At 64.2% G+C, this 226,512-nt stretch carries 206 protein-coding genes and 2 pseudogenes (1 of these 208 only partly in view); 122 read left to right on the top strand and 86 right to left on the bottom strand.

Annotated features, from left to right (window positions below):
* The 4 genes from CRO48_RS05550 to CRO48_RS05535 form a co-directional block, all read right to left on the bottom strand.
* Positions 1–1,080, bottom strand: partial view of a Re/Si-specific NAD(P)(+) transhydrogenase subunit alpha gene (locus tag CRO48_RS05550; RefSeq protein ID WP_097137110.1) — the 5' portion only. 72 nt of this gene lie to the left of the window's left edge; only the first 1,080 of its 1,152 coding nucleotides appear in the window; the start codon lies at positions 1,078–1,080; its stop codon lies off the left edge, out of view.
* An 84-nt stretch (positions 1,081–1,164) separates the two neighbouring features.
* Complete coding sequence (locus CRO48_RS05545; protein ID WP_097137108.1) at positions 1,165–1,389, bottom strand: aa3-type cytochrome c oxidase subunit IV; 225 nt, start codon at positions 1,387–1,389, stop codon at positions 1,165–1,167.
* Between the two features lie 221 nt (positions 1,390–1,610).
* Complete coding sequence (locus tag CRO48_RS05540; RefSeq protein WP_097137105.1) at positions 1,611–2,381, bottom strand: N-acyl amino acid synthase FeeM domain-containing protein; 771 nt, start codon at positions 2,379–2,381, stop codon at positions 1,611–1,613.
* Between the two features lie 160 nt (positions 2,382–2,541).
* Positions 2,542–4,854, bottom strand: coding sequence for a putative bifunctional diguanylate cyclase/phosphodiesterase (locus tag CRO48_RS05535; protein WP_097137103.1), 2,313 nt, complete (start codon positions 4,852–4,854; stop codon positions 2,542–2,544).
* A 537-nt stretch (positions 4,855–5,391) separates the two neighbouring features.
* Here CRO48_RS05535 and CRO48_RS05530 point away from each other — a divergent pair.
* Positions 5,392–6,171 carry a gamma-glutamyl-gamma-aminobutyrate hydrolase family protein gene (locus CRO48_RS05530; RefSeq protein ID WP_097137101.1) on the top strand — a complete coding sequence of 260 codons (780 nt, stop codon included), beginning with the start codon at positions 5,392–5,394 and terminating at the stop codon, positions 6,169–6,171.
* A gap of 114 nt (positions 6,172–6,285) precedes the next feature.
* Here CRO48_RS05530 and CRO48_RS05525 read toward each other — a convergent pair whose 3' ends face one another.
* The 3 genes from CRO48_RS05525 to CRO48_RS05515 all read right to left on the bottom strand — a co-directional run bounded on the left by CRO48_RS05525 (position 6,286) and on the right by CRO48_RS05515 (position 8,437).
* Positions 6,286–6,702: a hypothetical protein gene (locus tag CRO48_RS05525; protein ID WP_141402011.1), complete on the bottom strand. Its 417-nt coding sequence runs from the start codon at positions 6,700–6,702 to the stop codon at positions 6,286–6,288.
* 131 nt (positions 6,703–6,833) lie between these two features.
* On the bottom strand, positions 6,834–7,865 hold the full coding sequence (locus CRO48_RS05520) for a LacI family DNA-binding transcriptional regulator (RefSeq protein ID WP_097137097.1): 1,032 nt from the start codon (positions 7,863–7,865) through the stop codon (positions 6,834–6,836).
* A gap of 50 nt (positions 7,866–7,915) precedes the next feature.
* Positions 7,916–8,437: a MarR family winged helix-turn-helix transcriptional regulator gene (locus CRO48_RS05515; protein ID WP_097137094.1), complete on the bottom strand. Its 522-nt coding sequence runs from the start codon at positions 8,435–8,437 to the stop codon at positions 7,916–7,918.
* 86 nt (positions 8,438–8,523) lie between these two features.
* Here CRO48_RS05515 and CRO48_RS05510 point away from each other — a divergent pair, with 86 nt between their 5' ends.
* From CRO48_RS05510 to CRO48_RS05490, 5 genes are all read left to right on the top strand, one after another.
* Complete coding sequence (locus CRO48_RS05510; protein WP_097137093.1) at positions 8,524–9,318, top strand: creatininase family protein; 795 nt, start codon at positions 8,524–8,526, stop codon at positions 9,316–9,318.
* Positions 9,319–9,489: 171 nt separating this feature from the next.
* On the top strand, positions 9,490–10,605 hold the full coding sequence (locus tag CRO48_RS05505; protein ID WP_097137090.1) for a CobW family GTP-binding protein: 1,116 nt from the start codon (positions 9,490–9,492) through the stop codon (positions 10,603–10,605).
* Between the two features lie 58 nt (positions 10,606–10,663).
* Positions 10,664–11,653, top strand: coding sequence for a WD40 repeat domain-containing protein (locus CRO48_RS05500; protein WP_097137088.1), 990 nt, complete (start codon positions 10,664–10,666; stop codon positions 11,651–11,653).
* 76 nt (positions 11,654–11,729) lie between these two features.
* Positions 11,730–12,602 carry a serine O-acetyltransferase gene (gene cysE / locus CRO48_RS05495; RefSeq protein ID WP_097137086.1) on the top strand — a complete coding sequence of 291 codons (873 nt, stop codon included), beginning with the start codon at positions 11,730–11,732 and terminating at the stop codon, positions 12,600–12,602.
* 51 nt (positions 12,603–12,653) lie between these two features.
* Positions 12,654–13,049: a VOC family protein gene (locus CRO48_RS05490; RefSeq protein WP_176526661.1), complete on the top strand. Its 396-nt coding sequence runs from the start codon at positions 12,654–12,656 to the stop codon at positions 13,047–13,049.
* 16 nt (positions 13,050–13,065) lie between these two features.
* On the opposite strand, the gene CRO48_RS05485 is transcribed toward CRO48_RS05490, so the two are convergent.
* From CRO48_RS05485 to odc2, 5 genes are all read right to left on the bottom strand, one after another.
* On the bottom strand, positions 13,066–13,509 hold the full coding sequence (locus tag CRO48_RS05485) for a glyoxalase superfamily protein (protein WP_097137084.1): 444 nt from the start codon (positions 13,507–13,509) through the stop codon (positions 13,066–13,068).
* A gap of 315 nt (positions 13,510–13,824) precedes the next feature.
* Positions 13,825–14,865: a serine hydrolase domain-containing protein gene (locus tag CRO48_RS05480; RefSeq protein WP_097137082.1), complete on the bottom strand. Its 1,041-nt coding sequence runs from the start codon at positions 14,863–14,865 to the stop codon at positions 13,825–13,827.
* A 149-nt stretch (positions 14,866–15,014) separates the two neighbouring features.
* Positions 15,015–15,707, bottom strand: a complete 693-nt coding sequence (locus CRO48_RS05475; RefSeq protein ID WP_097137080.1) for an OmpW/AlkL family protein — start codon at positions 15,705–15,707, stop codon at positions 15,015–15,017.
* 177 nt (positions 15,708–15,884) lie between these two features.
* Positions 15,885–16,472 carry a GNAT family N-acetyltransferase gene (locus CRO48_RS05470; RefSeq protein WP_097137078.1) on the bottom strand — a complete coding sequence of 196 codons (588 nt, stop codon included), beginning with the start codon at positions 16,470–16,472 and terminating at the stop codon, positions 15,885–15,887.
* 96 nt (positions 16,473–16,568) lie between these two features.
* Positions 16,569–17,702 carry an ornithine/lysine decarboxylase gene (gene odc2 / locus CRO48_RS05465; protein WP_097137075.1) on the bottom strand — a complete coding sequence of 378 codons (1,134 nt, stop codon included), beginning with the start codon at positions 17,700–17,702 and terminating at the stop codon, positions 16,569–16,571.
* Positions 17,703–18,234: 532 nt separating this feature from the next.
* Between odc2 and CRO48_RS05460 the strand changes: the two genes are divergently transcribed.
* From CRO48_RS05460 to CRO48_RS05450, 3 genes are all read left to right on the top strand, one after another.
* Positions 18,235–19,149, top strand: coding sequence for a LysR family transcriptional regulator (locus tag CRO48_RS05460; protein WP_097137073.1), 915 nt, complete (start codon positions 18,235–18,237; stop codon positions 19,147–19,149).
* A 107-nt stretch (positions 19,150–19,256) separates the two neighbouring features.
* A complete protein-coding gene (locus CRO48_RS05455; RefSeq protein WP_097137071.1) occupies positions 19,257–19,898 on the top strand; it encodes a DUF1007 family protein in 642 nt (213 codons plus the stop codon).
* Complete coding sequence (locus tag CRO48_RS05450; protein WP_097137069.1) at positions 19,892–20,944, top strand: nickel/cobalt transporter; 1,053 nt, start codon at positions 19,892–19,894, stop codon at positions 20,942–20,944. Before CRO48_RS05455 ends, CRO48_RS05450 begins: the two co-directional genes overlap by 7 nt.
* A 28-nt stretch (positions 20,945–20,972) precedes the next feature.
* Here CRO48_RS05450 and CRO48_RS05445 read toward each other — a convergent pair whose 3' ends face one another.
* The 4 genes from CRO48_RS05445 to CRO48_RS05430 form a co-directional block, all read right to left on the bottom strand.
* Entirely contained in the window at positions 20,973–21,188 is a 216-nt protein-coding gene (locus CRO48_RS05445; RefSeq protein WP_097137067.1) for a hypothetical protein, read from the bottom strand.
* Positions 21,185–21,877 (bottom strand): GNAT family N-acetyltransferase, encoded by a 693-nt coding sequence (locus CRO48_RS05440; RefSeq protein ID WP_097137065.1) that lies wholly within the window; start codon positions 21,875–21,877, stop codon positions 21,185–21,187. The genes CRO48_RS05445 and CRO48_RS05440 overlap by 4 nt, the downstream gene beginning before the upstream one ends.
* Before the next feature lie 109 nt (positions 21,878–21,986).
* Positions 21,987–22,703, bottom strand: a complete 717-nt coding sequence (locus CRO48_RS05435; protein WP_097137063.1) for a tellurite resistance TerB family protein — start codon at positions 22,701–22,703, stop codon at positions 21,987–21,989.
* A 149-nt stretch (positions 22,704–22,852) separates the two neighbouring features.
* On the bottom strand, positions 22,853–23,491 hold the full coding sequence (locus CRO48_RS05430; RefSeq protein WP_097137498.1) for a 2-dehydro-3-deoxy-phosphogluconate aldolase: 639 nt from the start codon (positions 23,489–23,491) through the stop codon (positions 22,853–22,855).
* Between the two features lie 220 nt (positions 23,492–23,711).
* Between CRO48_RS05430 and CRO48_RS05425 the strand changes: the two genes are divergently transcribed.
* From CRO48_RS05425 to trhO, 3 genes are all read left to right on the top strand, one after another.
* A complete protein-coding gene (locus CRO48_RS05425) occupies positions 23,712–24,209 on the top strand; it encodes a CYTH domain-containing protein (protein ID WP_097137061.1) in 498 nt (165 codons plus the stop codon).
* Positions 24,184–25,086 (top strand): CHAD domain-containing protein, encoded by a 903-nt coding sequence (locus tag CRO48_RS05420; RefSeq protein WP_097137059.1) that lies wholly within the window; start codon positions 24,184–24,186, stop codon positions 25,084–25,086. Before CRO48_RS05425 ends, CRO48_RS05420 begins: the two co-directional genes overlap by 26 nt.
* A gap of 161 nt (positions 25,087–25,247) precedes the next feature.
* Positions 25,248–26,192 carry an oxygen-dependent tRNA uridine(34) hydroxylase TrhO gene (trhO, locus tag CRO48_RS05415; protein ID WP_097137057.1) on the top strand — a complete coding sequence of 315 codons (945 nt, stop codon included), beginning with the start codon at positions 25,248–25,250 and terminating at the stop codon, positions 26,190–26,192.
* 167 nt (positions 26,193–26,359) lie between these two features.
* On the opposite strand, the gene CRO48_RS05410 is transcribed toward trhO, so the two are convergent.
* From CRO48_RS05410 to CRO48_RS05375, 8 genes are all read right to left on the bottom strand, one after another.
* Positions 26,360–26,698 carry a hypothetical protein gene (locus CRO48_RS05410; RefSeq protein WP_097137055.1) on the bottom strand — a complete coding sequence of 113 codons (339 nt, stop codon included), beginning with the start codon at positions 26,696–26,698 and terminating at the stop codon, positions 26,360–26,362.
* 146 nt (positions 26,699–26,844) lie between these two features.
* Positions 26,845–28,218 carry a GH1 family beta-glucosidase gene (locus CRO48_RS05405; RefSeq protein WP_097137053.1) on the bottom strand — a complete coding sequence of 458 codons (1,374 nt, stop codon included), beginning with the start codon at positions 28,216–28,218 and terminating at the stop codon, positions 26,845–26,847.
* A 782-nt stretch (positions 28,219–29,000) separates the two neighbouring features.
* Positions 29,001–31,553 (bottom strand): arylsulfatase, encoded by a 2,553-nt coding sequence (locus tag CRO48_RS05400; RefSeq protein ID WP_097137051.1) that lies wholly within the window; start codon positions 31,551–31,553, stop codon positions 29,001–29,003.
* A 357-nt stretch (positions 31,554–31,910) separates the two neighbouring features.
* Positions 31,911–33,095: a Gfo/Idh/MocA family protein gene (locus CRO48_RS05395; protein ID WP_097137049.1), complete on the bottom strand. Its 1,185-nt coding sequence runs from the start codon at positions 33,093–33,095 to the stop codon at positions 31,911–31,913.
* Positions 33,096–33,311: 216 nt separating this feature from the next.
* Positions 33,312–34,364: a sugar phosphate isomerase/epimerase family protein gene (locus CRO48_RS05390; RefSeq protein ID WP_097137047.1), complete on the bottom strand. Its 1,053-nt coding sequence runs from the start codon at positions 34,362–34,364 to the stop codon at positions 33,312–33,314.
* Positions 34,365–34,590: 226 nt separating this feature from the next.
* Positions 34,591–35,535 (bottom strand): substrate-binding domain-containing protein, encoded by a 945-nt coding sequence (locus tag CRO48_RS05385; RefSeq protein WP_097137045.1) that lies wholly within the window; start codon positions 35,533–35,535, stop codon positions 34,591–34,593.
* A 70-nt stretch (positions 35,536–35,605) separates the two neighbouring features.
* The gene (locus CRO48_RS05380) at positions 35,606–36,616 is read right to left on the bottom strand and encodes an ABC transporter permease (RefSeq protein ID WP_097137496.1); all 1,011 of its coding nucleotides are present in this window, start codon (positions 36,614–36,616) and stop codon (positions 35,606–35,608) included.
* Positions 36,617–36,692: 76 nt separating this feature from the next.
* Positions 36,693–38,219, bottom strand: coding sequence for a sugar ABC transporter ATP-binding protein (locus CRO48_RS05375; RefSeq protein ID WP_097137043.1), 1,527 nt, complete (start codon positions 38,217–38,219; stop codon positions 36,693–36,695).
* Positions 38,220–38,391: 172 nt separating this feature from the next.
* On the opposite strand from CRO48_RS05375, the gene CRO48_RS05370 reads away from it, so the two are divergent.
* Positions 38,392–39,411 (top strand): LacI family DNA-binding transcriptional regulator, encoded by a 1,020-nt coding sequence (locus CRO48_RS05370; RefSeq protein WP_097137041.1) that lies wholly within the window; start codon positions 38,392–38,394, stop codon positions 39,409–39,411.
* Positions 39,412–39,465: 54 nt separating this feature from the next.
* On the opposite strand, the gene CRO48_RS05365 is transcribed toward CRO48_RS05370, so the two are convergent.
* From CRO48_RS05365 to CRO48_RS05335, 7 genes are all read right to left on the bottom strand, one after another.
* The gene (locus CRO48_RS05365; RefSeq protein WP_097137039.1) at positions 39,466–39,717 is read right to left on the bottom strand and encodes a GlsB/YeaQ/YmgE family stress response membrane protein; all 252 of its coding nucleotides are present in this window, start codon (positions 39,715–39,717) and stop codon (positions 39,466–39,468) included.
* 186 nt (positions 39,718–39,903) lie between these two features.
* The gene (gene xylA / locus CRO48_RS05360) at positions 39,904–41,214 is read right to left on the bottom strand and encodes a xylose isomerase (protein WP_097137037.1); all 1,311 of its coding nucleotides are present in this window, start codon (positions 41,212–41,214) and stop codon (positions 39,904–39,906) included.
* 161 nt (positions 41,215–41,375) lie between these two features.
* The gene (gene xylB / locus CRO48_RS05355) at positions 41,376–42,830 is read right to left on the bottom strand and encodes a xylulokinase (RefSeq protein ID WP_097137035.1); all 1,455 of its coding nucleotides are present in this window, start codon (positions 42,828–42,830) and stop codon (positions 41,376–41,378) included.
* A gap of 9 nt (positions 42,831–42,839) precedes the next feature.
* The gene (locus CRO48_RS05350) at positions 42,840–43,904 is read right to left on the bottom strand and encodes a LacI family DNA-binding transcriptional regulator (RefSeq protein WP_097137033.1); all 1,065 of its coding nucleotides are present in this window, start codon (positions 43,902–43,904) and stop codon (positions 42,840–42,842) included.
* A 91-nt stretch (positions 43,905–43,995) separates the two neighbouring features.
* The gene (locus CRO48_RS05345; RefSeq protein ID WP_097137031.1) at positions 43,996–45,156 is read right to left on the bottom strand and encodes a metallophosphoesterase; all 1,161 of its coding nucleotides are present in this window, start codon (positions 45,154–45,156) and stop codon (positions 43,996–43,998) included.
* An 80-nt stretch (positions 45,157–45,236) separates the two neighbouring features.
* Positions 45,237–46,826 (bottom strand): DHA2 family efflux MFS transporter permease subunit, encoded by a 1,590-nt coding sequence (locus tag CRO48_RS05340; RefSeq protein ID WP_097137029.1) that lies wholly within the window; start codon positions 46,824–46,826, stop codon positions 45,237–45,239.
* Between the two features lie 151 nt (positions 46,827–46,977).
* The gene (locus tag CRO48_RS05335; protein WP_097137027.1) at positions 46,978–48,210 is read right to left on the bottom strand and encodes an HlyD family secretion protein; all 1,233 of its coding nucleotides are present in this window, start codon (positions 48,208–48,210) and stop codon (positions 46,978–46,980) included.
* A 153-nt stretch (positions 48,211–48,363) separates the two neighbouring features.
* Between CRO48_RS05335 and CRO48_RS05330 the strand changes: the two genes are divergently transcribed.
* From CRO48_RS05330 to lysS, 5 genes are all read left to right on the top strand, one after another.
* Positions 48,364–49,041, top strand: coding sequence for a TetR/AcrR family transcriptional regulator (locus CRO48_RS05330; RefSeq protein ID WP_097137025.1), 678 nt, complete (start codon positions 48,364–48,366; stop codon positions 49,039–49,041).
* Positions 49,042–49,254: 213 nt separating this feature from the next.
* Positions 49,255–50,013, top strand: a complete 759-nt coding sequence (locus CRO48_RS05325) for a TerC family protein (protein ID WP_097137023.1) — start codon at positions 49,255–49,257, stop codon at positions 50,011–50,013.
* Between the two features lie 308 nt (positions 50,014–50,321).
* Positions 50,322–52,094, top strand: coding sequence for an SLC13 family permease (locus CRO48_RS05320; RefSeq protein ID WP_097137022.1), 1,773 nt, complete (start codon positions 50,322–50,324; stop codon positions 52,092–52,094).
* A 216-nt stretch (positions 52,095–52,310) separates the two neighbouring features.
* Positions 52,311–53,780: a glutamate--tRNA ligase gene (gene gltX, locus CRO48_RS05315; protein ID WP_097137020.1), complete on the top strand. Its 1,470-nt coding sequence runs from the start codon at positions 52,311–52,313 to the stop codon at positions 53,778–53,780.
* Between the two features lie 159 nt (positions 53,781–53,939).
* Positions 53,940–55,436 (top strand): lysine--tRNA ligase, encoded by a 1,497-nt coding sequence (lysS, locus tag CRO48_RS05310; protein ID WP_097137494.1) that lies wholly within the window; start codon positions 53,940–53,942, stop codon positions 55,434–55,436.
* A gap of 157 nt (positions 55,437–55,593) precedes the next feature.
* On the opposite strand, the gene CRO48_RS05305 is transcribed toward lysS, so the two are convergent.
* Positions 55,594–56,271, bottom strand: coding sequence for a hypothetical protein (locus CRO48_RS05305; RefSeq protein ID WP_097137018.1), 678 nt, complete (start codon positions 56,269–56,271; stop codon positions 55,594–55,596).
* Between the two features lie 270 nt (positions 56,272–56,541).
* On the opposite strand from CRO48_RS05305, the gene CRO48_RS05300 reads away from it, so the two are divergent.
* The 6 genes from CRO48_RS05300 (at position 56,542) to CRO48_RS05275 (ending at position 62,420) form a co-directional block, all read left to right on the top strand.
* A complete protein-coding gene (locus tag CRO48_RS05300) occupies positions 56,542–57,435 on the top strand; it encodes a metal ABC transporter substrate-binding protein (protein ID WP_097137016.1) in 894 nt (297 codons plus the stop codon).
* A gap of 2 nt (positions 57,436–57,437) precedes the next feature.
* Positions 57,438–58,322: a manganese/iron ABC transporter ATP-binding protein gene (locus CRO48_RS05295; protein ID WP_280952645.1), complete on the top strand. Its 885-nt coding sequence runs from the start codon at positions 57,438–57,440 to the stop codon at positions 58,320–58,322.
* Positions 58,323–58,354: 32 nt separating this feature from the next.
* Positions 58,355–59,185 carry a metal ABC transporter permease gene (locus CRO48_RS05290; protein WP_097137491.1) on the top strand — a complete coding sequence of 277 codons (831 nt, stop codon included), beginning with the start codon at positions 58,355–58,357 and terminating at the stop codon, positions 59,183–59,185.
* On the top strand, positions 59,182–60,045 hold the full coding sequence (locus CRO48_RS05285) for a metal ABC transporter permease (RefSeq protein WP_097137014.1): 864 nt from the start codon (positions 59,182–59,184) through the stop codon (positions 60,043–60,045). Before CRO48_RS05290 ends, CRO48_RS05285 begins: the two co-directional genes overlap by 4 nt.
* 163 nt (positions 60,046–60,208) lie before the next feature.
* Positions 60,209–61,447: an NAD(P)/FAD-dependent oxidoreductase gene (locus CRO48_RS05280; RefSeq protein WP_097137012.1), complete on the top strand. Its 1,239-nt coding sequence runs from the start codon at positions 60,209–60,211 to the stop codon at positions 61,445–61,447.
* Positions 61,448–61,466: 19 nt separating this feature from the next.
* On the top strand, positions 61,467–62,420 hold the full coding sequence (locus CRO48_RS05275; RefSeq protein ID WP_097137010.1) for a nucleoside hydrolase: 954 nt from the start codon (positions 61,467–61,469) through the stop codon (positions 62,418–62,420).
* A 30-nt stretch (positions 62,421–62,450) separates the two neighbouring features.
* Here CRO48_RS05275 and ung read toward each other — a convergent pair whose 3' ends face one another.
* Both ung and CRO48_RS05265 read right to left on the bottom strand, forming a co-directional pair.
* Positions 62,451–63,146 carry a uracil-DNA glycosylase gene (gene ung / locus CRO48_RS05270; RefSeq protein ID WP_097137008.1) on the bottom strand — a complete coding sequence of 232 codons (696 nt, stop codon included), beginning with the start codon at positions 63,144–63,146 and terminating at the stop codon, positions 62,451–62,453.
* A gap of 169 nt (positions 63,147–63,315) precedes the next feature.
* Positions 63,316–64,482, bottom strand: coding sequence for a dihydrodipicolinate synthase family protein (locus CRO48_RS05265; protein WP_097137006.1), 1,167 nt, complete (start codon positions 64,480–64,482; stop codon positions 63,316–63,318).
* Between the two features lie 531 nt (positions 64,483–65,013).
* Here CRO48_RS05265 and CRO48_RS05260 point away from each other — a divergent pair.
* The 5 genes from CRO48_RS05260 (at position 65,014) to CRO48_RS05240 (ending at position 71,198) form a co-directional block, all read left to right on the top strand.
* A complete protein-coding gene (locus CRO48_RS05260; RefSeq protein ID WP_097137489.1) occupies positions 65,014–66,114 on the top strand; it encodes a LacI family DNA-binding transcriptional regulator in 1,101 nt (366 codons plus the stop codon).
* Positions 66,056–67,072, top strand: coding sequence for a Gfo/Idh/MocA family protein (locus CRO48_RS05255; protein ID WP_097137004.1), 1,017 nt, complete (start codon positions 66,056–66,058; stop codon positions 67,070–67,072). Before CRO48_RS05260 ends, CRO48_RS05255 begins: the two co-directional genes overlap by 59 nt.
* A gap of 232 nt (positions 67,073–67,304) precedes the next feature.
* Positions 67,305–68,918, top strand: coding sequence for an acyl CoA:acetate/3-ketoacid CoA transferase (locus CRO48_RS05250; RefSeq protein ID WP_097137002.1), 1,614 nt, complete (start codon positions 67,305–67,307; stop codon positions 68,916–68,918).
* A complete protein-coding gene (locus CRO48_RS05245) occupies positions 68,911–69,690 on the top strand; it encodes an enoyl-CoA hydratase/isomerase family protein (RefSeq protein ID WP_097137001.1) in 780 nt (259 codons plus the stop codon). The genes CRO48_RS05250 and CRO48_RS05245 overlap by 8 nt, the downstream gene beginning before the upstream one ends.
* Positions 69,690–71,198 (top strand): aldehyde dehydrogenase family protein, encoded by a 1,509-nt coding sequence (locus tag CRO48_RS05240; RefSeq protein WP_097136998.1) that lies wholly within the window; start codon positions 69,690–69,692, stop codon positions 71,196–71,198. The genes CRO48_RS05245 and CRO48_RS05240 overlap by 1 nt, the downstream gene beginning before the upstream one ends.
* Positions 71,199–71,242: 44 nt before the next feature.
* Here CRO48_RS05240 and CRO48_RS05235 read toward each other — a convergent pair whose 3' ends face one another.
* Positions 71,243–72,295, bottom strand: coding sequence for a LacI family transcriptional regulator (locus CRO48_RS05235; protein ID WP_280952635.1), 1,053 nt, complete (start codon positions 72,293–72,295; stop codon positions 71,243–71,245).
* Between the two features lie 332 nt (positions 72,296–72,627).
* On the opposite strand from CRO48_RS05235, the gene CRO48_RS05230 reads away from it, so the two are divergent.
* The 9 genes from CRO48_RS05230 to CRO48_RS05190 all read left to right on the top strand — a co-directional run bounded on the left by CRO48_RS05230 (position 72,628) and on the right by CRO48_RS05190 (position 82,783).
* On the top strand, positions 72,628–73,881 hold the full coding sequence (locus CRO48_RS05230) for an ABC transporter substrate-binding protein (protein WP_097136996.1): 1,254 nt from the start codon (positions 72,628–72,630) through the stop codon (positions 73,879–73,881).
* Positions 73,882–74,065: 184 nt separating this feature from the next.
* Complete coding sequence (locus CRO48_RS05225; protein WP_097136995.1) at positions 74,066–74,947, top strand: carbohydrate ABC transporter permease; 882 nt, start codon at positions 74,066–74,068, stop codon at positions 74,945–74,947.
* Positions 74,944–75,825 carry a carbohydrate ABC transporter permease gene (locus CRO48_RS05220; RefSeq protein ID WP_097136992.1) on the top strand — a complete coding sequence of 294 codons (882 nt, stop codon included), beginning with the start codon at positions 74,944–74,946 and terminating at the stop codon, positions 75,823–75,825. Before CRO48_RS05225 ends, CRO48_RS05220 begins: the two co-directional genes overlap by 4 nt.
* Positions 75,826–75,830: 5 nt before the next feature.
* Positions 75,831–76,946 carry an ABC transporter ATP-binding protein gene (locus CRO48_RS05215; RefSeq protein ID WP_097137485.1) on the top strand — a complete coding sequence of 372 codons (1,116 nt, stop codon included), beginning with the start codon at positions 75,831–75,833 and terminating at the stop codon, positions 76,944–76,946.
* 9 nt (positions 76,947–76,955) lie between these two features.
* Positions 76,956–78,464: a GMC oxidoreductase gene (locus tag CRO48_RS05210; RefSeq protein ID WP_097136990.1), complete on the top strand. Its 1,509-nt coding sequence runs from the start codon at positions 76,956–76,958 to the stop codon at positions 78,462–78,464.
* Entirely contained in the window at positions 78,464–79,261 is a 798-nt protein-coding gene (locus tag CRO48_RS05205; RefSeq protein ID WP_097136988.1) for a 3-ketoacyl-ACP reductase, read from the top strand. The genes CRO48_RS05210 and CRO48_RS05205 overlap by 1 nt, the downstream gene beginning before the upstream one ends.
* A gap of 264 nt (positions 79,262–79,525) precedes the next feature.
* On the top strand, positions 79,526–81,181 hold the full coding sequence (locus CRO48_RS05195; RefSeq protein ID WP_097136984.1) for a GMC family oxidoreductase: 1,656 nt from the start codon (positions 79,526–79,528) through the stop codon (positions 81,179–81,181).
* Positions 81,182–81,190: 9 nt separating this feature from the next.
* Positions 81,191–81,508, top strand: coding sequence for a Dabb family protein (locus CRO48_RS32825; protein WP_245423434.1), 318 nt, complete (start codon positions 81,191–81,193; stop codon positions 81,506–81,508).
* A gap of 6 nt (positions 81,509–81,514) precedes the next feature.
* Positions 81,515–82,783, top strand: coding sequence for a glycerate kinase type-2 family protein (locus CRO48_RS05190; protein ID WP_245423433.1), 1,269 nt, complete (start codon positions 81,515–81,517; stop codon positions 82,781–82,783).
* A gap of 216 nt (positions 82,784–82,999) precedes the next feature.
* Here CRO48_RS05190 and CRO48_RS05185 read toward each other — a convergent pair whose 3' ends face one another.
* Entirely contained in the window at positions 83,000–83,845 is an 846-nt protein-coding gene (locus tag CRO48_RS05185) for a pseudouridine synthase (protein WP_407071894.1), read from the bottom strand.
* Positions 83,846–84,300: 455 nt separating this feature from the next.
* Between CRO48_RS05185 and CRO48_RS05180 the strand changes: the two genes are divergently transcribed.
* The 3 genes from CRO48_RS05180 (at position 84,301) to CRO48_RS05170 (ending at position 87,334) form a co-directional block, all read left to right on the top strand.
* Entirely contained in the window at positions 84,301–85,398 is a 1,098-nt protein-coding gene (locus CRO48_RS05180) for a carboxynorspermidine decarboxylase (RefSeq protein ID WP_097136981.1), read from the top strand.
* Between the two features lie 52 nt (positions 85,399–85,450).
* On the top strand, positions 85,451–86,689 hold the full coding sequence (locus tag CRO48_RS05175) for a saccharopine dehydrogenase family protein (protein ID WP_097136979.1): 1,239 nt from the start codon (positions 85,451–85,453) through the stop codon (positions 86,687–86,689).
* 186 nt (positions 86,690–86,875) lie between these two features.
* Complete coding sequence (locus CRO48_RS05170) at positions 86,876–87,334, top strand: DUF6790 family protein (protein ID WP_097136977.1); 459 nt, start codon at positions 86,876–86,878, stop codon at positions 87,332–87,334.
* Positions 87,335–87,632: 298 nt separating this feature from the next.
* On the opposite strand, the gene CRO48_RS05165 is transcribed toward CRO48_RS05170, so the two are convergent.
* On the bottom strand, positions 87,633–88,745 hold the full coding sequence (locus CRO48_RS05165; RefSeq protein ID WP_097136975.1) for an FAD binding domain-containing protein: 1,113 nt from the start codon (positions 88,743–88,745) through the stop codon (positions 87,633–87,635).
* 10 nt (positions 88,746–88,755) lie between these two features.
* Entirely contained in the window at positions 88,756–89,970 is a 1,215-nt protein-coding gene (locus CRO48_RS05160; protein ID WP_097137483.1) for an MFS transporter, read from the bottom strand.
* Positions 89,971–90,074: 104 nt separating this feature from the next.
* Here CRO48_RS05160 and CRO48_RS05155 point away from each other — a divergent pair, with 104 nt between their 5' ends.
* On the top strand, positions 90,075–90,974 hold the full coding sequence (locus CRO48_RS05155; RefSeq protein ID WP_097136973.1) for a LysR family transcriptional regulator: 900 nt from the start codon (positions 90,075–90,077) through the stop codon (positions 90,972–90,974).
* Between the two features lie 42 nt (positions 90,975–91,016).
* Here CRO48_RS05155 and CRO48_RS05150 read toward each other — a convergent pair whose 3' ends face one another.
* Positions 91,017–92,132 (bottom strand): NADH:flavin oxidoreductase/NADH oxidase, encoded by a 1,116-nt coding sequence (locus CRO48_RS05150; RefSeq protein WP_097136971.1) that lies wholly within the window; start codon positions 92,130–92,132, stop codon positions 91,017–91,019.
* Between the two features lie 142 nt (positions 92,133–92,274).
* Positions 92,275–92,865, bottom strand: a complete 591-nt coding sequence (locus CRO48_RS05145; RefSeq protein WP_097136969.1) for a helix-turn-helix domain-containing protein — start codon at positions 92,863–92,865, stop codon at positions 92,275–92,277.
* Positions 92,866–93,088: 223 nt separating this feature from the next.
* Between CRO48_RS05145 and CRO48_RS05140 the strand changes: the two genes are divergently transcribed.
* From CRO48_RS05140 to CRO48_RS05110, 7 genes are all read left to right on the top strand, one after another.
* Positions 93,089–93,712 carry a response regulator transcription factor gene (locus CRO48_RS05140; RefSeq protein ID WP_097136967.1) on the top strand — a complete coding sequence of 208 codons (624 nt, stop codon included), beginning with the start codon at positions 93,089–93,091 and terminating at the stop codon, positions 93,710–93,712.
* Positions 93,713–93,935: 223 nt separating this feature from the next.
* Positions 93,936–94,301, top strand: a complete 366-nt coding sequence (locus tag CRO48_RS05135; protein ID WP_097136965.1) for a response regulator — start codon at positions 93,936–93,938, stop codon at positions 94,299–94,301.
* 13 nt (positions 94,302–94,314) lie between these two features.
* Positions 94,315–94,617, top strand: coding sequence for a UBP-type zinc finger domain-containing protein (locus CRO48_RS05130; RefSeq protein ID WP_097136963.1), 303 nt, complete (start codon positions 94,315–94,317; stop codon positions 94,615–94,617).
* Between the two features lie 131 nt (positions 94,618–94,748).
* The gene (poxB, locus tag CRO48_RS05125; RefSeq protein ID WP_097136961.1) at positions 94,749–96,482 is read left to right on the top strand and encodes a ubiquinone-dependent pyruvate dehydrogenase; all 1,734 of its coding nucleotides are present in this window, start codon (positions 94,749–94,751) and stop codon (positions 96,480–96,482) included.
* Between the two features lie 9 nt (positions 96,483–96,491).
* On the top strand, positions 96,492–97,898 hold the full coding sequence (locus tag CRO48_RS05120) for a cytochrome ubiquinol oxidase subunit I (RefSeq protein WP_097136959.1): 1,407 nt from the start codon (positions 96,492–96,494) through the stop codon (positions 97,896–97,898).
* 5 nt (positions 97,899–97,903) lie between these two features.
* Positions 97,904–98,887, top strand: coding sequence for a cytochrome d ubiquinol oxidase subunit II (gene cydB / locus CRO48_RS05115; RefSeq protein ID WP_097136957.1), 984 nt, complete (start codon positions 97,904–97,906; stop codon positions 98,885–98,887).
* Positions 98,888–98,997: 110 nt separating this feature from the next.
* Positions 98,998–99,903 carry a helix-turn-helix domain-containing protein gene (locus tag CRO48_RS05110; RefSeq protein WP_097136955.1) on the top strand — a complete coding sequence of 302 codons (906 nt, stop codon included), beginning with the start codon at positions 98,998–99,000 and terminating at the stop codon, positions 99,901–99,903.
* A gap of 9 nt (positions 99,904–99,912) precedes the next feature.
* On the opposite strand, the gene CRO48_RS05105 is transcribed toward CRO48_RS05110, so the two are convergent.
* From CRO48_RS05105 to CRO48_RS05055, 11 genes are all read right to left on the bottom strand, one after another.
* On the bottom strand, positions 99,913–101,571 hold the full coding sequence (locus CRO48_RS05105) for an FAD-dependent oxidoreductase (protein WP_097136953.1): 1,659 nt from the start codon (positions 101,569–101,571) through the stop codon (positions 99,913–99,915).
* A 12-nt stretch (positions 101,572–101,583) separates the two neighbouring features.
* Complete coding sequence (locus CRO48_RS05100) at positions 101,584–102,705, bottom strand: HlyD family secretion protein (RefSeq protein WP_097136951.1); 1,122 nt, start codon at positions 102,703–102,705, stop codon at positions 101,584–101,586.
* Positions 102,702–104,408: an MFS transporter gene (locus CRO48_RS05095; RefSeq protein WP_097136949.1), complete on the bottom strand. Its 1,707-nt coding sequence runs from the start codon at positions 104,406–104,408 to the stop codon at positions 102,702–102,704. Before CRO48_RS05095 ends, CRO48_RS05100 begins: the two co-directional genes overlap by 4 nt.
* A gap of 65 nt (positions 104,409–104,473) precedes the next feature.
* Positions 104,474–104,992 (bottom strand): Dps family protein, encoded by a 519-nt coding sequence (locus CRO48_RS05090; RefSeq protein WP_097136947.1) that lies wholly within the window; start codon positions 104,990–104,992, stop codon positions 104,474–104,476.
* Between the two features lie 76 nt (positions 104,993–105,068).
* Positions 105,069–105,368 carry a hypothetical protein gene (locus CRO48_RS05085; RefSeq protein WP_097136945.1) on the bottom strand — a complete coding sequence of 100 codons (300 nt, stop codon included), beginning with the start codon at positions 105,366–105,368 and terminating at the stop codon, positions 105,069–105,071.
* A gap of 96 nt (positions 105,369–105,464) precedes the next feature.
* The gene (locus CRO48_RS05080; protein WP_097136943.1) at positions 105,465–107,096 is read right to left on the bottom strand and encodes an MFS transporter; all 1,632 of its coding nucleotides are present in this window, start codon (positions 107,094–107,096) and stop codon (positions 105,465–105,467) included.
* Positions 107,097–107,241: 145 nt separating this feature from the next.
* Positions 107,242–108,231, bottom strand: a complete 990-nt coding sequence (locus CRO48_RS05075) for an alpha/beta fold hydrolase (RefSeq protein WP_097136941.1) — start codon at positions 108,229–108,231, stop codon at positions 107,242–107,244.
* Between the two features lie 127 nt (positions 108,232–108,358).
* Positions 108,359–108,799, bottom strand: coding sequence for a DoxX family protein (locus CRO48_RS05070; RefSeq protein ID WP_097136939.1), 441 nt, complete (start codon positions 108,797–108,799; stop codon positions 108,359–108,361).
* A gap of 11 nt (positions 108,800–108,810) precedes the next feature.
* The gene (locus CRO48_RS05065; RefSeq protein ID WP_097136938.1) at positions 108,811–110,793 is read right to left on the bottom strand and encodes an amidohydrolase; all 1,983 of its coding nucleotides are present in this window, start codon (positions 110,791–110,793) and stop codon (positions 108,811–108,813) included.
* Positions 110,793–111,080, bottom strand: coding sequence for a XapX domain-containing protein (locus tag CRO48_RS05060; protein ID WP_097137482.1), 288 nt, complete (start codon positions 111,078–111,080; stop codon positions 110,793–110,795). The genes CRO48_RS05065 and CRO48_RS05060 overlap by 1 nt, the downstream gene beginning before the upstream one ends.
* Before the next feature lie 73 nt (positions 111,081–111,153).
* The gene (locus CRO48_RS05055) at positions 111,154–111,810 is read right to left on the bottom strand and encodes a hydrolase (protein ID WP_097136936.1); all 657 of its coding nucleotides are present in this window, start codon (positions 111,808–111,810) and stop codon (positions 111,154–111,156) included.
* 312 nt (positions 111,811–112,122) lie between these two features.
* On the opposite strand from CRO48_RS05055, the gene CRO48_RS05050 reads away from it, so the two are divergent.
* Complete coding sequence (locus tag CRO48_RS05050) at positions 112,123–113,031, top strand: helix-turn-helix transcriptional regulator (protein ID WP_097136934.1); 909 nt, start codon at positions 112,123–112,125, stop codon at positions 113,029–113,031.
* A gap of 44 nt (positions 113,032–113,075) precedes the next feature.
* Here CRO48_RS05050 and CRO48_RS05045 read toward each other — a convergent pair whose 3' ends face one another.
* The 3 genes from CRO48_RS05045 to CRO48_RS32070 form a co-directional block, all read right to left on the bottom strand.
* Complete coding sequence (locus tag CRO48_RS05045) at positions 113,076–114,749, bottom strand: calcium-binding protein (RefSeq protein WP_097136932.1); 1,674 nt, start codon at positions 114,747–114,749, stop codon at positions 113,076–113,078.
* A gap of 186 nt (positions 114,750–114,935) precedes the next feature.
* Complete coding sequence (locus tag CRO48_RS05040) at positions 114,936–115,784, bottom strand: helix-turn-helix domain-containing protein (protein WP_176526658.1); 849 nt, start codon at positions 115,782–115,784, stop codon at positions 114,936–114,938.
* 90 nt (positions 115,785–115,874) lie between these two features.
* Positions 115,875–116,789: an AraC family transcriptional regulator gene (locus CRO48_RS32070; RefSeq protein ID WP_176526657.1), complete on the bottom strand. Its 915-nt coding sequence runs from the start codon at positions 116,787–116,789 to the stop codon at positions 115,875–115,877.
* A gap of 255 nt (positions 116,790–117,044) precedes the next feature.
* Between CRO48_RS32070 and CRO48_RS05030 the strand changes: the two genes are divergently transcribed.
* Complete coding sequence (locus CRO48_RS05030) at positions 117,045–119,018, top strand: PAS domain-containing sensor histidine kinase (protein WP_097136928.1); 1,974 nt, start codon at positions 117,045–117,047, stop codon at positions 119,016–119,018.
* 91 nt (positions 119,019–119,109) lie between these two features.
* A complete protein-coding gene (locus CRO48_RS05025) occupies positions 119,110–121,407 on the top strand; it encodes an FdhF/YdeP family oxidoreductase (protein ID WP_097137478.1) in 2,298 nt (765 codons plus the stop codon).
* Positions 121,408–121,581: 174 nt separating this feature from the next.
* Here CRO48_RS05025 and CRO48_RS05020 read toward each other — a convergent pair whose 3' ends face one another.
* Both CRO48_RS05020 and CRO48_RS05015 read right to left on the bottom strand, forming a co-directional pair.
* On the bottom strand, positions 121,582–122,298 hold the full coding sequence (locus tag CRO48_RS05020; RefSeq protein WP_097136926.1) for a response regulator: 717 nt from the start codon (positions 122,296–122,298) through the stop codon (positions 121,582–121,584).
* Positions 122,298–125,795, bottom strand: a complete 3,498-nt coding sequence (locus CRO48_RS05015) for a PAS domain S-box protein (protein ID WP_097136924.1) — start codon at positions 125,793–125,795, stop codon at positions 122,298–122,300. The genes CRO48_RS05020 and CRO48_RS05015 overlap by 1 nt, the downstream gene beginning before the upstream one ends.
* A gap of 268 nt (positions 125,796–126,063) precedes the next feature.
* On the opposite strand from CRO48_RS05015, the gene CRO48_RS05010 reads away from it, so the two are divergent.
* From CRO48_RS05010 to CRO48_RS04975, 8 genes are all read left to right on the top strand, one after another.
* Positions 126,064–126,750, top strand: a complete 687-nt coding sequence (locus CRO48_RS05010; RefSeq protein ID WP_097136923.1) for a response regulator — start codon at positions 126,064–126,066, stop codon at positions 126,748–126,750.
* 100 nt (positions 126,751–126,850) lie between these two features.
* A complete protein-coding gene (locus tag CRO48_RS05005) occupies positions 126,851–127,495 on the top strand; it encodes a helix-turn-helix domain-containing protein (RefSeq protein ID WP_245423432.1) in 645 nt (214 codons plus the stop codon).
* A 32-nt stretch (positions 127,496–127,527) separates the two neighbouring features.
* Entirely contained in the window at positions 127,528–128,598 is a 1,071-nt protein-coding gene (locus tag CRO48_RS05000) for an extracellular solute-binding protein (RefSeq protein WP_097136919.1), read from the top strand.
* 152 nt (positions 128,599–128,750) lie between these two features.
* Positions 128,751–129,578, top strand: coding sequence for an ABC transporter permease (locus CRO48_RS04995; protein WP_245423443.1), 828 nt, complete (start codon positions 128,751–128,753; stop codon positions 129,576–129,578).
* Entirely contained in the window at positions 129,575–130,366 is a 792-nt protein-coding gene (locus tag CRO48_RS04990) for an ABC transporter permease (RefSeq protein ID WP_176526656.1), read from the top strand. Before CRO48_RS04995 ends, CRO48_RS04990 begins: the two co-directional genes overlap by 4 nt.
* 1 nt (position 130,367) lies before the next feature.
* Entirely contained in the window at positions 130,368–131,483 is a 1,116-nt protein-coding gene (locus CRO48_RS04985; protein ID WP_097136915.1) for an ABC transporter ATP-binding protein, read from the top strand.
* 16 nt (positions 131,484–131,499) lie between these two features.
* Entirely contained in the window at positions 131,500–132,885 is a 1,386-nt protein-coding gene (locus tag CRO48_RS04980; protein WP_097136913.1) for an NAD(P)/FAD-dependent oxidoreductase, read from the top strand.
* 64 nt (positions 132,886–132,949) lie between these two features.
* A complete protein-coding gene (locus CRO48_RS04975; RefSeq protein WP_097136911.1) occupies positions 132,950–133,309 on the top strand; it encodes a cupin domain-containing protein in 360 nt (119 codons plus the stop codon).
* 46 nt (positions 133,310–133,355) lie between these two features.
* Here CRO48_RS04975 and CRO48_RS04970 read toward each other — a convergent pair whose 3' ends face one another.
* The 9 genes from CRO48_RS04970 to CRO48_RS04930 all read right to left on the bottom strand — a co-directional run bounded on the left by CRO48_RS04970 (position 133,356) and on the right by CRO48_RS04930 (position 142,986).
* On the bottom strand, positions 133,356–133,985 hold the full coding sequence (locus tag CRO48_RS04970) for a cytochrome b (RefSeq protein ID WP_210201975.1): 630 nt from the start codon (positions 133,983–133,985) through the stop codon (positions 133,356–133,358).
* A gap of 254 nt (positions 133,986–134,239) precedes the next feature.
* Positions 134,240–135,913: a glycerol-3-phosphate dehydrogenase/oxidase gene (locus CRO48_RS04965; RefSeq protein WP_097136909.1), complete on the bottom strand. Its 1,674-nt coding sequence runs from the start codon at positions 135,911–135,913 to the stop codon at positions 134,240–134,242.
* 12 nt (positions 135,914–135,925) lie between these two features.
* Positions 135,926–137,449 carry an FGGY-family carbohydrate kinase gene (locus CRO48_RS04960; RefSeq protein ID WP_097136907.1) on the bottom strand — a complete coding sequence of 508 codons (1,524 nt, stop codon included), beginning with the start codon at positions 137,447–137,449 and terminating at the stop codon, positions 135,926–135,928.
* Positions 137,450–137,516: 67 nt separating this feature from the next.
* Positions 137,517–138,371, bottom strand: a complete 855-nt coding sequence (locus CRO48_RS04955; protein WP_176526655.1) for a DeoR/GlpR family DNA-binding transcription regulator — start codon at positions 138,369–138,371, stop codon at positions 137,517–137,519.
* A gap of 117 nt (positions 138,372–138,488) precedes the next feature.
* Entirely contained in the window at positions 138,489–139,436 is a 948-nt protein-coding gene (locus CRO48_RS04950; protein ID WP_097136903.1) for a D-ribose ABC transporter substrate-binding protein, read from the bottom strand.
* Positions 139,437–139,554: 118 nt separating this feature from the next.
* Entirely contained in the window at positions 139,555–140,595 is a 1,041-nt protein-coding gene (locus CRO48_RS04945) for an ABC transporter permease (RefSeq protein ID WP_097136900.1), read from the bottom strand.
* A gap of 12 nt (positions 140,596–140,607) precedes the next feature.
* A complete protein-coding gene (locus CRO48_RS04940) occupies positions 140,608–142,149 on the bottom strand; it encodes a sugar ABC transporter ATP-binding protein (protein WP_097136898.1) in 1,542 nt (513 codons plus the stop codon).
* Positions 142,146–142,796, bottom strand: a complete 651-nt coding sequence (locus CRO48_RS04935) for a DUF2291 family protein (protein ID WP_097136896.1) — start codon at positions 142,794–142,796, stop codon at positions 142,146–142,148. Before CRO48_RS04935 ends, CRO48_RS04940 begins: the two co-directional genes overlap by 4 nt.
* Positions 142,789–142,986: a hypothetical protein gene (locus CRO48_RS04930; protein WP_097136894.1), complete on the bottom strand. Its 198-nt coding sequence runs from the start codon at positions 142,984–142,986 to the stop codon at positions 142,789–142,791. The genes CRO48_RS04935 and CRO48_RS04930 overlap by 8 nt, the downstream gene beginning before the upstream one ends.
* A gap of 589 nt (positions 142,987–143,575) precedes the next feature.
* On the opposite strand from CRO48_RS04930, the gene CRO48_RS04925 reads away from it, so the two are divergent.
* From CRO48_RS04925 to derI, 7 genes are all read left to right on the top strand, one after another.
* Entirely contained in the window at positions 143,576–145,126 is a 1,551-nt protein-coding gene (locus CRO48_RS04925) for an FGGY-family carbohydrate kinase (RefSeq protein ID WP_097136892.1), read from the top strand.
* A 46-nt stretch (positions 145,127–145,172) separates the two neighbouring features.
* A complete protein-coding gene (locus tag CRO48_RS04920) occupies positions 145,173–146,684 on the top strand; it encodes a glycerol-3-phosphate dehydrogenase (protein WP_097136890.1) in 1,512 nt (503 codons plus the stop codon).
* A gap of 8 nt (positions 146,685–146,692) precedes the next feature.
* Positions 146,693–147,628: a sugar phosphate isomerase/epimerase family protein gene (locus tag CRO48_RS04915; RefSeq protein WP_097136888.1), complete on the top strand. Its 936-nt coding sequence runs from the start codon at positions 146,693–146,695 to the stop codon at positions 147,626–147,628.
* Positions 147,629–147,801: 173 nt separating this feature from the next.
* Positions 147,802–148,746: a sugar-binding transcriptional regulator gene (locus CRO48_RS04910; RefSeq protein ID WP_097136886.1), complete on the top strand. Its 945-nt coding sequence runs from the start codon at positions 147,802–147,804 to the stop codon at positions 148,744–148,746.
* Positions 148,747–148,830: 84 nt separating this feature from the next.
* Positions 148,831–149,604 carry a DeoR/GlpR family DNA-binding transcription regulator gene (locus CRO48_RS04905; RefSeq protein WP_097137472.1) on the top strand — a complete coding sequence of 258 codons (774 nt, stop codon included), beginning with the start codon at positions 148,831–148,833 and terminating at the stop codon, positions 149,602–149,604.
* The gene (locus CRO48_RS04900) at positions 149,601–150,371 is read left to right on the top strand and encodes a triose-phosphate isomerase (RefSeq protein WP_097136885.1); all 771 of its coding nucleotides are present in this window, start codon (positions 149,601–149,603) and stop codon (positions 150,369–150,371) included. Before CRO48_RS04905 ends, CRO48_RS04900 begins: the two co-directional genes overlap by 4 nt.
* 13 nt (positions 150,372–150,384) lie before the next feature.
* Complete coding sequence (derI, locus tag CRO48_RS04895) at positions 150,385–150,846, top strand: D-erythrulose-4-phosphate isomerase (protein ID WP_097136883.1); 462 nt, start codon at positions 150,385–150,387, stop codon at positions 150,844–150,846.
* 72 nt (positions 150,847–150,918) lie between these two features.
* Here derI and CRO48_RS04890 read toward each other — a convergent pair whose 3' ends face one another.
* Complete coding sequence (locus CRO48_RS04890) at positions 150,919–152,571, bottom strand: OFA family MFS transporter (RefSeq protein WP_097136882.1); 1,653 nt, start codon at positions 152,569–152,571, stop codon at positions 150,919–150,921.
* Between the two features lie 238 nt (positions 152,572–152,809).
* Positions 152,810–153,313 (bottom strand): sensor histidine kinase, encoded by a 504-nt coding sequence (locus CRO48_RS04885; RefSeq protein WP_097137470.1) that lies wholly within the window; start codon positions 153,311–153,313, stop codon positions 152,810–152,812.
* Between the two features lie 1,013 nt (positions 153,314–154,326).
* Between CRO48_RS04885 and CRO48_RS04875 the strand changes: the two genes are divergently transcribed.
* The 3 genes and pseudogenes from CRO48_RS04875 (at position 154,327) to CRO48_RS04865 (ending at position 156,121) form a co-directional block, all read left to right on the top strand.
* Positions 154,327–154,587: a metal-sensing transcriptional repressor gene (locus CRO48_RS04875; protein WP_097137468.1), complete on the top strand. Its 261-nt coding sequence runs from the start codon at positions 154,327–154,329 to the stop codon at positions 154,585–154,587.
* Positions 154,587–155,063: pseudogene (locus CRO48_RS32065) on the top strand (MFS transporter); the annotation flags it as partial. The gene CRO48_RS04875 and the pseudogene CRO48_RS32065, both read left to right, overlap by 1 nt.
* 437 nt (positions 155,064–155,500) lie before the next feature.
* Positions 155,501–156,121 carry an RNA polymerase sigma factor gene (locus CRO48_RS04865; RefSeq protein WP_172977939.1) on the top strand — a complete coding sequence of 207 codons (621 nt, stop codon included), beginning with the start codon at positions 155,501–155,503 and terminating at the stop codon, positions 156,119–156,121.
* 238 nt (positions 156,122–156,359) lie between these two features.
* Here the strand turns inward: CRO48_RS04865 and CRO48_RS04860 are convergent, their stop codons facing one another.
* Positions 156,360–157,124: a Crp/Fnr family transcriptional regulator gene (locus CRO48_RS04860; RefSeq protein WP_097136877.1), complete on the bottom strand. Its 765-nt coding sequence runs from the start codon at positions 157,122–157,124 to the stop codon at positions 156,360–156,362.
* A 1,573-nt stretch (positions 157,125–158,697) separates the two neighbouring features.
* Here CRO48_RS04860 and CRO48_RS04850 point away from each other — a divergent pair.
* The 3 genes from CRO48_RS04850 (at position 158,698) to CRO48_RS04840 (ending at position 161,060) form a co-directional block, all read left to right on the top strand.
* Positions 158,698–158,970: a DUF2933 domain-containing protein gene (locus CRO48_RS04850; RefSeq protein ID WP_077546201.1), complete on the top strand. Its 273-nt coding sequence runs from the start codon at positions 158,698–158,700 to the stop codon at positions 158,968–158,970.
* A 21-nt stretch (positions 158,971–158,991) separates the two neighbouring features.
* Positions 158,992–159,648, top strand: a complete 657-nt coding sequence (locus CRO48_RS04845; RefSeq protein WP_097136873.1) for a methyltransferase family protein — start codon at positions 158,992–158,994, stop codon at positions 159,646–159,648.
* 137 nt (positions 159,649–159,785) lie between these two features.
* Positions 159,786–161,060, top strand: coding sequence for an SAM-dependent methyltransferase (locus CRO48_RS04840; RefSeq protein ID WP_097136871.1), 1,275 nt, complete (start codon positions 159,786–159,788; stop codon positions 161,058–161,060).
* Between the two features lie 75 nt (positions 161,061–161,135).
* Here the strand turns inward: CRO48_RS04840 and CRO48_RS04835 are convergent, their stop codons facing one another.
* The 3 genes from CRO48_RS04835 to copM form a co-directional block, all read right to left on the bottom strand.
* Positions 161,136–161,813, bottom strand: coding sequence for an NrsF family protein (locus tag CRO48_RS04835; RefSeq protein ID WP_077546198.1), 678 nt, complete (start codon positions 161,811–161,813; stop codon positions 161,136–161,138).
* Positions 161,814–162,015: 202 nt separating this feature from the next.
* On the bottom strand, positions 162,016–162,483 hold the full coding sequence (locus tag CRO48_RS04830) for a hypothetical protein (protein WP_245423431.1): 468 nt from the start codon (positions 162,481–162,483) through the stop codon (positions 162,016–162,018).
* A 77-nt stretch (positions 162,484–162,560) separates the two neighbouring features.
* On the bottom strand, positions 162,561–163,007 hold the full coding sequence (gene copM, locus CRO48_RS04825; protein ID WP_245423430.1) for a CopM family metallochaperone: 447 nt from the start codon (positions 163,005–163,007) through the stop codon (positions 162,561–162,563).
* Between the two features lie 363 nt (positions 163,008–163,370).
* On the opposite strand from copM, the gene CRO48_RS04820 reads away from it, so the two are divergent.
* The 6 genes from CRO48_RS04820 (at position 163,371) to CRO48_RS04795 (ending at position 171,811) form a co-directional block, all read left to right on the top strand.
* On the top strand, positions 163,371–164,807 hold the full coding sequence (locus CRO48_RS04820; protein WP_077546196.1) for a YfcC family protein: 1,437 nt from the start codon (positions 163,371–163,373) through the stop codon (positions 164,805–164,807).
* 12 nt (positions 164,808–164,819) lie between these two features.
* Positions 164,820–166,046, top strand: a complete 1,227-nt coding sequence (locus CRO48_RS04815) for an arginine deiminase (protein WP_077546195.1) — start codon at positions 164,820–164,822, stop codon at positions 166,044–166,046.
* Between the two features lie 10 nt (positions 166,047–166,056).
* Positions 166,057–167,058: an ornithine carbamoyltransferase gene (argF, locus tag CRO48_RS04810; RefSeq protein WP_077546194.1), complete on the top strand. Its 1,002-nt coding sequence runs from the start codon at positions 166,057–166,059 to the stop codon at positions 167,056–167,058.
* Positions 167,059–167,060: 2 nt separating this feature from the next.
* Positions 167,061–167,972, top strand: a complete 912-nt coding sequence (arcC, locus tag CRO48_RS04805) for a carbamate kinase (protein ID WP_077546219.1) — start codon at positions 167,061–167,063, stop codon at positions 167,970–167,972.
* 206 nt (positions 167,973–168,178) lie between these two features.
* On the top strand, positions 168,179–170,296 hold the full coding sequence (locus CRO48_RS04800) for a heavy metal translocating P-type ATPase (RefSeq protein WP_077546193.1): 2,118 nt from the start codon (positions 168,179–168,181) through the stop codon (positions 170,294–170,296).
* A gap of 276 nt (positions 170,297–170,572) precedes the next feature.
* Complete coding sequence (locus tag CRO48_RS04795; protein WP_077546192.1) at positions 170,573–171,811, top strand: MFS transporter; 1,239 nt, start codon at positions 170,573–170,575, stop codon at positions 171,809–171,811.
* Between the two features lie 60 nt (positions 171,812–171,871).
* On the opposite strand, the gene CRO48_RS04790 is transcribed toward CRO48_RS04795, so the two are convergent.
* From CRO48_RS04790 to ftsH, 4 genes are all read right to left on the bottom strand, one after another.
* Positions 171,872–172,999, bottom strand: coding sequence for an ABC transporter permease (locus CRO48_RS04790; protein ID WP_077546191.1), 1,128 nt, complete (start codon positions 172,997–172,999; stop codon positions 171,872–171,874).
* A gap of 2 nt (positions 173,000–173,001) precedes the next feature.
* Positions 173,002–175,770 (bottom strand): ribosome-associated ATPase/putative transporter RbbA, encoded by a 2,769-nt coding sequence (rbbA, locus tag CRO48_RS04785; RefSeq protein WP_077546190.1) that lies wholly within the window; start codon positions 175,768–175,770, stop codon positions 173,002–173,004.
* Positions 175,760–176,746 (bottom strand): HlyD family secretion protein, encoded by a 987-nt coding sequence (locus tag CRO48_RS04780; RefSeq protein ID WP_077546189.1) that lies wholly within the window; start codon positions 176,744–176,746, stop codon positions 175,760–175,762. Before CRO48_RS04780 ends, rbbA begins: the two co-directional genes overlap by 11 nt.
* A 63-nt stretch (positions 176,747–176,809) precedes the next feature.
* Positions 176,810–178,684, bottom strand: a complete 1,875-nt coding sequence (gene ftsH / locus CRO48_RS04775; protein WP_077546188.1) for an ATP-dependent zinc metalloprotease FtsH — start codon at positions 178,682–178,684, stop codon at positions 176,810–176,812.
* Positions 178,685–179,105: 421 nt separating this feature from the next.
* Here ftsH and CRO48_RS04770 point away from each other — a divergent pair, with 421 nt between their 5' ends.
* The 10 genes from CRO48_RS04770 (at position 179,106) to cls (ending at position 193,842) form a co-directional block, all read left to right on the top strand.
* Positions 179,106–180,134, top strand: a complete 1,029-nt coding sequence (locus tag CRO48_RS04770; protein ID WP_235969349.1) for a ribose-phosphate pyrophosphokinase — start codon at positions 179,106–179,108, stop codon at positions 180,132–180,134.
* A gap of 47 nt (positions 180,135–180,181) precedes the next feature.
* Complete coding sequence (locus tag CRO48_RS04765; RefSeq protein WP_077546187.1) at positions 180,182–182,569, top strand: phosphoketolase family protein; 2,388 nt, start codon at positions 180,182–180,184, stop codon at positions 182,567–182,569.
* Between the two features lie 8 nt (positions 182,570–182,577).
* Complete coding sequence (locus tag CRO48_RS04760) at positions 182,578–183,936, top strand: MBL fold metallo-hydrolase RNA specificity domain-containing protein (RefSeq protein WP_097137463.1); 1,359 nt, start codon at positions 182,578–182,580, stop codon at positions 183,934–183,936.
* Positions 183,933–185,459, top strand: coding sequence for a thymidine phosphorylase family protein (locus tag CRO48_RS04755; protein WP_097136869.1), 1,527 nt, complete (start codon positions 183,933–183,935; stop codon positions 185,457–185,459). The genes CRO48_RS04760 and CRO48_RS04755 overlap by 4 nt, the downstream gene beginning before the upstream one ends.
* On the top strand, positions 185,374–185,979 hold the full coding sequence (locus CRO48_RS04750; RefSeq protein WP_097136867.1) for a cytochrome b/b6 domain-containing protein: 606 nt from the start codon (positions 185,374–185,376) through the stop codon (positions 185,977–185,979). The genes CRO48_RS04755 and CRO48_RS04750 overlap by 86 nt, the downstream gene beginning before the upstream one ends.
* A 43-nt stretch (positions 185,980–186,022) precedes the next feature.
* Entirely contained in the window at positions 186,023–187,294 is a 1,272-nt protein-coding gene (locus CRO48_RS04745) for an MgtC/SapB family protein (RefSeq protein WP_077546184.1), read from the top strand.
* Positions 187,295–187,889: 595 nt separating this feature from the next.
* The gene (locus CRO48_RS04740; RefSeq protein ID WP_097136865.1) at positions 187,890–189,404 is read left to right on the top strand and encodes a multicopper oxidase family protein; all 1,515 of its coding nucleotides are present in this window, start codon (positions 187,890–187,892) and stop codon (positions 189,402–189,404) included.
* Between the two features lie 169 nt (positions 189,405–189,573).
* Positions 189,574–190,614, top strand: a complete 1,041-nt coding sequence (locus CRO48_RS04735; RefSeq protein WP_077546182.1) for a type II glyceraldehyde-3-phosphate dehydrogenase — start codon at positions 189,574–189,576, stop codon at positions 190,612–190,614.
* Between the two features lie 39 nt (positions 190,615–190,653).
* A complete protein-coding gene (locus CRO48_RS04730; RefSeq protein WP_141402010.1) occupies positions 190,654–192,252 on the top strand; it encodes an ABC1 kinase family protein in 1,599 nt (532 codons plus the stop codon).
* Positions 192,253–192,405: 153 nt separating this feature from the next.
* Positions 192,406–193,842: a cardiolipin synthase gene (gene cls, locus CRO48_RS04725; RefSeq protein ID WP_097136861.1), complete on the top strand. Its 1,437-nt coding sequence runs from the start codon at positions 192,406–192,408 to the stop codon at positions 193,840–193,842.
* A 148-nt stretch (positions 193,843–193,990) separates the two neighbouring features.
* Here cls and CRO48_RS04720 read toward each other — a convergent pair whose 3' ends face one another.
* From CRO48_RS04720 to CRO48_RS04700, 5 genes are all read right to left on the bottom strand, one after another.
* Complete coding sequence (locus CRO48_RS04720) at positions 193,991–194,659, bottom strand: DUF6629 family protein (protein WP_077546179.1); 669 nt, start codon at positions 194,657–194,659, stop codon at positions 193,991–193,993.
* Between the two features lies 1 nt (position 194,660).
* Positions 194,661–195,671 carry a hydroxyacid dehydrogenase gene (locus CRO48_RS04715; RefSeq protein WP_050747022.1) on the bottom strand — a complete coding sequence of 337 codons (1,011 nt, stop codon included), beginning with the start codon at positions 195,669–195,671 and terminating at the stop codon, positions 194,661–194,663.
* On the bottom strand, positions 195,668–196,321 hold the full coding sequence (locus tag CRO48_RS04710) for a CBS domain-containing protein (protein ID WP_097136859.1): 654 nt from the start codon (positions 196,319–196,321) through the stop codon (positions 195,668–195,670). The genes CRO48_RS04715 and CRO48_RS04710 overlap by 4 nt, the downstream gene beginning before the upstream one ends.
* 12 nt (positions 196,322–196,333) lie before the next feature.
* The gene (gene glgP / locus CRO48_RS04705) at positions 196,334–197,977 is read right to left on the bottom strand and encodes an alpha-glucan family phosphorylase (RefSeq protein ID WP_245423429.1); all 1,644 of its coding nucleotides are present in this window, start codon (positions 197,975–197,977) and stop codon (positions 196,334–196,336) included.
* A 109-nt stretch (positions 197,978–198,086) separates the two neighbouring features.
* On the bottom strand, positions 198,087–198,284 hold the full coding sequence (locus tag CRO48_RS04700) for a DUF2934 domain-containing protein (protein WP_097136856.1): 198 nt from the start codon (positions 198,282–198,284) through the stop codon (positions 198,087–198,089).
* Between the two features lie 338 nt (positions 198,285–198,622).
* Here CRO48_RS04700 and CRO48_RS04695 point away from each other — a divergent pair.
* Positions 198,623–199,974, top strand: a protein-coding gene (locus CRO48_RS04695; RefSeq protein WP_097136854.1) for an IS3 family transposase whose coding sequence is annotated in 2 segments (ribosomal slippage) — positions 198,623–198,959 and positions 198,959–199,974 — 1,353 coding nt in all. Because the reading frame shifts where the segments join, the coding sequence is not laid out codon by codon here.
* Between the two features lie 74 nt (positions 199,975–200,048).
* Positions 200,049–200,429: pseudogene (locus tag CRO48_RS04690) on the top strand (transposase); the annotation flags it as partial.
* Between the two features lie 199 nt (positions 200,430–200,628).
* Here CRO48_RS04690 and CRO48_RS04685 read toward each other — a convergent pair.
* Positions 200,629–200,847, bottom strand: a complete 219-nt coding sequence (locus CRO48_RS04685) for a helix-turn-helix domain-containing protein (RefSeq protein ID WP_024343470.1) — start codon at positions 200,845–200,847, stop codon at positions 200,629–200,631.
* Positions 200,848–201,002: 155 nt separating this feature from the next.
* Here CRO48_RS04685 and CRO48_RS04680 point away from each other — a divergent pair, with 155 nt between their 5' ends.
* The 18 genes from CRO48_RS04680 to CRO48_RS04595 all read left to right on the top strand — a co-directional run bounded on the left by CRO48_RS04680 (position 201,003) and on the right by CRO48_RS04595 (position 213,200).
* Positions 201,003–201,251, top strand: coding sequence for a helix-turn-helix domain-containing protein (locus CRO48_RS04680; RefSeq protein ID WP_097136851.1), 249 nt, complete (start codon positions 201,003–201,005; stop codon positions 201,249–201,251).
* Positions 201,252–201,347: 96 nt separating this feature from the next.
* Entirely contained in the window at positions 201,348–201,629 is a 282-nt protein-coding gene (locus CRO48_RS04675) for a DNA -binding domain-containing protein (RefSeq protein WP_097136849.1), read from the top strand.
* Between the two features lie 147 nt (positions 201,630–201,776).
* Positions 201,777–201,962 carry a transcriptional regulator domain-containing protein gene (locus CRO48_RS32820; RefSeq protein ID WP_245423428.1) on the top strand — a complete coding sequence of 62 codons (186 nt, stop codon included), beginning with the start codon at positions 201,777–201,779 and terminating at the stop codon, positions 201,960–201,962.
* A 43-nt stretch (positions 201,963–202,005) separates the two neighbouring features.
* Positions 202,006–202,509 (top strand): DUF2285 domain-containing protein, encoded by a 504-nt coding sequence (locus CRO48_RS04665; protein WP_245423427.1) that lies wholly within the window; start codon positions 202,006–202,008, stop codon positions 202,507–202,509.
* 139 nt (positions 202,510–202,648) lie between these two features.
* Positions 202,649–202,930: a helix-turn-helix transcriptional regulator gene (locus tag CRO48_RS04660; RefSeq protein WP_097136847.1), complete on the top strand. Its 282-nt coding sequence runs from the start codon at positions 202,649–202,651 to the stop codon at positions 202,928–202,930.
* Between the two features lie 18 nt (positions 202,931–202,948).
* Positions 202,949–204,121: a replication initiator protein A gene (locus tag CRO48_RS04655; RefSeq protein WP_097136845.1), complete on the top strand. Its 1,173-nt coding sequence runs from the start codon at positions 202,949–202,951 to the stop codon at positions 204,119–204,121.
* Positions 204,118–204,771: a ParA family partition ATPase gene (gene parA / locus CRO48_RS04650; protein WP_097136843.1), complete on the top strand. Its 654-nt coding sequence runs from the start codon at positions 204,118–204,120 to the stop codon at positions 204,769–204,771. Before CRO48_RS04655 ends, parA begins: the two co-directional genes overlap by 4 nt.
* The gene (locus CRO48_RS04645) at positions 204,768–205,526 is read left to right on the top strand and encodes a DNA-methyltransferase (protein ID WP_097136841.1); all 759 of its coding nucleotides are present in this window, start codon (positions 204,768–204,770) and stop codon (positions 205,524–205,526) included. Before parA ends, CRO48_RS04645 begins: the two co-directional genes overlap by 4 nt.
* Complete coding sequence (locus CRO48_RS04640; RefSeq protein ID WP_097136839.1) at positions 205,523–205,777, top strand: hypothetical protein; 255 nt, start codon at positions 205,523–205,525, stop codon at positions 205,775–205,777. Before CRO48_RS04645 ends, CRO48_RS04640 begins: the two co-directional genes overlap by 4 nt.
* Positions 205,774–206,292 carry a DUF2840 domain-containing protein gene (locus CRO48_RS04635; RefSeq protein ID WP_097136836.1) on the top strand — a complete coding sequence of 173 codons (519 nt, stop codon included), beginning with the start codon at positions 205,774–205,776 and terminating at the stop codon, positions 206,290–206,292. Before CRO48_RS04640 ends, CRO48_RS04635 begins: the two co-directional genes overlap by 4 nt.
* A complete protein-coding gene (locus tag CRO48_RS04630) occupies positions 206,289–206,849 on the top strand; it encodes a S26 family signal peptidase (RefSeq protein ID WP_097136834.1) in 561 nt (186 codons plus the stop codon). The genes CRO48_RS04635 and CRO48_RS04630 overlap by 4 nt, the downstream gene beginning before the upstream one ends.
* Positions 206,850–206,884: 35 nt before the next feature.
* A complete protein-coding gene (locus CRO48_RS04625; protein WP_097136832.1) occupies positions 206,885–207,226 on the top strand; it encodes a DUF736 domain-containing protein in 342 nt (113 codons plus the stop codon).
* Positions 207,223–208,239, top strand: a complete 1,017-nt coding sequence (locus CRO48_RS33365; protein WP_141402009.1) for a lytic transglycosylase domain-containing protein — start codon at positions 207,223–207,225, stop codon at positions 208,237–208,239. The genes CRO48_RS04625 and CRO48_RS33365 overlap by 4 nt, the downstream gene beginning before the upstream one ends.
* Positions 208,236–210,020 (top strand): relaxase/mobilization nuclease domain-containing protein, encoded by a 1,785-nt coding sequence (locus tag CRO48_RS04615; RefSeq protein ID WP_097137459.1) that lies wholly within the window; start codon positions 208,236–208,238, stop codon positions 210,018–210,020. Before CRO48_RS33365 ends, CRO48_RS04615 begins: the two co-directional genes overlap by 4 nt.
* Positions 210,021–210,035: 15 nt before the next feature.
* The gene (locus CRO48_RS04610; RefSeq protein WP_097136830.1) at positions 210,036–212,036 is read left to right on the top strand and encodes a conjugal transfer protein TraG; all 2,001 of its coding nucleotides are present in this window, start codon (positions 210,036–210,038) and stop codon (positions 212,034–212,036) included.
* Between the two features lie 9 nt (positions 212,037–212,045).
* Positions 212,046–212,471 carry a ribbon-helix-helix protein, CopG family gene (locus tag CRO48_RS04605; protein ID WP_097136828.1) on the top strand — a complete coding sequence of 142 codons (426 nt, stop codon included), beginning with the start codon at positions 212,046–212,048 and terminating at the stop codon, positions 212,469–212,471.
* A gap of 61 nt (positions 212,472–212,532) precedes the next feature.
* The gene (locus CRO48_RS04600) at positions 212,533–212,793 is read left to right on the top strand and encodes an antitoxin (protein ID WP_097136826.1); all 261 of its coding nucleotides are present in this window, start codon (positions 212,533–212,535) and stop codon (positions 212,791–212,793) included.
* Positions 212,790–213,200: a type II toxin-antitoxin system VapC family toxin gene (locus CRO48_RS04595; RefSeq protein ID WP_097136825.1), complete on the top strand. Its 411-nt coding sequence runs from the start codon at positions 212,790–212,792 to the stop codon at positions 213,198–213,200. The genes CRO48_RS04600 and CRO48_RS04595 overlap by 4 nt, the downstream gene beginning before the upstream one ends.
* 46 nt (positions 213,201–213,246) lie before the next feature.
* On the opposite strand, the gene CRO48_RS04590 is transcribed toward CRO48_RS04595, so the two are convergent.
* Both CRO48_RS04590 and CRO48_RS04585 read right to left on the bottom strand, forming a co-directional pair.
* Positions 213,247–213,645 (bottom strand): VanZ family protein, encoded by a 399-nt coding sequence (locus tag CRO48_RS04590; protein ID WP_097136824.1) that lies wholly within the window; start codon positions 213,643–213,645, stop codon positions 213,247–213,249.
* Positions 213,642–214,292, bottom strand: a complete 651-nt coding sequence (locus CRO48_RS04585; protein WP_097136822.1) for a glutathione S-transferase family protein — start codon at positions 214,290–214,292, stop codon at positions 213,642–213,644. Before CRO48_RS04585 ends, CRO48_RS04590 begins: the two co-directional genes overlap by 4 nt.
* A gap of 355 nt (positions 214,293–214,647) precedes the next feature.
* Between CRO48_RS04585 and trbB the strand changes: the two genes are divergently transcribed.
* Genes trbB through CRO48_RS04530 form a run of 11 tightly spaced genes read left to right on the top strand, consistent with a single transcriptional unit; the run spans position 214,648 to position 224,388 of the window.
* Positions 214,648–215,646 carry a P-type conjugative transfer ATPase TrbB gene (gene trbB / locus CRO48_RS04580; RefSeq protein ID WP_009452107.1) on the top strand — a complete coding sequence of 333 codons (999 nt, stop codon included), beginning with the start codon at positions 214,648–214,650 and terminating at the stop codon, positions 215,644–215,646.
* Entirely contained in the window at positions 215,643–215,972 is a 330-nt protein-coding gene (locus tag CRO48_RS04575; RefSeq protein WP_009452106.1) for a TrbC/VirB2 family protein, read from the top strand. The genes trbB and CRO48_RS04575 overlap by 4 nt, the downstream gene beginning before the upstream one ends.
* A complete protein-coding gene (locus CRO48_RS04570) occupies positions 215,972–216,253 on the top strand; it encodes a VirB3 family type IV secretion system protein (protein ID WP_097136820.1) in 282 nt (93 codons plus the stop codon). The genes CRO48_RS04575 and CRO48_RS04570 overlap by 1 nt, the downstream gene beginning before the upstream one ends.
* Positions 216,254–216,263: 10 nt before the next feature.
* Positions 216,264–218,783 carry a conjugal transfer protein TrbE gene (gene trbE / locus CRO48_RS04565; protein ID WP_097136818.1) on the top strand — a complete coding sequence of 840 codons (2,520 nt, stop codon included), beginning with the start codon at positions 216,264–216,266 and terminating at the stop codon, positions 218,781–218,783.
* Positions 218,780–219,556 (top strand): P-type conjugative transfer protein TrbJ, encoded by a 777-nt coding sequence (gene trbJ / locus CRO48_RS04560; protein WP_097136816.1) that lies wholly within the window; start codon positions 218,780–218,782, stop codon positions 219,554–219,556. Before trbE ends, trbJ begins: the two co-directional genes overlap by 4 nt.
* 21 nt (positions 219,557–219,577) lie before the next feature.
* Positions 219,578–219,865 carry a putative entry exclusion protein TrbK-alt gene (trbK-alt, locus tag CRO48_RS04555; RefSeq protein ID WP_097136814.1) on the top strand — a complete coding sequence of 96 codons (288 nt, stop codon included), beginning with the start codon at positions 219,578–219,580 and terminating at the stop codon, positions 219,863–219,865.
* Between the two features lie 3 nt (positions 219,866–219,868).
* Positions 219,869–221,227: a P-type conjugative transfer protein TrbL gene (trbL, locus tag CRO48_RS04550; protein WP_097136812.1), complete on the top strand. Its 1,359-nt coding sequence runs from the start codon at positions 219,869–219,871 to the stop codon at positions 221,225–221,227.
* Positions 221,224–221,913: a conjugal transfer protein TrbF gene (gene trbF / locus CRO48_RS04545; RefSeq protein ID WP_097136810.1), complete on the top strand. Its 690-nt coding sequence runs from the start codon at positions 221,224–221,226 to the stop codon at positions 221,911–221,913. Before trbL ends, trbF begins: the two co-directional genes overlap by 4 nt.
* Positions 221,910–222,932, top strand: a complete 1,023-nt coding sequence (gene trbG / locus CRO48_RS04540) for a P-type conjugative transfer protein TrbG (RefSeq protein WP_097136808.1) — start codon at positions 221,910–221,912, stop codon at positions 222,930–222,932. The genes trbF and trbG overlap by 4 nt, the downstream gene beginning before the upstream one ends.
* Positions 222,929–224,104 (top strand): TrbI/VirB10 family protein, encoded by a 1,176-nt coding sequence (locus CRO48_RS04535; RefSeq protein WP_376780808.1) that lies wholly within the window; start codon positions 222,929–222,931, stop codon positions 224,102–224,104. Before trbG ends, CRO48_RS04535 begins: the two co-directional genes overlap by 4 nt.
* A complete protein-coding gene (locus tag CRO48_RS04530; RefSeq protein ID WP_097136805.1) occupies positions 224,104–224,388 on the top strand; it encodes a DUF2274 domain-containing protein in 285 nt (94 codons plus the stop codon). The genes CRO48_RS04535 and CRO48_RS04530 overlap by 1 nt, the downstream gene beginning before the upstream one ends.
* A gap of 176 nt (positions 224,389–224,564) precedes the next feature.
* Here CRO48_RS04530 and CRO48_RS04525 read toward each other — a convergent pair whose 3' ends face one another.
* Together CRO48_RS04525 and CRO48_RS04520 are read right to left on the bottom strand one after the other, a co-directional pair.
* The gene (locus CRO48_RS04525) at positions 224,565–225,053 is read right to left on the bottom strand and encodes a DUF305 domain-containing protein (protein ID WP_097136803.1); all 489 of its coding nucleotides are present in this window, start codon (positions 225,051–225,053) and stop codon (positions 224,565–224,567) included.
* A 108-nt stretch (positions 225,054–225,161) separates the two neighbouring features.
* Positions 225,162–225,437, bottom strand: a complete 276-nt coding sequence (locus CRO48_RS04520; protein WP_097136800.1) for a metal-sensitive transcriptional regulator — start codon at positions 225,435–225,437, stop codon at positions 225,162–225,164.
* 143 nt (positions 225,438–225,580) lie between these two features.
* Between CRO48_RS04520 and CRO48_RS32810 the strand changes: the two genes are divergently transcribed.
* Entirely contained in the window at positions 225,581–225,988 is a 408-nt protein-coding gene (locus tag CRO48_RS32810; RefSeq protein WP_407071890.1) for a hypothetical protein, read from the top strand.
* Positions 225,989–226,007: 19 nt separating this feature from the next.
* Entirely contained in the window at positions 226,008–226,181 is a 174-nt protein-coding gene (locus tag CRO48_RS32805) for a hypothetical protein (protein WP_245423425.1), read from the top strand.
* A gap of 31 nt (positions 226,182–226,212) precedes the next feature.
* On the opposite strand, the gene CRO48_RS04510 is transcribed toward CRO48_RS32805, so the two are convergent.
* Positions 226,213–226,416: a MerR family transcriptional regulator gene (locus tag CRO48_RS04510; protein ID WP_097136798.1), complete on the bottom strand. Its 204-nt coding sequence runs from the start codon at positions 226,414–226,416 to the stop codon at positions 226,213–226,215.
* Between the last annotated feature and the right edge of the window lie 96 nt (positions 226,417–226,512).

The following is a 226,512-nucleotide window of genomic DNA, read 5'->3' as shown; positions in this document are numbered from 1 at the left end:
CGCCTTCACCAGTTCGTCGTCGGGATTGACAGCAAGCGCCCTGGTTTCCTTGCCGACGAGCGTCTCGAGGAAGGTGACAAGGTTCTTCGCATAGAGCAGCGACGCGGACGCCGCGATGCGGCCCGGCACGTTCAGATAGCCGATCACCTTGACGCCCTCGACCTCGGCCACCTTGCCGGCTTCGACGCCCTCGACGTTGCCGCCGCGCTCGACGGCAAGATCGACGGCGATGGAGCCGGCCTTCATGCTCTTAAGCATGTCGCGGGTCACGAGCCGCGGCGCGGGGCGCCCGGGGATCAGCGCCGTCGTGATGACGATGTCCTGCTTGGCGATATGCTCGGCCACCAAAGCCGCCTGCTTGGCCTGGTACTCTTTCGACATTTCCTTGGCATAGCCGCCGGCGGTCTCGGCTGCCTTGAACTCTTCGTCCTCGACGGCGATGAACTTGGCGCCGAGAGAGGCGACCTGCTCCTTGGCGGCCGGGCGAACGTCGGTGGCGGAAACCGCAGCTCCCAGGCGGCGCGCGGTCGCAATCGCCTGCAGGCCGGCCACGCCCGCTCCCATGACGAAGACCTTGGCCGCAGGCACGGTGCCGGCAGCCGTCATCATCATCGGCATGGCGCGGTCATATTCGCAGGCCGCGTCGATCACCGCCTGATAGCCGGCGAGGTTTGCCTGCGAGGAAAGCACGTCCATCGACTGGGCCCGCGTGATGCGCGGCATCAGTTCCATGGCAAAGGTCGTAAGCCCCGCCTTGGCCATTGCGGCCAGCGCCTTGTCATTGCCGTAGGGATCCATGATCGCGATCACGATCGCCCCGGCCTTGTATCCCTTGATTTCCTTGTCGGCCGGCCGGCGTACCTTGAGCACGACGTCCGCGCTCTTGGCGTCAGCGGCCATGCCGATCCTGGCACCTGCCGCCTCGTATTCGCCATCGGCGATGCGCGATGCAAGGCCTGCTCCCGCCTCGACGATGACGTCGAAGCCGAGAGACTTCATCTTCTTCACGGTTTCGACAGATGCCGCGACGCGGTTTTCTGCGGGATCAATCTCCCGCGAGACAAACACGATCTCTCCCAATGCCAATCCTCCCCCAAGTTTGGCCAGGCTTCCTCATTCGGGCGTCCGGAACGGACGCCGCGTTCGGCGTTAAACGCCGGACGCTCAGCGCAGGAGGACGAAGCCGAGAACGTTGAGGACGATCAGAAGAACGAGCGCGGAAAAGAAGCCGACCCCGGCAAAGAAGCCGGCGGCCATTGCGATCAGCAGCGTCACGCAGAACATCGTCCCGTACTTGCTCGCATTGACGAACAGGTTGTAGGTCTTCTCGTGCTCCGCATAGTCCATCGGAGCGCCCGTTTCGACCGGCCCGGTGTGATGTTCAGCCATGCTATCGTCTCCTGTCTGCATACGCCCGGGCCTGAACGGCCGGGAACGCCCCCTCGCCGCGAAATGCAAGGCCGTGGTCCGGCACATGAATTCGCACAAAATGCACGGTCTCTGGCCTTACACAAAGGCTTGCAAAAGCGCAACGCGCCGGGCACCGATTCCGACATTTTTTGGGCGGCACGCGGCGCGACCCATGGCCGCGGCACCGCACCGGTTGGGCACTATCGCGCCAGGCTCTCGGCGCCGATCTGGATGCGGCTCGTTCCGAAATGCGCCAGCCGCGCGGTGGGACGCACCGTCAGCGGGCTCATGTCCGCGCTCCGGTCAAACATCATCCGCCGCTCGAACGCTTCGGACTTGAAGAACGGGAAGCGGACGTAGAGCTTCGGCAGCACTTCCTTCACCCGCGTTGCCATCAGCATCAGGTCGATGATGAACTTGCCCTGGTTGCTCTTCGGCGAGGCGACGAAGTCGGCGTCGAAGACACGTTTGTAGAAAGCGGAATGGGCCGGCTTGACCATCTGCAGGCAACGATCCGCCTGGAAATAGTCTGTCGCCATCGTGGCAAGGCGGAGCGTCAGGTAGGGAATAGCAGGCATCTCGTTCCAGATCTCGGGATCCGCGGCCAGACGAACCGGGTCGATCAGGGTCATCCCCGCATCCAGGAAGGCATTGAGTTCGTCGGGAAATATCTTGCCCGAGGAATTCACGCGATGTTCCGGCGTGACGTGGTGAAGGCGCACCGTGGAGATCAGCCGCTCGTCGTAATAAATGCCGAAGACATAGGCGTGGCTGTCGAAGTCGACCTCGTCGATGAGAAGCGGCGATTCTTCACCGAGATGCATCACCGCCCCTGCCTTGTAGGCCTTGTAGCGGATGCGGGCGACATCCTCCATGTCTTCGCCGGTCTCGACCCTGCGATACTCGACCCGGTCAAGCAGCTCCATCAGCTTGTCTGAAAATCGATTGGTGGCCGATTGTGAGGTCGCCATAAAACACAAATCCCCGGTTGAGTGACTGCGGCGCCTTCACCGCGCCGTTACACTCAATCATTTCGAGCAATTTGTGTAAATTACCATTTATTAACCTTAACAGCAATTAACGACAATTATAAGAATCAATACATTAGACGTTCCTTGCAGATTAGGAAATCTAGGCGACGTGGCGCCCGGTCTTCGCGCCGGCCCCGCCCGCCTTGCGGGCGAGCGCCTGCGTCAGGTCCAGGATCGCACTCGTCGACATCGGCGCGGCAAAGACGTAGCCCTGGATCAGATCGGCACAATTGTACTTGTTGATCAGCGCCAGCTGCTCGCGCGTCTCCACGCCCTCGACGACGATGCGCAGCCCCAGTTCGCGGGAGAGGTTGACCGTGCCGCGCAGCAGCTTGAAGCGCCGTGCGTCCTCGCTGATGTTGCGCACGAAGGAGCGGTCGATCTTGATCACGTCGAGCGGGAGCGCGTCGAGATAGCTGAGGCTGGAATAGCCGGTGCCGAAATCGTCGATGGCGATGGTGATGCCGCGGGCACGAAGCTCCTCCAGCACCGCCTGAACCTTCACCGGCTCCTCCATCAGGCAGCTTTCGGTGACCTCCAGATGCAGCCGCGACGGTTTCAACCCCGATTTCAGCAGCGCATCCATGACGACGCCGACGATGTCCGAGTTGCGCAGGTCCTGAACCGACAGGTTGACCGAAACGCCCATATGCTCGGCCCAGGTGGCGCAGTCGGCGCAGGCACGGTCGATGATCCGGCGCGTGATGTCGGAGACGATCCCCATTTCCTCGGCGATCTGGATGAACACCGTGGGCGGAACCGGCCCGCGCTCCGGATGCGTCCAGCGCGCAAGCGCCTCGCAGCATTCGATGCGAAGGCCGTCCGGCTGAAACATCGGCTGGTAGGCCACCGAGAGTTCATTGTTTGCCACCGCCTCGCGCAGGTCGGTCTTGAGCTTCTGCCGCTCGACGTAGCGGGCATCCATCTCCTCTTCGAAGGTGGTGAAGCCGCCCTTGGCCCTTAATTTGGTCTCGAACAGGGCGAGGTCCGCCTTGATCTGCATGTCCTCCATGCGGAACTGATCGCTCTCGCACAGCACGCCACCGGCGCTCAGCGACACCCGGAACGTCGATCCGGCGATCTCGTAGCTGCCCTGCACCTGCTGGTGCAGTCGCCGCATGCGCTCTTCCAGATCCTTGCGGTTGTTCTCATTGGCGAAGAACAGGATGAATTCGTCGCCCATCAGATGGCCGACAAGTGCCCGGTCGCCGGCCACCTTGCGTATGCGCTCGGCCACCATGCAGAGCACGCGGTCGCCCATCACGTGCCCCTTCATGTCGTTGACATGCTTGAAGTCGTCCACGTCGAGGACGACGAAGCCCACCGTCCCGGGCCGCTTGCGCTCTGCCAGGGCCTGCTGCACGAGGTCAGCGAAATAGGCGCGGTTCGGCAAGCCGGTGAGGCTGTTGTAGCGGATCATGTGGAGGATCTTGTTCTCCGCCCGCATGCGCGCCGTCACGTCCTCGAAGATCAGGACCGCGCCGCCGTTCTCCCGCTGGCTGGCGGTGAATTCCAGATAGAAATCGTCGGTGACCTGAACGAGCGCCCGCGAGCGCTCCCCTTTCAGGAGCTCGTCCAGCTTCTGCAGCAGCGTCTTGCTCTGCTCGGCATTGAGAAAGGTGCTTCGCACCCCATAGCGCAGCACGACATCGAGGTGGCAATCCTTGAGCCGCTCCTTGTCGCCGAGTTGCAGAAGCTCGCAAGCCCGGCGGTTGGCGACCAGGATGCGATGGTCGGCGTCCAGCATGAGCAAGCCGTGCGCCATGTTGTTGAGCGCCGCATCGAAACGGTCGGCGATCGTCTTCATGTCGCGCGTCGCAAGGGCCGCCTGCTCCAGGAAGCGGCGCACGCCGTTTGCCATCATCCTCGTCGTGAGGCTGAAGGGCAGGATCAGCAGCGCCAGCACCGCATGGTAGAAGTCCTGCAATCCGAGGAAGCCGACCACCATCGGGAAACAGGCGCAAAACGTCATGTAGTCGACGGCCCGGCGCGAGCCGCAGTTGCGCCCGACGACCGAGACCATCGTCGCAAGCGTTACGGATATGCAGGCAAGCTCGGCAAAGCTGTCGCGGCTGATCAGCAGGCTGTATCCGCTGGCCGTGCCGAGAATGAGCGTCGTTCCCACGGCGCCTGTATTGTACCAGTTTTCCCAGTAGCGGATGCCCTCGTTGTCGAGCTTGGACTGGTCGACGCGGTCGAAGCGGCGCATGCCATAGGCGCGCGTGGACCAAACGAGGACGATTGCGAAGGCGCAGGCGAGGAAGAAGGGGTCGGCCGTCTTCGCATAGACGAACGCGAAGGTGACGACATGCGAGATCATGCCGACGAACAGGGTTTGGCGGTTTCCGTAAAGCGAACTGACGAACGACAGATACACGTCGGTCGGCAGCGTGCTTTGACCTCGATCCTTCATGGACTCGGCGCTCCCATTGACGGGCGAGGGTTACCGGCGAAATTTTAATGAATGATTTCGAGAAATTATCCGATTGCACGCAGGAATGCACTTAATATCTACTACCTTTCCGCTGGTTTCGTAAATATCTTCAACCCTGTATTGCGCACGACCAATCCTGGTCGATTTTGCGCAACCTGACGTAGATGAGTGATGCAAAAGAAAGGACGGAAACAACCTGTGATCCGCGTACGCCGCATCACAACCATTTCATGATCGGGGCAGAAATACCGCGCAACACGGTTACCAGCTGACTAATGAAGCATGGCAAGAACTGGCCCGGACCTGAAGGTTCTGCTCGCCAACCCGGGGTGAGTCGCCCAACCATGCGCAAATCGAACAGGGGCGGCAGCTTGGCGATTGACTGGATGGCGGATTCCCGGCAAATCCTACTGATGGACGTTGCCCGCGCGTGAAACGCTTCGGCACCTGCGTCCTAAAAAGGGCGTCGGGCGGCCTCCTGCGACCGGTGCCGGTTCATCTCGATCGGAGTTCATGATGCCGAAACCAGTCGTCGCCATTCCCGCGGACATCCGTGAAATCGAAGGCAATGTCTGGCAGGCCACGCCCAACCAGTACGTCCGCGCCGCCGTCAAGGGAGCAGACGTTATCCCCTTCCTCGTGCCGGCGCTCGAAAGCGGGCATGATTTCGACGAAATCCTCGACCGGGTCGACGGTCTTCTGGTGAGCGGCTCGCGCACCAACGTCCACCCGTCCCATTTCGGCCGCGAAGCCACCGAGACGGACGGCCCTTTCGATCTGGCCCGTGACGCGACCTCGCTGCCGCTCATCAAACGGGCGCTGGAGCGCGGCGTTCCGCTCCTCGCCATTTGCCGCGGGCTACAGGAGCTGAACGTGGCGCTGGGCGGCACCCTCGCCAACGAGATCCAGGAGATCCCCGGAAACTGGGATCATCGCAAGCCCGACACAGCCGATCTCGACGTCGCCTACGGCATCCGCCAGGAGGTGCACGTGAAGGAAGGCAGCTGCCTCGCCTCGGTGATCGGGCCCGGCACCGTGCGCGTGAATTCGCTGCATCGACAGGCGATCTCGGCAGCGGCGCCGCGGCTTGCCGTCGAGGCCGTCGCGGAAGACGGCACGATCGAGGCGGTTTCGGTGATCGGCTCCAAGGCCTTTGCCGTCGGCGTGCAGTGGCACCCGGAGTACTGGGTCGGGTCCGACGACCCCTCAAACCGCCTGTTCAAGGCGTTCGGTGAAGCGGTGCGCGCCTACGCCGCCGGCAAGCTCGCTCCGGCGATGCGACAGGCGGCCGGCTGAACCCTTCGCGCGCCCAAGGCGGGTCGTGTTCTATCGAGATTCACTGGCGACGCATCGGCCTCTGATTTTGCGGATGCCTTTATCGCAAGACCGCAGCACACTTTGCGCGCGAGATCAGTGCGCCGCCTGCATCGTGATGACCGCGTTCGAAGGATCGATGACCTCGTAGAGGCCGTCGGTCTCCGCAAGCGTGAGAATCGCGTCTCCCGTCACGCCGGAGACGACGACGGTGCCGTCACCGGTCTCCGTCCAGTTCGCGGCATGCGACAGGCCGGGCCAGACGTCCTCGCACGGTCCCTCGGGCGTCAGGCGCATGCTGCGATGGGTCAGTTTCTCGCCGCGCGTCAGCGAACATTGCGCCTTCGTTTCGATGTTGGAGACCGAAAAGCCCACGCCGTTCTCCGCCCGGCCGATCTTCGGGATGGAGCCGGAGACGACCGGATCGACATCGGGGGCGGAATCGGCATCGAGCGACCACAACCCCGCGACGAGAGCCAACGCACCGATGGACGGGATGATCACTTTCCGCATGGGCTGCCTCCGAATTTCGCGATTCGAAAACAGCATGCGCCTGCAAGCTTGCCGCAAGGTTAACGGCCGGTTACTGCCGCGCGCTTTTGACAGTCTCGGCGCGGCTTGAACGTGCGGACGTGCTTTCAGCTTCAGTTGTCGTGACCACTGTGCCGAAGCGGGCCCGTCGACTGGCGAATACGCATCTCCGGCTTGATCAGGTGGATGCCGTCCGGCTCGTGGCTTCCCGAAAGCTTGTCGAGAAGCGCACGTGCCGCGCTCCGCCCGACTTCCGATTGTCCGTTCCAGACGGTCGTCAGCGACGGGGTTGCGATCGACGCCTCTTCCAGGTCGTCGTAGCCCGTCACCGACACGTCGCGCCCCGGTATCAGCCCCGCGCGCGCGATGCCGTTCATCAGCCCGATTGCGACGAGATCGTTCCAGCAGACGGCAGCCGTCGGCTTCTGCGGCAAGGACAGGAAGTTGACGGCCGCCTCGAACCCGCCCTGCTTGGAGCGCGGGCCGGGAATCCGCAGCGCCGGATCGACCTCGATGTTGGCCTTGCGCAGCGCGTTGACATAGCCCTGGTAGCGGTCGCGGCCGGTCGACGTCTGGTCGGTGCCGCCGACCATGGCGATGACGCGATGGCCAAGCCCGATCAGGTGGTTCGTCGCAAGCGAGATGCCGTAGCTGTCGTCGCCGCGGAAGATCGGCACGTCCAGCCCCTCGATCGAGCGGGCAATCAGGATCGCCGGCATGCCGTTGTCTTCGGCCAGCAGGATATCCTCCGGCGGCGTGCCGATGGCAGGTGACATGATCACGCCGTCGCCGCCGAGCTGCAGCAGCGTTTCAACGAAGTTGCGCTGCTTTTCGACCGAATCGTAATGGTTGGACAGGATGAAGGTCTGGCGGTCGCGGTCGAGTTCGCTTTCGATCGCCTTGAGGATCTCGCCGTAGAACGGGTTCATGATGTCGTGCACGACGACGCCGATGATGCCGGACCGCGACGTGCGCAGGCTCGCCGCCCTGCGATTGTAGATATAGCCCAGCGCCCGCGCCTGCTCCTTGATCCGGTCGCGCGTCGAAAGCGCCACCAGGGGGCTGTCGCGCAATGCCAGCGATACCGTCGCCGTGGACACGCCCAGTGTTTCCGCGATCGTGGACAGTTTGACCTTCTGCGCCATGCCCCTCCCCATATGTCCGCAGCACAATTTAAATCGTTTATTTAAACTATTTAAATTTCGTCCGCAACTGGCTTGTCGCCGCTCTGGACTTCGATGCCGCGGAGGTTCCCGTCGATCGTGCGCAGCAGCTTCAGCAGCGTGCGGACATCCTTCTCGCTCAGCCCGTCGAGCGCCTGGCGCTCGCTGAGATCGCAGGCCTGCGTGATCAGCCCGAGCGTTTCCCGCCCGGCCTTGGTAAGATCGACGACGGTGAGGCGGCCGTCATGGTTGTCGGGCCGGCGCTCGACGAACCCTTGCGCCTCCAGCCTGCCGATCGTGCGCGTCATCGTTGGCGCCTTGACGCCGAGGCGCGCCGCAAGCGCGCCGGCGGTCATCCCCTCGCCCTCGGCGAGCGCCAGCATCACGCCGTCCTGGCCGGCATAGAGCCCGCTGGAGAGAAGATTGCGGGAAAGCACTGTGCGGATCGAGCGCGCGGCCTGGATGATCGCGCCGGACACGTCCGTCGCCCCCACCGGAGCATGGTGCTTTTTCTTGCCCTTCTCCTTCTTCTCGTCCTTCTTTTTCTTGCCCATGCATCCTCGCCGATCTTGTTTCGCCGCCGTCACCCTGTATGACAGAGGCGACCCGTTGGCGACAAGACCACCGAAGGAAGAGGCCCATGCACGTCCGACCTGCGCGACGCTGGCAGGACAATGATCCCTCGCTGGCGCCGCAGGCGCGCAAAGGGTGGATCGCCGTGCTCCCGCTCGGCGCGCACGAGGGTCACGGCCCGCACCTCCCCCTTGAAACCGACTGGCTGATTGCCGACGCCCTGGTCGAGCGCGTGATCACCGACCTGCCCACCGAACTGCCGGCGACGTTCCTGCCGACGGAAAAGATCGGCTATTCGCCCGAGCATCTCGACGTCCCCGGCACGAAGTCGCTGTCCTACGAAGAGGCGATCGGACGCTGGTTCTCCATTGCCGAGGATCTGTCGCGCTCAGGCATCAAAAAGTTCGTCATGCTCAATGCGCATGGTGGAAACTCCCCGCTGATGACGATCGTCGCCACCGAAGCGCGGGTTCGCCTCGGCATGCTGGCGGTAGCCACGAGCTGGACCCGGTTCGGCCAGCCGGAAGGCTGGATCGCCCCGCAGGACAAGGCGATCGACATTCATGGCGGCGACATCGAGACCTCCGTCATGCTCGCGATCCATCCCGAACGGGTCGACATGGGCAGGGCGCAGCGCTTTGCCTCGCGGCAAGCCGAATTCGCCGAACGCTTCCGGCACTTGCGCGCCTACGGTCCGCATGCCTTCGGCTGGAAGATGTCCGATCTCAATCCGCAAGGTGTGGCCGGAGACGCCTCGGCGGCGAGCGTGGAAAAAGGCGAGCGACTGCTCGCCCACGCCGTTTGCGGCATCGTCGAACTGCTGGAAGACGTGGATGCCTTCGACGTCACGCAGCTGCGCTGATCGAGGTCGTGCGCACCGGAACGCCGATCCGAACCGTGTTTGCATATCGCACTCCCGAAAGCCGCCGCCGGCAGTGAATTGAGAATCGGAATTTGCGCTGGCTGTTGCGATCTCCTATATCAGTCGCCAACCGGATGCCCGAGGCATCCCCGCCATTCGTCCGAGGTTCCCATGACCGAAACTGCTTCCGCCAAGCCCATCCCCGTCACCGTGCTCACCGGCTATCTCGGCGCCGGCAAGACGACGCTCCTGAACCGCATCCTCACCGGCAACCACGGCAAGAAATATGCGGTCATCGTCAACGAGTTCGGCGAAATCGGCATCGACAACGACCTGATCGTCGAGTCGGACGAAGAAATCTATGAAATGAACAACGGCTGCATCTGCTGCACCGTCCGCGGCGACCTGATCCGCGTCGTCGAGGGCCTGATGCGCCGGCCCGGCCGCTTCGATGCCATCATCGTCGAGACGACAGGCCTTGCAGATCCCGTTCCCGTCGCCCAGACGTTCTTCATGGACGACGACGTGCGCTCCAAGACCGAACTCGACGCGGTCGTCGCCCTTGTCGATGCCAAGCACCTGCCGCTGCGTCTGAAAGACAGCCGCGAGGCCGAGGACCAGATCGCGTTCGCCGACGTCGTACTGGTCAACAAGACCGATCTCGTCACCCCGGAAGAGCTGGCGACCGTCGAGGCGACCGTGCGCGCCATCAACCCCTCGGCCCGCATCTACCGCACCAGCCGGTCGGACATAGACCTGAGCAAGGTGCTGGACCAGGGCGCGTTCAATCTCGAGCGCGCGCTGGAGAACGATCCGCACTTCCTTGATCACGATCACCCGGACCACGTCTGCGGTCCCGACTGCGGCCACGATCATTCGCACGATCACGACGGCCACCATCATCACGACCATGACCACGATCACCACCATGATCATGATCACGGCCATCACCATCATGACCACGGGCCCTCGCCCATCCATGACGTGACGGTGCAATCGATCTCGCTGCGCGGCGGCGAGATGAACCCGGATCGCTTCTTCCCGTGGATCCAGAAGATCACCCAGACGGACGGTCCGAACATCCTGCGCCTGAAGGGCATCATCGCCTTTGCCGGCGACGAGGAACGCTATGTCGTCCAAGGCGTGCACATGATCGTCGAGGGCGACCACCAGCGCGCCTGGAAGGACGGCGAGAAACGCGAAAGCCGCCTCGTCTTCATCGGCCGCGACCTCGATCGCGAGAAGATCGAACGGACGTTCAAGGCCTGCGAGGCAGCCCAGGCATGACGCCGAAGAGTGTGCAGCGTTTCCGCGACGACATCTTGCCGAAGAAAGGCAAGAACTGATGCCCACTGTCGCCCCCCTCGATCTTGACGGCCACGTCGTCGCCACCGCTTTCCTCGGCGATGTGCCGTTCTTTGCGACAGCGATCGGCGCGATCCACCGCCTCGACCACGGCCACAAGGTCACCGAGGCCAATGACGGCCTGCTCGCCTGCGTGCGCGCCGAGGCGAGCGATACGCTCGTCACCGGCGGCGAGGACGGCAAGGTCTTCAGCATCGCCGCCGACGGCACGGCCACGCTTCTCGCCGAGGTGCCACGCAAGTGGATTTCGGTCGTCGCAGCCGGCCCCCAGGGTGCCGTGGCCTTTGCCGAGGGCCGCACCACGCGCGTCCGCCTCGCCGACGGCACGGTGAAGGAATTTGCCGAAAGCCGCACGGTCGAAGGCGTCGCCTTCGCGCCAAAGGGCCTGCGCATCGCGGTCGCCCGCTACAACGGCGCGACCCTGCACTGGGTCGCAACGGCCGGACAGCCCGTCGATCTCGAATGGAAGGGCGCCCATACCGGCGTCACCTTCTCCCCCGACGGCCGGTTCCTTGTCACCAGCATGCAGGAAAACGCCCTGCACGGCTGGAAACTCGACACCAAGCCCGGTGCGGACACCCGCCACATGCGCATGACCGGCTATCCTGCCAAGGTGAAGTCGATGTCGTGGTCCGCCAAGGGCAAGTGGCTCGCCTCGTCGGGCGCGCCTGCCGCGATCGTCTGGCCCTTTGCCTCCAAGGACGGCCCGATGGGCAAGGCGCCGCTGGAGCTCGGCACCCGCGGCGACGTCATGGTGACCGCCGTCGCCTGCCATCCGGTGGAGGAGGTCGTCGCAATCGGCTATTCCGACGGCATGGTCATGGCCGCCCGCTTCTCCGACAGCCGCGAGGTCCTGCTGCGCCGGCCCGGCAAGGGCGCCGTCTCATCGCTCGCCTGGAGCAAGAACGGCAAACTGCTTGCCTTTGCCAGCGAGGCGGGAGACTGTGGCGTGGTCGATATCGCCGGCTGAGATCCGGACGCTTTCAGGAGGGGCGCGGCCGCATCGCCACCCCCCCCCGACAAATCGGAACGCAGGAACGAGTGAGATGAGCGGGAATGCGCTGAACGCCGCAGAACGTCAGGCGGACCAGGCCTTGCAGGCCCGGTCGTCGCAGGCAAATCATGCGCAGGCCAGCCACACGCACAATAGACCGGAAGGCCCCGTGTGGCAGGTTATCAGGGCCGAGTCGGAAGCCCTGGCCAGCCGCGAACCTATGCTGCGTTCGCTCATGCAGCCGGTCCTCCTCGCCGCCTCGGGCGCGGACATGCTCGTCCGCGTCCTTTCCTCTCGTCTTGCTTCAAGCAATGACGGACGGGACATGCTGCAGGCGCTTCTGGGCAACGTCCTCGACGGCGAGACGCTGGCGGCAGCGGAGGCCGATATCGCCGCTGTCGTCGCTCGCGATCCGGCATGCCCCGGCCCCGCGCACGTGCTCCTGAACCTCAAGGGGTTCCAGGCCCTTCAGGCCCACCGCCTTGCCCATCGCCTCTGGAACGCCGGCCGTCAGGTATCGGCGTGGCAGATCGCCAGCCAGGCGGCGCTTGCATTCGACGTCGACATCCATCCCGCCGCGCGCATCGGCTCCGGCGTCATGCTGGACCATGGTTCCGGCATCGTCATCGGCGAAACCGCGATCGTGGAGGACGACGTCTCGATGCTGCAGGGCGTGACGCTCGGCGGCACCGGTCGCGAGACGGCCGACCGTCATCCCAAGATCCGGCGCGGCGTCATGATCGGGGCTGGCGCGGAAATCCTCGGTAACGTCGAAGTGGGCACCTGCAGCAAGGTGGCAGCCGGCAGCGTGGTGCTTGCCGACGTGGCGGCCCGGACGACGGTTGCCGGCGTACCGGCAAGGACCGTGCGCATCCACGACCGGAATGAAGTTCCCGCCGAGGAAATGACGCAGGACGTTCTCTGAGGCTCTCCCTCGGCGCGAAGGTCCTGCCGGCAGAAGAGCAAGGAGCGCGCGATGGTGGCATCGGTCAAGCCTTCCCTGATGTTCCAGGGAAAAGCGGAGGAGGCGATGACCTTCTACGCCTCTCTCTTCCTCAACTGCGCGATCGATGAAATCGTCCGTTACGGGCCGAACGAATCCGGCGCCGAGGGCAGCGTCGCCACGGCGCGGTTCCACATTGGCGACCAGTCCCTTCTGTGCATAGACAGCCCGGTCGACCACCCGTTCTCCTTCACCCCCGCCTTCTCGCTCTTCCTCGAATGCGAATCCGAGGCGCAGATCCGCGAGATCTACGCCGCCCTCTCAGAGGGTGGCGAGGAGCTCATGCCGCTCGGGAACTACGGCTTCAGCCGCGAATTTGCCTGGGTCAACGACCGCTTCGGCGTTTCCTGGCAGCTGAACCTGAGATAAGGCCCGGCCCGGCCGGCTACCATTCCAGTTCGAGATGCGGCCTGCCGTTCGAGGTCTTCGCCGACGTCCGCCCCGTCTCGTCGACGGTGCAGTTGACGCGTTGGCGGAAGGCGGAGAAGCTTTCGAACGTCACCACGTCCACCGGCTCGTCGAAATGCAGCGTCAGGCGAAATTTTCCAGGCTGCCCGGTCAGGGCCTGCACGCCCAGCACCTTCGCATCGAAGGGTTGGCCGAGGTAGTGGCCGCGAACGCGCGAGCCGAGCTGCCAGGGATCGAACGGCGGCCGGTTGCCGAGGGCGGCGTGCAGCGTGTTCCAGTCGCGGTATCCATATTGGGCGGCGATCAGTTCCAGCGCACGGGAATGGCTGATCGTCTGGCCATCGGCGGCAAAGCGCTCGCGCAGCCGTCTGGCTTGACCTTTCAGGCCGTCGAGGGAGGGAAGCGGCGTCGACAGACGCATGGAGGTGCTCCAGGTTCCGCATGCTCTTGGGTCGGAGGGGTCCACATTGCCGCCGGTTCGCATGCCTTGAAAGCTGGAAAACCGTTCAGGATTACGAGAGGCTTCACCAAAGCTTGCGCTTGCGGACGGCAGGGGCTCTCACCCTTGGAACCTTCACTACTCCGGCATGCGGCCGACTGTCAAACGCGAACCCTGCCTCCCTTTGTCAGGTGGGAGCCGCCCCGGAAGAACCCGTGGGATGCGATCACCTGTCCGCCTTCGCGCTCGCGTGCCGCTCACCGTCGAGCCGCAAGATGAGGCTCATAACGGGGAACGTCAGCTCTGCGTCGCCCCGACGATATCGGCCAGCAGGGCATGCAGGTCGTCGCGGTAGCCGCTACGCGCCGACGGCGCATTCTCTTGCGACGTCATCACCACGGTAAGTTCGAGTTCCGGCACGATATAGAGCATCTGTCCACCGTAGCCCCAGGCAAAGTGCACCCTCCGGCCACCGATCGCGCGCTCGAACCAGCCATAGCCGTAGCCGTCATTGGAAAAGCGGGAGTTGGTCCGCGATTGCCATGACTGGTGCACCCATTCTTCCGGAACGATCTGCCGGCCCTGCGGTGTGCGCCCGCCGTTGCGGTAAAGCTCGCCGAATGCCAGCAGCGAGCGAGCGCTCATCGCCATCTGGTTGCCGCCGAGATAGATGCCCTGCGGGTCCCGCTCCCATGCGCCGATGCGGAAATCCTCAAGCGGCGCGAGCCATTCCCGGGCCAGCATCAGCGTCGGCTTTCGGCCGACCTTCGTCAGGATCGCCGAGAGAAGATGCGTCGAGGCCGTCGAGTAGAGCATCGCCCCGCCCGGCTCGTCGACGAACGGTGCGGCCAGCGCTGTCCGCACCCAGTTGCTGCTGGAAACCCAGCGCCCGTAATTCGAGCCCGACATCCGATCCAGCCCCGCCTGCATGGACAGGAGGTGCCCGATCGTCACGCGCGCAAGCCGGGGATCGGGATTGGCGGGCAGATCCGATTTCAGGATCGGCGCGATCGGCTGGTCGACGCCCTGCAACAGCCCGCGGTCGATCGCAATTCCGACGAGAGCGGAAACGATCGATTTAGACGCCGACTTGATATTGGTGCTGTCGCGGGTCGTGTGCCCGCGATATCCGCGTTCGGCGATGATGCGGCCGTTTTGCGCGACGATGACGGCCTTCAGCGGCGCAAGCGCGCCGGCCTCGGCGAGCGCGCGCGAAAGCGCAGCCTCGTCAATCTCCGGCAAACCCGGTTGTGGCGGCGGCGGCGCCTCCACCGCCCGTGCGAACGGGGCGGCAAAGACGGAAAGCGACAGGGCGACGACCAGCGATCTTCTTTTCATGTCCCCGACGTAGTGCGCCCGCCGGCAGATTTCCCGACCTGCAGCCGGTGATCACGCGCATTTTACAATGCCCGTGATCGCTTTATTGACGGGAGACCGCCCGCAATCTCCCCGATGCGGCGGACGGCCCTCCCCTACCGAGGCCCGTCCTAGAAGCGATAGGTTATACCGGTGCCGATCAGCCAGGGATCGAGCTTCGCCTTGCCCGATAGCGGCGCCCCGTCGAGCTTGACCTTCCATTCCGGCTCCAGGAACAGCTTCTTGACGTCGAAGTTCACGCCCCAGTGTTCATCGATCATATAGTCGAAGCCGACCTGGAGGGCGGCGCCGAACTCGTTCTTGACGTCGAGGTCCGAAAACGCGCCCTTTCCGGACTGGTTGTAGAACAGGGTGTAGTTCACACCCGCGCCCACATAGGGCTTGAACGCGCCGAAGTCGGTGAAGTGGTACTGCAGCGTCAACGTCGGCGGCAGCAGCCAGGTCTTACCGACCTTGCCGAGCGCGTCGATCGAGCCGGCCGCGTCGATATTGGCATAGGTCGTGCCGAGGATCAGTTCGGCCGCGATGTTGTTGGTGAAGTAGTAGGTGATGTCGAGTTCCGGGACGATCGTGTCGCTGTAGGACAGATCCGAACCGCTGATGCCGTTGACGTGACCGGAATTGTTGGTGATCACGCCGAGCGCGCGCAGACGGATCTGCCAGGGGCCGAGCGCTTCGACGTCTGCCGCGACCGCTTCTGCGGCCGGCGCCGGCGTCAGGTCGGCCGCCGTCGCCGCCTGCCCGATCGCCGCGAGCGCCACAGCTGCAAAAAGGCTCAGGGAACGGGTCAGGGTATTGGGCATCTCTTCTCTCCTTGATCGATGAACGGCAGCGGAACATGCCGCTGCCACACCGCCACTATCGGCGGCCGCGCAAGGAGGAGTTGAGATGGATCAATAGTTTAACGAGTGCGCACGGAAATTCCGCGCGCGCTCGCGGCCGTTGCAACTATGTCACGGCACCGGGCGAGCCGGCCTGTCTCAGGCCGCCTTGCGCAGTTCGTGGCCGAGACGCCGGCCGGAGGCGACGAGCATGCCTGCCGCGCCTTCCAGCCAGCCGTCCTTCAGCTCCAGCGCCAGGAAGCGATGGCGCTCGAACGGGCCGGGCATGACGAGATGGGCGGTCTTGCCGGCAAAGAAGCCGAAGCGCTCGTAATAAGGCGCGTCGCCGACGAGCAGCACCGCGCCGTGGCCGCGGCTAGCAGCCTCGGTAATCGCAGCGCGCATCAGCGCACCCCCGATACCCTTGCCCTCGTGGTCGGGATCGACGGCGAGCGGGCCGAGGAGAAGTGCGGGCACGGGATTGCCGGAAGCATCCACGCCCGCTTCGACGTTCCACAGCCGCACCGTGCCGATGACATGGCCGTCACCGTCGCGCGCGACGAGCGCCAGCCCCTCGGCGGGCAACCGGCCGCGGCGCAGCTTCTCGGAGGACTTGCGGAAACGCCCCTCGCCCATGGCGCGGTCGAGCAGGCGCTCGCGCGCCACCACGTCGCCGGCGTTTTCCCGGTCGATTGCGAATGCGGACTGCGCGAAGAACGCGCGAACAGAACCAAGAACAGTGGCCATCCCGGCCTCCCGAACTTCAATTGCCGCCACCAGCGGTCATCGGATCTCAAATTGTGAGTGGCGCTCCCGCCTGCCGCGGGAGCCGCCTCGATCGGTTCAGATCACGTAGGCCTTCAGCGGCTCGAAACCGTTGAAGGCGACGGCCGAGTAGGTCGTCGTATAGGCGCCAGTGCCCTCGATCAGCACCTCGTCGCCGATCGAAAGGGTGATCGGCAGCGGGTACATGTTCTTCTCGTAGAGCACGTCGGCCGAATCGCAGGTCGGGCCGGCAAGCACGCAGGGCTGCATCTCGTCGCCGTCGCGCGCGGTGCGGATCGGGTAGCGGATCGCCTCGTCCATCGTCTCGGCGAGACCGCCGAACTTGCCGATGTCGAGGAACACCCAGCGATGGGCGTCGTTATCCGACTTCTTCGAAACCAGCACCACTTCCGCCTTGATCACGCCGGCATTGCCGACCATGCCGCGGCCCGGCTCGATGATCGTCTCCGGGATGTGGTTGCCGAAGTGCTTCTTCAGCGCGCCGAAGATCGCCTGGCCGTAAGCCTCCGCGGAGGGCACGTCGCGCAGGTACTTGGTCGGAAAGCCACCGCCCATGTTGACCATCTTCAGCTCGATGCCCTGCTTGGCCAGCTGCACGAAGACGCGCTTGGCGTCGGAGAGCGCCGCATCCCAGGCGTCGAGCTTCGTCATCTGCGAACCGACATGGAACGAGACGCCGTAGGAGACGAGGCCGAGCTGGTGAGCGTAGACGAGCACGTCGACGGCCATCTGCGGCACGCAGCCGAACTTGCGCGACAGCGGCCATTCCGCACCCTCGCCGTCCGTCAGCACGCGGCAGAAGACGCGCGCGCCGGGAGCCGCACGGGAAATCTTCTCGACTTCCTCATGGCAATCGACGGCGAAGAGGGAGACCCCCAGCGCATGGGCGCGGGCAATGTCGCGCTCCTTCTTGATCGTGTTGCCGAACGAGATGCGGGCAGGCGTCGCGCCGGCATCCAGTGCCATTTCGATTTCGGCGACGGACGCGCAATCGAAATTGGAACCCATGCTCGCAAGAAGACGCAGAAGTTCCGGCGCCGGATTGGCCTTGACGGCGTAGTAGATGGCGCTGTCGGGCATCGCGTGGCGGAACGCCTTGAAGTTGTCGCGCACGACGTCGAGGTCGACCACGAGGCACGGGCCGTCGGGACGTCGGGTGTTCAGGAAGTCGATGATGCGTGCAGTCGCCATGTCAGTATTCCCCATGATCCAGCGCTCCGGAAAAACCGGAGGACAAAGGGCATACGCGAACACGCTATGGTACCAGCCGGTGGAGACCCCGGAACCAAGCATGCGCATATGCGCGAACGGTGAACCTGAGCCCGCCTAGGCTCGGATTCGGCTTTGTCTGCCATGGATTGGAGGGGGTGATCCCAACCGCACTTCCGGCAATGAAGGTGTGCCTCTTCAGTAACCCCGGCTGATGGAAAGCCGGCAGACACCAGAAAGGCCCGCACCGTCGTTGCTTCAAGATGTCCTCGCATTTCCCGGTTGGCCGGAATAGCGACTGGAGCGGTTAGTTCCAGGTACCTTACCGATGACCTCACCTTAGGGATTGCTCCCAGTTCGAGGGTCGGCGGACACCCACAGGCACGTGCGACTTTGGGCAAGGGGGAGATAAGAAGATTCCCTGTCGCAATCAAGAGTTTTTTGAAGCCGCTATTGAAAATTTTGGGCTATCCCACGACATTCCGAAGGCTGCGCAAGCTAGAACAGGATTTGCATGGATACGTTGACCCGCATTCGCGCCTATATCGACGTCGTCGATGCAGAAGGCTTCTCCGCCGCCTCCCGCAAGGTCGGCAAATCCAAGGCGCTCCTGTCCAAATATGTGCGCGAGCTGGAAGACGAGCTCGGCGCGCTGCTTCTGAACCGCACCACGCGGCAATTCTCGATGACGGAGGCGGGCCACACCTACTATCGCACCGCCTCGGAGATCCTCAAGGAAATCGACAACCTTGCAGATCTCGTGCGCGAGAAGAACACGGACCTGAAGGGCAAGCTGAAGATCTCCGCACCGCGCACCTTCGTCGATGCCGAGATCGGTCAGTCATTGATCGACTTCGGCCGCGAGCACCCGGAACTGTCGCTGGAGATCGTCTCCGACGATCGCTTCGTCGATCTGGTCGAGGAAGGCTTCGACGTCGCGATCCGCATCACGCGGCTGGAGGATTCCACCCTCATCGCCCGCAAGCTCGGCGACTTCTACCTGAAGATCTGCGCCTCGCCGCAGTTCCTGGAAAAGACCGGGCCGATCGCGCACCCGTCAGAACTCTCGCGTTTCCCCTGCATCATCGACACCAATGGCAAGTCGCACAGCAACTGGCGCTTCATCGATGCCAAGGGCACGAATTTCAGCGTTCCCGTCAGCGGTCACATTGAAGTGAACAGCCCGACGTCGGCCGTGCGCGCAGCCGAGAGCAGCCTCGGCATCGCGCAGGTGCCCGAGTTCGTAGCGCGAAACGGCATCGATTCCGGCAGGCTCATCGCCATTCTCGACGATTTTCTGCCCGCCGACCGCGGTATCTACGCGATCTATCCCCACCGGCGTTATCTTCCGGCAAAGGTCCGCACCTTCGTCGACTTCCTGTACAACTGGTTCAAGAAGTATGGTGACGCGGCGGCAGCGCGCACCTGAACTGCTTGCGCAACCGTTCGCCCGGCCGCGAAGTCCTAATTCCGGCCCATTTACGCTACATTTGATGGCGAATCGAAAAAGCTGCCCTCGACAGGAAGCGTTTGCCCATGAAACCCGCCCCCCTCCTGCTAGCTGGCGCCGCATGGCTCCTGCCTGCTGCGGCCTTTGCCCATCCCCATATCTTCGCCGAGGCCAGGCTGGAGGTTGTCGCCGGCGAGGATGGAACGGTTTCGGAGATGCGCAACGTCTGGCGGTTCGACGAGATGTTCTCGTCCAGCGTCGTGCTCGACTTCGACAAGAACGGCAACCTGCAGCTCGATCCCGACGAGCTGGCCGAAGTAGGCCAGACCGTGCTGGAGTCGCTTGAGGAGTTCAGCTACTACACGACGGTCTCGGAGGACGGGAAGGATGTGAAAGTCACCAAGCCCAGCGCGATCAATGTGGACTTCAAGGACGGCCAGCTCCTGATGTTCTTCTCGCTGAAGCCGGCGCAAGCCATGCCGCTGAAAGGAAAGCTCACTTTCGGCGTCTACGATCCCACGATGTATGCCTCGATGGATTTCCCGACCGACGAAAGCATGGTCGTCATCGGCGACAAGTTCGCATCCTGCAAGCATCAAGTGGTTCGCCCAGACCCGGACGAGGTGCTGGCACAGAACGAGGGAACCCTGACGGATGCCTTCTGGAACGACCCGACGGGAACCGACATGTCCAAGCTCTTCGCAACCCGGCTGGAGGTGACATGCTGAAGAACCGGAACGCCCGGCGCATCGCCGTCGCCGTAGCCCTGCTCGTCGTCGCGGGTCTTGGCGTGGCACATGCCCAGTCGCCGCTCGGCATCGGCAGCGCGGAACCGTCCTTCCAGACGACCGGCCTGTTCGGCGGCTTCTTCGCCTGGGTCAATGCAGAGCAGCAGGCCTTCTACCGGCTGCTGACCGGCGCATTGAAGAACATGCGCGAAAATCCTTGGGCCGCTTCCACGCTCGTCGGCCTCTCCTTCGCCTACGGGGTCTTTCATGCCGCCGGCCCCGGCCATGGCAAGGCGGTGATCTCCTCCTACATGCTCGCCAACGAAATCGAGCTCAAGCGCGGCGTGTTCCTGTCCTTCCTCTCGTCCCTGCTGCAGGGCGTCGTTGCGATCCTGCTTGTCGGCGCTGCCTATCTGCTGCTGCGCGGCACCGCGATCTCGATGACCCAGGCGACGCAGACGCTGGAATCGATAAGCTACGCACTGATCGCCGCGTTTGGCGCCTGGCTTCTCTACCGCAAGCTCTGGCGGCGCGGCCCTGTCGTTGTACGGGAAGGGGCGCTGGCTGGCGCCGGTTCCGCCTCTTCGCACGCGCATGCAGATCACGGGCATCATCACCATGACCATGTGCATCACGGCCATCACGGGCATTCGCACGGGCCGGGAGACGTCTGCTCCACCTGCGGCCATGCCCATGCCCCGGATCCGGAACTCCTGAAAGGCGATCGCTTCGCGTTGCGCGAAGCCTGGTCGGCGATCGTCGCCGTCGGCCTGCGCCCCTGCTCGGGCGCGCTGATCGTGCTGTCGTTCGCCCTGTTGAACGGCCTCTATCTCGGCGGCGTGCTCTCGGTCTTTGCCATGTCGATCGGCACGGCGATCACCGTGTCGATCCTTGCGACGCTCGCCGTCACGGCCAAAGGGGCGGCGATGCGCTTTGCCGGCAGCGAGAACGCGGCCCTGCGCGTCGGCAGCGCGATCGAAATTCTGGGCGCCGTTCTGGTGCTCGCGCTCGGGCTGATCCTGCTCGGCGCCTCGCTGCAGGCCTGATTGGGCCGGTTGCCGACAGAGGAACGGGTTATTCGCGTCCGCGCTGATAGCGGGCGCGCAGCCAGAACAGCAGGAAGAAGGCGAGCACCAGGATTGCGGCCAGCGAGGCCGACAGCCAGGGTGAAATGCTGGCGAGCGAAATCATCACGTTCGGCAGGATGAAGAAGACGATACCCGTCACAAGCAGGATAACGGCCGCAGCGATGGCGGCGGAGCGGCCGCTCTTGTCATTCGACCCGGTCACGATGCCTCCTTCCCGCTGAATTCCGAGCGGAAGTCTTCCAGCCGCCGCTTCTGCCTGCCCTGCGCGTCGAAATTGTCGGGCGATAGCCACGCCTCGAACGCGCGGGCGACGACCGGCCACTCGCTGTCGATGATGGAAAACCACGCGGTATCCCGGTTCTGTCCCTTGGACAGCATGTGCTGGCGAAAGACGCCTTCGAAAGTGAAGCCCAGCCTTTGCGCCGTGCGCTTGCTGGCTTCGTTCAGGTTGTGGCACTTCCACTCGTAGCGGCGATAGCCCAGATCCTCGAAGACGTGCCTGGCGAGAAGATAATGGCCCTCGGTCGACAACGGCGAACGCGCCATCGCCGGCCCATGCGCGATCCCGCCGATCTCGACGACGCCATTGGCCGGATCGGGGCGCATGTAGTTGGCCATGCCGACGACCTTGCCGCTTGCCTTGTCGCGGAAGATCTCGGTGACCCAGCCGCCCTTCTGGACGGCTGAGAGCCACGCGTCGAAATCCTCGATGCCGCCAAAATCGTTCTGCGCGAAATAGGTCAGGAGCGGATTGATCGCCATTCCGCCAAACGCATCCCACAGGTCTTGCAGGTGCGCTGTCCGATCATAGGGCTCGATCCTGACGAAGCGCCCTTCGAGCACGACGGGCGCCGGTGCCGGGCAGCCTTTCCAGTCCTTCAGGTCGCGCATTCCATCCTCCCGTCGCCGTAGCCATGCCCCGGCCGTTGCGCGACCGAGGGCAATAGAGCCATAGGACAGAGGGCGTCCACAGACAAATGCAAAGTGGTGATGGGTCCGATCAGGCCCAGGGGCCGGCGGGAGCCTTCGCCGAGGAAACCGTCGCCTCGATATGATCGACCAGCGCGTCCGGCAGAGCCAACCGGCCGGCAAGCAGGTCAAGATAACCGCGTTCGGCACGGCTATTGGGCTCGATCGTCAATCGCGAGGCCGTGTACAGCTCGACGCGCTGCTCTTCGGTCTTGGCTGCTGCGACGATGCTGTCGAGATCGACCGGGTTGGCAAGTTCCTGCTCGAGGAAGGAAGCGGCATCGCCGCCGATACCCGACACCTTGAGCTTGTCGACGATATGCGCGCGTTCGCCGTCGTCGATGTGGCCGTCGGCACGCGAGGCCGCAATCATCGCCCGGACCAGCGTCAGGGCGAAATCGTCGCTGACGGTCTCGGTCGCAAACCCCGAATTCGAGGGCGGCGGCAGCAGTTGGGGTTCCTTCGGCGCCGCCTGGGCGGCATCCGCCGGAGACTGACCGTTCTTGTAGTTCTTGTAGGCCTGATAGCCCAGGCCGGCGATCGCGGCGAGCCCGCCGAGCTTCAGTGCGCCGCCCGCGACCTGCCGGCCGCCGCTCGTGCCGAGCAGGATGCCGGCAATCGCGCCCGCCGCCAGCGGATTGTCCTTGGCCATCTGGCCGACCTGGCCGGCCCTTTCGCGAACGGTGCCGCCGGCACCGGGAACCTGCGATCCGAGAAACTGATCCAGCAACTTCTTCGCATCAAACATCGCATTTACTCCCTTGCCGTGATGACGTCGGATTGAGACATAGGAATGCGACCGCGGGAATACAAACGCTGCTTGCAGGAAAAGAAATCGCCGCCCGGCGGAACCGGACGGCGATGGTGTTCCTGGCAGCCTTGGCGGGCGTCGGGCTTTCAGCCCTTCAGGCCCGCGGCTTCCGCTGCAAGTTTCGTGATGCCGGCCCAGTCGCCCTTTGCGACCAGTTCCTTCGGCGCGACCCAGGAGCCGCCAACGCAGATGACGTTCGGCAGCGAGAGATAGTCCCTGGCGTTTGCAAGCGAGATACCGCCGGTCGGGCAGAACAGCGTGCCGGCAAGCGGGGACGACAGCGCCTTGAGGTAGCTGGCGCCGCCTGCCTGCTCGGCAGGGAAGAATTTCAGCACCTGGTAGCCTTCCTCGCGCAAGGCCATGACCTCGCTGGCCGTCGCTGCACCGGGCAGGAGCGGTACGGACGACGCGGAGGCGGCATCCAGCAGTTCCTGCGTCGTCCCGGGACTGACGATGAACTGCGAGCCCGCCTCGACCGCCTGATCGAACTGGGCCGCGTTGAGGATCGTGCCGGCGCCGGCAACCGCCCCTTCCACCTCGTTGGCGACCAACCGGATCGCGTCCAGCGCAGCGGGGGTGCGAAGCGTGATCTCGATGGCCTTGAGGCCTCCGGCGACGAGCGCGCGCGCAAGCGGCACCGCGGTGGCGGCATCGTCGATGATCAGGACCGGAACCACCGGCTGGAGTTTCAGCACGGACAGAAGCTTTTCGGTTTTGTCGGCCATCGGCGCACCCTTAAAACGATTGAATGTGGCGCTGAAATACTCCCTCCTGGCGCGCATGTCGAGCAGAAAGCCCGCGTTTTCAGGTCGCGCTCTTCCTTCCGGCGCGGCTGACAAGCCTGTGACCGGGGCCTGAGAGGCTGTGTCCTTTCTTGCCTTGCCACGGTCCGTCGATGGTGTAGTGTTGCTCAAACCGACTATCCACAATGCGAAAGCGGGTGGCATGGCCAAGGAGATCGAAAGAAAATTTCTGGTATCCGGCAAGCGGTGGCGGCTTCTGGCCGACGCGGGTGAATCCATCAAGCAAGGCTATCTGACAACGATGGACGACCGCTCGCTGAGGGTGAGGGTCTATGGCGACGGGCGCGCCTGCCTGACCCTGAAGATCGGACAGTCGGCGCTGGAGCGCGACGAATACGAGTTCGACATAAGCCCCGAGATCGCGGCCGAAATGCTGGACCAGGCCTTGGGCACGGTGCTGGAGAAGGTGCGCTACCGGGTGGAACACAAAGGCTTCGTCTGGGAGATCGACGTCTATGGCGGACGCTATAGCGGGCTCGTCGTGGCCGAGGTGGAATTGGAAAGTGCTGCCGACCGGCCCGAGCTTCCCGATTGGGTCGGACGCGAAGTGACAGGCGACTTCCGCTATTCCAACCAGGCCATGGCCTTGTCCGAGGGAGCAATCGCGTCGTTTCATGAGCCTCACACTCAAAGCGGATAAGCCGCTCGAAGACGAAATCCGCCGCGTCGCCTCCAGCTACCTCAAGAAGGCGCGGTGCACACTTAAGAAACAGCCGGAAGGGCCGCACGAGGCCATTCACGCCGCGCGCAAGAAATTCAAGCGCGTCAGAAGCCTCTACAGGCTCGTGGCAAGCGCGGACAAACAGTTCCAGAAGCGCGAGAACGAACGCATCGGCACGCTCGGCCGCGGCCTCGGCTCGACCCGGGACGCGACCTCGCTTGTCGAAACGGCCCGCAGGCTGACGGGCGCGGCCTCGACCGTCGAGGAGCGCATGGCGCTGGAACGAATCCACGCCAAGCTGGAGGCGCGCCGCGATGCCATCACCCAGGATCAGGCGACGGATGAACTGCTCGAGCGCGCGGTCACCGTCTGCGACGACGCGCTGGCGGCCGTGCGCGATTTCAACCTGTCCTGCAGCCACAAACGTGCGGCGGAGATTCTGGGCGAGGGCTGGCGCAGGACCGGCCACAAGGCAGCAGTTGCGCTTGTCGAAGCGCGGGAGGCCGGCAATCCGGAATGCTTTCATACCCTTCGCAAGCGCACGCAGGACCGCTGGGTGCACTGCCGGTTCCTTGCCGAGGCCTGGCCGTCCGCGCTGGACACGACCCGCCAGCATGCCCGGCGGCTGGTCACCCTGCTGGGTGAGAACCAGGATATCGCGCTTCTGACGGCGTTCGCCGACACCCACCACGGCGAGATCGGCTCTCCCAAGGATCTCGCGCACCTGATTGCCGTCATGATTGCGGAAGGCGACCGGCTTCGCTCGGAAGCGCTGCCGCTTGCCGGACTGCTGTTTCCCGAAAACGCGCGGGCAGACGCCGAGCGCATCGAACTGCTGTGGCGGCACGCGGCCTGACGAGCGGCCGGACGGGCAGCCCAGGGAGCGACCCTGCAAGAGCCTCCTGGAAGAGGCCCATGGAAGCGGCCTTGGGAGCGGCTTGACGATTTGCCGCAGACGGGCCGGCATCAGTACGCGTGCAATTGCGCGCCAACGCGCAAAGCTGTATTCCAGCCCGCATGAGCGAACTCCAATCAGAACTCTCGCCGCCTGCCGGGGAAGCCTTCCTCGTTGCGGCCCTGTATCATTTCGTTTCCGTGCCGCGCTTTGCCGAACTGCGCGCGCCGCTGCAGGCGCTTTGCGAGGAAAACGGCGTACGCGGCACGCTGCTGCTGGCCCATGAGGGTATCAACGGCACCATCGCCGGACCGGCGGAGGGCATCCAGACGGTGCTCGCCTACCTGCGTGCGCAACCGGAGTTCGCAGGTCTGGAGCACAAGGAAAGCCGCGCCGCCGACATGCCGTTCCTGCGCATGAAGGTGCGGCTGAAGAAGGAAATCGTCACCATGGGGGTCGAAAACATCGACCCGAACCGGGTCGTCGGCACCTATGTCGAGCCGAAGGACTGGAACGCGCTGATCTCCGACCCCGGAACGATCCTCATCGACACCCGCAACGACTACGAGACCGCGATCGGCATCTTCAAGGGCGCGGTCGACCCGCAGACCAAGACCTTCCGCGAGTTTCCAGACTGGGTCCGCAACAATACCGGACTGCACAACAGGCCGAAGATCGCCATGTACTGCACCGGCGGCATCCGCTGCGAGAAGGCGACGGCCTTCATGAAGGAGCAGGGTTTCGACGAGGTCTATCACCTCAAGGGCGGCATCCTGAAATATCTGGAGGAAGTGCCCGCGGAGGAAAGCCTCTGGGAAGGCGCCTGCTTCGTCTTCGACGAGCGCGTCTCGGTCACCCATGGCCTGCAGGAAGGCGAGCATACGCTTTGCCGCGCCTGCCGCCACCCGTTGACCGCCGAGGACGTCACCGCCGACACTTTCGAGGCAGGCGTCTCCTGCCCGCACTGCTTCGAAGCCCGTAGCGACGAAGACCGGGAGCGGTTCCGCCAGCGCCAGAAGCAAATGGACCTGGCGAGAAAACGCGGCGAAAAGCACCTCGGAAGCTGATCGGGGCCTGCTACCCGCGCTGTTCGCACACACGGGCAAAGGGAAAGCGGGTACCGGCGACCGCGCGCCGCCGGTATCGTCAATGCCAGGCATCATGCCCGGGCGGCCGGGATCGCCGGCCGACGCCCGCACCGGCGTTCATCTGGTTTCTGCTCGACGAAGCGGTCTCAGACCCAGGCGCTGCGTTCGCCGAAGGCCGCGTTCTCGTCAAAATTGGCCGTTCCGATGCGTTCGCTTTCACCCGAAAGCACCTGCGGCGACGAATGCACCTGCTCGGACTTTGCCGCGTCCTGCGCCTCGATGGCAGCAAGCTGCGCTTTCAGTGCTGCGATAGCCTGTTCGATCTCGGCCTTTTCGTCGTCGGACTGGGCATCGCCGAGTTCCGCTTCCTTTGCCGCGATCTGTGCCTCGATTTCCGCCTTCCCCGCCGTGGAATCAGCGGCGGTCGAGGCCGAGCTCGTGGACGACAGTAGCGAGACTGTCGAGCTCGAAATGGCACTTACCATTGACGTCCTCATTTCCTTGATATGCTCCCGACCTGGATGACCGGCAGCGTTGCAACCATTGCGCCTGCGCGCAAAGCGGGTCAATCACAGTTGTCACCGGTAAAAAGTTGTATCGCTTCGTCCCGCCGCCACCTTGCGATCAAGCCTCACAGCGCTTTGTGGTTGCCCCTGGGAAACTGCTCCGCGAGCGCCTTGTACCAGTGGCCGCTCTTCTTGATCGTCCGGACTTGCGTGTCGTAGTCGACATGGACGATGCCGAAGCGCATGCGATAGCCTTCCGCCCATTCGAAGTTGTCCATCAGGCTCCAGGCGAAATAGCCGCGCATCGGGTAGCCTTCGGCAATCAGGCTGGCGGTGACGTCGAGATGCGCGGCGATGTAGTCCAGCCGCGGCTGGTCGTCGACTTCCCCGTCTTCGACATCCATGTTGTAGCACGCGCCGTTCTCGGTGATGTAGCACTCGGGAAGCCTGTAGGCGGCATTGAGCCGGCGGATCAGATCGCCGAGCGCGGGAGCATGGACCTCCCAGCCGATATCGGTCTTGACCTCGGCCATGGCCGGGGCCGGCAGCGTCGCCGGAAATTCCGCACCCGTTGCCGGATCGGCGACCACCCGCATCGGGGTGTAGTAGTTCAGTCCCCACCAGTCGAGCGGCTGGTGGATCGTCTCCATGTCGCCCGGCTCGATCTGCGGCATCCGGTGGCCGAGCGCGCTCATGAAGCTTTCGGGATAGGCGCCGGCGAAAACCGGGCCGAAGAAGACGCCATTGTGGAAATCGAAGGCGCGCCGCTCGGCGGCAAGGTCGTCCGGCCGCTCCGAGCCGGGATAGGTCTGGTGCGCGTTGAGAACGAGCCCCACCGGCAGTTCCGGCCGTTGCGAACGGATCGAAGCAACCCCGAGGCCGTGCGCGAGATTGGTGAAGTGGAGCGCATGCAGGGCCGCATCCATGTTGCGTTCGCCCGGCGCGTGGATGCCATAGAGGTGGCTGAGCCAGACCGAGCACCACGGCTCGTTGAAGGTGGCGACGGCATCGAGACGGTCGCCGAGACGGGCGGCGATCGTCGTGGCATAGCGCTCGAAGGCATGCGCGGTCTTTCGCGCGGTCCAGCCGCCATCGCCCATCAACGCCAGAGGCAGGTCCCAGTGGTAGAGCGTGGCAAACGCCTTGATGCCCCGCGCCCTGAGCCCGTCGACCAGGCGATCGTAGAAATCGAGCCCCTTCTCGTTGATCGGTCCCGTGCCCTCGGGAATAACGCGCGGCCAGGCGATCGAGAAGCGATAGGCCGAGACGCCAAGCGCCTGGATCAGGTCGAGATCCTCCTCCAGCCGGTTGTAGTGGTCGCAGGCAATATCGCCATTGTGCCTTTCGAAGACCCGGCCCGGCATGTTGGAGAAGGCATCCCAGATCGACGGCTTGCGCCCGTCCGCCTTCGACGCGCCCTCGATCTGGAATGCGGCTGTCGCCACGCCGAAGACGAAATCGCCGGGGAAACGTTCGGAGAGGGGCCTGGTGTCGGTCATTCGGTTATCCGTCGGTTGGGCGTTCGAAGCGTACGCGCGGCACATGCGTTATTGCACATGCGCTACTGCAACGTTGCAGTGGCGGATGTGCAGTAAAGAGCTTTGGCGGATTGTCAACCGGCAGGATGCGGAGAGGTCGGCATCCGCCGCCGCCACGCGCGGGACACCGCCGTGGTTCGAACCTGGCTGCCATTCGGACAGGGCGCTGGAAGCTGCCTCATCTGAAGTAAAGTATCGTGGCACCTTTCAGCGCCCCGTTCGGCGGTTTTTGTCCGCAACTTCGCCCTTCTGCTCCCGTCCTGCGACGGGCCTGTGCGCCACCCGGGCGCGTCCGGAGCGCAACTCGGAGCATGAAACTCCGCCGTCTCCAGAGGAGGGCCTTTCTGCGAACCCCTGATGCAGGGACATGCGTCCTTTCCCTGCAACAGGCGCCGGTTCCGCCTCGCCGCAACGCCTCACGGTGTATCCAAAAGCGGAACACGGAGATTATAGCCGGGATAAAAGGGCACGGGGATGAACGAAATGCCGATTGCAGGGGCGTTTAAAGATTTCTGTATTGAAATCAAGAATCTTGGCTCAGGCGTCAGGTGCAGAGGGCCGCAGCGATGTTCCCGCTTTTGCGCCGTCGCGGCGTCAGACGCGAAACGCGTTCACACATGGGACTGTCATACCAAGTCTCGATGACAGGGACCTATAGGATGCCTTCTCGGGCCGGTCCTATCGGTTCCTATCATCGAGACTTGGTATAAGTTCGTGCCGAACCGCGACTTGCAAGGCGCCGCTCAATGCGGCGCCGGCTGAAGATGGTGGATTGGCCTACCGTCTACCGCGATCGCCTGCGCGTTCTGCAACTGCTGGACATCGGCCTCGGACAGGGTCGGCCGGTCGACCTTCAGCGTCAGCCTGTCAAGTGTCGCAGTCAGGGCGAACGGCGGCTGATAGTCGTCGTCGTTCACGCCGGTCAGCGTATCGGAGCCGATATCGAAGCTCTCGTCCCACTGCAGGATCATCGGCAACGTATGGGCAAGGCGTTCGGTATCGACGACCTTGCCGTCGACCTTGAGCGTGCCGACACCGGGCTGGCCGAGACCGCTCATGTTGTTATAGGCGAGCGTGCCGGCGCCGAGGCCCTCATACTTGAAGTCGAACTCGATGGTGTGCTTGCCGGGCGCAAGCGCGTCCTGGCCTTCCCATTTGACACGCTTGAGATCGACGAGGTTCCACAGAAAGACCGGCCGTCCCTTGAGCAGATAGAAGCCGTAGCCCGCGAAGCGCCCGCCCGAAGTAAGGATCATTCCCTCCGCGCCGCCGTCCGGAACGTCGATCTCGGCGGTGATGGAATAGGACGTGTTGAGGAGGGAGGGCGAATCGCCCTGCGGCAACCCGACCATCGGCTGCGTGTAGACGAACTCCGTCCGGCCTGCAGTGATGTTGGGGCGCGGCGCGACGATGCGTGCCGCCACAGACGCATCCATGGGGAAGACCTGGTACTTCCGCGCCTCCTCGACGAACAGCTTTTTAAGCTGCGCCACCTTGTCCGGGTTCTGGTCGGCAATGTTGCTGGACTGGCTGAAGTCCTCCTGCAGGTTATAAAGCTCGAGCGTCTGGTTGTTGAGCGGATCCGGATTGGCAGGGCCGAAAGCTTCCCACGGCGCACGATTGACCTCAGTGCTGAGCAGCCAACCGTCGTTGTAGACCGCCCACTGCCCGAGCATTTCGAAATACTGCGTCTCATGGCGCGACGGAGCCTTGGCGTTGTTCTGGTCGAAAGTGTAGGCGAAGCTCGTGCCCTCTATCGGCGCCTGCGGGATGCCGTCGACGGTCTCGGGCGCGGGAATGCCCGTCACCTCGAGGATGGTCGGCACGATGTCGATGAAGTGCGTGAACTGCTCCCGCAGCCCGCCCTTGTCCTTGATGCGTGCGGGCCAGGATATGGCCATGTTCTGCCCAATGCCGCCGAGTTTCGAGGCATTCTGCTTGAACCAGCTGAACGGGGTGTTGAAAGCCCAGGACCAACCGGCCGACATGTGGTTGTAGGTCTGTTCCGTACCCCAGACATCATACCACTTCATCTGCGCCGCAACGGGCATATCGTTGATGCCGTTGAAGAAAGCAACCTCGTTCGGAGTACCGAGCGGGCCGCCCTCCGCACTCGTGCCGTTGTCACCGTTGATGTAGATGATGAGCGTATCGTCCAGCTTGCCCATATCCTCGATCGCCTGGACGACCCGGCCGATTTCGTGGTCGCTGTAGGCGGCATAGGCGGCAAAGATCTCCGCCTGCCTGATGAACAGCTTCCTCTCGTCCGCAGTCAGATCATCCCAGTTCTTCAGGACGCTGGTCGGCCACGGCGCAAGCTGGGTATCCTGCGGGATGACGCCGAGCTTCTTCTGGTTCTCGAAAATCCGGTCCCGAAGCTTGTTCCAGCCGTCGTCGAAGAGATGCATCGCCGCAATCTTGTCGACCCATTCCTTCGTCGGGTGGTGTGGGGCGTGGGTGGCGCCGGGGGCGTATTTGACGAGGAACGGCTTGTCCGGCAGCGTCTGGTTCAGGCGATGGAGATAAGCGATGGCATCGTCCGCCATGCCGGTCACGAGGTTCCATCCGGGCTTGCCCTCGAAGGGATAGATCTGGGTGGTGTTGCGAAAGAGATTGGGCTGCCACTGGTTGGCGTCACCGCCCACGAAGCCGTAGAAATATTCGAAGCCCATGCCGATGGGCCACTGGTCGAACGGACCGGCCTGGCTGGCCTCGAAGGCGGGCGTGTTGTGATCCTTGCCGAACCAGGCGGTGGAATAGCCGTTGTCGCGCAGGATGCGGCCGATCGTGGCCTTGTCCTTGCCGATGATGCTGTTGTAGCCGGGAAAGCCGGTGGATTGCTCCGAGATCACGCCGAAGCCGCTGGAATGGTGGTTACGCCCGGTGATCAGTGCCGCGCGCGAGGGCGAACACAGGGCCGTCGAGTGAACATTGTTGAAGCGCAGCCCTTCATTCGCGATGCGGTCCATGGCCGGCGTCGGGACGACGCCGCCGAAGGTGCTCGGCACGCCGAAGCCGGCGTCGTCGGTGACGATCAGCAGGATGTTGGGCGCTCCCTTCGGGGGCACGATGCGGGGAGCCCACCAGGCCTGCGAATTGAGGGCATCGTCCTTGATGACGCCGCCGAAGGCCGGATCGGGGGACGGCAGTTGCCTTCCGTCTATCGTGGTCGTCGCTGCCGGCGAGCCGACGGTGCCGGTCGTCTGGGCGTCGGAGGCATTTCCCACAGCCGGGAACGCCAGCGTCGCCGCGATCCCAAGGGCGCAGGCGACAAATCCAGATGTCTTGAAACGCATTGCCAATCCCCCATCGAAGGCAGCCTTCGATCGGCTGCACAAGACTAATTGACTGCTATCAACGCCTGCAACGCATCGCGGTCGACCCCGCAGCCATCCGGCATGCGGCAATCGCATTTTGCTGCTTTTGCGAAAGTTTCAGAGTTTCCAGACTCGACACGGCAGGACACATCCCGGGAGGAAAGTACCACCGGAAGAGATATTAGTGAACAATGAAATACATTTCGGCGTGTGCCGCCGTTTGCTTCACCTCCCCTCTGACGCGACCGGAAAGGGGAAGGGGAAGCGCAGCGAAAACTGCGCCTCCTGTCTGAAAGGCTCTATGCTGTCGTCCGCCGAAACCGGCCTCGAGATGGATCAGACCTTCACCCAGGCCCCGTTCTTCTTCGAGGACTGTACACAGGCGTCGACGAAGACCATGCCCTTCAGCCCGTCGTCGACGGTCGGGTAGAGGACGTCCGGATCGACCGCCTTGCCGCTGCGCTTTGCGAAGATCGCGCGGGCGGCTTCGGTGTAGATGTTGGCAAATCCCTCGAGATAGCCCTCCGGGTGGCCGGAGGGGACGCGGCTGACGCGGGCGGCGGCGGCCCCTGCCCCTGCGCCGCTGCGGGTGATGAGACGCTTCGGCTCGCCGAAGGGCGTATACCAGAGATAGTTCGGATCCGCCTGCACCCATTCGATGCCGCCCTTCGTCCCGTAGACGCGAACCTTCAGGCCGTTCTCGTGGCCGGGCGCCACCTGGCTGCACCAGAGCATGCCCTTGGCGCGCGCGCCGTCCTTCTCCTTGAAGCGCATCATCACATGGGCGTTGTCGTCGAGCTTGCGGCCCGGCACGAAGCTGTCGAGATCGGCGGACAGCTCCTCCAGTTCCAGCCCCGAGACGAAGCAGCCGAGATTGTAGGCGTGCGTACCGATGTCGCCGGTGGAGCCGCCGGCCCCGGAGCGGGCCGGATCGGTGCGCCATTCGGCCTGCTTGGATCCCGTCTGCTCGACAGCCTCCGTCAGCCAGTCCTGCGGATATTCCATCTGCACCAGCCGGATCGTGCCGAGCTCGCCGTTGGCGACCATTTCGCGTGCCTGGCGGACCATCGGATAGCCGGTATAGTTGTGCGTGAGAACGAACAGCGCCTCGCTCTCCTCGGCGAGCCTCTTCAGCTTCCTCGCGTCGGAAAGCGTCGAGGTCAGCGGCTTGTCGCAGATGACGTGGATGCCGCGCTTGAGGAATTCCCGGGCGGCCTCGAAATGCACGTGGTTCGGCGTGACGATGGCGACGGCCTCGATGCCGTTCTTCAGCTTGGACTCGCGGATCGCCATCTCCTTGAAGCTGCCGTAGCAGCGCGACGGATCGAGGCCGAGTTCGCGCCCCGATGCGACCGACTTCTCCGGCGTCGACGACAGGGCCCCGGCGACGAGCTCGAAATGATCATCGAGGCGGGCGGCGATGCGGTGCACCGCGCCGATGAAGGCGCCAGCCCCGCCACCCACCATGCCGAGCCGGATCCGCCGCTGCCGCGCCTCGGTCGCGCTTCCTTCGATTGCCATGCGTGTTCCTCCTGAAAAGTGTGTGTGTGTCGGATTTCGCCCCTCGCCCGCCTGCCGGCACCTTCTCCCCGCGAGCGGGGAGAAGGACGAAGATCGCGACGCTGCCTTTCGACGCGGCCGACCGGTCGGAGCGCGCCCCCTCTCCCTCCCTGCGGGAAGAGGGTTGCGGCGAGGGGCATCGGTTCAAAGGGTTGGTTCCAGGACGCGGGACTTGGCTCAGATCCCCAGCATGCGCCGGTTGGCCGCCTCGTCGGTGCCGGCGCCGGCGAAGTCGTCGAAGGCCTTTTCGGTGACGCGGATGATGTGATGCTTGACGAACTCCGCGCCCTCGCGCGCGCCGTCCTCGGGGTGCTTCAGGGCGCATTCCCATTCGACCACGGCCCAGCCGGAAAAATCGTTGGCCGCCATCTTGGAGAACACCGCGCCGAAATCCACCTGGCCGTCGCCGAGCGAGCGGAAGCGTCCGGCGCGGTTCACCCAGCCCTGGTAGCCGCCATAGACGCCCTGCCGGCCGGTCGGGTTGAATTCCGCGTCCTTGACGTGGAACATCCGGATCCGGTCCTTGTAGATGTCGATGTTGTCGAGATAGTCGAGGCACTGCAGCACATAGTGCGAGGGATCATAGAGCATGCAGGCGCGGGCGTGGTTGCCCGTGCGCTCCAAGAACATCTCGTAGGTGATCCCGTCGTGCAGGTCCTCGCCGGGATGGATCTCGTAGCAAACATCGACGCCGCAATCGTCGGCGTGGTCGAGGATAGGCTTCCAGCGGCGCGCGAGCTCGTCGAAGGCCGTCTCCACAAGGCCCGCCGGACGCTGCGGCCAAGGATAGACGAACGGCCAGGCCAGCGCGCCGGAGAAGCTCGCCATTGCGCCGAGCCCGAGGTTCTTCGAGGCCGTCAGCGCCATCTTCACCTGTTCGACGGCCCATTCCTGCCGCGCCTTCGGGTTGCCGCGCACCTCCGGTGCCGCAAAGCCGTCGAAGGCCTCGTCATAGGCCGGATGCACCGCGACAAGCTGGCCTTGCAGATGGGTGGAGAGCTCGGTGATCTCCACGCCGTTCTCGCGTGCCTTGCCGGCGAAATCATCGCAATAGGCCTTCGAACCGGCCGCCTTCTTAAGGTCGATCAGCCGGCCGTCCCAGCTCGGCACCTGTACGCCCTTGTAGCCGATGTCGGCCGCCCATTTGGTAATCGAATCCCAGGAATTGAACGGGGCCGCATCGCCGGCGAACTGTGCCAGGAACAGGGCCGGGCCCTTGATCGTCTTCATAGAGTTTTCCTCCCAACGCATGCGCGGCTCTGCGGCCGCGCTCCTCGAATATGGCCGCCCCCGTACGAAACTGCGCACCGAGACCGGGCCTGCAACGTTGCAGCTGTCCGGACGCTAGCGGGAATTGTACCGTGGGGCAATCGTTGCCCGGTCAGGCAAGGCTGAAAATTCCGGCATGCGAAAACCGCCGGACCAGGAACTGGCCCGGCGGGAACGGACGTTCCGATCAGAACGGCGAATCCGGGAAGTGGTAGTTCTTCGCGTTGTCGGGCGTGATCAGTGTGGCGTCCAGCGTGTAGGTGCCGTGGACGGGAACGCTGTCATAGATCGCGGCCGCCGTCAGCTCCATCGCGGTGCCGACCATCGACGGCGGATAGAGCACGTTGACGGGGATCATCTTGTCGCCGTCCATGACCTTCTTGATCATGTCCTTGGAGCCTGCGCCGCCGATGACATACTTGATGTCGGTGCGGCCGGCCTGCTCGATCGCCTGCAGAACGCCGACGGCCATGTCGTCGTCCTGGCACCAGACCACGTCGATCTTCGGATACTTGGTCAGGTAGTCCTGCATGACCTTGAAGGCGTCGTCGCGGTTCCAGTTGCCGAACTGGCGGTCGAGAACCTTGACGTTCGAGCCGGCGATACCCTTGTCGAAGCCGTCCTGACGCTGCTGGTCGATCGGGATCGGCAGGCCGCGGATGACGACGACTTCGGCGTCAGGCGTGTTTTCGGCGATGTACTTGCCGGCGACTTCGCCGAGCGCCGGATTGTTGCCGGCCACGTAGAGGTCGCGGACGGTGTTGTCGTTGACCGACGGCGCCCGGTCGACGATCGACACGAACGTGCCCTTGCCCTTGACTTCCTTGATCGCGTTGACGAGCGGATCCGGATCGGTCGGCAGGATGACGAGCGCGTCGATGCCCTGGATCTCCAGGTCCTGGATGGCGTTGGCCTGCGTTGCCGGATCGGGCGAGGTCTTGACGATGACGTTCAGGCCCGGATGCTCCTTCATCAGAAGCTCGGCGACGCGGTTGGCGTGGTAGACGACGCCGGCGGTCCAGCCGTGGTCGGCAGCGGGAATCGAGACGCCGATCGTCTTCGTTTCCTGGGCGTGGGCCGCACCGAACACCATCGTCGCGGCAACGGCGAGCCCCATCAGTCTCTTCTGCATGCTTTCTCCTCCCAAGGTGAGGGGGTCTGTCGATCAAGGGACGGGCTCTGCCCCCAAGAGCCCGGCCGGTTTACGATTTGCGCGTCAGCGAGCGCTGGACGAGCATCGCAACGATGATGATCGAGCCCTGGATGGCGCCGATCAGGTATTCGCTGATGAAGTTGGACAGCAGCATGATGTTGCCGACCAGTTCGAGGATGAAGGCGCCGCAGATCGTGCCCCACACCCGGCCGGCACCACCCTTCAGCGCCGTGCCGCCGACCACGACGGCCGTGATCGCCTGCAGCTCCCAGAGGATTCCTGTCGTGGCCGAGGTCGAGCCGAGACGCGGCACGTAGAGCAGGACGGCGACGGCGACGCACAGGCCCTGGATGACGAAGGCGATCGTGCGTACCCGGTCGACGGCGATGCCGGAATAGCGGGCCACCTCGCGGCTTGAGCCGACGGCGACCACATGGCGACCGTAGCGCGTGCGGTACAGCACGAAGGCGGCGATCGCGGTGACCAGCAGGATGACCAAGATCGGCACTGGCACGCCGAGGACGGTGCCGAAATAGGCCGGCCGGTACAGTGACTGCAGCTCGGGCGAGTTCAGCGTGATCGCGCCGCCCTGCGACAGCCAGGTGGTCAGGCCGCGGTAGATGCCCATGGTGCCGAGCGTAGCGATGAAGGGCTCGATCCGCCCGACGGTGGTGATCAGGCCGTTTGCGAGGCCGCAGGCGCTGCCGATGACGACGGCCAGGACCATGGCCGCAACCAGCATCAGCGACGGATCGGCAATCGCGCCCGAATTCATGAACAGGATCATCAGGCTTGCGACGAAGGCGACCATGGAGCCGACCGACAGGTCGAGATCGCCCGACGAGATCACGAAGGTCGCGCCGACGGCGATGATGGCGATGAAGGCACTGCGGGTGGCGACGTTGGCCAGGTTCGTCAGGCCGATGAAGTTAGGATTGACGAGTGCGCCGACGATGAGCAGCAGGACGAGCGCCGCAAAGGGGGCAACGGCCCTCAGGTCGACATCCCGCCAGGTGCGCCGCCGCGGCACGCGCTCCTCGATTTCGCTGTTGGTGCTCACTTCCACTTGAACCCTCCCGATGGGACCTTTTCGGCCCTTCCATCCCTGAATGCCGTTTGCGCGCCTGCGCGTGTTCTCAGACCGCCGTCTGTCGCCGCAGCCCGGCGGCGTAGCGCATGATCATCTGCTCGGAGATCTCCTCGCCCTCGAGCATGCCGACCAGATGCCCCTCCCGCATCACCGCGACGCGCGTGCACAGGCCGATCACCTCCGGCAGTTCGGAGGAGACGACGATGATGGAGCGTCCCTCGCGGGCGAGCGCTGCGATGAAGTGATAGATCTGCTGCTTCGTGCCGACGTCGATGCCGCGCGTCGGCTCGTCGATGATGATGATCTGCGGCTCGGTCTCCATGATCTTGGCAAGCAGCAGCTTCTGCTGATTGCCGCCGGACATGCGCCCGACGCGGACACGATCGTCACGCACGCGGATATCGAAGCGGCGCTTGGCGCGCGCCATCGCCTTGGCCTCGCTCGACGGGTCGAGATAGCCGTGCCGGACGTGCTGGCCGATCGACTGAAGAGTGAGGTTCGACGTCATGCCCTCGTCGAGCAGGAGCCCGCGGCCCTTGCGGTCCTTGGTCATGTAGGCGAGCCCGCGCGCCGTCGCCTCGCGGAAATCATGGACGGGCAGCGCCCTCCCCCGGATTTCGACGTCGCCGGTGGTGCGCGAACGCAGCCCCGCAATCGCCTCCATCAGTTCCGTCCGCCCCGAACCGATCAGGCCGGAAAAGCCGAGCACCTCGCCCTTGCGCAGATCGAAGCTGACGTCGCGCACATAGCCGGTGGAAAGGCCGCGCACCGAAAGCACGATCTCCTCGTCGACGTTCGGCTCGTGCTTGGAGGGGTAGAGGCTCGACAGTTCCCGGCCGACCATCAGTTGGGCGATCGCCTCGCCGTCGAGCAGCGAGGTCGGGGCCGTCTTGATCCATTGGCCATCGCGCAGCACGGTGACCCGGTCGCTGATCTCCATCACCTCGTCCAGCTTGTGCGACACGAAGACGAAGCTCGTCCCCTTCGCCTTCAGCTTCCGCACCTGGTCGAAAAGGACATCCGTTTCCTCGCGCGACAGCACCGCGGTCGGCTCGTCCATGAAGATCACGCGCGCTTCGCGGCTGATCGCCTTGGCGATCTCCACCATCTGCTTGTCGGCGACCGCGAGCGAACTGATCAGCGCGTTCTCGTCGACGCGGGATCCCAGCATGTCGAGCACGCGGCGCGTCTCCGCCCGCATCGCCCTGCGGTCCAGAACGCCGAACCGGCAGATCTCGCGGCCGAGAAACAGGCTTTCGGTGACCGTCAGGTGTTCGGCAAGGTTGAATTCCTGGTGGATCATGACGATGCCGAGCGCCTCGGCAGCGCTGTTGGCGGGCAGCGACACCGGCTCGCCGTCGAGCAGGATGCGCCCCGAGGTCGGAACCTCGAACCCGGACAGGATCTTGATGAACGTGGACTTGCCGGCACCGTTCTCGCCGACGAGCGCATGAACCTCTCCAGGCAGGACGTCGAGCTCGACGCTGAACAGCACCTGCACCTCGCCGAACGTCTTCGAGATGCGCTCGGCCTTGAGCACCGGCACGCGCGCTCCGTCCTCTGGTTTGACCATGATTTCCTCCCCGTGGCTCCCACCACTTGACGCACTGTGTAAACCTTTACACGACTTATGTAAAGGTTTACATTTGCGCACATCTGGGGGTTTTTGGGGTACCGCCAGCTTTCGCAGGCGCGACTTTGCCTTTAGGGTGCGCCCGATTCCCCTCCAATGGCAATCGGTACCCGTGTCGACCCAAACGCCAGCCACGATCGAAGATGTTGCCCGCCTTGCGGAAGTGTCGATCGCGACCGTGAGCCGCGCAATTCACAATCCCGAGAAGGTCGCCAAGTCCACCCGCCAGCGCGTCAATCAGGCGATCGCGATCACCGGCTACACGACCAACGCCATGGCGCGCTCCCTGCGCATGGGCCGCTCCAACATGATCCTGGTGCTGGCCCCCGACATCGGCGACCCGAATTTCTCCTCGATCCTGATCGGGCTGGAGAATGAGGCGCGCGCGCATGGCTATGGTGTGCTGATCGGCCACACGCAGAACGACCCCGAACGCGGCCTCGAATATCTGAAGTTCCTGAACTCCAACCAGGCCGACGGACTGCTGCTGTTCACCGGCCACGAGCCCTTCGGTCACCAGGAGATGACCCAGCGCCTGCCGCCAACGGTGGCCGTGTTCGAGCCCGTCTTCGGCAGCAGGATTCCCTATGTCGGCGTCGACGACACCGCCGGCGCCCGCAAGGCCGCCGAATACCTTCTGGCATCAGGCCATCGCTCGATCGCCTTCATCGGCGACAGCAAGACGCGGCTCGGCCATCTGCGCCGCCGCAAGGGATACGACCTCGCCCTCGACGCCGCCCGCATCGCCCCGGCCCAGCGGCTGGTGGTCGATGGCGAGGGCACGATCGAGAGCGGGCGGCTGGCGGTGGAGCAGCTGTTCATGCGCGACACGCTGCCGACCGCCTTCATGTGCGTCAACGACGCCACCGCCATCGGGGTGATGAACGGTCTTGCCGCGCGCGGCTACGATCTTCCGCGCGATTTCTCGGTGATCGGCTTCGACGACGTGCCGCAGGCCACCTACATGACGCCGGCGCTCACCACCGTTCGCCAGCCCCGCTCGGCGATCGGCAGGCAGGCGATGGCGCTGTTGCTGGAAAACCTGACGCAGCCGCTGACGGAACAGCGCGAGGTGCTGATCATGCCCGATCTCGTGGTGCGCGGCTCGGTCACCATGCCGGGCAAGCGCTAGGGTTTCCAGAAGCGGTATCGCTTCGGCTTCGGACAATCCGTCAACAGAAATAGCCTATCGCCTGATCGCCCTGGCGACGGCGATGAGGATGCAGGCGCCGATGAAGCCGGCGATCAGGTAGCCGAGCCAGCCCCCAAGGGATACGCCGAGAAGACTGAGAATGAGATTGGCGACGAAGGCGCCGACGATCCCCAGGACGATATTCATGAGCACGCCCATCTCGGACTTCATGAACCTCTCGGCCAGCCAGCCGGCGATCCCCCCGATGATGATGGCTGCGATCCAGCCGATACCTGTGTTTTCCATTGCGCCCTCCTGGCTTGCTCTGCACTCAAGAGAGTAGGGCAGCCGGCGCGCCCTTCAACTCTGGGCGGCACAGATACAGCCAAACAGCGCGCGACCGCGTTGTGGCAGCCGGCAATCGACGAAGGCGTCGGCTAAGTGACCGCGGCGCTCGCGCGCCGCGGCCGTTCCTATCCGTTGGAAAGCGCCTCAGACGTAGCGGTTGACCACGTTCTCCAAATATTCCTGGCGACCGGACTTCGGCTCCGGATTGACGTTCTCGTGCTCCACACGTGCGGCGATCTCTTCCAGCGAGTAGCCGCCGGAAAGCATCTTCTTCGCCTCGGCAGCGTTCCAGCCGGCATAGCGATCTTCCAGCGGCTTCGACAGGGCCTTGTCCTCCAGCATCCTTGCCGCTGCCTTCAGGCCGCGGGCGCAGCAGTCCATGCCGCCGATGTGGCCGATCAGCAGGTCTTCCGGATCGATCGACTGGCGGCGCAGCTTGGCGTCGAAATTGGTGCCGCCGGTGGTGAAGCCGCCGCCGGCCAGCACCTGGTAGAAGGCCAGCGCCATCTCCGGCACGTTGTTGGGGAACTGGTCGGTATCCCAGCCGGACTGGTAGTCGTTGCGGTTCATGTCGATCGAGCCGAAGATGCCGAGCGCGTTCGCCAGCGCCAGTTCATGCTCGAAGGAGTGGTTGGCCAGGATCGCATGGCCCTGTTCGATGTTGACCTTGACCTCGTTCTCCAGCCCATACTTCTTCAGGAAGCCGTAGACGGTGGCGACGTCGAAGTCGTACTGGTGCTTGGTCGGCTCCTGCGGCTTCGGTTCGATCAGGATTGCGCCCTTGAAGCCGATCTTGTGCTTGTATTCGACGACGAGGTTGACGAAGCGGCCGAGTTGGTCAAGCTCACGACCGATATCGGTGTTGAGCAGCGTTTCATAGCCCTCGCGCCCGCCCCACAGCACGTAGTTCTGTCCGCCGAGGCGCTGCGTTGCGTCGATGCAGGTCTTCACCGTCGCAGCAGCAAAGGCGAAGACATCCGGATCCGGGTTGGTGGCGGCGCCGCCCATGTAGCGGCGGTTGGAGAACAGGTTGGCCGTGCCCCAGAGCAGGTTGACGCCGGTCTCGGCCTGCTTCTTTTCGAAGTGATCGACGATCTCGTTGAGGTTCTTCGTGTTCTCGGCGAACGTCTTGCCCTCGGGGCGGACGTCGGCGTCGTGGAAGCAGTAGAACGGCACGTCGAGAAGCTGGAAGAATTCGAACGCGACGTCGGCCTTCAGCTTCGCGGCCTTCATCGAATCGTCGAACCAGGGCCGCAGGAAAGTCTGCCCGCCGAAGGGGTCACCGCCCGGCCAGACGAAGGTGTGCCAGTAGGCGACGGCAAAGCGCAGATGGTCCTCCATCCGCTTGCCGAGCACCACCTCGTCCTTGTTGTAGTGGCGGAAGGCGAGCGGATTGGTGCTGTCGGGGCCTTCGTACTTAATCTTGCCGATATCGCCGAAAAATCCGGTGCTCATGGGTATTTCCTCCTTGGATGGATAGGTTGCTCGTTGGGCATCCGCCCCCTCATCCGCCTGCCAGCCCCCTCTCCCCGCGAACGGTGAAAAGGGAGATTGCCGCGGCGTTTCCCTTCCCTCTCCGCGAATGAGGGAACAGGGCCAGGGTGAAGGGCCGGCAGTTAGTTCACCGCATCGCGGATCGCCGGATAAAGCCGGCGATAGCGGCCATAGGCCTCCTCATAGGCAGCGGCCAGCGCGGGCACCGGCTCGATCGTCTCCGCCGTCACAGGCGCGGTGCAGACGGAAACCGGGTCGGCCCCTGTCGCCGCGATCAGGCCGAGCCGCGCCGCACCGAAGGCGGCGCCGAAATCGCCGTCGGCCGGAACATCCACCGGCAGCGACAGCGCGGTTGCGATCGACTGCAGCCAGTAGCGCGAACGCGATCCGCCGCCGATCGCGGTGACACGGGTCAGCTGTGTGCCGGCGAGGCGAAGGGCCTCCAGACTGTCACGGATCGCAAAGGAGACTCCTTCGAGCACGGCTTGAGTCAGGACGGCGCGGTCGCTCTCGTGGCCGAGGCCGACGAAGGCGCCCCGGATGGAAGCGTCGTTGTGCGGCGTGCGCTCGCCGGAGAGGTAGGGAAGGAAGGTGACGCCCGTCGGCGCCTTCAACGACCCGCCGAGTGCCGCCGTAAGCTCGGCGGCGCTCACGCCCGTGACGCGCGAATGCCAGTTGAGCGCATCCGTCGCCGACAGGATCACGCCCATCTGGTGCCAGGTGTCCGGCAGCGCGTGGCAGAAGGCGTGAACGGCGCTTTGCGGGTTTGGCAGGTAGCTGCCGTTTGCAGCAAAAAGCACGCCCGAAGTGCCGAGCGACACGAAGGCCGCACCATCGCTGACCGTTCCCATGCCGCAGGCGGACGCGGCATTGTCCCCCGCCCCGCCGGCAACAACGACGCCATCGCCGAGGCCGAAGCGAGCGGCGAGTTCCTGACGCAGCGTTCCTGCACGGTCCGTCCCCTCGACGAGGCGCGGCATCTGCCGCTCCTCAAGCTCGGTCGCCGCCAGAAGTGCGGCAGACCAGGTCCGCGCACCGGTATCGAGCCAGGAGGTACCCGCCGAATCCGACATTTCCGACAGGTGTTCGCCGGTCAGCCAGAGGCGCAGGTAATCCTTCGGCAGCAGAACCCAGCGGACTTTCGCAAAGATTTCCGGCTCGTTGTTCTTTACCCAGGCGAGCTTCGGCGCGGTGAAGCCCGGAAAGACGATGTTGCCGGTGATCGCGCGAAAGCGCGGATCGGCGTCCAGCGCCGCGGCCTCGCCGTGGCTGCGGGTGTCGTTCCAAAGGATGCAGGGGCGCAATACGCCATCGGCGGCGTCGAGCAGGGTCGCGCCGTGCATCTGCCCCGAAAGGCCGATGCCGCGCACGGCGGCCAGTTCGGCCGGATGCGCTGCTCTCAGCGCGTCGAGCGCTTCGGTGGTCGCCGCGATCCAGTCGGCGGGGTCCTGCTCCGACCAGCCGGGGTGCGGGCGGGAAACCTCCAGCGCGCCGCTCGCCGAGCCGACGATCCGCTGGTCGGCGTCCATCAGCATCGCCTTGACGCCCGACGTGCCGAGATCGATTCCGAGATACATGGGCTCCTCCTAGCCTTCGCCTGCCAGCGCCGTGCCCGTCTCCGGATCCGGCGGCGGCAGGTTCTCCTTGATGAAGATGTCGATCCTGATGCGCTCCTGCGCGGCGACGGGCTTCATGCCGTCGGCCTTGGCGCGCAGCACGCGGATGGCGCTGCGCACCTCGTGGCCGGCGTCCTGGTGCAGCACGGCGTCGACGATACCGCTTTCGAGCCCCGCCCGCGTCGGGGGCGTCAATTCGTGCGCGATGACGCAAAGCCCGGGCCGGCCGGCCGCCTCGAGTGCGGCAACAAGGCCGGCATTGCCGGCGCCAAGGCTGTAGATGCCGGCAAGCCCCGGAAATTCGGCGAGGCAGCGGGCGACAAGCGCACGCGCACGCACCGGATCATCCTGCCCCTCCAGCACGTCGAGAACATGCCGGCCGCACCCCGCTTCAGCCATCACCGCGGAGAATCCGGAAAGGCGCTCGCTATGGTCGCGCACCCGCATCGAGCCGGCGAGGACTGCGACCGGCCCCTCCCTGTCGCCCAGAAAACGGGCCATCAGCGAACCCGCCGTGCGGCCGGCGGCAACGTTGTCGACCCCGCAGAAATGGTCGCGCCTTGAAGAGGCGAGGTCGGACACCAGCGTCACGAAGGCGACGCCTTCGGCATGCGCACGGTCGATCGCGTCAACGACTTCGGGCGCATCGACGGCGACGGCGGCAATGCCCGCCACTTCGCCCGCGACGGCCGCATCGATCGCCGCCGCCAGCGCGTGGGCGTCGAAGGGCGGCACGTTGACGACGGAGATGCTGGTGCGATCGAACGTCACGCGGTCCATCGCCTGCCGGACCTCGGCCTCGAGCCCGCGCATGAACGGGTTTTCGCCCTCGGGGATGATGAAGACCAGCGGATAGATCCGCCCCTTGGCAAGGTTGGCGGCCGCCACGTCACGGACGTAACCGAGGCGCTCGATCGCAGCCTCGACCTTGGCGCGCGTGACCGCGCGCACGCCGGGCCGGGCGTTGAGCACCCGGTCAACCGTCGCAAGGCTGACGCCCGCGCTGGCGGCGATGTCGTGAACCGTCGGTCGCATGAATTCCTCCGCGGCGACCTTTAGCGGCTTTTTTGATGTACGTAAATCAAAAAGTGGCTGGTGGCATGCGGCGGCGGCTCTGCCGCCTGTTTCAGCCGGTCAACGGCTTGCTGAAGGCATGAGTGAAGACGACCTCGCCGCGGTCGCCATAGGCCCTTCCCAGCACCACCTCGAACAGGTGGTCCCGCACGCGGGCGACGGCGAAGCCGCCCATATAGGAGGCGACCGGCTTGACGAGGTCGAGCCCTTCGGCGCGGTAGATCATCGGCGTCGGATGTTCGTGGCCGTGGAAGACGGCGACGACGTTGTATCCCGCGATCGTCGCAAGCAGCGCCTGCCGGTCGTCCTCGCTCCACCAGTGAGCCGCGCCGGCTCCGTGATCGTCGAAGGTGTGGGCCGCGGGATCCCATTTTTCGAGCGAGAACGGATCCCATCCGTAGTGCTGGAACAGAACGACCGGGCGTCCGTCCGCGGCATAGGTCGCAAGGTCGTCCTTCAGCCAGGCGAGGCCGCTGATCGCGTTTTTCGTCTGGTCGCCGCCGAAGCGCTGCAACTGCACCAGATGCAAGCCGCCCCAGTCCCACGAGTAATTGTCGGAGGCGACGTGGAAGTTCGTCACCGGCACCGGCGGCTTGTAGAACACCGAGCTGCGGTGGTTCATTTCCACGTAGTCGCGCATTTCCCGCCGATAGAAATCGGTATGGGGCGGCACGCCGTCCTGATCGAGATCGTGGTTTCCAAGGCCCGCATAGACGGGAAAGCGGAGCTGCCCCGGCGCGCCGCCCTGACGGTAGCGGTTGGCGAACTGCTGCAACTGCCACCCCTCGCCCGGCAGCTTCAGCTGACCGCCGCCGTCATCGGTCATGTCGCCGCCCATGACGACGCCAAGCGGTCGGCCGATCGGCTTGCCGGCGCTTTCCAGGCCGGTCGGCACGCCGTCGATCGCCTTCGGCCAGTCCTTCTCCTCCAGCGCGTTGAGCGCGCGCACGTGGCGCACGAGGTTTGCATCGGTCTTGCCTTCCGCCTCGCAATTGGGGCTCAACGCGTCCGCGGTGACCAGGCAGGCATGCACATCGGCGGCGAAGATGAAGGTCGCGTCGATCCTGGGCCTTGCGGGCAGGGCTGTGGGCTGCATCTGGTCTTGCGTCTGGGCGCTTCCGGGTACGCCGCGCAAGAGGCTGGCCGCACCCAGCCCGGCAGCCGTGCCAAGGAGGATGCGGCGGGAGAAAACAGGGGGTGGATAAGATGCCATGCCTTCACCGGATCGTCATGCTCGCGGCTGGCATCCTACCCGAAGTCGCGCGCAGGTACAGTCCCGCGCGCCGGCAAGCATCAATGGCCGCCGCCGCCGGCGTTTGCCTGCGGCTTCTTGATCAGCACCACGCAGAAGAGCATGCCGGCAAACAGCACCGTCAGGAACATGAACACGTCGCTGAAGGCCATAATCATCGCCTCGCGCTGCACCAGCCCGACCAACTGCTTGATCGCCGCGGTCGCGCCGTCCAGTCCGTGCGCCGTGTAATTGGCCGCCATGTCGCTGAGCCGCTCGACGGCTTCCGGACTGCCCCAGTTGACGTGCTCGCGCAGGCGCATGTAGTGCACGTCCTGGCGCGTCGTCAAAAGCAGGTTGATGATCGCAAGGCCGACGGCGCCGCCGAGGTTTCGGGTCAGGTTGTAGAGGCCCGAAGCGTTGCGTACGCGCGCCGGCGGCAGGGTTCCGAGCGCGATATTGTTGATCGGCACCATGCAGAGCATCAGGCCGACGCCGCGCAGGATCTGCGGGATGAACAGCTCGTAGAAGTCCCAGTCCGCGGTCAGCCCGGTCATGATGTAGGTACCGGCGCCGAAGGAGATGAATCCAACCGACATCATCACGCGCGGATCGAGCTTGGCGGACAGGATTCCGGCGACGGGCGCGGTGAAGAACATCGCCAGCCCCGAAACGAACATCGTCTCGCCGATCATCAGCGAATCGTAGCCGCGAATGCGACCGAGATAGACCGGGTAGAGGTAGGTCAGACCGTAGAGGCCTATGCCCATGATGAAGGAGAACATCGAGCCGAACGCGAAGTTTCGGTCTGCGAACGCCCTGAGATCGACCACGGGGAATTCCACCCTGAAGGCGCGGAAGAAGAACAGCGCAGCCCCAATTGCGCAGGCGATGGCGCCCATGACGATGTGTTCGTCATTGAACCAGTCGTTGGCGTTGCCCTCCTCCAGCACATATTCCAGCGAACCCAGGAACACAGCCATTGCCGCCAGGCCCATCCAGTCGAACCTCTTCAAGAGCGACATCTCGGGCTTGTCGAAATCGATGAAGTTCCATGCGACCACCGTCACGATGATGCCGGGAATGACGTTGATCAGAAACAGCCAGTGCCAGGAAAAGGCATGGCTGAGATAGCCGCCGACAGTCGGGCCGATGGTGGGGGCGAGCGTCGCGATGAGGCCGATGATCGGGTTCACCACGCTACGCTTCGAGGGCGGGAAGATCGTGAACGCCGCGGCGAACACCGAGGGAATCATGCCGCCGCCGATGAAGCCCTGCAGGGCACGGTAGACGATCATCTGCTCGATGTTCGTCGCGGTGGCGCACAGGATGCTGGCAAGCGTGAAGCCGGCGGCGGAAAAGGCGAAGAGATAGCGGGTCGAGACGATCCGGGCGAGCGTGCCCGACAGCGGGATCATGATCACTTCCGCGATCAGATAGGCCGTCTGGACCCAGGCGATCTCGTCCGAGCCGGCGCTGAGGCCCGCCTGGATTTCGGAAAGCGACGCCGACACCACCTGGATGTCCAGGATCGCCATGAACATGCCGATCACCATGGCGATGAAGGCGATCATCCGCCGCGGGTCCATGGTTTCGGCTGCCGGGGTCGCGGGCGCTATGCCCTTGCCCGGTAGTGTGGTGGTGGCAGACATGCCCTGCTCCGCTGGCACAGCATCGCCGCAGCACCCGGAAGGATGCCGAAGGGGCGGATGCGCCGTTTCAAGACTTCAGTTTCGACCTGCGCAACCTTTGGGCGGCGCAGCGGATGGGAGAATGCTGCACGCCCAAGCGGGCGCGCAGCATTCACTTTGCCGCAACGGTGCCTGCCTCTGGAGCCGTGCGGGTATCGACGTCGACGACGACGCTCAGGCCGGCCCGAAGGCGGCCGCTGTCGAGCGCATCCTGCGGCAGCGCGATGCGCACCGGCACCCGCTGGATGATCTTGGTGAAGTTGCCGGTCGCATTTTCCGGCGGCAGCAGCGAGAACACCGAGCCGGAGGCGGGCGCGATCGACTCCACGGTCGCCTGGATCGGATGGTCGTCATAGGCGTCCACGTGGACGTTGACCTTCGAACCGGGAACCAGGTGCGCGATCTGCGTCTCCTTGAAGTTGGCGTCGATGTAGAGCTCGCGCGTCGGCACCAGCGCCATCAGCCGCTGGCCCGGCGAAACGAGATCGCCGACCTGGACGGACCGGTTGCCGACGACGCCGTCATAGGGCGCCTTCAGGACGGTGAAGCCGAGGTCGCGCGCGGCCTTGTCGCGCTGCAGCTCGAGCGTGCGGATCGTACCCTCGGTCTCCCTGTACTGGGCTTCCAGCAGCGCGATGTTCGCCCTGGCCGAGACGATCGTCGCCTCGCCGCCCGCCAGATTGGCTTTCGCCTGATCGAGCGCAACATTGGCGCTGTCGAGTTCGGCGGTCGTTCCGACCGACTTCGACTGCAGCGTGCTGGCGCGGCCCTGGTTGATCTCCGCGCCGCGAACAGACGCCTCAAGCGCAGCCTTCTGCGCTTCTGCCTGGGTGAGCGAGGCCTTGGCGCCGTCGATCTGCGCATCGATGCGGCCGAGCGACAGCCTCGCGGTCGCGATCTGCGCGTTGGCCTGGTCCAGCGCGTTGCGATAGTCACCGTCGTCCAGCGTCACGAGCACGTCGCCCGCCTTGACCGACTGGTTGGCCGAGACATTGACCTGGGCGACATAGCCCGTCACCTTCGGCGAGATCGTCGCGATGTCTCCCTGGACATAGGCGTCGTCGGTCGAGACCATGAAGCGGCCGTTCGTCCACCATTCGTAGCCATAGGCGGCACCGCCGGCGAGAAGCGCAAGCAGCAGCACCGGCAGGACAAAGCGCTTGCCGCCGGACTTGGCGGGCGGGGAAGCTTCCGACACTGCAGGCCCCTGCGGCGCGGGCTCGGCCTTTGCCGGGCCGGCCGGCTGGGGCGCTTCCGCTGCCGGCTGAACGTCTGCCGCCTCGGGAACGAAATCATCGTCGACGGGGCGGACCTTGGCTTTGCTGGAACTCTTCGAGACCGACATCGGGATACCCGGCATATTTAGGGAAAGAAGCAATATCAAACTGAACTGAACCGTTCGGTTCGATTTGACATAGTCCTATTTCTGCTTCATATCAAGATCAAATCGAACCGAGCGGTTCGAAAACTGCAGCAAGGAGGCTTCATAGATAACGCTATGGAAACGGACGTATCGAAAGTTTGTCACGAGGATTGCGCGACACCCCCTGCCGGACGTCGCGTCGCCGGGGAGGACCCGGTCAAGCGTGAGCAAATTCTCGACGGCGCCAAACGCGTTTTCATGGAACAGGGCTTCGACGCGGCGAGCATGAACGACATCACCCGTGCCGCCGGCGTCTCGAAAGGCACCATCTATGTCTACTTCGAGAACAAGGAAGACCTCTTCGCCGAATTGATCCAGCGCGAGCGCTACCGGATCACCGAATCCGCCCGGCATGCGCTTGATGGGGGCGTCTCCGTCCGGGAAGCACTGCGCAGCTTCGGCATCCTCTTTGCCACGCACCTGACCTCGGAATACACCATCAAGGCGATACGCATGGTCATTTCCGTCAATCAGCGCATGCCGAACCTTGCCTGCACCTTCCTGTCCGCGACGCCGATGAACCCGGTGTCGGTCCTCAAGGGCTATCTCGAACGCCAGGTCGCCAAGGGGACGCTCGTGATCGACGACCCGGAACTGGCGGCCCGGCAGTTTCTCGAGCTCGCGACCGTCGGCTTCTTCAAGTATCGTCTCTTCGGCACAATGGACGCGCCGCCGCCGCCATCCGAGATCGAGCGCATCGTCGACGGCGGCATCCGGGTCTTTCTCGCCGCCTACGATGCGGCGCACAACTGAACGCCCCTCGGCGCGCCGCCCGGCATAGATTTCGACGGCTGAACGCCCGCCATCGCGCGCGACCGTTGCGGTGAACGGCAAACGGATCGCCCGCTCGGCGGCGGCTGTTTGCGCGCAAATCTGTGTTCGTCCGTCGGCGACGTCTTGCAACCCTCCCGGTTCTCCATACATATCAGCGTCATTCGACGCCCGAAACCGAGAGGAAGATACCGGATGGACAGCATCCTGGCCCTGATGCAGAGCCCAGAAGCATGGATTGCCCTTTTGACGCTGATCGTCATGGAAGTGGTCCTTGGCATTGACAACCTGATCTTCATCTCCATCCTCACCAACAAGCTTCCCCCCGACCAGCGGGAAACCGCACGCCGCGTCGGCATCGGCCTGGCACTCGTCATGCGGCTGGCACTGCTGGGAACCGTCGCCTGGATCGTCAAGCTGACGACTCCGGTATTCGAGCTCTTCGGGCACGGCTTCTCCTGGAAGGATGTGATCCTGATCGCCGGCGGCCTCTTCCTGGTGTGGAAGGCGACGAAGGAGATCCACCACAACGTCGACCCGGCCGACCACGACGAGGACTTCATCGCCTCGACGGCAAACGCCTCCTTCGGCGCTGCGATCGGCCAGATCCTGCTCCTGGACCTCGTTTTCTCGGTCGACAGCATCATCACCGCCGTCGGCATGACCCCGCACCTGCCGATCATGGTCGTGGCCGTGCTCGTGGCGGTCACCGTCATGCTGGTCGCAGCCACCCCGCTTGCGAACTTCATCGAGAAGAACCCGACCATCGTCATGCTGGCGCTGGCATTCCTGCTGATGATCGGCACCACGCTGATCGCCGAGGGCATGGGCTTCCACGTTCCCAAGGGCTACATCTATGCGGCGATGGCATTCTCCGCGCTGGTGGAAGTCCTGAATACGCTTTCACGCAATGCGAGGCTGAAAGCGAAGGCGGAAAAACGCGCGATGCATTGACGGGCCGGAGGCCGGCCCGCAGCGAAAGTCACACGAAAAAATGGCCGGCGAGACGATGCTCGCCGGCCTTTCAGTCTACGGGAAGCAGAAGGCGCAGGCCGAACGGGTAAGAAGCTCGACTGCCGTTGCGTTGGCCACAGGAAGAAACCGGAAAAATTCCCGTGTTCTCCATTCCCGTCATGTCCGGTTGACACGGCCACGCCTCCTGCGACCACAATGACCGGGCCTGGAAAAGGTTCCGGAACCATTTCTAAAGAAGCGAATTCCTGTCCCGCCGACGCCCCGCGCCGGCAAGCCCGGGGGTCATAATGTCGACACCGCAAATCTTGTCGTTCGCGATCATTCTTGCGATGATGGCGGCGTTCGTCTGGGGCAGACTGCGCTACGACGTCGTGGCCTGCCTTGCGCTGCTGATCGCCATTGCCGCCGGCATCGTCCCCTTCGACAAGGCGTTTTCCGGCTTCAGCGACGATATCGTCATCATCGTCGGCAGCGCTCTTGTGGTCAGCGCCGCCGTGGCGCGATCGGGCATCATCAACCGGGCAGTCCAACGCTTCTTCCCGAACATGTCGGCCTTCATGCCGCAGATGGTGCTCTTGCTGGTCGCCGTCGCTGTCATGTCCGCCTTCATCAAGAACATCGGCGCGCTCGCCATCATGATGCCGATGGCCTTCCAGTTCTCGCGCCGATCCGGGGTACCGGTTTCGCGCTATCTGATGCCCATGGCCTTCGCTGCCCTGCTCGGCGGACTGATGACGCAGATCGGCACCTCGCCGAACATCGTCGTCTCCCGCATGCGACAGGAGATTACGGGCGAGAGCTTCACCATGTTCGACTTCACCCCGGTCGGCGGCATCCTGACGGTGGCCGGCATCCTTTTCCTGCTCGCCCTTCACAAGCTCGTGCCCGTGCGCACCAACCAGAACCCGTCGCTGGACGAAGCGCTCGAACTCGGCACCTACTCGTCCGACGCAACGGTGACGAAAGAATCCGGCGCAGTCGGCAAGTCTCTGAACGCGGTGCTCAAGCCCGGCCATGGCGACATCGCCGCGACCGCGATCATTCGCGACGGTAGCCGCATGGCGCCGCTGCCGGACGTCACGGTCAAGGCCGGCGACACACTTCTTCTGGAGGGAACGCCGACGGCGCTCGACCAGGTGACGGAGGCCGCCGGCCTCAAGCTGTCCGGCAAGCCTATGCAGCAGGCGCCCGCCGCCGGCGAGGACATCGCCGCCGTCGAAGTGGTGGTCTCGACGGATTCCCGTCTTGCCGGCCTTTCCGCCCGCAGGCTCGCCCTGTTTCACAGCTACGGCATCAACCTGCTGGCCGTGAACCGGCAGGGAAAGCGCCTTTCCGAGCGGCTGAGCGAGGTGACGCTCGCGCCCGGCGACATGCTGATGGTACAGGGTGGCATGAAGACGCTGCCGGCGACGCTGCAGGAACTGGGCCTGCTGCCGCTGGCGCAAAGGCAGATCCTGCTCGGCACCAAGCGGCGCGCCTATGTGCCGCTCCTCGTGCTTGCCGCGGCAATGATCGCAAGCGCGACCGGCACGATCCCGGTCGCCACAGCCTTCTTCGCCGCCGCAGTCGCCATGCTCCTGCTGCGCGTCATCCCGCTGGCAGACGCCTACCGCGCCGTCGACGGGCCGATCCTCGTCATGCTGGCAGCGCTGATTCCCGTCGCCGATACGCTGCGCTCGACGGGGGGCAGCGAACTCATCGCCGGCTGGCTCGGCAGCGTCGCCTCGGGCCTGCCGGCCTACGGCGCGCTGGCAATGATCCTGCTGACGGCGATGGCCGTCACGCCCTTCCTCAACAATGCCGCCACGGTTCTGGTCATGGCGCCGATCGCCGTCAGCTTCGCCTCCGCCCTTGACTACCGGCCGGAAGCATTCCTGATGGCGGTCGCGATCGGCGCCGGCTGCGACTTTCTCACCCCCATCGGGCACCAGTGCAACACACTGGTGATGGGTCCGGGCGGCTACCGGTTCAGCGACTATCCGCGCCTGGGCCTGCCGCTTTCGCTGATGATCGTCCTCGTCAGCGTCCCGGCGCTGCTCTATGTCTGGCCGGTGAACTGAAGCGCCTCGCGGGACCTGACGGCTGGAACAGTGGCGAAGCGAGCGCGCCCCTTGACGCGCCGGGGCGAATGTGGTCTCACCCCAGCCCAAACGGAAAGCTTCATTTTGGCCGCAAAATTGGCGGTAAACCGGGCTTTCCCTCCCTAAAAGCATGAGCCGATCACGCGGAAATCCCTCCGCGGGACAGCATCACAGCATTTCGACCGGGCCGAAAACATGAGCACTTCCACGACGAACGCCCCCGTACGCGTCCGCATCGCACCCTCCCCCACCGGCGAACCCCATGTCGGCACCGCCTATATCGCGCTGTTCAACTACCTCTTCGCCAAGAAGCACAACGGCACCTTCATCCTGCGCATCGAGGACACCGATGCGACCCGCTCGACGCCGGAATTCGAGACCAAGGTGCTGGACGCTCTCAAGTGGTGCGGGCTCGACTGGTCCGAAGGCCCCGATATCGGCGGCCCCTACGGTCCGTATCGCCAGTCCGACCGCAAGGACATGTACCAGCCCTACGCGCAGGAACTGCTGGACAAGGGCCATGCCTTCCGCTGCTTCTGCACGCCCGAGCGGCTCGAGCAGATGCGCAATGCGCAGCGTGCCGAGGGCAAGCAGCCGAAGTATGACGGACTTTGCCTACACCTGTCGGCCGAGGAAGTGACCGCCAAGATGGCGGCGGGCGAAAGCTCCGTCGTCCGCATGAAGATTCCGGCCGAAGGCTCCTGCGACTTCACCGACGGCGTCTATGGCGACGTCTCGATCCCGTGGGACAGCGTCGACATGCAGGTGCTCATCAAGGGCGACGGCATGCCCACCTACCACATGGCGAACGTCATCGACGACCACCTGATGAAGATCACCCATGTGGCGCGCGGCGAGGAATGGCTGGCGTCGGTGCCGAAGCACATTCTGCTCTACCGCTATTTCGGCTGGGACGAGCCGACGTTCATGCATCTTTCCCTGATGCGCAACGCCGACAAGTCGAAGCTGTCGAAACGCAAGAACCCGACCTCGATCTCCTACTACTCCGCGCTCGGCTACATGCCGGAAGCGCTGATGAACTTCCTCGGCCTGTTCTTCATCCAGATCGCCGAAGGCGAGGAACTGATGACGATGCAGGAGCTGTCGGAGAAGTTCGATCCCGACAACCTGTCGAAGTCGGGCGCCATCTTCGACATCCAGAAGCTCGACTGGCTGAACGGCCGCTGGCTCCGCGAGAAGCTCTCGGAAGAGGAATTCGCAGCACGGGTGTTGACCTGGGCAATGGAGAACGATCGCCTGAAGGACGGCCTGAAGCTTTCCCAGTCGCGCATCACCAAGCTCGGCGAACTGCCCGACCTTGCCGGCTTCCTGCTGAAGTCCGACCTCGGACTGGAGCCGTCGGCCTTCGCCAAGGTGAAGTCCACGCCGGAGGAGATTCTGGAGATCCTCGACACGGTCCAGCCGGATCTCGAGAAGATCTTCGAGTGGAACGTCGAAAGCATCGAGGCCGAACTGCGCGCGATCGCCGACCGCATGGGCAAGAAGCTCAAGGTGGTGCTGGCGCCGCTGTTCGTTGCCGTGTCCGGCTCGTCGCGCTCGCTGCCGCTCTTCGATTCGATGGCCATCCTCGGCCGTTCCGTCGTCCGCCAGCGCCTGAAGGTCGCCGCCAAGGTGGTGGCTTCCATGACGGGAAGCGGGAAGTAAATCGGGGGAATGCCCCTCATCCGCCTGCCGGCACCTTCTCCCCATGCTGACGGGGAGAAGGACAAAGCCGCGAACGCCCGGTCCGTGCTCACCGCTTGCAGGGGCCAGGGCGAAAGGCAAACCGCAGACACGCGAACCTGCGATAGGATTTTGAACGACATGACCGATACCAAGACCGAAACCGCCCTTTCCTCCGACGCCGCCGAAGTGCGCCGCCAGAAGCTCGACCTGCTGCGCGAGCAGATCGGCGACGTCTATCCGGCGCATTTCCATCGCACGATCACCAATGCGGATCTGGCGACGAAATACGAGAACCTGGAGCCAGACACCGAGACCCAGGACGTCGTCACCGTTGCCGGCCGGGTCTATTCCTCGCGCAATTCCGGCATGTTCATGGACATCCACGACGCGTCGGGCAAGATCCAGATCTTCAGCCACAAAGACGTGACGCCGGAAGAAGCCCGCAACATGCTGTCGATGATCGACATCGGCGACATCATCGGTGTGACCGGCACGGTGCGCCGCACCAAGCGCGGCGAGCTCTCGATCAACGCGCGGGAAATCACCATGCTGACGAAGTCGCTGCTGCCGATGCCTGAAAAGTGGCACGGCGTCTCCGACATCGAGATCCGCTATCGCAAGCGCCATCTCGACATCATGACCAACGAGGAATCCAAGCTGCGCTTCCAGCAGCGCTCGAAGATCATTTCCGGCATCCGCCGCTTCATGGAGAACGACGGCTTCATGGAAGTCGAGACTCCGATGCTGCACTCCGTCTATGGCGGTGCGACGGCCGAGCCCTTCAAGACGCACCACAACACGTTGAAGCTGGACATGTTCCTGCGCATCGCGCCGGAGCTGTACCTGAAGCGCACGCTAGTCTCCGGCCTCACCGACAAGGTGTTCGAGATCAACCGCAACTTCCGCAATGAGGGCGTGTCCACTCGGCACAATCCCGAATTCACCATGATGGAATGCTACTGGGCCTATGCCGACTACGAGGACATCATGGACCTCGTGGAGCGCCTGTTCGCCGAGCTTGCAGTGAAGATCCACGGCTCGACCGAGTTCGCCTATGGCGACAAGGAAATCTCCTTCAAGGGCCCGTTCAAGCGCGTGCCGATGCCCGATGCCGTCAAGGAAGTAACCGGCATCGACTTCCTCGCGATCAAGACCGATGAGGAAGCCCGCGCCGCGGCCAAGGCCGCCGGCTTTGCGGTGGAGAAGGACTGGACCTGGGGCGAATGCCTCGCCTTCATCTTCGAGGAGAAGGTCGAGGGCACGCTGATCCAGCCGAGCCACGTCACCCATTTCCCCAAGGACATCTCGCCCTTCGCCAAGGAAGTGCCGGGCGAGCCGCGTCTCGTGGAACGCTTCGAGACCTATTGCAACACCTGGGAACTCGGCAACGCGTTCTCCGAGCTGAACGATCCGGTCGAACAGCGCGCCCGCATGGTCGAGCAGCTCGAACAGGCCCATGCGCGCGGCGAAAAGGAAAAGCAGCTGGACGACGAGTTCCTGGACGCGATCGACCAGGGCATGCCGCCGGCCGGCGGTCTCGGCATCGGCGTCGATCGCCTGATCATGCTCCTGACCAACGCGCCCTCGATCCGCGACGTCATCCTCTTCCCCGCCCGCCGGGCGAAGGCGGACTGACGAGTACGGCAGCGCGCGAAACGCTCCTGAAGCCCCGCCTCGAGCGGGGCTTTTCTTTTGTGCTTCTTCGGGCTGTGCTTCAGGGCCAAACGCAACAGTGCACGTGCGGCAAACTGGTCTTCACGGGGGAATTGGCGTCTGCCGAAAGCAAAAGGCGTCAGTGGCCCGCGGCGGCCGCGTGTTCCTGCGGTGCGGCTTCGCTTTCCGCATGCGCAGGAGCATGGCCGGCGTCACCTTCGCCATGATTTTCGGCGACACCCGTTCCCTCGGGAGCGTTCGGGTCGAGACAGTCTGCCTTGTCCGTCATCGCCGTGACGATGGTCTTGATTTCCGCGAGGCTCAAGGCCTTGCGCTCACCGTAAAACTCACCGTTTTCGGCGGCCGCTCCATCGATGACGCTTGCCTGGAATGGCGCGGTCATGCCGGAGATCTTGCCGGGATCGCGGCTGAACAGCACTTCCGCGCCGATCGCCCGCCCGCGCATGTCGGCGCGCAGCGCGGGACCGGCCTCATCCATAAGCACCACCTGATAGAGGTCCGCCTCTTCCTTGTTGGAGAGCGCGGCCGCCACGCGAAGAGCGGTCTTGATGCGCACGTCGCCGTCCTCGGCCGTCGAGCGGATGTAGTGGCGGATCCATTCCTGCCCGTCGCGCTTCTGCCGCAGGGTCATGACCGTGGTGCAGGCGGTGCCGGAAACACGTTCTTCCGACGGACCCAGGATCGCGTCGCGCCCGACGAAAACCGCCACCGCGCCGGATGCGCCGGTTAGAACGACGACGCCCGCGACAAGGACGACCACCTTCTTCGGCAACTGCAGCTTGGAGAGAAATTTCACCGGGACGCACTACTCTTGGACATGAAGGTTGCCGCCCCGAACGGACGTGCGGGAACTTCCGCCACCGTATTTCTGCGGCCGTTTCCGAAAACTTAAGAGATTGCAGAACGAGCCCGCCGTGCCGGATTCCCTCTGCCGATGGTTAACAAAGTCCCTCCGGCCGGTTACGCGCAACGCTAATTTGCGAATGATTTGCAATTGCATTGACACTTCAAATTTGCCGCCTATATTTTATTGCAACTCATTTGCAAAAGCGTATGGTCTCAATCAATGATCTCAGGAATTTTGAAATCCCTCCTCGCAGCACTTGTCACGTTCAGCGGGGCGACATTTGCAGCGGCACAGGAAAAGCCGAAGGTCATCACCACCTTCACCGTCATCGCCGACATTGCCCGCAATGTCGCCGGCGACGCCGCGGTCGTGGACTCGATCACCAAACCCGGAGCCGAGATCCACAACTACCAGCCGACGCCGCGCGACATCCTCAAGGCGCAGGACGCCTCGCTGGTGCTGTGGAACGGACTGAACCTCGAGCGCTGGTTCGAGAAGTTCCTCGCCAATCTCAACGACGTCCCGAACGCCGTCGTCTCCGATGGCGTCGAGCCGATGGGGATTAGCGAAGGCCCCTACAGCGGCAAGCCCAATCCGCATGCCTGGATGTCGCCCGACAACGGGCTGATATATGTCGAGAACATCCGCAAGGCGTTGACAGAAATCGATCCGCAAAATGCCGCCGTCTATGAGGCGAACGCCAAGGCCTATGGCGAGAAGATCAGGGCGCTGTCGGAACAGATCAAGGCAGAGCTCGGCAAGCTGCCGGAAGAAAAGCGCTGGCTCGTCACCAGCGAGGGCGCCTTCTCCTACCTCGCCCGCGACTTCGGCCTGAAGGAGCTGTTCCTCTGGCCGATCAACGCCGACCAGCAGGGTACCCCCAAGCAGGTCAAGGCGGTGATCGATGCCGTGCGCGAGCACGACATTCATGTCGTCTTCTCCGAAAGCACCGTTTCCGACAAGCCCGCCAGACAGGTTGCCGCCGAGACCGGGGCTGCCTATGGCGGCGTCCTCTACGTCGACAGCCTCAGCGAGATCGACGGACCGGTGCCCACCTACCTCGACCTGCTGCGCGTCACGTCCGAGACCATCGTGAAGGGACTTTCGCAATGATGATGATGGGGGGCCGCGGCAAGCCGGTAGACGGGATTGTGGCGGAAGACGTCACCGTCACCTACCGGACCGGGGTGACCGCGCTCAAGCATGCGAGCTTCTCGGTGCCGCGCGGCACAATCACGGCGCTCGTCGGCGTCAACGGCAGCGGCAAGTCCACCCTTTTCAAGGCGATCATGGGTTTCGTGCCGCTGGCCGGCGGCAGGGTCACCATCCTCGGCATGCCGGTGCGCGAGGCCCTGAAGAAAAACCTCGTCGCCTACGTCCCGCAGGCCGAGGAGGTGGACTGGACGTTCCCGGTCCTCGTCGAGGACGTGGTGATGATGGGGCGCTACGGGCACATGAACTGGCTGCGCATCCCTTCCCGGCACGACCACGAGATGGTCGCCGAGGCGCTGGCCCGCGTCAACATGAGCGATTTCCGCAAGCGCCAGATCGGCGAACTCTCCGGCGGCCAGCGCAAGCGTGTGTTCCTCGCAAGAGCGCTGGCGCAGGAAGGCCAGGTGATCCTGCTCGACGAGCCCTTCACCGGCGTCGACGTCACCACCGAGGAACAGATCGTCGAGCTGCTCGGGACGCTGCGCGACGAAGGGCGGGTGATGCTGGTTTCGACGCACAATCTCGGCAGCGTGCCGGACTTCTGCGACCGCACCGTCTTCGTCAAGGGCACCGTGATCGCGTCCGGCCCGACAGCCGAGACGTTCAACGAGGCGAACCTGGAGCGCGCCTTCGGCGGCGTGCTGCGCCATTTCATCCTGTCCGGCCAGGATCTGCACGAGGATGCCGATCCGCGCCAGGTCAAGGTCATCAGCGACGACGAGCGTCCCTTCGTCATCTACGGCGCCAAGGGCAGCCCGGCTGCGGAACCGGAGAAGACGGACCAGTGAGCACGCTCCTCGAACCCTTCGGCTACGACTACATGGTCAACGCCATGTGGGTCAGTGCGCTCGTCGGCTGCGTCTGCGGCTTTCTTTCCGCCTATCTCATGCTCAAGGGCTGGTCGCTGATCGGCGACGCGCTTTCCCACGCGATCGTGCCGGGCGTCGCCGGCGCCTATATGCTGGGCCTGCCCTTCGCCGTCGGCGCCTTCCTGTCCGGCGGCCTCGCCGCCGGCGCCATGCTCTTCCTCAATCACCGCACCAGGCTGAAGGAAGATGCGATCATCGGCATGATCTTCACCTCCTTCTTCGGCGTCGGGCTGTTCATGGTGTCGCTCTCGCCCACCTCGGTGAACATCCAGACGATCGTGCTCGGCAACATCCTGGCGATCACGCCGGCCGACACGCTGCAGCTCGCCATCATCGGCGGCGTGACGCTGGTCGTCCTGCTTTTGAAATGGAAGGACCTGATGGTCACCTTCTTCGACGAGAACCACGCCCGATCGATCGGGCTGAAGCCGCTGGCGCTGAAGCTCCTGTTCTTCACCCTTCTTGCGGCCTCCACCGTCGCAGCGCTGCAGACCGTCGGCGCCTTCCTGGTCATCGCGATGGTCGTCACGCCCGGCGCCACCGCCTACCTGCTGACGGACCGCTTCCAGCGCATCATCCTGATCGCAGCCCTGCTCGGCGCCGGTACCAGCTTTGTCGGCGCCTATGTCTCCTATTTTCTCGACGGCGCCACCGGCGGCATCATCGTCGTCCTGCAGACGCTGATCTTCCTCGCAGCCTTCGTCTTCGCGCCCAAGCACGGGATGATCGCGATCCGCCGCAAGGGCCGCCTCGCCCTGGAGCAGAAAGGCGGGCCGGCATGAGCGAATTCCTCGAACTGGCGGTCATGCCCTTCCGGCTGGGCTTCATGCAATACGCCTTCGCCGTCACGCTGATGATCGCCGTGCCGATGGCACTGCTGTCCTGCTACCTCGTGCTCAAGGGCTGGTCGCTGATGGGCGATGCGGTTTCCCATGCGGTGCTGCCCGGCGTCGTCATCGCCTATGTGGTGGGCCTTCCCCTTGCGATCGGCGCCTTCGTCGCGGGGCTGTTCTGCGCCCTGGCCGCCGGCTACGTGCGCAACAACAGCCGCGTGAAGGAGGATACGGTGCTCGGGATCGTCTTTTCCGGCATGTTCGGCCTCGGCATCGTCCTCTACGTCGCCGTCGAATCCGACGTCCATCTCGACCACATCCTGTTTGGAGACATGCTCGGCATCACGCTTCCCGATCTCGTGGAAACGGGCCTGATCGCGCTCGCCTGCGCCGCCTTCATCCTGTTCTTCCGCAAGGATCTTCTCGTCCAGGCGTTCGACCGGCAGCATGCCGCGGCAATCGGCCTGCCCGTCCGCCTGCTGCACTACGGCCTGCTCGCGGTGATTTCGCTGGTGGTCGTCGGCGCGCTCAAGGCGGTCGGCATCATCCTGTCGGTGTCGCTGCTGGTCGCGCCCGGCGCGATTGCGGCCCTGCTGACGCGGCGGTTCGGATCGATGCTGCTCGCGGCGGTGGCAATTGCCGTCGGCGCATCCCTCACCGGCATCTATGTCAGCTTCTTCCTCGACAGCGCCCCGGCACCGACGATCGTCGTGACGTTGACCATTCTCTTCGTCGCAGCCTTCCTCCGCCAGACGATCGCAAGCAGCTCTGCCGCCACCAGGCCCGCCCGCCCGCCCGCGGGCGGCTGACACCGGTCACAGCCGGCGCCCCAGCCGACAGCCCCGGGTATCCGCCGGCGTTGTCCGGACGGCCCCCGCACGCGGTCGACAGCATTTTCTTTTCCGTCTATCGTCCGCCGCGGTCAGAAGGGCCGCTTCGCGTCGGACCACGCATTTACCGAGCAGGACAGGCATGGCACATATCGGCATCGTCGGCGGCGGCATCATTGGCTGCGCCACAGCGCTCCATCTCCTCGACCGAGGCCATCAGGTGACGATCATCGAGCGCGATGCGGGGGGCCTGCCGGCTTCGGTCGGCAATGCGGGCATCCTCGCTATTCCCGAGATCGACCCGATCGCGAGCCCCGGCATGCTGCTGTCCGTTCCGCGCTGGCTGCTCGATCCCCTCGGCCCGCTGGCGCTGCGCTGGGGCGACATGCCCGCGATGCTGCCCTGGCTGATGAAGCTTCTGCGCTCCTCCAGCCCCGCTACTGTGGAGCGCTCCCGAGCTACGCTGGCCTTCCTGATGAAAAGCGCCGCTGCCGACCAAACCGCTCTGGCGCGGATCGCCGGCATCAGCGGCCATCTGCGCCAGGGCGGCGCGCTGACCGTTTTCGACACGGAAACGGCCCGCGACAAGGCCTTTGCCCGTGCGAGCGAAAACGCCCGCCTCCTCGGCGGCTTCGGCATCGACAAGCTCGATGCGGCCGAGTCGCGGCGGCGGGTGCCGGCATTGTCGGGCAATTTCGCCGGCGCGATCTACAACGACGGCTACCAGACCTTCGAGTATCCGCTGACGTTCCTGCGTCGTCTGCAGGCGGTCCTGCGCGAGCGGGCCACCTTCATCGACGCGGCCGCCTCCATGCTGACCTGGGGCGAGCAAGGCATCACGGTGCGAACCGAAGCGCAGAACAACCACCTTTTCGACAAGGCGGTGGTCGCAGCCGGTATCTGGTCCAGGCCGCTGGTCGAGCGCATGGGTCTCCACGTACTGCTCGAAACCGAGCGCGGCTATAACACCACCTTCGTCAACCCCACCGTGACGCTGGAAATGCCGGTGTTCTTCTCCGAACACGGCTTCGTCGCCACGCCCTTCGAAAACATGCTGCGCGTGGGCGGCGCCGTAGAGCTGGCGCGTCCGGAGACGGCTGCCAACTATGCGCGCGCCGCCGCCATGCGCCGGAAGATGCGCCGCTACGTGCCCGATCTGCCCGAAGAGGGCGGCACCGAGTGGATGGGCCGCCGCCCCTCGACGCCGGATTCCATCCCTGTCATCGGCCTGCATCCTGGCGACGCCCGTATCGCGTTCGCCTTCGGCCACGGCCATCTCGGCCTGACGCTCGCCGCCACCACCGGGCGCCATGTCGCCGACCTTTTCGCCGGCGCAGCAGGGGCCGAACTCGAACCCTTCTCCATCCGGCGCTTCCAGTAACACCGAAAGTCCTTCTTCCATGCACAAGGTCATATTCGACACCGATCCCGGCATCGACGACGCGATGGCGCTGCTGTTCTTGCATCACCATCCCGATATCGACCTGATCGGCATCACTACCGTCTTCGGCAATGCTTCCGTCGAGACGACGACGCGCAACGCGCTGTTTCTGAAGCGAGAATGGGAGATTGCCGCCCCGGTTGCCATGGGCGACGGCAAGGCGTTCAATCCCATGCGCAATCCGGTCGACTGGCCCGTCATGATCCACGGCCGCGACGGGCTCGGCAACATCGACGTTCCCGAAACGATCGACCTGCCGGTCGATCCGCTGCCGGCGCACCGCTTCATCATCGACACCGTCAGGAAAAATCCGGGAGAGGTGACGCTGATCGCCGTCGGGCGCATGTCGAACCTCGCCTTCGCGCTGAAGGAGGCCCCGGAGATTGCCACGCTCGTCAAGCAGGTCATCATCATGGGCGGCGCCTTCGACGTTCCCGGCAACATTACGCCCGCAGCCGAGGCCAACATCCATGGCGATCCCGAAGCTGCGGACGTGGTAATGACCGCGCCCTGGAAGGTGACCGTCGTCGGCCTCGACGTGACGATGAAGACGGTGATGACGCGCACGCTGCTCGACGCGATCGTCGAGAAGGGCGGCGCCCGTGCGAAACTCCTCTCCGACATCTCGCAGCTCTACATCGATTTCTACGGCCGCCACGTGAAGGACGGCATGGTCGTCCACGACAGCTGCGCCTGCGCCTATCTGGTCGCACCCGAACTCTTCACCACGCGTTCGGGCGTAATCCGTGTCGTCTCAGGCGGCATTGCCGACGGGCAGACGATCCAGAAACCGGACGGCCGCGCCTTCCCGCCCGGCAACTGGGACGATTTCCCGAGCCAGCATGCCTGCACCGGCATCGATGCGGATGCCGTTCTTGACCTGATCGCAAGGACGCTGGCCCGCCCTGCATGACGGCGGACGACATCGTTGGGGGCTTGCCCCCTACTCCACCCGTTCGGGCAACTGCCAGTCGACCGGCGTGCGACCGCGGCTTTCAAGGAAGGCATTCGCCTTGGAAAAATGCCGGCAGCCGAGGAAGCCGCTATGCGCGGACAATGGCGAGGGATGCGGCGCGCGCAGCACCAGATGCTTTTCCTGGTCCACGAAGGCGGCCTTCTTCTGCGCGTAGGAGCCCCAGAGCATGAAGACGACGGGCTGGTCGTTTTCGTTGACCGCCCGGATCACCGCATCCGTGAAGCGTTCCCAGCCCTGTCCCTGATGCGAGGCCGCGCGCCCCATTTCCACCGTCAGCACGCTGTTGAGCAACAGGACGCCCTGCCGCGCCCAGTGCTCGAGAAAGCCGTGGCGCGCGGGCGGGATGCCGATGTCGGCTGAGATTTCCTTGTAGATGTTGACGAGCGAAGGCGGGATGCGCACGCCCGGCCGGACGCTGAAGCAGAGCCCGTGTGCCTGCCCCTCGCCGTGATAGGGATCCTGTCCGAGGATCACCACCTTCACCTCTTCGAGTGGCGTCAGGTCGAGCGCGCGAAAATATTCCGCCCCCTTTGGGAAGATGCGCTTTCCCTGCTCCTTCTCGCGGATAAGAAAGCTTCTCAGCGCCGCCATGTACGGGCTTTCGAACTCCGCCGCGAGCGGCCCCTTCCAGCTTTCCCCAATCCGGGCGTCCGCAGCCGTCATCCTCGCTCTCCTGCCGTTTGCCATGGCTCTGGATAGCGCACCGGCTCGAAAAGCAAAATGCCCAGATTGCGCCGAGCCGCAACATGGCGCACGACGACGAACCGTCCGCCCGCCCTCTCGTGCGCAGGCCGAGCGAACGGCGCAAGGACCTGCGATGGCCGCCCTGCGCCTAGTCGCCCACGCCCATCACCGCCATCAGGCTCTTCATCCGCGCGGCCGCCAGGTCCGGCTTGTCCAGCACATGGGCGCGGTCGGCAAGCCGGAAAACTTCGGCATAGTGGAGCATGCCGCGTGCGGATTGCATGCCGGCCGGCATGGTGAAATGCGACTGGTGCCCGTTCAGCCAGGCAAGGAAGACGACGCCGGCCTTGTAATACTGCGTCGGCGCTTCGAAGATCTTCCGCGACAGCGGCACGGTCGGCGCAATCACGGAACGGAACGTCGCGACATCGCCCGCCGCAAGGCAGGCGAGCGCCATCGACGCCTGGGGTGCCACCGCGTCGAAGATGCCGAGCAGGGCATGGCTGTACTTCCGGCCATCGCCCTCGATCAGCTCGGCGTAATTGAAATCGTCGCCTGTAAAGCAAAGCACGCCATCGGGCAGCCGGTCCCGCAGCGCCACCTCCTTGGCATTGTCGAGCAGCGAAATCTTGATGCCTTCCACTTTCTCCCTGTTTTCCTCGATGATGGAGATGACAGTGGAAAGCGCGCCCTCGAAGTGATCGCTGCCCCAGTAGCCCTTCAGCTGCGGATCGAACATGTCACCCAGCCAGTGCAGCACGACCTTGTCCTTGGCCTGCCCGAGAATGCGGCCGTAGACCTTGCGGTAGTCGTCGGGCGAGCGCGCGACGCGCGCAAGCGCCCGGCTCGCCATCATGATGGCGCGGCCGCCATGCTTTTCGACGAAGCCGACCTGCTCTTCATAGGCGGCGATCACGTCGTCCAGCGCGCGCGTGTCGGCCGGCGAGAGCTGGTCCGTGCCCGCACCGCAGGCAAGGTCGGCGCCGGGCAGCGTCCGGGCCTCCGCAAGCGAGCGGCGGATCAGCTCCTGCGCGCCGGCCCAGTCGAGCCCCATGCCGCGCTGGGCCGTGTCCATCGCCTCGGCGATGCGAAAGCCGAGCGACCACAGGTGATGCCGGAACGCCAGCGTCGCCTCCCAGTCGATCGCAGGCGCCTCCCAGGGACGGGTCTCGCGCAATGGATCGGAGACCACGTGGGCGGCCGCATAGGCGATGCGGTTGAAAGCCGGCGGGGCCTTCGGACGCTCGGTCGGCGTTCCGGTCAGCGTGTAGGGCGCGATGCTGCCGTCCGCGCCCGGCAGGTTGACTGTCGGCATGGAAACCTCCTCCTTGGTTCGAGGACAGGGCATAATTTAGATCGTTCCAAATTGCAAGGGGATGAAAGTGAGACCGAGTTGCGAAGATGCGCACCAGGCCGGCTGCATGCTCCGCCCCACTAGTGCGCGACGTCTACAGCGAAACAGGCCTCGCAACGGATCCACTTCGCTCGACGCAACGGACAACACTCACCGACGTTATCCTCGGGATTGCCCCGAGGATCTGGATCGTCAAGAATTTTCATTATTATCATGATGATAGATAGTGCATGACGGCATCACCCCAGATGGCCGGGACAAGCCCGAGCATGACGGAGAGACAGAAGATTGCGGAGAAGCAGGCGAAGATGGGGCCGTGCGTAACTGCCGGGTCGATGCCGACTCGCCGTGCAAAGCCACAAGGCCGCGAATAACTGGCACCGGCGCAACCTCCCTCACCCATCTCCCCAAAACCCGCTTGACTAATTTGGAACGATCCAATAATCCTGCCCCTCGAAAGCGGACGAGGAGGTCCGCAAGGGAGCATTGACCGTGACGAAAAGCCGGGTGACCGTTGTCGATATTGCACGCGCCGCCGGCGTGTCGAAGTCGACCGTCTCGCTCGTCCTGCAGGCAAGCCCGCTGGTCAACGAGCAGACCCGCGCCAGGGTGAATGCCGCCATCCGCGATCTCGGCTACGTCTACAATCGCGGCGCTGCAAACCTGCGCCAGACGGCCTCGTCGAAGATCGTCGGCATCGTCGTCAACGACCTCACCAATTCCTTCTTTGCCGAACTCGCCGTCGGCATGGACATGGTCATGCAGTCGGCGGGCTTCGTCCAGTTCCTGGCCAATACCGGCGAAAGCCTGGACCGGCAGCGCGAGGTGATCGCCTCGATGCGCGAGCACGGCATTTCAGGCCTGATCATCTCGCCGGCCCGCGGCACGGATGCGAGCGATTTCAAGCCGCTGATTGCTGCCGGCGTGCCGGTCGTGATCGTGGTCCGCAACATCGCGGGTGCCAAGGTTTCGTCTCTGCTTTCGGACAACTATGCCGGTGCGCGCGCAGCGACCGAGCACCTGATCGCGCTCGGCCATCGCCGCATCGCCTTTCTCGGCGGTTTTGCCGACACCGCCGTTTCCGCCGACCGCATCGACGGCTACCGCGATGCCCTCGCGGCCGGCGGGCTCGCGGCCGACGCGGCGCTTGTCGTCAACTCCGCGCCCTCGCGCGCCGGCGGCGTGGCCGCGATCGAACGCGCCATGCTGATTGCCGATCGGCCGACGGCGGCGCTGTGCTTCAACGACGCGGTCGCCTTCGGCGTCTGCGACGGCCTGCGCGCCCGCAGCCTGGAGCCGGGCCGCGACTTCGGCGTCGTCGGTTTCGACGACGTGATCGAGGCGCAGACGGCGGTGCCTGCCTTGACGACGGTTTCCGTCGATCCGCAGGGCATGGGCCGGCGCGCCGCACAAATGCTTCTGAAACAGATCAATTCCGGCCGGGTGGAGGCCGAGGCGCAGGTCGCCTCGGTTCGGCTGGTGGTGCGCCAGAGCTGCGGCACTGTCGCTGGACCATGGGGTGGAGGAGCCTCGCATGACACAATCGCAAACGACACGATGGGGACTGATCGGCGCCAGCACGATCGCCCATGAATGGGTTATCGGCGCGATCCGCGCCACCGGCGGCGAGATCGTCTGCGTGATGAGCACGAACGCCGAGCGCGGCCGCGCCTATGCCGCCGATCACGGCATCGCAAAGGCGGTGACGCGACTGGAGGCGCTTGTCGGCGATCCTGAAATCGACGCCGTCTACATTTCCACCACAAACGAACTGCACCGCGACCAGGCGATTGCAGCCGCCCGCGCTGGCAAGCATATCCTGTGCGAAAAACCGCTGGCGACCTCACTTCCGGATGCGCGCGCCATGGTGAAGGCTGCGAAGGAGGCAGGCGTCGTGATGGCGACGAACCATCACCTGCGCAATGCCGCCACCCATCGCGCCATGCGCGACGCAATCGCCTCCGGCCGGATCGGCACGCCGCTTTCGGCACGCGTCTTCCATGCCGTCTACCTGCCGCCGCACCTGCAGGGCTGGCGTCTCGAGCGGCCGGAAGCGGGCGGCGGCGTCATTCTCGACATCACCGTCCACGACGCCGACACGCTGCGCTTCGTGCTCGACGACGACCCGGTAGAGGCAATCGCCTTCAGCCACCAGGGCGGGATGGCCAGGGCAGGGCTGGAGGATGCGGTGATGGGCGTGCTGCGTTTCCGCTCCGGCGTGATCGCGCAGTTCCACGACGGCTTCACCACGAAATATGCGGAGACGGGCCTGGAAGTACACGGCAGTTCGGGCTCGCTGATCGGCCGCAACGTCATGAGCCAGCGCGCCATCGGCACCGTGACGCTGCACGATGCCGACGGCGAGCACGAACTGCCGCTCGATCACGCCAACCTCTATGAGACGGCACTGGCCGCCTTTCACGCAGCCATCGCCGGAAAGGGCCAGCCGTCCGCCACGGGCGAGGACGGCATCTGGTCGCTGGCAACGGGACTTGCCGTCGTCGAGGCCGCCCGCAGCGGTGCGGCCGTCAAGATCGAACCCGGACTGTGAAGGGGGCTGGTGATCTGATGCGAACGCTCTCTCCAATCGGCGCCACAGCGGAAGCGGCCTTGTCTCCCCGTCGCGGAACAGCGCCGGGCGCTTGCGAAGCGACGGCAGGACCTGCCCCGCGATCGAATCGAGAAATCGCCCATCGGCCCGCCTTCGGGCACCTCCTCCCCGCCGGCGGGCAGGCAAAGCAGGGATCGACTTCGCCGGACCAATTCCAACTTCGGGCAGCATCATGACCAAGCACATTTCCCCCACCGAAGCAGCCGGCCTGATCCCTGACGGCGCCGTCGTGTCTGTGTCTTCGTCCTCCGGGCTGGGCTGCCCCGACCTGATGCTCAGGGCGATCGGCGAGCGCTTCGAGGCGACCGGGCATCCGCGAGACATCACCACCCTGCACCCGATCGCGGCCGGCGACATGAGCGGCATCAAGGGCGTGGACCACATCGCGAAGAAGGGGTTGCTGGCCAAAGTCATCGGCGGCTCCTACCCTTCCGGCCCCTCCTCTTCCGAGCCACCGCTGATCTGGCAGATGGTGACCGGCAACGAGATCCCCGCCTACAACATTCCCTCGGGCATCCTCTTCGACATGCACCGCGAAGCGGCGGCAAAGCGGCCGGGCGTTCTGACCAAGGTCGGTCTAGACACCTTCGTCGATCCGTCACGGGAGGGCTGCGCGATGAACGGGAAGGCTATGGCCGAACCGGTCGTCAAGAAAGTCGCGTTCGAGGGCGAGGACTGGCTCTACTTCCCGGCGATCGTACCGCAGGTGGCGATCATCCGGGCCACCACAGCCGACGAGCGCGGAAACCTCACCTACGAGCACGAGGGCGCCTACCTCGGCGGACTGGACCAGGCGCTCGCCGCCCGCAACAACGGCGGCATCGTCATCGCCCAGGTCAAGCGGATCACCAAGGACGGGTCGCTACGGCCGCACGACGTGCGCGTACCGGGCATGCTGGTCGACTACGTCGTTGTCGATCCCGACCAGAAGCAGACGACGCAGACGCCCTACGATCCGGCGATCTCGGGCGAGATCATGCGCCCGCTCGACACGTTCCGCGTGCCGGAATTCAACATCCAGAAGGTCATCGCCCGCCGCGTCGCACGAGAACTCGAGGCCGGAAGCTGCGTCAATCTCGGCTTCGGCATCTCCGCCAACGTGCCGCGCATCCTGCTGGAAGAAGGTCTTCACGGCGACGTCACCTGGGTGATCGAGCAGGGAGCCGTCGGCGGGGTGCCGCTGCTCGATTTCGCCTTCGGCTGCGCGTCCAACGCCGACGCCTACATGCCCTCGCCCTACCAGTTCACCTATTTCCAGGGTGCGGGCTTCGACGCATCGCTGCTGTCGTTCCTGGAGATCGGGCGCGACGGTTCAGTCAACGTCTCCAAGCTCTCCTTCCGGCCGCATGTCACGGCCGGCGCGGGCGGCTTCGTCGACATCACGGCGCGCGCCAGGAAGATCGTCTTCTCCGGCATGTTCAACGCGGGCGCGAAGCTCGGTGTCGACAATCAGAAGCTCACAATCGAGAAGGAAGGCAAGCTGAAGAAGCTGGTAAACGAAGTCGAGCACGTCACCTTCTCCGGCCGTCGCGCCGTCGAGCAGGGGCAGGACATCACCTACGTCACCGAGCGCTGCGTGATGAAGCTGACACCGAAGGGGGTCGTGCTTACCGAGATCGCACCGGGCATCGACCTGCAGGCGCACATTCTCGACCAGTCGGAATTTCCGCTGATCATCGCCGACGACCTGAAGACGATGGATGCCTCGCTGTTCACCGACGCGCCGCTCGGACTGGTGCTGCCGCGCAAGCCGCAACGAACCCTTGAGGGGGCGCGCCATGTCTGAGCCGCGTATCCGGGTGACCGTCGACGGTCCCATTGCCACGCTTACGATCGCGCGGCCGGAAAAGCTGAACGCCTTCGACATCGACATGCTCCGGCAGCTTGCCGCCGCCTGCGACGCGATCGAGGCGGAAGCCGCCGTGCGCGTCGCGATCCTGACCGGCGAAGGCAAGGCCTTTTCGGCCGGCGGCGACATCAAGGCCTGGGGCGGCATGGAGCCCAACGAATTCGGCCACGCCTGGGTGCGCTTCGGCCACCGGGTGTTCGAGCGTCTGGCGACATTGCGCATGCCGCTGATCGCCGCCGTCAACGGCCACGCGCTGGGAGGCGGGCTGGAGCTTGCCGCCGCAGCCGACATCCGGATCGCCGAGCGCCAGGTGAAGATCGGCCTGCCGGAAGCGGGCCTCGGCATGGTGCCCGGCTGGTCGGGCACGCAGCGGCTGGTGAAGCGTTTCGGCGCGCAGGCCGTGCGCCGCATGCTGCTCGGCGGCGAGGTGCTGACGGCAGAAGCAGCCGAGACGCTGGGCATCGTCGACCATGTGGTCGAGAGCGGCGCCTCGGTGCAGGCCGCCCGGGACTATGCGGCGCGCATCGCCGCACGCGGCCCGGCCGCGACCGAGATTTCCAAGCTGATGATCGCCGTTGCCAACGGCGAGGACAACGGCAGCGCGGTGGAGACCTTGGGCTCCATCCTCGTCGCCAAGACCGGGGACCTGAAGGAAGGCGTTGCCGCCTTCAGCGAAAAGCGCCCCGCAAACTTCAAGGGAGAATGGTGATGGCGGTCACAGTGCAGCCGAAGGCGCTACAGAACCACGCGGCACGCGATTTCCGCATGCTGATCGACGGCGCATGGGTCGCCTCCGATAGCGGTGCATCTCTCGAGCGCGTCGCTCCCGGCCACAGCGTTACCGTCAGCCGCTATCAGGCCGGCACGGCGAAGGATGCCGAGCGGGCGATCGCCGCCGCCCGCCGCGCCTTCGACGAAGGCCATTGGCCGCGGATGACGGGCGCGGAGCGCTCCAACATCCTGCTCAAGGCCGCCGACCTGATCGCCGCACGCGCCGACGAGCTTGCGTTTCTCGATGCGATCGAGAGCGGCAAGCCGATCAGCCAGGCGAAGGGCGAGCTCGGCGGCGCCGTCGACATCTGGCGCTATGCGGCAGCGCTCGCCCGCGACCTGCACGGCGAAAGCTACAACACGCTTGGCGACGGCACGCTCGGCGTCGTGCTGCGCGAGGCGATCGGCGTCGTGTCGATCATCACGCCGTGGAACTTCCCGTTCCTGATCGTAAGCCAGAAGCTTCCTTTCGCGCTCGCTGCCGGCTGCACCACCGTCGTCAAGCCGTCGGAGCTCACCTCAGGCTCGACGCTGGTGCTGGGCGAGATCCTGATCGAGGCCGGCGTTCCGGCCGGTGTGGTCAACATCGTCACCGGCACGGGGCCCGCGGTAGGCGCCCCGATGACGACGCATCCGGACGTCGACATGGTCTCCTTCACCGGTTCGACCGGCGTCGGCCGGCTGACGATGGCGAACGCGGCCCAGACCCTGAAGAAGGTCTCTCTCGAACTCGGCGGCAAGAATCCGCAGATCGTCTTCCCGGATGCCGACCTCGAAGCGTTCGTCGATGCCGCCGTCTTCGGCGCCTATTTCAACGCCGGCGAATGCTGCAATGCCGGCTCGCGGCTGATCCTGCATCGCGGCATAGCCGACGATGTGACGGCGCGCATCGCGGAGCTTTCGAAGAAAGTGCGCGTCGGCGATCCGCTCGATCCCTCCACGCAGGTGGGCGCGATCATCACGCCGCAGCACCTCGAAAAGATCGCGGGCTATGTCGCAGGGGCGCAGGATGCGGGCGCCGGCATTGCCCTTGGCGGCAGCCAGCTCGACCTCGGGCTCGGCCAGTTCATGGCACCGACCATCCTTTCCGGCGTGAAGCCGGACATGGCGGTCGCCCGCGAGGAGGTGTTCGGCCCCGTCCTTTCCGTCCTGACCTTCGAGACGACCGAGGAGGCGATCCGTATCGCCAACGCCATCGACTACGGCCTGTCGGCCGGCGTCTGGAGCCGCGACTTCGACACGTGCCTGACGATCGGCCGCCGTGTCCGCGCGGGTACGGTCTGGATGAACACCTTCATGGACGGAGCCTCGGAGCTGCCCTTCGGCGGTTATCGCCAGTCGGGGCTCGGACGCGAGCTCGGCCGTCATGCGGTGGAAGACTATACCGAGACCAAGACGCTCAACATGCACATCGGCGCACGCACCAACTGGTGGATGCCGCGATGAGGAGATCGTTTCCGACACCGGACGCCGTGGGGGTCCGCCTCCTGTCAGAGCGCTGGAAACCCCAGTTGCGGCGCCTGAAGAATGTGCAGGTCGGCGGTGTCGTCGCCGGCCACGCGCCTCAACAGCAGCGTTCCCATCGCCTCGCCGGCCGCCGTCAGGTCCTCGTAAATCGTCTCGACCTTTGGCTGGATCTGGGTGAGAAGATGCGAGGTCTGCTTGGCGACGATGTCGTATTCGACGCCGAGCGTCATGCCCCGATCGCTCATGCCGGTGATCGTTGCGAGCGCCGAGACCTCGCCCGGACAGACGAGACCGTCCGGCGCATCCCCACCCGCCCCGCGGCGGCGGACGTGGTCGCGGATCTGATCGGCCGGACAATCGAGGTCGATCGCTTCCGGCACCTCGAAGGCGATGCCGGCCTCGCGCACAGCGGTCATGAAGCCGTGCAGCATGTGCTGGCAGAAGGTCAGCCGCTTCGGCGGCGGAATGATCGCCACCTTCCGTCGTCCCTTGGAAATCAGCCGGCGCACGGCTTCGTGGGCGAAGGCAAAATTGTCGAAGTCGACATAGGCGTGCGGCGTCGTGAACTCCGTCCGCCCATGCGTCACGAAGGGAAAATCACGCTCGAGCAGCAGCCGCACCCGCGGGTCGAAAGGTTCGGTGCGCGACAGCACCAGGCCATCGGCCATTCCGTTGCGGATGATGTAGTTGACCGCCTCGACACTGCTGTCCTCGACGAAGTTGGGCGTGACGATCAGGTGATAGGGCGTGGCCTTCAGGGCGCGCGCCAGTCCGTGGATGACGGAGGTGCCAAAGCCCAGGATCTCCTCATGCGGATCAAGCAGCACGGAGATGACGTTCGTGCGTCCGGTCTTGAGGCGCTGGGCCGCACGGTCCGGCAGGTAACCGATCTCGCTTGCGACCTCGTGGACGCGCTTGCGGGTCGCCTCGGATATCTGCGGCGCGTTGCCGAGCGCCCGCGACACGGTGGTGACCGCAAGGCCGGTCATGTCGGCGATCGTCTTCAGCGTCGGCTTGCCGGTGCGCTGGGCCGTCCTGGCCGTGTCGATGTCGGAGAGCTTCTGTCGGCTGGGCACGGCAACGGTCTTTGGCTGAAGTTGATATTTCGGCGGCACCTTACAAAGACGATCCGCCCGGCGCAATCGTGCAATGCAAACGTTTTAAACTCGCATACGTTGCGGCGCACACAAACTTTTCTCGGAAAGACTCAGATTTTTCGCCGGAAACTGGCGATTTCTGAGGAAATTCGGTGTGGCTGGCCGTGCGCTTGACTCGTCGAATTTATAACGTTTTAAATTGAGCCGGCGGCACGCGCCGCAGCTCCAGAATTGTCGCCCGGGGTTGGGGGACGATGAGGAACGGCGGGAGGAGGATCCCGCCATTGGAACTTGCAAACGGGAGGAAAACGATGCGCAAGTTTGTAACGACGACCGCGATCGCCGCGGTGATGGTGGCACTCGGCGCCGGCGTATCCGCACGCGCTGCGGAAAATGTCGAAGTGCTGCACTGGTGGACGTCCGGCGGCGAGGCTGCCGCGCTCGACGTCCTGAAGAAAGACCTGGAATCGAAGGGCATCACCTGGACCGACATGCCGGTCGCCGGCGGCGGCGGCACCGAGGCGATGACCGTGCTGCGCGCCCGCGTCACAGCTGGCAACGCGCCGACGGCCGTGCAGATGCTCGGCTTCGACATTCTCGACTGGGCCAAGGAAGGCGCGCTCGGCAACCTGGACGAAGTGGCTTCCAAGGAGGGCTGGGACAAGGTGGTCCCCGGCGCCCTGCAGCAGTTCTCGAAGTATGACGGCCACTGGATCGCAGCACCCGTCAACGTCCACTCCACCAACTGGGTTTGGATCAACAAGGCGGCCCTCGACAAGGCCGGCGGCAAGGAGCCCCAGAACTGGGACGAACTGATCGCGCTGCTCGACAACTTCAAGGCGCAGGGCATCACCCCCGTCGCCCATGGCGGCCAGCCCTGGCAGGATGCGACGATCTTCGACGCCGTCGTGCTCTCGCTCGGAAACGACTTCTACAAGAAGGCCTTCATTGATCTCGATCCCGAAACGCTCGGCAGCGACCAGATGAAGGAAGCCTTCGACCGCATGACGAAGCTGCGCTCCTACGTGGACGACAACTTCTCCGGTCGCGACTGGAACCTCGCCTCCGCCATGGTCATCGAGGACAAGGCCGGCCTGCAGTTCATGGGCGACTGGGCCAAGGGCGAGTTCCTGAAGGCCGGCAAGAAGCCGGGCACGGACTTCGTCTGCATGCGCTTCCCGGGCACGCAGGGCTCCGTCACTTTCAACTCCGACCAGTTCGCCATGTTCAAGGTCGCCGACGACAAGGTTCCCGCCCAGCTCGCCATGGCATCCGCCATCGAAAGCCCGGTCTTCCAGTCGGCTTTCAACGTGGTCAAGGGTTCGGTCCCGGCCCGCACCGACGTGCCGGACACCGACTTCGACGACTGCGGCAAGAAGGGCATCAAGGACCTCGCCGAGGCGAACGCCAGCGGCACGCTCTACGGCTCCATGGCGCACGGCCACGCCAACCCGGCCGCCGTCAAGAACGCGATCTATGACGTGGTGACCCGCCAGTTCAACGGCGAGCTTTCCTCCGAGGAAGCCACCAAGGAACTGGTCGCCGCGGTCGAAGGCGCGAAGTAGGCGTCATGTTCGGGGCTTTGCCCCTCATCCGCCTGCCGGCAGCTTCTCCCCGCGCGCGGGGAGAAGGGCACATGCCGCACCGTATCCGTATCCGTCCCCTCTCCCCGCCTGCGGGGGGAGGTTCAGGGTGAGGGGCAGCCTCCCCGCACCGAGAAGACATATTCACAACAGAGTGGAAACGCTTATGGACAGCCGCTCGCGCCTGCAGGAGCTTCTTCCCAAGCTCGTGCTCGCCCCCAGCTTCCTCATAGTCCTGGTGTTCGTCTACGGCTTCATCGCCTACACGGGACTCCTGTCGCTGACGGACAGCAAGATGCTGCCGTCCTACAATTTCGTCGGGCTGCAGAACTATGTGCGGCTGTGGTCCCTGCCGCACTGGTGGCGGGCGATCTCGAATCTTGCGATCTTCGCCTCGCTCTACATCGTCATCTGCAGCGTGCTGGGCCTCGGGCTTGCGATCCTGCTCGACCAGCGCATCCGTATCGAGGGGCTCTTGCGGCCGATCTACCTCTACCCGATGGCGCTGTCCTTCATCGTCACCGGCACGGCCTGGAAATGGTTCCTCGACCCCGGCATCGGCCTTGAGAACACCATGCATCTATGGGGCTGGGAGAGCTTCTCGTTCAACTGGATCAAGGACCGAAACTACGCGATCTACTGCGTCGTGATCGCCGCCGTCTGGCAGTCGTCCGGCTTCGTCATGGCGATGTTTTTGGCAGGCTTGCGCGGCGTCGACAACGAGATCATCAAGGCCGCCCAGATCGACGGCGCCTCCACGATGACCGTCTACCGCCGCATCATCATCCCGCTGATGCGGCCGATCTTCCTCTCGGCCTTCGTCGTGCTCGCCCACCTCGCCATCAAGGCCTACGACCTGGTCATCGCGCTGACCGGCGGCGGACCTGGCCAGGCGACCGAGCTGCCGGCGACCTTCATGTATTCCTATACCTTCACCCGCAACCAGATGGGGATCGGCGCGTCCTCGGCGATCATCATGCTGATCATGATCTTCTCGATCATCGTTCCCTATCTCTATTCCGAAATCCGTGGAGGCAGGGGCCGATGAGTGCTGCAAGCTCCGACAACGTCATCAGCCACGGCCGCCTGACGCGCGTGCTGATCTATACGGCGCTGATCATCTTCGCCGTCTATTACCTGCTGCCGCTTTACGTGATGGTGGTCAATTCGCTCAAGCCGCTGGAGGAAATCCGTCAGGGCGGCATGCTGAACCTGCCGCAGGTGTGGACGATCGAGCCCTGGTTGTCGGCCTGGTCGACGGCGCAGATCGGCGTGCAGCCGACGGGCCTGCGCCCGTTCTTCATCAATTCGATCCTCATGGTGGTCCCGGCGGTGGCGATCTCCACCATCATCGGCGCGCTCAATGGCTACGTGCTGACGAAATGGCCGTTCCGCGGCTCGAACATCTTCTTCGGCCTGCTGCTGCTGTCCTGCTTCATCCCGTTCCAGATCGTGCTCATCCCGATGGCGCGCATGCTCGGCCTCTTTGGCATCGCCGGCACCATCTGGGGGCTGATCATGGTGCATGTGATCTACGGCATCGGCTTCACGACGCTTTATTTCCGCAACTACTACGAAAACTTCCCGACCGAGCTGGTGCGGGCAGCGCAGATCGACGGCGCGAGCTTCTTCCAGATCTTCCGCCGCATCCTGCTGCCGTCCTCCGGGCCGATCATCGTCGTCTCCGTCATCTGGCAGTTCACCAATATCTGGAACGACTTCCTGTTCGGCGCGTCCTTCTCCGGCCCCTATTCGACGCCGATGACGGTGGCGCTGAACAACCTCGTCTCCTCGTCGACCGGCGTGAAGGAATACAACGTCCACTTCGCGGGCGCGATCCTCGCAGCCCTTCCCACCCTCATCGTCTACATCGTCTCCGGCCGCTACTTCGTCCGCGGCCTGATGTCCGGCGCCGTGAAAGGATGACCGCCATGTCGTTTCTCAAGATCAGCAATCTTCGCAAGTCCTACGGCGCGCTGGAAATCCTGAAGGACATCAACCTGGAAATCGAACAGGGCGGTTTCCTCGTGCTCGTCGGCCCCTCCGGCTGCGGCAAGTCCACGCTGCTCAACACCATCGCCGGTCTGGAGCCGATCACCTCCGGCGACATCGCCATCGACGGCCGCTCGGTCGCGGGCCTGCACCCCTCCAAGCGCGACATCGCCATGGTGTTCCAGTCCTATGCGCTCTATCCGAACATGACGGTGGCCGGGAACATCGCCTTCGGCATGGAGATCCGCGGGGTTCCCAAGGATCAACGCGACAAGGCGATCAAGCAGGTCGCCGAGATGCTTCAGATCGGCCACCTGCTCGACCGCAAGCCAGGCCAGCTCTCCGGCGGCCAGCGCCAGCGCGTCGCCATGGGCCGGGCGCTCGTGCGCGATCCCAAGCTGTTCCTGTTCGACGAACCGCTCTCCAACCTCGACGCCAAGCTGCGCGTCGACATGCGCACCGAGATCAAGCGTCTGCACCAACGCATGAAGACCACGATCGTCTACGTCACCCATGACCAGATAGAGGCGATGACGCTGGCGACAAAGATCGCCGTGCTGAAGGACGGCGTGCTGCAGCAGTTCGGATCGCCGGCGGAGATCTACAACAACCCGGCCAACATGTTCGTGGCCGATTTCATGGGTTCGCCGGCCATGAACCTCCTGAAGGCGAAGGTCGAAGGGGACGGTGGCAGCCTGGCGGTGTCGCTCGCCCGCCTCGAGGCCGAGCCGCTCAGGCTCGTCGTCAACAATGCGCCGCAGGGCCTAGGCGCCTACCGCGGCAAGGACGTGGTCTTCGGCATCCGCCCCGAGGCACTCACCGATCCCGAGGGTGCTGATCACAACGCCCGCACGATCGCCGAGGGCGAATGCCTGATCGAGGTGGTGGAGCCCGCCGGTGCCGACACCTTCGCCGTGACACATCTCGGCGGCAAGGAGATCGTGGCCCGCCTGCGCGCCGACGCGCGCATCTCCGCCGGGCAAAAAGCGAGGCTTGCCTTCAATCTCGACAAGGCCGTCTTCTTCGACCCCGACAGCCAGCGCCGCATCGCCTGAGACGACGACATGACCTCGCAGCCCGACATCGTCATCATCGGCTCCGGCATCGGCGGAGCAACCGTCGCCGCCGGCTTGGCCGCCAGCGGCGCCCGCATCCTGATCCTCGAGGCCGGCAGCCACATCGAGGACCGGCCGGAGAACCGCGACCAGCGGGCGATCTTCCAGCGCGGCCACTTCCGTCCGAAGGAGACGTGGTACGAGGCCGGCGGTGAGGGCTTCAACCCCGGCAACTACTACAATGTCGGCGGCAATTCGAAGTTCTTCGGCGCGGTCCTCGTGCGCTATCGCCGCGAGGATTTCCTGGAGATGCGCCATCGCGAGGGCGTCTCGCCGGCATGGCCGTTCGCTTACGAGGAACTGGAGCCGTGGTATTCGGCTGCGGAAAAGCTCTACCAGGTTCGCGGCGCGCTCGACGAGGATCCGACCGAGCCGCCGCATTCGGCGGCCTATCCCTTTCCGCCGGTCCCGGACGAACCGGCGATCGCGCTGGTGCGCAAGCGGCTGAAGGCGGTTGGCATCCACCCCTATTCATTGCCTCTCGGAATCGACCTCGAGCGTTGGCTGAGAAAGGCAAAGACGCCGTGGGACGCCCATCCGAACGCCGACGACGGCAAGATGGACGCCGAGACGGCAGCACTTGCTGAGGCCTTGCGACACCCGAACGTGACGCTGCAGACCGACAGCCGCGTCACGCGGCTCGTGACCGGCCCGGACGGGCGCTCGATCACCGGGATCCGCTATGTCCGGGACGGGGTGGAGGCGAGCCTTTCGCCGAAACTCGTCATCCTCTCCGCAGGCGCCGTGCAGTCGGCAGCCCTGCTGTTGCGCTCGGCGAGCGAGAGCCATCCCCGCGGGCTCGCCAATTCGTCCGACCAGGTCGGGCGCAACTTCATGAACCACAATTCCAGTGCAGTGATCGCGATCTCGCCCACGTTCCGCAACACCTCGATCTACCAAAAGACCCTCGGCTTCAACGATTTCTACCTCTCCGACGGAGCCGGCGGGCCACCGCTCGGAAATGTCCAGCTGCTCGGCCGTATCTCCGGCAAGGTGCTGAAAGCCAACCTGCCGCAGGTGCCGGAATGGCTGCTGGACCGCGTCTCACGGCATGCGGTCGATTTCTACGCCATGAGCGAAGACCTGCCGCACCCCGAAAGCCGGATCACCGTCGACGGCGATCGGATCGTGCTGAAATGGACCCGTACCAACTGGGACGCCCATCTCGAGCTGGTGGCGAAGCTGAAGGCGGTGCTGAAGAAGGCGGGCTTCCCGATCGTCTTGTCGCGCGCCTTCGACAAGCGCACGCCCTCCCACCAGTGCGGAACCGTGCGCCTCGGCAGCGACGCGGCAACCGCGCCGCTCGACATCTATTGCCGCTCGTTCGACCATCCCAACCTCTTCGTCGTCGATGCATCGTTCCTGCCGACCTCGGCGGCGGTCAACCCGGCACTGACGATTGCCGCGCAGGCGCTGCGCGTGGCCGAACACATCCGAGCCAGGGAGGCTGTCGCGTGATGACTTCGTTTCGCTCGCTCCGCCATCGGAAAACCCGCCCGCTCGCCATCGTCACCGGCGGCCGTCGCGGCATCGGGCTCGGCATCGCCCGGGCTCTTGCTGTGGACGGCTTCGACATCGCCATCACCGGCATCGGCGCCTCGGACGAGGGCACCGACACTGTGCTCGCAAAGCTCGGCGAAGCCGGAGCGAAGGCGGCCTATTTCCAGGCCGATCTTGCCGCGGTCGAGAGCCATCATGAGACGGTCGAGGCCATTGTCGACGCTTTCGGCCACATCGATTGCCTGGTCAACAACGCTGGCATCGCCTCGGTGGTGCGTGGCGACTTTCTCGACCTCCAGCCTGAGAATTTCGACACGATCGTCGCCACCAACCTGCGCGGCACGGTGTTCTTCACGCAGGCCGTGCTGCGCGCGATGCTCGCGGCGCCGGCCACCCATCCGCGGTCGATCGTCAACATCACGTCTGTCTCGGCTGCTCTGTCTTCGCCCGAACGGCTCGACTACTGCATGACGAAGGCGGGACTCGCCGCCTTCAGCCAGGGGCTGGCGGTGCGGCTGGCCGAGACCGGCATCGCCGTCTTCGAGATCCGCCCCGGCATCATCCGCTCGGAAATGACCGCAAGCGTTTCGGCCAAGTACGATGCGCTGATCGCAGGCGGGCTTGTGCCGATGAAACGCTGGGGCGAGCCGGAGGACATCGGCACCGCCGTTGCAGCCCTCGCATCGGGCCGCTTCGCTTTTGCGACGGGGTCGGTGATCGACCTGGACGGAGGGCTCTCGATCGGGCGGCTGTGATGCACCGGGGTGGTGACATTTCGGTCGCGTGGATTTCGCTGTCGCCCCTCACCCTGACCCTCTCCCCCAAGCGGAGAGAGGGGACGTGCAGCCCCGCGACTTGCGTCCTGCTCCCCGCTTGCGGGGAGAAGGGGCGGCAGCCGGATGAGGGGCACGGCTTCGGCGGGTGGAATGGAAGCATTGCCGAGCGCGATGTGGCCGAGCGACGGGGCCGCCACGCGCGAAATGAATAAACGAATGGCCTGATTGCCTGAGGAAACGTGCATGGCTTACGACTACATCATCACCGGCGCCGGCCCCGCAGGCTGCGTGCTCGCCAACCGCCTCTCGGAAGACCCCACGGTGCGCGTCCTCCTGCTGGAGGCCGGCGGCGGCGACTGGAACCCGCTGTTCCACATGCCGGCCGGCTTTGCCAAGATGACCAAGGGGGTCGCCAGCTGGGGCTGGGAGACGGTGCCGCAGAAGCACATGAAGGGCCGCGTGCTGCGCTATACCCAGGCCAAGGTCATCGGCGGCGGCTCGTCGATCAACGCCCAACTCTACACCCGTGGCAATGCGACGGACTATGACCTCTGGGCCAGCGAAGACGGCTGCGAGGGATGGGACTATCGCTCCGTGCTGCCCTACTTCAAGCGCGCGGAGGACAACCAGCGCTTTTTCGACGACTACCATGCCTATGGCGGGCCGCTCGGCGTCTCGATGCCGGTCTCCGGCCTGCCGATCTGCGACGCCTACATTCGCGCCGGCCAGGAACTCGGCATTCCGCACAATCACGACTTCAACGGCCGCCAGCAGGCCGGCGTCGGCTTCTACCAGCTGACGCAGCGCAACCGGCGGCGTTCCTCGGCCTCGCTGGCCTATCTCTCGCCGATCAGGGATCGGAAGAACCTGACGATCCGCACCGGCGCCCGCGTCACCCGCATCCTCATCGAAGGTAGCCGCGCCGTCGGGGTCGAGGTCGCGACCTCGCGCGGGCTGGAGACATTGCGGGCGGAGCGCGAGGTTCTCGTCTCCTCCGGTGCCATCGGCTCGCCGAAGCTCCTGCTGCAGTCGGGCATCGGCCCGGCCGACCATCTCAAGACGGCCGGCGTGCCGGTGAAGCACGACCTGCCCGGCGTCGGCTCGAACCTGCAGGATCATCTCGACCTGTTCGTCATCTGCGAATGCACGGGCGATCACACCTACGACAACGTGGCAAAGCTCCACCGCACGCTCTGGGCGGGCTTGCAATACGTGCTGTTCCGTTCCGGCCCGGTCGCCTCCTCGCTCTTCGAGACCGGCGGGTTCTGGTATGCCGATCCGGACGCCCGCTCGCCCGACATCCAGTTCCACCTCGGCCTCGGCTCCGGCATCGAGGCGGGCGTCGAGCGGCTGAAGAATGCCGGCGTGACGCTGAACTCCGCCTATCTGCATCCCCGTTCGCGCGGCACGGTCCGACTCGCCTCGGCCGATCCGGCAGTTGCGCCGCTGATCGACCCGAACTACTGGGCGGATCCGCACGACCGCAAGATGTCGATCGAAGGGCTGAAGATCGCCCGCGAGATCATGCAGCAACCGGCGCTGAAGCCTTTCGTTCTTGCCGAACGGCTGCCCGGCCCCAAATATCTCACCGACGAGGATCTGTTCGACTACGGCTGCGCCAATGCCAAGACCGATCACCATCCCGTCGGCACCTGCAAGATGGGCACGGGCGCAGATGCCGTCGTCGGGCTCGATCTCAGGGTGCACGGGCTGGAAGGATTGCGGGTTTGCGATTCGTCCGTGATGCCGCGCGTGCCCTCGTGCAACACCAATGCGCCGACGATCATGGTGGGCGAGAAGGGCGCAGACATCATCCGCGACCTGCAGCCGCTGCCGCCGCAGATCTTCGCCCACGAGCGCAACGACACCCGGGCACGCGCCCGCACCGATATCCGATAGGAGCACCGCATGATCCGCCACTGCGTCTTCATCCGCTTCAAGCCGACGATCAGTGCGGCCGCCAAGTCCGAGATATTCGACGAGATCGTGGCCCTGAAGGACCGCATCCCGGGGCTGCTTGCCGTCCATGTCGGCACCAATGTCAGCCCCGAAACGGGTATGGACAAGGGATTTTCCGACGGCTTCATCGTCGACTTCGACGACAGCTTCGCGCGCGACACCTATCTTGCCGACGAGGAACACAGAAAGACCGGGGCGAAGATCGTAGCCGCCGCCCTCGACGGTGTCGCCGGGGTACTTGTGTACGACCTCGAATCGATCGATTGATACGGCATGATCGACAATCCGCGCGCCTTTCTCGCCTCGCTGTTCCATGAAGCCGTCAAGGCGGCCGATCCGCTGGCCGCCATCCTTGCCCACCTGCCGAAGCGGCCGAAAGGGCGCACGATCGTCGTCGGCGCGGGCAAAGCGGCCAGCCAGATGGCCGCAGCGCTCGAAAACGTCTGGGAAGGACCGCTCGAAGGAACAGTCGTCGCCCAGCACGGGGCGGTCGCCGCCTGCCGGCGGATCGAGGTGCTGCAGGCTGCCCACCCGGTCCCCGACACGGCCGGCCTTTTCGCCGCCCGGCGATTGCTCGGACTGGTAGACGGGCTCAGCGAAGACGATCTCGTCATCGCCCTGATTTCCGGCGGCGGCTCGTCGCTGTTGCCGGCACCCGCGGGCGATCTGACGCTCGAAGACGAGATCGCCGTCAATCGGGCGCTGCTCGCCTCCGGCGCGCCCATCTCCGCCATGAACGTGGTGCGCAAGCACGTCTCGCGCATCAAGGGAGGGCGGCTGGCCTATTCGGCGTTTCCGGCGAAGGTGGTGAGCCTGATCGTCTCCGACATTCCCGGCGACAATCCCGCACATGTCGCCTCCGGTCCCACCGTGCCGGACGCCTCGACGCCGTCGGACGCAATCGACATCGTCCACCAGTACCGCATGCAGCTGCCACAGCGCGTGATGGCGCATCTGGCCTCCGATGCAGCCGCCGCACCTGGCCCGGACCATCCGGCCTTCGCCAACCAGCAACATCACGTGATCGCTTCGGCACGCGTCTCGCTGGAGGCGGCCGCATCCAAGGCGCGCGCGGCCGGCATCGACACCTTCATCCTCTCCGACGCGATAGAGGGAGAAGCGCGCGATATCGGTCTGATGCATGCGGCCATCGCGCGGGAGGTGCGCACGCGCAACCGCCCCTTCCCTGCGCCGTCCCTGATCCTCTCGGGCGGTGAAACGACCGTCTCGATCCGGGGCGAAAGCTTCGGCAAGGGCGGCCGCAACAGCGAACTTCTGCTCTCCTTCGCGATTGCCATCGACGGCCTCGCCGGCATCCATGCGCTCGCCGCCGACACCGACGGCCGGGACGGCTCCGAGCACAACGCCGGCGCCTTTGCCGACGGCGCCTCCATCGCCCGCATGCGCGCCGCCGGACAGGATCCGCGCGCCCGCCTTCTCGGCCACGACGCCTACACCGCCTTCCAGGCTGCCGGCGATCTCTTCGAGACGGGCCCGACCGGGACCAATGTCAACGACTTCCGCGCGATCCTGATCGAATAGGCGTCGATTTCAGCCAAAGCGGTGTGCGGCGCAGCCTGTTCAGCCGATCCGCCGGCCGCTCTCCGCGTCAAAAAGGTGCATGGCATCCTCGTCGAAGGAAAGCTCGACCTCCTGCCCCACCCCCACGAGCGTCCGCGGCGGCATCCTCGACTTGCATCGGCTCGGTGGGCCGCAGTCGGCTGAGCTGCGGCGGCGTGACTGCGCCGGGCACGCGCCTCAGCGCTGCTTTCGCCGCGCCGCGGTGCCGGAGGATTTCGCGCCCGCCGCATTCAGCCCCGCGCCCCGCTGCAGGGATTGGACCTCGGCGTCGGTGAGGAAGCGGGTCGCGCCCTTTGCGAGGTCGCCAAGGGCGATATCGCCGATGGCAACGCGAACGAGCCGCAGGCATTCGAGCCCCATGGCCTCCAGCATGCGGCGGATCTGGCGGTTCTTGCCCTCGGTGAGCTCCACTTCCAGCCAGGCGTTCTTTTCCCCCGCGCGCAGCAGCCGCACCGCCGCGGCCGTCAGCGTCTGGCCGTCCACCTCCATGCCTGTCGTCATGCGAGCGATCTCGGCCTCGCCCGGTCGGCCGGAGACCTGCACGTGATAGATCTTTCGGACGTCCTTGTCCGGATCGAGCAGCCGCTGCGCCAGTTGCGTGTCGTTGGTGAAGAGCAGAAGCCCCTCGCTGGCCTTGTCGAGGCGACCGACCGGCGCGACGAAGGGGAGGTCCAGCCCCTCGAGGCAATCGAAGACGGTGTTGCGTCCCTCGGGATCGTCCCGCGTCGTCACCAGGCCGCGCGGCTTGTTCAGCGCTAGATAGACCTTGGCATGCGCCTTTAGCGGCTGACCGTCGAGCTCGATCCGGTCGGACGCCATGTCCACCCAGGCCTCGACGTCGTTGACGACCCGCTTGTTGACCCGCACCCGCCCGTCGACGATCAGCTTTTCGGCCTGCTTGCGCGAGCAGATGCCGAGCTTGGAAAAGGCCCGCGGCAGCGTGACCCTGTTGGCTTGGTTCGGCATGGGCTTTCTGGGCAAGGGAACGCTCCGATGGCGATGGGTGCGCCGACCATGTCGAATTTGCAATGCCGCAAAGACCCGCAGGCGCGTCTCCGTCAGATACCATCCTGCCCTGTTTTCGCAAGAGCCAGACCAAGGGGCCGGATAGCGGCCAAGATGCGGCTTGCCTTGACTTCCCCGGCCGTACGGCTAGATAGGCGCCATGCTGTCTTTGCTCTCTCACACAGGTCAGGAGTTGTCGCGCTTTGGCGCGCGATTGTAGCCCGACCGTCACATTTGCGCTGTAAACGGTCGGGGTGACCCGCATGCCGGCACGCGAACGCCAAGAGAGACAGAAACGCCGCTGCCGGTGCCTTGCGCGAATGGCAGGCTCTTCCGGATTGAAGATGACAGTTCCCTGACCTGAAGACCGCGATGCCCGAGCGCATCGAGTAGACATGGGACCTACCAGATGGGCGCCGGCTACGGGTGCGCTCATCGGGCTGCAACATCCGCTCCACGAAAGACCAGAATTGATGATCCAGACGCCCTACTACCTGATCGACAAGTCGAAGCTGCTTCTGAACATGGAAAAGATCGCAAGGCTCCGCGAGCTTTCCGGCGCGAAGGCTCTGTTGGCGCTGAAGTGCTTCGCGACCTGGGGCGTGTTCGACTTCATGCGCGACTACATGGACGGCACGACGTCCTCGTCGCTGAACGAGGTGCGTCTCGGCCACGAGCGCTTCGGCAAGGAGACGCACGCCTATTCGGTCGCCTATGCCGACTACGAGATCGACGAGGTCGTCAGCCACGCCGACAAGATCATCTTCAACTCGATCGGCCAGTTGCAGCGCTTCGACAGGCAATCGTCCGGCATCGTCCGGGGTCTTCGCCTCAACCCCGGCGTCTCCTCGTCCAGCTTCGACCTCGCCGATCCCGCCCGCCCCTTTTCTAGGCTTGGCGAGTGGGACGTGAAGAAGGTCGAGCCGGTCATGGACATGATCTCCGGCTTCATGATCCACAACAATTGCGAGAACGGCGACTTCGACCTTTTCGACCGCATGCTCGGCGCGATCGAGGAGAAGTTCGCCCCACTGTTGCGCAAGGCGGAATGGGTCAGCCTCGGCGGCGGCATCCACTTCACCGGCGAGAACTACCCGCTGGAGCAATTCGCCGAGCGCCTGAAGCGCTTTGCCGGGGAATACGGCGTGCAGGTCTATCTGGAGCCCGGCGAGGCCTCGATCACCAGGTCCACCACGCTGGAGGTGACGGTGCTCGACACGCTTTTCAACGGCAAGAACCTTGCGATCGTCGATTCATCGATCGAAGCCCACATGCTGGATCTTCTGATCTACCGCGAGAGCGCCAAGCTCACCCCCAACAAGGGCCCACACCGCTGGATGATCTGCGGCAAGTCGTGCCTGGCCGGCGACATCTTCGGCGAGTTCGACTTCGAAAACGAAATCAAGGTCGGCGACCGCATCTCGATCCAGGACGCCGCCGGTTATACAATGGTCAAGAAGAACTGGTTCAACGGCGTAAAAATGCCGGCCATCGCCATCCGCGAACTGGATGGCTCGATCAGGACGGTCCGCGACTTCACCTATGCGGACTACGAGCAGAGCCTCTCCTGAGGTCAAAATTCACAGCGACGACGGCTAAGGGTACAAGGAGATATACCCCGAAATGAAAAAGAACGTTCTCATCATCGGCGCGGGTGGCGTTGCCCAGGTGGTGGCGCACAAGTGCGCACAGAACAATGACGTGCTGGGCGACATCCACATCGCCTCGCGCACAAAATCCAAATGCGATGCGATCATCGCCTCGGTCCACGAAAAGAAGGCGATGAAGCAACCGGGCGTACTGGAAGCCCATGCCTTGGATGCCTTGGACATCGAGGCCACGAAGGCGCTCATCAAGAAGACGGGCTGCGAGATCGTCATCAACGTCGGCACCGCCTTCCTCAACATGTCGGTGCTGCGCGCCTGCATGGACACCGGCGTCGCGTATATCGACACCGCAATCCATGAAGAGCCGAACAAGATCTGCGAGACCCCGCCGTGGTATGGAAACTACGAGTGGAAGCGCGCGGACGAATGCCGGGAGAAGGGCATCACCGCCATTCTCGGCGCCGGCTTCGACCCGGGCGTCGTCAACGCCTATGCCAGGCTCGCAAAGGACGAGTACCTGGACAAGGTCACCGACGTCGACATCGTCGACATCAACGCCGGCAGCCACGGCAAGTACTTCGCCACCAATTTCGACCCGGAAATCAACTTCCGCGAATTCACCGGCGTCGTCTATTCGTGGCAGAACGGCGAATGGAACGTCAACAAGATGTTCGAGATCGGCAAGGACTACGACCTGCCCGTCGTCGGCACCCGCCGCGCCTATCTCTGCGGCCATGACGAAGTGCATTCGCTGGCCAAGAACATGGACGGCGCCGACGTGCGTTTCTGGATGGGCTTCGGCGACCACTACATCAACGTCTTCACCGTCCTGAAGTCGATCGGCCTTCTCTCCGAGCAGCCGGTCAAGCTCGCCGACGGTTCGGAAGTCGTGCCGCTGAAGGTCGTCAAGGCCTGCCTGCCCGACCCGGCCTCGCTCGCACCGGAATATACCGGCAAGACCTGCATCGGCGACTTCGTCAAGGGCACAAAGGACGGCAAGGAGCGCGAGGTCTTCATCTACAACGTGGCGGACCACAAGGAAGCCTACGAAGAGGTCGGCTCCCAGGGCATCTCCTACACCGCCGGCGTTCCTCCGGTAGCCGCCGCCATGCTGGTCGCGACCGGCGAGTGGGACGTCAAGCATATGGCGAACGTCGAGGAACTGGCGCCCAAGCCCTTCCTCTCCGTTCTCGCCAAGATCGGCCTGTCGACCTGGATCCGCGAGAACGGCCAGGAGCGCCCGCTGTTCGAATAGGCGACGGCACCGCGACGAACGACCGAACCCGCGGCAGTCGCCGCGGGTTCTTTTTTGCCGGCATGGCGGCAACGCTACGCCAGCGATCCACCGAATGGGCGAACCCCGGCGCGCGCCGCCGCCCATTGGCTTCGCCGACGCGGCAATCTAGGATGGAAACCGCTGTCCCTGACGCGGAGTTTTTCGATGTATTTCGTCGCAGTCGCCGCATTGATGTTCGTCCTTCCGGTCCTGTCCATCCTTGCGGAATGGGCAGCGGGCTCGGACGCGGGCCTGCTGTTTCTGGTGGGCAAGTGGTTCGTGTTCTGGGCCGCCGGCATCAGGCTGCTGCTTGCCGGCTTCAAGCAGGTGCTTCAGCCGTCCTTCACCGCCAAGACCATATTCGGGATCGATGATCCGGACGCCGAGAAGCTGGTCACCGAGATCGGCTGCGGCAACCTGGCGATGGGGCTCGTCGCAACCTTGAGCCTGCTGATGCCCGGTTGGGTGGCCCCGGCGGGGCTGGTCGGCGGCCTCTACCTGGCGCTGGCAGGGGTCAAGCACGCCATGAACCGCGACCGGAACGCCAAGGAAAATTTCGCCATGGTGACGGATTTCGCCGGGGCTGCGATCCTCGCGGTTGGCGTGATAGCAAGGATTGCATGATCTGCCTGATCCCCCCATCCGTATGTATGATGCCGGGCAAACCCCCGTATAATTTCGAAGAAGCGCCCGGCATAGTAACCTCGTTTCAGCCTCAAAAGAGGCGGTAGCGCACTCCCCTCCCCGCTACCGAGCTTCGGGTTTCCCCCTCGTCCGAAGCCAGCGGATCCCAACTCCGCCAGACCGCCCGGCTCCGCCGCCGGGCGGTCTTTCCCGTCGGAATACAGGCGTAACGGACAGTTTTCATCCCGTCGAACGCGGACGGGAGGAGAGCATCGTGCCTCTCCTCCCGCAGCCGGCGTCAGAGTGCGGAAGCGCCCAGCCGGCGGCCATAGCTTGCGATTTCTTCCCCGACGGGCATGCGCAGCGCAGCATAGCGCCGCAGGGCTTCGTCGACCGATTGCGAACGGGCAAGGCTGTCGCGAAGCGCCATTGCGTCACCCGCGGCCTTGGAGGCGCCCATCGCCGTGTGGGGTCGCACGACGAAGGCCGCGTCCCCCACAAGGGCGACGGCATTGCCCGCCATCCTGTCGGCGCGATAATCGAAGATGCCCTGTATCCACGGCTCGTCTTCCGCCGTAACGGCAAGGGCGAACTGCGGTGGCAGCAGCCGCGCCGCGTCCATCCTCAACGTCTCGAGCCGGTCACGCGACAATTCTCCGCGCGGAAGCGAGAAGCGGTTCGCCCTTCCATTCTGGCCGGTGAACAGGCTTTCAATCTCGCCGGCAGCAACCTTCCTGTACCATACCCAGTTGTAGCGACGCTCGCCCGGCAGCATCTCGCCGCGCGGTCCGGGAACGAGATAGCCGAGGACATGGATGCCGGCCATCACGAAAAACGCAAAGCGGTCTTTCAGGATCGCGCTGCCGGAGGGGAGCTTTCCTTCCGGAATGAGCCCGCGCCAGGCGACGTAGCCGGCATAGTCGTTCTGCGTCAGCGTGTTGACGGCACCGCGCGTGACCGAGCCGAGCCCGTCCGCGCCGACGACGAGATCGGCCGTGTCGGTCGTACCGTCCGCAAACATCACCGACGCCTGACGTTCGCCATCGGTGACGCGCCTCACCTTGCGCCCGAGGAGATGGCTGCCCGGCGCCAGCATCGAGGAGACGCCCTCATAGAGAACATCCCAGGAAATCTGCGTCTGCGACGCGCGGATCCGTCCCGAAATCCGTCCGTCAGCATCGAGATAGATGCGTTCGAAGGCTTCCACGCCCACCTGGGCGAGTTCCCGCAATCCGATGCGCCCGAGCACGTCGTACAGGTCGTGCTGGCCGACCAGCCCCGCTCCCCGGCCGCCGAGGCCGGCGGCGGAGCGCTCGTAGACGATGACGTCGTGGCCGTCGCGCTGAAGCAGGATGGCGGCAAAGAGCCCGCCGAGAGAACCGCCGACGACCCGCACGCGTAGTCTTTTCATCGCTCGCTCCTCAACGGGTCTTTCCGACGGTAGTGGAGCGGTGGTGCGCCACGAACTTGATGCCGATCGCAACCAGCGCGAAAACCACGCCCAGCGCGCTGACGGCCGCCCACGCTCCATAGCCCCAGGCAGCCGTGGCCGCGGCGGAACCGAATGCGCCGCCCAGGAACATCCCCGTCATGAAGATCGTATTGAGGCGGCTGCGGGCTTCGGGATCGATCGCGTAGATGATGTGCTGGTTGGCGACCAGCGCGCTCTGGATGCCGAAATCGAGAATGATGACGCCGATGACGAGGGCTGCCAACGACGACCAGAGGCCGAAGACGATCCAGGCGACGGCTGCCAGCACCGCACCCATCCAGACGACGAAGCCGGGGCCGCGGCGATCGGCCACCTTGCCGGCGAGCGGCGCAGCAAAGATGCCGACCGCGCCGACGATCCCGAAAAGGCCCGCGACATCGGCGCCGAGATCGAAGCTCGGCCCCTGCAGATAGAGCGCCAGGATCGTCCAGAACGCCGTGAACGAGGCGAACAGCGCCGCCTGGACAAGGGTTGCCGTTCTCAAGGACGGCTGGTGTTTCCACAAATGAACGAGCGATCGCATCGCCGTGTGATAGCGCATGCGCGATGCCGGGCGATGATGAGGCAGCGTCAGAAACATCATTGCCGCTGCGATGAGCGCCATCGGCACGCCGATCCAGAACATCTCGCGCCAGCCGGCATGCTGCCCGACGAAGCCGGACAGCGTCCGGCTGAACAGGATGCCCGACAGAACGCCCGCCATCACGGTCCCGATCGTGGCGCCGCGCTTTTCAGGAGCGGCAAGCGACGCGGCAAACGGAACGATCTGCTGTGCGACGGTGGATGCCGTACCGACGAGAAACGATGCGGCGACGAGAAGCCAGGCGGTTGGCGCCAGCGCCGCAAGCAGAAGCGTTACCGCCAGCAGTACGAACTGGCCGATGATCAGCGGCCGGCGGTGAACGAGATCGCCCAGCGGCAGCAGCAGGAAGAGGCCGAGCGCGTAGCCGAGCTGCGTCGCAGTGGGAATAAGCCCCGTAGCCGTCTGATGCTGGAATTCCGCCTCGATAAGGCCGAGCATGGGCTGGTTGTAGTAGATGTTCGCCACCGCGATACCGCCGGCCGTTGCCATGGCAAGAAGGGCGAGCCGCCCGACGCCCCCATGCGAGGTGTCCGCAGCCGCGCTCGAGATTTTCATATCCATTTTCATGCCTTTCTGGCTGAAGAAAGCGATGTACGAGATCTAGAACTTTATCGAGACCGGATGTACTGCTCTTGTATGTTCGGCCGGTATAACGGATTTCGATATTGAACCTCGATGATGTCCGCGTCTTCTGCGTCGCCGTTTCGGCCGGCAGCCTCGCGGCTGCGGCGCGACGGCTTGGAATCACGGCCATGATGGCGAGCAGGCGTCTTGCCGCACTCGAAACGGCGCTGGGCGTCAGGCTGCTGCACCGGACCACGCGCGCCCTCTCTTTGACGCCGGAGGGAGAAACCTTCCTGCCCTTCGCCCAGTCGATCGTTGAAAACGGTGACGAGGCCCTGGCCAGGATGCGCTCCGACAGTCGCGGCGCCGCCGGCCTGCTCCGCGTCTCCGTGCCGGTCGCCTTCGGCCTGCGCTTCGTCGCACCCATCGTGCCTGGCCTGCTGGCCCGTCATCCCGACTTGCGCATCGCGCTCGACCTCACCGATGCGCTGCCCGATCTCGTCGCCACCGGGACGGATCTTGCGATCCGCATCGCCAGGCTTCGCGACAATAGCCTCGTTGCGCAGAAGCTTGCCGACAACCCGCGCCTCCTCGTCGCAAGCCCCGGCTATCTGGAAGCACGGGGAACGCCTGCTTCGCTCGACGCGCTTTCGGAACACGACTGCCTGCCGCTGGACGGCGTCACGCACTGGACGTTCGCAGGCGGAAGGAGCGACAGGCAAGTCCGCGTCAATGCCCGCTTCTCCTCCAGCAGCATCGCCGCCTGCCTGTCCGTGTGCGTTGCCGGTGGCGGCATCGCGTTGCTGTCCCATTGGAACGTCAGTGACGACCTCGCATCCGGCCGGCTGGTTCGGATCGAACTGGCCGACGCGCAGCCCGAAACGTTGAACATCTGGGCCGTCTATCCGACCGCCCGCCTCGTCCTGCCCAAGGTGCGCGTCTTCATCTCGGCCCTGCGCCAGGCGCTGGCCGAGTCGGGTGTCTCGCCCCTCAAAGGGTGAGGATCGAAAGGGACGCGTCCCGGAAACGCGGCAGGGGCGCGGTCAGACGGCCGAAGCGTGCTCGAACAGGTGCTTGAACTGTCGGGGCTGGCAGCGAAGATACTGGTCGGCAGCCCTCACCGTCTCACCGAAATGCGCCGCCGCATGCCAGGGCCAGCGGGGATCGTAGAGGATCGCGCGGGCGATGGCGATCATGTCCGCATCGCCGGTGACGAGGATCGCTTCGGCCTGCTCGAACTCGGTGATGAGGCCGACGGCAATGACGGGAAGGCTGGTCGCCGCCTTGATCGCGCGGGCGAAAGGCACCTGGTAGTTCGGCCCGAGCGCGATCTTCTGGTGTTCGGAGAGCCCCCCGCTCGAGACGTGGATCGCGCCGCACCCCCGGCGCTCGAGTTCCGTGGCGAACGCGATGGACTGCTCGACGTCCCAGCCTCCCGCAACCCAGTCGGTCGCCGAAAGCCGCATCGTGACGGGACGCTCCGCCGGAAAGGCTTCGCGCACGGCCTCGAACACCTCCAGCGGAAAACGCATCCGGTTTTCGAGCGAACCGCCATAGGCGTCGGTCCGCGTGTTCGACAGCGGCGAAAGGAACTGGTGCAGCAGATATCCGTGCGCGCCGTGGATCTGGACCGCATCGATTCCCAGTTTCGCCGCGCGGCGGGCGGCGTCGGCAAACGCCTCGCGTATGCGGTTCATGCCGATCGCGTCGAGCGCCACAGGCGGATCGTAGATCGCGCGGAACGGAACGCCGGCAGGCGCGACCGTCTTCCATCCGTTGGTCGACGACGGCGCAATCTGCCCGCCGCCTAGCCATGGCACCTCGCTCGAGGCCTTGCGCCCGGCATGGCCAAGCTGGATGGCGATCGGCATGTTCGACCACCGTCGGACGCCGGCAAGGACGCGCGCCATTGCCGCCTCGCATGCGTCGGAGTAGAGCCCGACGTCACCGTAGGAGATGCGGCCTTCGGGGGAGACCGCCGTCGCCTCGATCGTGAGGACGCCGGCCCCGGAATTCGCCAGCATGCCGAGGTGCATCAGGTGCCAGTCGGTCATCCTGCCGTCTTCGGCCGAATACTGGCACATCGGGGCGATGACGATGCGGTTGTCGAGCCGCAGGTTGCCCATATGGATGGGCGAAAAAAGCTTCGTTCCGGTCATTCCTTCCCTCCTTGCCCTGATCAGGCTTGCGACGTCAGGTCGCGCTCGTGGCGGATGGCTGGCAGCATACCTGCCGCGGGCTGACTGTGCAGCCGTTTCGCTTCGGGTGAGCTTCGATCGGCAAGCTTGCAAGACATGACCGTTACTGGTCGCCGAGGGAAGCGGCCACGACGAGAGGGCGGGCGCTGTAGCGGCGCCAGGCGCTAGGCGTCATGCCGGTCACCTTGCGGAAGACGCGGGAGAGATGCGCCTGGTCCGACAGGCCGCAATCGAGCGCGATTTCGCACAGCGGCGCCTCGCTACTGGTCATCAGGTGCTTTGCGAAGGCGACCCGCTGATGGACGATATAGGCGTGCGGCGGCATGCCGAAGCTCACCTTGAAGGCGGCGGAGAAATAGCTCGTGCTCAGCTTTGCAACGCTTGCAAGCTCCGGAAGCGAGATCGACTGGGAGATGCGCTCGGCAATGTAGGCCCTGGTGCGCTTTACCTGCCAGGGCGCGAGCCCCCCGACGACGATGCCCTGCTCGGCGGCCGGCGACGTCTTGGCGCCGCTCGGCCTCATAAGGCTGGACGCCTTCTTCATCAGGTCAATGGCGACGACCTCGTCCCGTTCGACGAGGCTGATGGCCCGCAACAGCAGATCCGAGACCTCGCTCGAGGTCCTGTTGCTCAGGTCGCGAATGTCGTTTCGACGTTCAGAGTGCTCGAGGACAGCATCGGCATTGACAGACATCTTCGATCTCCTTGAGAAGATTGCAGTGCGATTTTGTGCTCCCATAATGAAATCGGTCGGCGTGATCCGAAATCGTACTGTGATCGACTTCCGCTACACATGAGTGTTAGCGGATCATACCCGGGTATAATTGCCCTCGCGCGGGCGCGTGTTTAGGTGTTCTCGGCGTCCGCCTTGCGAATGCGCAGGAACGAGGAACTGCAATCTGGAAGAAGCGCCTGCCATGTCGGAAAGCCCCCTTGTCCTGGTCGTTGACGACGAACCGCTCGTTCGGCAGTCGCTGGACACCCTCCTCCGATCCGTCGGATACCGCGTCAAGACGTTCGCAACGGCACAGGAACTCTATGACGACCCCCGCCTGCCGGATGCGAACTGCCTGATCCTCGACGTACGCCTGCCCTTCACCAGCGGTCTCGACTTTCACCAGAAGCTCGCCGAGCGGGGCGTGAACACGCCCGTGATTTTCGTTACCGGCCATGGCGACATTCCGATGACGGTCAGGGCCATGAAGGCAGGCGCTGCCGACTTTCTGGCCAAGCCCTTTCGCGATCAGGACATCCTCGACGCGGTCGCGGCCGCGGTGGAAAAAGACAGGCTCGTCCGCGGCTCCGACAGGACGGAGGTCGAGCTCCGCACCCGCTACCAGACGCTTTCCCCGCGGGAGCAGCAGATCATGGCGATGGCGACAGCCGGCCTGATGAACAAGCAGATCGCCGGGGAGCTCGGCCTGAGCGAGATCACAGTCAAGATTCACCGCGGCAAGATCAGCCGGAAGATGATGGCCAAGACATTTGCCGACCTGGTGCGGATGGCGGAAGTGCTGGGGCTGTCCAGATCGACGGTGTGACGCCCCTGCCCTGCTGGATCCAAAAAGCGATGCGCAGCCGCAACAATCTTCTCAGTATTCGTACCAAGACTTGTATTTTTTGACTTTTACGGAACTAAAACCGGCCGATTTCGTCGAGGTGTCTTCCGAATAAACCCCTGTATAATTCAAATGGCGACGGTTCGGGGCCATAATGCCACCAATGAAAGAAACCGGCTCCGGCCGGAGATTGGTATAACTCCCGGTGGAAACTCCCCACATTGTTTCAGTGATAGACGACGAAGAAGCCGTTCGTCGGGCGACCAGCAGCCTTCTCAGATCGCTTGGCTTTTCGGTAAGGGCCTTTGTTTCGGCGGAGGATTTCCTGGGCTCCGAATGCGTCTCCACCTGTGCCTGCATCGTCTCCGATGTTCAGATGGACGGCATGAGCGGCATCGACCTGTTCACCATGCTGCGCGAGCGACAAAGCACCACGCCGTTCGTCTTCATCACCGCGTCATCGGGAAAGGCCGTGCGCGCACAGGTGGGGCCGGAGGTCTGTGTGCTGCAGAAGCCGTTCCAGGCCGAAGCGCTCGCAACTTGCGTCGAAAACGCAATCGCAAGCAAATGACGGAGCAGAGGCCATGGCCAATTGTTCGCATGTCAGGCTGGTCCGGCGCGTCCGGCCGAAGACGATCGGATGTGAGGAGTGCCTGGCCGAAGGGCTCGAATGGTTTCATCTGAGGCTCTGCCGCATCTGTGGCCATGTCGGATGCTGCGACCAGTCGATCGGCCGGCACGCCACCGCGCATTTCCACGAAACCGGACATCAGATCATCGAGGGCTACGATCCACCGGAAGGCTGGGGCTGGTGCTACGTCGACGAGGCGTTCGTCGATCTGCCTGACCAGACGCCGCAGATCGGTCCGATCCCCCGGTACTATTGAGAGCGTCGGCGGCCAGCCAATAACCGGCGGTTGTTCCATCCAAACGCCCGACGGATCTGACTATCCGGAACGCTTTTCCCACGGCACCATCTGTCCCGTACGGATTTCCCCGCCCGACAAGGAGAAGCACCATGGCCGAAACCGTTGCCGATCAATTCGCAGCCACCCTCGCCGCCGCCGGCGTGAAGAGAATCTACGGGGTCGTCGGCGACAGCCTCAACGGCATAACCGATGCCATCCGCCGCCAGGGCAAGATCGAGTGGATCCATGTCCGCCACGAGGAAGCGGGGGCCTTTGCCGCAAGCGCGGAGGCGCATCTCACAGGCTCGCTTGCCGTTTGTGCAGGCAGTTGCGGGCCTGGCAACCTCCACCTCATCAACGGTCTCTTCGATGCGCATCGCTCGCGCGTGCCGGTGCTGGCGATTGCCGCCCACATCCCCTCACAGGAAATCGGCAGCGGCTATTTTCAGGAGACCCGTCCGCAGGAGCTGTTTCGCGAATGCTCCGCCTATTGCGAGCTGGTCTCCGGCGCCAACCAGATGCCGCGCACACTCGAGATCGCGATCCGCGAAGCGGTCGGCCAGCGCGGCGTTTCCGTCGTCGTCATCCCCGGGGATGTCGCTTTGCAGCAGGCCGCGGTGCCGACCGATCCGAAGCCGGCCGCCCTCCTTCCGCGCGCGCCCAGCGTCACCCCGCCGGCCGACGACCTGAAATCGCTGGCAGAGATGCTCAATGACGGCGGCAAGGTGACGATCCTGTGCGGATCGGGCTGCGCCGGCGCCCACGAAGAGATCGTGTCCCTCGCCGAAAAGCTGAAGGCTCCGGTCGTCCACGCACTCAAGGGCAAGGAGCACGTCGAATACGACAACCCCTTCGACGTCGGTATGACTGGCCTGATCGGCTTCTCCTCCGGCTACTACGCCATGCTTGACTGCGACACGCTCCTGATGCTCGGAACCGACTTTCCCTATCGCCAGTTCTATCCGCAAGGCAGCGGCGTGCGCATCGCGCAGGTCGACCTTCGCCCAGGGCAGATCGGCAAGCGGGCGAAGGTCGATCTCGGCCTCGTCGGCGACGTGCGCACGACGGTCGGAGCGCTTCTGCCGCTGCTCGACACGCGCGATGACGATGCGCACCTGACCCAGGCGCGGGAGCACTATCGCCGCACACGCAAAGAGCTGGACGCTCTGGCGGAAGTGCACCACGGGACGGTGATCCATCCCCAGCAGGTGGCGAAGGCCCTCAGCGATCTTGCCGATGGCGACGCCATCTTCACCTGCGACGTCGGCTTGCCGACGGTTTGGGCGGCCCGCTATCTCGCCATGAACGGCATGCGCCGGCTCGTGGGCTCGTTCTGGCACGGTTCGATGGCCAACGCGATGGCCCAGTCGATCGGCGCGCAGGCGACCTATCCGGGCCGGCAGGTGATTTCGCTTTCCGGCGACGGCGGCTTCGCGATGCTGATGGGCGATTTCCTGAGCCTTGCCCAGCTGAAGCTGCCGGCGAAGATCGTCGTCTTCAACAACGGCACACTCGGCTTCGTCGAGGTGGAGCAGAAGTCGACGGGCTTCCTGCCCATGGGCACCGACCTCGCCAACCCCAACTTCGCCGCCATGGCGGAGGCGCTGGGCATCAAGGGCATCCGCCTGGAAAAACCTGAAGACGTCGAGGCCAGCCTTCGCGAAGCGCTCGCCCACGACGGCCCTGTACTGGTCGACGCCGTCGTCGCCCGCACGGAACTGCCGATCCCGCCGGCGATCACCGCCGAGATGGCCAAGGGCTTCACGCTCTATTCGCTGAAGGCGGTGTTCTCGGGGCGAGGCGACGAACTGCTGGACCTCGCCCGCGTCAATCTATGGCACTAGGAGCCGGCCGTGGAAGTCAGCGCCCTGCTCCTGTCGCGAATCCAGTTCGCTTTCACCGTATCCTTTCACATCATCTTTCCGGCCTTCACGGTCGGACTGGCCGCGTGGCTGACGTTTCTCGAAGCTCTGCGGCTTGCGACCGGCAGGCCGCTCTATCGCCGCCTGTTCGACTTCTGGCTGCGCATCTTCGCCATCGCCTTCGGGCTCGGCGTCGTGACCGGCATCGTAATGGCCTTCCAGTTCGGCACCAACTGGAGCGAGCTCTCGCTGCGCACCGGCCCGATCCAGGGGCCTCTGCTGGGGTATGAGAGCTTCACCGCCTTCGCGTTGGAAGCGAGCTTCTTCGGCGTGATGATGTTTGGCCGCAAGCGCGTGCCACCGTGGTTCTACCTGTTCGCCTGCGCGATGGTGGCGCTCGGCACCAGCCTGTCGTCCTTCTGGATCATGGTGAACAACTCCTGGATGCAGTGGCCGGTAGGATACGAGATGGATGCGAACGGCATCTTCGTTCCGACCGACTGGTTCGCCATCATCTTCAGCCCCGTCGTCTGGGTCCGTTTCCCGCACATGGTGCTGGCCGCCTATGTGACAACGGCTTTCTGCGTGGCGGCGACCGGTGCCTGGTACCTGATCGAAAAGCGCCTTCATGCCGAAGGCGTCGAGATGATCCGGATGGGTCTTGGTCTCGCCGCCGTTCTCGTACCGCTGCAGATCCTGTTCGGTCACCTGACCGGCGACTATGTGCACGACAGGCAGCCGGCGAAATTCGCAGCGATCGAGGGTCGCTGGGAAAACGAGAGACCGGCAGCGGAGGTGCTGTTCGCCATCCCCGACGAGGCGGCCGAGACGAACCGCTATGCCGTTTCCATCCCCTATCTGGGCAGCATCATCGGCTCGATGAGCCTGACCTCGGAGGAGGTGGGCCTGAAAAGCTTTCCTCAGGACCAGCGTCCGCCGGTCGCCATTCCATTCTTCGCCTTCCGCATCATGGTCGGCTGCGGCCTCGTGATGCTGGCGCTCGCCTGGTACGGCACATGGGCGACGCACCGGCGCCTCCTGCCGCAGCGGCGCTGGCTGATCTGGTGCGTCTTCCTCAGCTTCCCGCTCGGCTTCATCGCCACCCTTACCGGCTGGTTCACCGCCGAAGTCGGCCGGCAGCCCTGGGCCGTCTACGGCGTGCTCAGGACGGCAGAGGCGGCAACGCCGTCGCTGACGGTGCGCGAGGTCGCCATCAGCCTGGCGATCTTCGCGGTGATCTACGGAACGATCGCCGTCGCCGGCATCATCTACGTCCACCGCCTTCTCCACCGCGGTCCCGAACCGGAGCCGCAGATGATGGATCCGAAACTCAATCCGAAACGCCCGCTCGGCATGGCCGCAGGCGATCCGGCCGCAGCAAGCAACCCAGCGGAGTAACGCCCATGATCGCCTTCTGGACTGCTACTCTTTCCCTGACGCTCGCCCTCTACGTCATTCTCGACGGCTTCGATCTCGGCGTCGGCATCCTCTTCGGCCTGGACCGCAACGAGATGGACAGGCAGCAGATGCTGCATTCCATTTCCCCGGTATGGGATGGCAACGAAACCTGGCTCGTGCTGACAGGGACGATCCTCTTCGGCGCCTTTCCCCTCGTCTACTCGCTGCTGCTCAGCGCGTTCTACATTCCGATCGTGTTGATGCTTTCGGCGCTGATCTTTCGCGGCGTGGCCTTCGAGTTCCGGGAAAAGAGCCTCTCCCGGAAATGGTTCTGGGATGCGGGCTTCTCGCTCGGCTCGCTTGTGGCGACGTTCGTCCAGGGTGCGGCGGTCGGCGCGATCGTCGGCGGCGTGCCGAACGAGGCGGGCCGCTTCACCGGCACGCCGTTCGGCTGGCTGACACCGTTCTCCGTCCTCTGCGGCGTGGGGCTGTGTTTCGGCTACAGCCTGCTCGGCGCAGGCTGGCTGGTGCGCAAGACGGAAGGCGAGTTGCGCGACCGCGCCTATCGCCAACTGCCCCGCCTGCTGGCAGGCGTGCTCGTCTTTCTCGCGGCAGCCTTCGTTGCCTCCCTGGCGATGCACCTCCCCGTCATGGAGCGCTGGCTGCAGCGTCCCTTCCTGGTGCTCTTCCCGCTGGCCGGCGTCTTCGGATGTGCGCTGGTATGGACCGGTTGCCGGCGCCGCGACGACCGCCTTCCCTTTGCAGGCGCCGTCATTCTCTTCCTCTCCGCGTTCGGAACCCTCGCGGCATCATTCCTGCCGTACATGGTTCCGTTTTCGGTCACGATCACCGAAGCCGCTGCACCGATGTCCAGCCTGTCCTTCATGCTCTGGGCGGGCCTTTTCGTGCTGCCGCTCAACGTCACCTATACCGTGGTCGTCTATCGTCTGTTCAAGGGTAAGGTGGGGCTTGGGGCAGGCTACCGTTAGTTGCTAGTGGGGACATGCACGCCGTGTGTTTTGACAAACCCACTCCGCGAAGGCTTAATGTGGGCGATTTCCAAGCTCGACCTGCTGCTCAGAACGGAACCTCCCGCACGATGTCCAATGCTTTGGATCCGCGTCCAACTCAGAAGACCGACAGCTTCGGCTGCTCCCTTCACAAGCTCGACTGCGACCAGCGCATCCAGGGCGCCAGCATCGACTTCTTCCGCAAGCATTCACGCGCCGGTTCGCCCGGGCACGTCACGATGCCTGAAAGCGGTCGCGGCTTTCTCGTCGGCCTGTCGGCAGCGGGCGGGCACAGGCGGCGCATTTTCAAGGGCCCCGGTTCCTCGGTACACGATTTCGCGGAGAATACCGTCTATGTCCGCGACCTATCCGATCCCTATGCCGCCGATCTCGAAGGCAGCTTCGACTTCATCCTCCTGGAGATTTCGAAGGCGACGCTCAGCCAGCTGGCGGACGGCTCCGGCACCGCGGCCGTGACCCGGCTTTGCGAGGCGGCCGGCCAGCACGATCCCGTGCTCGCCGGGCTTTCGAAGGCGCTGTTTTCCTCGCTAGGCCAGGATTGTCAGCCGAGCGCACTCTTCGTGGATCAGATGTCTGTCGCGATCGGCGTCCACCTGATCCGCCAATATGGCGATGGCCGGGAAACCGGATCGAATAGAAGGCGGACCCTGTCGCGCAGGGCCGAGATCCGCGCCAAGGAACTTCTGCGCAGCCGCCTGCAGGCCGACCTCTCGATCGCCGACATCGCGGCACAGTGCAACCTGTCTCCGAGCGCGTTCCTGCGCGCCTTTCGCGAGACGGCGGGCGTGACCCCGCACCAGTGGCTGATGCAGCAGCGCCTCGATCAGGCGCGCGCGCTGCTTTTGAACTCGGCTTTGTCGATAGCGGAAATCTCGGCAGCCTGCGGTTTTGCCGATCAGGCTCATTTCACCCGTGTCTTCTCCGCCTCCATCGGGACGCCGCCCGCCACCTGGCGCAGGATGATGCGAAGCTGAAGGGGCGCGTCAACTCGACGGGCGATGCCCGGCGAGATACCGGTGGACCGCAGCGACGACAACCGCACCTTCCCCCACCGCCGAAGCGACGCGCTTGACCGAAGCCGACCGGACGTCGCCGACCGCAAAGATGCCGGCGTGGCTCGTGGCATGCGGGCTCGTCTCTTCCGCAGGCGCATAACCGGCTCCGGTCTGCACGAAGCCACTGCGGTCCAGCGCGACGCAGCCTTTCAGCCACCCCGTGTTGGGCGAAGCGCCGATCATGACAAAGAGATGGGATGCAGGCGTCAGATGTTCCATGCCGGCCTTCCGGTCGATCCAGCCGACGCGTTCAAGCCTGCTTTCGCCTTGGAGTGCCGTCACCTCGCTGTGTTCGTGCAGCGTGATGTGATGCGAGTTCCTGATCCGCTGGACAAGATAGTCCGACATGGTGGCCGCGATCTCGCCGCGCACCAGCATGTGGACGTGTTGCGCGCTCTGTGCGAGGAACACCGCCGCCTGGCCTGCAGAATTGCCGCCGCCCACCACGAAGACGGGCTGCTGAACGCACAGATCGGCCTCCAGCGCCGTTGCCGCGTAGCGAATTCCGTGCCCTTCGAAGCGATCGTACTCCGGCAGGTCCAGCTTGCGATAACGGGCGCCGGTGGCAATCACCACCGACCACGCCCGGATTGTCCGCCCGTCGCTGAGTGCAAGCCCGTAGGGTGCCGTATCGCAGTCGAGCGCCTCGACGGGTCGCGACACGCAGATTCTGGCGCCGAACTTCTGCGCCTGCATGTGCGCCCGCCCGGCAAGCGCCTGGCCCGAAATGCCGGTGGGAAATCCCAGGTAGTTCTCTATCCGTGACGAGGTTCCAGCCTGACCGCCCGGCGCCAGGGCCTCGATGACGACCGTCTTCAATCCTTCCGAGGCGGCATAGACCGCCGCCGCCAGCCCGGCCGGTCCACCGCCGACGATGGCGACATCGTGAACCGTATCCGCCTCCGGCGGCTCGAACAGGCCCAGCCGGTCGGCGATAACCGCATTGGTGGCGCCCCTGATCGCCTCCCGATCCTGCGTGACGGCGACCGGCAGATCTTCCTCGGTCATGTCCAGTGTACCGAGAACCGCGGAAGCGCGCTCCTGATCGGTCGCATCCAGCACCTCCACCGGATAGAGATTGCGAACGAGGAATCGCTCCAGGCCCAGCAATTGCGCGCTGTCGCGATGACCGATCAAAAGCACGCCGCCGCTCTGGTGCCTGAGCAGACCGGCCCGGCGCAGCACGAAGGCACGCATGATCGTCTCACCGATATCGCTTTCGCCCGTCAGCATCGCCCGGAACCGGCGGTGGGGGACGCGAATGAAGCGCGTACCCGCGCTGCACTCCCCCGACAGCAGCGCCGGCCGATCGGTAAACAGGATCTGTTCGCCGCTAAACTGACCCGCGCCGTAGTTGAAGAGATGCCGGCGCCCGACGAGCGGATGGTCGGCATAGACCCTGACCTCCCCCTCGATCACCACGAAGAAGTCGACGGCGCGGTCTCCGCGCCGGAAAAGAAGCTGCCGCTCCGAGGCCGTCTCCTCGCTGCCATAGGCAGAGAGGCGCGCGATCATCTCCTCGCTGAGGCGCGGAAAGGTCTGCGCCTTGCGCAGCCAGGGATCGGTCGGGTCGGCCGTCGAGATCATGAAGGTCGTCCCTTAGCTATCCGTATCGACATAGGCTTCCACCGACATGCCCGGACGTAACCGGTCGATCGAAGGCTGGCCGGGATCGATGACGATCTTCACCGGGATGCGCTGGGGGATCTTGGTGAAATTTCCGATCGCGTTGTCGGTCCGCAATACGGAGAACTCCGAGCCGGCGGCCGGCGATATCCTGTCGACACGCCCCTCAAAGCGCGCGCCGCCCAGCGCGTCCACGGTGAACCAGGCCCGCTGGCCCGGCCGTACATCTGCCGTGTCGGCTTCCTTCAGATTGGCGATGACCCAGTGCGCGTCCGGAACGAGAAACATCAGTTCGGTGCCGTTGGTGACATACTGTCCGGTTCGCGCGCCGACGTCGCTGAGCGTGCCGCCCTCCGGTGCCTTCACCTCGGTGTAGCCGAGATCGATCCGGGCGAGCTCCAGCTGAGCCGTCGCGCTTTCCACGAGCGCACTCAGGGCGGCATTGTTGACCTCCGCCGATTTCAGCGCCTGACCCGCGCCGTCGCGGTTTGCAAGCGCCTCGCGAACGGCCGCCTTCGTGGTATCGAGCGCAGCGGTCGCGGTGTCGAGCTGGCTTTGCGACATCGAGCCTTGCCGCACCAGTTCGTCGGCGCGCTGCTTGTCGGCCGTGGCCTTGACCAGTTGCGCGTCAGCGCTGGCGATCTTCGCCTCCGCCGTCGCGATGTCGAGCTGGCGTTGCGCGATCGTCTGCTTGTTGTTTTCCAGATTGGCGCGCGCGAGGTCGAGGCTCGCCTGCGCGGCGGCGACCTGCTGGCGATATGTGCGGTCGTCGATGCGGACGAGCGTCGCGCCAGCGGCAACGGACTGGTAGTCATGCACCGGAATTTCGGCGATGTAACCGCTGACCTGCGGGCTGACGATCGTCGTCCGGCCGCGAACATAGGCGTTGTCGGTGCCGACTACCGCCGTTGCGAAGGGTGGCAGCCGCCACGCCGACAACACCGCCAGCATGCCGCCGCCGGCAAGCGCCGCAGCAAGCAGGATCGTGGCGAGCGTGGCTCCGGGCGGACGCCACTCGGTTGGCTTTGGGGGCGTTTCGACCGGCTTGACCGGTGTCGCGGCATCGGCCCGCACGGTTTGATCGATACTGTTCATGACGTTTTTGCCTCGGCATGGAATGGGCGCAGCCAGGACCAGGCGAAGAAAAGCAGCATCGCCGCCGTGGTGGCGAGCGCCAGTAAGGCGACGGCAAGAAACACGTCGTCATAGGCGGCGATGCGAGCATTCATCAGAACCTGCTGCGAGAATTGCGCAATGCCTTCCGCCGAGCGCAGCAGCGGATCCTGCAGCGTGGGCTGGTATCGCGCCGCGAGCGCCCGGGTCGTATCCGGCACCAGCGGTGCGATTTTCTCCGCCTGTGCGGCAAGATCGGCCAGATGCCATTGCTGCGCATAGTAGAGATAGGTCTGAATCAAGGCGGTGCCGATCAGCGATCCGATAGACTGCGTCATGCCGAAGAGCGCGATGAAGCTCGTCATCCTCTTGCCCCCGCCGGCAATCACCTCGTTCAGCCCGAACACGAAGGACGGGCCGATGAACATCGTGGTCGAAAAGGCGATCATCGCCTGCGTCAGGTAAAGCTGCGGCGCGCGCGTCGACAGGCTGGAGAAGGAATCGAGGAAGGCGGCGACGGCGACCAGCGAAATTGCCAGCATGGCGAGACCTGCAAGGCGGTTGGGACCGACCGAGAGCGCACCGACCACGAGCCCGGCGACCGCAGCCAGGAAGATCACCCACGACAGGGAACTGAAGTCCTCGTTGACGAGGCCGGCATCGCGCAGCATGCCGATGACGGCGATCGACTGTTCCGATAGGACGATGCGCGCCGCAATCGTTACAATCGTCCAGCGGACGATCGTGCCAGCACTGAGCCATCGTACGTCGATGAGCGGATCGGCGCGAAAGTACTCGATGACAAGGGCGACCCCGAGACATGCGATCGACGCGGCAAGCGCGCAGCCGATCCAGCTTACGTTCGTCCACCAGAGATAACCGCCAAGGCCGATTGCCGAGCCGAGCAGCCCGATGCCGGACGCATAGAAGACGAAGCTGAGCGCGTCCCAACGGCTGAAGGCCTTGACGCGCTGGTTCGGCGGCAGCCGGACGAACATGACGGCGGCGAGCGTCAAGAGCGAAAGCCCGAGCTCGAACAGATACAGTCCGGCCCAGTTGCCGAATGCCAACGCGTCCGTCGGCAAAAGCCGCGCCAACAGCAGCGCCAGCGGCTGCAGCCCGATGCCGAGCGTGATGGCCTTGGGGCGGTGCGATGCGGGCAGCGCCTGGATCATGTAGAGCACGCCCAGGGACGTCAGCGCCGAACCGGAGATGCCGCTTGCGGCACGCACCGCGATCGCGCTGTCGAGGCCCCGAACGGCAAGGTGGGCCGCGATCAGCAGCACCTGGAGCGAGAGGAAGATCATGCAGAAGGAGCGGATGCCAAACTGCTGTCGATACTTGACCAGCACGCAGCCAGTCACCGCATTGGTGACCAGATAGACGACGGGAAGCCAGGCGATCTCGCTTAAGTACAGCCCCAACGAGCCCTCGAGATAAGGCAGGTTGGCAAGGACCACAGCATTTCCAAGCCCGCCCGTCAGCCCGGCGAGAAGCGAGGTGGCGGCATAGACGATCCGCCTTGCGGGAGGGTGCGGCGGTGTCGCCGGCGCACCGGGAATGACACTGCGGACCGCGGGCGGGAAGTCGAAGGCCTCGTCCTCATAGAAGTGCAGACGCTTGCGCAGCGCCTGCGGTCCCGACGGCGTCCGGCCTGCAACATCCGCTCCGGCAGGGTCAGCCATCTGCGTCATCTTCGAAAGCCTCGAGCTAATAGGAGTGGGCGTAGCGCTGCAACAGCCGCGGGGGCTCAGCCGTTGGTGCCCCGCGTCGTCTCGAAGAGGAACCACACGCGGCGCTCGCTCTCGTCGATCCAGTTCTCGACCAGGCTCGCTGTGGCGACGTCGCCAAAATCGTCGCAAAGCGTATGCAGCGCCCGCAGACTGGCGATCAGCGTGCCATTGTCCTCGCGAAGCTCCGCCAGCATTTCGTGCGGATGGACAAACTCAGCGTCGTTGTCCTGGATGCGCTGGCGCCGGGCGATGTCGCCGATCGACTTCAGCGTGCCGCCGCCCAGCTTGCGAACGCGCTCGGCCAGCGGATCGGTCATTCCAAAGAGCTGGTCGCCGTGCTCGTCGAGCAGGAGGTGATAGTCCCGGAAGTTCGCGCCCGACATGTGCCAGTGGAAGTTCTTGGTCTTCAGGTAGAGCGCGAAGACATCTGCGAGCACGCCGGTGGCCGCAGCCGAGATATCTGTGACGGCGTCCGCCGAAAGGCCGCTCGGCGTCCGGAGCGCCGCCGTGCGGCGCGATTTCACTTGCTGATCCATATCAGTCTCCATTGGTCGTTGCGATTGCGTGACTGGACGAGAACGGCCCCGAGGGGAGGCGGCCGCTAGCGCGCGGTCATCGTGTGGCAGGGTCCTCACAAGCGCCCTGCCGAGGCCCGCGTTCGTCCTCATGCGCTCCCTTTCGGGGTTCGGCGTTCGGTAACTCGACCGGTTCGGGAAGCGTTTCCTGGCCGTCACGCAGGGGAACGTCTTCGTCTCCCGTTTGCATCATCCCCGCCTCCTGAACGGCAACTTGTCGGACGGCCTGATGATGCGACGGATCGGCCGGGGCTTCTTGCACGTTCGCGCTTCCGTTTGGACGAATGCCGGTTCGTTCGAAGGAGAAACCGGGATCGACGCCGGTATTGCTGCCCATGCGTCATCAAAGACATGGGAGAACCAGGAAGGTTGGTGTTCCCTTCCATGCAAAAGCGCGCGCTAACAGGCGGTGTTCGCGCGCGCTTGTCGGTTTTCAGAGCGCCGGCTGGATCGCGGCCTTGCCTCGCTTCGGGTCGAGGCCCAGGAAATGCCGGACGACAGGCCTATCGGGTCCTCTGTGATACTTCAGCAGCTGCGACTGGATGTCGGCATCGGTGTTGGATACCCGGGCATGCTGGCGCATGTGCTCGGCCCAGGATTCGACGAAGAACCATTCGACGATGAGTTCGGGATTGGCGGCATCTTCCGTCACGCCCCAGCTGTAGGCGCCATCGCGCTGCCGCTCCCGAGACAGACTGTTGAGGAGATGGAGAAAGGCGGAGCGGTTGGCCTTGTCCACGCGATACTCGATCAGGATCATCACCGGTCCCCTGTCATGGGCGACGGGCGTCGCGATCAGCGGCTCGGGCCAGTGGTTGGAAGGCACCAGGTCCGCCTCGCCGAGCGGCAGCTTGACGCGGTGCATGACGAGGCCGGCGACGACCAGCGCGATCGCGGAGACGACAAGCGTCTGCGGCACGCCGATCGCTTCTGCGACGAAGCCCCATCCGAGGCTTCCCGCCGCCATCGCGCCGTTGAAGACGGTAAGATAGATCGCAAGCGCCCGGCCGCGCACCCAGTTCGGCAGGATCGACTGGGCCACGCCGTTGAGCGTCGTCAGCGCGGTGATCCAGGCAGCCCCCAGCACCAGCAGGATGGTGACGGCCAGCCATTGCGGCGGCGCCAGCGAAAGCAGCAGCATGACGCCGGCGGTGCCGCCGACCGATACCAGCAGCAGCGCATCGGAACTCAGCCGCGTGCGCAGTTTCGGCAGCACGATCGCGCCACCGATCGCCCCCGCCCCGACAGCCCCGAGAAGGATGCCGTAGAAGCCGGCCGTCCCGCCCAGAAGGTTGCGGGCCACGAGCGGCAGCAGTGCCCAGATGGAACTGGCGAAGGCAAAGAAGATCGCGGCGCGCAGGAGCACGACATGCAGTTCGCGGCTGGCGCGCGCATAGCGCAGCCCTGCCCGGAAGGCACCCGCGAAATGCTCCGAGAGTTCGCCCGGGTCCTCCTTCGGACGCTTCCACCACAAAAGCGCCGCGATGACGAAGAGGTAGCTCGCAACGTCCGCGCCATAGGTCATGGCCGCACCGAACGAGGCGAGGATCAACCCGCCCGCCGCCGGCCCGATCGATCGGGCGATGTTGATGCCCAGCGAATTCAGCGCGATCGCGCTCTTGAGGTCGCGCCGCGGCACCAGTTCCGGAACGATCGCCTGCCAGGCGGGCGCGACAAGTGCGGCACCGACGCCGCCAAGGAACGTCAGGGCGACAAGCGCCTCGACCGTCAGCATGCGGAAATAGGACAGCCCCATCAGGGTGATGCTGACGCAGGCCAGCAGCACCTGCACGCCGATCAGAAGCTTGCGCCGGTCGACGATGTCGGAGAGGACGCCGGCCGGGATCGCCAGGAGAAAGATCGGCAGGGTTCCGGCGGCCTGGATCATCGCAACCGCGGCCGGCGCCGCCGAAAGGTCGGTGACCAGCCAGGAGCTAGCCACGTCGCGCATGAAACTGCCGGTGTTGCCGAGGACGGTGGCACCCCAGAGGACGGCGAATACGGTTTGCCGCAACGGCGCGAACCCTCCGCCTTGCGTTGGCGATCTAGCCTCTTTCTCGTTCATCGGTTCCCCCGGTCACACGCAGGTCTGTTGTTGAAATCACCGGCGGGCCGGTATCTGGCGTGTCGTTCCGGCATCGCCGAACGACGGAATGCGGCGTACCTTCCGGCGCGCCGCATCGGTTTTCGCAATGAGAGGACCTGCGCAATCAGCCCTTGATGAAGGCGAGCAGGTCAGGGTTGATCACGTCGGCGTGCGTGGTCAGCATGCCGTGCGGGAAGCCCGGATAGATTTTGAGGGTGCTGCCCTTGATGAGTTTGTGCTGCAGGACGCTGGCGTCCTTGTAGGGCACGACCTGGTCGTCGTCCCCCTGCAGGATCAGCGTCGGCACGGTGATCGCCTTGAGGTCCTCGGTCTGGTCGGTCTCGGAGAAGGCCTTGATGCCCTCATAGTGCGCCTTGGCGCTGCCGGCCATGCCCTGACGCCACCAGTTCTCGATGACGCCCTGCGAGACCTTCGCGTCGGGCCGGTTGAAGCCGTAGAACGGGCCTGCGGCGACGTCGAGGAAGAACTGGGCGCGGTTGGCGGCAAGCGCCTCGCGAAAACCGTTGAACACTTCGATCGGCGTGCCCTCGGGATTGGAAGCCGTCTTCAGCATCAGCGGCGGAACGGCGGCGACGAGCACGGCCTTGGCGACCCGGCCCTGCGGCTGGCCGAACTTGGCGACGTAGCGGGCAACCTCACCGCCGCCGGTCGAATGACCGATATGAACGGCGTTGCGCAGGTCGAGATGTTCGAACACCGCCGCAGCATCGGCTGCATAGTGATCCATGTCGTGGCCGTCGCTGACCTGGGTGGAACGGCCGTGGCCGCGCCGGTCATGGGCGACGACGCGATAGCCGTGGTTGACGAAGAACAGCATCTGCGCGTCCCAGTCGTCTGAGGACAGCGGCCAGCCGTGATGGAAGACGATCGGCTGGGCATCTTTCGGACCCCAGTCCTTGTAGAATATTTCGACGCCGTCTTTCGTCTTGACGAATTCTTGAGCCATGGGGGCTGCTCCTTTGGGTGTGTTCAACTGCTTCTTTTCCGCCGCGAAGGCCGGGACGGCCATTGCGAGCGAAACCGTTGCTCCGGCGATCAGGGTTTGCCGCCGGGAAAGCGGAAATGAAAACTCGGTCGTCACGAATTGCTCCATCTCGATTGCATGCCGGCTTGCCGGATCGCGATCACCCTAGACAGACTGGGACACCGGTTATTGTCGTTTTCGCCCGTCCTTGAACAATCTGCGCGAGACCTGCCGGGCAACCGGCAGGCAACTCTTTTCAATGCAAGGCGCGGCGGCGCAGCTCGTGAAGCGCAACGAGCACGAACGCGCCCGCCAGCCCAACATGTTCGAAGAAGGCGTTCGTTGCCATCGTTCGCTCCATGCCGGGCGGAAGCTCCCAAAAGCGCAGCGCGACCAGGGTGGCCGCCAGCGTGAACAGCGAAAGCGCGATCGCGGCCGGGGCGCGAAACCGCCCGGCCAGGATCAGCGCGGACATTGCAAGCTCGAAGACGACGACCACCACGGCAAACAGCGGCGCCGGCAGAAGGCCGAAATGCGTCATTTCGGCCAGCGCGCCTTGAAAATCGAAGATCTTCGTGAGCGGTCCCTGGATATAGGCAGCGCAAAGCGCGAGCAGTGCCAGAAAATGCGCGCCCCGCCACAAGCGGCCACCTTCTGCCGCAGCACCGGTATCGATATTGCCCTTCAGCAAGGTCATCGTCCCGCGCCTCACACGGCCCAGCACGAGCAGCCAAGCGCACCGAAAAAGCCTTTCAGGTCCGAAATCGGCAGCTTCGACGTCCAGGCGCTCGCATGGTCATGGCCATGCATGCCGCAATTGCTGGCGCAGCCACATGTGGTGATCGCGGTCCGGCGCAGCGAGTTCCTGCCCGCCCCTTGCGGGTCTCCCCAGGCAGCATAGCCGCCGAAGGCACGCACCGGCGACCAGTCGGGCATCGCGGGCGGCACGGCGTTCTCGTCCAGCGAGGCGAAATCACCGGCCCCATAGACGACCTTGCCGCCGACCATGGTCAGGTCCGAGGTCAGGTACGAGATCTCGTCTTCCGCGCAGGCGAAGAAGTCCTTGTCCGGGACGATCAGGTCGGCGAACTGGCCCTTCTCGATGCGGCCCTTCTTGCCCTCCTCGTTGGAGAACCAGGTGACGTTCTCGGTCCACATGCGCAGCGCCGTCTCGCGGTCCAGGCAGTTGCGGCGCGGATAGATCTGCATCCCGCCGACCGTCTTGCCGGTAATCATCCAGGAAAGCGAGACCCAGGGATTGTAGGAGGCAACACGCGTGGCGTCCGTTCCCGCAGAAACCTTGACGCCCTTGTCCAGCATCTTCGCTATCGGTGGGGTTGCTTCTGCAGCACCATGACCGTAGCGCTCGACGAAGTATTCGCCCTGATAGGCCATCCGGTGCTGCACGGCGATACCACCGCCAAGGGCTGCTATCCGGTCGATCGACTGGTCGGAAATCGTCTCGGCGTGGTCGAAGAACCAGTTCAGACCTTCGAGCGGAATGTCCTGGTTGACCCGTTCGAACACGTCGAGCGCGCGGCTGATCGTTTCGTCATAGGTAGCATGCAGACGCCACGGCCAGCGGTTCTCAGCCAGGACCCGCACGACGCCCTCCAGCTCGCCTTCCATTTCCGGCGGCATGTCCGGGCGCGGCTGGCGGAAGTCCTCGAAGTCGGCGGCGGAAAACACCAGCATCTCGCCCGCACCGTTGTGGCGGAAGTAGTCGTCGCCCTGCTTGTATTTCACCGAAGCCGTCCAGTTGAGGAAGTCTTCCTTCTCTTCCTTGGGCTTCTGGGTGAAGAGGTTGTAGGCCAGCCGGACGGTCATCAGGTTCTCGTCGGAAAGCTTCTGGATGACGGCGTAGTCGTCGGGATAGTTCTGGAAGCCGCCCCCGGCATCGATGACACCGGTAACCCCGAGGCGATTGAGTTCGCGCATGAAATGGCGCGTGGAATTGACCTGGTAGTCGAAGGGCAGCTTTGGCCCCTTCGCCAGCGTCGAATAGAGGATGCCGGCATTCGGCTTGGCAAGCAGGAGACCGCTGGGATTGCCGTTCCCGTCGCGCAGGATCTCGCCGCCGGGCGGGTTCGGCGTGTCCTTCGTGTAGCCGACAGCCCTGAGCGCGGCCCCGTTCAGCAGCGCGCGATCGTAGAGATGCAGCAGGAAGACCGGGGTTTCCGGGGCGATCGCGTTGACTTCCTCAAGGGTCGGCAGCCGCTTCTCGGCGAACTGATGCTCGGTGAAGCCTCCGACGACCCGAACCCATTGCGGCGCCGGCGTGCGTGCGACCTGGTCCTTCAGCATCGCGAGCGCATCCGCGAGCGAGCGCACGCCGTCCCAGCGAAGTTCCATGTTGAAGTTGAGCCCGCCGCGGACGACGTGGGTGTGGTTGTCGATCAGCCCGGGCAGCACCCGCCGCCCCTTCAGGTCGACAACCTTCGTATCCGGTCCGGCGAGCGCCATGATCTCCTGGTCCTGGCCGACGGCAAGGAATTTACCGTCCCTGATGGCCACCGCGCTTGCAGCCGGATTGGACCGGTCGAGGGTGGTGAACAGGCCGTGGTGAAGAATGAGGTCGGCTTTCATGGAGACGTCTCCGGTCGATGCGGGATCGCCGGCGCGCGCCGGCGAAAGAAGGGGTGGCAGCGCAAGGCTCGAGGCCGCGCCCAGAAATGTCCGGCGCGTCGGCATTATACCGTACTTCCCTGGCGCCGGTCGGGCGAGCCATCGACCTGTTGCGGCTTGCCGCCCTTGGGCATGTGGCCGAAGACATGCGGCTTGATCTGGTGGAGCCAGGAAACCGCTGCCGGTTCGCGGCTCCACAGGCTTTTTGCGAGCGGCAGAATCTGCTCGCCGACGAGGATGCCGAGCAGCCCGATCAGGGCGACTACGGGCGGCGCCGGCGATCGGACGTTCAGCAGGCTGTAGACGACACCGACCAGCACACCTGCTCCAAGCGAGAGTAGATAGATCTTCAAGACCGCCTCCATGTTGTCCATGAGATGCCTTCCGCCAGCCATCGGGCCGGGGAAGGCAGCATCCGGTACGGGATCAGTGCCCTTCGGCAGCGTTGAACATAGTCTTGGCGTAGATAATGCCAAGACCGTAGGCGCCGCCGAACTGCTTGGCCACCCCCGTCGTCATGTCGTAGGTCTCGGTGCGCGCCCAATCGCGCTGAAGCTCCAGCATGTACTGCAGCGAGGTCATCGGCTGTGCGCCGGCCTGAACCATGCGGTCCATGGCGCGGTTGTGCGCCTCCTCGGTAACGTCGCCGCAGGCGTCCGCGAGCACATAGACCTCAAAGCCCTGGTCGATCGCCGACAGCGCCGGTCCGACGATGCACACGCTGGTCCACAGGCCGCTCAGCACGATGCGCCCCTTGCCGATCCGGTTGATCTCTTGGATCACCGCGGCGTCCTCCCAGGTATTCATGGAGGTGCGGTCGAGAAGCTTCTGCCCCGGGAAGGCATCGGTGATCTCGCTGAACATCGGGCCGGAGAAGCTTTTTTCGGCAACCGTGGTGAGAATGGTCGACACGCCGAAACCCTTCGCGGCATTGGCCACGAGCGCCGCGTTGTTGCGCAGGTTGACGGCATCGATGTTCTTGGTGGCGAACGACATCTGCGACTGGAAGTCGATCATGATGAGCGTGTGGTCCTGCGGCGTCAGAAGCCTGGAACCAGGGGTCGGCGTCGCTTGAACGGCCATGTCTTGTCCTCGATTGGTTTTGAGTTGAAGCGCGAATTGCGCATGAAACAATGGCAAGGTGGCGCTGGCGGCGCTTGCGCAAATCGCTCGCCATTTGGACAAATCGACTGCCGTCCTAGTCGGATCGCCCGTGGTTGCGTGCATAGCGTTCAAATCGGTGCAAGATACGCCAACTTATGCGTGAAAAGACGCACCCAAGGCATTCGCCATGAGAAACTGCGATATCGCAGGCGGGCGGCACCGGTGATACAAGCCGCGCTTCTCAGTCATCTCGCCGCCATCGCGCGGTGAAGGCCAAATGGAAAGGAAGCCATGCAAAGGCGATCTGCCGGCAACAACCAGTACATGGAGTACCTCCGCGTCAGGCAGGCAACGACGCTGCAGGCTTCCGTGCTCGACAGGGGCATGATCACCACCACCCGGCTGACGCGCAATTCGCCCAACCATGGCTTTGTGGACCAGCACGTCACCGAGGACGCGTTCCTGTTGTCGGTGCAACTGCGCGACTATCATGGCGACCTCTGGGTGGATGGACGCAAGGTCGATTTTCCGTGCGCACGGAAGGGAAACTTCACGCTCTACGACTACAACCGCCTCTGGCAGGCGGACATGAAGTCGGAATTCGACTGCGTGAATTTCCACCTGCCGCGCGCCGCACTGACATCGCTGGAAGAGGATATCGGATCGCGCCGCATCGAGACACTCAACGTCAGGCCGGGGGCAGATGTCGACGATGCGACGGTGCGGGGCCTGGTTGCCGCCCTGTTGCCGGCGCTCGATGAGCCGATGGCCGCCAGCCGCCTGTTTCTCGACCACATGGCGTTGGCCCTCGCAGCACACATGGCCGTCACCTACGGCGAGGCGAAGGAGCCCGCAACCGTGCACGCCGGCGGCCTTGCGCCTTGGCAACTCGAGCGCGCGACAGCGATGATCGACGCAAATCTCGGTGGAAACCTGTCGCTTGCGGCGATCGCGACCGCATGCGGCCTCACCCCGCTCTATTTTGCCAAGGCCTTCAGGGTATCCGCCGGCATGACGCCCAACCGCTGGATGCTGCAGCGGCGTATCGAGCGGTCCAAAGGGCTGATGCGGACCACGACGATGTCGCTTGCCGAGATCGCCGAAGCCTGCGGCTTCGCCGGCCAGAGCCATTTCACCCGCAGCTTTTCAAGATCGGTGGGAACGACGCCGGGAGAATGGCGACGGTTGATCCTGTCGTAAGCGACGGTTGTTTCCTGCGATCGCCGGGCTCACAGGATGTGGGATCAGAAGATGAAGTCGCCCTTGTCCAGCGCTGCTATCTTGACGTCCTTCAAAAGGATCAGGTCGCCGTTCAGTCCGTCGATAAGGACATCGGAGCCCACCTGTTTCATGTGGTTCAGCGACAGATCTGCGTAGCTCGTGACGCTGGCAACGCTCGAGAGGTCCAGCACGTCGTGCCGGGAGCCGATTGCCGCAAAGTCGGTGATGGTGTCCTTGCCGTCGCCGGTGGCGAAGACGAAATGGTCGGCGCCCGCTCCCCCGGTCAGCAAGTCTTTACCGCCGTGGCCCCAGATCGTGTCGTTGCCGCCGCCGCCCTTGATGACGTTGCTGCCGGAATTGCCGTGCAACTGGTTGGCCAGTGAATTGCCCGTGGCCTTGATGTTGGCCGATCCCGTCAGCGTCAGGTTTTCGAAGTTGGCGCCGAGCGCGAAGCTGACGCGCGACTCTACGAGATCCGTGCCCTCGCCCGCGCGCTCCACGAGTTTGGTCGCGGCATCGCTGATGACATAGACGTCGTTGCCCTTGCCGCCCTGGACGCGGCCCGTCACCTTGCCGCCGGTGCCGTCGAAATAGTCGCTGCCGGAGCCCAGGATCACTGATCCCTTGATCGTTCCGCTGTTGAAGACCGACTGGACGCCGCTGCCGCCGAGAAACGCGGTCCCGGTGCTCTGGACGAGGCCGTAATTGTGAAATGTCGAGGATGCGGCGTCGGTGAAATCGACCGCGGCGATCTTCGCCTTCGTCGCATGAATCGTGCCGTAGTTGCCGACTGTCGCGGCACTGCCGTCGATCTCGATGCCGCCCGCAGCCTTGATCGTCTTGTTGTTGGTCACCGTCGCCTTGTCCGCGTCGATCGAGATGGCATAGGCGGACGAGGAGATGGAGCCGTTGTTTGTCACCTTCGAGCCGTCGCCGCTCACCACGATGGCATCCTTTGCGGCTTTCAGCGTTCCGTCATTGTTGGTCACGATGGCCTTGGTGCCGGAGGCGACGATCGCCGCGCCCTTCGTCGATGTAATGAGCCCGTCGCTCGTGATCGTCGCCGCCTTGCCGGTGGAGACGATCGCGTCGGTTTGGCCCTTGAGCGTGCCATGATTGGTGAGGACGGCGGAGGAAGCGGACGAAACGAGCGCATGCGCCTTGGTCGAGACAACCTCGCCATTGTTGGTGAGGCTGGCGGAAGAACCCGACAGCATGAGCGCGTCGCCGACGGCCTTCATCGAACCGTTGTTGATGACCATCTCACTCTTGCCGCCAGCCTTCAGGACGCTTCCTGCCGATGACGAGACGAGGCCGTTGTTGACGAACTTGGTCGCGGCGCCCGAAATCGAAAGGGTCGTCTGCACCGCCTCGATCGTGCCGTGATTGACCAGCTCCAGTCCGCCGCTGCGGATGTCCATGCCATTGGCTTTGCCGGAGACCTTACCGGTCTTTCCGATCACGAACAGACTTTCGCTGTCGGCCATGCCCTTTGCGCCGAACTGCACCGCATAGCCGGAAGCGGAGAGAAGCGTCCCGTTGATGTAGAAGGAGCGATCCGTCGCCTTGCCGGCGGCGATCAGTGCCGTGCCTGCCGCATCAACGGTCACCTTTGCGTTGACCACCAGCTCCATGTCGCTGTCGGGCACCGACACGGCGGTCATGCGATTGGCGGTGATCACAATCTTTTTCGTCATCTGCTCATCATGTGCAGGGGTCTATGGCAGCTTCCATAGACCAATCTGCCGAAGGAAAGGAAAAATACGCCGAAGGGGCGTCGGAGATTTGCGGGGGATGGTAAACATATGCCTCCGTCCCGCCGGCTTCGCAAGCAATACAACTGAAAGCGTCTGCCCGCCAGCCTCCCGGATCGCCCAGCACCGTCAGCCGGCACGCCCCCTGCGCCGCCAGTTGCCCGGCGTCTCCCCGATCATCTCGGAAAAGACGCGCGTGAGATGGCTCTGGTCGGCGAAGCCGCATGCGGCTGCGACTTCGGCGATCGGCATGTCGGACTTCAAAAGATCGCGGGCGCGCGCGACGCGATATTCCGTCAGCCACCGGTAGGGCGTCTTGCCGAACGTCTCGCGAAACGCCTTGATGAAATAGCTGCGCGACAGGTCGCATGCCTGCGCAAGTTCTGCGATGGAGACCTGGCCGTTCGCCCTGCCGGCCAGCAGCTCCGTCGCCCGTTTCTCCTGCCAGGCAGCCAGCGTTCCCTTCTTGCGCGGCGGAAAATGCACACCGCCGTATCTCTGCGTCAAATGGGTCAGCAGAGCCATGCCGATGTGTTCCAGAAAGAGCTGCCCGGCGTCCTGCGGGCGTTCCAGCGCCGGCAGCAATGCCTGTGCGATGCCGAGAACGACGCCGTCCTTCTTCCCGGAAACGCTTTCAAGCCCGGAGTATTCCAGCCGTCCGGCCTCGGCCGCAAAGTCACGCAACTGCGCAAAAGGCAGGTGGAAGCGAATGTTGTCAAACGGCGAGAGGTGATGGCATCGCCAGCTTCTCCGCAGGTCAGTGACCGCCAGCGCGCCGCGCTCGTGCCCTCCGTCATGGACAAGCACCCCATCACGCCACAGCCGGTGCCGACGGAAATCGGCGAGCTGAACGATCGCGCTGAAGGCCTCCTGCCGGTCCGACGCCGGCAACGGCGCAAGATCGTCACCGTCGTAGCGCAGACGCGTGATCTCGATTCCGGAAACCGTGATGCTCGATCGGGTTGGTGAATCCGGCATGTTCCTATGCCCTTGTGCAATTTCGAAATCTTTGTCGCCAAGCCCCGTCCGGGCGGCATGCTGCGATCGGATCATAGCGGGATACAGCAGCTATTGCAGCCGCGTCGTCCGCCAGACGGCCGGCGGCATGCCCGTCTCCTTGGCAAAGACCCTGTTGAACTGCGCCTGGCCGGAAAAGCCGCACTCGCCGGCAATCGCCGTCAGCGACAGCGTGCGTTGGGCCAGAAGCTCTTTCGCGCGCGCCACCCGCGATCTGCTCACCCATTGCCCGAGCGTACATCCGACCGCCTTGTGGAAGCTCTGTGCGAAGCAACTGGCCGGCAGTCCGGCGGCCGCGGCAATGGCCGACACCGGGATGGCCGAACGGGTCAGGTTCCTGACAATATAGGCTTTCGCAGCGACTTCCTGCGCCGCCGAAAGCGAAGCGGCGGATGTTGCATCACGCGAGGTCCGGCTTGCGCCATAGCGATGCAGGAGATGCCCGCAAAGCGCGATAGCCATGTGCTTGAACGTCACCGGCAGCGGTGCTTGCCCCCTGTCGAACATGGCGAGAAAGGCGGTTCCCAGATTTGCGATCACCGGGTCGCTTTCACCCCGCCGGCATTCGAGCCTGCCGTCGCTGGCACCGGGGGCGAGGTGGTCGAGCTCCTCGAAGAGCGCCCGGGGAACGACGAAACCCAGCGAATCCAGCGTGCTGCAAAGACGGATGATGGCCCCGCCCGCCAGATCTACGAGACAGATCGAGCCCTGAGGATAGCGCCTCGCTTCGGTGAACGAGCCGTCCTGCAGGACGTCGCAATGGTCCACGTCCGCAAGGTACAACATTACGAAATAGGCCCTTTGGGCGGGAATGGTCAGCATCCTCGTCTCGCCCGGCGCGACCTCGCAATGCAAGCGGCTCACCGAGAAGCGGGCCTTCCCGATCGGTGCGGTCACGCAACGTGGCGCTTCGGCAATGCCGAAATCCGGCCCGTTGCGTGCGATATCGTGCAAAAATGAGGTCAACGCTTCCGCTTCTCCCGGCCGGCGCCTCGCCTGCCCGATCACCGATCCGACTTCTTGGCGTGAACATAGTCGGCCGATTTCGGGCTGACAACGCGTCAGGAGGCCATAAAGAGCTGATCTGCGGTGATCCAAGCAAGTTCGTGTCCATATCGTGCAAAACAGGCGACCATCGTTCAAGAAGGCGGGCGCCGGTTGGACCAGTATCCCGCCCCACTGCCCGAGATCGAATCCCGGGAGGCGTGAAGGGGTGATCGAATGGATCAGCAGGTCGTTGATCACAAACGGGACAGGATCGGTTTCGCCGGTTCGGGCTGGGGCGCCCACCGTTATCGCACGGCTGTGGCCGTTGCGCTGGGCACAGTCATCTTCGCCATTGACACTTTCACCTCGCTCGGCAGCGCTGTGGCAGTGCTGTACGTGCTGGTCATCTTCATTGTCGGCGACGTCGCCGACAAGCGCGCGATCAGGTTTTGCTCCGCTGTCTGCGTCCTGCTGACGGTCATCAGCTTCGTCGCCGTCCACGGCCTTCATTCCGACACCCAGGCGCTGCTGCGTCTCCTGTTCAGCCTGTCCGCCAACCTCGTGACGACCGTGCTGCTCTTGCGCCGCCACAGCGATCTCATCGCCCTCAAGGGACAGGCGCGATTGCTCGAGTTGACCAGCGATGCGATCTTTCTCAGGGATGCTGCCGGAAAGGTCATCTACTGGAACCGGGGCGCCGAGGCACTCTACGGCTGGTCGGAGAAGGAAGCGATCGGCAGAGATGCTGCCCAGTTGCTTCCCGCAACCTTTCCCGTATCGCGCGACCAGGCGGAGTTTTCGCTTCTTGCCAGCGGCGGCTGGCAGGGTGAACTCGTCGTCACCACGAAGAGCGATCGCACCGTCGACATCTTCACGCGCTGGCAACTCGAGCGCAATGGCAGCCATGGCATCGAGACGGTGCTGGAAACGGCGATAGACATCTCCGAGAGGAAGGCGTCCGAAGCGGCCTTGAAGGCCAGCGAGCACAGGTACCGCACGATCTTCGAAACGTTGGCGGTGGCGATCTGGGAGCACGATCTGCGGGACGTAAAGGCCGAATTGACCGCCCTGCGGGCAAGCGGCATTGCCGACGTTCGCAAGTACCTCGCCGAACACCCGGAATTCGTGAGGCGGATGCGGAGGATGGTCCGCGTCACCGATGTCAACGAGACTGCTCTGAAATTGATGGATATCGAGCGCAAGGAGGAATTCTTTTCCCGTCTCGACCAGTTCCTGCCGGACAGCGACACGACCTTTGCGCAATGCCTCGTGGCGATCGACGAGGGGCACCCGACGTTTCAGGCGGAAACCACCGTCGTCAGCCGCTCGGGCCGCATCATCCCCGTCATCGTCATGCTCAGCTTCCCGCCGGACGGCACGCCGCTCGACCGGATACAGGCCAGCATCATCGACATCACCGAGCGGCTGAAGTTCCAGGAGGCGCTGGAAGCATCCCGCCGCGAACTCGAGGGGGTGTCGCGGGCGGCGATGATCGGCGAGATCTCGGCCTCGATCGCTCACGAGGTCAATCAGCCGCTGGCCGCCATCATGGCCTTCGTCCAGGCGGCGCAACGCTGGCTCAAGCGTGACCAGCCCGATCTGGAGGAAGCCCGCCTGGCGCTCAACGAGGCGATCGTCTCGACGGAGCACGCCTCCGAAGTCGTCAAGCGCGTGCGGATGCTGCTGGGCAAGGCCAAGCCGGACACGGGTGAGGTGGCGGTCGATGCGGCGGTTGCCGAGGCGATCAACCTCAAGCGGAAGGAACTTGCCGCCCACGGCGTCAACCTCGAGGTGGATCTGCGCGCCGGATCCGCTCTGATCCAGGCGGACCGGGTGCTGCTGCAGCAGACGTTCCTCAACGTCATCACCAATGCCATGCAGGCGATGGAAATGGCCGGGTCGCCGGAACGCACGCTGGCCATCCGCACGCAGGTGAGCGACGACGGCCTGCTGATCGGCTTTGCCGACACCGGCACCGGGATCGATGCCGAGACCGGGGAAACGCTGTTCAAGGCCTTCAACACCACCAAACCCAACGGCATGGGATTGGGCCTTGCCATGTGCCGATCGATCGTCACCGCCCATGGGGGCTCGATTTCGCTCTCCAACCGCGGTGACAGGAAGGGAGCGGTGGTGGAGATCCGTATTCCCGGCGCCATCTACTATCCGGCGGAAAGTCCCCTTCAGGCATCTGAGCCCGCAGTCTGAACTATACAAAGGTTTGCCCCGGCAAACCCCAGTATGATTGAATGCCTGCCCTCTGCTTGCGATCCTGCCGGAAATGGCGATGGAGCGAGAGATGACAGAAAAGCGTCCCGAAGGCATCGAACAATACGACGCGCCGGCCGGTGGCTGGGGGGCGTTGAAGGCGGTCGCCAGCACCCTGGCGCATCAGCAGATCGTGGCCCAGGGCACAGCCACGCTGCTGAAGGCCAACCAGCCGGAGGGGTTCGACTGCCCCGGCTGCGCCTGGCCCGACCCGAAGCACACCTCCTCTTTCGAATTCTGCGAGAACGGCGCAAAGGCGATCACCTGGGAATCGACAGCCAGGCGCGTGCCGCCTGAGTTCTTTGCACAGAACACCGTCAGTTCGCTCTGGCACTGGACCGATCATCAACTGGAAGACCAGGGGCGACTGACCCATCCGATGATCTTCGACCATGACAGCGATCGCTACCTGCCGATTTCCTGGGAGGATGCGTTTGCGACCATCGGGGCGGAACTCGGCAAGCTGGAGAGCCCGGACGAGGCCGAGTTCTACACCTCCGGCCGCGCCTCCAACGAGGCAGCGTTCCTCTACCAGCTGTTCGTGCGCGCCTTCGGCACCAACAACTTCCCGGATTGTTCGAACATGTGCCACGAGGCGACCAGCGTCGGGCTGCCCCAGGCCATCGGCGTTGGCAAGGGCACCGTGACGCTGGAGGATTTCGATTCCGCCGATGCGATCTTCAGCTTCGGCCATAATCCCGGCACCAACCACCCCCGCATGATGACGACGCTGCACAATGCGTCCCGGCGCGGCGTTCCCATCATCGTCTTCAATCCGCTGAAGGAACGCGCGCTGGAGAAGTTTGCAGCACCGCAGAACCCCGTCGAGATGGCCACGCTGTCATCGACCCCGATCGCCTCAGCCTACCATCAGGTCCGAGCAGGTGGCGATCTCGCCGCACTGAAGGGCATCATGAAGATCGTCCTTGAGAAGGATGCGGCAGCGCTGGCTGCCGGCCGGCACGGCATCATCGACCGCGCCTTCATCGAGGAGCACACGACAGGGTTCGAGGCGTTCCGCAAGGATATGGAGGACGCGCCGTGGGACCGGATTCTTGCCGTCTCCGGCCTCACCTATGAAGCGCTGGAGAGCGCCGCCGATGTCTACATCAACGCGGAGAACGTGATCCTCTGCTACGGCATGGGCATCACCCAGCATCGCCACGGCACCGCCAATGTGCAGCAGATCGCCAATCTCCTGATGCTGCGCGGCAATATCGGCCGGACCGGCGCCGGCATCTGTCCCCTGCGCGGCCATTCCAACGTCCAGGGCAACCGTACCGTCGGCATCACCGAGATTCCCGGACCGTCGCTTGCGGACGGCATCGAGCGCGCCTTCGGCTTTCGCCCCTCGATCATCAAGGGCCACAATGCCATCGAGACAGCCGAGGCCATCATCGACGGCAGGTCCAAAGCGCTCGTCTGTCTCGGCGGCAACCTTGCCGTCGCGATGCCCGATCCGGGCGCGATCTTCGCGGGCATGCGCAAGCTCGATCTGGCCGTCCACATCGCCACCAAGCTGAACCGGTCGCACCTCCTGACGGCCAAGGTCTCGATCGTGCTGCCGTGCTTCGGCCGCACCGACCTCGATACCCAGGCCTCCGGCCCGCAAGCGGTGACGGTCGAGGATTCGATGTCGATGGTGCATGCCTCCAGGGGCTTTCTCAACCCGCCGAGCGAGATGCTGAGATCGGAGCCGGCGATCGTCGCCGGCATCGCCAAGGCGACACTCGGGAACCGCTACGGCATCGACTGGGATTTCCTGATTGCCGACTACGACCGCATCCGGGAAAAGATCGAGGTCGTCTTTCCCGACTTCCGCGACTTCAACAAGCGCATCCGGGTGCCCGGCGGCTTTCGCCTTGATGTCGCGGCTTCCGACCGGCGCTGGAAGACGCCGTCCGGCAAGGCGGTCTTCCTGCTCGCCCCGGGGCTGGACGAAGATCCCCGGCAGAGCGATCCGGAAGCGCTCGTGCTCACGACGTTGCGCAGCCACGACCAGTACAACACAACGGTCTACGGCCTCAACGACCGCTACCGTGGCGTCTTCGGGCGCAGGGACGTCGTCTTCATGAACCGGCACGACCTTGCCGAGCGCGGCCTGTCGGAGGGCGACCTGATCGATGTCAGCTCGCTCGTCGCAACGGACGGCGCCCCCCGCACGGTCAGCCGCTACACGGCGGTGGCCTACGACATTCCGAGAGGATCAATCGCCGGCTACTATCCGGAGATGAATACCGTGGTCGCGCTCAGCGACTATGACCCGGCATCGGGCACGCCAGCCTACAAGGGTGTCCCCGTGAAGGTCGTGCGATCCGACCCTGCATGAGGCATCGCGCTGATCGCGACGCATCGGCCTGACAGTGCGTTGCTATCCTGCCGGCCATTCGGCCGGCACGAGGCGCAGCGCTGTCATATATGGTCATGAGAGGGGCGCAGCCATTGACGAACACGAATACGTCCCTGCCGTGTCGCGCGTGAAGCGATCTGTTGCAACAGCACATCAGGGATCGAACACGTAGCCTTCGCCGCGCACTGTGCGCAGAAGCGGCGCGTGAGCCGTGGCCGCGAGCTTTCGGCGCAGCCGGGCGATGCGGATGTCGACGCTTCGGTCGGCCTCCCCAAGCGGCCGGCCATGCGCCAGTTCGCACAGGCGGTCACGCGAAAGCACCTGCCGCGGATGCCGCGCAAAGGTCTCCAGCAGATCGAATTCCATCGAACTGACGCCGATTTCCACCCCGTCGCCATCGAACAGCCTACGCCCGTCCGGATCCAGACGAAACGCGCCGAAAGCGAGCCCCTCCGCCGGGCGCATCGATGGAGGCGCGGGTGCCGGCAATCGCCGCAGGACGCTGCGCAGCCGCGCCAGCAGTTCGCGCAGCTCGAAGGGTTTGACGATGTAGTCGTCCGCCCCGTAACTCAGGCCGGCCACCTTGCTGGTTTCGTCCGCATTGGCCGTCAGCATCACGATCCCCATGCGTTCGGCTCGCCCCCGCAGGCGCCGCACGATGGACAGGCCGTCCTCGCCAGGCATGTTGACGTCGAGAACGATCGCCGCGGGCCGTCGCGCCGCCAGCAGCCGGTCCAGCGCCGCTCCGTTTTCCGCAGCGCTCACCACAAATCCCTGCAGGGACAGGTAGTCTTCGATCATGCTGCGCAGCCCGGGCTCGTCGTCGACGACGAAGATTTCCGGCAGTGGGGAGGCAACCGCTAGCGACATCACGAGACCCGCGTGGCTGGAGGAACATTGTCAGCGGTCGACATCAGCGGGCGCAGAGCCTCGCGCAACGTCGCGAGATCGATCGGCTTTTCAACGACCGCGATGCCGGCAGCAGAAAGATTGACGTCGGCCGACAAGGCGTCCCCGGTCATGATGAGCACGCGGCCGGCAAGCGACGGGCGGTGCTCCCCGACGAAGGCCAAAAGGCGTTCGCCGCTCATGTCGGGCATGCGAAGATCGGTCAGCACCGCATCGAATATCCCGGTCAGGATAGCCCGCCGCGCCGCCGGACCGTCGGACGCCACCGTTACGTCGACCCCTTCGGCGGAAAGCGCCTCGGAAATGTAGTGGGCGATCGCCGGCTCGTCATCCACCACCAATATGCGCCCGGACAGGCGGAACGCCCCTGTTTCGGTCGCAGCGGCCGTGTGCGGCGCCATCTCGGTCGTGGGCAGCGACACCCGGCACAGTGTGCCGCCCCCATCCGCGGGCTCAAGCGACATTTCCCCGCCGTGGGCCTTGACGATGCCGAGGCAGACCGAGAGGCCGATTCCGGTACCGACGCCCTGCGGCTTGGTCGTGAAGAAGGGTTCGAACGCCCGCTGGCGGACGGTCTCGTCGATGCCGGGACCGCTGTCGCGCAGGTCGATCACGATCTCGTTGCCAACCACGTCGGTTTTCAGCGACAGCCGGCGCGGGCCGTCCTGATCCATCATCGCCTGCTGCGAATTCAGAAGGACGTTCATGAACACCTGATGCAGCTGGTCGGCATCGGCCAGCACCGGCGGCAGCGCCGGCTGAAAGCGCTCACGCTCGATGATGATGCCGTTGCTGCGCAGCCCGTAGGCGGCAAGTTCCGTCACGTCGTCAAGGATCTTCTCGATATCCACGCACCGCTTTTCCACCGGCTTGGAGCGGGCCATGGCCAGGAAGGTACGCACGATACGCGCGCAACGCTCCGCGGCAAGCTGGATCTCCTTCGTACGGCGTTTCGTCGGCTCGTCCGTCGCCAGTTCGTGAAGCATGCCGGCGTAACCGACCACGATCGAGAGCGGATTGTTCAACTCATGGGCGACGCCTGCGAGGAGCGAGCCGAGCGCGGCCAGCTTTTCGTTCTGATGCAGGGCTTCCTTCTGCCGGTCGAGTTCTTCCTCCGCCAGCTTTTGCGGCGTCTGGTCGACGACGAAGACACCGACCCCTTCCACCCCGCCGTCCTGCGACCGCAGCGGGAAGCGGATGAACAGGCTGTACAGAAAGGGAGCGAGCGAGGGATGATACTGCTCCTCCACCTGGACTTCACCGGTCACCAGGACTTCTCTTACGGAGCGATCCATCATTTCGGCTTCGGCGAAGGGAATGATTTCCGCGGTCGTGCACCCGATCAGCTCCGTTTCGCTGTGCTTCAGCCGCTTGACCGTCTCCGGATTGGCCATGGTGAACCGGCCGTTCCGATCCTTCGACAGGATGGCGACGGGTGCGTGTTTCATGAAGGCGGCCATGCGGGCCTCGCTCGCCCGCAGCGCCTCTTCGGCCAGCTTCCGCTCGGTGATGTCACGGCCGATGGACTGCATCTCCACCAGATTGCCCGCCTCGTCGAATATGCCCGTATCGGTCCATTCCTCCCACCGTACGGAATCACCGGTCGGCGCCAGGCTTCGGAAGACGATGGTGCTCGAAGGATGTTCCGGCGAGAGCGACAGGACATGCTGCCGGTGCGTGTCGCGATCTTCGGGAACGATCAGATCGAAATCGCTGCCTTCCCGATTGAGAAGCCGCTCCTTCGACATGCCCATGTATCGGCAATAGGCGTCGTTCACGAAGGTGGTGGTTCCGTCGGGTGTGTAGCGGGCGACGAACTCCGTCTGCGTATCCACCATGGTGCGATAGCGCTCCTCGCTGTCGCGCAGCTGGATTTCCGCCTGCTTGGCGGCGGTCACGTCGCGCAGCAGCACCACTTCGCCGCCCATGGGCATCCCATGCCTGCGACCGGTGATCCATCGCCCTTTGAAGAGCACTGGCTCCGCCTCTTTGTCGTCGTGTCGTCCGATCAACGCCGACAGGCATGCAGATATGCCCGCCGCATCCGTTTCCTGCAGAAGCTCGGTGAAGGCCTTGTTGACGACGACCGGGCGACCGTTGCTGTCGAAGATGGCAAACCCATCCACGAGGCTGGAGGTCGCCGCCAGCAGTCGTGCCTCGCTTTCCTCCAGCCGCGCGCGATACTTCCGGCTGTTTGTGAAGGCGACCGCGATCGCGTCGAAATGCTCGCGCCATGTCTCCGGAACCCTGGGCCGCTCGCAGGTGACACCCGCCATATGATCGGCAACGTAGCGGGCAAGCTTGATGCTGGGGCCGATGAAGGCGCGATGGAGAAAGTACAGCGTCATCGCCAGTGCGCCGGCAAGACCGAGAAGGATCAGGCCATAGGAAGCCATCTGCGGCGCCACTTGTGCGCGAACATCGGCGACGGGCACGACATAGGCGAGCCTGAACGGAGATCCTTCCAGTGACCGCGTCAGCAGCCAGTCGTCGCCGACGAGCGAGAAGTTCGGCCTTTGCCCCTCGGGGATTTGCAGCGCGGCGACATGTTCGCGCATCAGCCGCGTATCCGCACTAAACGCGACGCCGTTGAGGCCGGCGATCTCACCGTACTGGTCGAGAATGGCGAGCATCCCGATCGGCTGCTCCATGTGCCGTAGAATGCCGTCGAACGCCGACAGCAATATGTCCGTGCCGACGACGCCGCGAAAGAGATCGCCTTCGTAGACGGGGGCAGCATAGCTGACCATGCGGCCCGCCCCGCCAGGCTCCGCATGGACGCTCGTCCAATAGGCGCGACGGTGCGGATTGCGTTGCGGCACCCCTCGCTGGAAGACATCATATGCAAGCCAGTCTCGCAGAAATCCGGCGGCATCCGTGCGTCGCAGCCGCTGCGGTGCTGCATCCAGCATCGCTTGCAGGGTTGTTCCAGGAAGAAAGACGGCGAAGTCGCCCGCAGACGAGATGAAGTAGCTCCAATGCGAACTCGAACCGAGCCGCCGCTCCAGCGAAAGCGTCGAAAGAAGCTCGATTCCCGCCTTTACCGTGGCTGTCGAAGTATCCGGATTGTCCAGCAGATCGGCAACCGCGACGAGATTGCCGCCCTCCGTCCCCGCCGCCGGCGAGGCCCATTCCAGCCCTTCCACCACCCTGCCATCGACCGTTGCCGAACTCTTGCGCATCTGCCCGGAAAGCACACCGACCGGACTTGCAGCGGGATCGGCAAGCCGGTCCTCCATCGTGAGCCGCATGCGCGACAGCTCGCGGCTCGCCTCGGCCAGCATCGTCTCCAGCGCGTGCTGCTGCTCGCCGGCAAGCGTTTCGAGCTCCGAGAGCAGGGCGGAGCGCTGGCGATCGAAATGGTCGCCGGCGAGGCCGACGATCAGGGCGAAAAGCGGCAGCGAACAGGCCAGCAGCAGCCAAGAGGAAGGACCGAAACCGGACATCCTTTGAGCCATGTTCGTCAGCAGCTCCCTTCCGGGCGATTCGTGTCGGAAAGCCGCCCCTCTGGATAACGATCAACGCGCATTGTTTCATCGGAATGTCGCAGTCGGCAAAGTGAAATTGGCGGCGCGGCGAGAAAAGCAGCCCACGAGGGTTTGAATTCTCACAAAACAGCGATCGAAAGCCCACTTTCTGCAAGGAACTCCCTCGGCAATGCTTTACTTTTACCGCCAAAGACGCTGGCATGCCACATCGAGCTGCCGGTAACTCTGGTGAAAAACAATGGCCGACCTGATCATCGTCGATGACGACCAGGCATTGCGGTATATGCTGGCCGACAGTCTTTCCTTGGCGGGCCACGACATTCGCCTTGCCGGCGATGCCGGCGAACTGGCGACGCACCTTGCCGGCCGCGCCCCCGAGCTCGTCCTCCTCGACATCAGCCTGCCGGGAGAGGACGGCCTCAGCATCGCCAGGCGGCTGCAGGCACAGGGCGACATCGGCATCATCATGTTGACTGCGGCCGACGACGTCGTCGATCGGATCGTCGGCCTTGAGATCGGTGCCGACGACTACGTCGTCAAACCCTTCTCGATCGCCGAACTGAAGGCCAGGATCGATGCCGTCCTGCGCCGGCGGCGGGCGCGAGGCGACAAGATCGTGCCGTTCGGCTCCTTCTCGCTCGATCTTCGCCGTTGGCGGCTCCTGACGGCCGGCGGCAGTGACCTCGGCCTGTTCCCGACGGAGATCGACCTGGTCGCCGCCTTCGCCACCAATCCCGGCAAGCTTCTGAGCCGCGACGAGATCCTGAGGCTCGCGCCAGCACACGGTTCCGACCCCACCGACCGCAGCATCGACACCCGGATCGCAAGGCTTCGGCGCAAGCTGGAAGACAATGGAGCGGACCCGGATCTGATCGAGACCGCGCGCGGCAACGGCTACATCTACAAGGGCGCCATCAGTCCCTGAAGACGCCGCTCACGAAACCGGCAAGCCGCCGGGCGGCATAATTTTCCGATGAAATGAAAACGCCTCTTGCCAAACTTCAAGTCACTTAATACCGTGTTAAGTGAGAGCAGCGGGAGTAGGTGAGATCGACGACGTCAGCCGCAAAAGGGAGATCTCCGTCGGCGAGAAAGTCAAGGCCTTTCGCACGGCACGGCGCATGTCGCTTCGCGCGCTCGGCGAGGCGACCGGAACGACGGCGAGCTTTATCAGCCAGTTCGAGCGGGGGCTGAGCGGGGCGAATACGAGCACGATGATGCGCATGGCCAGCGCGCTCGGCATCGGCATTTCGGACCTGTTCGACGAAAGCGAGGCACCGGTGCGCCAGGTGCTCCGCAAGGCCGACCGGCCCGCGCTGCCGGAAGCTGAGGGATATCGCAAGATGCTTCTGTCGCGGCGACCGATCCGCGACGTGGAAGTCTATATCGGCGAGTTCGACATCGGCGGCTCGACGGGCGAACGGCCCTACAGCCACGGCGATACGCATGAAATGTTCTTTGTCATCAGGGGACACGTGGAACTGACGCTCGGCGACGAGCGGCATGAACTGTTTGCAGGCGACTGCATCGAGTATCCGACGTCAATACCGCACAAGACGGTAAACGTCGGAGACGAGGTGGCGGAAGTCGTCTGGATCATCGCTCCGCCGACCAGCGTGGCGGCAGAGCTTGATCAGTACCAGCCCCGGAAAAGCTCGCTGCCGGGGTAGAACAATTGCGGGCATAACTGGGAGTCATGAGTATGAAGAAGATCAATTTCGGCCTCGCCGTCATGATGGCATGCGCCGTTTCCGTTCCCGCCCTGGCACAGGACAAGGCTGTCGCCGGCGAAGTTGCCGAAGGATCGCTGAAGGGCAAGACGCTGACCTTCGTCTCCTATGGCGGCATCTACCAGGACGGCCAGGTCGCCGCCCTTCAGGATTTCGTCCAGAAATCGGGCGTGACGCTTCTGAACGACGGCCCGACTGAGACGGCCAAGCTGCAGGCCCAGGTCGAATCCGGCAACGTCAGCTGGGACGTCGTCGACACCGCGGACCTGCCGCCCTACGTCCATTGCGGCACGCTGTTCCAGAAGCTCGACTTCTCCAAGCTCGACATCTCGAAGATCCCGGAAGGCCAGGTGGGCGAATGCTCGGTGCCTGCCATGAACTACGGTGTCGTGCTGATGTACAAGAACGACACGTACAAGGATAATCCGCCGACCAGCTGGAAGGACTTCTTCGACACCGAGAAGTTCCCCGGCGTCCGCGCCATCGACGGCAGCGGCGATCCCGTCGGCGGCCTGATCGAGCAGGGCTTCATCGCAGCCGGCGGCGACGCCAAGGCGATGACGGCCGACGATATCGAGAAGGGCATCGAGAAGATCCGCGCCCTCGGTCCCGACACGATCTATTGGAAGACCGGTGCTGAATCCCAGCAGCTCGCCGAGTCCGGCGAAGCCGACATGATCATGATGTGGACCGGCCGTGCCATGACGGCGGTGAAGAACGGCGCCCAGTACACGCCGGTGTGGCAGGACTGGCTGGTGGTGATGGACCAGCTGACCATTCCGGTCGGCGCCAAGGATCCGGATGCCTCTTACGCCCTCATCAATGCCTATCTCGGCAAGGAAGCGCAGGAGATCCTCACGGAGAAGACCTCCTACACGCCAATCAACCTCGACTCCAAGCCGAAGGTGGATGACGCCACGGCCGCCTTCCTCACCAACACGCCCGAGCGGATCAAGCAGGGCTTCCAGCAGAACATCCCGTTCTGGGTGAAGAACTTCGATCTCGCCAGCGAGAAATGGTCGGCTCTCCTCTCGGGGAACTGATCCCGTCGCCGTAACTGAAAGCAGGATCCGGGCGGGCGCCTTTGTCGCCCGGTTCCGCCCGCGTCAGGCAATACCGCGTCGACAGGAGAACGGCTTTGAGCGCCTTGCCCCAGACCGACAACCAGACCGCAGGCGGACGCCCGGCGCGGCGGCTGAACCTGCGCGACGCAGGCTGGCTGGCAGCGCCGGCAGTGCTGCTTCTGGCCGCCGTGCTCGTCTATCCGCTGGCGATCATCGTTCTGCGCAGCTTCAGCGAGCCCGAGCCGGGCTTGCAGAACTACATCTGGTTCTTCGGCTCTCCCGTCAACAGGGCGGTGCTCCAGCGCACCTTCGTCCTGTCAGGCTGGGTCACGCTCGCCTCCCTGATTTGCGCCTACCCCTATGCCTACGCCATGACCGTCGTCGGCAAGAACCTGCGTCTGATCCTCATCCTGTGCGTGCTCGTCCCGTTCTGGCTGAGCGGCGTGGTCAGGACGCTGGCATGGGTGATCCTTTTGCAGGATTCCGGCGTCATAAACTCGATTCTGCGGGGGCTCGGGTTGTCGCCCGTCAAGCTCATCCGTACGCAGCTCGGCGTCGTCATCGGCATGACGCAGGTGCTGCTACCCTTCATGATCCTGCCCATCTATTCGGTGATGAAGGGCATCGATACGAGGCTGTTGCAGGCGGCCCGCAGTCTCGGCGCGAAGCCCTGGCGGGCCTTCCTGCAGATCTATGTCCCGCTGTCCCTGCCCGGCGTCTATGCCGGCGCGATCATCGTCTTCATCCTGTCGCTCGGCTTCTACATCACGCCAGCGCTCCTCGGCGGCCCGCGGAGCACCATGCTCTCCTCGCTGGTCCAGAACCAGGTGCTCAGCCTGCTGAACTGGGGGCGCGGCGGCGCAATGGGCGTCGTCCTGCTTGTCGCCACCTTCATTCTTCTGGCGATCGCGGCCCCGCTGATGCGCCAGAAGCACACGCAGACGCGGCGGGAGAAATGACCATGCAGCTCTCCTCCCGCATTTTCCTCGGCCTCTTCTGCCTGCTGGTGGCCATCCTCCTGCTCGCCCCGACGCTGGTCGTCATTCCGATGTCGTTCAATTCCAACAAGTCGCTGGCGTTTCCTCCCGCCGGCTTTTCCTGGCAGTGGTACGACAATTTCTTCACCAATCCGGAATGGCTGCTGAGCCTGCGCAACTCGTTCCTGATCGCGACCGTCGTCGCGATCCTCGCAACCACGCTCGGAACGCTGGCAGCCTTCGGCGTCACCCGTGCCGCCGCCCGCACCGGCGGCCTCCTGCGGGCGATCCTGATCACGCCCATGGTGGTGCCCGGGGTGGTGCTGGCAATCGGTATCTACGCCGTCTACCTCGATACCGGGCTGGTGGGCACCGTGGCCGGTTTCGTCTTCGCCCACACCATGCTGGCTATCCCCTTCGTCCTGATCGCCGTTTCCGCCAGCCTCGAGGTTTTCGACCGCAGGCTGGAGACGGCTGCGGCGAGCCTCGGCGCGGGAAAGCTGACGGTCTTCCGCACCGTCACCCTGCCGCTCATCCTGCCCGGCGTGCTCTCCGGCGCCCTGTTCGCCTTCATCACCTCCTTCGACGAGATCATCGTCGCACTCTTCATCACGAGCCCCTACCTCAAGACGTTACCGGTCCAGATCTACAGCAGCATCACGCGCGACGCGGACCCGACCGTGGCCGCCGTCGGAACCCTGCTATTCCTTGCGACCTCGTTCATCATCGTTGCCGGCCTACTGATCGGCATGCGCCGTGGAAGGACCTGACATGAATGCCACCAACAGAACCCCCGGTGCTTCCATCGATATCCGCAAGGCGTCCAAGCGATACGGCAAGTTCGTCGCCCTGCGCGACCTCGATCTCAGCATCCGGCCCGGCGAATTCATGACGCTGCTAGGCCCCAGCGGATCGGGCAAGACCACCACGCTCAACCTGATCGCCGGCTTCACCGAGGTAAGCTCCGGCAGCCTGGAGATCGGCGGCAAGAGTGTGCTCGGCCTGCCGTCACACAAGCGCAACATCGGCGTCGTCTTCCAGCACTATGCCCTGTTTCCGCACATGAGCGTCGGCCGGAACGTGGCCTACCCGCTGACGCTGCGCGGCATCGGCAGGGCCGAGCGCGACGGCAAGGTCCGTCACGCGCTGGAAATGGTGAAGATGGCCGACTTCGCCCATCGCTATCCCAACGAACTCTCAGGCGGGCAGCAGCAGCGCGTGGCGCTTGCCCGCGCGCTGGTGTTCGACCCGCCGCTGCTTTTGATGGATGAGCCGCTCGGCGCGCTCGACAAGAAGCTGCGCGAATGGCTGCAGCTGGAGATCAAGCGCATCCATCGCGAGCTCGGCACCACCTTCGTCTACGTCACGCACGATCAGGAGGAGGCGCTCGTGCTGTCCGACCGCATCGCCGTCTTCAACGGCGGCCAGGTGGAGCAGATTGGAAATGGACGCGAGCTGTACGACCATCCGGCCACCCTTTTTGTCGGACGGTTCATCGGGGAATCGACCGTGTTGCGCGGCAAGGCCGATATCGTCGGTGGCGACACGGTGGTGTCGATCGCCGGAACCAAAATCGTCGCAAGCGGGAAGATTTCCGGCCACGCTGCACCGGTGATCCTGCTGCGGCCGGAGCGTGCCGTGCTGCATCGACCCGGCACCGGGGTCGTCGACGGCGAGAACCGCCTGAGCGGCATTGTCGAGGAGGCGATCTATGTCGGCTCGGGCTCGAAGTACGACATCCGCCTGAAGGACGGCACGACCGCCGTCGTGCGCAGCCCCCTCGGCGCGCCCGAATTTGCCATCGGCGACACCGCCGAGATCGCATTCCGGCCCGGCGACGTCACGCTTCTTGCCGACGACGCCAGCGCCGACATCACCCTGACCTGATACACGGATCCTTCACATGCAAGCCAAGACCAACGGCAACATCTCGTTCTGGTATGCCGACATCGGTGGGCTGCCGGCCAGACGCCCCTCGCTGCCCGGCGACCGCGAGGCGGACGTCTGCATCATCGGGGCCGGCTACACCGGCCTTTGGACCGCCTACTACATGAAGAAGGCCGACCCGCGGCTGAACATCGTCGTGGTCGAGCGGGAATTTGCCGGCTTCGGCGGCTCCGGACGCAATGGCGGCTGGCTGTCCGGCGGCTTCAGCTGGTCTCGCGAGAAGTACCTCAAGACATCCAGCCGCGGCGCCGTGGTCGACATGCAGAGCGCCATGGCGGGGACGGTGGACGAGGTCATCCGTGTCGCAGCCGCAGAGGGCATCGATGCAGACATCCTGCGCACCGACAACATCACGGTCGCGACCAACGCCGCACAGCTCGAGCGCGCCAGGGAGGAATACCAGTTCTATCTCGATTGGCAGATGCCGCGCGAAAGGATCGACATGCTGTCGGCCGAGGAAGCTTCACAGCGCATCCGGATCGCCGATATCAAGGGCGCCTTCGTCATTCGCGACATGGCCCGCGTCCAGCCGGCCAAGCTGGTGCGGGGCCTTGCCGACGTGGTCGAGCGCCTGGGCGTGACGATCTACGAGGGCACCGAGGTGACCGCCTTCGAAAAGGGACGCGTCACGACGGCATCCGGCACGGTTCGCGCTCCCGTCGTCATCCGCGCCACCGAGGGTTTCACCGCCGGCCTGCCCGGCCATGAACGGACCTGGCTGCCGTTGAACAGCGCCCAGATCGTCACCGAGCCGGTGCCGGATGACCTGTGGAAGGATATCGGCTGGGAGGGGCACGAACTGCTCGGCAACGCCGCCCACGCCTATTGCTATGCGCAGCGCACCCGCGAGGGCCGCATCACCATGGGTGGTCGCGGCGTGCCCTATCGTTACGGATCTGCAACGGACGTCAACGGCCAGACGCAGCAGGCGACGATCGACCAGCTCCACCGGATCCTGACGCGCCTCCTGCCGCAGACGAAAAAGCTGCGGATCGAACATGCCTGGTGCGGCGTCCTCGGCGTGCCGCGTGACTGGTGCACGACGGCAGGCTTCGATCCCGCAACCGGCATCGGCTGGGCCGGCGGCTATGTCGGCCTCGGCGTGTCGAGCTCGAACCTGGCCGGTCGCACGCTTGCCGATCTCGTGCTCAAGCGCGACACGGAACTGGTCAGCCTGCCCTGGGTCAACCGCACGGTACGCAAATGGGAGCCCGAGCCGCTGCGCTGGCTGGGCGTGCACTCCATGTACCAGCTCTACCGGATCGCCGACGAGCGCGAGGAAGCCGGCCTGCCGACGACGTCGAAGCTTGCCGTCCTGGCCGACAGGATCACGGGACATTGACGCTCACACCGGCACGTGCGGCCGCGCCGCTGCGCCACAGCCTGATAGAACAGGGTAGACTACAATGATCAGCTTTGAGAATTTTGGTGAACTCGTGAGCCTCGACCTCGGCCCCTTCGCCCCCAAGCCGACCTCGATCGAAGGGGAGCAGCAGGAAGCGGCGAAGGCGCTGTGGACGAGCGCCGAGGGCAGGATGGAAACCGGCGTATGGGAATGCACGCCCGGCCGCTTCACCGCCGACCGCAGCGAGAACGCAGAGATCTGCCACCTGCTGACGGGCCACGTCACGCTGCACAATGCCGATGGCACGAGCCGGGAAATCCGCGCCGGCGAGATGTTCGTGCTGCCGCTCGGCTGGCGCGGCGAGTGGACGATCCACGCGCAGACCCGAAAGATCTATACGATGGTCGCAAGGGGGACCTGACGGAAGAACCTCGCGCGCCGGCTATACGGCCGCGCGCTCCCCATTCTCACACCTTGCTGGGCGCGGTAGCCGGATTTCCGTCGGATTGCGGGCGGTGCATCAATCGCCCCGCCATCCTGGCAAGGGTATCGTCGCGCCCGATGAAATGATGGACGAGTGCGACTGCGACGTGGCCGGCGATCACGCAAAGAAGCAGCCAGGCCAGAGTTCCATGCAGGGCGTTGGCCGGTGCGGTCATCCAGTCCACCTTCACGCCGGTGGCGGGAACGATCTGCACGCCCCAGAGGCTCCAGCCCTTGCCGTTGCCATAAGTCCTGAGCAGCGCCAGTGCGGGGATGGCGAACATCAGCAGATAGAGGCCGGCATGCCCGGCAAGGGCCGCCCGGCCCGCCCATCCCGCGTGCGTCGGCCGCCGGTGGCTGTTGGCGAAAGCCCAGAACGCGCGGATGGTGACGAAAGAGATCGTCAGTGCACCGGCCGTGCCGTGTCCCGGTCCATAGGACGAGATCGTCTTCAACAGATCGGAGCCGTCGAAGACACGCCAGCACAGGATCATGGCGAACTGCCAGATCAGCAGGTAGGCCATTCCCCAATGCAACACGCGGCTGACAAGACCATAGCGGGCAGGACAATCCATCCAGATATTGGACGAGCGCGTCACTTCCTGCTTTTTCATGCGATTTTCCTGAACAGTTTCGACAGCGCCTGTCCCGCCGTTCAGGGCTGGTTCCGGCCATCCATGCAAAATCAGCGGCTTCTTCCCGCCGCAGTGATCGGGCTGCCTAACCTGCGTCGAAACGCTTGTCGAGACCCGGCACGAACAAGACCCCACACCAGCTTTCGACCGGAACGGCACGGCGAAGCGGCATCCGGCCCGAAGTGCCGCGATGCTTGTGGGGCATGATCGCGCGGCAAATACGGGGCGAGACCTCAAAGGCCGACGCGGTTGATCGCGGTCAGTTGCGTCGTGACCGCCGCAATTTCTTCTGCCTTCCGGCCCTCGTCCCAGCCCAGCGCCGCTGCAGCAACGGATGCGATTTCGTCGAGGCCGGCAGCCGTAAGTTTGCCCTCGATCGCAAGCGTGGTCCGGCGCATGACGATATCGGCCAGATGCTCGACCATCTCGTTGCGCGCGATCCAGTCGATCTCGGCGCGGCCATAGCCTTGGACATGCGTGAGCGCTGCGTCTCCCGTGGCCGCGATATGGGCGAGGACAGCATCGGCCGTTGTCCCGTAGCGGCCGAGAAGCGCATCGACCCCGGCAGCGGACAAGCCGCTTTTCCCCGAGCGCTCGGAGACCCACGAACGCCGGGCCGCTTCGTCCACCGGAAAGGCGCGTCCGCCGCCGATCGGCAGCATCTGCGTGCTTTTTCTGCGGTTTCTCCCCATGCGGGACAGGATCGTGTCGGCCACTTCCTCGGCAAAGCCGCGGAACGTCGTCCACTTGCCGCCGACGAGCGAGATGACGGAGAACGGTCGCCCCTCGACCGGCTCCGCCACCGGTGCTGAATGGTCACGGCTGATCAGGCCGGGATTGCTGGCATCCGACGCCGGCAGCGGGCGGATGCCGCTATAGGCGTAGACGATCTGGTCGCGATCGAAATCCAGCTTCGGCAGAAGCGAGCGCAGGCTTGCGATGAAATAGTCGATCTCGTCCTCCTCGCAGCGCACCGCGTCCGGATTGTCGGCCTTGATGTCCGTCGAGCCGACGAGCGCGAGGCCGAGGAAGTCGTAGACGAGGCAGATGCGCCCATCGTCCGCCTCGAAATAGATCATCCGGCCCATGAGGCTTTTGACCAGCTCCGGGTGTCTCAGCAGGATGTGAGAGCCCTTCGTGCCGCCGATGAGTTTGCCGGGGACGCCGAGCGTCGCATTCACATGGTCGATCCAGGGGCCGGCGCCGTTGACCACGATGCCCGCGCGCACCTGCCGCTCACCGCCGCGCGCGTCACGCAAGCGGAGCACGCCGCCTTCCTGCCCGAGCAGCGTCGTGCCGTTCATGGCGCCGGAGGACGGGCTGGCGTCGAGACCGTCGCGCACCAGTTCCCAGACAAGCCGTTCCGGCCGGCTGATCTTGGCGTCGTAGTAGATGCCGCCCGCAACGATGCGCGGCGTGATTTCCGGCATTTCTTCGAGCGCCTTGCGGCGGAAGAAGAACTGATGCTTCGGCATCACGCGGTGACGCGCGCCGTAGAGATCGTAGAGGGCGAGCCCGATCTTGATCAACAGCGCCCCGCGGCTGCGCGGAGCCGTCGTGGAGCCGAGCAGCGTGCGCAATGCCGCCCATGCGCCCTTCGTCAGCGAGAAGGAGGGAATAAAGGTCGGCAGCGGCTCGACGCAATGCGGCGCGTTGCGCAAAAGCAGGTTGCGTTCCAGCGTCGATTGCGCCACGAGGCCCAGTTCGCCGGTTTCCAGGTACTTGATGCCGCCGTGGATGAGGCGCGACGGCGCGGCACTGGTGCCGGACCCGAAATCGGCCTTGTCGACGATCAGGCATTTGAGGCCTTGCAGGCAGAGGTCGCGGAAGAGACCCGCTCCGTTGATGCCCGCGCCAAGGATGATGACGTCGAAGGTCTCGACCGCACCGGCTGTCATTTCCGTCATGTGGTATTCCTGTTACTTCTCGGCATCGCCGAGACGTCGCAGCCTCGGCCAGAGCGGTTTCATGGCCTCGGCGAGGTCGAGGAAGACCCGGTACTTCTCGTCATAGGCACGCTGCCGGTCGGGATCCGGCTGATGAGTGGTCTCGATCGAAGCGAGATCGCGGGGATCGTCGGTGGGCGAGGCAAAGAGCCCGGCGCCCGCCCCGGCGCAAAGTGCCGCCCCCCAGGCGGCCGCCTCTTCCGTCCGTGTCGCCGTGACCGGCAGGCCGAGGATATCGGCGAAGAGGCCGGCCATGGCGGGGTTGCGCGACACGCCACCGGTCAGCCGCGCGGATGTCGGCGCAAAGCCGTCGCGCAGGGCATCGACATGGACGCGGTGGTTGAAGGCGATCCCTTCCAGCACCGCGCGCACCATATCGCCGCGGTCGTGCCAGGCATTGAGCCCGTAGAAGCCGGCGCTCGAAGCGCCGGCAAACGGAGAGCCGAAGAGGTAGGGATGGAAGAAGACGCTCGACGGGCGCTGGCGTGCAGCCTCGAATTCCCGCCCGACGATCGTATGGATGCTTTCGCCCGACGTTTCCGCCTGCTGTGCGGCAGCGCCACAGAACTGTTCGATGAACCAGTCGTAGTTGGCGGTCGACGCAGGCGAGATGGACATGTTGTTCCACTCACCCGGCAGGATGCCATTGCGGCAGAACCAGCGGCCATCGACCTTCGGCGTGCGCGAAACGGTCTCGTTGATCGAATAGGTGCCCGCGATGACGGCGACGACGCCCTCACCGTAGCCCCCCATTCCGAGCGCGGAGGCGGTGACGTCATGAAGGCCGGCCATGACCGGCGTACCCTCCACGAGCCCGGTCAGGCGCGCCGTCTCCGCCGTCACCCCCCCGACGATGTCCGTCGAGGCGGCCATTGGCGGCTGCCGTCCGGCAAGCCGGTCAAGTTCGAACAGGTGAAACGCCTCGTTGGCGTAGTCCTGCGTCCGGACATCGGTGAAGGAGGTGCTGGCTTCCGTCCGGTCCGTGCCCACCGAGCCGCAGAGGCAGAAGCGTAGCCAGTCCTTTGCCGCGATGAAATGGGCGATGAGCGCATAGCGCTCCGGCTGATGCTCGCGGATCCAGCGCAGAATGGCGGACGGTGCCGAGGCGTGCGGCCGCTGGCCGGTCAGCTCCAGCGAACGGGCGCCGACCTCGCCCTCGTTCCAGGCATCGGCAATGGCGCCGGCGCGCGTGTCGAGCGAGACGATGGCGGGGCCCAGCGGCCTCCTGTCTTCGTCCAGGAGATAGATCCCGTCGCCATGGGCCGTGGCGGCGATTGCAACGATATCGGAGGCGGGACGGCCGCAGGCGGAAACAGCCTCCCGTATGGCGTCCGCCGTGGCGGCCCAGAGACCGTCCATGTCGCGCTCGACGTGCTGCGGTGCCGGGATCAGCTGGGGAACGCGCCGCCGTGCGATGGAAAGGACCGTGCCGTCCGCGTCGAAGATGACGGCCTTCGTCACCGTCAGGCCGCTGTCTATACCCATGATGCAGGGCATCGTTGTCTCCATGCTCAAGCGAAGGAGAAACGGCACCCGACATCAGGAATCCGCGGCAGCGGGCTCCTCAGCCGGACCGTGCTCCGTCCGCCACAATGACGTTGATCCCCTTCGATCGCATGCGCGACAGGTGGGAGATCGGGATATCCTCGTCGACGATCACAGCGTCGAATTCCTGGAGCGTCGCGAAGTGGTGCAGCGCGCGCCGCTCGAATTTGGTGTGGTCGGCCAGAAGCACGCGCCGTGCGGCGCTTTCGAACATCGCCCGCTTGGTTTCCACCGTGTCCGGCGACTGGTGATAGACGACATCGTCCACGATCGCCGACAGGGACATGAAGACGGTATCTGCGCGCAGGCGGCGAATCTCGTTGGTGGTGATGTGCCCCATGAAGGCATTGCACCAGTGATGGAACTGCCCGCCGAGCCCGATCAGGTTGAGATCGCTCACCTCCTTCAGCTCGTTGATGAGGACGAGCGAATTGGTAATGACCGTCAAGGGCACCTTTACCGGCAAATACCGGGTCATCTCGTGGACGGTCGTGGCATCGTCCATGAAGATCGCCTGCCCCGGCTCCACGAACTGCATCGCCGCTTCGGCGATCGCCTTCTTCTCCTTGGCCTGCTTCGTCGCCCGATAGACGTCGGAGGATTCGATGAGGCTCGTGGGCGCGGCGGAAACGATGCCCCGCGTCTTGCGGAACAGACCGCGGCTGACGAGCTCGTCGACATCCCGGTGCGCCGTCATCAGGCTGATGCCGAACCGTTCGGTCAGGTCCTCGATGCGGATCGAGCCCTCGGCGATAACCGTTTCGGCGATCATCTGGCGCCGCGCAAGCTGGCGCGCGTGCCGGCTGTCGCTCGGCAGCTCTTCCGAAAGCAAATCCTTGACGTCGACTTTCCTGTTCACGGGAGACCCTGCCATGCTTCGAGGTGAGAGTTTCGTATCTCGTATCGGGCGGCAAGGAAAATGCCAAGCTGGCCCAGGGGTTAGCCCAAGGCCTGTGAATCGGGAGCGCCCGGAGGGCGCTCCCGGACTTGATTACTCGCTCAGGACGAACGGAGCGGTATACTTGTCGACATTGTCCTTGGTGATCAGCAGGCAATCGAACAGCTGCTTTTCGCTGTCGGCACCGGTGCTGCCCGTCTTGATCACGTTGTCGGCCTGCTTCACGGCCGCTTCCGAGAAGACGGCGACCGGCTGCAGAACGGTGTATTGCAGTTCACCGGCCTTGATGGCAGCGACAGCGTCCGGAGAACCGTCGAAACCGCCGACCTTCACCTGTTCGAGCTTGCCGGCTTCCTTCAGCGCGGCAATGGCACCCAGCGCCATTTCGTCGTTGCCGCTGATGACGCCGATGATGTCGGGGTTGGCCTGCAGCAGGGACTGCATCTTGGCGTGGCCCTTGGTGCGATCCCAGTCAGCCACTTCGCGGCCGACCTTCTCGAGGTCCGGATACTGGGTCAGGACGGTCTCATAGCCGTTCGAGCGGGTTGCCGCGTTATTGTCGGCCGGCGCACCGAAAAGCTCGACGTACTTGCCCTTGTCTCCAACCGCTTCGACCCACTGCTGGGCGCCGATGGCGGCACCCTGGGCGTTGTTCGAGACGAGCTGCGCCTTGGCAAGGCCTTCCTGGTTGATCTCGGCGTTGACGAGAATAACCGGAATGCCGGCGGCAACGGCCTTCTTCACCGCACCGACCGAGCCATCGGCATTTGCCGGGTCGAGGATGATCGCGACCGACTTGTTGGTGATCGCGGTATCGATCAGGTTGCTCTCGGTGTTGGTGTCACCCTTGTGGGCGGCAACATTGGCGGTGTAGCCGAGCTTTTCGGCGGTTGCCTTGGCAACTTCGCCTTCGGTGTACCAGTAGGGATTGGACGGATCGTTGACGATGATCGTCATCAGACCTTCCGCCCAGGCGGTGCTGAACAGCAGCGGCACGACGGCGGTTGCAGCGAAGAGTACACGCATTCCTTTTTTGATCATGGTCTCACTCCCATTGTTGAGTTCGGTTGCGCCGGTTTTCGGCGATACTTTCCGCTGCCGGGCCACTGGGCGGTCCACCTCTCCCGGTCGCGGTCAGTTCCAGTCGGCCGCCGCCTGGTCAGCGGCGAGCGTATTTGATGCTGTTCAGGAGAACGGCGGTAACGATCACGGCGCCGGTGAAAACCGTCTGCCAGTAAGCCGAGACACCGATGATCACGAGGCCGTCAGAAAGGAAGCCGATCACGAAGGCGCCGAGCATGGTTCCGATCACCGTGCCGCGGCCGCCCGTCAAAGCGGCGCCACCGATGACCACGGCGGCAATCGCCGTCAGTTCGTAGGTCATGCCCGCCGTCGGCCCCGCAGACGTCAGCTGCGATGACAGCACCAGGCCGGCGACGGCCGCGCAGATGCCGGAAAGCACGTAGACGGTGATCTTCACGCGCCGGACCGGCACGCCGGAGAGTTCGGCTGCACGCTCGTTGCCGCCCGACGCGTAGAGCCAGCGGCCGAAAGCCGTGCGTGTCAGAAGGATGTGGCAGACGACCGCGAAGACGAGCAGAACGATGACGCCGATGGGAATGCCGCCGAGACGGTTGAAGCCGAGCCAGTCGAAGCCGGTGTTGCCGAGCTCCGGACGGCCGCCGAGATTGTTGTAGGTCAGGCCGTTCGTCATCAGGAGTGCGATGCCGCGGGCGACATACAGCACGCCGAGCGTGGCGACGAAGGCGGGCACGCGCAGATAGGCGATCAGCACGCCGTTGACCGCGCCGACGACGGCGCCGAGCAGGCAGGTCAGGATCACGACGACCCAGACGGACGGGTAGAGGATCACACCCAGTTGCGGCAGCACCACGCCCTGCATGAGGAAGCCTGCGACCACGCCGGCAAGGCCGAGCGTCGAACCGACGGAAAGGTCGATGCCGCCGTTGAGGATGACGAGCAGCATGCCGATGGCGAGCAGGCCGAAGATGGCGACATGCGAGGCCATGATCAGGAAATTGCTGACCGTGAAATAGTTCGGCGACATCAAGGAGAAGACGACGACGATGGCGATCAGCGCGAAGAAGGCGCGCCCTTCGAACAGAAGCTCGACAAGGCTCTTCTTGCGCTTGCTGCCGTTCGCCGCTGCCTTGGTGTCTATTGCGGGTGTGACTGACATTGCTCGGCGCTCCTAATGGGCATGCACGGCTTCGCCGGAGGCGGCCATGATCTGTTCCTTGGTCACGTCGGGACCGAATTCTGCGGAGATGCGGCCGCGCCGCATGACGATGATGCGGTGGGCGATGCTGAGGCACTCGCCGACCTCGGAGGTGGTGTAGACGACGGCGAGACCCTGCTTCGCCCGTTCGGCGAGCAGCTTGAAAACCTCCGCCTTGGCGCCGATGTCGATGCCGCGGCTCGGCTCGTCGAGCAGGATCACCTCTGGATTGGTCGCCAGCATCTTGCCGATGACAACCTTCTGCTGGTTGCCGCCGGAGAGCGAGCCGATCGGGGCAGCGCCGCCGTCGGTCTTGATGTGCACCTTGCGGATAGCGTCGCCAACCAGGTCGAGTTCGCGTGCGGCTGACGTGAACAGCCCGCGCGTGAAGGCGCCGAGGCTGGCGAGCGACAGGTTGCGACCGACCGTCATGGTCTGGACGAGGCCGTCACGCTGGCGGTCTTCCGGCACCAGCACGAGACCGTCGCGAATGCAGGCGGCGATCGATTGGCCGGTGACGTCCCTGCCCTTCAGCTTGACGCTTCCGGATGACGGCTTGAGGCGGCCTGCGACGGTCTCGAGCAGTTCGGTGCGGCCGGCGCCCATGAGGCCGTAGATGCAGACGATCTCGCCCGCGCGCACCGAAAGCGAAAGCCCGTCGACGACCGAATAGTCGGCGCCACCGGGATCGGGCACCGTCAGGCCCTCGATCGAAAGGGCCACATCGCCCTTGTCGTAGCCGGACGGCGGCGATCCGAGGTCGAAGTTATCGCCGACCATGTGGCGGACGATCCACTCGAGGTCGATGTCCTTGCGCTCGGCATAGGCTGTCATGGTGCCGTCGCGCAGGACGACGGCATGGTTGGTGATCTGCAGGGCCTCTTCGAGGTGGTGGGAAATGTAGACGATCGACACGCCGCGGTTGGTGAGGTCGCGAATGACCTTGAACAGCACATCGACCTCCGAGGCCGACAGCGCCGAGGTCGGCTCGTCCATGATCAGGATGCGCGAATTGACCGAAAGCGCCCGGGCGATCTCCACGATCTGCTGCTGGCCGAGGCGCAGGTCTTCCACGGGCGTGAGGGGATCGATGTCCTCTTCGAGCTCCTCCATCAGCAGGCGCGTCTGGCGCTCTTCCTCGGCGAAGTCCACGCCCGTCGCCGTCATGATCTCGCGCCCCATGAAGATGTTGTCGCGAACATTCATGTTCGGCGCGAGGCTGAGTTCCTGATGGATGATGGAGATCCCGCGGTCGCGTGCTTGGGAGGATGACGCGAAAGCGATCGCTTCTCCATCGAGAACGATTTCGCCCGACGTGGGCTGCACCACGCCGGAGAGGATTTTCATCAGCGTCGACTTGCCGGCGCCGTTCTCGCCGAACAGCGTCGTCACCTGGCCGCGATGAATGTCGAAATTGACGCCCTTGAGGGCGTGGACGTTGCCGTAGGACTTGGCCACGTTGCGCGCGGCAAGCACGACTTCGCCCTTCTGACCGGTTTCGGCGAGCGCGCTCATTGGACGTCGATCCTCACCGGCGTGACAATCCAGCTCTTCGGATTGACCAGCTTGAAGACGCCGATGACGGAAACCGTCTTGCCGGTCAGCGCGGCCGGATCGATGCCGCCGAGAACCACCTTCTTGACCTCGTTATTGATGGCGGATCCGGCGTCCTGGTACTCGATCTGGTTCTTGAACTGGCCGAACTCGATCTGACCGGTCGCATCGCGCAGGTCGGTGCCGTTGAGGGCCGGGCCGGTCTGTACGCGCACGGTCAGTTCGGCCGGAAGGCCTTCGACGGCGACGACGTTGTAGTTCGCCTTGCGCTCGCCGACGACGCCGGTGAACTTTACCGGGAACACCGGACCGGTGGAGGTGGCGACACCGAACTTCTCGCCCGCCGCCTTCCTGTCGCCGGCGATCGCCTGTGCCAACTCGACCGCATCGGCAGCACGCGTTTCCACGTTCTGCTTGATAACCGGGAACTGCTCGGCGCCGAAGGTTTCCGGGGAGAACTTCTGCACCTGGACGTCGTCCTCGGAGCCGATGCGCACGATCTTCGTGTCGAAGGCCATCGCGCCGACCAGGATGACGGCGGCGGCGATGCCGATCCAGCGGTAGCTTCGCGCGGACTGGGGCGATTTCGATAGCGTGGCGTCAGTCATGTCGGTTGGCCTTGCGTTTGGATGATGGAAGCTTCAGCGGGAACGCGCACGGAGAGACGGCGGCCGGAATTTGCCGAAAGAACTGCCTGCGGCGCGATCGCCGGGCATCGATGGCTTCCAAACAGAACATGTCATGATGTCCTCCCATGAACGGCGCCGGCCAGATCTCCTCACCTGCCTTGCGCTGCATTGCACGCTTCTTCGCAATTGCGATATCTGCGTGTTATAAGTGGCAGTATATATGTTAACTTAACACAGGCTGTCAATGGATCTTTTTCGGCAAACAGATCACGTCACCTTCTCCTTCAATCACAATTGCGCAACAGCGGAGAGAAAGGGAACCGACAGGATGGGCTCCGCCATTCAAGGCAGGCGCCACCAGAAGGACGACATTCAAATTTCCTCAAGCTATTAATTAATATATTAAAAATTCGCAGGGAAGCGCCCACCGACGCACAACCTTCCCCTCGAGGCGGCCCATAAACTCCAAGAGCGGGGGCTCGTGAGCGCGATGCAATTCCACTCCCTCATTGCTCACGACATGATCCATCATACCTGAAAAAAAATTCTTGGTGCGAAAATTTTTTCGAGACACACGATAACTTTGTGGTATGTTCTCGTGTGATGTTCGGGAGGTTTATGATGGCTTCTCCAGGCTGGCGGGATGTCGGCCCGCAGGCCCCATCGGATTTGCCGAAGCGACGATCGGGAGGATCCAATGCTCTGTTTCGAGAAAGGCGAGGCGATGAAGGCCCTCGCGGGAGCCGCAGGTTCGCGCCATGGCTGAGGCCACAGACCTGATCATCGGCATCGATGCCGGCACGTCCGTCATGAAGGCGGTCGCCTTCACCCTTTCCGGCCGTCAGATCGCCACCGCCTCCGTGCGCAACACCTATCAATCCGGAGAAGACGGGTCCGTAACCCAGTCGCTGGACCAGACCTGGCTCGACTGCACGCGCGCTCTGCGCGGGCTCGCCGAAAAGGTCGAACGCCTCGCCGATCGTACCGCCGCCATCGCCGTTACCGCCCAGGGCGACGGCACCTGGCTCGTCGGCGCGGGAAACCGCCCGGCCGGTGATGCCTGGCTCTGGCTCGACGCCCGCGCGGCCCCCACAGTCGAGCGCCTTGCCGCGTCCGATGGCGATCGCGCCCGGTTCGCCGCGACCGGCACGGGCCTCAACACCTGCCAGCAGGGTACCCAGCTGGCCCATATGGATCGGTATTTCCCGGAACTGCTCGCCGGCGCCGAAACGGCGATGCACTGCAAGGACTGGCTCTATCTGAACCTGACTGGCATCCGCGCGACCGATCCTTCCGAAGTCAGCTTCACCTTCGGCAATTTCCGCACCCGCGACTATGACACCGACGTGCTGGCCGCGCTCGGCCTCAGCCATCGCCGCAACCTGCTGCCGGAGGTGATTGAAGGCACGGAAACAGTCCATCCGCTGACGGCAGAGGCAGCCGCCGCCTCGGGCCTCAAGGCCGGAACGCCTGTCTGCCTCGGCTATGTCGACATGTGCATGACGGCGCTCGGCGCGGGCGTGCGCAGCGAAGGCCGCAACGCCGCCTGCTCCGCCATCGGCTCGACCGGCGTGCATCTTCTGGCAAAACCCGTCTCCGAAGTGGTGCTGAACACAGAGCGCACCGGCTATGTCATTGCGCTGCCGATCCCCGGCATCGTCACCCAGGTGCAGACGAACATGGGTGCAACGATCAACCTCGACTGGCTGCTCCAGCTCGGCGTCGACCTGCTCGGCGAGTTCGGCGTCACCGTCGGGCTCAACGACATGATCGGTCGCGTCGACCAGTGGTTTGCCATGAGCAAGCCCGGCAACATCCTCTATCACCCCTATATCTCCGAGGCCGGCGAGCGCGGTCCTTTCGTCAACGCCCGCGCCCGCGCCAATTTCACCGGCCTTGCCAGCCGCCATCGCTATCCGGACCTCGTGCGCGCCGTCGTGGAAGGCCTCGGCATGGCGACGCGCGATTGCTATGCCGCGATGGGCGCCCTGCCGTCGGAATTGCGCGTGAGCGGCGGTGCCGCGCGCTCCGCCTCGCTGCGCGCGACGCTTGGTGCCGCACTCGGCGCGCCTGTCCGCGTCAGCACGCGCGAGGAAGCGGGTGCTGCCGGCGCCTCGATGATGGCCGCCGTCGCCATCGGCGCCTACCGCACCATGGACGACTGCATTGCCGACTGGGTCACGCCGGAGCTTGGCGCAGCCGAGCGGCCGAAGCCTGAAGACACCGAACGCATGACGCGCCTGTTTGCCGCCTATTCGGACGTGCGCCGGGGGATCGCGCCCGCCTGGGACATCCTGGCCGCACGCTGAAGAACACGTTTGCGCCGCCCCGCAGGTGGCGTCGAAGGAGATTGAGATGAACGAGCCCGAACCTATCGACCTCTTCGTGATCGGCGGCGGCATCAACGGCGCCGGCATTGCCCGCGACGCGGCGGGGCGCGGCCTGAAGGTCGTGCTCTGCGAGAAGGACGACCTTGCCGAGGGCACCTCGTCGCGCTCCGGCAAGCTGGTGCACGGCGGTCTGCGCTATCTCGAATATTACGAGTTTCGTCTGGTGCGCGAGGCGCTGATCGAGCGCGAGGTGCTGCTGAATGCCGCCCCGCACATCATCTGGCCGATGCGCTTCGTGCTGCCGCATAGCCCCGAGGATCGTCCCGCCTGGCTCGTCCGCCTCGGCCTATTCCTCTACGACCACCTCGGTGGCCGCAAGAAGCTGCCCGGCACGCGCACGCTCGACCTCACGCGCGACCCCGAGGGCACGCCGATCCTCGACCAGTATGCGCGCGGCTTCGAATATTCCGACTGCTGGGTGGACGACGCCCGCCTCGTGACGCTGAACGCAATCGGTGCCGCCGAAAAGGGCGCCGTTGTGCTGACGCGCTCGCCTGCCGCCTCCGCCCGCCGTGAAAACGGCGCCTGGACCGTCGCGACCAAAAGCAGTGTGACCGGCGAAACCCGCACTTTCCGCGCAAAATGCGTGGTCAACTGTGCCGGCCCGTGGGTGTCCGACGTCATCAATCGCGTTGCCGGCTCCAACTCCACGCGCAATGTGCGCCTCGTCAAGGGCAGCCATATCATCGTTCCGAAGTTCTGGTCGGGCTCGAATGCCTATCTGGTACAGAACCACGACAAGCGCGTCATCTTCATCAACCCTTACGAAGGGGACAAGGCGCTGATCGGAACCACCGACATCGCCTACGAAGGCCGCGCCGAGGACGTTTCGGCCGATGAGGGGGAAATCGATTATCTGCTGAAGGCGGTCAACCGCTACTTCAAGGAAAAGCTGCGCCGGCAGGATGTGCTGCACTCCTTCTCCGGCGTGCGCCCGCTGTTCGACGACGGCAAGGGCAATCCGTCCGCCGTCACCCGCGACTACGTCTTCGACCTTGACGAGACCGGCGGTGCGCCGCTGCTCAACGTCTTCGGCGGCAAGATCACCACCTTCCGCGAGCTTGCCGAGCGCGGCATGCAGCGCCTCAAGCACGTCTTCCCGAGCATGGGCGGCGACTGGACCGAGAAGGCTCCGCTTCCCGGCGGCGACATGCCGAACGCCGACTACGAGACCTTCGCCAACAGCTTGCGCGACACCTATCCCTGGATGCCGCGCAAGCTGGTGCATCACTATGGCCGCCTCTACGGCACGCGCACGAAGGCCGTCGTTGCCGGCGCCACCAGCCTCGAAGGCCTTGGCAGCCATTTCGGCGGCCAGTTCTACGAGGCCGAGGCCCGCTATCTCGCAGCCCACGAATGGGCGCAGACGGCCGACGATATCCTCTACCGTCGCACGAAACACTACCTTCACCTGACGGAAGCCGAGCGCGCGGCCTTCGCCGACTGGTTCAATGCCGCCCGCCTTGCCGCTGCCTGAGGACGACCATGCCGCTGACGCTCTCGCTCAACACCAATCCGCTGGTCAACCGCTTCGCCGAGCCCGATGACCTGATCGAAACAGTCGCGCGCGATCTCAAGCTGCGCGACCTACAGCTCACCCACGAGTTCATCAATCCGAGCTGGAGCGCCTCCACGATCCGCCGCCTGACGCGGCAGATGGACAAGGCGCTGGAGCGCACCGGCGTGCGTGTCACCTCGGGCATGACCGGCCCCTATGGCAGGCTCAACCATTTCGGCCATCCGGACGCGGACGTGCGCCGCTACTATGTCGACTGGTTCAAGACCTTCGCAGACATCATTGGCGATCTCGGCGGGTCCTCCGTCGGCACCCAGTTCGCGATCTTCACCTACAGGGATTTTGACGATCCGGTCCGCCGCGAAGCGTTGATACAGATCGCCATCGACTGCTGGGCGGAGGTGGCCGAGCACGCCAGGTCTGCCGGCCTCTCCTATGTCTTCTGGGAGCCGATGAGCATCGGCCGCGAATTCGGCGAGACGATCGAGGCCTGCCTGTCGCTTCAGGATCGGCTGACGTCTGCGAACATGGCCATACCCATGTGGATGATGGCCGACATCGACCATGGCGACGTCACCTCCGCAAACCCCGACGATTACGAGCCCTATGCCTGGGCCCGCGCCGTGCCGAAGGTCTCACCGATCATCCACATCAAGCAGAGCCTGATGGACAAGGGCGGCCACCGCCCGTTTACGGCGGAGTTCAACGCCAGGGGCCGCATCCAGCCGGAACCGCTGCTGACGGCCTTTGCCGAGGGCGGCGCTATCGACAACGAGATCTGCCTTGAACTTTCCTTCAAGGAACGCGAGCCGAACGACCGGCAGGTCGTCGCGCAGATCGCCGAGAGCATCGCCTTCTGGGCTCCGCATATCGATACCGGCGCGTCCGATCTGAAGTTCGGCTAGCTGTCACGCGGCCATCGGCAAGGCGGATGCAACCAGGCCAGGACGCACGGCGAAAAATTGCGTGCGGATTTGTGACAAAACAAAGAGTTGGGGCACTTTCGGGGAAAAGCGGAAATGTCCTAAGACTTGGCCTGAAGACCGCCCCAGGTTGCAGAGCAGGACAGGACATCGCGATGACCGACAATGAAGAATCTCTCGCCGTCCGCGCCGCCTGGCTGCATTACGTCGGCGGGTTCACCCAGTCCGCCGTCGCAAAAAGGCTCGGGGTTCCCTCCGTCAAGGCGCATCGGCTGATCGCCCGGGCCGTCGCCGATGGCGTGGTCAAGGTCAGCATCGACGGCGAGATTGCCGAATGCGCCAACCTGGAGGTCGAGCTTTCGACCCGTTATGGGCTCGACTATTGCGAGGTGTCGCCGGATATCGACGACGACCCGCTGGCACTGACGACGCTGGGTCACGCAGGCGCGAACTTCCTGAAGCGCGAGATCGAACGGGGCGAAGCGTCCGTCATCGGTTTCGGGCATGGCCGCACGCTTTCGGCCGCCGTTCATCATCTGCCGCGCATCGCCGCCGGCGGGGCACGCTTTGTCTCGCTGCTCGGAGGTCTCACCCGCAACTATGCCGCAAACCCCTACGACGTCATGCATCGCCTGGCCGAGAAGACCGGCACGCAGGCCTATGTGATGCCCGTCCCCTTCTTCGCCAATACCGAGGAAGACCGCGAAGTGCTGCTCTCGCAGCGTGGCGTCAGCGAGGTGTTCGACCTCGCTCGCAGCGCCGACCTCAAGATCGTCGGCATCGGCACCGTCGACAACCAGGCGCATCTCGTCAAATCGGGCATGCTGCAGCCGGACGAACTGGAGGAGATCGCAGCCCTCGGCGGCATCGGCGAACTGCTTGGCCACTTCTTCGACAGCAAGGGCCGCATCCTCGAAACATCGGTGACGGCGAGAACGCTTGCGGCGTCATTCTCCGAGACCGGCAAGGACCGAATCGTCGCCATTGCGGGCGGCCCGCTGAAGACCGAGGCGATCCGCGCCGTGCTGCACAGCCACAAGCTCCACGGGCTGATCACGGACGAGCGCACCGCGCGTCAGTTGCTGCAAAGCTCCACGTGAGGAAAGTCACAAAATCACAAAATTTATGTTATAATTCACCATGAACAATGCTATAGCCGGCAGCGGCGTAACATGGAGAGCGCGGTGAAACGGGAAGAGCGCAGGCAGGAGATCATCAATCTTCTGGTCGAAAGCCGGGCCGTCGAACTCGACGACATCGCGGCGCGCTTCGGCGTTTCCAAGATGACCATCCATCGCGATCTCGACGATCTCGAACGCGCGGGCGTACTGCGCAAGGTGCGCGGAGGCGCCACGATCGATGCCGGCACGCAATTCGAAAGCGACTTCCGGTTTCGCGAGCTGCAGGAATCCGACGTCAAGCGCGCGCTGGCGGAGACAGCGGCAAGCCTGGTGGAACCCGGCATGACCGTGATGATCAACGACGGCTCGATGGCGTCTGTGCTCGGCGACGTCCTCTGCGAAAAGAAGCCGATCACCATCATCACCAACAATGCCGCGATCATGGAGCGCGCCAGGACCGTCTCGGGAGTGACGCTGATGGGCACGGGCGGCGTCTATTCCGCCAAGTTCAACGCCTATTTCGGCATCGTCACGGAAGCCGCCCTGTCGCGTCTGCGTGCAGATATCGCCTTTATTTCCGCGCCCGCCGCTTCGGGCCGGCTCGCCTATCACATGGACGAAGCGGTGGTCCGCTCAAAGCAGGCGATGATGGCCGCGAGCGGCCAGAAGTGCCTCGTGATCAACAGCCGCCGCTTTGGCCACACGGCGCTGCATGTCCTTGCCGACCTCGCCGAATTCGACACGATCATATCCGACAAACCCCTGCCCCCCGACACCGCAGCCGAACTGGACGGCGGCGGAACGGCGGTCAGGATCGCAAAGGAGACAACGACATGAGCCAAAGCCGGACGTTCTGGGTCGGTACGAGCTGGAAGATGAACAAGACGCTGGCGGAGGCGAAGATCTTCGCCGAAGGCCTGAAGGCTGCCGACGGCAGCCGCGACGCCCGCATCCAGCGCTTCGTCATTCCGCCGTTCACCGCTGTGCGCGAGGTCAAAGCGATGCTGTCGGCCACCTCCGTCAAGGTCGGTGCACAGAACATGCATTGGGCCGACGAGGGCGCCTGGACCGGCGAGGTCTCCCCGGTCATGCTGAAGGACTGCAATCTCGATCTCGTCGAGCTCGGCCATTCCGAGCGCCGCGAGCATTTCGGCGAGACCGACGAGACGGTCGGCCTCAAGACGGAAGCGGCCGTTCGCCACGGCCTGGTGCCTCTGATCTGCATCGGCGAGACGCTTGCTGACCGCGAGAGCGGCAACGCCGCCGAAGTGCTGGCCAAACAGGTGCGCGGTGCGCTCGCCAAGCTCGAGGGGGCGCAGAAAGAGGCCCAAATCCTGCTGGCCTACGAGCCCGTCTGGGCGATCGGCGAAAAGGGTATCCCGGCGACCGCCGACTATGCCGACGCGCGCCATGCCGAGATCGCCAAGGTGGCGGAAGACGTTCTCGGCCGCCGCATTCCCTGCCTCTACGGCGGTTCGGTAAACCCGCAGAACTGCGAGGAACTGATCGCCTGCCCGAACATAGACGGGCTTTTCATCGGCCGCTCAGCCTGGAAGGTTGAGGGCTATCTCGACATCCTGGCGCGTTGCGCCGCAAAGATCTGAAAGGAGATCTCTCATGAAACTCGCTATTGCCGGTGACAGCGCGGGCGAAGGCCTCGCAAAGGTACTCGCCGACTACCTCAAGGACCGCCACGAGGTGCACGAAGTCTCGCGCACCGACGCCGGCCCGGACGCCTTCTACGCCAGCCTCTCCGACCGTGTCGGCTCCGCCGTCATCGCCGGCGAATACGACCGCGCCATCCTCGTCTGCGGCACCGGCATCGGCGTCTGCATCGCCGCCAACAAGGTGCCGGGCATTCGCGCCGCGCTGACGCACGACACCTATTCGGCCGAGCGCGCCGCACTTTCCAACAACGCCCAGATCATCACCATGGGATCGCGGGTAATCGGCCCGGAACTGGCCAAGGCCATTGCCGACGCCTACCTCGCGCAGACCTTCGACGAAAACGGCCGTTCGGCCGGTAACGTCAAGGCGATCAACGAGGTGGATGCCAAGTACAACGCTGCAGCAAAGTAATCAGCTCTCGCAGCGACGCAAAGAGCCCCGGCCGATGGCCGGGGCTGCCGAAATGCCTTCGTCTCGATCGCGTCAGAACAACGCGGCCGTCTTCTGCAGCGTGATCCACACGCCCCAGAGGATCGGAATGCCGACGACGGCCCAGGCGAGTACGGCCTGACCGTCAAGCCCGCCCTTGCCGATGCCGAAGGATCCCGTGGGGCCTGCCTGCGCGGCCGCGGACTTCGCCTGAAGGGCGGCGACTTCTTCCGGTTTGATGTACCATTTTTCCGAGAGCGGCCGCACCAGCGCGTTGGCGACAAGGCCGAGCGCCAGCATGCCGGCGAGGATGTACATGGTGAAGTCGTACACCTGGTCGCGCGGAATGCCGGCGGAAATCTGGAACTCCCGGATGTAGTTGACAACGACCGGGCCGATGATCCCCGCCGTCGCCCAGGCCGTCAGCAGCCTGCCGTGGATGGCGCCCACGAACTGCGTGCCGAAGATGTCGGCCAGATAGGCCGGAATTGTTGCAAAGCCCCCACCGTACATCGACAGGATGATGCAGAAAATGCCGACGAACAGAACCTGGCTGCCCAGGTGTGCCGCCGTCGGGGCCAGCGCATAGAGCGCGATGCCGAGAATGAAGAAGGTGTAATAGGTGTTCTTGCGGCCGAGCCTGTCGGAAAGCGATGCCCAGAAGAACCGTCCACCGATGTTGAAGAGCGAGAGCAGGCCGGCAAAACCCGCCGCAATCGCCGCGATCGCGGCCTTCTGGTCCGCGTTGAGCTCGGTGAAGGTCAATTCGGGCTGTCCGATGAGACGGCCGCCGAAGATTTCCTGCAGCATTGGCGACGCCATGCCGATCACCCCGATGCCTGCCGAAACGTTGAGGCAGAGCACCGCCCAGATCAACCAGAACTGCTTGGTCTTGTGGGCGTCGCGCAGGTGGACATGGTGGGCAGTAATCATCGCCGACTTTGTGTTCGAGGGCGGCGTCCAGCCCTCGGGACGCCAGCCGGCCGGCGGAATGCGGTAGCCGAAGGCACCGCCCATCATGAAGACGAAATAGATCGCCGCCATCACGAGGAAGGTCTGCCACACGCCGACGGAATCCGGCCCCTTGAAGGCGTTCATCAACATGTCGGCGAGCGGGGCGCCGATCATCGCGCCCCCGCCGAAGCCCATGATCGCCATGCCGGTCGCCATGCCGCGGCGGTCCGGGAACCATTTGATCAGTGTCGAAACCGGCGAGATGTAACCGAGGCCGAGACCAACGCCGCCGATGACGCCGGCGCCGAGCCACATCAGCCAGAGCTGATGACTGAGGACGCCCAGTGCCGCGACCGCGATGCCGCCGCACCAACAGACGGCCGAGACAACGCCGGCCTTGCGGGGGCCGGCCCGCTCCAGCCAGCCGCCCCATATGGCGGCGGACGATCCGAGCAGCACGAAGAACAACGTATAGATCCAGCCAAGGTCCGAGACCCGCCAGTTACAGTTCGTGGTAAACAGCGCGGATACGAGCGACATGTCTGCGCAGCTTGCGGCCTGATCGGCTCCGAGCGCGTTGGAAAGGGGCAGCCAGAACACGCTGAAGCCGTAGGCCATGCCGATGCACAGATGGATGGCGAGCGCTGCCGGTGGCACCAGCCAACGGTTGAACCCGGGCTTTGCGATGATGCGCTCCCGGTCGAGGATGCCGCCGGATTGGGAACCGGCATAGGTCTCGGTTGATGCGGTCATTGGGTCTCCTCCGCCGCGCACCCTCTCGGATGCGAAGATTCACGATATGAGAGGCGGGCGGGATCGCCCTCAGGCACCCGCACCGCTTGCATCCTCCGTGCACGCGGCAGGCACCGCCCCCGCCAACGGCTTTGCAAGGTGCGTGCCAGGAAGAAATCAGCATGCAATCAAGGGGTTCGGCGAAAGCCCAGGGGTAACGCAGACATTTTGTCCGCATCGGGAGGGACAAAATGTCCGGTCAGGCTGCTTCCGGCAGCCAGATGGTGAAGCTTGCCCCGCTGCCGGGCGAGCTTGTCGCGGAGATCGCACCGCCCTGTCGCGTCACCAGGGTCTGGCTGATCGACAGGCCGAGGCCCGTCCCCTCCTGACGCTTGGTCGTGAAGAACGGGTCGAAGGCCTTCGCCACCACGTCAGCCGCCATGCCAACGCCCGTATCGCTGACGACGATCTCGACCCCGGTCCGCCCGCTGCGTTCGCCGTCCCGCGTTACAATCGTCAACCTGCCGCCGTCGGGCATGGCATGGATGGCGTTGACCACGAGATTGACGACGACCTGCTGGAGTTCGGTGCGGACGAAGCCGGTTGCAGCAGGCTCCGCTCGGACGGTGGCGGCGAACGGAATAGCAAGCACCAGGGCGGATGCCGTCGCGAAGGCCAGCATGGCCGCACGTCTGCGAATCGCGGTTGCTGTCAGGACTGCCGCGGTGATGGAAATCGAACGGGTCGAGTGGGTCTTTAGCATGGTATTCAGCTCCTCGGCTCGCAGCCTTGCCGGCTCGTCGAGCACATCTTGAGGTGAGTTTGGAAAGATTGGCCCGGCGTGCGGATGCCGAAGACTTCCTCGCGTGCCGCTGCCTACCGATTCGGCAAGGTCCGTGCATGGCCCCTTCTGGCTCGCCGGCTGCCGACGATTAGAGGCTATGTCACGTCGGCGTCACGCAGAACGGCTCGTCTCCTCGGCCGTATCGTTGGGCGGCCTGGGACGCGCACGGTCGGAAGACTACGGCATTGTGCCGGTCCTCGGTTCGGCTGGAGCACACGGACTGAACAGGCCGAAGGTGCTCAGATGATCAAGGTGGATCGCGGAGGTCGCTTCTGACGACGCAACTCCGCGGATGAGGGCACCGGCGATGCAGCCGGCGAGACGGTTTCGCCGTTCAACATGCGCCAGCTCCAGGCCGTGTTTAGCGGAGCGCAGAGGAAGCACCCGAGGCCCGACAGGCAGTGACCGCTGTCGCACGGGTGCTCGAAGCCGCGTTGGGTATCGTTGTCGCAGGGCATGCGCACGAGGAGGTCGGCACAATCCGCAGCTTGAGTCATGAGCGCCGGGATGCCGTCCGTTGAAGCAGCACGCGCTTGATGCCCGCCATCTGTGAGAAACGCCGTAAGCCCGAACGCGATGGCGAGGAAAAGGATAAACCCGCGCCGCAAGGAGGTCGCCCACCCGTGCGACCCTCTGAACGCCTTGACCATTGTCACGCCGGCGGCCACCTCGGCTCATCCTTCGGTTTACTTGAACATCGAAACTGGGGCAAACCTAGCGCAGATCCAGCGTGACGAATTTGCGCTGCATCAAACAAGGGGGTCTTAAATGCTAGCGATGCTGCTCGCTGAGGCGGTCGGGCGCGCCAATCCCGATGATTGCGTGGAAGGCTGCGGGAATATCTATTGAGCAGACGGTAAGTATATTGCCGGGTCTGCTTCATCGAGAAGATGGTCGATTATGTCCAACGGAGTGTGAGGGCTAGGTGTCTTATGGCGAAATGCGGCGCCTTATCGTCTACGGCGGATAGGATTGCTGGTAGGGGTTCGACTTCAAACCTTCATGAAACACACCCACACATTGTAAAGCGCCTGAAGCGTGCTCGAGGTCACCGTGGCAGCGTAATCGAAATGATCGAAGAAGCAAAACGATGCCTCGATCATTTCGATCATTGCCTTGAGGAAACAGTCGGGTCCCTTCCGCGCCAAAAAAGCGGTTCGGTTGATGTGTTCAAGGAAGCGAAATATCTCTGATCTTCGCGATCCTCAAGAACCGGACCTATCGCCATCTCTTTCTTGCCCAAGGGATCGAGCTGGCCGGGGCCCACGCCGGCGCGGTGCCGGGCGGACGCGCTCGCCATCAAGATGATCGCCTATGTGGCCGTCGCGCCCATCGCATCGGCTTTCGCCGAGCGCGTGCCGCAGCGAGCCATGTTGGTGGCGCTCGATCTCGTGCGCGCTTCCGTGTCTGTGTTGCTGCCCCTCGTTACCGAAATCTGGCAGGTCTATGTGCGAATCCTCGTCCTGCAGTCGGCCTCGGCCGCCTTCACGCCGACCTTCCAGGCGACGATCTCCAACATATTGCTGGAAGAAAAGGAGTATACGCGCGCGCTGTCGCTATCCCGGCGGCCTACGATCTGGAAAGCATCGTCAGCCCGATGCTGGCGGCAGCACTTCTCGCCTTCATCTCCTTCCACAATCTGTTTGCCGGCACGGTGATCGGCCTCCTTATCATCCCTTGATGGAGCGCCTCACGGCGAACCTGACAATGTTGTCGGGTTGTCGGACCCCGCTCGCTCTGCAGTCACTCCGCTCTTCGTCTCGGCTGCCTAGCGAGCAGCGATCATAAAGTAATCTGTTGGCATGTGGCCACCAAGCTGCGTCGTACGGGTCAGAGAGTAACGGGTCGGCTTGTGGCACGATAATGCACGGCTCTTGGATCGCAGCTCCTGCATGAGGCCGCGAGACCGTGCGATAGAACAGAGCCCCACCTGATCGGCATTGTCGGATCGCATCGCTGGCGTGCTTATCCTGTTCGTAGTGGGGCCATGACACTTGATTAGAGTTAAAGACTTATCAGCCGCGCCTGTCCAACATCAGGCGAATTTTGGGAGCTGCCCCGTGCAGGAGGAAAATGCGGAGGATGACCGAAGCTGGAGGCAAGAGAATGGATACGCAACGTTCCGGTAAGTCTGACGATGCCGCGAAACCTCTTGATGCTGCCGTCCAGCGGGCGCTTGTCGAGGCGAGAGAGGAAATGCTGGTCTTCCTCCAGCGCCGCCTGAGGAATCGCGACGATGCGGAGGAGGTGTTGCAGCGCTTCTCCCTTCGGGCGCTGGAGCGCGCATCTCAACTCAGAGATATCCGCACCGTTCGGGGCTGGCTGGGCCGCATCCTCGCCACCACCCTTGTTGACCATCAGCGGAACTTGAGCAGGCGACGGCGTCGGGAAACCGCTGTCGACGACGCCGAGATCGAGAGTGAACCTGTTGACGCCGAGCTCGATGCAGCGGTCTGCAATTGTCTGTATCGTCTGCTTCCAACCTTGAAACCCGAGTATTCGGACATCGTCTGGCGGGCTGATATCCTGGGCGAGCCTCGCGACAGATTGGCAGCAAGCCTTGGCACCTCGCTCAACAATGTCGCGGTGCGACTCCACCGCGGGCGGCAAGCGCTACGCAAGCGTTTGGAAGAGATGTGCCGCACCTGTCCGATCCATGGTTTTCTCGACTGTCATTGCGAGAAAGCCGAGAAGATCCGCAAAGCTCACGAAGATGTATCTCGCTGAGGATACTCGACTGGCTCGATTTCAGAATCGCGCCGTTGCTGGATACGCATTTGCACGGCTGCCGAACCTGGCCTGATAGGCGAGCGGCGGAAACTCGATCAGAGCCTCGGTTCGCACTTCGGTTGGAATTTCATCCGGGAGTCCATCGATGAAAGCCACCGCGACGGACAAGACAGCCTGCGGCCGGCGAGCGCCCCTGCAATGAGTATATGCTGCGCCAAATCCCTTTGACGAAGCGCTACCCCCAGGGTCGTCGTTCAAGCCAGGCCATCGCGATTTCCGGATCGACGCCGGATACTTCGATGAGGCGATCCGGATCGATTATTCGCAGACGCCGGTAGTGGAACTGGACGATTCCTTCCTTGCGCAGCGCGCTGAGAACACGGTTCACGTGAACGAAGGTCAAGCCGGTGGCGTCGCCGATTTGCTCCTGGGTAAGCGGCAGCACCATTTCCTCGCTGCGATGTCCTGGCCATTGTGCACGGTAACGTGTGAACAATTCAAGGAGCAGATGAGCGACCCGTTCGCGCGCTGAACGCCGACCTATGCTGGTGAGATGATCGAAAGCCAGATTGCAGTCGTGTGCAAGTGAGCGCGCCAGGCGCATGGTAATGTCGGGGTCTGCACGCGAATGCGACGTCAGGACAGAGGTCGGAATGACCGATACCACGACGTCGGTCAGGGCTTGAGCACCGACGGTTGCGGGCGCGCTCCTCGATGAACGGACACCCAGAACCGCGCCCGGCAGGGCGAATTGGACAATCTGCCGTCTGCCGTCCTCCAGCAATGTGTAGATGGCTACCCATCCGTCGAGAAGGTTGAAGATGGCCTTTCCGTCGAATCCTATGCTGAACAGATCCCGGCCGGCTTCGACGCGTCGGTCGCCATTGCGGTAGTTGGGAATCAGTCTGTGTGCGTCGACTGGCAAGGCAACGGTGTGCGCCTCACTGTCATTGTCCTGTTTGTGACGTCCTCGTCGTTTGGTCACCTCGTCGGCCTGCATGGCCGTCTTGTGGAGGGACACGGTAATGGGGAAATTTGGTAAGGGTGGTACATTCCGTGCGTTCTCAGCGGTTTCCCAATGGTCGCAACGGAGCGACCGGGATGTCTCTCCTGATAAAGACGCTTGATGCCAGCTCACATTACACCTCCCGGGCTCCTGGCCCGTTGCGGCGGCCGCGCTTGCGCAGCCAATCAATAGATCATTGATGGACCGAGCCTTCGGCGCGATAAGCGCGAAGCGATCGGCAAGGCACATTATGGTCGTGTTGCCGTTCACGCCGGTCTGACGGGCGTGGCTGACGATCGACCTGAATGGCCTTAGATGAGCTGATATCGGGGGATAGGCGGATCGCGGCCGAGGATGATCGAGCGCAAGCAATCCTGGCGCGAAACCCAAGTGCGCGAAGACGTGGGTAGGAAGCGCGAGAAACCCTGGGACTGTGCTGATAGGGATACAACACAGGGTGCGCATATGGCGCTGCAACAACCTGAACCCGAGACGCAATCGTCGTCGTCCGCCATGGCGACCTTTAGCAATGAGGTAGCCTGATGTCTCTCCGAAACGCTCGGTGTCGATTGACCGACGTGCGCCATCGATGGTCCGGCTTGTGCGAGGACAGCGATCACACTAACAATCAGCAGTGCCAGATACCGAAGCATAAAATCGAATTCTCGGCGGTTCACAGGTCGCGCACCCTCGCTCCGCATGCACCTGGACTGGTTCTCTGCACACGAGACGAGAAAGCTACCTTTGCATCTCACTACATTGTTTGCCAGACCGGTTTGATCCAGATCAACACGCCAACTGGAATCCGTCGCTATAGCGTGCCTCGTTATCCCTACCGCGAATACGTGACGGGCTGGCCGCCCATGCTACCCGCCATGCTTGATCGAGATTAAAGAGCGAGCGGCAAAATGATGCTCCTCTCATCGTCACAGAATCCTCCCGCGGGATGGAAATGTCATCGATAGCCTCTGTACCGGCAGATCGAAAACGCATCATCGGCGTGCTCATCGTGCGCACGCGCAGAAGAACCATGCTCAGCCCCTTCTTCGCGAAATCCGAGGGACTGCTGCTGATCGACCCCGCCACTGGCGCGCGTGATTTTCGGCGGAACCCGCAACGCACCACCGCGGCCACCTACGACCTCATCGTCGGAAGCGGAGCTACTCATCTCGTATGCGGCTTTATCGCGGACTCAGAGCGGAATCGCCTTCGAATGCAGGGTATTGATGTTCGGATCGGATCATGCGCTCGCTCGATCGGTACGTTGGTCCGCGGGTTCGAAGACTTGCCTCCAGCTTAATTTGAGTTTCAGCCTGGCATATTGGGGGTGAATTCTGCGCGAGGGCGGCAAGCCAATGGCTAGAACGAAGAGCAACCGACTGGCTTTCGGAAACGAGGCATCGCCTGGTTCGCCGGGAAGCAATCTGAAACTTAACTCACATCAAAGATTCCAGACATCTGTCGCAGCATCATCCGGGGTAAGAAGAGCACCTTCCTGCGGACTGGCCTTAACATTCGACCGGCATCGCGGAGCCATCGGCGTGTTCAAACTGTCGGATGAAGCACCATGGAAACAAACCGAGACCAATTGCATAAAGACGAGAACCCGGGGCGGCGTTTCAGCGCGGCCAACATCGCCCTTTACGGCTTCCTCGCAATCGCGGGATTTTATCTCCTCACGGAACACCGCGCGCACTTGCTCGGCTGGCTGCCCTGGCTGCTGATCCTTGCCTGCCCCCTCCTGCATGTCTTCATGCACGGCAAGCATGGCGGACATAGTGGGCATGGCGGCGGCGGCGACCGCTCGTCCGCGCGACAGCAGTCGCCGCATCAGCACTGAAATTCCATCTAGGAGCGCGCCATGCAAGACGACATTCCCGCGTACGGCCTGTGGTCCCTCGTCATCCTCAACTCGATCGTCTTCATCTTCTTCGCGTTCAGCTTCTTCAAGCCATCAACGCCGCGAGACTGGCGATCCTTCGGCGCCTTCAGTGCTTTCATCGTGGCGCTGTTCACGGAGATGTACGGTTTTCCCCTGACGATCTACCTGCTCTCCGGCTGGTTGCAGTCCCGCTATCCCGGCGTCGACTGGTTCTCCCATGACGCAGGTCACCTGCTCGAGGAGCTGTTCGGCTGGCGCGCCAATCCCCATTTCGGTCCGTTCCACCTGCTGAGTTTCGTCTTCATCGGCGGCGGCTTTGTCCTCATCTCGGCCGGGTGGAAGATGCTCTACGAAGCGCAACGCAAGCGCGCGCTCGCCACCTCGGGGGTGTATTCCTGGGTTCGGCATCCACAATATGTCGGCTTCGTTCTGGTCATGTTCGGCTTCCTGCTGCAGTGGCCAACCCTGCTCACGCTCGCGATGTTCCCCATTCTGGTCTTCATGTATTGGCGCCTTTCCAAACACGAAGAACGCGAGTCGCTCGCCGAATTCGGCGACGCCTATGCGCGCTATATGCGGGAAGTGCCGGCATTCATTCCCCGCCTGTCGGCGCGACGCGCCAAAGCGAGCGGGTGATCAAGATGGCGGGCGACTGTTCGTCTTTCATCGATCATGGCTTTTCCCGCTCACCCTTTTCAACCCACGTTAAAGTCTGCGGCGGGATCGCACGCTTTCTAGTCGGGATATACCAACGTTGACTAGAAAGCCCCGTCATGGATGCCCTTGTTTTCAAAACCCTTCGTCGCTTTGTCAAAACCGGAACTCTCACGATAACAACCGCCAACGGGGTCACCAGGAGCTTCGGTGACGGGGCCGGTCCGGCGGTGGCAGTGCGGTTCAGAACTGCCGCGGCGCAGCGTCGGGTTCTGCTCGATCCCGAGTTGCGGCTTGGCGAAGCCTTCGTCGACGGCGACCTTATCATCGAACAGGGCGCCATCACGGAGTTGCTCGAGCTGCTTCTGTCCCAGGAGCAGAACGACGCGGCGCCGATCACGACAAAGATACTCTCCCGCTTGCGTTTTGCTCTCCGGCGGCGGGTGCAGAAAAACGGCCGTCAGAAATCCAGGCGAAACGTTGCTCATCACTACGATCTCAGCAGCAAGCTCTACAAACTCTTCCTCGATGAGGACATGCAGTACAGCTGCGCCTATTTCGAAAGAGCAGACATGTCTTTGGATGAGGCGCAGCAGGCCAAGAAGCGCCACATTGCCGCGAAGCTCCTGCCTGGTCGTCATGCGCGCGTGCTCGACATCGGCTGCGGCTGGGGCGGTCTGGCGCTCTACCTGGCTGAGGCTTTCGACGCCCATGTCACCGGGATCACGCTTTCGAGCGAACAACTCGAATTTGCCAGGGGGCGGGCAGCGGCGGCTTCAGATCCGGCGCGTCTGGAATTCCGATCGCAGGACTACAGGGACGTGAACGAACGTTTCGACCGAATCGTGTCAGTGGGTATGTTCGAACATGTCGGCGTCAATCACTACGATGAGTTCTTCCGAAAATGCCGCGATCTGCTCGATGATGAAGGCATTTTCGTGCTGCACTCGATCGGCCGCTCCGATCCGCCGGGTTTCACCAACCCGTGGATCGCCAGATACATTTTCCCGGGCGGATACATACCGGCTCTTTCCGAGGTCCTGCCGGCGATCGAGCGGGCGGGGCTCGTGGTCACCGATGTCGAGATCCTGCGCCTTCACTATGCCGAAACGCTCAGACATTGGCGCGAGCGATTTCTCGCCCGCCGCACTGAGGCGGTCGATCTCTTCGATGAGCGCTTTGCGCGCTTGTGGGAGTATTATCTCGGCGTCTCGGAACTCGCTTTCCGCTATCAGGGGATGATGGTGTTCCAGATCCAGATCGCCAGGCGACAGGACGCCGTCCCGCTGACGCGGGGTTATATCGAGCGGGAAGAGCGTCGCTTGCAGGCGGTCAGTACCACACAGCCGGAATGTGAGTCGGCACAGGAACACTCATGCGTGGCGGTCGGCTGAAAAGCCATTGCCTCGCCGTAAACGGCTGCTTGTGCCCCCTTGATCCAGTTCATCTTTTGTCGCGCGCTTCGCTGATCATAACGCGAGCCAGTCACACACAATGCGAGGAATACGCCGATTGAGCAAAAAGGCCGCTGTCATGGAGAAGATTGCGATCGCGCCGAAATGCCAAAGCAGGACCATCGCGCCGGTGTCCAGGCCATGAAACAGATTGAGCATGGTTGCAGGCAGGGAAAAGGCTGACAGAGCGGCGACCGTGATGGTCGGCCCCCTCCACAGGATCAGGCCGATCCCGCCGAGGCCAAGCATCGCGAAGAAGATCGGAATTCCGACGATCCCGATAACGAGCGGGCATTGTGGACTCGTCTCGAAGGCGAAAGCACGCCAACCCTCCCGGGAGACGTCGAGGGCGATGCTGGTAAATTCCGACACGAGCCAGAGCCCCAGGACGATCAGGGGCAGGAGGAGCCAGGACCGGGATAGCGGTGAGATGCGCACGATCAAAAGCGCCAGCACACCGGTGATAAAGATCATCGCCGAGGTCGCAACTGAGGTGACAAACATACCGTCCGCCAATCGAGTGGCGAGATCGGCACGAAGCGGCCGCGCCAAGAGGAGCGCCGGCACCACGATCGCAAGGATGACGACCACCCAGAGCCGGCGGGTCCGGATTCGGCTTTCAACGTGTCGCGGCCTGATATCCGCCGCAAGCCTGTCGATCAGATCTTCCGTTCGTAGTCGCCGCCGCGTCATCGTCAGTTTCCACTGAAAGCCGCGCCCATCGCCGGCTGATACTCCAGGGCGGGTGGTTCAGATGAAGGGCCGCCGCACGAGGGTTCGATGTGTCATTCGCAGGAGAACGGCAAATTGTTACCTTTGCCACACTTTCCGATCCGAATTCGAACAGATTGAAATGGGCGTTGCTGCAGCAAAGGCCTGACGCCTGTTTGTCGCTTTATTGGACGTGATCACTGGAGAATGTCACCGAGATCGGCCGCGAACGTCCCGGAACAGTGATCTCGACGGCGATGGCGTAGCGATCGTTTCCCGAGAGAGTGACAAAACCACCGTAGGTGATCGTGTTCTCGATTTTCATCGGCTCGAGCTGGATGGTTTGCTGGCCAACGTGACCCAGGCCGCTGATGGTTGCGGACACGCTCGCGTTCTGCACGCGTGCGCCTGTCTGGTCGTCGAAAACGGCGACGACGAGGTGTTGCTGATGCGGCGCGGTTCCAGGCCCGCCGTGCATTGTGCTTTCCGGGTGACCGCTCGGATGACCCCGGACGACAGGAGCCGGGACGATGCCAAGGTAAACGGCAAGGCCGCCGGCTTTCTGATAGCCATCGTTTGCCATTGCGGTGCCGATCGCGAGCATCATTGCGATCAGCACACCAGAGCTACGCAGCCATGCCCTTACCGCCATGTGATCTACTCCGACAGCGAACTTCCGTGAGGCTCCGCGACCCTTGCGGGGTTTGATGCCCGTGGTCAGTTCCGCATCTATTCGCCGCGCTGCCGCAGCCACTGACGCATATCATCGATTTCGGTCTGCTGCGCCGTGATAGTCTGCTGCGCCCAGGCTCTGGTCTGCTGGTCGGACCCAAGCTCGAGAACGGCCCGGGCCATATCGATGGCGGCCTGATGATGCGGGATCATCCCTTTGACGAATGCGACATCCGGATCCGTCGACTGCATCGCTTCCATCATCGGTGCGTGCATGCCCATCATGGCGCGCATGTAGGCCTGCGAGGCTTGCGGCAGCGATGCCAGGCAGGCCGACATGTGGTCGCCCATCATGACGTCCATCATCTCCATCATCGGCGCGCATTGTTGCGGCACGCTCAGGGTTGCTGAGGGAGGCTGTTCGCCCCCCGATCGGTTGTCATGGTGCGCATCATTCTGGGCGAATGCCACTGCCGGTGCGAACACCAGCACAAGTGCCAGCATCGTTCTCGTCTTGCACTGCATGTCGAGCCTCCTTGCTGCTGCGATCGGCCGCGCATCTGCATTCCATGCATATGTGTCGACCGGATCCGTTGTGCCGCTGCCGTGTAGATCCACGATTGCGTCCAATCGATATGTGGCTCAGCATAGGCCGATGTGCGGCAGGCGAACTTAACTTCGATCAAGGAATGGTGGGCGCTTCGACCAGAAGATCACCGATATGGTCTTCGAGCGACCGCGTTTGCCTTCTCTGCGCACGACGTGGGTGGCCATCCGCGGATTCCCGACACGCTCAGGTTCAAACACGATCGCCTCCCCAGCTTAGCCAGGGTGACGGTGACAACACGCAAGAAGGGGGGGTGTACCATGAGCATCGCATCGTCGGCGACCGAAGCAAGGAAATGGCGGTTTCCAACCGCCTACACCATTCTGTTCGGACTTATCGTGCTCGTCGCAGCGCTGACCTGGATCATTCCAGCCGGCCAGTACCAACGAGTGCAAAACCCCGCACTGGACCGCGAAGTTCCAGTTGCCGGTACATATAGCGTGAGCGAGGCGAACCCGCAGGACGTGTTCGACGTCATCATGGCCCCGATCGGCGGGCTCTACGACCCCGTGACCAATGCGGCTAATGCCATCGACGTTGCGCTCTTCGTGCTCATCATCGGCGGGTTCATCGGTGTCGTCGCCTCCACCGGAGCAATCAACTCCGGGATCAGCAGTGCCATGAGGTCACTCAAGGGCCGCGAGAAGTGGATGATCCCGGTGCTGATGGCGCTGTTCGCCTTCGGCGGCACCACGTACGGCATGGCTGAGGAGACGCTTGCCTTCTATGTGCTCCTGATCCCGATCATGATCGCGGCGCGGTACGATGCCGTGACCGCGGTGGCGATCATCCTGCTCGGTGCGGGCGTCGGCGTGTTGGGCTCCACGGTCAACGCCTTTGCCACAGTCATTGCGTCCGACGCTGCGGGTATTCCCTTCACCCAGGGAATCGTGCTGCGCTTCGTCATTTTGGGGCTCTCCTGGCTCGCCTGCGTCATCTATGTCATGCGTTATGCCGAGCGCGTCCGGATCGACCCCAGCCGCTCGCTCGTCTATGATCGCAAGGCGGACAACGAGGCGCATTTTCTTGCCGCACATGGCGGCGAGGCACTTGAATTTACCGGCCTGCACAAGGTCGTGCTTGTGATGTTCGCACTCACCTTCCTGGTCATGATCTGGGGCGTGCTGCGGGCCGGATGGTGGATGGGCCAGATGAGCGGCCTTTTCCTGGCCTCGGCAATCCTCATTGGCCTGATCGCGCGTCCTGGCGAGGAGAAATTCGTTGACGCCTTCGTCAACGGGGCGCGCGACCTTCTGGGTGTGGCGCTGATCATCGGCCTCGCGCGCGGCATCGTCGTGATCATGGATGCCGGAAAGATAACCGATACGATCCTGCACTGGGCTGAACTCAAGGTTGCGGGACTGGGAGAGGTCGCGTTCATCAACGTGATCTACTGGATCAATGTCCTACTCTCCTTCTTCGTGCCGTCTTCCTCCGGGCTGGCCGTTCTGTCGATGCCGATCATGGCACCCGTCGCGGACTTCGCAGGGGTCGGTCGCAACCTCGTCGTCACCGCCTATCAATCGGCCAACGGCCTGGTGAACCTGATCAACCCGACATTTGCCGTGGTGATGGGCGCGCTCGCCATCGGCCGCGTCCCCTATGAGCGCTGGCTCCGATTCATGGCGCCGCTGCTCCTCATACTCACCGTCATCATCATGGCCAGCCTCAGCGCAGCCGTGCTGCTCGCTGCCTGAAGGAGAACCAGGATGACCATTACCTACGGCGTTCATTCCGAGGTCGGCAAGCTCAGACGCGTTCTGGTCGACCGGCCGGGCGCAGCCCTTACCCGCCTGACCCCTGGCAATTGTCACGAACTGCTCTTCGACGACGTTATCTGGGTCAAGCAAGCCCGTGTCGAGCACATGACGTTCGTCGATGCGATCCGCCATCGCGGCAGCGAAGTCGTCTTCCTGCGCGAGGCGTTGGCGCAGACGATGCAGGACATGGAGGCGCGCCGCTGGTTGTTGGAGCGGCGGGTCAACGTGAACACTGTGGGTGTCGGGCTTGCCGACGATCTCAGCGCCCACCTGATGGAAATCAATTCCGACGATCTGTCGCTCATCCTCATGGGCGGCATGAGCAGGGCGGAACTGCCGGTCGCGCCAACCGGCGTGCTGGCGTCGGTCCTGCGGCCGCAGGATTTCTTGCTTCCCCCGCTCCCGAACCATTTGTTTACGCGCGACACGACGTGCTGGATCTATGGCGGTGTCACGCTCAACCCCATGCGCTGGAATGCCCGCAAGCTCGAGACGGTGAACATTGCCGCCGTCTATCGTTTTCATCCGGACTTTCGCGATGCCGGCTTTCCTGTCTGGTGGGGCGACCCGGATGAGGACTACGGACTGGCTACCGCAGAGGGCGGAGACGTCATGCCGCTTGGAAACGGCCTCGTGCTGATAGGTATGGGAGAGCGCACCACGCCGCAGGCCGTGGGGCAGATCGCGCGCGCCCTGTTCGCCAAAGGGGCCGCCGAGCGCGTCATCGCGTGCAAACTGCCCGTCGAGCGCGCCTCCATGCATCTCGATACCGTGTTTACCTTTTGCGATCGCGACCTGGTGACGTTGTTTTCGGACGTTGTGGACGGCATCACCGCCTACTCGCTGCGGCCGGGTGCGAAGGCCGGGGAAATCGACGTGCGGCAGGAGACGGGCCATCTTACGGAGGTTGTGGCGCGGGCGCTCAGCCTCAAGAAGCTGCGGGTGGTGCAGACTGGCGGTGATGCCTATGTGGCCGAGCGCGAGCAATGGGACGACGGAAACAATGTCGTCGCCCTCGAGCCTGGCGTGGTCGTTGCCTATGACCGCAACACCTATACCAACACGCAACTGCGCAAGGCTGGCGTGGAGGTCATCACGGTGCCCGGCGCCGAGCTCGGCCGCGGCCGAGGCGGCGGCCATTGCATGACTTGTCCGCTGATCCGCGATCCGATCTAGGGAGGAAAGAATGCCCGTCAATCTTGTCGGCCGCAGCGTGCTCAAGCTATTCGATTTTTCACCGGACGAAATCCGTTTTCTGCTGCGGCTCTCCGCATCGCTCAAACAGGCCAAGTATGGCGGTTACGAACAGCAACGGCTCAAAGGAAAGAACATCGCGCTGATCTTCGAGAAGGATTCAACGCGTACCAGGACCGGCTTCGAGGTCGCCGCCTACGATCAGGGTGCGCATGTCACCTATCTCGGCCCGTCAGGAACGCAGATCGGCAAGAAGGAGTCGATGAAGGATACCGCCCGGGTGCTTGGACGCATGTATGATGGTATCGAGTATCGCGGCTTTGGCCAGGTACAGGCCGAGACACTCGCCGCTCATGCCGGCGTGCCTGTCTATAATGGCCTGACGGACGAGTTCCATCCGACGCAGATTCTCGCCGATTTTCTGACCATGCGCGAGTACACGCGCAAGCACCTGTCGCAACTCTCCTTCTGCTTCCTCGGCGATGCCGGCAACAATATGGGCAATTCGCTCCTCACCGGAGCGACGTTGATCGGCATGGACGTGCGGCTTGGTGCGCCGAAGACGTGTTGGCCGGACGAGGCGTTGGTCGATCAATGCCGGGCCGTGGCGGAGAAGACCGGAGCACGGATTACGCTCACGGAGGATCCTCAGGAAGCGTCGAAAGGGTGCGACTTCGTCTATACCGACGTCTGGGTCTCGATGGGCGAACCGGATTCGGTCTGGGACGAGCGCATCAGGCTTTTGACACCCTACCGCGTCACCGCCGATCTGATGCGCGCCACGGGCAATCCCCACGCCAAGTTCATGCACTGTCTTCCGGCCTTTCACAACCGCGAGACCGAGATCGGTGAGAAGATTTATGAGCAATACGGCATCGACTGCATGGAAGTGACGGAAGAAGTCTTCGAGTCGCATGCTTCCATCGTCTTTGACCAGGCGGAAAACCGCATGCATACAATCAAGGCGATTCTCGTCGCCACATTGGGGGTGTGATCGTGCGGGTCGTTGTTGCGCTGGGCGGCAACGCCCTTCTCAAGCGAGGCGAGCCTATGACGGCGGAGGTGCAGCGCGCCAATGTGCGCAAGGCTGCGGCGGCGCTTGCCGACCTTGCCGCGCATCACGACATCGTCGTGGCGCATGGAAGCGGACCGCAGGTCGGTCTGCTTGCCCTTCAGGCGACGGCGTTGAAGGATGTTGCTCCCTACCCGCTCGACGTCATCAGCGCCGAGAGCATCGGAATGATCGGCTATCTGGTCGAGCAGGAACTGGCCAATGCGCTTCCACAAGGCACAAGGCTGGCGACATTGCTGACCCATATCGAGGTTGACCCGGACGATCCCGCGTTCGGCCGGCCGGAAAAGCCTATCGGTCAGATCTACGATTGGCCAGAAGCCGAGAGCGCGCGCGTTGCGCATGGCTGGGCGATGACAGAAGAGGCTCCCGGGCGGTGGCGGCGAGTGGTGCCGTCACCACTGCCGAAACGCATCGTCCAGATGGAGGTAATCCGCCTGCTGGTCGATGCTGGTGTGGTGACGATCTGCGTCGGTGGTGGTGGTATTCCCGTCGTTCGGGACATCTCGGGCGGCATTCAGGGCGTGGAGGCCGTTATCGACAAGGATCGTGCTGCCGGCCTGCTCGCCGCGGACCTCGCCGCCGATGCATTCCTGATGCTGACCGACGTCGATGCCGTCTATCTCGACTGGGGCACGCCACATCAGCGACCGGTTCGAGCGGCGCAACCGGCCGAGTTGGCGGCTTTTGTGTTTCCGCCCGGGTCCATGGGGCCAAAAGTGGAAGCCGCTTGCCAGTTCGCCGGGACACCCGGCCGGATCGCGGGCATCGGACGCCTGGAAGATGCCCGCGCGATTCTGGAGGGCAAAGCCGGCACGATCGTCAAGTCGGCATAGTGGTTGGCCGGCCACTTCCATTGATCTTTACCACGCACGCCGACGCCGTGCGAAGCCAGAACTTGATCTGGATTAAAGATTCGCGCGCGTTTGGCAGCGAGGTTGCACATCTAAACATTGTCTCTTCCAAAGCCTTGATCAGTGCGGCAGAACCCCTGTAGCCCGCTGTGATGGACGTCTGGACGGGCTCATACGGACGAGGAAAAATGAGTTCACCGCACTCCCATCACGATCACCGCAATCATAACCACCATGCGTCCGGCGAAGCAGCGCAGGAAGCCGGGCAAGTCGCTTCCAGCATTGTTGCTGCGGCAGGGTCCAGCCATTCGGATCACGCCGGCCACGACCACGGCGCCATGGTTGCGGACTTTCGCCGCCGGTTTTGGGTGACCCTCGTGCTTACCCCTCCGGTGCTACTGCTCTCTCCGATGATAAGAGACTGGCTCGGACTCTCGGGCGTGCTCTCCTTCCCAGGCGACGGATGGGTCCTGTTCGCATTGTCGACCATCGCCTACTTCTATGGTGGCTGGCCCTTTCTGACCGGTTTCTTCTCCGAGCTGCGCAAGGGGCGGCCCGGCATGATGACGCTCATCGCGCTGGCGATCTCGGCTGCGTACTTTTTCTCCGCCGCTGTCACGTTCGGTTTTCCGGGCGAAGCGTTCTACTGGGAGCTCGTCACCCTCATCGCCATCATGCTGCTCGGTCACTGGATCGAAATGCGTTCCGTGATGGGCGCGTCGCGCGCCCTGGAAGAGCTCGTTCGCCTCTTGCCCGATAGCGCGACCCGCATCGACGACGACGGCAAGATGCACGAGGTACCGATCTCCGCTCTCAAGCCCGGTGATCGCGTCATCGTCCGCCCGGGCGCCAAGGTTCCGGTCGACGGCGAAATCGTCGAGGGCTCGTCCGGCTTCAACGAGGCGATGCTGACGGGCGAATCGCGTCCCGTCACCAAGACGGTCGGCGCAACGGCGATCGGCGGTGCGATCAACGGCGCCAACGCCGTGACCATCAAAGTGACGAAGACAGGCGATGCGACCTATCTCGCCCAGGTCATCGATCTCGTGAAGAAAGCGCAGGCAACGCGTTCGCGGACACAGGATATCGCCAACAGGGCGGCCGCCTGGCTGACCTACATCGCCCTGGTCGTCGGCTTCGGAACGCTGTTCGTCTGGTGGCTTTGGCTTGGCGCGCCGCTTGAGTTCGCACTGGAACGCATGGTCACCGTGATGGTCGTGGCTTGCCCGCATGCCCTTGGGCTTGCCGTGCCGCTGGTGGTCGCCGTCAGCACATCGCTGAGCGCCAGCAATGGTCTTCTGATCCGTGACCGGGCGGCGTTCGAACGTGCCCGCAATCTTCAAGCAGTCGTTTTGGACAAGACCGGCACACTGACCGAGGGGCGCTTCGGCGTCAGCGACGTCGTGCTGCTCGCGGGTGGCGACGAGAACGCCGAGCTTGCCTTTGCCGCGGCAGCTGAGAGTCAGTCCGAGCACCCGATCGCTCACGGCATCGTGGCTGAAGCGAAACGCAGGAATATCAACATTCAGAAAGCCAGCGAGGTGAGCAATATCACGGGCGAAGGCATCGTCGCGAAGGTCGACGGGCAGGACATTCGCATCGTCAGCCCCGGCCATCTTGCACGACAGGGCAAACCCATCACACATGAAAGGCTGAAGCAGCTCGAAGCGCAGGGCAAAACGGTGGTGGCGCTGGTGCGCAACGGCGAAGCGCGTGCGCTCTTCGCGCTCGCCGACATCGTCCGACCGGAATCGAAAGACGCCATCGCGGAACTCACCCAGCTCGGCATCAAATCGGTCATGTTGACGGGCGACGCAAAGGGCGTAGCCGAGAGCGTGTCGAAGGAACTGGGGATCGCCGAGTACTTCGCGGAGGTGCTGCCCGATCAGAAGTCCGACAAGATCAAGGAGCTTCAGGCTCGGGGCCTGTCGGTGGCAATGGTCGGTGACGGCGTCAACGATGCGCCGGCGCTCGTCCAGGCGGATCTCGGCGTGGCCATTGGAGCCGGCACGGATGTGGCCGTGGAGTCGGCGGATGTCGTGCTCGTCAAGAGCGATCCGCGCGATGTCGCGGCGATCCTCGGTCTGTCACGTGCGACCTACCGAAAGATGGTGCAGAACCTCATCTGGGCAACCGGCTACAATACCATAGCCATCCCTATGGCCGCCGGCATCACGTTCGGCACGGGCTTTCTGATGACGCCGGCCATAGCCGCGGTGTTCATGTCAGCCAGCACCATCATCGTTGCCATCAATGCGCAGTTCCTGCGTTTTTACAGGCGCCAAGGCATGAAGGCCGTTTCATGACAAGCGTCCGCTCTTTGAGCTGCTCGCCAGACCAGCCAGGCCTCAGTCTGTTCCTGGCCGTCACCGTTCCTGACGTCTCAAATGGCACGGGGGATCGGATTCTTGTCGACGAGGCTTACCCTCACGTATCCTCACCGTTGACCTCGCCAGCGATGGCTGGTGCAGGGTGGCCTCGAATGCCCGAAAGATTCGGCCAGCTCTTCGTTCCGCCCGATCTGCGGATGTCGACGATGCCCGATCGCTCGGGCTGCGGGTTGGGCAGCAGGTCGCATCGGCATGGATCTGGCTGAACCCACCCGACTGAGCTGGAGCGCGCTCTCAGCGGTCCTCGTCGCGATGTTCGCGATCACCGTCGGCTATGGTGTCGCGTTGCCGATCCTGCCCTTCCTGATCGAGCAGATCGCCGGCAGGAGCACGCCGAAGGCTCTTTCATGGCACACGGGGCTGCTGACGGGCGTCTACATCATTGCGATCTTCGTCGGCGCGCCGGTCTGGGGACGCATTTCCGATCGCTGTGGCCGCAAGCCGATCATCCTGATGGGCCTTCTGGGTTTTGCCGCGACCTCCGGATTGTTCGCCATCACAGCAAGCCTGCCTCTTCTCTATCTCGGCCGCTTTCTTGCCGGGTTCTTCGCCGCCGCCATCACCCCGGTCGCGTATGCGCTGATCGGCGACTATGCCCCGTCGAAAGAATGGCGCGCCCATCGCTTCGCGCTGATCAACATCGCTGGAACCGCCGGCTTCTTCATCGGGCCTTTGCTCGGGGGGCTGGCGGTGCGTGTCGCTGGAAGCCTCTGGACACTCCCTCCCGACAGCTCGCTGGCAATGCCATTGCTAACGGCGACAGGCCTGGCCGTGATCGCGGCCGTGTTGGTGCTTTTCCTCCTTCCCTCCGGAACGCGGCGCGAGAGCGGCGATGCACCAACGGACGCCACACAGCTCGAACGGCGGGCGATGCTGCGGCTTCTGGCGATCGCGCTGGTGACGGCGCTCGCGATCGGCGTTTTCGAAGTCGGACTGGCGCTGCGCGGCAAGGTCCTCGGCCTAGATGCCGCACATATCGGCATCATGTTCGCCGAATGCAGCCTCGTGATGGCGGTCGTCCAGGCCCTGGTGTTCTCGCCTCTCATCAAGCCGGAGCTCACGCGCTGGTTCATCGCGCCTGGTTTGGCGACGCTTGCCATCGGGCTGGTCGTCGTTTCGGTCGTTAGTACCTCGGTCTTGATGTCGGTCGCCGTCGCGCTGGTGGCCGCGAGTGCCGGCATGCTGTCTCCGGTCGCAACCTACTGGGCGTCGTTTGGCATCCCGACCAGCCAGGGAGCGCAACTCGGCCGCATGACCGCCGCCGCGAGTTTTGGTCAGGCCCTTGGATCAGTCGCAGGCGGCGCGCTGTTCAATCTGCCGATCCTGCCCGATGCGAGCTTCGTCCTCGCCGCGCTGCTTGTTCTGGGGACACTGCTGGCCAGTATCCGGCTGCCCCGGCTCCTGATGCCGGAACCGGCAGCGAGCCGATAACTGCCGGAACAGGAATACGCGCAGTTGCGCGTGTCGTGCGATATGCTTAGACGGCGATCGTCACGATTGGCGGGCGAGCATGGCTTTGAAACGATAAAGGGCAATCGCGACGAAGCCCGCGCCAAGGCCCGCCATGATCAGAAGATCGCGCCAGACCACATCGAGACCGGCGCCGCGGTAGAGTACAGCTTGTGCGAAACGCACGAAATGCGTGGACGGCGAAAGGTCCATAATCAGCTGCAGGGCTCGGGGCATGCTCTCGAACGGCGTGAAGGAGCCGGACAGCAGGAACATGAGCACGAAGACCGGGATGGAGAGCAGCGCAAATTGCGGCATGGAGTTCGCGACCGTGGCGAGGAGGATGCCAAGCGACGTCACGGCGAAGAGATAAATGGCCGTTCCGGCAAGAAACAGTTCGATCGAGCCGACGATCTGTGTGCGCAGGACAACCTCGACCACGACGTGAAGCGAGAACGCGGCTGCCAGCAATATGACCAGCCCGTTTGCCCAGATCTTGCCGGCGATGATCTCGCTGGCGCTCACCGGCATAACCAGAAGATGCTCGATTGTTCCATGCTCCCGTTCCCGCATCACCGCGGCACCGACCAGAATGATGGCGAGGATGGTGACATTGTTGATGACGCCCATGCTGGCCGTGAAGCTGATGGCTTCGAGGTTCGGGTTGAACATCGCGCGGATCACCGGCTTGACGGGGGCGAGCGTCTCGACGGGGGCCTGCTTGAGGAAGCGTGTTGTCTCCTGCGCGACGATCTCCTGGATATAGGCGGTGCCGACGCCGGCCTGTGAGATGCTGGTGGCATCGACATTGACCTGAACGGTCGGGTTGCGGCCGGCGAGAAAATCGGCTTCCAGACCATGCGGAATGTCGAGAACGAACGTGAAAGCGCCCTTGTCCATCAAACCGTCGAGGCTCGAGCGGTCGATCTCGACCGCCGGCCGAAAATAGGGAGGCCGCAGCGCGTCCTTGATCCGGCCCGAGAGGGTCGAGCGATCGCCGTCGATGACGGCCACCTTGGCGTCGTCGACGTCAGTTCGCATCGCTGTCGCTTCGGAATAGACAGCGAAGGTGAAGACGTAGCCGATGAGCACCACCATCACGACATCGCGCGACAGACTGGCGAATTCCTTGACGCCGAGACGGAAGGCGTTTTCGATCCAGCGCCGCATCGCTACGCCCCCTGCTTGCGGATCAAGAGCCGCGCCAGCAGCAGGAATCCAAGCGCGAACGCCGCCAGCACCAGAAGCTCGCGGGCGAACGCTGGCGTTTCGAGACCTTTGGCGAACACGCCGAGGCTGATGGTCTGGAACCAAAGCGGCGGGAAGGACAGGCCCATGATGCGGCCCGGCCCCTCGAGCGAGGAGGCCGGGATCAGGAAGCCCGAATAATGCGCTGCGGTCATCGCCGTCATAATGGCGGTGCCGAAGATCGCGGCGACCTGGGTCGAGACGAAGGCGGAAACGAGAAGCCCGAATGCCGTCGCGGCGTAGACATAGACCAGGGCTGCGAGCGAGAGCGCCAGCAGCGAGCCCTTCGGCACGACGCCCAGCACGCCACCGGCGAAAGCCAGCAGGCTGAGATAGCTCAGGACGCCGATCACAACATAAGGGAGCTGCTTGCCGAGTAGATACTCGCCGACCGTCGCCGGCGACGCATAGACATTCGCGATCGACCCCATCTCCTTTTCCCGCACAACCCCGAGGGCGGTCAGCATCGCCGGGAAGATGATCAGCAGCAGCATGATCGATCCCGGCGTGATCGCGAAGACGGAACGGAAATCCTGATTGTAACGAAAGCGCGGCTCGACCCGCAGCGTCTCGGCCGGCAGTCCGTTGGCGCCACGAGGGGCGCGCGCCAGCATGCCGGCATAGGTCTGAAGCGTGCCAAGAATGTAGGCGCGCGCGGTCTCGGCGGGGAAGGTATTGCCGCCGTCGAGCCAGAAGCCGACCTCGGGCCGGCGGCCTTGCAAGAGGTCGCGGCCGAAGCGGGGCGGGACGTCGATGGCGAATTTCATCTCGCCGGCGCGCAGGCGCCGGTCGATCTCGACATCGTCGTTCAGACGTGCCTGCTCGACGAAGTACCGCGAGTTCGAGAACTGGTCGAGGAACGCCCGGCTTTCCAGAGATTGGTCGCGGTCGAGCGCCGCGTAGCGCAAACCTTCGATATCAAACGATATCCCGTAGCCGAACGCCGCCATGAGCAGCAGCGGACCGATCAGGGCGAAGGCCAGCCGGATGCGATCCCGGCTGAGCTCGAGCGCCTCCCGGCGTGCAAACGTCCAGATCCGCTTCATCGAAGCAAGGCGCGGCGTTTGCGCCACCTCGGCATTGTTGTTCAGCCTCACTGAGGTCGGCTCGACCACGCCGACCGCTTCATCAGTCACGGACGGCTCGCCGGCACCCGTACCCGCCGCATCTTCCAAACAGGCGACGAAGGCATCCTCGAGGCTTGCGGCCTTACGTGCGGCCTGGAGCTCCCGTGGCGCGCCGACCGCCAGCACGCGGCCCGCATGCATGAGAGAGACGCGGTCGCAGCGCTCGGCCTCGTTCATGAAATGCGTCGAGATGAAGATCGTCACTCCGTCGCGGCGCGACATCTCGAGCAGAAGGCTCCAGAAGCGGTCGCGGGCCGCCGGATCGACGCCCGATGTGGGCTCGTCCAGGATCAGGACGTCCGGCCGATGCAGGCACGCCGCCGCCAGCTGAAGGCGCTGGCGCATGCCCAAGGGCAAGGCGTCCGGCAGCATCTCGGCGACATTGCCGAGCTCGAAGCGCGACAAGGCCTCATCGACCCGCTCACCCAGCCCCTTGCCGCCGATGCCGCAGAGTCGACCGTGCAGTTCGAGATTGCCGCGCACGGTCAGCTCTTCGTAAAGCGAAAAAGATTGCGAGACGTAGCCGATTCGCGTCCTCGTCGAGATGTCGCGCGCATCGACCGGCTTGCCCAGGAGCTCGGCATGACCTTCGGTCGCCGGAAGCAGCCCGGTCAACATCTTCATCGTCGTCGTCTTGCCGCAGCCATTGGAGCCGAGGAAGCCGAAGATCTCGCCGCGCTCGATGCGAAAGCTGACATGGTCGACCGCGGTGAAATCGCCAAACCGCATCGTCAGGCCTTCGGCCACGATGGCTGGAGGGCCGCCGTCGGGTTCGAGACGTGGGACGGACGGCGCCGCGCGCACCCCGCGCCGTTCCGGACGCTGTAGCTCGATATAGGCCTGTTCGAGAGTGGTGGCGCCGGTGCGCGCAAGCAGGTCCGTCTGACTTCCTTCAGCGATGATCGCGCCATCGTCGATCGCCACGATTCGATCGAAGGCGCCAGCCTCCTCCATGTAGGCGGTCGCCACGATCACCGTCATGGTCGGCCGCTCGGCCTGGATACGTCCGATCAACGTCCAGAACTGGCGGCGCGACAACGGATCGATCCCGGTCGTCGGTTCGTCCAGAATGAGGAGATCGGGATCATGAACCAGCGCGCAGCACAGCCCGAGCTTCTGCTTCATCCCGCCGGAGAGTTTCCCCGCCGGTCGTTCGGCGAACGGAAACAGCCCCGTGACCCGCATGAGCTCGTCGATCCGTCGACGCCGACCATCGTCCGGCTGGGTGTAGAGCCGGGCGAAAAAGTCGATGTTCTCGTAGACCGACAAGGTCGGATAGAGATTGCGTCCGAGCCCTTGCGGCATATAGGCGATGCGGGGCGCGGCCTCGTTGCGGTGCGCCGCCGAAGCCATGTCGCCGCCCAGCACATTGACCGAACCGCGCTGAATGCGGCGAACCCCCGCGATCAAGCCGAGCAAGGTCGACTTGCCGACCCCATCCGGGCCGACGATGGCGAGCTTGCACCCGGGCAGAACGGTCAGAGCCAGATTGCGAAGAGCGATCACCTTCCCATAGGCATGCTGGACGCCCGACAGGCTGACGGCAGTGGCGGGCTCAGCCTCCATCGGGCAGCCTCGGCGCAAGTTCGGTCGGCCAAAGCGCGTCTGGGGTCACCGGAACATAGGCGTTGCCGGTCATCCCCGCCTTGACATAGCCGCGCTCGGAGGTGACCAGCGCCGGGTCGAGATGCAGCTTGACGCGATACATCAGCTTCTCGCGCTCGTTCGCCGTCTCCACGAATTTCGGTGTGAACTGCGCGTCGGCCGAAACGAACGACACGATCGCCGGCAAGACGTAGCCGCCTGGGCCGTCCAGCACGAGGCGGGCCTGCGAGCCCACCGCCACACGACCGGCAGAGGCCGTCGGAAGATAGATCGTCATATGGGCGTCCGAGAGGTCGAAGACCGTCAATATGCGCCCCCCGGCGCCGACGACCTCGCCGGTTCGGGCGAGACGGTACTCGACGCGGCCGGATACCGGGGCCTTCAACGTCATGTCGGCAATGGCGGCTTCGATCTGGCTGACCTGCGCCTCGGCAACCTCGACCGAGGCCTTGGCGTCCTCAACCGCGGCTTTAGCGGTCTGCAGAGACGCGCTTGAGATGTCGCGTTGCGCCGTGCGGCGATCGAGCTCGGCCTGGGTCGAAGTGTTCGTTCGCATGAGGTTGACGACCCGCTGGAGTTCGATTCGCGCAAGATTGAGTTCAGCCTCGCGCAGGGCAACACTCGCTTGCGCACTGGCGACGCTCTGATGGCTGCGATGGACGGCGGCGCGCGCGGCCGTCAACTGGGCCTGGATCTCGCTCGTATCGAGGCGGGCAAGCACGTCGCCCTTGTTGACGTTCGCGCCCTCGTCGACCAGGACTTCAGCCAGTCGCCCGGCATACTTGCTGGTGATGTCGACCCGCTCGACCTCGATCCTTCCATTCACTCGCGCCAGGCCTGCTGGAACCCGGTTCTGCGTACCGAGCCAATAGACATAGCCGCCGGCCACAGCAGTGCCAACCAACACGGCGATGACGACAACGGATGATCTGCGCACCTTAGATTCCCTTAAACAGCGAGCGCCCGTCGAGCAGGCCTATCCGGCGATTTTCGATCCGCATCATTCGACCAGAGCGAGACCTGGCTTTCGCGGTGCCTCGCGCTCGAGACCCGTGGTCAGCTTGGCGAGCTCGTCGGGGCCGAGCGTCTCGCGCGCAAGAAGCTCGCGCGCACTGGTATCGAGCACGGATCGGTTGCGCTCGAGGATCGCGCGTGCCTTCTGGAAGGCGCTGTCAATCAGGTCTTTCACCATGTGATCGATGGCCTCGGCCGTCTCATCACTATAGGTGCGCGGTCGCCAGGCCGGGGTCTGTCCGACGAGGAAGCTGCCGGTCTCCGGTTCATATGCGACCTGTCCGAGCTCCTTCGACATGCCGAACCGGACCACCATGTTGCGTGCGATGTCCGTCGCCTTGACGAGATCGTCCGCCGCGCCTGTCGAAATCTCGTCGAACACCAGGCTTTCGGCGGCCCGACCGCCAAGCAGCACCGCCATGCGATCCTGCAATTCGGACTGGCTCATGAGGAAGCGATCCTCGGTCGGCCGCTGGAGCGTGTAGCCGAGCGCAGCAATGCCGCGCGGGATGATCGAGACCTTCTGCACCACGTCGGTCTGGGGAAGCGCCATGGCGACGAGCGCATGCCCCATCTCGTGATTGGCGACGATCTGGCGCTCGCGTGGAATGAGAATTCGGCTTTTCTTCTCCAGGCCGGCGACGATACGTTCCACGGCCTGCGTGAAATCGTCGAGCACGGTGGCGCTCGCGCCGCGGCGCGTGGCCACAAGCGCGGCCTCGTTGACCAGATTGGCGAGATCGGCGCCGGTGAAGCCGGGCGTGAGCGCCGCGACCGCCGCGACGTCGAGTTCGGGCGCCACGCTGATCTTCTTCAGATGCACGTTCAGTATGTCGATCCGGCCCTGACGATCGGGGCGGTCGACCAGAACCTGGCGATCGAAGCGACCTGCGCGCAGCAACGCGGGATCGAGAATCTCTGGCCGGTTCGTCGCGGCGAGAACGATAATGCCGACGCTCGGGTCGAAGCCATCCATCTCGGCGAGCAGCTGATTGAGCGTCTGCTCCTTCTCGTCATGTCCACCGCCCGGCATATCGACGCCGCGGGCGCGACCGAGCGCATCGAGTTCGTCGATGAAGACGATGGCCGGGGCCTGCGCGCGCGCCTGCTGGAACAGGTCGCGCACGCGCGAAGCGCCGACACCGACGAACATCTCGACGAATTCGGAACCGGTAATCGAAAAGAAGCGAACCCCCGATTCCCCGGCGACGGCACGCGCGAGGAGCGTCTTGCCGGTTCCGGGCGGACCGACGAGAAGCAGGCCCTTGGGAATGCGCGCGCCGAGCCGGCCATAGGTTGCCGGGTCCTTTAGGAAGCCGACGACTTCGGCGAGCTCCTGCTTGGCTTCATCGACGCCCGCCACATCGGCGAACGTCACCTTCACGGACTTCTCGCCATAGACTTTCGCCCGGCTGCGCCCGATGCTCATCAGGCCGCCATGCTGTCCGGCCATCATCGGCCGCAGCAGGAATATCCAGATCAGCACGAATACCGCAGCCGGCATCAGCCAGGAGAGCAGGTTTTCGAAGAGGCCCGGCGCCGGTTTGCCGGAGAAGGAAATGTTGCGCTTGGTTAGCACGTCGGCGATCTGCGGATCGACGCGAACCGTGGAGAAATGCTGGGGCGCATCCTTCTCGATAGGCGGCTTGTAAGCGCCGGTGATCTCCGTCGGTCCGACCACCAGGTCGGCGACGCCGTCCCTTTCGATCAGCCTCTGGAACTCGCTGTACGGAATGTCCTCGATGTGGCCTTGGCCGACAAGCAGATCCCGGATCAGCAGAACGGCAAAGAAGACCGCAATAAAATACAGGATGTCGAACTTGAAGACCCGCTTCGCGGGCGCCTTGTTCTCATTCTCCATGGGCCGCATTCCCGTACTTCTCTCGCGCGCGACGGCCAATGCGATTTATGTCATCAGCCAGGCGCGTTATGGATCGCCGCGTCTATTGAGCATCAGGATCGACAAGGTTCTCTGCTAAAAGTCACTTGAAGCCTGCTTGGTCGTCAAAATGCGCGCCTGGGAAGGCCGGAACTTTAACTCAGATCAAGATTGCGTCCGGAAAGGTGCTGCCCGGAGCCTTTATGCATCCCTTCGTGCATGACCGGAAATGCCGTTCCCACGCGAGGCCGAGTTGGCACGCAATGGCAAGAACTTAATCTCGATTAAAGAATCGAGCTTCCGTGCGGGCTTTATCTGAGACCTGTCTTCGCCTTTGGGCAAGAAATCATGAGCTGACCGCGCGTCGTGCTGCACGCCGGAACGAGACTGCGAAAGAACGATGATGGCCCCTGCCACAGCCCAGATGACTTCCGTCCCCGTCATCATTGCTCTCCCCGGCAATGAAGCATTTGCGCAAGCACTTGCGAACGCTGGCGCCGGCGAGCTGGGGGCGATCGAGACGCGCAGTTTCCCGGACGGCGAGAGCTATGTCCGCCTCGCGTGCGACGTCGCAGCAAAATCGGTTCTTCTGGTCTCGACGCTCGCTCGCCCCGATGAGGGCTTCCTCCGGCTCGTCTTTCTCGCTGACGCGGCCCGATCGCTCGGCGCCACCGCGGTGACGTTGATCGCTCCATATCTGGCCTATATGCGGCAGGATCGGCGTTTCCGGTCGGGTGAGGCCATCACCTCCCGAACCTTTGCGCGCCTGATCTCGTCCAGCTTCGACCGGCTCGTCACCGTCGATCCGCACCTGCACCGCTATCCGGCGCTGTCCGCGCTCTATGAAATCCCGGCGCTGACGCTGCATGCGGCGCCGCTCCTGGCGGAGTGGATCGCCGCGTCGGTTGCCGATCCGCTGATCATCGGTCCGGACGAGGAAAGCGAGCAATGGGTGTCGGCCATCGCCGCAAAGATCGGCGCGCCGCATGCGGTGCTGCGTAAGATCCGGCATGGCGACCGCGACGTCGAGATCGCGTTTCCCGACCTCTCCTCATCGAGCGGGCTGCAGCCCGTCCTGGTCGACGACATCGCCTCCTCCGGCAATACGCTCATCGAGGCGGCGCGAAAGCTGCCGCCGCTTGGATTCGCACGACCCGACGTCGCTGTCGTGCACGGCATCTTCGCCGGTGATTCCTATACGCGCCTGGCGCCGCTCTGCGGCAGGATCGTCTCCTCCGATTCGGTCAGTCATCCGAGCAACGCGATCGGGCTCGCCCGACTGGTCACGGATGCGCTGGCCATCGCCGACGCTCCCGATCCTGAACTCGTCCGTCATCGACGCCCGCCCGAGCCGCTCGACGACGTCGAACGCGCCGGCATCGATTCCTTTCCCGCCAGCGATCCTCCGTCGTGGACCGGCGGGGTTGAGTGATGCCATCGGCATCGGAAAGCAGACACATCCAGGAAAGGCAGCAGCGCATGGCCGCGACGACGTCCACAGCCTTCGAACACTCCCCAGCATTCGAACATTGGCGTGCCGGCTACGGCCCGATCACGCATAGCGACGAAACCGTCGAGCGCATTCGCGCTCTTGCGCAGTCGCCGAAGCAGAACCCGGACGCGCTTTACCGCCTGCTTGCCGCTGCCGACCGGCTGACCTCCGCCGCGATGTGGACGGTGGTTCACATGACCTATGCCAAGCGCGTCGACCTCTCCGGCGCGTCGCTGCCGCTAGAAGCCTTCAAAGCAACCCCTGAAGGCCATACCGGCGGTTCCCTGAACATGGTGCCGGCCTTTGTCGGCTACCTTGCCGCGAACACGCTCTCGGCCACCACCCGCTCCTGGGTGATGGGACAGGGCCATTGCGTCGCGGCGATCGAGGCGCTCAACGCGCTGACCGGCGACGTTTCGGATGCGCAGAAAGGGCGCTATGACCGGAGCGAGAAAGGGTTGTCCCGGCTCGCCGCCGACTTCTATTCCTATGCTATCAATGCCGAGGGCCGTCCGGCGGTGCCGATCGGCAGCCATGCCGGACCGAACACGGCCGGCGCCATTTCCGAGGGCGGATATCTCGGCTTCGCCGAGGTCCAGTACGTCCATGCCCCGCTACCCGGAGAGAGCCTGGTCGCTTTCGTGAGCGATGGCGCCTTCGAGGAGCAGCGCGGCTCGGACTGGACGGCGCGCTGGTGGCGAGCTGAGGATAGCGGTCTCGTCGTGCCGATCATGATCCTTAACGGCCGACGCATCGAGGAGCGGGCGCAGATTGCGCAGCAGGGCGGCGCCGATTGGCTCGCTGATCATCTCAGGCTCAACGGATTCGATCCGTTCGAGATCGACGGTCGCGATCCCGCGGCCTTCGTCTGGGCGATCCTGACGGCCGAGGAGCGCCTTGGCCGTTTTGCGGGCGATCCCGCCCGCGTCTATCCCGCTCCCATTCCCTACGCCATTGCCAATACCGTGAAAGGCTTCGGCTTTCCAGGCGCTGGCACGAACGCCGCGCACAATCTCCCGCTTGCCGGAAATCCGTCCCGCGACGAGGCCGCGCGAACTGCGTTCAACGAAGCGGCGCGGGTTCTGTTCGTCCCGCAGGAGGAGATCGCCGAGGCCGTTTCAGCAATTGCGGTTCACCAGGAGCAGAAGCGTCCCCCGGAGAGCCGGCATCCGCTGGCGTCGCGCCGGCCGTCTGCGCCGAGCCTGCCGCAGCCGCAATGGACCGACAAAAGCGCGCCGGCCGATTGCGCCATGCATGCGCTCGACCGCTGGTTCGTGAGCCTTGTCAACGCAAATCCGTCGCACAGGGTGCGCGTCGGCAATCCGGACGAACTGCGCTCCAACCACATGGGTGCCACCCTTGACCGCCTCCGCCACCGCGTCAATACGCCCGAAGCCGGCGTCGCCGATGCCGTTGATGGCGCCGTGATCACCGCACTCAACGAGGAAGCGGTCGCCGCCGCGGCCCTTGCGAACAAAGGCGGGATCAACCTCATCGTCAGCTACGAAGCCTTCGCGATGAAGATGCTCGGTGGCCTGCGTCAGGAGATCATCTTCGCGCGCCACCAAAGCACGGTGGGCCAGAGCCCGGGCTGGATTTCCGTGCCGCTCGTAGTTACCTCGCATACCTGGGAGAATTCCAAGAACGAGCAGTCGCATCAGGACCCGACCGTCGGCGAGGCGCTGCTCGGCGAGATGTCGGACACCGCGCGTGTGCTGTTTCCGGTAGACGCCAACAGCGCCGTCGCCACCATGGCCTCGGTATTCGAAGGGCGCGGCCAGGTCGCCTGCGTGATCGTCTCCAAGCGCGACATGCCGCACCGCTTCGACGGGGCGGCCGCCGTCCGTTTTGTCGCCGACGGCGCTGCCCATATCGACGGACAGGTTGACGGCGCCGAGTTGCAGATCGTTGCGATCGGCGCCTACCAGCTCGAAGAGGCGCTCAAGGCGGCGCACCGCCTGAAAGAGCATGGACGGCGGGTGGTGGTGACGGCGATCAGCGAGCCCGGTCGCTTCCGGATTCCCCGCGATCCGATCGAGGCGCGTTTTGTGGCGTCCGACGAGGAGCTCGTGCGCCTCTTCCCGGTCGATGTCCCGCGCCTGATCGTCTCGCACACGCGGCCCGAGCCGATGCTCGGCCTGCTGCGACGGCTCGACAGCGGTCCGAAACACACTGTGGCCCGCGGCTATATCAGCCGGGGCGGCACGCTGGATGCCGCGGGCCTGCTGTTCGCCAATCGTTGCAGTTGGGCGCATCTGATCGATGCCGCCGCACCTTTGGCCGGATGGTCGCGCAACGAATTCCTGACAGTCGCCCAACGCAATGCCATCGATGGGAAAGGCTCGCCCGCCGATCTCACCACTCCTACCAAATGAAGGACGCCATGCTGACACTTACTTCCCTTGGCGGCGCAGGCACCGTCACCGGCTCGAAACATCTGCTCACCAACGGCGACAAACGCATCCTGATCGACTGCGGTCTGTTTCAGGGCCTCAAGAACCTGCGCGAGCTGAACTGGGAACCGCTGCCGATCGACCCTTCGAGCATCGACGCCGTTATCCTGACGCACGCCCATCTTGACCATTCGGGCTACCTTCCCAAGCTTGTGCGCGACGGCTTCAAGGGAAAGATCTATGCGACGGCGGCAACGCGCGAGGTTGCAGAGCTCATCCTCAAGGACAGCGGCCACCTGCAGGAGAAGGACGCCGAATACGCCAACCGGAAGGGCTTCTCGAAACACAAGCCGGCGCTCGCGCTCTACGGCATCCGGGATGCCGAGCGCAGCCTCGAGTTCTTCTCGCCCGTGCCCTTCGACAAACCGGTCAAGCTCCCCTTCGGCGCGACGTTGACCTTCCGGCATGCCGGGCACATCCTGGGTGCCGCCACCGCCGAGATCGAATGGGGCGGACGCCGTGTCGCCTTCTCCGGCGATCTCGGCCGCTATGACGATCCGGTTCTTCCCGATCCGGCCCCTGTACCGGAGGCGGACTATGTGTTGATCGAATCGACCTACGGCAACCGCATGCACGATCCTGCCGATCCGACCGAAGCGCTCGGCGCCGTCGTCGAGCGAACAGTCGCGCGCGGCGGGACGGTCGTCGTTCCCGCCTTCGCCGTGGGTCGCGCGCAATCGCTCCTTTACCATCTCTGGAAGCTCAAAAGGACTGGGCGCCTGGCGAAGGTGCCTGTCTATCTCGACAGCCCGATGGCAATCGACGCCACCGACCTCCTCCACGCCCACCGTGGGGACCACCGCCTGACCCCGGAGCAATGTAGGGAGGTCTGCGCGATTGCGACCTACACCCGCGACGTCGACGGCTCGAAGGGCATCACGGCAAGCCCGTATCCCAAGGTGGTTATCTCGGCGAGTGGCATGGCCACCGGCGGGCGCGTGCTTCATCATCTGAAGGCGTTCGCGCCGCATGCACGCAATACGATCCTGTTCTCCGGTTTCCAGGCGGCCGGCACCCGCGGTCGTGCCATGCTGCAAGGCGCGCAGGAGACCAAGATCCATGGTGAATGGATTCCCGTTCGCGCCGCGGTCGAGGAACTGTCAATGCTGTCGGCGCATGCTGATTCCAGCGAGCTGATGCGGTGGTTGTCGGGCTTCCGCCGACCGCCGTCCCGGGTCTTCATCGTGCACGGCGAAGACGAAGGCTCCGAAGCGCTGCGCGTTCGCATTGACCGGGAGCTCGGATGGGATGCCGTCGTTCCCCGCCAGAACCAGAAGTTCGATCTATGACGTTCGCCGACACGACAATTCCCGCTCAACCGACCCTGCGGGCGAGGCGCATCCGCCTGCACACGCAGCATCAGGCCGTCGTCGTCATGCGCACTGATTGCCACGTCTGCCGGTCGGAGGGTTTGTCGGCGCGCTCACAAGTCCTTGTCTCCAACGGCAGCGGCGAGGTTCAGGCGACGCTGTTCCAGGTCGACGGTGATGGTCTAATCGCCCTCGACGAAGTCGGCCTCTCCGAAACCGCCTGGGAGCGGCTTGGCCTTGCCGACGGTGACGCGGTCAGGGTCAGCCATGCACCCGCGATCGACTCGCTGGCGAGCGTGCGTCAGCGCATCTACGGCAATCGGCTCGATTCGCGCGCCTTCGCAGAAATCCTGCGCGACGTGGTCGCCGGGCGTTACACGGAAGTCCACCTAGCCGCTTTCCTCACGGCCAGCGCCGCCCTCCCCCTCGACGAGAACGAAACTGCCGACCTGACCGGCGCCATGGTGGACGTCGGCGAGCGGATGCGCTGGGACGCGCCAATCGTGGTCGACAAGCATTGCGTCGGCGGCCTTCCCGGCAACAGGACAACCCCGATCGTGGTCGCGATCGTCGCCGCGAACGGCTTGCTCATGCCCAAGACCTCGTCACGCGCCATCACCTCTCCGGCCGGCACCGCCGACACGATGGAAACACTGGCGCCGGTGGAGCTCGACATCGCGACATTGAGGCGTGTCGTCGAACGCGAAGGCGGCTGCATCGCCTGGGGCGGCGCTGTGCATCTGAGCCCCGCCGACGACATTTTCGTCCGCGTCGAGCGCGAGCTCGACGTCGACACCGAAGGCCAGCTGGTCGCCTCCGTGCTGTCCAAAAAGATAGCGGCGGGGTCTACCCACGTCGTGATCGACATTCCCGTCGGGCCGACCGCCAAGGTGCGCGGTGAGAACGCGGCCGCTCAGCTCGGCCTGCGTCTCAACGCTGTTGCCTCACGGTTCGGGCTCGCCACGACTTGCATCCAGACGGACGGCTCGCAGCCCGTCGGTCGCGGCATCGGGCCGGCACTAGAAGCGCTGGACGTGCTCGCCGTATTGCAGAATGCAGCGGACGCCCCTGACGACCTGCGCCGCCGGGCGGCGACGCTGGCCGGTGCCGCACTCGAGATCGGCGGCAAGGCCGAACGGGGAGAAGGCGTCGTCCGCGCGCTCGAAACGCTCTCAAGCGGAAGGGCTTGGTCGAAGTTCGAGGCGATCTGCCAGGCGCAGGGCGGCCTTCGTGTGCCGCCGAAGGCGGCCTACGCCCATCCGTTGACGGCACCGCACGCCGGCCGGGTGGTCCATATCAACAACCGCAAACTCTCGCGGCTTGCCAAGCTCGCTGGCGCACCCGAATCGAAGGCGGCGGGCGTTCACATGGAGGTTCGGCTCGGCGACGACATCGATCGGGGCCAGCCGCTGCTTCATGTCCATGCCGAGACGACGGGCGAGCTGGCCTATGCGCTCGACTATGCCGCGCGCGCAGGCGACATCGTCGAGGTCGAGGCTTGAGTGGCGCCGCCTGGGAGGACGCCACCGGGGGAGTCCGCCCGACGAATTCCCGCTCGCCCATCGTCTGATGCATTGGACCGTGCTTGTCCTCTGCCTCGTACAGGTACCGACGGCCTGGGCCATCCAGCGCACGCATATGGCGCACCTGTTCATGAAACCGCGCCCCTTCGACCTGTTCCTGCATCAGGTCCATGCCTGGAGCGGCTGGGCAATCCTTGGTCTTGTACTGGCGCAACTGGTCATGCGCCTTGCCTATGGCAGACCGCCGCCTGCCCGAGGCATGTCGGTCGTCGAGCGCATCATTGCCGCCGTTATGCATGTCGCGCTCTACGCCGTCTTGATCGCGCTGCCGGTCACCGGCACGATCGCCATGTATGTCACGTTCCGGATTGCGCCGGTTCACAGCCTGCTGAGCTGGACGTTGCTCGTTCTTGTCCTCCTTCATGCCGCAGCGGCGCTCTGGCATCATTTCTGGCGCCGCGACGACGTCCTTTGGCGCATGATCCGGAAGCCGCGATGATGCCGACTTCGTTTCATGGCCGTCAGCCCGCGGGAAGCTGACAGTGGACCCGTTGATCGCCAGGTTGGGCTTGGCGCTCGCCATTGGCCTGCTGGTAGGTCTCGAGCGTGGCTGGCGCGAGCGCGACGCCCCGGATGGCGCGAGAACGGCCGGTATCCGCACCTATGCCATTACCGGTCTTCTTGGCGGCCTGTTCGCCGCGCTCGCCAAGAGCGTCGCGGCACCATCGGTGCTGATCGCAGGGCTTCTGGCCTTCACCGCGGTCTTTGCCTGGTACAAGAGCCGCGAAGCCATTCAGGATGCGGATTTCAGCGTGACCGGTGTTGTCGCGGCCCTGGGCGTGTTCGTGCTCGGAGCACTGGCGGTTGCGGGGGATCACCGCGCCGCTGCCGCCGGAGGCACCGCACTTGCCGTCCTCCTCGCCAGTCGCGATCTGCTGCATGGTCTTCTCAGGCGCCTCTCCTGGATCGAGTTGCGCGCCGCGCTGGTGCTGGCGGTGATGACGGCGATCATCCTGCCGCTCCTCCCTGCGCAGGCGATCGATCCGTGGGGCGGCTTCAATCCGCAACAGATCTGGCTCTTCACAGTGCTGACGGCTGCAATCTCGTTCCTCGGCTATATTGCCGTCCGCCTGTTCGGAACCACACGTGGAGTGCTGGTGGGCGGATTGGCGGGGGCAGTGGTATCATCGACGGCGGTGACGCTGGCGCTCGCGCGTACGGCAACCGCAGGCGGCAATCCTTGGCCGCTGGCCGGAGCCGCCACGCTCGCCGCCGCCGTCTCGGTGCTCCGTGTTGCCGGCATCGTCGCGATCGTCTCACCATCAGTGCTCGGCGTCGCAGGACTTGCCATTCTTGCCGCGGTTCTGACTTTCGTGATGTGCGGCGGGGTGTTTCTGTCGCGCGGTGCAGTTCCAACCGACGCTGGACAAATGCCACGCAACCCCTTCGAATTGTGGGCACTGCTGGCCTTTGCGATCCTCTTTGCTGTGGTTTCGACCATAAGTGCTGCAGTTTCGGTCGGGAACACTGGTGGCATGGTGGTCACGTCGGCGATCACCGGCACCTTCGATATCGACGTTGCCGTGCTGAGCGCATTGCGGCTCCTTGGTGTCTCGGCAGACAGAGAGACTGTGGGGCACGCCGTGCTGCTCGCCCTGACAACGAACGCGGCTGGACGGTTGGTTGTCGCGGCCGGGACGGGGCCGGTGCGTTTTTGGCTCCCGATCGCGGTCGCCACCATTACGGCAGTCGGCTTGGGCTTCCTCGTCTTCGCGACACTTCCGCATTTCGACTGGCCTGGTACGCCGTCGTGATTGGTCTCATCATGACGACAACACTATCTGGCTGGAACGGCTTTGCAGCATCGGATTGGCATTGATCCCGATCAAACAGGAAAACTTCCTGATGCGCTAGAGTTGAATCGAGGTGATTTGAGGTGGCTCTGGTGGCGAACATTTGCGAACGATTGAGAACGGCTGTCGTGGCCGCGTAGGTATTCGCCTTTCTGACGGCGTCCTTGACGACTGCCCACACCTTGCCGTGTCCAGACCCGGCCAATACTCAAACCGTTTCGGCAAGCGCCAACGTGGACGGCGTTCTCGTGCATGCAGGTTATCATGGTAGCGGCAAGAGGACCGACAGAAGCCTCGATCAGTGCTGCCAAAAATACTGCCTCAAGTGCTTCAGCCTTGTGCCGCCTGCCGCCCTCTTCGATGGTGCCCCCGTGGTGAGGGATCATGCATTGCCGATCGAGACCCAATCGGCCGGCATTTCTGTCCATCCTTCCCACGGGCCTCCCCGAAGCTGATCTGACCGAAACGACCCGATCGCGCATTGCGTCGCTGACCAGCGTCCGAAAGACGCACCGATCAGCTTGCCTGCCGATGCAGGCCACATCAGGAGTGAACCATGAACAGACGTCGTTTTCTCACAACGATCATGACCGGGACCGCCGCCGTCGGCGCGGCTTCCGTCATCCGCCCCTTCGGCGCCCTGCCTCAGGCCTCGGCCGCCGCGCCACCGCTCAGGCTCGGAATTGCCAGCCGCACGATCGAGGTCAACGGCAAGGCAGCACGCGTGTTCGGATTGATGCAGCCTGACGGCAAGCAAGGGATCCAACTGGACGCTGGATCGAGTTTCGATGTCGAGCTTGCAAACGTGATCGATGAACCGACCATGATCCACTGGCACGGCCTGACGCCGCCCTGGAAGATGGACGGCGTGCCGGACAATCCGATGGCCCTAATCAAGGCAGGCGAGGTCGTGCGCTATACCTTCCCTGTCGGTGCCGGCGGCACGCACTGGATGCACGCGCACACGCTTCAGGAGCAGAACCTGCTTGCCGCGCCACTTGTCGTCCGCACCGCGGCCGACAGGGAACGGGATGAACAGAACGTCGTCATCCTCCTGCACGACTTTTCCTTTACGCCGGCCGAGGAACTGCTGGCCAGGCTCAAGAGCGGACAAGCCCACGACGCCCGGTCGAGTGTACCTGCGACAGGGCAAGGGAAAATGGCCGGAATGCCGATGATGGATCATTCCGCCATGGGGCACGGCAATATGGAGATGGATGGCATGAACAAGGGCGGCATGCCCGGAATGGACATGGGCACAATGGGGGCCATGGACCTCAACGACATCGATTATGATGCCTACCTGGCCAACGATCGAACGCTCGACGATCCCGAAGTCGTGCAAGTGGAAAAAGGCGGCCGCGTCCGCCTGCGCATTATCAATGGCGCGACTGCCACAGCCTTCACCATCGACACCGGCGTCGTGCAGGGAACGCTCGTTGCTGTCGACGGCCAGGAGGTCGAACCGGTCGACGGCAAAACATTCCCGATCAGCATGGGTCAACGCCTCGATATCCGCTTGGAACTGCCTCAAGGAGCCGGAACCTATCCTGTTCTGGCCCTGCGGGAAGGGGCAATGGAACGCACGGGCGTGATCCTCGCCACAGCCGGAGCCCCCATCCAGCGTATCGCTTCCATTGCCGAGGCCGACGGTCCGATCGTGGGCAATTCCCTCGAGCAGCGCCTGCGGGCCGTAAGGCCGCTGGCCGTTCGTCCGGCAGACAGACGTTTCGAGATCGCCCTGACCGGCCAGATGCAAAGCTATGTATGGGGCATGGACGGCGCCTCGGATATGCGCACGCGTCAAGGGGAGCGGATAGAGATCACGATGCGCAACGCATCCATGATGGCGCATCCGATGCACCTGCACGGTCATCATTTCCAGGTAACCAACGTGAACGGCACCGCAATCTCCGGGGCCGTGCGCGATACGGCGCTAGTGCCACCCGGCGAAACCCTGACCTTCGTCTTCGATGCCAGCAATCCGGGCAAGTGGCCGCTGCACTGCCATCACCTCTACCACATGGCGACCGGCATGATGGCCTACGTCACCTATGAGGATCTTGGCTAGAACCTGTCGTTGCCTGGTGCCGGAATCCGAGCCGGCACCACGACGACTGTGCATCCTTAACCTCGATCAAAGATGCAGCCGCCGAGCGCTGGCATACAAAATGGTGCTCTTTCCTCTTAAGGCGGCGGGAAGCGGCGCGATCGAACTTTCGTTTCTAAGGATTTCTGGAATGACACAGCACAGTTCCATCCGGGTTGCCGTGAACGGCTATGGCGTAATCGGCAAGCGGGTGGCCGACGCCGTGCGTCTTCAGGCTGATATGGAACTCGTCGGTGTCTGCGACATCGCGAGCGACTGGCGCCTGCGCCCGCTTGAAGAGAAGGCGATTCCGCTCTACGCGGCGTCCGATGAGACGGCTGGCCCGATGAGGGCATCCGGCTTGTCGGTCGCCGGTACGCTCGATGCGCTGCTCCAGACCGCGGACATCGTCGTCGACTGCACACCCAAGCGCGTCGCCGCAACCAACGTCGAGCGGTACCGGGCCCGCGGCATCAAGTTCATCGTCCATGGCGGCGAGAAACACGCCGTGACCGGACACTCTTTCGTCGCAGAAAGCTCCTTTGCGAGCGCGATCGGCCGCCAGTCGACGCGCGTTGTGTCCTGCAACACGACCTCCATCGTTCGCACGCTTTCCGTCTTGAAGCGGGCCGGCCTGCTCAAACGCGCGCGCGGCACGCTGCTGAGGCGCGCCACCGATCCGTGGGAAAGCCATGAAGGCGGGATCATGAACACGCTCGTGCCCGAGCCCGAGATCCCGAGTCATCAGGGACCAGACGCCCAGAGCGTCGACCCCGACCTCGACGTGGTGACCATGGCCGTCAAGGTTCCCGAGACGCTGGCGCATCTCCATTATTGGTCCGTCCAGATGACCCGGGCGGCCGAGAAGGAGGAGGTGCTCGGGGCTTTCGGCGCTTCGTCGCGGATCGCGCTGATCCGAACCACGGACGGGCTCACCGCGATCAATACCGTGAAGGAGCTGATGGCCGACCTCGGCCGGCCGCACGACAATCTCTACGAGGTGGCGCTCTGGGAAGACATGCTGCGCACGGAAGGCGACGAGCTGTTCTACGCCTACATGGTCGACAACCAGGCGATCGTCATTCCCGAGACGATCGATGCCATCCGCGCCTTGACCGGCCTCGCATCGGGTGCCGACTCTTCAATCGCGCTGACGAACGCGTCGCTCGGCATCCGGCAGCGGTTGTTCTAACGCGATGCGCGGCGGCCGCCTATAACCGGGGTAAAGCGCGTGAGCTCGCGGTTGTTCAGGATCGTCGCCGCCGCAGTCTCATTGACTCTGCTCTATCTAGCCGAGCGGCGCCGCGGCGTCGCCGCCGATGCCTCGGCCCTGCCAGTTCGCCTACGCCAGACGCTCGATGAGCTCGGCGGAACCTTCATCAAGATCGGTCAGGCCCTCAGCATGCGGCCCGACCTGTTCCCGGAGGACTATCTCAGGCAACTGCGCGACCTGCGCGAGCGTGCCCGGCCATTTTCCTCGACAGAGGCCAGGGCGGAACTTGAGCGCGCCTTGCGCCGGCCGGTCGAACAGGTGTTCCAGACATTCGACAGCGAACCTTTCGCAGCCGCTTCGATCGCCCAGGTCCATCGCGCCACCCTGCCCGACGGCCAGGAGGTGATCGTCAAGATAAGGCGCCCGCACATGCGGGAGCGGATCGACAGCGACATGCGGATACTCGTTGCCGTTGCCCGGATCGCCGGCGCGGCGATCCCGAGCTTCCGCCGCCTGCAGCCCGAGCGCCTCGCCCGCGAAATGTGGGCCAATCTCCGGCGCGAGACTGACCTTCTCCAGGAAGCGCGAAACATTCGACGATTTTCTGATGCCTACAGGCAGCGCACCGACGTCTACGTGCCGGAAGCATTCGAAACGCTATCAAGCGAAGCAATCCTCGTCCAGGTCATGAGCCATGGCCGATCGATCGAGGATTCGGCCATATCGCAGGACGGTTCGCGGATCGCGGGCGTCCTGGTCGATTTCTATCTTGAGCAACTGCTGACGACCGGTCTGTTTCATGGCGATCCGCATCCCGGCAATCTCTTCGTTATGGAGGACGGCCGGATCTGCTTTCACGATTTCGGGCTCGTGGGCCATCTTGACCACACGACACGGCGCAATCTCGGGATCTTTCTCCAGGCGTTCGTTCACCAGGACGCCGGATGGATGCTCGACGCGGCCATCGCTCTTTCGCTGATCGACCGGCAGGCGGAACGCACGGCATTCGTGCAGGGTATCGAAGAAATCCTCAGCGACTATTCCTCGCTGCCGCTGAAGGACTGGTCTATCGCCGATGCTTTCCTCAGGGTGATGCGGCTCGGTGACGGCGCCCACGTCGTCGTTCCCTATAACCTCATGGTTTTCGTCAGGGCGCTTTTTCTGATTGAGGGCTGCCTGCGCCGGCTCGATCCCAACTTCAATGTGCTGGCTACGATCATTGCCAAAGGCGAGGCCGCGTTGGCGCACACGCTGGGCGGCAGGCCTGACCCGGCAGCCATGGCGCGTCTCAAAACCGAGCTGGCGCTCTCCGCAGAGGACCTGCCCTCGCTGTTGGCCTCCTGGCTTCATCGCGCCCATCAGGACGGCGGAGACCTAGCCCTTGGTGTGCGTGTCCATCAATCGGACGAAACCGAGCGGCGGCTCGACCGCCGGGCGGCTCTCGCGGCGCTGGCGCTTCTGTCGGCTGGAATGCTGGTCACGTCCGCGCTGTTGGCGCAAGCGCATATTGGACCTGAGGTGATAGGGCTGCCCGTCACGGCCCTGATCGGATTTATCGTGGCGATCTGGATCTGCATGCGCGTCCTGCGGTGGATTAACATACTGTGGCGACGATGAGCGCTGCGTCGGTGCGGGCGCACCTGCACCGCCGCGCGCAGCGGACGGGCGGAGATCACAGGACCGTGGAAGCCGAAGATCCTGGGATCGAACGAACGCTGCTACTCCACTCCTCAACCTTCGCGGAAAACATAGGCACACGGGACGACGGCGATGGCGCTTATTGGGAACGAAGCCTGGGCGATCGCCTACTTGGTAGTGGAATGGACAATCCGCATTGTCATGGTTTTTGTCGTGCCCTTTCGACGTTCGCCCGACGCCGCGCGCAGCTGGTTGCTGCTAATATTTTTCCTGCCCCTTCCTGCACTTGCGGTCTATCTTGTTATCGGCAGACCGACCTATCCCCGCTGGCGCAGGGAACGCTTCGCCAGATTGCCGGAGGTCCTGGTCGCGGCATCGAAAGAGATTGCCCATTCTCACTTCTGCCGCCGTCCCGACTTGCCAGGCTCGCTGGCGGGACCGGCGCTCCTGATTGAAACCCTCGGCCAGTTCCCCGCGCTTTCTGGCAACAACGTCGAACTTCTTTCCAATTATGAGGGTGTTATCGACCGCATGGTCGTCGACATCGATCATGCGGAACGAACTGTCCATCTCCTGTTCTACATATTCGCAGACGACCGGACGGGTCTGCGCGTAATAGAAGCATTGGAACGGGCGGTCCTGCGAGGTGTCACATGCAGGGTACTGATTGATGCCATCGGGTCCCGGCAATGGCGGCACCAGGTGACGAGGCTGCTAACCCGAGCAGGTGTGGACGTTCAATTCGCTCTGAAGGTGGGGATCTTTCGGCACAGATCGGCGCGTGCCGACCTGCGTAATCACCGTAAGGTTGCCGTCATAGACAGCCGCATCGGCTATATCGGCTCCCAGAACATAACAAACGCCCTATCTGCCTCCAACATCGCAAACGAGGAGTTGGTCGCACGAGTTGTCGGCCCGATCACGACAGAGCTGCAAGCCGTCTTTGTCGCCGACTGGTTCATGGAAACGGAGGAGGAACTGGCGGTATCCGCCCTTTTTCCACACCATCATCCCGATGCCGGGGCCGTTGCACAGGTCCTTCCAAGCGGTCCTGACTACCCGAACGCAGGGATTGGCAATGTAATTGCGGCTCTGGTTCACGGCGCAAGCAAGCGTGTCGTGATCACGACGCCCTACTTCGTCCCGGACGAACCTCTCCTTCAAGCACTCAAAACCGCCGTGCTGCGTGGGGTGGAGGTGCGTTTGCTGGTCTCGCGTCTCACGGATCACATCCTGGTGAAATTGGCGCAGCAATCCTACTACTCCGAACTCCTCCAGGCCGGTGTCCAAGTGCATCTCTATGAGGAGGTCTTTCTGCACGCCAAGCATATGATGTTTGATGATGAGATCTCGCTGCTGGGTTCCAGCAATGTCGACATCCGCTCTTTTGTCCTCAACGCCGAGGTAAGCCTTATCGTTTTTGACAAGGGTGTCACGGAACAGTTGCGCCGTGAGCAAGTGCGCTGCTTCGACAACACCGCGACGCTCACGCTCGACGGTTGGGAAAAACGTCCAATGATCCACAAGATTGGCGAGAACCTGGCGCGGCTGGCGAGCCCTCTCCTGTGAACAGCATCAGCGGCTTCCAAATGGAGCAATCGAACGCAACGCGATGCCCCACTTCGGCTGCGGGTGCATATGGGCGTATTCGTCGTGCGGATCTTGCTCTACGCTCGCACTTGGCACGGCAAACGCCGGCAATGCGACCGTACAGCGATCACGCCAGTGCGGGCCTGGCTCGTCTGCGCCACATCAGCGCCAGGAGATAGAGGGAGATCACCGCACCGCCGAAGCAGAACACCGAGATATAGGCGTAGGAGAAGAACGCATAGGTGATGACGAGGACGCCGGCGACGAGCAGGCCGAAAATCTTGATCTCCCAGCCTCGCACCAGCAGGAAGGGCACGATGACGACAGCGACGTAGATCGCGTAGGTCACGGTCCGGGAGACGAGCCCGTCGAGCAGATTGATGTCCTGATAGCGAACTGCCCAACGCAGGAAGGTCGTTGCCAGCCAGCCGTCATGGACAAAGTACGGAATGAACTGCAGGCCGCCCAGCATCGCGCCCGCGATGACGAACAAAAGGATGAGGTTCCGGCGCCCACCGCCCTCCAGGAAGTAGGCCGACAGAGGTACCCAGATCGGCCAGGCAATCCAGGTGAAGAACATGTAGAGCAAGGAATACTGGCCGACGCGATGCGTGTTGCCTGCGTGGCCCTCGATCCAGATCAAACCCTCCACCAGTTGCTGCAGACCGAACAGAAGCGGAAGGGTTGCGATCATCAGATAGCGGCGATCTGCCCGCCAGGCCGACGCGCCCGCCACCGCGCCGCCCGGGATGAGGACGGCGGCGGCACCCAGACTGACCTCCGCGGAAAGGCACATCTCAGGCTACCCCTACCAGATTGACCGGGCGACCGGCCGCAAAGCCTTCGATGTTGGCAAGGGTGGTGTCGATGATACGTCGCAGCGCCGCGTCGGTGTTGTAGGCGTTGTGCGGCGTGACCAGAACGTTCGGAAAGCGCAGCAGCACGTGGTTGGCGACAAGCGCCTTGAGATCGACCGTATCGACCGCCATGTTCTGGCGGAAGATCTCGGCCTCCTCACGGATCAGCGGCTCCTGCGGCAGCACGTCGAGACCGGCCGCGCGCAACTTGCCGCTTGCCAGCGCCCGCACCAGCGCCTCCGTGTCGACCACATTGCCGCGCGCGGTATTGATGAGGATGGCGCCGTCCTTCATAACGTCGAACTGCCGTTCGCCGATCATCCCGACGGTGTCCGGTGATGATGGTACATGCAACGTCACCACATCGGCCTGCGCCAGGACCTCGTCGAGCGCGCCATAGGTGAAGCCCAGCCGTGTCGCGGCGGCAGCGTCCTCGACCTGATCGAAGGCGAGGACCTTCATGCCGAAGCCATGCGCGATCTCGATCGTGCGGCGGCCGATGCGCCCTGTTCCAACAACCGCAATGACCTTGTCCCGCAACTCAAGACCACGCATGCCGGCCATCGAGAAACCGCCGCGGCGGGTCAGCGCGACACTCTCGACGATGTTGCGCGCAAGCGCCAGCAGCAGCGCGAAGGCGTGCTCGGCGACCGTCGCATCCCCGTAATCCGGCACATTGGCAACGGCGATACTTCGCTCTCGACAGGCGGTCAGGTCGATATGATCGTATCCCGCCGAACGGGTCGCGATGAGTTTCAGATCGGGCAATCGATCGATGATGCCGGAATCAAGGCGGGACGCCACGAAAGGGCTGATCACCTCCGCGTCCTCGAATTCGCCGACCGTGGTGATATTCAGCGGAGCCGTCGTGCAGCGGACGTCGTGCCGGCGCATCAGTTTTGCGCAGGCTTTCTTCTCCCAATCCTCCGCTTCGAACAGAACAACCCTCATCGAGGCTCCTTCACCACTGTCAAATCATCCTTAAACCCCGATCCCACGACACTGTCGACCACCATCCGCACGACGTCGATTTCCTCCTGCGAGCGCATGGTCCCTGCGACGTGCACCCGACCCGCGGCGACATGGAGTTCCGGCTGTCGGCGCAGCACGGCGCCCGCCTCCTCGAGGCGGGCGCGCAGAGCCCGCGAGACCGCCGCATCGCCCCTGATCTCCGCATCCGGTCCGCCCGCCGAAATGACCTTGAGCAGGTCCGCCCTGCTGACGATGCCCACCAGCCGCGCGTCGCGCAGCACCGGCAGACGCTTGATCCGGTTGAGGCCGAGCAGCATCGCCACTTGCGACAGCGGGGCATCCTCGTCGATGGACAAAACCGGGGCCGACATCAGCGCACCGACCTTCCAGCTGCGGCTCTTGACGTAGGCCCGCGCACGCTCTTGCACTCCGCCGTCACCGAGAGGTGTGCCGAGCTCGGAGCGCCGCAGCAGGTCGCCTTCCGTGACCATGCCGATCAAGGCTTGTGCGTCGTCGAGCACCGGCAGGCCGCTGACATGTTCGGTGAGCATGATCTGCGCGGCGTGCCAGACGCTGTGCTCCGGGCTGATGGTGGCCAATCGCGTCGACATCACATCTTGCACACGCATCCTCGTCCCTCGTCAACGCAAATAGGCTTCGGTGACGTAGCGGCGCATCATCCGATGAGAATTGAAGGACGACCCGATCTTGCTGATGGCTTGCTTCATCATCCAGATCCAGCGCCCCCGGTCACCGTGATAGAGGGGAAGCACCACAGCCCGCAGCTTGTCATAGAGCGCTCCCGCATCGCTCGCCTCGGCACCATTGCTGGGGATCGACCAGCCCGTCACACTCTCGACACAGCCCTCGATCCACCAACCATCGAGGACGCTCAGGTTGAGCGCGCCGTTGAGGGCGGCCTTCATGCCGCTCGTGCCGGATGCTTCGAGCGGCGGCAGCGGCGTGTTCAACCAGACATCGCAACCGGCGACCAACGCGGCGGCAACGTCGAGATTGTACCCAGGCATGAATACCGCCGGGATCGTGCCTTCAAGTGCATCGATATGCGCCCCCAGCGCGCGTATCGCTTCCTGCCCGCCGCCATCGTTCGGATGCGCAAGGCCGGCCAGGACGATCTGGAAAGGTTGAGCGTTCGCGATCTCGCGCAAGCGCTCCATGTCGGAGAAGATGAGCTCGGGCCGCTTATAGGCGGTCATGCGCCGCGCATATCCGATCAGCGGCAGGTCGGGACGCAATTGCCTCCCCGTCGCCTGCGCGATCCGTGCCAGCAGATCATGCTTTGCGTCCCCGTGTGCCGACCACAAGGCGTTGTCGCCGATCTGATCGGCGAAGGCGAGGACCTCGGGCTCGTGCGCCCAGTTTGAGAATTGCTGCTCGAACAGTCTGGCAATGGCGCCATGCGTCCATCGATGGACATGAACGCCATTGGTGATCGAGGCGATCGTATAGCCTGGGAAGAGTTTGCGCGTCGTCTCCGCGTGCCGGCGGGCGACACCGTTGACATAGCCGCTGAGATTCAGCGCCAGATGCGTCATATTGAGCTCATCGGCGCCGGCGAGGTGCGCCAGGATATCGCGTTCAATGTAGTCGCCGAGCACGCGCTCAACGAGGTCATAGTCGAATTTGTCGAACCCGGCTTCCACAGGCGTGTGCGTCGTGAACACGCAGCGCTCGCGAACCGCCGAGACGTCGTAGCTGTCGATCGGATCGGACGCGTGAACGCCGTCTGGCCGCCGCGTTCCTTTTAGAAGGGGCAGGGTTAGCAGCGCTGCATGGCCTTCGTTGAGGTGATATTTCTCGATGCGGAAGCCGAGCGCACGCAGCACGCTCTGGCCGCCGACGCCGAGCACGATCTCCTGCTTCAGCCGATAGGCCTGGTCCCCACCATAAAGCGCATCGGTGATCCGGCGATCCTCCACGGCGTTCTCCGCGAGATCCGTGTCGAGCAGCAGCACCGGGATGACATGCCCCAGCTGGCATTCCAGCGCATAGAGCCAGGGGCGCACCCACACCGCACGTCCCTCGATTGACACAGCTACCATCTGCGGCAAGGCGGTCGCAAAGTCTTGGGGCGACCACGGATCAGCATGGCTGACCTGCGCATGACTGTTGTCGATCTCCTGCCGCGCATAACCCTGGCGGCTCACGAGCGTAACGAACACCATTGGTAGATCGAGATCAGCCGCCGAGCGCGCCGAGTCCCCGGCGAGCACACCCAGCCCGCCGCTGTAAGTATGCATCTCGGCGCGAAGCGCGATCTCCATCGAGAAATACGCAAAGCGCGTCCGCTGAACAGCCCGATCCAGAAAATCCAAGAGTACCCTCCCGGTGTGAGGAAGCCCGCTTGTCGGCGTCACTCGCGCGATCGACGGATTATTTCTTCTTCTTGGCAGAATCTGCGACCTCATCCGTCGCTTCGGGCTCGGCGCCCTCCCCCACGATCTCGGCTTCGGCGCGCAGCCAGTGCTCTAGGTCGTGACCTTTCGGACAACCCTCACGCACCCAGATTTCATAAGCTCGCAGCTCGATCTTGGGTCGAACAACGTCCTTCTCCGCCTGCGCTTCTGACATGATAGTGCTCCTTCTTCGATGTCGGACCTCTTTTTGCGCCTGGCAGTGTGAGCCCGAGTTGGACAGCAATCGTTGATGGAGGTTAAAGATGACGTACTGGCCCCCAACTCCTTAACTCCAATGCTGTGTTATTCACTGAAGGTATGAAATTAGGCTTGGACATCGGGAGCGCCATGCATAGAGCAGCTAGAAGATGATGATTAGTGTAACCGGCACGACGATCTTGATGCGTGCTTCGGCACGTTGCAGATTGTCCGGCGTCAGCACTGATGGGACCAAATCGGCTTAACTGAGAACGGAGGATTTTTGGTTCATCGTAGCCTTTCAAAGGAGCGAAGATGAGACAGAAATCCGGAACCGGGAAAGCGCCGGCAGAGCAGGTCATCAAAGACATCCGCCGCGCAACCCGCAAGCAATATTCGGCCGAGGAGAAGATCCGCATCGTGCTGGAGGGCTTGCGCGGCGAAGAGTCGATCGCGGCGCTGTGCCGGCGCGAGGGGATCGCGGAGAGCCTTTATTACACCTGGTCGAAGGAATTCCTGGAAGCCGGCAAGAAGCGGCTTGCCGGGGATACGGCGCGCGCCGCCACCAGCGACGAGGTGAAGGTTCTGCGCAAGGAGGCGCGCGATCTCAAGGAGGTCGTCGCCGAGCAGGCGCTGGAACTGCGGATTCTTAAAAAAAGCATGATTGCGGATGGGGGCGACGACGAATGAGATACCCCGCATCCGAGAAGCTGGAGATCATTCGGCTCGTCGAGCAGTCGCATCTGTCGGCGCGGCGCACGCTGCAAAAACTCGGTATTCCGCGCTCGACCTTCAATCGCTGGTATGACCGTTTCCTGGCCGGCGGTGTCGATGCGCTGGAGGATCGCAGGCCCCGGCCGAACCGGGTCTGGAACCGCATCCCCGAGGAGAAACGCGATCAGATCATTGAGCTGGCGTTGAACGAGCCGGAGCTGTCGCCACGGGAACTGGCGGTCACCTTCACCGACACGAGGGGCTACTTCGTCTCGGAATCCTCAGTCTATCGCCTGCTCAAGGCCCACGACCTGATCACCAGCCCCGCCTTCATCGTCATCAAGGCCGCCGATGAGTTCCACGACAAGACGACGGCGCCCAACCAGCTCTGGCAGACCGACTTTACCTACTTGAAGGTGATCGGCTGGGGGTGGTTCTACCTGTCGACCGTGCTCGACGACTTCTCTCGCTACATCATCGCCTGGAAGCTGTGCACCACGATGAAGGCCGAGGACGTCACCGACACGCTGACCATCGCGCTGCAGGCTTCTGGCTGCGACAGCGCCAAGGTGGTGCAGCGGCCGCGGCTGTTGTCCGACAACGGCCCCTCTTACGTCTCTTCCGACCTGGCCGCATGGCTATCCGACAAGGGCATGGAACATACGCGCGGGGCACCCTGCCATCCTCAGACCCAAGGCAAGATCGAGCGATGGCACCAGACGTTGAAGAACCGCATCCTGCTCGAAAACTACTTCCTGCCGGGTGATCTCGAGCAGCAGGTCGCGGCGTTCGTCGATCACTACAACCACCGCCGCTACCACGAGAGCCTCGACAATCTCACCCCTGCCGACGTCTACTTCGGGCGCGGCGATATCATCACGCTGGAAAGGGAAAGGATCAAACGCGAAACCATCAAACAGCGCCGCTTGCTTCATCGAGATGCAGCGGCCTAATGTGACAAACCTGATGGACCAGAGCCTCCGTTAGCTCACGCCGCCTGTTGTCCCAAAAACCCTGACGACGGACAGGCCCGCTCGTAGCGCTCATCTTCCGGGCAACGGTCGATGTCCCATCTCGCTTCACTCGGTCGCGAACCGTTGGTGCCCATTTTGGTCTGACGCCGCGCAAGCACCAATCCGGCGAAGTGGATCGCACCGGCCGCATTTCGAGATGGGGTGACGCCATGACGCGCAGCGCGCTCTACGAGGCAGCACAGGTGCTACTGACTCGCGTAAAACGCTGGTCCACCCTAAAGGCTTGGGCTGCTCAGGTCTCGCGACGTCGAGGCCACAAGAAGGCGATCGTCGCCCTCGCTCGCCGCATCGGTGTCATACTGCATCGCATGTGGGTGGATGGAACTGAGTTCGACTGGGGTAAGCGGCCAGAGGCCGCCGCTCCTCTGACATAGGTTCGGTCAGGCGCAAGTCTGACTGAGGCGTCTCCCTGCGAGGGGACGAGGGACGGTGAGTTCGCAAATACGACTTGGCAGCGTCGGCATGTCCAACGCGAAGCCGCATTATAGATTGCTCCGCCGGCTCTTCTGATCCCATCCTGTGGCGGCCTCGTGCCGACCACGAAGAGAAGCATGATCCTCGCGGGAATACGGCTCAAAGCTGATCGTCGGGCCGGACCAATTCCATGTGGCTGACGCCGAGGGCCTGAGCCAATTCATAAAGCGTGATCACGGTCGGGTTCCTCCGGCCGCGTTCAAGGCTGCTGAGATACTGTTGACTGAAACCGGAGCGCGCTTCGACCTCTTCCTGGGTCAGGCCTTTCTCCCGACGCAGGCGGGCGAAGTTCCGGCCGACCAATTTGCGCATATCCATGCGCAGGAGGATCGTGATTTACATACTTTGAGTTTATCAACTATAGTATGTAAATGAGCCAGCGGAGCGCGCGGGAAGCCTCGCTATCCGATTGGCCCGAATAGAGAAGCCGTAGTTCTGGAACGAGTGTAGCAGTGAGTGGGAGGTGATCATGTATGATCACCTCTCGCCAATCACGGGCCGCACGCGCGTTGCTAGGGTGGACACAGGAAACGCTCGCTGACAAGGCCAAGGTCGCATTGACCGCACTTAAACGTCTCGAATCCCAAAACGGGCTTGAGGTGTACGAGTCGACGCGCGATCAGGTGCGTCGCGCTCTCGAAGCGGGCGGGATTGTTTTCCTGTCGACGGACAAAGGAGAAGGTGTCCTGCTCCTGCACGAAAGGAGCAGCACCGTAAGGTAATGTCCCGTCCCGCGCGCTGACCTGCTCTCGTCAAAAAGAATGGCTATCTCCCGCAAGAGATGGTTAACAAACACGTTACCGGATCGTGAGCGAGTAATGGGACAAGCAACACAGACCTTCCTTGACGCGCCACCGAGCAGCCAGACGCTGACGCAATACGATCGCGAGCACATGAAGCTCTATATGCGGCTTCTCGACGCCGAGCGTGACGGTGCTGACTGGCGTGAGGCAGTGCGTATCCTCTTCGACCTCGATCCGGATCGTGATCCCCAACGCTGTCGCCTCGTTCATGACGCTCATTTGGCCCGCGCGCGCTGGATGACCGAACGCGGATATCGTGAACTGGTACGTGAGAGCCAGCGACGTCCGTCATCGTGATGCGCGGTACGCATCACCCGTTGAATTTGACCCGACTTCCTCAGTTCAACCCGAGCGGGAACCGTGAACGTCCTCCAACTTTTTCGACCCTGACATGGGAGGCCGCGATGACACCCGACGCATCTATCTGGCGTTCCTCAGCGGAATATGAGCATCTGGATTTGCTCACCGCGTCCGATCTGGGCCTGGGAGTGGCTCCGCCGCAATGACGCCTACGACGCCGATTTTGAAGAATCAGCCGCTGGCCGTGGAGACCCCGAACCGCTGACCGAGCGAATTCGGCAGCGGTGGGGATTGCGATTTCCCGATCGATCCCCTGATCCCACCTCCTGACGCTTCTGTCCTCTGGCTTCCACAGGAGGATACCAGCGTCGTCGTGCTGTCCGAGGCCCCTTCGGGGTTCGGTGAAAGCATCGCCCGAACTCCGACGATCTGGCGTATCCACCTTTCGCCGGACGCCACCGGCGCGGATTTCCGCGTCGCCCTTGGCAACGGCCAGCATCTCCAGATCTTCGACTGCGCCAGTGGCGGCGGCGCGCTGGCTGTCGCTGTCGTTCCGCTCGATCTCGATGGCTTCGACCGGATCGAGGCAGTTCGCCGGCTCCTCTCTGCCCTGCATGGCCGTACCATCCCCCCTGACAAGCGTCTCACAAGGCAGCAGCGAGTGCGCTTGCAACGAATGCTACGAGCGTTCGACGGATACAGGGCCGGTGCCACGCAGCAGGAGATCGCGCAGGTCATCCTGAAGATCGGCCAGCTCAACCGCGACGAGTGGCAGGCGTCCTCGGCCCGACACACGATCAAGGCGCTCTTGCGCGATGCTCGGTCCATGGTTGCCGGCGGCTATCGAAAACTTCTGCGTCATCGCCGCCCACACTAGCGCGATTCCGCGCCAGTGTGGTGGGCGAATTCGACACCCCCCAACTTCGCCCTGCAACTCGCCAGCCTTCCTCCGCCACCGTGGTCTTTGCCCGCCGCTGATCCGCAGCGGCCGTCACAACACCACGGAGGCCCGTTCCATGCCGCACGAACCCGTCGTTTTACCGCCGCGCTTTCTGCGCACCAAGGAGGCCGCCGAATTTCTCAGCCTCTCGGCCCGAACCCTCGAAAAGCATCGCACCTATGGGACAGGTCCCGCCTATCGCAAGCTCGGCGGCCGTGTCGTCTATGCCATCGACGATCTTGAAGCGTGGGCCGCCCGCGGCTCCGTGACGTCGACGTCTGATCCTCGCGGCTCCGTGCTGCCTGCGAAGCGCCATGCGATTTCGGCTCGTCCGCAGGTCGGGCGCTACGCCCGCTGACCGCAGCCGGTTCCCTTCATGGCGGTGCGACGTCGATCCCTTTCCGAGCGCGGGCAACTCGATCTGTTCAGGGCGCTCCCCGGCGACTTCGCGCCACGAGACGCGCAGGATCTCATGGCCTATCCCTTCTTCTCCCTTTCCAAGACCCATCGCGTCGCCCCGATCGATTTCGTCGCTGGTAACGTGACGATCCGGGTCGAGGCGGTCCCCGATCACGGCATGGCCACGATCTGGGACGCGGACATCCTGATCTGGGCGGCGAGCCAGATCGTCGAAGCCCGGGATACCGGGCTTCGGACCTCGCGGCTGATGGCCGCCACGCCCTATGAAATCCTCACCTATGTCGGCCGGGGCACGAGCGCACGCGACTATCAGCGCCTGAAAGCCGCGCTCGACCGCCTGCAATCGACCACCGTTTCCACCTCGATCCGGCAACCTGCCGAAGGCCGCCGTCATCGCTTCTCGTGGATCAACGAGTGGCAGGAACGCACCGACCGCAACGGCCGCCCCGAGGGCATCGAGCTGATCGTACCGGACTGGTTCTACCAGGCCGTCCTCGACGATGCGCTCGTGCTCACTATCGACCGGACCTATTTCGACCTGACGGGGGGTCTCGATCGCTGGCTCTACCGCCTGGTGCGCAAGCACGGCGGCCGCCAGCGCGCCGGCTGGCGCTTCGACTTCCACCACCTTCACCAGAAGTCGGGCAGCCTGTCGCCGTTCAAACGCTTCGCCTACGAGCTGCGCGACATCATCCGGCGCCAGCCGCTGCCCGGCTACACCCTGTTCCTCGAAACCGAAATCGGCGGGCGCGCGCTGCTCGCCTTCGAGCCGTCTCCGGCCTGTGGACAAGCTGTGGATAGCCTCGTGCTATCGGGAACCCGGACTATCGTGCTATCGGGAACCCGAGGCTCGTGCTATCAGGAACCCAAACATGGTCTAACGCACGGAAACTCCACACGAAATCGCGCCCTTAACTTAGAGTCTAACATAGACTCTAACCTCGAAGAGCGCGCGCGCGATGTGGAAAACCTCATCCGCAACGCCGCCAGAAGCCTCAGCGTTACCGCCAGGAAGAGCGCGCCGGCCGAGCCGCCACAGACGGCTACAAGCCGCCGCGGTGGGGCCTCTCCATCCACTGATCCCGATACGCCCCGTCTTCCTCTCGATCCACCGGGAGGACGCCGATGATCGTCGCGCTTCTCAACCAGAAAGGCGGCGTCGGTAAGACGACGCTCGCCCTACATCTCGCCGGCGAGTTGGCGATGCGCGGGAGCCGCGTCACCTTGGTCGACGCCGACCCGCAGGGCTCAGCCCTCGACTGGTCACAGCAGCGTTCGCGCGAGAGCCTACCGCGCCTGTTCGGCGTCGTCGGCCTGGCACGCGATACGCTGCATCGCGAGGCACCCGAACTCGCGCGCGACGTCGATCACGTCGTCATAGACGGCCCGCCGCGTGTCGCCGGCCTCATGCGCTCCGCGCTGCTCGCCGCCGACCTCGTGCTGATCCCGGTGCAGCCGTCACCGCTCGACGGCTGGGCCTCGGCCGAGATGCTGGCGCTGCTCGCCGAGGCCCGGATCTACCGGCCGCAGCTCGTCGCCCGTTTCGTGCTCAATCGCTGCGGCGCACGAACTGTCATCGCCCGCGAGACGGCCGAGACGCTGGCCGACCACGATCCGCCCCTGCTCGCCGCCATGGTCGGCCAGCGTGTCGTCTTCGCCGACGCTGCCCAGACCGGACGGCTCGCCTCGGACATCGACCGCCAGTCGCCGGCCGCGCGCGAGATCGCGGCGCTGGCGGCCGAAGTCGGGCGCCTCTGCATCGGGAGGACCGCGCCATGATGGTGCTCCCCGAGATTATCCTGTCCGGCGACTGCCGCGACCGCATGCCGGCGCACGGCCCCTACGACATGATCCTCGCCGATCCCCCTTACGGCGACACATCGCTCGCCTGGGATCGCCGCGTCGAGGGCTGGCTGTCGCTCGCGCGCGGGGCGCTTGCGCCGACCGGCTCGATGTGGGTCTTCGGTTCGCTGCGCAGCTTCATGGCGACCTCCGACCGCTTCGCGGACGCGGGCCTACGGCTCGCCCAGGAGATCGTCTGGGAGAAGCAGAACGGCACCGGTTTCCATGCGGACCGCTTCAAGCGCGTGCATGAGCTGGCCGTCCAGTTCTATCCGGCCGAGACGCCCTGGCGCGACATCTACAACGACGTCCAGACCACGCCCGACGCGACAGCCCGGACCGTGCGACGCAAGCAGCGTCCGCCCCATACCGGCCAGATTGATGCTGGCCACTATGTCAGCCACGACGGCGGGCCGCGCCTCATGCGGTCGGTCATCTATCTGCGCAACTGCCACGGCCGCGCGATCCACCCGACTGAAAAGCCGTCCGCGCTTCTCGAAATCCTCATCCGCACAAGCTGCCCGGAAGGTGGCCTGGTCGGCGATTGGTTCGCCGGCTCCGGCGCGGCCGGGGAAGCCTGCCGGCTCTCCGGCCGGCGCTATATCGGCTGCGAGATCGACCCGACGATGGCCGACCGCGCCCGCGACCGCATCGCCAGCGTGCTGCCGTTCCATGACGGAGGCCCGTCATGACGGCCGGCACGGAGAAGCGCGGCTTCGCCATCCGCCCGGCCGATCCCGATAGCTGGATCAAGGCCGCCGACGCGCCGCCGCCGCGCACGGATGCCGCCGACGCCTACTCGGCGCGGCTGACCGTGGACATCACGCCGGCGCTGCGCGGCCGCATCAAGATCGCGGCCTTCCAGCGCGGCGTCACGGTTGCCGACATGCTGCGCGACCTCCTCGCGCGGGAGTTCCCGCCTGCCGATGGGGGCACGCCATGACCGGCTTCGACAACCGCCGCATGGGTGGCCATGCGCTGCCGAAGGACGCGCCGCCCTTCACCACGCTGGTTCATCTCACATGGGAGGAAGGCCGGATCGAGCACCGCATCCGCTTCGGCCATCCAATCTACCAGCGGACGATCGACCGGCGCAGCCGCGTCGTCGGCTTCGCGCCGAACAGCGTCTTCGCCTTCGTCCGCTGGGCGTCCAACGACTACGGCACCGTGGTTTCCCGCATCGACATCCTGCGCGCCATCGGTCGCGGCGAGCCTTGCCAAACGCTGCCCTTCGTCCGCCCCGGCGGCGATCTTCTCCTGAAGCTCCACGGCTGGCCGAAGGTCGAGCGCGTGCTTCAGCTCACAGACACGATCGAAGCCCTTGGCATCGACCCGGCCGACGCCGCGCCCGCCTATTGGCGGCACGTCCACAACCGGCTGACCGCCGGTGTGGAACCGCGCCTTTATTCAGGCGACCAGCACAATGCCTGGCTTGCGCGCAGGAGCATCATGCCATGAGCCCGCGCAGTTTCACGCTGCTCGCCATGCTGGCCGGCGCCGCGCTGGTCGCTGCGCCGATCGTCACCGGCCATGCGCCGCGCTTCATCTGGAACGCATCGGGAAGCGTCGCGGTCGGCCTCTATTCGCTTGCTCCGGTCACGACGATCGAGGTCGGCGATCTGCTCGCCGTGCTGCCGCCCGATGACCTCGCCGCCTTCCTCGACGCGCGCGGTTACCTGCCGCGCGGCGTGCCGCTCATCAAGCGCGTGTTGGCGCTGCCCGGCGCCGAAGTCTGCCGCCGTGGCGCAACCGTCATCGCCTACGATCACCCCTATGGCGAGGCGCAGCCGCGCGACCGCTTCGGCCGCGACCTGCCGCAATGGCAGGGCTGCCGGATCGTCGCCGAGGGCGACCTGTTCCTGATGAATTGGGACGCCGCCGACAGCCTCGACGGCCGCTACTTCGGCGCGCTTCCGGCCTCCGCCGTCATCGCCCGCGTGACGCCGATCTGGACAGACGAATACGGCGACGGCCGCTTCCGCTGGCGCTTCACCGATCCGGCCCTGGAGCCGTGAGCTACCCCCAACCATCAACCACAGGAGACAAAATCATGGCTGATATTGGCAGTTTCACCCGCAACGAAACCGGCTTCAGCGGGCGTTTCGAGGCGCTCGGAATCGACGCGCCGCTCACCTTCGTCCCGGCCAAACCTTCGGAGGCCGAGAACGCGCCCGCCTACCGCATCCTGCTCGGCGGCGAAGACGGCCGCGACATCGGCGCGGGCTGGTCGCATGTCGGCGAAAAGGCCGGCGAGTTCGTCTCCGTCGAGATCTACAGCCCGCTGTTCGGCTGGCTGCGCGCCAACCTGTTCCGCGACGGCGACGACGACACCGCCTGGAGCCTGCACACCAACGACCAGAGGACGAAGCGGTCCGAAGGGGCCGACAAGTGACGGTTCAACGTCCTGCCAACGTCGGGCGGTTTCCCGCCGTCCGACGCTCGGCGCTCCTCCTTCTCCTTTCCGGCCTCGCTCTCGGCCTCTCGCCAGCGCCTCAGGCTCTGGCAGAGACCGTGCAGGCCGGACGGTCGGAGATCGGCGGTCCCTATGCCGCCGATATTGCCGAGGCCGCGCAACGCTTCGGCATCCCGGTCGCCTGGATCGTCGCCGTTCTCGGCGCCGAAAGCAGCGGCGATCCGGTCGCTGTCTCGCCGGTCGGAGCGATGGGGCTGATGCAGCTTATGCCCGCCACCTGGGAGGAACAGCGCGCCCTCCACCGGCTCGGCGGCGATCCCTTCCAGCCGCGCGACAACATAGTCGCAGGCACAGCCTATCTGCGCGCGATGTGGGACCGCTACCGCACCATCGGCGGCATGCTCGCGGCCTACAATGCCGGACCCGGCCGCTACGACGAGTATCTCGCGGGTGTCCGGGAACTGCCTCGGGAAACGCGCGAATACGTCGCCGCGCTCGTTCCCCTTCTCGGTGGTGAGCCGATCGCGCCCGCCGCTCTGGCTGGCGCACCGCGCGTCACCGACTGGCGCGATTCTCCGCTCTTCGTCACGGCTCAGGGCGGCTCGGAATCGGCGTTCGGACGGCACGACGAACGCAGCGGTAGCGCACCTTCGGATGCGCCCGCCGCGTCGCCTGCTTCGCTCGCGCCGGCTCCCGCCGAGGCGCTATTCGTCGCGTCCGCCCTCGGGAGGCGCGCCGTGAGCGGGATCGCACGGTTTCGCGCTGTAGCGGAGTGCCGGAAAGGAAAGGAAGGGGCGCGCGCCGGAAGGGGCACGGCGACTGGAATACGGCAAGGTAAAAGCGCGTGCGTAAACCACCGTCAAGCCATTGGAATGGCTTGGTGTTTTGCGCATATGGCGGTCGGTCGTGCATACGCATGGGCGATTTTGCCAGCAAAATCAAAGTCACTTCGTATGGGCGGCTGCGCCGTGCCTCTCAGGAGGCGCGCATGAGCGGCGACGACAACGAGTTTCGCATCCGCCCCGGCAAGCCGCGCTCGACCCGCGCGCCGCGCACCAAGACCTTCATCAATCAGGTGCTGCGCGCCGCCAAGCAGGCGAGCAATGCGCCCGCCAGCGGATCGGGATCAGGGCGCAGCAGGAGCGGCAGCGCCGGCCGCTCGACATTCGGCCGCGGCCGCAATGTCGTGTCGCGCATCCGCCTGCTCGGCTCGCGCCGCCGCGTCGTCGCCAAGGCGCGGATCGCCCGGCACCGGGGCCGCGCCTTCCGCTCCGCACCGATCTCGGCGCACCTCTCCTACCTGAAGCGCGAAGGCGTCAGCCGCGACGGCGAGAAGGGCGTCATGTTCGACGCCGAGACCGACCGCGCCGACGATCTCTCCTTCGCCGATCGCTGCCAGGACGACCGGCACCATTTCCGCTTCATCATCTCCCCGGAAGACGCGGGCGAGATGGAAGACCTGCGCGCCTTCACCCGCGATCTCGCCAAGCAGATGGAGGCCGACCTTGGCACGCGCCTCGACTGGATCGCCGTCGATCACTGGAACACGGACAACCCGCATGTGCATCTGCTGGTGCGCGGCGTGGACGAGACAGGCGCCGATCTTGTCATCTCGCGCGACTATATCAGCCACGGCCTGCGCGGACGCGCCGAGGAACTGGTCGATGCTGAACTCGGCCCCAAGCCCGAGCACGAGATCCGTTCCAGCCTCGCGCGCGAGGTCGATGCCGAACGATGGACGAGGCTCGATCGGGAGATCGCACGCCAGTCGAACGAGTTGGGCTATATCGACCTGCGGCCCGAGGCGAAGGGACCGGACGATCCCGAAATCCGCCGCCTGCTGGTCGCGCGTCTGCGCCATCTCGAAAAGCTCGGCCTCGCCGCCGATGCCGGTGTCAACGAATGGTTCGTCGAGCCAGGAGCGGAGCGAACGCTGCGCGATCTCGGTTCGCGCGGCGACATCATCAAGACCATGCACCGCGCCTTCGCGGGGCTGGGCGAGGAACGCGGCGTTGCCGACTTCACGATCGACGCCACCAAGGACGGCCCGCCTGTCATCGGCCGGCTGGTCGACAAGGGCCTCCATGACGAGCTGACCGGCGAAGCCTATGCCGTGATCGACGGCACGGACGGCCGCGCCCATCATGTCCGGCTGCGCGGCATCGAGGCGTTCGAGCACGCGCCGCCGATCGGCGGCATCGTCGAGGTCCGCCGCTTCGGCGGTCCGGACGATCCCCGGCCCACCATCGTCCTCGCCAACCGGTCCGACCTCGATCTCCAGAGCCAGATCACCGCGCCCGGCGCGACCTGGCTCGATCACCGGCTCGTCGAACGTGAGCCCATGCCGCTCGGCGCCAGCGGCTTCGGCCGCGAGGTGAGCGAGGCGATGGACGCGCGGGCCGAGCATCTGGCCGATGAAGGACTCGCCCGGCGCGAGGGCCAGCGGATCGTCCTGCAACGCAATCTGCTGGCGACGCTGCGCCGGCGCGAACTCGACGCCGTGGGCGAGCAGCTCTCGGCCGAGACCGGGCTTGCGCATGTGAAGTCGCAGGCCGGCGAATATGTCGCCGGCACCTATCGCCGCCAGCTCGCGCTCTCCTCCGGCCGCTTCGCCGTGATCGAGGGCTTCGCCCCCGATGGCGGGCGCGGCTTCCAGCTCGTCCCCTGGTCCCGCGAGATCGAACACAAGCTCGGCCAGCACATCTCCGGCGTCGCGCGCGGCGGGGGCGGCATCGACTGGTCGCTCGGTCGCAAGCGTGACCTCAGCCTCTGATGAAAGGAACCTCCCATGTCCGGCACGAAAATCCTCTGGGGCCAGATCAGCATCGTCTTCCTCATCGTTCTCGCCTCCGTCTGGGGCGGCACGCAATGGGTCGCCTTCCGGCTCGGCTTCCAGCCCCAGCTCGGGCCGGCGTGGTTCGAGGTCGCCGGCTGGCCTGTCTATTATCCGCCCGCGCTGTTCTGGTGGTGGTATTTCTATGAAGCCTATGCCCCGCGCATCTTCGCCGAGGGCGGCATCATCGCGGCTTCGGGCGGCTTCCTGTCCATCGCCGTCGCCATCACCATGTCGGTGATGCGCGCCCGCGAGGCGTCCGACATCGACACCTACGGCTCGGCACGATGGGCCGAGCGGTCCGAGATCGAGGGCGCCGGCCTGCTCGGCCAGGACGGTGTGGTGCTCGGCCGATACGAGCGCGACTACCTGCGGCACGACGGGCCGGAGCATGTGCTCTGCTTCGCGCCGACGCGGTCGGGCAAAGGCGTCGGGCTCGTGGTGCCGAGTTTGCTGACCTGGCCGGGGAGCTGCATCGTCCACGACATCAAGGGGGAGAACTGGCAGCTCACCGCCGGCTTCAGGGCGAAGCACGGCCGCGTTCTTCTCTTCGATCCGACCAACGTCGCCTCTGCCGCCTACAACCCCTTGCTCGAGGTCCGGCGCGGCGAATGGGAGGTGCGCGACGTCCAGAATATCTCGGACGTGCTGGTCGATCCGGAGGGAAGCCTTGAGAAAAGGTCGCATTGGGAAAAGACCAGCCACTCGCTGCTGGTCGGCGCGATCCTGCATGTGCTCTATGCCGAGCCGGACAAAACCCTGGCGGGCGTTGCCGCGTTCCTCTCCGATCCACGCCGCACGATCGAGGCCACGCTGGACGCCATGATGGCCACGCGGCATCTAGGAGAGGCCGGACCGCACCCTGTCGTGGCGTCGTCGGCGCGCGAGCTGCTCAACAAAAGCGACAATGAGCGTTCGGGCGTGCTGTCCACCGCCATGTCCTTCTTGGGCTTATATCGCGATCCCGTCGTCGCGGCCGTGACGAGCCGCTGCGACTGGCGCATCGCCGACCTGATCGCCGACCCGCAACCCTCGACGCTCTACCTCGTGGTGCCGCCTTCGGACATCTCGCGGACAAAGCCCTTGATCCGCCTCGTGCTGAACCAGATCGGCCGCAGGCTTACGGAAGATCTCCACGCCAAGGACCGCCGGCATCGCGTGCTGTTGCTGCTCGATGAGTTTCCCGCCTTGGGGAGATTGGACTTCTTCGAGTCGTCGTTGGCGTTTCTCGCGGGCTACGGGATCAAATCGTTCCTCATCGCCCAAAGCCTCAATCAGATCGAGAAAGCCTATGGCCAGCACAATAGCGTGCTCGACAATTGCCATGTCAGGGTCAGCTTCGCCACCAACGACGAGAGGACCGCCAAGCGCGTGTCCGACGCCCTTGGCACGGCGACCGAGATGAAGGCGATGCAGAACTATGCCGGCAGCCGCCTGGCGCCGTGGCTGGGACACATCATGGTGTCGCGCTCCGAGACCGCCCGCCAGCTCCTCACCCCCGGCGAGATCATGCAACTCCCCCCGGACGACGAGATCGTCATGGTGGCAGGCACCCCACCGATCCGGGCGAAGAAGGCCCGCTACTTCCTCGACCCCCGCCTGACCGAACGCATCCTGCCGCCGCCCGATCCGGCGAAGATCGCCAAATCGGTGCGGCCCGATGGCTGGTCGGACCTCAAGCCGCTCAAGCCCGACGCCGATCTGGTCGCGGCCGCCGAACGGGCCGAGAAGGGGAAGGAGGACACGGCCAATTCGAGCCTGCGCCGTGAACCCGAACTGCCCGAACATGTCGAGATCGTCCGCGAGAAGAAGGAGCCGACGCCAGAAGACGAGTTCAAGCACCTGCTCGGCGACGATCAGGAAGACAGCGCCCGGCAGCGTCAGGTCATGCGCCGCCAGATGCGCGGTCTCGCCCGGCAAGCGTCCATGGACCCGAACGACGGTATTGATATGTGAGGATCAACTATGCGCGAACGCCTTTGCCTGACCCTTCCGTCCGACCTGCTCGCCAAGCTGAACGACCTCGCCGACCGCCGCAAGCTGTCGCGATCGGCCGTCGCGGAAGCGGCCATCGCTTCCTTCCTGTCACCCGACGCCCAGGACATGCGGGAGGCTGCCTTTACCCGCCGGCTCGACCGCTTGTCGCGCCAGACCGCGCGGCTGGAACGCGACATGCGTCTCACCGCAGATACGCTGGCGCTGTTCGTCCGCCACTGGCTGACTGTCACGCCGCCGCTTCCCTCAGAGGCTCACGCGACCGCCCAGGTCAAGGGCAAGGAGCGTTTCGAGGGCTTCGTACAGACCCTCGCCATGCGGCTCCAGCAGGGAAGCAGCTTTCTCAGCGAGATCCCCGATGACATTCCGTCACGCAAGGAGGAATCCGATGACTGACCGAGCTTGCGGAATCTGTGCCGTGCGCGTATATACTTCGACGTATATACAGGAGGCCGCCATGCCCCATATCGCCAAGATTTTCCAGTCCGGCAACTCGCAGGCCGTCCGGCTCCCGAAGGATTTCCGCTTCGACGTCGAAGAGGTCGAGGTGTCGCGAGAAGGCGACGCCGTGATTCTACGCCCCAGGCCGGATAAGACCCGACGGTGGGCCTCGCTGCACGCCGCCGTCGAGCGCGGCTTCAGCGCCGACTTCATGGCCGAAGGACGCGACCAGCCGGAAGAACAGGACCGGCCCGAACTCGATCAGGCGTTCCAGTGACCTTCCGCCTGCTCGACACCAATGCAGTGATCTCGCTGGTCGCGCGACGCTCCGAACCGTTGCTGCAACGGGTCGAGGCCAGCGAGCCGGGTTCGCTCGCGGTTTCGTCCGTGGTCGCGCACGAACTCTACTTTGGCGCCTATCGCAGCGAGAGGGTCGCCTACAATCTGGAGACCCTTCGGCTCCTCTTCACCGATCTCGCCATCCTCGACTTCGATCGGGAGGATGGCCGAGTGGCGGGCGAGATCCGGGCCGAGCTGAAACGACGCGGAACGCCGATCGGCCCATACGATACGTTGATCGCCGGTCAGGCCAAGGCGCGGGGCCTCACCCTCGTCACCAACAATACCGGCGAGTTTTCGCGAATAGCCGGATTGCGGATCGAGGACTGGACTACAAACCGATAGGCTCAAGGCCCATCGACAAAATGGGTCGCGGGCTTCGGGATTTGCGCTACAAGCGCGAACGAGCTGCGCGCCAGAGGAAAACCGACACGGCTACGATGATCCAGGCAACGGCAATGCCAACAAGGTTGGGGAAGATGTCGACAACACGGGGATTGTGGCCGATTACCGTGGTCTGAACGAGTTCCCAGCTCACGCCCACAAGAAAAGTCAGCACGGCGGCAAGCCAAACGCGCGAGTAGCCGGTTGCGAGCACGGCGAGAACGAACAGCATAGCCATGGAGGCAATGTGCGGCGTCTTGGTCAGGGCATTGGCGATTGCCTCAAGCGTAACCGTGAAGTCGATCTGTGGGGGACGGCGACCATCAGGAGCCCGGTTGGCAGCCCAAATGCTGGCCAGAGCGAGGGTCGCAAAAGGCAGGACGCGAAGAATGCTTGGAACTTTCATCGCGACGCGCCGGTGAACACCGCCAATTGAGCGGCGAAAGCGCGCTTGTACGCCGGCCGCGCTTCTGCACGGGCGACATAGGCGGAGAGGTTCGGAAATTCCTTCAATATTTCCGACCCCTGCAACCTTTGCAGCACATGCACCATCAGAAGGTCGCCAGCGCTGAAATCGCCGTCGAGCCACTCGCTGTCGTCCAGGCGCGCAGAAAGTTGATTTAACCGTTCGCGAATGCGTTCATCGACCATCTCGAAGCGCTCGCCCTGCCAACTCTTGCCTTCCTCGAAGTTCTCGACGACGTCGCGATCGACGATCGGCGGCTCCACCGTATCGAGCGCAGCGAACATCCACATGATCGCACGCGCCCGCGCATTCGCATCCGCCGGCAGCAGGCCCGGAAAGCGCTCTGCGATATGAAGCACGATCGCGCCGGACTCGAACAGCGTGAGATCACCTTCCTCATAAGTCGGTATCTGCCCGAACGGATTGCGCGCCAAATGCGCGGGCTCCCTGAATGTGCTCCACGGAGCGAGCCGCACCTCGTAAGGCTGGTCCACTTCCTCCAGCGCCCAGCGCACGCGCATGTCCCTCGCCAGTCCCTGGCCGCGATCCGGCGAGCTTTCATCAAAGGCCGTAATCGTAATAGTCATCGCGTTTCCCTCTGTTGTGGCGGGCCGGTTTCCCTGTCTTCACTGTAACGACGAACCATCCAATCCGAATCCGACAAAACGCGCGGAAAACTTCCGGCCTCTGATGCGCAGAGGGCGAGCTTCTGCCGGCTCCCATCAAGGGAAACAGTCGGCATTACTACCTCGGGCGATTCGCCTGATGAGCAGGAGTGACCGCCCGAGGCTTCGATCAGGAAGGCACCACCGCCGTTCTCCTGTATTTGCACGCTGCACTACTACTACGACCGAAACTTGTTGAATCGGCCCGTTTTGCCGTTCTTTTAGTCATCCCCATCCGGGGACCGCCTTCGCCCTCCTCCCCGGAAACGGGGACGAGATGGCTGGCCAAAATCGCAAACAGGCAACGATCGAACGTGGCGCGCGCATGCTCCGCACCGCGCTCGGGCCTGCCATCTCGGACCTGTTGCGCGATCCCTCCATCGTCGAGGTGATGCTGAACCCCGACGGGCGCATCTGGGTCGATCGCCTCGCCGGAGGACTGGAAGACACCGGCGAGCGGCTGACCGCAGAGGACGGCGAGCGCATCGTTCGTCTTGTCGCCCATCATGTCGGGGCCGAAGTCCACGCCCGCGCGCCGCGCGTCTCGGCGGAGTTGCCGGAGAGCGGCGAACGGTTCGAGGGCCTCCTTCCTCCCGTTGTCACGTCGCCGACCTTCGCCATCCGCAAGCCGGCGGTCGCGGTATTCACCCTCGACGATTACGTCGCCGCCGGGATCATGGCCGACGCCCAGGCTGCGGCGCTGCGCGAGGCCGTCGCCTCCCGCGCCAATATCTTGGTGGCGGGTGGCACCTCCACCGGCAAGACCACGCTCACCAATGCGCTGCTGGCGGAAGTCGCCAAGACGCAGGACCGCGTGGTCATCATCGAGGACACGCGCGAGCTGCAATGCGCGGCGCCGAACCTCGTCGCAATGCGCACCAAGGACGGAGTGGCGACACTTTCGGATCTCGTCCGATCTTCGCTGCGCCTGCGTCCCGATCGCATCCCGATCGGCGAGGTTCGCGGCGCTGAGGCGCTCGACCTCCTGAAAGCATGGGGAACCGGCCACCCCGGCGGCGTCGGAACGATTCATGCCGGCTCGGCCATCGGCGCGCTGCGCCGTCTCGAGCAGCTTATCCAGGAGGCCGTTGTCACGGTCCCGCGCGCGATGATCGCCGAAACCATCGACCTCGTTGCCGTCCTCTCCGGCCGCGGCTCCGCGCGCCGGCTTGCCGAGCTTGCGCGCGTCGAGGGCCTCGGCGCGGACGGCGATTACCGGCTCGCCCCCGCCTTTCCAGACCCCATCCCCACCGACCAAACAGGAGACCCCGCATGATCCGTCGTGCCTTCCGCGTCCGCCGCCATATCGCAACCGCCGCCGCCTTCACCTGGGTCGCGCTCCTGACCTCGCCGGCACTGGCCTCGGGCTCCTCCATGCCCTGGGAGGCCCCGCTTCAGTCGATCCTCGAATCCATCGAGGGGCCGGTGGCGAAAATCGTGGCCGTCATCATCATCATTGTCACCGGCCTGACGCTGGCCTTCGGCGATACCGGCGGTGGGTTTCGCAGGCTGATCCAGATCGTCTTCGGCATTTCGATCGCCTTCGCCGCCAGCTCCTTCTTCCTGTCGTTCTTCTCGTTCGGCGGCGGGGCGGTGATCTGATGGCGGCGTTCCTCGAGCAGCTCGACGCCGTGCCGGGGTTCACCGCCCCGGTTCACCGCGCTCTCAGCGAACCCATCCTGCTGGGTGGTGCGCCGCGCTCCGTGGCGATCCTCAACGGCACCGTGGCCGGGGCCGTGGGGCTCGGTCTCCAACTCTGGCTCGCCGGCATCCTGATCTGGGCGATCGGACATCTCGCAGCCGTCTGGGCGGCGAAGCGCGATCCCCTCTTCGTCGAGGTCGCGCGTCGGCATCTGCGCGTGCCTGGCCACTTGTCTGTGTGAGGACCGCGCCATGATGAACCTCGCAGAATATCGCCGCACCGCCTCGCGCCTTGCCGACTACCTCCCCTGGGTGGCGCTGGTCGGCCAGGGCGTCGTGCTGAACAAGGATGGCAGCTTCCAGCGCAGCGCGAAATTTCGTGGGCCGGATCTCGACTCCGCGGTCGCGGCCGAGCTGGTCGGCGTCGCCGCGCGGCTCAACAATTCCTTCCGCCGCCTCGGCTCCGGCTGGGCGATCTTCGTTGAAGCCCAGCGATCCGAGGCCGCGACCTATCCGAATGACGTCTTTCCCGACGCGGCCTCCGCGCTGGTCGATGCCGAGCGCAAGGCCGACTTCGAGGAGGAGGGCAGCCATTTCGTCTCGGACTACTATCTGACCTTCCTGTGGTTGCCGCCGGCCGAGGACGCCGCCCGCGCCGAAAGCTGGCTCTACGAGGGCCGCGAGACCTCCGGCGTCAATCCCTGGGAACTGGTGCGCGGCTTCGTGGATCGCACCGACCGCGTGCTGGCGCTGCTCGACGGCTTCATGCCCGAGTGCCGTTGGCTCACCGACGGCGAGACGCTGACTTATCTTCATTCGACCGTCTCGACCAAACGGCACCGCGTCCGCGTGCCGGAGACGCCGATCTATCTCGACGCGCTGCTCGCCGATGAGGCGCTCACCGGCGGGCTCGAACCGCGCCTCGGCTCCGCGCATCTGCGCATCCTCACCATCACCGGGTTCCCGAGCGTGACCACGCCCGGCCTGCTCGACGATCTCAACCGGCTCGCCTTCCAATATCGCTGGTCCACCCGCGCCATCCTGCTGGACAAGACGGACGCGACCAAGCTGCTCACGAAAATCCGTCGCCAGTGGTTTGCGAAGCGCAAGAGCATCGCCGCCATTCTGAAAGAGGTGATGACGAACGAGCAATCGGCGCTCGTCGACACCGATGCCGCAAACAAGGCGCTCGATGCCGACATGGCCTTGCAGGAACTCGGCGCGGACGTGGCCGGCATCGCCTATGTCACCGCGACCGTCACGGTCTGGGACGAGGACGCCCGCCGCGCCGACGAGAAGCTGCGGCTGGTCGAGAAGGTCGTCCAGTCCCGCGATTTCAGCGTCATGGTCGAGACGGTCAACGCCGTCGACGCCTGGCTCGGCTCGCTGCCCGGCCATGCTTACGCCAATGTGCGTCAGCCTCCGATCTCGACGCTCAACCTTGCCCACACGGTCCCTTCGTCCGCCGTGTGGGCGGGGCCGGAAAGTGACGATCACTTCGGCGCACCCCCGCTGCTCTATGGCAGGACCGAAGGATCGACCCCTTTCCGGCTCTCCCTTCATGTCGGCGATGTCGGCCACACGCTCATGGTCGGCCCGACCGGCGCCGGCAAGAGCGTGCTGCTGGCGCTCATGGCGCTGCAATTCCGCCGCTATGCGGGATCGCAGATCTTCGCCTTCGATTTCGGCGGCTCCATCAGGGCCGCCACTTTGGCCATGGGTGGCGATTGGCACGACCTCGGCGGCCGGCTGACCGAAAGCGCGGATACTTCGGTCTCGCTCCAGCCGCTCTCCCGCATCGAGCAGACGCAGGACCGCGCTTGGGCGGCGGACTGGATCGTGGCGATCCTCCAGCGCGAAGGCGTCACGATCACCCCTGAAGCCAAGGAGCATATCTGGACGGCGCTGTCCTCGCTCGCTTCGGCCCCGATCGAGGAGCGCACGATCACCGGCCTGTCGGTGCTGCTCCAGTCCAACGACCTCAAACTCGCCATCCAGCCCTATTGCGTCGGCGGTCCCTATGGACGGCTGCTCGACGCCGAGTCCGAAAACCTCGGCGATGCTTCCGTCGTGGCCTTCGAGACCGAAGGGCTTCTCGACACCGGCGCGGCTCCCGCCGTCCTCGCCTACCTGTTCCACCGGATCGCCGACCGCCTCGACGGACGCCCGACGATGATCGTCATCGACGAGGGCTGGCTGGCGCTCGGCGATCCGGCTTTTTCCAAGCAACTGGCCGAATGGCTGGTCACGCTCAGGAAAAAGAACGCATCCGTCGTTTTCGCCACGCAGTCGCTCGCCCAGCTCGAAAAGAGCACGATCGCGCCTGCAATCATCGAAAGCTGCCCGACCCGGCTGCTCCTGCCTAACGATCGCGCCGTCGAACCGCAGATCACCGCGATCTACAGGCGCTTCGGCCTGAACGACCGGCAGATCGAGATCCTCGCCCGCGCCATCCCCAAGCGGGACTACTACTGCCAGAGCCGGCGGGGAAACCGGCTGTTCGAGCTGGGTCTGTCCGAAGTCGGCCTCGCGCTCTGCGCGGCGTCCTCCAAGTCCGACCAGGCATTGATCGCCGACATCCTGGCCGAACATGGCCGCGGCGGCTTCCTCGCCGCTTGGCTGACGGCGCGCGGCGTCGAATGGGCGGCCGACCTCATTCCCAACCTCACCAACATCGCTGTTGCGCCTGACCGGCAGGCGCCCGCGCCACAGGCGCCGGTCCTCGACCTCACCGATGCCCTTGAACTCGACCCACAGGAGATCATGCCATGACCCGACACTGCTTCCCCCGTTTCGCCGGCGCTTCCCTGCTTGCACTCACGCTCGCCGCGCCGCTGGCGCTTTCGCCGGCCTTCACCACGCCGGCCCACGCCCTCTTTGGCTTCGGCCGGATCGTTTACGACCCGACCAACCACGCCGAGAATCTTTTGACGGCGGCGCGCACCCTTGAGCAGATCAACAACCAGATCACCTCGCTTCAGAACGAAGCGCAGATGCTCATCAACCAGGCGAAGAACCTCGCGAGCCTGCCCTACAGCTCGCTCCAGGCGCTCCAGCAGAACGTGCAGCGCACCCAGCAGCTTCTCGCCCAGGCGCAGAACATCGCCTTCGACGTGCAGTCGATCGACAGCATGTTCCAGCAGGACTACGGCAATCTCTCCCTCAACGCCACTGACCAGCAGCTCATCGCGGACGCGCGCGGCCGATGGGAAAATACCGTGGGCGGTTTGCAGGACGCGATGCGTGTCCAGGCCGGCGTCGTCGGCAATATCGACACGAACCGCGCCGAGATGTCAGCCCTCGTCGGCGAGAGCCAAGGCGCAACCGGCGCACTTCAGGCGACCCAGGCCGGCAACCAGCTCCTCGCCCTGCAAAGCCAGCAGCTCTCCGACCTCATCGCCGTGATCTCGGCCAACGGCCGGGCGGACGCTCTCTCGGAAGCCGAGCGCACCACGGCCGCCGAGCAGGGCCGCATCCAGCGCGAGCGGTTCCTGACGCTCGGCTCCGGGTATCAGCCCGGCAACGCGCGCATGTTCAACAACTGACGGGCCGGAAAGGGGGACATCATGGACGGCAAGGTGCTGGCCCGGATCGCGGCCATCATATTCATCGCCGTCGCCATCACGGCGACGATCATCGAAATGACCCGCGAGGAAACAACCGGGCCAGCGCCGGCCGCTCCCGTGCTCCAGCCGGCGGCAGATCCGCTGCGCCTAGAGCAGCGGCGTTGCCAGGAGATGGGCGAGGCCGCCGCCAATGACGCCACGTGCCTACGCGTCTGGGCCGAGACCCGCGACCGTTTCCTTGGCCGCTCACCCGCGCCGGAAGCTCCGGCCGAAAGCGAGGGGCGGTGAGCCATGGGCGGCACCGGCGTCATTGACAACTTTCTCGGCATCTTCACCAGCTACATCGATTCGGGCTTTGGCCTGCTCGGCGGTGAAGTAGCCTTCATTGCCACCACCTTGATCGTCATCGACGTGACGCTCGCCGCCCTGTTCTGGGCGTGGGGCGCCGACGACGATATCATCGCCCGTCTGGTGAAGAAGACGCTGTTTGTCGGCGTCTTCGCCTACATCATCTCCAACTGGAACAATCTCGCCCGCATCGTCTTCGAGTCGTTTGCTGGCCTCGGCCTGATGGCCTCCGGCACCGGCTTCTCGACCGCCGATCTCCTGCGCCCCGGCCGCGTCGCGCAGACCGGCCTCGATGCCGGCCGCCCGCTGCTTGAATCCATTTCCGACCTCATGGGGTGGATCGCGGTCTTCGAGAACCTCGTGCAGATCCTGTGCCTGTTCTTCGCCTGGGCGCTTGTGATTCTCGCCTTCTTCATTCTGGCGATCCAATTGTTTGTCACTTTGATTGAATTCAAGCTGACCACGCTGGCCGGCTTCGTCCTCATTCCATTCGGGCTCTGGGGCAAGTCCGCCTTCATGGCCGAGCGTGTTCTTGGCAACGTCGTCTCGTCCGGCATCAAGGTGCTGGTCCTCGCGGTCATCATCGGCATCGGCTCGACCTTGTTCGGCCAGTTCACAACCGGCTTCGGCGGCGCAACCCCGACGATCGACGACGCAATGGCCGTCGTTCTTGCCGCTCTCTCCCTTCTCGGACTCGGTATCTTTGGCCCCGGCATTGCGGCCGGCCTCGTCTCCGGCGGCCCGCAGCTTGGTGCCGGCGCTGCCGTCGGCACCGGCCTCGCCGTCGGCGGCGCGGCGATCGCAGCTGGAGGCGCGACCATGCTGGCCGCGCGCGGTGGCGCGGCCGCGCTATCCAGCGGAGCCGCCCTGGCTCGCGGCGGCGCATCGACCGCTGGCGCGGCCTCGACCGCATACACGCTCGCTTCCATGGGCGAATCCGGTGCGTCGGGCGTCGCGGCCGGTCTCGGCGGTGTTGCTCGCGCCGGTGGCGCCGCCGCGGTCTCGCCGCTGAAGCGCGCCGTCTCCCGCGCGGCCGACAGCCTCAAGTCCAGCCACACCGGAGGCGTCAAGGGCGGCTTCGAGACGACCGGCGGCACTTCCACCATGGGAACGGTCGGCGGGGGAGCCTCACCGGCCCCGGCAAGCGCACCCGCTGCCGACGGCCCGCCCGCCTGGGCGCAGCGCATGCGCCGCAGCCAGGCCCTCAGCCACGGCGTCACGGCCGCCGCCCATGCAGTCCGCTCCGGTGACAGCCACGGCGGCGGCTCCTCTATCAGCCTTTCCGAAAGCGACCGCACATGACTCTGTTCAAACGACCCACCACCCATTTCGGCAAGACGCCGGAACCCGTCACGCCCTATCAGAAGGCCGCCCAGGTCTGGGACGAGCGCATAGGGTCCGCCCGCGTGCAGGCGCGCAACTGGCGCTTCATGGCCTTCGGCTGCCTTTTCCTCTCCGCCGGATTCGCCTCGGCGCTGGTCTGGCAATCTGCGCGCGGCACCGTCGTCCCCTGGGTGGTCGAGATCGACCGCCATGGCGAGTCCCGCGCTGTCGAGCCCGCCGTCGCCGACTATCGCCCGACCGACCCGCAAGTGGCCTGGCACTTGGCCAGATTCATCGAACAGGTCCGGGGGCTGCCCTCCGATCCGATTGTTCTGCGGCAGGCGTGGCTGCGCGCCTACGAGTTCACCACGGACCGGGGCGCCGTGGCGCTCAACGAATACGCGCGGTCAAATGATCCTTTCACCCGTGTCGGCAAAGAGCAGGTTTCGGTCGAGGTCTCCAGCGTGATCCGGGCATCGCCGGACTCGTTCCGCGTGGCTTGGACCGAACAGCACTATGAGAATGGTCAGCTCTCCCGCACCGAACGCTGGACCGCGATCCTCACCATTTTCCTTCAGCAGCCGCGCACCGCGGAGCGCCTGCGCGCCAATCCCCTCGGAATTTATGTGAACGCGATCTCATGGTCGCGGGAGATGAGCCAATGATCCGCAATCCCCACAAAACCGGACTCACGGCTTTCCGTAAATCCGCCTCGGCGGCTTTGCTGGCCACCACGATGCTCGCCGGCTGCGCCACCAACCGCACGCCGCAGTTCAGTTACGATGCCGACGTGCCGGCGCTTCCAGTCGTCCGGACGGCCGTGACCGACAGCACGCCCCGGCCGCTACACACGCCGCCAGGCTGGACCGTCGCGCGCGGCGGCACGGCTGCCACCACCCCGGAGGGCCGTGTTGCTAACGCCAATGCGGCAGCTCGCGTCGAGCCGCGCCGGGAGGGCTACTATAACGCGATCCAGATCTATCCCTGGTCGGAAGGCGCGCTGTTTCAGGTCTATGCCGCCGTCGGCCAGATCACGACCATTGCGCTCGAACCCGGCGAAAGCCTGACCGGCGCCGGTCCGATCGCGGCGGGCGATACGACAAGGTGGATTATCGGCGACACCGAAAGCGGCTCCGGCACGACGCGCCGCGTCCATGTGCTCGTCAAGCCGACCCGCGCCGGCATTTCGACCAACCTCGTTATCACCACCGATCGCCGCACCTACCTCGTCGAGCTGCGCGCGAACGAAGAGACGTGGATGCCGGCAGTCGCCTGGGCCTATCCCGCGCCTCCGGCGAGCCAGCGCGTCACCGCGCCGGCCACGCCGATCATACCGGCCGAATCCGCCCGCAATTATCGCTACGGTCTCACCGGCGGCAATCCGCCCTGGCGCCCGATTACCGTCTTCGACGACGGCCGCCGCGTTTACGTGGTGTTCCCGCGCGGCATCATCCAGGGCGAGATGCCGCCGCTGTTCGTCATCGGTTCGGGCGGCGAACCGGAGATCGTCAACAGCCGCATCCACCAGAACGTGCTCATCGTCGATCGGCTGTTCGGCGCGGCCGAGCTGCGTCTTGGCTCGGGCAAGCAGCAAGAGACCGTCCGCATCGTGCGCGTCCAGCCCGGACAAACCGCCGCGGCCGCTTCCGGCCGAACCACCAAGATCGTGGGAGCGCCGTCATGAGCGGGAATGATGACCGGAAGGAGGAAGGGATTGAACCGGCCGGAGCGGCAGGGCAAACGGCAGGGTCTATGCGCCTGCGCGCCGACGCGCCGCGCGTTACGCGCATTTCGCGCAAAGTTCTGATGGGCGCTGGCCTGGTCGCCGGCATTGGCATCGGCGGAGCGTTGATCTACGCGCTTCAGGTCGTCGAACGCGGCGGCAATCCCGAGGAGCTGATTTCGACCGATCGCCGTCAGACGGCGGACGGATTGCAGGGTTTGCCCGGCAGCTACGGTGACGTGCCGGTCCTCGGCCCGCCATTGCCGGGCGATCTCGGTGGACCCGTGCTGCGCGCCCGCGAGGAAGGTCAGCCGATCCCGGCTACCCCCATGCCGGTTCCCGCAACCGACCCCGAGGAGCAGCGCCGCCTCGCCGAGATGGAAGCCGCCCGCACCAGCGAGATATTCTTCCAGATCAGGGCGGGCCAGACCACGGCCTCGCCCTCGATCCCCACGGTTCCCAGCATGGCCGGGCTGACGGGCGCCGGTGCGCAGGATCGGCACACGGCCTTCCTCAACGCCGAGGTGGACCGCCGCACCGTCGCGCCGGATCGCGTCATGGCGCCGGCGTCGCCCTATATTCTTCAGGCCGGCGCAGTGATCCCGGCCGCGCTGATAACCGGCATCCGTTCGGATCTGCCCGGACAGATCACCGCCCAGGTAACGCAGAACGTCTATGACAGCCCGACCGGCGCGCTCCTCCTCATTCCGCAGGGAAGCCGCCTGATCGGCGAATACGATGCAGGCGTGACGTTCGGGCAGCGCCGCGTCCTCTTGGTGTGGAATCGTCTCATTCTTCCAAACGGCCGCTCGATCGTGCTGGAGCGCCAGCGTGGCGCCGATGCATCGGGCTATGCCGGTCTTGAAGACGGCGTCGACTACCACTGGTGGGACCTGATGAAGGCCGCGGGCCTCTCGACGCTTCTCGCCGTCGGCGCGGAGTTGGCGGCAAGCGATGAAGATCGTCTGATCCGCGCCATCCGCGACGGAGCGCAGGATACGGTGAACCAGGCTGGGCAGCAGATCGTGCAGCGCCAATTGCAGGTCGCCCCCACGCTGACCATCCGACCAGGCTTCCCGGTCAGGGTCATCGTTGCCCGCGACTTAGTCCTCGAACCTTACGGAGCCCACTGATGAGCAATCTCAAGCTCGGCCCGCTGCCCAAGCTCGGCATTGTGCGCATAACCGTGCCAATGCCAGAGCCGCTGAAAGAAGAACTCGACCTCTATGCCGCCGAATACGGTCGCCTCTATGGCGAGGTCGATGCTGCCACGCTGATTCCGCATATGCTGGAAGCATTCCTACGCTCGGATCGCGGTTGGCGCAGCCGCAAATCGAAGCTCGGCGGGAAGAGCCGCGTGGCGGCTTCGGCCCGGCCCGAGGGAGGTGCTAAGCCAAACTTGACCGAAAGTGAATAGCGATCGAGAAGCATCCCCGGCCTTCCTTCGCTCAACTCGGAAAGCAGAGCGCCGCCAAAGGCCGCATGGCGGAGACTGCACCGCAACTTAGGGGAATCTCATCCGGCGCGGCCAACAGGTGGCAAACATTGGCAGACCCGGGCGAGAGGCAAAGTCTCCAATCTTCGAGGTACGAGCTATAGACGCTGCCTAATTTGCTCCATTTGCTGAATCTCCTCGCGTTGCGCCTTTGTGATCGACTCGCACAAAGTTTTCAGTTCGGCATCGCGAAGGTCCGCTTCCCGACACATCAGGATTGCTCCCGAATGGTGGGGAATCATCGAGTCGACGAATTGCCGATCGTCGATCAGCGCCTGACTCCGCGTGGCCCAGAACGAACCGGCGGTTAGCAAAACGAAAAGGAGGTAGAGTACTATATTCACGCTGCGGTGGCGAAACATGCCGGGCATTGTTGCCAGCATGAAGATACCCATTGGAGCCCACATGGTGATGGCCATGTAGAACATATTGAAGTTGTTGCGAAAATCACCCCAACCGTCGATCATCGAGAACATCACGACATACATAACGATGAGACCCAGGATCATATTGATCCAAAACATGAGATATGGTCGGCCGTGGGAACCATCGGAGTGACCGCCATGCGCTTGATGGATTTCTGACATCGGTGTCTCCTTTTGCATGTATAGTACCGGGGTACGCTCAATCACTTTGACGTTGTCATGCGATATGGCCCGGCGTGCTTACTCCGAACCCGTACATCGCTTGCACGCCTAGAGCTTGGCCTTCGCGAAAACGTCGACCAATTCATCAAACTTTCGTCGCTGAACCTCCGCATTGCCCGAGATGATCGCTTCTTCAACGCAACAAGCCGCATGGGCCTTCAGCACTTGAGTTTCGACCTTCGAGAGAGCGGCTTTTACTGCATGAAGCTGATGAAGGATTTCGATGCAATAGCGCTCATCCTCCACCATCTGACCGACGCCGCGGACCTGTCCGGCAATTCGGTTAAGAGAGGTCAGAATACTGCTCCTGTCTTTGTCGCACATGCCAATACCCCTACATGGTATGGGTACTGAACTCTTGAAACGCTGGTCGGTTTCAAAGGGCGTGCAACTTCTCCTTTGCCGCGCAAAGCTCCTTCGCCAGTGCGGTCGGACGTGATGCGACCCGCGTCGTGTCGTGCAACACCATGTCTATCGTCCGAACGCTGACCGCTCTGAAGCGGGCAGGTCTGCTGAAGCGCGCTCAAGGCACCTTGCTGAGACGGGCAACGGACCCTTGGGAAAGCCACCTTGGCGGCATAATGAATACGCTCGTTCCCGAGCCCGAGATACCTAGCCATCAGGGTCCAGATGCCCAGAAAGTCGACCCGGATCTGGATGTCGTGACCATGGCCGTGAAGGTGCCGGAGACAATTGCACATCTGCACTACTGGTCGGTGCAGCTCACGCGAAATGCGGAGAAGGAGGAAGTCCTTGACGCATTCCGCGCGTCGTCCCGGATAGCTCTAGTACGAACGGCCGACGGCCTCACCGCTATCAACACGAACAAGGAACTGATGGCTGACCTCGATAGGGCCGTTCGGCAACCTATATGAAGTCGCGCTATGGGAGGACATGCTGCGCACCGAGCGGGATGAGCTCTTCTACGCCTACATGGTGGACAATCAAGCGATCGTTATTCCTGATACGATCGACGCCATTCGCGCATTGTCTGGCCTGACACAGAATGCCGAGTTTTCCATTGCACGGACCAACACCGCCCTCGGCGTCACGCAACGGTTCTATTAACCCGCAAGCGAGTGCCGCCCAAAAGCGGCACTCATTCGGAAATGCCCGCGACTGCGCCTTTGCGCGGCCTAATCGACACATCCTCGTCCTCCTCATCGGTCTTCAGGCGCGTGAGAATTGGACAGTGAGGGCGATGGTCGCCACGGCAGGCGTTGACCAACATCTTCAGTGTTTGTGCCATTTCCTGCAAGGCTTGGATCTTTCTCTCAAGTTCCGCGATATGACCCTCGGCCAACTGTCCGTCGTCGAATGATTTGAGACTTTTTGGGCGTGGGAAGAATGGAGTTTCCGGCTCGGTTTGCGGGTTGATTTAAGCCGCTTTGGCCTGGTG

Origin of the sequence: Rhizobium subbaraonis (assembly GCF_900220975.1) — a bacterium.
GTDB classification, from domain to species: domain Bacteria; phylum Pseudomonadota; class Alphaproteobacteria; order Rhizobiales; family Rhizobiaceae; genus Mycoplana; species Mycoplana subbaraonis.
The sequence above is the reverse complement of the archived record's forward strand: the minus strand, read 5'-3'. Positions and strand labels throughout refer to the sequence as shown.

What these genes read in the sequence shown, in the direction of transcription:
- CRO48_RS05545 (WP_097137108.1), bottom strand. Translation starts at nt 1,389, where the DNA reads ATGGCTGAACATCACACCGGGCCGGTCGAAACGGGCGCTCCGATGGAC.
- CRO48_RS05540 (WP_097137105.1), bottom strand. Translation starts at nt 2,381, where the DNA reads ATGGCGACCTCACAATCGGCCACCAATCGATTTTCAGACAAGCTGATG.
- CRO48_RS05535 (WP_097137103.1), bottom strand. Translation starts at nt 4,854, where the DNA reads ATGAAGGATCGAGGTCAAAGCACGCTGCCGACCGACGTGTATCTGTCG.
- CRO48_RS05530 (WP_097137101.1), top strand. Translation starts at nt 5,392, where the DNA reads ATGCCGAAACCAGTCGTCGCCATTCCCGCGGACATCCGTGAAATCGAA.
- CRO48_RS05525 (WP_141402011.1), bottom strand. Translation starts at nt 6,702, where the DNA reads ATGCGGAAAGTGATCATCCCGTCCATCGGTGCGTTGGCTCTCGTCGCG.
- CRO48_RS05520 (WP_097137097.1), bottom strand. Translation starts at nt 7,865, where the DNA reads ATGGCGCAGAAGGTCAAACTGTCCACGATCGCGGAAACACTGGGCGTG.
- CRO48_RS05515 (WP_097137094.1), bottom strand. Translation starts at nt 8,437, where the DNA reads ATGGGCAAGAAAAAGAAGGACGAGAAGAAGGAGAAGGGCAAGAAAAAG.
- CRO48_RS05510 (WP_097137093.1), top strand. Translation starts at nt 8,524, where the DNA reads ATGCACGTCCGACCTGCGCGACGCTGGCAGGACAATGATCCCTCGCTG.
- CRO48_RS05505 (WP_097137090.1), top strand. Translation starts at nt 9,490, where the DNA reads ATGACCGAAACTGCTTCCGCCAAGCCCATCCCCGTCACCGTGCTCACC.
- CRO48_RS05500 (WP_097137088.1), top strand. Translation starts at nt 10,664, where the DNA reads ATGCCCACTGTCGCCCCCCTCGATCTTGACGGCCACGTCGTCGCCACC.
- cysE (WP_097137086.1), top strand. Translation starts at nt 11,730, where the DNA reads ATGAGCGGGAATGCGCTGAACGCCGCAGAACGTCAGGCGGACCAGGCC.
- CRO48_RS05490 (WP_176526661.1), top strand. Translation starts at nt 12,654, where the DNA reads ATGGTGGCATCGGTCAAGCCTTCCCTGATGTTCCAGGGAAAAGCGGAG.
- CRO48_RS05485 (WP_097137084.1), bottom strand. Translation starts at nt 13,509, where the DNA reads ATGCGTCTGTCGACGCCGCTTCCCTCCCTCGACGGCCTGAAAGGTCAA.
- CRO48_RS05480 (WP_097137082.1), bottom strand. Translation starts at nt 14,865, where the DNA reads ATGAAAAGAAGATCGCTGGTCGTCGCCCTGTCGCTTTCCGTCTTTGCC.
- CRO48_RS05475 (WP_097137080.1), bottom strand. Translation starts at nt 15,707, where the DNA reads ATGCCCAATACCCTGACCCGTTCCCTGAGCCTTTTTGCAGCTGTGGCG.
- CRO48_RS05470 (WP_097137078.1), bottom strand. Translation starts at nt 16,472, where the DNA reads ATGGCCACTGTTCTTGGTTCTGTTCGCGCGTTCTTCGCGCAGTCCGCA.
- odc2 (WP_097137075.1), bottom strand. Translation starts at nt 17,702, where the DNA reads ATGGCGACTGCACGCATCATCGACTTCCTGAACACCCGACGTCCCGAC.
- CRO48_RS05460 (WP_097137073.1), top strand. Translation starts at nt 18,235, where the DNA reads ATGGATACGTTGACCCGCATTCGCGCCTATATCGACGTCGTCGATGCA.
- CRO48_RS05455 (WP_097137071.1), top strand. Translation starts at nt 19,257, where the DNA reads ATGAAACCCGCCCCCCTCCTGCTAGCTGGCGCCGCATGGCTCCTGCCT.
- CRO48_RS05450 (WP_097137069.1), top strand. Translation starts at nt 19,892, where the DNA reads ATGCTGAAGAACCGGAACGCCCGGCGCATCGCCGTCGCCGTAGCCCTG.
- CRO48_RS05440 (WP_097137065.1), bottom strand. Translation starts at nt 21,877, where the DNA reads ATGCGCGACCTGAAGGACTGGAAAGGCTGCCCGGCACCGGCGCCCGTC.
- CRO48_RS05435 (WP_097137063.1), bottom strand. Translation starts at nt 22,703, where the DNA reads ATGTTTGATGCGAAGAAGTTGCTGGATCAGTTTCTCGGATCGCAGGTT.
- CRO48_RS05430 (WP_097137498.1), bottom strand. Translation starts at nt 23,491, where the DNA reads ATGGCCGACAAAACCGAAAAGCTTCTGTCCGTGCTGAAACTCCAGCCG.
- CRO48_RS05425 (WP_097137061.1), top strand. Translation starts at nt 23,712, where the DNA reads ATGGCCAAGGAGATCGAAAGAAAATTTCTGGTATCCGGCAAGCGGTGG.
- CRO48_RS05420 (WP_097137059.1), top strand. Translation starts at nt 24,184, where the DNA reads ATGAGCCTCACACTCAAAGCGGATAAGCCGCTCGAAGACGAAATCCGC.
- trhO (WP_097137057.1), top strand. Translation starts at nt 25,248, where the DNA reads ATGAGCGAACTCCAATCAGAACTCTCGCCGCCTGCCGGGGAAGCCTTC.
- CRO48_RS05410 (WP_097137055.1), bottom strand. Translation starts at nt 26,698, where the DNA reads ATGGTAAGTGCCATTTCGAGCTCGACAGTCTCGCTACTGTCGTCCACG.
- CRO48_RS05405 (WP_097137053.1), bottom strand. Translation starts at nt 28,218, where the DNA reads ATGACCGACACCAGGCCCCTCTCCGAACGTTTCCCCGGCGATTTCGTC.
- CRO48_RS05400 (WP_097137051.1), bottom strand. Translation starts at nt 31,553, where the DNA reads ATGCGTTTCAAGACATCTGGATTTGTCGCCTGCGCCCTTGGGATCGCG.
- CRO48_RS05395 (WP_097137049.1), bottom strand. Translation starts at nt 33,095, where the DNA reads ATGGCAATCGAAGGAAGCGCGACCGAGGCGCGGCAGCGGCGGATCCGG.
- CRO48_RS05390 (WP_097137047.1), bottom strand. Translation starts at nt 34,364, where the DNA reads ATGAAGACGATCAAGGGCCCGGCCCTGTTCCTGGCACAGTTCGCCGGC.
- CRO48_RS05385 (WP_097137045.1), bottom strand. Translation starts at nt 35,535, where the DNA reads ATGCAGAAGAGACTGATGGGGCTCGCCGTTGCCGCGACGATGGTGTTC.
- CRO48_RS05375 (WP_097137043.1), bottom strand. Translation starts at nt 38,219, where the DNA reads ATGGTCAAACCAGAGGACGGAGCGCGCGTGCCGGTGCTCAAGGCCGAG.
- CRO48_RS05365 (WP_097137039.1), bottom strand. Translation starts at nt 39,717, where the DNA reads ATGGAAAACACAGGTATCGGCTGGATCGCAGCCATCATCATCGGGGGG.
- xylA (WP_097137037.1), bottom strand. Translation starts at nt 41,214, where the DNA reads ATGAGCACCGGATTTTTCGGCGATATCGGCAAGATTAAGTACGAAGGC.
- xylB (WP_097137035.1), bottom strand. Translation starts at nt 42,830, where the DNA reads ATGTATCTCGGAATCGATCTCGGCACGTCGGGCGTCAAGGCGATGCTG.
- CRO48_RS05350 (WP_097137033.1), bottom strand. Translation starts at nt 43,904, where the DNA reads ATGCGACCGACGGTTCACGACATCGCCGCCAGCGCGGGCGTCAGCCTT.
- CRO48_RS05345 (WP_097137031.1), bottom strand. Translation starts at nt 45,156, where the DNA reads ATGGCATCTTATCCACCCCCTGTTTTCTCCCGCCGCATCCTCCTTGGC.
- CRO48_RS05340 (WP_097137029.1), bottom strand. Translation starts at nt 46,826, where the DNA reads ATGTCTGCCACCACCACACTACCGGGCAAGGGCATAGCGCCCGCGACC.
- CRO48_RS05335 (WP_097137027.1), bottom strand. Translation starts at nt 48,210, where the DNA reads ATGTCGGTCTCGAAGAGTTCCAGCAAAGCCAAGGTCCGCCCCGTCGAC.
- CRO48_RS05330 (WP_097137025.1), top strand. Translation starts at nt 48,364, where the DNA reads ATGGAAACGGACGTATCGAAAGTTTGTCACGAGGATTGCGCGACACCC.
- CRO48_RS05325 (WP_097137023.1), top strand. Translation starts at nt 49,255, where the DNA reads ATGGACAGCATCCTGGCCCTGATGCAGAGCCCAGAAGCATGGATTGCC.
- CRO48_RS05320 (WP_097137022.1), top strand. Translation starts at nt 50,322, where the DNA reads ATGTCGACACCGCAAATCTTGTCGTTCGCGATCATTCTTGCGATGATG.
- gltX (WP_097137020.1), top strand. Translation starts at nt 52,311, where the DNA reads ATGAGCACTTCCACGACGAACGCCCCCGTACGCGTCCGCATCGCACCC.
- lysS (WP_097137494.1), top strand. Translation starts at nt 53,940, where the DNA reads ATGACCGATACCAAGACCGAAACCGCCCTTTCCTCCGACGCCGCCGAA.
- CRO48_RS05300 (WP_097137016.1), top strand. Translation starts at nt 56,542, where the DNA reads ATGATCTCAGGAATTTTGAAATCCCTCCTCGCAGCACTTGTCACGTTC.
- CRO48_RS05295 (WP_280952645.1), top strand. Translation starts at nt 57,438, where the DNA reads ATGATGGGGGGCCGCGGCAAGCCGGTAGACGGGATTGTGGCGGAAGAC.
- CRO48_RS05290 (WP_097137491.1), top strand. Translation starts at nt 58,355, where the DNA reads ATGGTCAACGCCATGTGGGTCAGTGCGCTCGTCGGCTGCGTCTGCGGC.
- CRO48_RS05285 (WP_097137014.1), top strand. Translation starts at nt 59,182, where the DNA reads ATGAGCGAATTCCTCGAACTGGCGGTCATGCCCTTCCGGCTGGGCTTC.
- CRO48_RS05280 (WP_097137012.1), top strand. Translation starts at nt 60,209, where the DNA reads ATGGCACATATCGGCATCGTCGGCGGCGGCATCATTGGCTGCGCCACA.
- CRO48_RS05275 (WP_097137010.1), top strand. Translation starts at nt 61,467, where the DNA reads ATGCACAAGGTCATATTCGACACCGATCCCGGCATCGACGACGCGATG.
- ung (WP_097137008.1), bottom strand. Translation starts at nt 63,146, where the DNA reads ATGACGGCTGCGGACGCCCGGATTGGGGAAAGCTGGAAGGGGCCGCTC.
- CRO48_RS05265 (WP_097137006.1), bottom strand. Translation starts at nt 64,482, where the DNA reads ATGCCGACAGTCAACCTGCCGGGCGCGGACGGCAGCATCGCGCCCTAC.
- CRO48_RS05255 (WP_097137004.1), top strand. Translation starts at nt 66,056, where the DNA reads ATGACACAATCGCAAACGACACGATGGGGACTGATCGGCGCCAGCACG.
- CRO48_RS05250 (WP_097137002.1), top strand. Translation starts at nt 67,305, where the DNA reads ATGACCAAGCACATTTCCCCCACCGAAGCAGCCGGCCTGATCCCTGAC.
- CRO48_RS05245 (WP_097137001.1), top strand. Translation starts at nt 68,911, where the DNA reads ATGTCTGAGCCGCGTATCCGGGTGACCGTCGACGGTCCCATTGCCACG.
- CRO48_RS05240 (WP_097136998.1), top strand. Translation starts at nt 69,690, where the DNA reads ATGGCGGTCACAGTGCAGCCGAAGGCGCTACAGAACCACGCGGCACGC.
- CRO48_RS05230 (WP_097136996.1), top strand. Translation starts at nt 72,628, where the DNA reads ATGCGCAAGTTTGTAACGACGACCGCGATCGCCGCGGTGATGGTGGCA.
- CRO48_RS05225 (WP_097136995.1), top strand. Translation starts at nt 74,066, where the DNA reads ATGGACAGCCGCTCGCGCCTGCAGGAGCTTCTTCCCAAGCTCGTGCTC.
- CRO48_RS05220 (WP_097136992.1), top strand. Translation starts at nt 74,944, where the DNA reads ATGAGTGCTGCAAGCTCCGACAACGTCATCAGCCACGGCCGCCTGACG.
- CRO48_RS05215 (WP_097137485.1), top strand. Translation starts at nt 75,831, where the DNA reads ATGTCGTTTCTCAAGATCAGCAATCTTCGCAAGTCCTACGGCGCGCTG.
- CRO48_RS05210 (WP_097136990.1), top strand. Translation starts at nt 76,956, where the DNA reads ATGACCTCGCAGCCCGACATCGTCATCATCGGCTCCGGCATCGGCGGA.
- CRO48_RS05205 (WP_097136988.1), top strand. Translation starts at nt 78,464, where the DNA reads ATGACTTCGTTTCGCTCGCTCCGCCATCGGAAAACCCGCCCGCTCGCC.
- CRO48_RS05195 (WP_097136984.1), top strand. Translation starts at nt 79,526, where the DNA reads ATGGCTTACGACTACATCATCACCGGCGCCGGCCCCGCAGGCTGCGTG.
- CRO48_RS32825 (WP_245423434.1), top strand. Translation starts at nt 81,191, where the DNA reads ATGATCCGCCACTGCGTCTTCATCCGCTTCAAGCCGACGATCAGTGCG.
- CRO48_RS05190 (WP_245423433.1), top strand. Translation starts at nt 81,515, where the DNA reads ATGATCGACAATCCGCGCGCCTTTCTCGCCTCGCTGTTCCATGAAGCC.
- CRO48_RS05180 (WP_097136981.1), top strand. Translation starts at nt 84,301, where the DNA reads ATGATCCAGACGCCCTACTACCTGATCGACAAGTCGAAGCTGCTTCTG.
- CRO48_RS05175 (WP_097136979.1), top strand. Translation starts at nt 85,451, where the DNA reads ATGAAAAAGAACGTTCTCATCATCGGCGCGGGTGGCGTTGCCCAGGTG.
- CRO48_RS05170 (WP_097136977.1), top strand. Translation starts at nt 86,876, where the DNA reads ATGTATTTCGTCGCAGTCGCCGCATTGATGTTCGTCCTTCCGGTCCTG.
- CRO48_RS05165 (WP_097136975.1), bottom strand. Translation starts at nt 88,745, where the DNA reads ATGAAAAGACTACGCGTGCGGGTCGTCGGCGGTTCTCTCGGCGGGCTC.
- CRO48_RS05160 (WP_097137483.1), bottom strand. Translation starts at nt 89,970, where the DNA reads ATGGATATGAAAATCTCGAGCGCGGCTGCGGACACCTCGCATGGGGGC.
- CRO48_RS05150 (WP_097136971.1), bottom strand. Translation starts at nt 92,132, where the DNA reads ATGACCGGAACGAAGCTTTTTTCGCCCATCCATATGGGCAACCTGCGG.
- CRO48_RS05145 (WP_097136969.1), bottom strand. Translation starts at nt 92,865, where the DNA reads ATGTCTGTCAATGCCGATGCTGTCCTCGAGCACTCTGAACGTCGAAAC.
- CRO48_RS05140 (WP_097136967.1), top strand. Translation starts at nt 93,089, where the DNA reads ATGTCGGAAAGCCCCCTTGTCCTGGTCGTTGACGACGAACCGCTCGTT.
- CRO48_RS05130 (WP_097136963.1), top strand. Translation starts at nt 94,315, where the DNA reads ATGGCCAATTGTTCGCATGTCAGGCTGGTCCGGCGCGTCCGGCCGAAG.
- poxB (WP_097136961.1), top strand. Translation starts at nt 94,749, where the DNA reads ATGGCCGAAACCGTTGCCGATCAATTCGCAGCCACCCTCGCCGCCGCC.
- cydB (WP_097136957.1), top strand. Translation starts at nt 97,904, where the DNA reads ATGATCGCCTTCTGGACTGCTACTCTTTCCCTGACGCTCGCCCTCTAC.
- CRO48_RS05110 (WP_097136955.1), top strand. Translation starts at nt 98,998, where the DNA reads ATGTCCAATGCTTTGGATCCGCGTCCAACTCAGAAGACCGACAGCTTC.
- CRO48_RS05105 (WP_097136953.1), bottom strand. Translation starts at nt 101,571, where the DNA reads ATGATCTCGACGGCCGACCCGACCGATCCCTGGCTGCGCAAGGCGCAG.
- CRO48_RS05100 (WP_097136951.1), bottom strand. Translation starts at nt 102,705, where the DNA reads ATGAACAGTATCGATCAAACCGTGCGGGCCGATGCCGCGACACCGGTC.
- CRO48_RS05095 (WP_097136949.1), bottom strand. Translation starts at nt 104,408, where the DNA reads ATGGCTGACCCTGCCGGAGCGGATGTTGCAGGCCGGACGCCGTCGGGA.
- CRO48_RS05090 (WP_097136947.1), bottom strand. Translation starts at nt 104,992, where the DNA reads ATGGATCAGCAAGTGAAATCGCGCCGCACGGCGGCGCTCCGGACGCCG.
- CRO48_RS05085 (WP_097136945.1), bottom strand. Translation starts at nt 105,368, where the DNA reads ATGGGCAGCAATACCGGCGTCGATCCCGGTTTCTCCTTCGAACGAACC.
- CRO48_RS05080 (WP_097136943.1), bottom strand. Translation starts at nt 107,096, where the DNA reads ATGAACGAGAAAGAGGCTAGATCGCCAACGCAAGGCGGAGGGTTCGCG.
- CRO48_RS05075 (WP_097136941.1), bottom strand. Translation starts at nt 108,231, where the DNA reads ATGGAGCAATTCGTGACGACCGAGTTTTCATTTCCGCTTTCCCGGCGG.
- CRO48_RS05070 (WP_097136939.1), bottom strand. Translation starts at nt 108,799, where the DNA reads ATGACCTTGCTGAAGGGCAATATCGATACCGGTGCTGCGGCAGAAGGT.
- CRO48_RS05065 (WP_097136938.1), bottom strand. Translation starts at nt 110,793, where the DNA reads ATGCCGACGCGCCGGACATTTCTGGGCGCGGCCTCGAGCCTTGCGCTG.
- CRO48_RS05055 (WP_097136936.1), bottom strand. Translation starts at nt 111,810, where the DNA reads ATGGCCGTTCAAGCGACGCCGACCCCTGGTTCCAGGCTTCTGACGCCG.
- CRO48_RS05050 (WP_097136934.1), top strand. Translation starts at nt 112,123, where the DNA reads ATGCAAAGGCGATCTGCCGGCAACAACCAGTACATGGAGTACCTCCGC.
- CRO48_RS05045 (WP_097136932.1), bottom strand. Translation starts at nt 114,749, where the DNA reads ATGACGAAAAAGATTGTGATCACCGCCAATCGCATGACCGCCGTGTCG.
- CRO48_RS05040 (WP_176526658.1), bottom strand. Translation starts at nt 115,784, where the DNA reads ATGCCGGATTCACCAACCCGATCGAGCATCACGGTTTCCGGAATCGAG.
- CRO48_RS05030 (WP_097136928.1), top strand. Translation starts at nt 117,045, where the DNA reads ATGGATCAGCAGGTCGTTGATCACAAACGGGACAGGATCGGTTTCGCC.
- CRO48_RS05025 (WP_097137478.1), top strand. Translation starts at nt 119,110, where the DNA reads ATGACAGAAAAGCGTCCCGAAGGCATCGAACAATACGACGCGCCGGCC.
- CRO48_RS05020 (WP_097136926.1), bottom strand. Translation starts at nt 122,298, where the DNA reads ATGTCGCTAGCGGTTGCCTCCCCACTGCCGGAAATCTTCGTCGTCGAC.
- CRO48_RS05015 (WP_097136924.1), bottom strand. Translation starts at nt 125,795, where the DNA reads ATGGCTCAAAGGATGTCCGGTTTCGGTCCTTCCTCTTGGCTGCTGCTG.
- CRO48_RS05010 (WP_097136923.1), top strand. Translation starts at nt 126,064, where the DNA reads ATGGCCGACCTGATCATCGTCGATGACGACCAGGCATTGCGGTATATG.
- CRO48_RS05000 (WP_097136919.1), top strand. Translation starts at nt 127,528, where the DNA reads ATGAAGAAGATCAATTTCGGCCTCGCCGTCATGATGGCATGCGCCGTT.
- CRO48_RS04990 (WP_176526656.1), top strand. Translation starts at nt 129,575, where the DNA reads ATGACCATGCAGCTCTCCTCCCGCATTTTCCTCGGCCTCTTCTGCCTG.
- CRO48_RS04985 (WP_097136915.1), top strand. Translation starts at nt 130,368, where the DNA reads ATGAATGCCACCAACAGAACCCCCGGTGCTTCCATCGATATCCGCAAG.
- CRO48_RS04980 (WP_097136913.1), top strand. Translation starts at nt 131,500, where the DNA reads ATGCAAGCCAAGACCAACGGCAACATCTCGTTCTGGTATGCCGACATC.
- CRO48_RS04975 (WP_097136911.1), top strand. Translation starts at nt 132,950, where the DNA reads ATGATCAGCTTTGAGAATTTTGGTGAACTCGTGAGCCTCGACCTCGGC.
- CRO48_RS04970 (WP_210201975.1), bottom strand. Translation starts at nt 133,985, where the DNA reads ATGAAAAAGCAGGAAGTGACGCGCTCGTCCAATATCTGGATGGATTGT.
- CRO48_RS04965 (WP_097136909.1), bottom strand. Translation starts at nt 135,913, where the DNA reads ATGACGGAAATGACAGCCGGTGCGGTCGAGACCTTCGACGTCATCATC.
- CRO48_RS04960 (WP_097136907.1), bottom strand. Translation starts at nt 137,449, where the DNA reads ATGCCCTGCATCATGGGTATAGACAGCGGCCTGACGGTGACGAAGGCC.
- CRO48_RS04955 (WP_176526655.1), bottom strand. Translation starts at nt 138,371, where the DNA reads ATGGCAGGGTCTCCCGTGAACAGGAAAGTCGACGTCAAGGATTTGCTT.
- CRO48_RS04950 (WP_097136903.1), bottom strand. Translation starts at nt 139,436, where the DNA reads ATGATCAAAAAAGGAATGCGTGTACTCTTCGCTGCAACCGCCGTCGTG.
- CRO48_RS04945 (WP_097136900.1), bottom strand. Translation starts at nt 140,595, where the DNA reads ATGTCAGTCACACCCGCAATAGACACCAAGGCAGCGGCGAACGGCAGC.
- CRO48_RS04940 (WP_097136898.1), bottom strand. Translation starts at nt 142,149, where the DNA reads ATGAGCGCGCTCGCCGAAACCGGTCAGAAGGGCGAAGTCGTGCTTGCC.
- CRO48_RS04935 (WP_097136896.1), bottom strand. Translation starts at nt 142,796, where the DNA reads ATGACTGACGCCACGCTATCGAAATCGCCCCAGTCCGCGCGAAGCTAC.
- CRO48_RS04930 (WP_097136894.1), bottom strand. Translation starts at nt 142,986, where the DNA reads ATGCAGCGCAAGGCAGGTGAGGAGATCTGGCCGGCGCCGTTCATGGGA.
- CRO48_RS04925 (WP_097136892.1), top strand. Translation starts at nt 143,576, where the DNA reads ATGGCTGAGGCCACAGACCTGATCATCGGCATCGATGCCGGCACGTCC.
- CRO48_RS04920 (WP_097136890.1), top strand. Translation starts at nt 145,173, where the DNA reads ATGAACGAGCCCGAACCTATCGACCTCTTCGTGATCGGCGGCGGCATC.
- CRO48_RS04915 (WP_097136888.1), top strand. Translation starts at nt 146,693, where the DNA reads ATGCCGCTGACGCTCTCGCTCAACACCAATCCGCTGGTCAACCGCTTC.
- CRO48_RS04910 (WP_097136886.1), top strand. Translation starts at nt 147,802, where the DNA reads ATGACCGACAATGAAGAATCTCTCGCCGTCCGCGCCGCCTGGCTGCAT.
- CRO48_RS04900 (WP_097136885.1), top strand. Translation starts at nt 149,601, where the DNA reads ATGAGCCAAAGCCGGACGTTCTGGGTCGGTACGAGCTGGAAGATGAAC.
- derI (WP_097136883.1), top strand. Translation starts at nt 150,385, where the DNA reads ATGAAACTCGCTATTGCCGGTGACAGCGCGGGCGAAGGCCTCGCAAAG.
- CRO48_RS04890 (WP_097136882.1), bottom strand. Translation starts at nt 152,571, where the DNA reads ATGACCGCATCAACCGAGACCTATGCCGGTTCCCAATCCGGCGGCATC.
- CRO48_RS04885 (WP_097137470.1), bottom strand. Translation starts at nt 153,313, where the DNA reads ATGCTAAAGACCCACTCGACCCGTTCGATTTCCATCACCGCGGCAGTC.
- CRO48_RS04875 (WP_097137468.1), top strand. Translation starts at nt 154,327, where the DNA reads ATGGCGAAATGCGGCGCCTTATCGTCTACGGCGGATAGGATTGCTGGT.
- CRO48_RS04865 (WP_172977939.1), top strand. Translation starts at nt 155,501, where the DNA reads ATGGATACGCAACGTTCCGGTAAGTCTGACGATGCCGCGAAACCTCTT.
- CRO48_RS04860 (WP_097136877.1), bottom strand. Translation starts at nt 157,124, where the DNA reads ATGCAGGCCGACGAGGTGACCAAACGACGAGGACGTCACAAACAGGAC.
- CRO48_RS04850 (WP_077546201.1), top strand. Translation starts at nt 158,698, where the DNA reads ATGGAAACAAACCGAGACCAATTGCATAAAGACGAGAACCCGGGGCGG.
- CRO48_RS04845 (WP_097136873.1), top strand. Translation starts at nt 158,992, where the DNA reads ATGCAAGACGACATTCCCGCGTACGGCCTGTGGTCCCTCGTCATCCTC.
- CRO48_RS04840 (WP_097136871.1), top strand. Translation starts at nt 159,786, where the DNA reads ATGGATGCCCTTGTTTTCAAAACCCTTCGTCGCTTTGTCAAAACCGGA.
- CRO48_RS04835 (WP_077546198.1), bottom strand. Translation starts at nt 161,813, where the DNA reads ATGACGCGGCGGCGACTACGAACGGAAGATCTGATCGACAGGCTTGCG.
- CRO48_RS04830 (WP_245423431.1), bottom strand. Translation starts at nt 162,483, where the DNA reads ATGGCGGTAAGGGCATGGCTGCGTAGCTCTGGTGTGCTGATCGCAATG.
- copM (WP_245423430.1), bottom strand. Translation starts at nt 163,007, where the DNA reads ATGCTGGCACTTGTGCTGGTGTTCGCACCGGCAGTGGCATTCGCCCAG.
- CRO48_RS04820 (WP_077546196.1), top strand. Translation starts at nt 163,371, where the DNA reads ATGAGCATCGCATCGTCGGCGACCGAAGCAAGGAAATGGCGGTTTCCA.
- CRO48_RS04815 (WP_077546195.1), top strand. Translation starts at nt 164,820, where the DNA reads ATGACCATTACCTACGGCGTTCATTCCGAGGTCGGCAAGCTCAGACGC.
- argF (WP_077546194.1), top strand. Translation starts at nt 166,057, where the DNA reads ATGCCCGTCAATCTTGTCGGCCGCAGCGTGCTCAAGCTATTCGATTTT.
- CRO48_RS04800 (WP_077546193.1), top strand. Translation starts at nt 168,179, where the DNA reads ATGAGTTCACCGCACTCCCATCACGATCACCGCAATCATAACCACCAT.
- CRO48_RS04795 (WP_077546192.1), top strand. Translation starts at nt 170,573, where the DNA reads ATGGATCTGGCTGAACCCACCCGACTGAGCTGGAGCGCGCTCTCAGCG.
- CRO48_RS04790 (WP_077546191.1), bottom strand. Translation starts at nt 172,999, where the DNA reads ATGCGGCGCTGGATCGAAAACGCCTTCCGTCTCGGCGTCAAGGAATTC.
- rbbA (WP_077546190.1), bottom strand. Translation starts at nt 175,770, where the DNA reads ATGGAGGCTGAGCCCGCCACTGCCGTCAGCCTGTCGGGCGTCCAGCAT.
- ftsH (WP_077546188.1), bottom strand. Translation starts at nt 178,684, where the DNA reads ATGGAGAATGAGAACAAGGCGCCCGCGAAGCGGGTCTTCAAGTTCGAC.
- CRO48_RS04770 (WP_235969349.1), top strand. Translation starts at nt 179,106, where the DNA reads ATGGCCCCTGCCACAGCCCAGATGACTTCCGTCCCCGTCATCATTGCT.
- CRO48_RS04765 (WP_077546187.1), top strand. Translation starts at nt 180,182, where the DNA reads ATGGCCGCGACGACGTCCACAGCCTTCGAACACTCCCCAGCATTCGAA.
- CRO48_RS04760 (WP_097137463.1), top strand. Translation starts at nt 182,578, where the DNA reads ATGCTGACACTTACTTCCCTTGGCGGCGCAGGCACCGTCACCGGCTCG.
- CRO48_RS04755 (WP_097136869.1), top strand. Translation starts at nt 183,933, where the DNA reads ATGACGTTCGCCGACACGACAATTCCCGCTCAACCGACCCTGCGGGCG.
- CRO48_RS04750 (WP_097136867.1), top strand. Translation starts at nt 185,374, where the DNA reads ATGTCCATGCCGAGACGACGGGCGAGCTGGCCTATGCGCTCGACTATG.
- CRO48_RS04740 (WP_097136865.1), top strand. Translation starts at nt 187,890, where the DNA reads ATGAACAGACGTCGTTTTCTCACAACGATCATGACCGGGACCGCCGCC.
- CRO48_RS04735 (WP_077546182.1), top strand. Translation starts at nt 189,574, where the DNA reads ATGACACAGCACAGTTCCATCCGGGTTGCCGTGAACGGCTATGGCGTA.
- cls (WP_097136861.1), top strand. Translation starts at nt 192,406, where the DNA reads ATGGCGCTTATTGGGAACGAAGCCTGGGCGATCGCCTACTTGGTAGTG.
- CRO48_RS04720 (WP_077546179.1), bottom strand. Translation starts at nt 194,659, where the DNA reads ATGTGCCTTTCCGCGGAGGTCAGTCTGGGTGCCGCCGCCGTCCTCATC.
- CRO48_RS04715 (WP_050747022.1), bottom strand. Translation starts at nt 195,671, where the DNA reads ATGAGGGTTGTTCTGTTCGAAGCGGAGGATTGGGAGAAGAAAGCCTGC.
- CRO48_RS04710 (WP_097136859.1), bottom strand. Translation starts at nt 196,321, where the DNA reads ATGCGTGTGCAAGATGTGATGTCGACGCGATTGGCCACCATCAGCCCG.
- glgP (WP_245423429.1), bottom strand. Translation starts at nt 197,977, where the DNA reads ATGGAGATCGCGCTTCGCGCCGAGATGCATACTTACAGCGGCGGGCTG.
- CRO48_RS04700 (WP_097136856.1), bottom strand. Translation starts at nt 198,284, where the DNA reads ATGTCAGAAGCGCAGGCGGAGAAGGACGTTGTTCGACCCAAGATCGAG.
- CRO48_RS04685 (WP_024343470.1), bottom strand. Translation starts at nt 200,847, where the DNA reads ATGGATATGCGCAAATTGGTCGGCCGGAACTTCGCCCGCCTGCGTCGG.
- CRO48_RS04680 (WP_097136851.1), top strand. Translation starts at nt 201,003, where the DNA reads ATGATCACCTCTCGCCAATCACGGGCCGCACGCGCGTTGCTAGGGTGG.
- CRO48_RS04675 (WP_097136849.1), top strand. Translation starts at nt 201,348, where the DNA reads ATGGGACAAGCAACACAGACCTTCCTTGACGCGCCACCGAGCAGCCAG.
- CRO48_RS32820 (WP_245423428.1), top strand. Translation starts at nt 201,777, where the DNA reads ATGAGCATCTGGATTTGCTCACCGCGTCCGATCTGGGCCTGGGAGTGG.
- CRO48_RS04660 (WP_097136847.1), top strand. Translation starts at nt 202,649, where the DNA reads ATGCCGCACGAACCCGTCGTTTTACCGCCGCGCTTTCTGCGCACCAAG.
- CRO48_RS04655 (WP_097136845.1), top strand. Translation starts at nt 202,949, where the DNA reads ATGGCGGTGCGACGTCGATCCCTTTCCGAGCGCGGGCAACTCGATCTG.
- parA (WP_097136843.1), top strand. Translation starts at nt 204,118, where the DNA reads ATGATCGTCGCGCTTCTCAACCAGAAAGGCGGCGTCGGTAAGACGACG.
- CRO48_RS04645 (WP_097136841.1), top strand. Translation starts at nt 204,768, where the DNA reads ATGATGGTGCTCCCCGAGATTATCCTGTCCGGCGACTGCCGCGACCGC.
- CRO48_RS04640 (WP_097136839.1), top strand. Translation starts at nt 205,523, where the DNA reads ATGACGGCCGGCACGGAGAAGCGCGGCTTCGCCATCCGCCCGGCCGAT.
- CRO48_RS04635 (WP_097136836.1), top strand. Translation starts at nt 205,774, where the DNA reads ATGACCGGCTTCGACAACCGCCGCATGGGTGGCCATGCGCTGCCGAAG.
- CRO48_RS04630 (WP_097136834.1), top strand. Translation starts at nt 206,289, where the DNA reads ATGAGCCCGCGCAGTTTCACGCTGCTCGCCATGCTGGCCGGCGCCGCG.
- CRO48_RS04625 (WP_097136832.1), top strand. Translation starts at nt 206,885, where the DNA reads ATGGCTGATATTGGCAGTTTCACCCGCAACGAAACCGGCTTCAGCGGG.
- CRO48_RS04615 (WP_097137459.1), top strand. Translation starts at nt 208,236, where the DNA reads ATGAGCGGCGACGACAACGAGTTTCGCATCCGCCCCGGCAAGCCGCGC.
- CRO48_RS04610 (WP_097136830.1), top strand. Translation starts at nt 210,036, where the DNA reads ATGTCCGGCACGAAAATCCTCTGGGGCCAGATCAGCATCGTCTTCCTC.
- CRO48_RS04605 (WP_097136828.1), top strand. Translation starts at nt 212,046, where the DNA reads ATGCGCGAACGCCTTTGCCTGACCCTTCCGTCCGACCTGCTCGCCAAG.
- CRO48_RS04600 (WP_097136826.1), top strand. Translation starts at nt 212,533, where the DNA reads ATGCCCCATATCGCCAAGATTTTCCAGTCCGGCAACTCGCAGGCCGTC.
- CRO48_RS04590 (WP_097136824.1), bottom strand. Translation starts at nt 213,645, where the DNA reads ATGAAAGTTCCAAGCATTCTTCGCGTCCTGCCTTTTGCGACCCTCGCT.
- CRO48_RS04585 (WP_097136822.1), bottom strand. Translation starts at nt 214,292, where the DNA reads ATGACTATTACGATTACGGCCTTTGATGAAAGCTCGCCGGATCGCGGC.
- trbB (WP_009452107.1), top strand. Translation starts at nt 214,648, where the DNA reads ATGGCTGGCCAAAATCGCAAACAGGCAACGATCGAACGTGGCGCGCGC.
- CRO48_RS04575 (WP_009452106.1), top strand. Translation starts at nt 215,643, where the DNA reads ATGATCCGTCGTGCCTTCCGCGTCCGCCGCCATATCGCAACCGCCGCC.
- CRO48_RS04570 (WP_097136820.1), top strand. Translation starts at nt 215,972, where the DNA reads ATGGCGGCGTTCCTCGAGCAGCTCGACGCCGTGCCGGGGTTCACCGCC.
- trbE (WP_097136818.1), top strand. Translation starts at nt 216,264, where the DNA reads ATGATGAACCTCGCAGAATATCGCCGCACCGCCTCGCGCCTTGCCGAC.
- trbJ (WP_097136816.1), top strand. Translation starts at nt 218,780, where the DNA reads ATGACCCGACACTGCTTCCCCCGTTTCGCCGGCGCTTCCCTGCTTGCA.
- trbK-alt (WP_097136814.1), top strand. Translation starts at nt 219,578, where the DNA reads ATGGACGGCAAGGTGCTGGCCCGGATCGCGGCCATCATATTCATCGCC.
- trbL (WP_097136812.1), top strand. Translation starts at nt 219,869, where the DNA reads ATGGGCGGCACCGGCGTCATTGACAACTTTCTCGGCATCTTCACCAGC.
- trbF (WP_097136810.1), top strand. Translation starts at nt 221,224, where the DNA reads ATGACTCTGTTCAAACGACCCACCACCCATTTCGGCAAGACGCCGGAA.
- trbG (WP_097136808.1), top strand. Translation starts at nt 221,910, where the DNA reads ATGATCCGCAATCCCCACAAAACCGGACTCACGGCTTTCCGTAAATCC.
- CRO48_RS04535 (WP_376780808.1), top strand. Translation starts at nt 222,929, where the DNA reads ATGAGCGGGAATGATGACCGGAAGGAGGAAGGGATTGAACCGGCCGGA.
- CRO48_RS04530 (WP_097136805.1), top strand. Translation starts at nt 224,104, where the DNA reads ATGAGCAATCTCAAGCTCGGCCCGCTGCCCAAGCTCGGCATTGTGCGC.
- CRO48_RS04525 (WP_097136803.1), bottom strand. Translation starts at nt 225,053, where the DNA reads ATGTCAGAAATCCATCAAGCGCATGGCGGTCACTCCGATGGTTCCCAC.
- CRO48_RS04520 (WP_097136800.1), bottom strand. Translation starts at nt 225,437, where the DNA reads ATGTGCGACAAAGACAGGAGCAGTATTCTGACCTCTCTTAACCGAATT.
- CRO48_RS32810 (WP_407071890.1), top strand. Translation starts at nt 225,581, where the DNA reads ATGTCTATCGTCCGAACGCTGACCGCTCTGAAGCGGGCAGGTCTGCTG.
- CRO48_RS32805 (WP_245423425.1), top strand. Translation starts at nt 226,008, where the DNA reads ATGCTGCGCACCGAGCGGGATGAGCTCTTCTACGCCTACATGGTGGAC.